We start from the raw sequence: 227174 nt of genomic DNA, 5'->3' as shown, positions 1-227174 counted from the left end.
GTCGCCGCGCCCTTGCCGATCACGGTCTTGCAGCAGATCAGCGTCGGCTTGTCCGACAGCTTCGCCTTCGCGATCGCCGCGTCGACGGCGTCGACGTCATGGCCGTCCACGCCCGGAATCACGTTCCAGCCGTAGGCTTCGAAACGCTTCGGGGTGTCGTCGTGGAACCAGTTGACCACGTCGCCGTCGATCGAGATGCCGTTGTCGTCGTAGAGCGCGATCAGCTTGTTCAGCTTCAGCGTGCCGGCGAACGAGCACGCCTCGTGCGAGATGCCTTCCATCAGGCAGCCGTCGCCGAGGAACACGTAGGTGTGGTGATCGACGATCGTCGCGCCGTCCTTGTTGAACTCGGCGGCGAGCAGCGCCTCGGCGAGCGCCATGCCGACCGCATTCGCGAGACCCTGGCCGAGCGGGCCGGTGGTGGTCTCGACGCCGGCCGTGATGCCGTATTCCGGGTGGCCCGGCGTCTTCGAGTGCAACTGGCGGAAGTTCTTCAGCTCCTCGATCGGCAGGTCATAGCCGGTCAGGTGCAGCAGCGAGTACAGCAGCATCGAGCCATGGCCGTTCGACAGCACGAAGCGGTCGCGATCGGCCCAGTGCGGGTTCGCCGGGTTGTGCTTCAGATGGCGCGACCACAGGGCCACGCCGATCTCGGCCATGCCCATCGGCATGCCAGGGTGGCCGGAGTTGGCTTGCTGGACGGCATCCATCGCGAGGGCGCGAATCGCATTGGCCATCAGGGAGGTGCTGGCGGTAGACGAGGTCGTCATGTCGAGTCCGGAGAACGAGTCGAGAAAACGGGGCACGGCTGGTCCGGAAGCTCGCGGGCCGACCGCTCCCGGCGCGCGATGCGGCGCCATGGGGACGCGAAGCGGACGAGCAATCAGACGGCAGGCAGCAAAGCCGGACATTTTAACAGATGCCCCGGCTAGCGCCCCGGCGAAAAAGGCTTGGGAAGCGGCTCGCGGCAGCCCGCGCGCACCGGCCGGCGGTGCGTCGCGCATCGATGCCGCGCCGCCGCATCTTCTCATGCTGCGCCGCGTCGCGGCGCAAACGTTATGAAGCGCCATGCCGCCTGCGCCCGCCGCATCGGCCGGGCCCGGCCGCCGGCATCGCCCAGCGCCTTCTATAATTCGGGGCAGCCCCGCCCTCGCCCGCCAACCCGCCGCCCGCCTGCCCGCCGCCGTGAACACCACGCTCTGCTTCCAGCCCTGCCCCGACGCGATCTACGGCTTTCCGAACGCCAGCCGCCTCGCCGCGTTCGCCTCGCCTTACCAGCGCATCGAGGTCTGGGACACGCCGCTGCTCGGCCGCCTGTTTACGCTCGACGGCCGGCCGATGACCTCGGTCGGCGACGAGGCCGTCTACCACGAGTGCATGACGCATCCGGCTGCGCTCGCGCATCCGCGGCCGCGCCGCGCGCTGGTGCTAGGCGGCGGCGACGGCGGCGCCGCGCGCCAGCTGCTGAAGCATCCGTCGATCGAACGCATCGTGATCGCCGAACTCGATGCCGCGGTGGTCGAGATGGCGCGGCGCCACCTCGAGGCCGTGCATCGCGGCGCCTTCGATGATCCGCGTGTCGAGCTCGTGATCGGCGACGCGGCGGATTACGTCGACCACACGCCGCTGCGCTTCGATCTGGTCGTGTTCGACCTCACGCCGCCCGATTCGCCGGCCGCCGGCCTCTACACGCGCGCGTTCCTCGCCCGGCTCAAGCGGCGCCTCACGCCCTGCGCGGCGCTCTCGATGCATCTGGGCGCGCCGGCCTTCCACGCGCCGCGCATCGCCGGGCTCGTCGCCGAACTGCGCGCCTCGTTCGCCGTGGTCGCGCCGCTCGCCGCGCCGGTGCCGCTCTACGGCGGCGAATGGCTGATGGCGGTGGCGAGCGACACGCTCGATGCGGGCGCGCTGTTCGCGCACGATATCGAGCAACGGCTCGCCGCGCGCGGCATCGCCGATCTGCGGTTCTACGACGCCGGACTCCATCCGGCGCTGTTCACCCTGCGCCGCGCGCTGCGCGATACACTCGGCATGCGCCACTGACGCTGACGCGGCGCCCCGTCCCACCATCCCGCAGGAGATCGTTCAATGACCGGTCCGCGTCCGGCCGACGTGCCTTGGTTGACGCCTTATCTGACCGTCCGCAGCGCGGCTGCCTCGATAGCGTTTTACGGCAGCGCGTTCGGGTTCGAGAAGCGCGAGCTGATCGACGAAGACGGCGCGCTGATGCACGTCGAAATGTCCTATCACGGCCAGTTGATCCTGATGTTCGCGCCCGAGGGCGCGTTCGGCTCCACCGCGCGCACGCCGCGCAGCGCCGGCCTGACGGCGCCGCAGTCGTTCTATCTGTACGTCGACGACGTCGACGCGGTCTACCGGCGCGCGCTCGAGGCAGGCGCGAAATCGCTGAGCGAGCCGCGCGATCAGTTCTGGGGGGACCGTTTCGCACAGGTCGAGGATCTCGACGGCTACCGCTGGGCGCTGGCGCGGCGCATCGAGCAATGAGCGGCAGCACTTCCGCGATCCCGCGCTTCTTCGTCGATCGCCCGCTGCAGGCCGACAGCGAGGTGATGCTGCCCGCCGAGGTCGCCCGCCACGTGCAGGTGCTGCGCCTCGAACCGGGCGATCCGCTGACGCTGTTCGACGGCACGGGCGGCCAGTACCGCGCCGAGCTCGTCGAGCTCGGCAAGCGCAACGCCGTGGCCCGCACCGTCGGCTTCGACGCGCGCGAACTCGAGACGCCGTACCGCGTCACGCTTGCCCAGGGCATCGCCGGCGGCGACAAGATGGACTGGCTGATCGAGAAGGCCGTCGAGCTCGGCGTCACGGCGCTCGCGCCGCTTTCGACCGCGCGCGGCGTGGTGCGCTTGTCCGGCGAGCGCGCGGACAAGCGCGTCGCCCATTGGCAAGGCGTGGTGCGCGCCGCCTGCGAGCAGTGCGGCCGCAACCGCGTGCCGGCGGTCGCGCCGATCGCGGAGCTTTCGGCCTGGCTCGACGCCCTGCCGCCCGCGGCCGACGCCGAGCTGCGGCTGATGCTCTCGCCGCGCGCGAGCATCGCGTTCGCGGCGCTGCCGGCCACGGCGCCCGCCGGCACGGTCACGCTGCTGATCGGCCCGGAAGGCGGGCTGTCGCCGGCCGAGGAGGACGCGGCGCGCAAGCACGGCTTCCAGGCAATCGTGCTCGGCGCGCGCGTGCTGCGCACCGAGACGGCCGGCATGGCCATGCTGGCGGCACTGGCCGCGCGCTGGGGCGGATGGGAATGAGGCGGTGACGCGCGACGCCGAAGGCGCAGGCCAAAAGGAAAAGGCCCGCTCGCGAGCGGGCCTTGCCGGTGCCGGCCGATGACGGGAAACAGCGGCAAAACGAAACCGTCGGTGAAACCGCGAGCGCCCGGGCCGCGGGCCGCCGCGCCTCAGGCGAACGAGTAGAACACGCGGAACGCGATCTTGCGCTCGGCCCAGAACTCGGCGGCCTCGCGAAACACGTCGAGCAGCGTCTCGCGCCCTTCCTTGTCGAACTTCTGCGCGATCGGCAGCGCCTCCAGCACGATCACGAAGCCGGGCTGCTCGCCCGCCTTGTGGATCAGGTCGGTGAGACTGTCATACAGCGCGTCGTAATTCTTTCCGAAATGCTTCGGGAACAGGAACGACGTCGCGATCGTTTCGAGCACTTCCTGCTTCGACTGCGCGGCGCCGCAATACGCGAACAGAAAATGCTGGCCGAGCCGGGCCGCTTCCTCCGCCAGATCATGGACGCGAAACGCGCGAATCGACTGCACGATATTGGGTCGCACGGTCGCGAACAGACTCATAGGCTCCTCGGTCGATGAATCCCCGGGGCAGATCGCCGGCGGCTGCGCAGCGTCGCCGGCCTGGGCGAGCGCGCGCAGGCGCATCACCCGCTGGAACAGGTTGCCGTCTCCGGCCGCGAACAGATCCGCCGCAGCCGACATTTCGTGCGCGTAGGTAGTGTCGCCCATGCCGATCATCCCGAAGTCATTCAACAATACGTTTAAAACTGGCGTAGTGGTCGTCGGTGTAATAACAGTTGTCGACGCGTCGCAGCGGACCGCCGCAGACGATGCGCTTCGCGCCGCGATTGCGCGCGCGCGGCGTCGGCACCGTGTACTCGTGGTAATAGCCGCGCCGCATCTTCGGCAGAATGCGCTCGAAATTGCCGAACACGGCCCCGTCTTTCGGATACGGATAAGGGCCGCCGGCGGCAATCAGGCCAAGCGTCGTCACGGCTTCGCTCGGCAACCGGGAAGTGGGAATGGTGCCGACGGGCGCCATGCTGGAGACGGCTTCCCGAGCGTACGCCAGGGAAATCGCACTGCCTGCCGGCAAGCCAGCGCTACCCAGTGCGACGAGCGCGAAAACAGACGCGAGCGCGCCGTTGCGGAGCCACTTGCGTGCCATGAACCGGGGTTCCCGCTGTTAAATCAACAAGTTGACGACCAGGAAAGGCGTAAGCGTAGCGCTAATGGCGGACGGAATCAATGTTCGCCAGGCAAATGCAAGCCCCGCTTGAGGCTATTTGACACAAATCGCCTGATTTCCTGCCTGCACAAGCACTTTTTATCCCACGCAGGATAAAATTGCCTCGGCAGCATCGGATGGCCGGTTATTTGCCTCCTCGCCATCAGCCGGCGGCCCCGGTGGATGCTGTCGTTCGACCCTTGGGAAGGCTTTGCCATACCCGACGGCGTGCCCTCGACAGGGCACGCCGCTTTTTCCGTCTTTGTTGGCTGTCCCTTTGTTGGCCGTCCTTCCTGCCTTTGCGTGCCCTGCCTTCGTATGTCCTGCCTTTGCGTGCCGGCCGAAGACTTGCCGCCGAAAAAAACGGGGGCATCGTCGGTACGGGTCCGGCAGGCCAGCACCACGCCGGACGCAGCATGAGCCGTCACGACATGGGCCGGCGGCAAGAGCAGGCGGCGCCGCGCTCGCCGCCCACGCTCAGCGCGTCGCGTTCACGTCGGCGACGAGCAGCGCGGCCATGTTGACGATCCGGCGCACCGTGGCCGATTCGGTCAGCACATGCACCGGCCGCGCGGCACCGAGCAGGATCGGGCCGATCGCGATGTTGTTGCCGGCCGCGGTCTTGAGCAGGTTGTAAGCAATGTTGGCGGCATCGATGTTCGGCAGCACCAGCAGGTTCGCCTCGCCCTCGAGCGTCGAATCCGGCAGGATTTCCTTGCGCAGCAGCGGATCGAGCGCGACGTCGCCGTGCATCTCGCCGTCCACCTCGAGACCCGGCGCGCGCTCCTTGAGCAGCGCGAGCGTATCGCGCATCTTCTGCGCGGTCGGCGCGTTGCTGGTGCCGAAGTTCGAATGCGAGAGCAGCGCGACCTTCGGCTCGATGCCGAAGCGGCGCACTTCCTCGGCCGCCATCATGGTGATCTCGGCCAGTTGCTCGGGCGTTGGATCGACGTTGACGTGCGTGTCGACGATGAAGATCTGGCGGCCCGGCAGCACCAGGCCGTTCATCGCGGCGTAGACGCTGCAGCCCTCGCGCTTGCCGATCACCTGGTCGATGAAGTGCAGGTGGCGGTGGGTCGTGCTGATCGTGCCGCAGATCATGCCGTCGGCCTCGCCCTTCTTCACCAGCATCGCGCCGATCAGCGTCGTGCGGCGCCGCATTTCGAGCTTGGCGAGCTGCGGGCCCATGCCCTTGCGCACCATCAGCTGATAATAGGTTTGCCAGAAATCGCGATAGCGCTCGTCGTGCTCGGTATTGACGATCGTGAAATCGACGCCCGGCGCGATGCGCAGGCCGAAGCGCTTGATGCGGTTCTCGATCACGTGCGGGCGGCCGATCAGGATCGGCTTGGCGACGTGCTCGTCGACGAGGATCTGCACCGCGCGCAGCACGCGCTCCTCCTCGCCCTCGGCGAACACCACGCGCTTCTTCTCCAGCGGGGCGCTGCGCGCGGCCTGGAACACCGGCTTCATGGTGTTGCCGCTGTGATAGACGAACTGCTGCAGGTGCTGGACGTAGGCGTCCATGTCCTCGATCGGGCGCGTCGCCACGCCGCCCTCCATCGCGGCCTTCGCGACGGCCGGCGCGATTTTGACGATCAGGCGCGGATCGAACGGCTTCGGGATCAGGTATTCCGGCCCGAACGAGAGATCCTCGATCGCGTAGGCCGTGGCGACGATGTCGCTCTGCTCCTGCTGCGCAAGCTCGGCGATCGCGTTGACGGCGGCGATCTCCATCTCGCGCGTGATCGTGGTCGCGCCCACGTCGAGCGCGCCGCGGAAGATGAACGGGAAGCAGAGGACGTTGTTGACCTGATTCGGATAGTCGGTGCGGCCGGTCGCGAGAATCGCGTCGGGGCGCACCTCGTGCGCGACTTCCGGCAGGATTTCCGGCGTCGGGTTGGCCAGCGCGAGGATCAGCGGGCGCTCGGCCATGCCCTTGACCATCTCCTGCTTCAGCACGCCGGCGGCCGACAGGCCGAGGAAGATGTCGGCGCCCTCGATCACCTCGGCCAGCGTGCGCGCGTCGGTCTCGCGCGCGAACCGCTCCTTGTCCGGGTCCATCAGCTCGGCGCGGCCCCGGTAGACGACGCCGGCCAGGTCCGTGACGAAGATGTTCTCGAGCGGCAGGCCGATGTCGACCAGCAGGTCCAGGCAGGCGAGCGCCGCGGCGCCCGCGCCCGAGGCGACCAGCTTGACCTGCTTGATGTCCTTGCCCACCACCTTGAGGCCGTTGGTGACCGCGGCGGCAACCACGATCGCGGTGCCGTGCTGGTCGTCGTGGAATACCGGGATCTTCATGCGCTTGCGGCATTCGCGCTCGACGATGAAGCAGTCCGGTGCCTTGATGTCCTCGAGGTTGATGCCGCCGAAGGTCGGCTCGAGCGCGGCGATCACCTCCACCAGCTTGTGCGGGTCCGATTCGTTCAGTTCGATGTCGAACACGTCGATGCCGGCGAACTTCTTGAACAGCGCGGCCTTGCCCTCCATCACCGGCTTCGACGCGAGCGGGCCGATGTTGCCGAGGCCCAGCACCGCGGTGCCGTTGGTGACGACGCCGACCAGGTTGCTGCGGGACGTGAAGCGCGCGGCATTGAGCGGATTCTCGACGATCTCCTCGCAGGCGAACGCGACGCCGGGCGAATACGCCAGCGCGAGATCGCGCTGGTTGATCATCTGCTTGGTCGGCTGGACGGCGATTTTGCCCGGGGTCGGGAATTCGTGGTAATCGAGGGCGGCTGCGCGCAAATCGGCTTTCGGGGAGGACTTGGTGGACATGAGTCGAGGGGGCGGGATTAGAATACCTGTTCGGCTCATATTGTAGCGCCAATCCTTATCCAGATTTCTCGTTCCGGCCGCGACGGCCGCGGCCGGAATGCACGTGACGGCGGCCCGCCCGCCTTACAATGGCCGCCCTTCATCCTGTCGCCTGAAAGGCTCGCCGTGGTCACCTCTGCCCTGTCCGAATTCTCGTTGATCGACCGCTATTTCGCACGCCGGGCGCGGCGCCCGAATGCGCGCGCCGCGCTCGGCATCGGCGACGATTGCGCGCTGTTGGCGCCCCATCCGGATACGATGCTGGCGATTTCGACGGATATGCTGGTGGAAGGCCGTCACTTCTTCCCCGACGTGGCGCCGCGCGCACTCGGCCACAAGACGCTGGCCGTCAACCTCTCCGACCTCGCCGCGATGGGCGCCCAGCCGCGCGCGTTCACGCTCGCGTTCGCGCTGCCGCGCGCCGACGCCGACTGGCTCGACGCGTTTGCCGACGGTTTGTTTACGATTGCCGATCGCTACGGCTGCGAGCTGGTGGGCGGCGACACCACGAGCGGGCCGCTCAACCTGTGCGTGACCGTGTTCGGCGACGTCGGCCCGGATCGCGCGCTGCGCCGCGACGCCGCGCGCCCCGGCGACGAGGTGTGGGTGTCGGGCACGCTCGGCGACGCGCGCGCCGGCCTCGGCGTGGCACGCGGCGAGTGGACGGCCGGCACGGCCGAACATGCGACATTTCGCCGCGCACTTGAATGGCCGGAACCGCGCGTCGCGCTCGGCCTCGCGCTGGCCGGCATCGCGCACGCCGCGCTCGACGTCTCCGACGGCCTCGCGGGCGACCTGCGGCACATCCTCGAGCGCTCGCGCGTGAGCGCCGACATCGAGGTGGACGCGGTGCCGCGCTCGGCCGCGCTCGCCACGCTCGCGCCCGAGCTGCAGCGCCTCTGCACGCTGGCGGGCGGCGACGACTACGAACTCTGCTTCACGGCGCCGGCCGCCGCGCACGCGGCGGTGCTGGCCGCCGGCACGACGGCCGGCGTGGCGGTCACGCGGATCGGCACGATCCGCGCGCTTGCCGCGCCCGAGGAGGCGCCCGGCATCCGCTGGCTCGACGGCGCCGGCACGCCGCTCGCACTGACGCTGCGCGGCTTCGATCACTTCCATGGCGACCAGTGACGATCCGGCGCCGCGCGCCGACGCCCCCCGCCCCGGCACGGCCCTCGCGACGGTGCACGGCCAAGGCCGTGCCTCGCCCCGCGCCGGCCGTCCCGAGGCGGCCGCCGGCGACGTGCAGCCGCCGCCGCGCCGCGCAAGTGCGCCGTTCATGCGCTCGCACCCGCTGCACCTGCTCTCGCTCGGCTTCGGCACCGGCCTCGCGCCGCTCGCGCCGGGCCTGGTCGGCTCGCTGTTCGGCTGGCTGAGCTTCGCCGCGTTCGCGCCGCGCCTGTCGCCGGCCGCCACGCTCGCGCTGATCGCGCTCGGCCTCGTGCTCGGCGTGATCGCCACCGGCCGCACGGCGCGCGCGCTCGGCGGCGGCCGGCCGCGCGCGATCGTCTGGGACCACGTGGTGGCGATCTGGCTCGTGATGCTGCTGGTCACGCCGGCCACGTTCTCGCAGCAACTGGCGGCGTTCGTGCTGTTTCGCCTCTTCGACGGCGGCAAACTGCCTCCCGTGCGCCATATCGATCGCCGTTTGAAAGCTGGCTTTGGCATCATGCTCGACGATCTCGTCGCCGCATTCCTGACGCTGCTCGTTATCGCGACGTGGCGTGCCCTGTTTTCCCCTCTTCGATGAGTCCGCCCGCATGCCGACCGATTCCGTCGTCCACCAGCTCGCGATCCGCGCCGGCAACAAGCTGCGCGACGAACACCTGGCGCTCGCGACCGCCGAATCCTGCACGGGCGGCATGATCGCGGCCGCGATCACCGACATCTCCGGCAGCAGCGCCTGGTTCGAGCGCGGCTTCGTCACCTACTCGAACCAGGCCAAGACCGAGATGATCGGCGTGCCGCACGAGTTGATCGAGAAGCACGGCGCCGTCAGCGAGCCGGTCGCGCGCGCGATGGTCGAAGGCGCGCTGCGCAACAGCCGCGCGCAGGTCGCGCTGTCGGTGACGGGCATCGCCGGCCCCGGCGGCGGCTCCGAGCACAAACCGGTCGGCACCGTCTCGTTCGGCTGGAGCAACCGGCTGCATACCGAGGTGGAGACGCTCGTGTTCAAGGGAGACCGCGAGCAGATCCGCACCCAGGCCGCCGCGCACGCGCTGCGCGGGCTGCTGAAGCTGCTCGACGAACGCGAGCGCTGAGCCGGCGCGGCGGGCAAGGCCGCGCCGGGCCGGGCCGCCAGCAGAAAGGGCGCCCCGCGGGGCGCCCTGTTTGGTTTGCACGGGCCGCCGCGGCGCGATGCACGGGCGCGCGGCGGCTCGGGCTCAGCGATGCGCGTTGATCGTGTCGCGCGTGGCCTGCGCGACGCGTGCGGCGGCCTCGGCGAAATCGTCGCCGCTGCTTGCATAGAGGATCGCGCGCGACGAGTTGATCATCATGCCGCCGCCATCGGCGCTACGGCCGGCCGCCACCGTCGCCTGCACGTCGCCCCCCTGCGCGCCGATGCCCGGAATCAGCAGCGGCATCGCGCCGACGATGCCGCGCACGATCTCGATCTCCTTCGGGAACGTCGCGCCGACCACCAGCGCGAGCTGCCCGGTTTTCTCGTTCCAGCGCGTCGCGGCCAGCTCGGCCACCACCTGGTAGAGCGGGCGGCCGCCCGTTTCGAGGAACTGCAGGTCGGAGCCGCCCGGGTTCGAGGTCCGGCACAGCACCACCACGCCCTTGTCCTCGTAGCCGAGATACGGCTCGATCGAGTCATAGCCCATGTACGGATTGACGGTGACGGCATCGGCGCGATAGCGCTCGAACGCCTCGCGCGCGTACTGCTCGGCGGTGCTGCCGATGTCGCCGCGCTTCGCGTCGAGCACGACCGGCAGGCCCGGATGCTGCAGGTGGATATGCGCGATCAGCCGTTCGAGCTGGTCCTCGGCACGGTGCGCGGCGAAGTAGGCGATCTGCGGCTTGAATGCGCTCGCGTAGGGCGCGGTTGCATCGACGATCTCACGGCAGAAGTCGAAAATCGCCTCGGGGCGGTTCGTGAACTGCGCGGGAAACCGCGTCGGTTCGGGATCGAGTCCGACGCAGAGCAGGGAGTTCGTGCGCTGCCAGGCGGCGCGCAGCGTGTCGATGAAGGTCAGCGGAGCGGACATGTTTCGCGGCGGATCGTTGAGGAAATGCCGCGTATTTTACCCGCTGCCGCCGCGCGAGCCGGCCAGCCGGCGCACCTGGGCACGCTCCACGGTGAAGCGAAAGCGCCGCGCGAGCCGGGCGCCGGGACCGAGCAGCGTCATGCCGTGCTGCTCGGCGCCGCCGGGCAGGTTCACGGCGTTGATCGGATGGTCGACCGGCTCGAAGCAGAAGAACGACTCGCCGGGCGGCGTGTAGAGCACGTAGCAGCCGGCGTCCGATTCGATGCCCAAGGTCAGCCCGCGCGACGGCCAGGCGACGCTCGCGCGGCCGCCCCAGCCCGTGAACGCGTGATTGACGAGCGTGGCGGGCAGCGGATAGGCGATGCCGAACTGCCAGGCGGGCGGCACCATGACGTGGCGGCGCGGCAGCCAGTCGGCGCCCGACAGCCAGAGGCCGTTGGCGGCGGCGGCGAGCTCGGTGCCGGCCTCGCGCACGATGAACGGGTGCAGGCCGAGCCCGAACGGCAGCCGCTCGGCGCCGCAGTTCTCGATCGCGAGCGCGATCGTCAGCGTCGCGCCGTCGAGCGCGTACGACTGCGTGGCGCGATAGGCATAGGGCGCGCCGCCGCGACGGTCGAGCGAGAGCTGCAGCGCGGTGGGCGAGACCTCGTCGAGGTGCCAGCGCGCGAGCCAGCCGTCGCCGTGGATCGGCAGCGGTTCGGCCTGGCGGTTCCTGGGCACCTCGACGCGGCGCCCCTCGCACTCGAAGCGCCCGCCGCCGATCCGGTTCGAATACGGCAGCAGCGGATAGCAGCCGAGCGCGTTCGGATCGGTGCCGGCGTCCACGTGGTCGCAGCCGCGGAAGATCGGCGTGGCCGCGCCGTCGCCGCGCCAGTCGAAGCGTGCGATGCCGCCGCCCAGATGCGGCACCACGTCGAGCCGCAGTTCGGCGCTGGCCAGCGTGACGGCCGCATCGGCCGCCGCATGCACGCCCTGCGCGACGCTCGAGGTCTGCGGCCCGGCGCTCACGGGCTGCGCGGCCGCGGCAAGGCGCGCGCGCCGGGAACGCGCGGCGGACGCAGAGGCCGCATTGCCGGGGGTCGAGGTGGTCATGGTCGTCGCTCCTGTCTGCGGCACCGCCGCAGGGGCGGCCGTCACCGCTGCCGGTGACGCCGGATCAAGCCCATCCGCCGTCGACGACGACGTCCTGCGCCGTCATCATACGGCTGTCGTCGGAGGCGAGGAACAGCGCGGCGCGCGCCAGGTCGTCGGGCAGCAGCTCGGCCTCGAGGCACTGGCCGGCCTTGATCGCCGCGCGCCCCGCATCGTCGAGCCACAGCCGGCGCTGCTTGTCGGTCATCACCCAGCCCGGCACCAGCGTGTTGACGCGTATCCCGAACGGCCCGAGATCGCGCGCGAGCGCGCGCGTGAGCCCCTGGACCGCGGCCTTCGAGGTCGCGTAGACGGGGTAGCCGCCGTTCTTCAGCATCCAGCCGATCGAGCCGAGGTTGATGATCGCGCCGCTGCCCGCCGCCTTCATGTCGTCGGCCACGGCCTGCGCGGCGAAGAACTGGTGACGCAGGTTGACCGCGATCGCCGCGTCGAACGATTCTGGCGTGACGTCCTCGATGCGGTGGCGCCTGTCGTTCGCCGCGTTGTTGACGAGCACCGTGATCGGGCCGGTATTCGCGCGCAACGCCTCGATCGCGCGGCGCAGCGCGTCGATGTCGGTGATGTCGGCCGCGGCGAAGACCGGCGCGTGGCGCGCGTCGGCCAGCGTCTCGACCAGCGCGGCGCCGGCCTCGGCGTCGAGATCGACGAAGCCGACCCGCGCGCCCTGTGCCGCGAAATGCGCCACGAACGCCGCGCCGATGCCGGTGGCGCCGCCCGTGATCAGCACGGCGCGATCGGTCAGGCTCGGGTAGCGCGCGCCGCGCGCCGCGTCGGCCGCCATTGCTTGGTTCATCTGGGGTTCCTCCCGGCGCGTCAGTCGCGCGCGCCGCGGTTCTTCAACTGATCGAGCAGCACCGCGGCGAGCAGGATCGCGCCGCGCACCAGGTACTGGTAGAACGCGTCGATGTTGAGCAGGTTCATCACGTTCTCGACCGTGCCCATGATCAGCACGCCGATCACCACGCCCGAGATGGTTGCGCGCCCGCCCAGCAGCGACACGCCGCCGAGCACGCAGGCCGAGATCACGTTGAGCTCGAAGCCCTCGGCCGCGTTCGGCTGGCCCGAGGTGATCCGCGAGGCGAGGATCACGCCCGCCAGCGCCGTCACGGCGCCCTGGATCAGGAAGATCCAGACGCGCGTGCGCTCGACGTTGATGCCGGCCAGGCGCGAGGCTTCCGGATTGCCGCCGATCGCCAGCGTGTTGCGGCCGTAGACGGTCTGGTTCAGCAGCACGCCGAACACGATGAAGCAGAGCAGCGTGACCCAGATCGGCAGCGATACGCCGAACAGCGTGAGGCCGCCCAGCGCGATGAAGGTCTCCGACGAGACGCCCACCGCCTGGCCGTGCGAGACGATGAAGCCGAGCCCGCGCACGATCTCCATGGTGGCGAGCGTGGTGATCAGCGCGTTGATGCGCAGGTAGGCGATCACCGCGCCGTTGACGAAACCGATCGCGGCACCCGCCGCGATTGCCGCGACGATCGCCACGAAGGTGTTGTCGGTGGCGTTGAGCACCATCGCGCAGAGCACGCCCGAGAACGCCACCGTCGAGCCGATCGACAGGTCGAAGTCGCGCGAGGCGAGACAGAACATCATGGTGCAGGCGACCATGCCGATCTGCGAGATCGACAGCGCGAGCCCGAGCATGTTGTCGATCGAGAAGAAGTGATCGACCGTCACCGACATGGTGATGAACATCACCGCGAAGATCACGATCAGGCTGTAGTCGGTGATCTGCTGCCACCACTTCTGCCGGTCGCTGGTCTGCGGAATCAAGGCTTCGGCCGTGCGTTTGGCGGCTGCCTGCGTGATACTTTCCTTGGCTTGCATCGTGTCGCTCCCTGCGTCGCGCGGCCAGGCCGCGCCATCTCCATGTTGATTCGTTCGCCCGCGCCCGCCGCTCAGGCGGCCTGCTCGGCCGGCCCCTGCGGCAGCGCGAGACTCAGCACCACCTGTTCGTTCGCCTCGGCGCGCGCAATCTCGCCGGCGATCCGGCCTTCGCGCATCACCACGATGCGATCGGACACGCCGAGCACCTCCGGCAGCTCCGAGGACACCATCACGATCGCGCAGCCGCGTTCGGCCAGTTCGTAGATCACCTGGTAGATCTCGTTCTTGGCGCCCACGTCGATGCCGCGCGTCGGCTCGTCGAGGATCACGACCTTCAGATCGGGCTCGGCCAGCCAGCGCGAGAGGATCGCCTTCTGCTGGTTGCCGCCCGACAGGAAGCGGATCTTCTGGCGGCGGCTCGGGGTCTTGATCTTCAGCAGCTTGATGAAGCGCTCGGCGGTCTCGGCCTCCTGCCGCCCGTTCAGGAACAAGCCGGCGCGCAGCGAATGGCGGCGACAGCTGATATTGATGTTCTCGGCGACCGTGGCCATCGCGACGATGCCCTCTTCCTTGCGGTCCTCGGGACACAGCACGATGCCGTGGCGGATCGCGTCGCCGGTGCGGCGCACCTCGATGCGCCGGCCGTCGAGCGTGACGGTGCCGCCGCGCCGGCGGTCCGCGCCGTAGATCACGCGCATCAGCTCGCTGCGCCCGGCGCCCACCAGCCCGAAGAAACCGACGATCTCGCCGGCGCGCACCTTGAAGCTGACCGGCGCGCGCAGCTTGTCGGCGGCCAGGCCGTCCACCTCGAGCCGCACCTCGCCGAGCGCGCGCGGCCGGTAGTGGTAAATGTCATTGATCTCGCGACCGACCATCTGGCTCACCAGCTGCTCGCGCGGCACCTCGGCCAGTTTCGGGTGCGAGGCGATCCGGCGGCCGTCGCGGAAGATCGTGCAGGCGTCGCAGAGCCGGTAGATCTCGTCCATCCGGTGCGAGATGTAGATAAGCGCGCGGCCCTGGGCGCGCAGCTCCTCGACGAGCTTGAACAGCACTTCGGTCTCGCGATGCGACAGCGAGCTGGTCGGCTCGTCGAGCGCGATCACGCGCGCGTTGCGCATCAGCGCCTTGCAGATCTCGACCATCTGGCGCTGCGCGATCGACAGGCGCCGCAGCTTGGCCTGCGGATCGAGATCGACGCCCATCGCCTGCAGGCGCTCGCGCACGTGACGCCGCGCATCGCCCTTGCGCACCCAGCCGAACGCGTTCGGCAGCCGGCCGAGCATCAGGTTCTCGGCCACCGTGAGGTCGGGCACATACTGCAATTCCTGGTGGATCACCGCGATGCCGGCGCCGATCGAGGCGGCCGCGCTGGTGAAGCGCACCGGCTCGCCGTCCACCAGCACGCTGCCCGAATCGGGCTGGTATTCGCCGCCGAGGATCTTCAGCAGCGTCGACTTGCCCGCGCCGTTCTCGCCCATGAGGCCATGGACCTGCCCCGCGTGAACGTCGAACGAAATGCCGTCGAGCGCCCGCACGCCGGGGAAGACCTTGCCGATATTGTCGAAACGCAGAACCGCCGTCACATCGCCTCCACTGTCTTGTTGCCGGGCCGCCGCACGCGCGGCGGCCCGCTTTCACGCCGGATGCGCGCCGGCCCGGAGCCGGCCGCGCCTCAGTTCGACGCGAGACCCATCTCCGTGCGCACCATGTTCACGTTGGTACGCGTCGCCAGCATGCCGGTCGTCAGCGTCAGCATCGGCGGCATCTTGTTCTGCGTGATCCACGCGTACATCAGGTCCGCGGTCTCCTCGCCGTGACGCTTCGGGCTGATGATGACGGTGCCGTAGAAGCCCGTCGGCTGCGGCTTCTTGAACTCGTTGAGCGCCGAATCCGAGCCGCCGATGCCGATGCCGATCATGTTGTCGGCCTTGAAGCCGCGGCCTTCGGCGGCGCGCACCGCGCCCAGCACCGCCTCGTCGTTCAGGCCGTAGGCCACCCAGTGCTTGAACTGCGGGTTCTTGGTCAGCGCGATGTTGGCCGCGTTGAAAGCGTTCTCGGTGTCGGTCTTCGCCTGCGGCGCCGCGATCACGTTGGCCTTCGGGAAGCCGGCCGCCACCAGCGCGTCGGTCGCGCCCGTGGTGCGGTCGTGCGCGGTCGGCAGCTGCTCGTAGGTGATGTCGATCGCGCCGACCTCGGCCATGTTCCAGCCGCGCTTCTTGATCTCGGCGGCGAGGCCGTCGCCGACCTGCTTGCCGATGTTGTAGGCCGAGATGCCCATATGCGGCACCGACGCGATCGGCTTGCCGCTGCCGTCCACCAGGCGGTCGTCCACCGTCATCATCTTCAGGTTGTGCGACTTCGCCTTGGCGACGATGCCCGGCCCGAGCTTCACGTCGGGCGTGCAAATGATGAAGCCCTGCGCCTGCTGCGCCGAAAGGTTGTCGATCGCGCTCATCACCTTCTCGCCCGAGGGCGCGCCGATCTTGACGAGCGTGAAGCCCTTGGCCTTGGCGGCCATCTCGGCGAACTTCCATTCGTCCTGGAACCACGGCTCTTCCGGCTGCTTCACGAGGAAGCCGATCTTCACCGGGTCGGCCGCATGGACCACCGGCGCGCCGGCGAGGATGGCCGCCGCCGCGGCGAGCGTGACAAAGGTTCTGCGTTTCATCTGGGTCGTCTCCTGTTGTGCCACTGCTTCGTTTCCGGCCGCCTGATTCTGTGAGGCAACACGCGCGCGGCCGTCGCGTGCTGCGTTCTTTGCGATCCTGGCCGCGGCCCGCGCGCGGGATGCGGCCGTCAGTCGTGGTAGAGCGCCGTGCGCCCGCCGTCGATCGTGATGCAGGTGGCGTTGATGAACGGCGCCTCGTCCGAGGCGAGGAACACCGCGGTCATCGCCACCTCCTCCGGCTGCCCGATGCGCTTCATCGGCGACAGCGCGAGCGTGGCCTCGCGCGCGGCCCGCGGATCGGGCTGCGCGTCCCACCAGTCATGGGTCAGCTGGGTCTCCACGTAGCCCGGCGCGATCGCGTTCACGCGCACGTTGCGCGACGCGTATTCGATGCCGAGCGCCCGCGTCAGGCCCAGCACGCCGTGCTTGGCGACGGGATACGGGAAGCAGCCCGGGATGATCTGGCTGGCGTGCGTCGAGGCGATGTTGACGATGCTGCCGCGGCGCCGCTCGACCATGCCCGGCAGCGCCGCGCGGCAGCCGTTCCAGACGCCGTCGAGATCCACCGCGAAGCAGCGCCGCCAGTCCTCGTCGCGCATCGTCAGCGGATCGCAGAACACGTTCACGCCGGCGTTGTTGACGAGCACGTCGAGCGCGCCGAACTCGCGCTCGGCCGCGGCCACCGCGGCGGCCACCGAGGCGCTCTCGGTCACGTCGGTGCGCTGCACGAGCACGCGCGCGCCGGGTACCGCCCGCACGATCGACGCGGCCGCCTCGCCCCCCGCGGCCTCGTCGAGTTCGGCGATCGCCACCGCCGCGCCCTCGCGCGCGAACGCCAGCGCGATCGCGGCGCCGATCCCGCGGCCGGCGCCCGTCACCAGGGCGGTCTTGCCAGCCAGCCGGTTCATGTGGCCGATGCGCCGCGCGCGATCGCGAGGCCCTTCACGTAGGCCTGCGCGTGCCGCGCGGTGGCGGCCGCGCTCTGGCCCGGCTTGTAGAGTGCCGAGCCGAGGCCGAAGCCATTGGCGCCGGCGCTCAGGTACGGCCCCATGTTGTCGGGGGTCACGCCGCCCACCGGCACCAGCGGCACGCGCGCGTCGATCACGGCGCGCCACGCCTTCAAAGCGATCGGGCCGAGCTGCTCGGCCGGGAACATCTTCAGCACGTCCGCACCGGCCCGCAGCGCGGCGAACGCCTCGCTCGGCGTGGCCACGCCGGGCGCGCAGGCGAGGCCGAGCGCCTTGGCACGGCGGATCACGTCGGCATCCGCGTGCGGCATCACGATCAGCTCGCCGCCGGCGCGGGCGACCTCGTCGACGTACTCGGGGCGCAGCACCGTGCCGGCGCCCACCAGCACCTCGGCGGGCAGTGCCGCGCGCAGCGCGGCGATGCTCGCGAACGGGTCGGGCGAGTTGAGGGGCACCTCGATCAGGCGGAAGCCGGCCTCGACCAGGGCCTGGCCGTGCTCGACCGCCTCGGCCGGCGTGAGGCCGCGCATGATCGCGACCAGCGGGCACGCGGCAAACGCGCGGGCGAGCCCGTCGTGCGGCGTGTACGGGGCGGGCAGCGTGAGTTCGGATGACATCGGTTCGATCTCCTGGATTCAGTGGCGCGGCGCGCTCAGCTCACCGCGCGGGCGGCGGCGCCCACGAGGCCCGCCTGGCTGGCGATGCGCCAGAGCCCGCGCTCGGTCGCGCGCTCGACCACCTGCGCGCCCTCGCAGCCGAACTCGCGCAGCGCCGTCAGATAACGTTCGCACAACCGCCCGTCGCCGATCAGCCTGGGCGGCTGCGCGGCCAGCGTGGTGCCGACCCCGGCCAGCATCGCGACCAGCGCGTTCAACTCGTGGCCGATCAGCAGCCCGGACAGGTAGTCGCCCTGCGCCTGCGGCGCGAGCTGGCCGGTCAGGCCCAGCGTGCGGGTGCTGAAGATGGTGGCGAGCAGGCCCGCGTCGCGGCTCTCGCGCGCCACGCCCACGCCGCGCCGGAACGCGTCGGGGTCGGCCTCGCCCGCCTGCATGGTGCGGCCGAGGATGGTGTGGTCGCGCAGCGTCGCGAACAGCTCGCCCGTCATGTAGGTGCGGAAGCGCTCGATGCGGCCGTCGCGCACCCAGGCCCACTTCGCATGCGTGCCGGGCAGGCCGATCAGCGCCCCTGCGGCGCCGCTCGCCAGGCCCGCGTCACCGGCCAGCGCGCCGACGATCTGGGTTTCCTCGCCGCGCATCACGTCGGGCAGCGTGCCCGGCTCCAGCACGCCGGGCACGATCGCCACCGCCACGCCGCGCGAGGACTCGACGCGAATCAGGCCATCCACCAGCGCGTCGGCATCGACCGGCGTGTTCACGTAGGGCGCCTCGCGCCAGCCCTGGGCGCTGCCGACCATGCCGGCCGCCAGCACCGGCAGCGCCGGCGCGCGGTCGAGCCAGGCGCCGCAGGCCGACTCGAAAGCCGCGTCGAAGGCGGCCGTGCCGCCCGCGCGCGGCAGGTTCATCACGCCGGCCGGATGGGCGTTCGATTCGAGCACGCTGCCGTCGGCAGCGAACAGGAACGCGCGCATCGAGGTGGTGCCCCAGTCGATCGCGATCAACGCGGGGGCGGCGGGGCTCGGAGCCGTTCGGGACATCGTCATCGCTTGATCCTGCGGGTCGTTTGCGGCGCGCTCCAGCCGAGCTCCGCCGAGATCGCGCGCGCCTCGCGCTGCACGATCGGAATCAGTTCGTCCATCCGGTCGAGCGGCATGTACGGAATCGTGCTGGCCACCGACACCGCGGCGACGATCGCGCCCGACGCATCGCGCACCGGCGCGGCCACGCAGCGGATCGACGCCTCGTTCTCCTCGAGGTCGAACGTGTAGCCGCCCGCCGCGTAGTGCGCCATGCGCTGCAGAAAGGTCGATGCATCGGGGCGGCGGTCCGGCTTGAAGCTCACGCCGGCCAGCGAGCGGCGCGAGGCCTCGAACAGCGCGGCCCAGGTGTCGGGCTCGAGGTCGAGCATCATCGCCTTGCCGATGCCGGTCGAGGCGAGCGGCATCCGGTGGCCGATCCGCGAGCGCATTTCGAGGCCGCGCGTGCCGGGGATCTTGTCGATGTAGAGCACGTCGTCGCCGTCGCGCATGCCGAGGTGGATGGTGTCGAGCGTCGCCTCGGCGAGCGCTTCCAGGTGCGGGCGCGCCACGGCCGTGAGCGGCATCTGTTCGAGCGCGATGGTGCCGAGCTCGATCAGCTTCGGGCCGAGCAGGTAGCCGCCCTGTATCTGACGCAGGTAGCGCGCCTGCACCAGGCTGCTGACGAGCCGGTGCGTGGTGCTGCGCGTCGTGCCGAGCGCGGCGCCGATCGCGCGCATGTCGCGCGCGCCGAGCGCGACCGCTTCGAGGATCGCGAGGCCGCGCAGCAGTGTCTGGGTGCCGGCCTGCTGCGCCGCGATGTCGAGCGGCGAACCGGTCACGCTGATGCTGTCGGCAAGCCGTTCGGCCGACGCGCCGGCCGCCGGTGCGCCGTTGGACGGCGCGGCGGAAATCGAGGTCTTGGTCATGAGGGAGCGTGAGTCGCGGACGAACGGTCGCGAAGCGGTGGCTTACGCGGCACCCGAGAATCGGCACGCACGGCGAACGGCAGACTGCTGGATCGGCGTCATCGCTTTGTCTCCTGGTTGCGGCCGGCTGCGGCTACCCGCTTGCGGGAGCGCGCCGGCGCCTATCGAATGGAGCAGATTGTAGAGGCGGCTCGCGCGACATCCAATATTTGAGTGCATCGACCAAATAATGAGATTTTACGGCGCCGGCAGGCACGCGGAAACCGGCCGCGCACACCAGCGGCGCGGCGCGACGAGGAAGCGATGAAGGCGATCGGCAACGGCGGCCACCGCCCCCGCGTCGGGTGGCAAGGCCGGGAAAGCGCGGCGAAGATCCGGCGCGCACCGCGCCGGCGCGAACCCGTGCGCGGCCGCCCGCTATTGCGAGGCGGGCAGCTCGGCGGCCCCCATGCGTCGCGCGATCACGCGCGTGCGTTGGGCCAGATAGGGGGAATTGCGATGCAGATCGAAGTATTTCGGATTGGGCAGCATCACGGCCAGACGCGCGGCCTGCCATGCCGTCAGCCGGCTGGCCGGCACCTTGAAGTAGTAGCGCGCGGCGGCTTCGGCACCGTACACGCCGCGGCCGAACTCGACCGAATTCAGGTAGATCTCGAAGATCCGCTCCTTGTCGAGCAGCGTCTCGAGCATCCAGGTGATGATCAGCTCCTGCCCCTTGCGCAGGTAGCTCTTCTCGCGCGACAGGAACAGATTGCGTGCGAGCTGCTGCGAGATCGTGGAGCCGCCGGCGACGATGCGCCCGCGCGCCCGGTTCTTCTCCCAGGCCTGCAGGATCGCGTCCACCTCATAGCCGTGGTTGTTCGCGAAATCGGCGTCCTCCGAAGCGATCACGGCGCGCTTCAGGTTGCGCGAGATCTGCTCGTAGGGCACCCACTGGTGCTGGATCGCCACCGGCGGCGTGTCGGCCTTGAGCCGCCAGGCATCGGCGCGCATGAACGCGGTCGAGCCGGGGTCGATCACGTTCCATAGCGCGATCTGCGCGAAGTAGTAGAGCTGGGTGGCGAGCCACGCCCCGGCCAGCACGGCGGCCGCGTAGGCGGCCCAGCGCGCCAGCCCGTGCCGGCGCGCCCGAGGCCTGCCGGCGCGGGTCCGGCCGGTGCCGAACGGGATCACCATGCGCGCGGCCCGGCCATGCCGGCGCCGGATTCAGGCCGCGGCGAGCGCATCGCGCAGCGCCGCCAGCACGGGCGCGCCGTCGGGACGCACGCCGCGCCACAGCCAGAACGACTCGGCGGCCTGCTCGACCAGCATGCCGAGCCCGTCGGCCGTGCGCGCGCCGAGCGCGGCGGCGTGCTGCATGAACACGGTCGGCTGCGTGCCGTACATCATGTCGTAGGCGAGCGTACCGGTGCCGAACGCGGCCGGGTCGCACTCGGGCAGCGCCGCATCCAGGCTGCCGGCCGTGGCGTTGACGATCACGTCGTAGGCACGCCGTTCGACGACCGCCGCGCCGCCGCCCGCCAGCGCACAGCCCGCGTCGTGCGCGGCCTGCATGAACTGGCCGGCCAGCTGCTCGGCGCGGCTCGCGGTGCGGTTCGAGATCGTGATCGACAGCGGGCCGCGATCGAGCATCGGCAGCACCACGCCGCGCGCGGCGCCGCCCGCGCCGAGCAGCAGGATCCGCGCGCCGGCCAGCGACACGCCGAGATTGTGCTCGATGTCGCGCACGAGGCCGGCACCGTCGGTGTTGTCGCCGTGGATCGCGCCGTCGGCGTCGAAGCGCAGGGTGTTGACGGCGCCCGCCGCCGCCGCGCGCGGCGACAGCGTGTCGGCGAGCGCATGCGCCTCGAGCTTGAACGGCACGGTCACGTTCGCGCCGCGCCCTCCCTCGGCGATGAACTCGCGCACCGACGCCGCGAAGCCGTCGAGCGGCGCGAGGCGGTGCGCGTAGTCGACCGCCTCGCCGGTCTGCGCGGCGAAGCGGGCGTGGATCGCGGGCGACTTGCTGTGCGCGATCGGATTGCCGATCACGACGTAGCGGTCGCGCGGGGCCGGATGCTGGACGGATTCGCTCATCGTGCCGTCGCCCGCGAGGAGCGGTTCGGGTTCATTTCGTGTCGCCCTCGCCGCTGCCAGCCGCACCGGCATCGGTGCCGGCGGCCGGCGCTCCGGCCTCGCCCTCGGCCGCGCCCGACTCGGCGAGCGCTCCGGCCTCGCCCTCGGCCGCGCCCGACTCGGCGAGCGCTTCGGCCTCGCTCTCGGCCGAATCGTCGGGCGCGTCCAGCAATGTCTCGTCGCCCTCGCCTTCCTCGTCGGCCGCCTCGGTGTCCGACGCGCTCGGCGCGTCGAGCACGTTGAGCAGCCGCACCGAGGCCTCGATCGTCAGCTCGTCGATCGACATCACGTCGAGCAGCACGCGCGTGCCGCGCGCATGCACGCCGAGCCCCGGCACGTGCAGCAGCAACGGCACCTCCTCGAGCCGCACCAGGTCGCCCTTGACGACCGCGGCGACCACCTGCCGGCGGTTCTCCTGACGCAGCCAGCGCAGGCACCAGAAATACTCCATGCGGCGCTGGTGGTCGGCATAGGCCGTGTAGGTATCGTCAAAGCCCTGCACCACCGCGTAGAGGTCGGCGTCCTTCGGCTTGAACGGCGCGGCCAGCTTGGCGGTCACGCCGTGCTGCACGCAGGCGAGCAGTTGCCACTGGTTGACGAGATCGACGTAGCGGCGCAGCGGCGAGGTGCTCCAGGCGTACTGCGCGACGCCCAGGCCCTCGTGCGGCGCGGCGCTGGTCTGCATGCGCGTGCGCTTCGGCCCGGTCGGCGCGCCCAGCGCGCGCTGCGAGCGGTAGATGCCGGGCACCGTGTGGTCGTGCAGGAACGCGCCCCAGGTCGAGTTGGCGAGGATCGCGAGCTCCGAGACGATCAGGTCGAGCGGCGAACCGCGCCGGCGCGGCGTGATCGAGATGTGCTCGCCCTCGACATAGAAGTTGTAGTCGGTATTGCGCTGCACCTCGCGCTTCAAGCCGTAGCCGGCGCGCGCCACCTGGCGCTTCTCGAACAGCGCCTGCGCGAGCGGCCACAGCACCGCGATGTCGTCCTTGTGCGGGTAGTCGCCGGTGCCGGCCGCGAGCGTTTCCTCGGTGACCACTTCCTCGAGCGTGTTGTGGCGCAGGTTGCTCTTGACGAACACGTACTCGGCGCGCGTCTCGTTGGCGACGATGTCCTGCGTCGCGCGATCGACGATGATGTAGAGCGACAGCGCCGGGCGATAACCGCCCTCCTTCAGCGTGAACACCTCGACCACGTCGTCGGGCAGCATGGTGATCTTGTCGCCGGGCATGTAGACCGTGGACAGCCGCGCGCGCGCGATCGCGTCGATCTCGTCGCCGCGCGTGATGCCGAGCGCCGGCGCCGCGATGTGGATGCCGATCCGCACCCGGTTCTCGGGCAGGTGCTCGACCGAGAACGCATCGTCGATCTCGGTGGTGGTCACGTCGTCGATCGAGAACGCGTCGACGCCGGCACGCGGCAGGTCCTCGGGCAGCGGGCCGACCGTCACGGGCGGGAAGCCCGTGCCGTGCGGGAAATGCTCGGCGAGAAAGCGCGCCTCGTGCAGCGCGCGCGCCGAGGCCACCCCGCCGCAGTCGAGCATCAGCCGTGCCGGCGACACGCCGAGCGCGAGCGCGGCCGCGTCGAGCGCCTTGTATTCGATGGAGTTCTTGTCCGGCCGGGTCAGCAGCGCGAGCGCCTTGCCCTCGAACGCGGCCGGCAGCCGGCGCGCCTTCAGCTCCTCCTCGTAGCCCGCCTGCACCAGCGCCTGCTGGCGCTTGCGCTCGAGCGAGGCGAGCGCCATCTTGAGCTGCTCCTCGGGCGCGCGCTGGTACTGGCCACGCCCCTTGCGGCGGAAATAGACGGGCGAGCCGTGCATGCGCAGCACCAGCGCGGCGCGCTCGACGGGCCCATAGCCGCTGCCGAAATACTCGTCGGCGAGCGTGCCGTAGGCGAATTCCTCCTGCGGCGCGCATTCCCACAGAAAATCGAGATCGATCTGCTGCGCGGCCGCATCGGCCTGCTGCATCAGCTCGCCGGCGGCCGGCTTGTCGAATTCGATCAGCACATCCTTGGCGCGCACCTTGGCGCGCCGCCCGCCCGGCAACTCGACCTGAAACGCGTCGCCCTGGCGCGACAGCACGCTACCCGCCTTGAAACTGCCCGATTCCTCGAAAAAAACGTTCACTCGGTTACTCTCGTTGAGACTGTCCGGCGCCGCCTCGCGGCGCCCTCGTCCGGATTGGATTGAATTGCGTCGTCAGCGGCCGGCCGCGCCCGTCGGGCCGGCCGGCGGGCGGCCCGTCAGCGCGCCGGCACGGCGTCGCAGAACGCGAGCACGTCGTCGACGTAGTCGGCGAATTCGCTGATGCCGTGGTCGCTGCCTTCGATCACGCGGGTCCGCGCGCCCGGATAATGCGCCAGCATCTCGCGATAATCGAGCACCTCGTCGCCCGTCGCGGCGATCAGATAGTAGCGCTCCGGGCGCGTCACCGCCGGCACGCGCAGCGCGTCGAGCTCGGCGAGATGGCGCGGCTCGACGACGACGCTGCCGCCGCCGTGCCAGAGCGGCTGCTCGCCCAGATACTGGGCGAGGTCGCGCTGCGGCACGGTGGCCGGATTCAGCAGCACCGCGCGCCAGCCGTGCTTCTCGGCCAGCCAGGTGGCGTAATAGCCGCCGAGCGAGCTGCCGATCACCGTCACCTCGTGCGGCGCGGCGCCCGCCACCTCCGACTCGGCCAGCGCCACTGCCTCGAGCGGCGAGACCGCCAGCATCGGGCAGCGCCATTCGGCCTCGCGGCCGAGCGCGGCAAGCCGCTCGGCAAGCAGGCGCGACTTGTAGGAACGCGGCGACGAGCGAAAGCCGTGCAGATAGAGAATCACGCGCGGTCCTCCGCGCCGTGGGCGGCACCGCGCGCCGACAGCGCGTCGAGCAGCTTCTGGTGGACCCCGCCGAAGCCGCCGTTGCTCATCACGAGGATCTGGTCGCCGGGCCGTGCGGCGGCCGCCACCGCCTTCACCAGCGCATGCAGGTCGTCGAACGCCTGCGCGCGCGCGCCGAGCGGCGCCAGCGCCTCGGCCAGGCTCCAGCCGAGCGCGTCGCGTCCAGAGGCCGCGCCATAGCCGAACACCAGATCGGCATCGGCGAGGCTGGCCGGCAATTGCGCCTTCATGGTGCCGAGCTTCATGGTGTTCGAGCGCGGCTCGAGCACGGCGAGAATCCGCGTGTGTTCGCGGCCGATGCGCGTGCGAAGCCCGGCGATGGTGGTTTCGATCGCGGTCGGATGATGGGCGAAGTCGTCGTAGACGGTCACGCCGTCCACGCTGCCGCGAATCTCCATGCGGCGCTTGACGTTGCGAAACGTCGCGAACGCGCGTGCGGCCTGCGCCGGCGGCACGCCGACCGAGCGCGCCGCCGCGATCGCGGCCAGCGCGTTCTGGCGGTTGTGCTCGCCCTGCACGCTCCAGGCGACCTCGCCCATGCGCGCGCCCTGCCAGTAGACGGCAAAGCGCTCGTCCACCGGCACGCCGTCCTCGGCAGGCAGCGCCTGCCAGCCGCCCTCCACGCCGAAGCGCTCGACCTCGCTCCAGCAGCCGCGCGCGAGCACGCGGTCGAGCGCGGCCTCGCGGCCGTTCGCGACGATCCGGCCGACGCCCGGCACCGTGCGCACCAGATGGTGGAATTGCGTTTCGATCGCAGCGAGATCGGGGAAGATGTCCGCGTGATCGAATTCGAGATTGTTCAGTACGGCGGTGCGCGGCCGGTAATGGACGAACTTCGAGCGCTTGTCGAAGAACGCCGTGTCGTATTCGTCGGCCTCGATCACGAAGAAGCTCGACTCGGTCAGCCGCGCCGAGACGCCGAAGTTCAGCGGCACGCCGCCGATCAGGAAACCGGGGTTCAGCCCCGACTCCTCGAGCAGCCAGGCCAGCATCGAACTGGTGGTGGTCTTGCCGTGGGTGCCGGCCACGGCCAGCACCCATTTGCCGGCGAGCACGTGTTCGCCGAGCCATTGCGGGCCGGATACGTAGGGCAGCCCGCGATCGAGGATGGCCTCCATCAGCGGATTGCCGCGCGAGACCACGTTGCCGATCACGAACAGGTCCGGCGCCAGGTCGATCTGCTCCGCGCCGTAGCCTTCGATCAGTTGTATCCCCTGCGCTTCGAGCTGCGTGCTCATCGGCGGATAGACGCCTGCGTCGCAGCCGGTCACGGTATGGCCGGCCTCGCGCGCGAGCACGGCCAGACCGCCCATGAAGGTGCCGCAGATGCCGAGAATGTGGATATGCATAGAGAGCCGTCGTGTCGCGCCGCGCGGGCGCCATTCGAAATCGCGGGCCGGATCCGCGGCACGCGGCGGTGCCGCGCTTGCCGCAGCCACGCAGCACCGCGTCCGCTCCGGCCGGCCGCCGGGTGCCGCGGCTTCGCTGCGGATCGGCGCTGCACCGGGCCGGCGGCGGCCGGAGAAAGACTGCTATTGTAACTGAGCCGCCCGGCCGCGCCCGGCCCGCTTCGCACGCTCCGGGCCGGCCCGGAGCGGCGGCGCCGATCGAGTATGATTGCCGCATCATGCCTCGAAAACCCCTGCTCGACCCGCGCCGCGTCCGCGAGGAAATCGCACTCAGCGCCGCCCGCCTCATCGCCGAGGACGGGCTCGACTACGCTTCCGCGAAACGCAAGGCCGCACGCCAGTTGCTCGGCGACAGCCGGATCTCCGGCGAATGGCTGCCCGACAACGACATGCTCGAGGCCGAGCTGCACGAATATCTGGCGCTGTTCCAGAGCGAGACGCAGCCGGCCGAGCTGCGCTACCTGCGACAAATCGCCCTTGACTGGATGGAGCGGCTCGCGCCGTTCTCGCCTTATCTGGCGGGCGCCGTGCTGAACGGCACCGCCAACGCGCATTCCGACATCCATCTGCAGACCTTCTCGGACAGCCAGAAGGAAATCGCCATCTACCTGCTCAACCACAACATCCAGTACGACGTGTCCGAGACGCGCCATTTCGCGGGCCGCGGCGACGTCGAGACGCTCAGCTTCCTGTGGCGTACGCGCCAGGACACCGAGGCGGTCGGCATCCACGTCGCGCTCTACGACAGCGAAGATCTGCGCGGCGCGGTACGGGCCGATGCGCGCGGACGCCTCGCCCGCGCCAACGCCGCGGCCCTGCGCGCGTTGCTCGACGCGCCGGCCACTTCCTCCACCTCGATTCGATCCGAAGATGAACAGTAAACGATTAGTCAGCGCCGCCGTGGCGGCGGTCGCGATCGCCGGCGGCCTCGCCGCCGGCCACTGGGTGCGTGGCGACGCGTTCGAGAACACCGCCGAGGCGGCACCGGTGGGCGACCCCGTCAGCGCGCTGTGGGCCGCCCCGGTCACCGACCCGGACGGCAAGCCGCAGTCGCTCGCGAGCTTCAAGGGCCAGAAGGTTGTCGTGAACTTCTGGGCCTCGTGGTGCGGCCCCTGCGTCAAGGAAATGCCGGAACTCGTCGCGCTTTCGCACGAGTACCGGCAAAAGGGCATACGCTTCGTCGGCGTCGGCGTCGATTCGGGCCAGAACGTGAAGGCTTTCCTGCAGAAGGTGAAGGTCGACTATCCGGTGGTGGTCAGCGGCTATGCCGGCGCGGACCTGGCCCGCAACTTCGGCAATACCGCCGGCGCGCTGCCGTTTACGGTCGTGATTGACGCGAACGGCAAGGTACGCATGACAAAATTGGGGGAAATCCAGCCCGACGCGCTCAAAAAGACCCTCGACACGCTGTAGCGCGCAAGTCTTCGCATGGGGCGTTGCGGGCGGTTGAGCCCGGGTTGGCGGCAGATTGGCTGAAATTACCGCGATCTGCCGGTTACCCCTCGTAATTTCTGCCGGCTCGCGTGCCCCTGCCATCCAGCAAAACTGGACAAATTTCTCGGAACGGCGATAAAGTGCGCGCAACTCCGCAGAAATTGAAGCGACCATGATACGTTTGCTGGTATTGCACGGCCCGAACCTGAACCTTCTCGGCACCCGGGAACCGGAGGTGTACGGCCGCGTGACGCTGGCCGAGATCGACCGGGCGCTGGCTGCGCGAGCGGGCGAGGCCGGCGCCGAGCTGGCCACGTTCCAGAGCAACCACGAAGGCGCACTCGTCGATCGCATCCACGCGGCCCGGGACCAGGGAACCGATTTCATCGTGCTCAATCCGGCCGCCTACACGCATACGAGCGTCGCGATTCGCGACGCGCTCGCAGGCGTCGGCATCCCGTTCGTCGAGGTGCATCTGTCGAACGTGCATCGACGCGAACCGTTCCGGCATCACTCCTATTTCTCCGACCAGGCCGAAGGGGTGATCTGCGGTTTCGGTTGGAAGGGCTATCTACACGCGCTCGACTATGCGCTCGACAAGCTGCGCGACGCGCCGCGCGGCTGAGCTTTTTCAGAACCAACGAATCGCAGCCGGCCCGGCCGGCGCTTCACATACAGACAAGGGGAACTCCCGATGGATCTTCGCAAGCTGAAAACCCTGATCGATCTCGTTTCCGAATCCGGCATCTCCGAACTGGAAGTGACCGAGGGCGAAGGCAAGGTGCGCATCGTCAAGAACGCGCCGCCCGTCTACATGCAGCCGGCCGCCGGCTACGCGCCGCAGGTCAGCGCCGCCGCTCCCGCCGCAAACCCCGCCGGTGAAGGTGCAGCACCGGCCGCCGCCGCACCGGCTGCAGCCGCGCCGCAGGGCCATGTGGTCACCTCGCCGATGGTGGGCACGTTCTACCGCGCACCGTCGCCGGGCGCCGATCCGTTCATCCAGGTCGGCGACACGGTCAAGGAAGGCCAGACCCTCTGCATCATCGAGGCGATGAAACTGCTCAACGAGATCGAGTCCGACAAGTCGGGCGTCGTGAAGGAAATCCTCGTCGAGAACGGCCAGGCGGTCGAATACGGCCAGCCGCTGTTCGTGGTCGGCTAAAGCCGAACGCGACGCCTCGCGCCAGAGCGCGTCACCGAAAAGACGAATATCCGCTATGTTTGAAAAAATCCTCATTGCCAATCGCGGCGAGATCGCATTGCGCATTCAGCGCGCATGCCGCGAGTTGGGCGTCAAGACGGTCGTCGTATACTCGGAAGCCGACAAGGAAGCCAAGTACGTGAAGCTGGCGGACGAGGCGGTCTGCATCGGCCCCGCTCCGTCGAACCTCAGCTATCTGAACATGCCGGCGCTGATCAGCGCGGCCGAAGTCACCGATGCCCAGGCGATCCACCCGGGCTACGGCTTCCTGTCCGAGAACGCCGATTTCGCCGAGCGCGTCGAGCAGTCAGGCTTCACGTTCATCGGCCCGCGCCCGGACACGATCCGCCTGATGGGTGACAAGGTCACCGCCAAGCAGACCATGATCCGCACCGGCGTGCCGTGCGTGCCGGGCTCGGAAGGCGCGCTGCCCGACGATCCGAAGGAAATCGTGAAGATCGCGCGCGCGATCGGCTATCCGGTCATCATCAAGGCCTCGGGCGGCGGCGGTGGCCGCGGCATGCGCGTCGTGCATACCGAGGCGGCGCTCGTCAACGCCGTCAACATGACGCGCGAGGAGGCCGGCCGGGCGTTCGGCAACCCGCAGGTGTACATGGAGAAGTATCTCGAGAATCCGCGTCACATCGAGATCCAGGTGCTGGCCGACGCGCACAAGAACGCGCTCTGGCTCGGCGAACGCGACTGCTCGATGCAGCGCCGCCACCAGAAGGTGATCGAGGAAGCGCCGGCGCCCGGCATCGCGCGCCGCCTGATCGACCGGATCGGCGACCGCTGCGCCGACGCCTGCAAGAAGATGGGCTATCTGGGCGCGGGCACCTTCGAGTTCCTCTACGAGAACAACGAGTTCTACTTCATCGAGATGAACACGCGCGTGCAGGTCGAGCACCCGGTCACCGAGCTGATCACGGGCATCGACATCGTGCAGGAACAGATCAAGATCGCCGCCGGCGAGAAGCTCGCGATCCGCCAGCGCGACATCCAGTTCCGCGGCCACGCGATCGAATGCCGGATCAACGCCGAGGATCCGTTCAAGTTCACGCCGTCGCCGGGCCGGATCACGTCGTGGCACACGCCGGGCGGCCCTGGCGTGCGTGTCGATTCGCATGCCTACAACGGCTATTTCGTGCCGCCGAACTACGATTCGATGATCGGCAAGCTGATCGCCTATGGCGCGACGCGCGAGCAGGCCATCCAGCGCATGCGCATCGCGCTGTCGGAAATGGTGGTCGAGGGCATCCAGACCAACATCCCGCTGCATCGGGAACTGATGCTCGATTCGAAGTTCGTCGAGGGCGGCACCAGCATCCATTACCTCGAAGGCCGGCTCGCCGCGAAGCAGCAGGTCGCGCCGGAAGAGGCCTGAGCATGAGCTATCGGGAACTCGTCGCCGAGCTGGCGCGCGAACATGCGGAAGCGCTGTCCGACGCGCTGATCGAACTCGGCGCGCTGTCCGTGTCGGTGGAGGACGCCGACGCGGACACGCCCGACGAGCAACCGCTGTTCGGCGAACCGGGCCTCACGCCCGAGCGCACCGCTTGGCAGCACTCGCGCGTGATCGCGCTGCTGGCCGACACGCACGACCCGGCCGTGCTGCTGGCGGCCGCCGCCAACGAGGCAGGGCTCGGCGCCGTGCCCTCCTTCACGCTGCGCGAGGTCGAGGAGCAGGACTGGGTGCGCGTCACCCAATCGCAGTTCGATCCGATCCCGATCGGCCAGCGGATCTGGGTGGTGCCGTCATGGCACGACGCACCCGAGCCCGACGCGCTCGTGCTCGAGCTCGACCCGGGCCTGGCGTTCGGCACCGGCAGCCACCCCACCACGCGGCTCTGCATGGAATGGCTCGAGCAGACCGTCGAGGCAGGCCAGTCGGTGCTCGACTACGGCTGCGGCTCGGGCATCCTGGCGATCCTCGCGAAGAAGTGCGGCGCGGGCCGCGTGATCGGCATCGACATCGATCCGCAGGCGGTCGAATCGGCCCGCCACAACAGCGAGCGCAATCGCGCCGAGGTCGACTACGGCCTGCCCGACGATTGCCCACCGGGCGAATTCGACATCGTGGTGGCCAACATCCTCTCGAACCCGCTCAAGCTGATGGCCTCGATGCTCGCGTCGAAGGTGCGCCCGGGCGGGCGGATCGCGCTGTCGGGCGTGCTCGCGCGGCAGGCGGACGAGGTCGCGGGCGTCTATGCACGCTACATCGACATGTCGGTCTGGCGCGAACACGAAGGCTGGGTCTGTCTGGCCGGAACACGACGCGAAAGCCATTAGAATAGGGGCTGTCCACCACTCCGGCCCCCGTGCTGACCGGCCATCATGCCCCTCGCGACGCGCTGCCCTCACTGTGAAACCGTCTTCCGGATCAGCCCCGAGCATCTGAAGCTGCACGGCGGCCTGGCACGTTGCGGCCACTGTCAGCAGGTGTTCGACGCAGTGAATGCACTCGTCGACCCCGATTCCGAACTCGCCCCGCCGGCCGCCGAGCCGGCCTCCACGGCGGGCGCCGCACCGCCCCCGCCGCGCGTGTTCCCGGCCACCGCGCCGCACGCCGCGACCACGCCCCCGATGGGCGCCAGCTTCGAGCCCGGCGCCTGGGACATGCGGGCGCCGTGGCTCGACGGCGGCATCGATCCGACGCTGCGCCACCACGGCGGCAACACCGGCCCGGCCCCGCTCCTGCCGGTCGCCGCCGCCGCCGCGCGCGAAGTGCCCGCCAATGAGGCCGGCTTGGCCCGCGGCGAACCTGTCGTGCCGCCCGCCTCCGGATCGGCCCCCGTCGCCACGCCCGCGGCCGATCCTGCATCCGAGCGCGTACCGGGGCCCTTGCCCGCGCCCGCATCCGAACCCGTAGCCGAATCCGCGGCCGCCCCCGCACGCGAGCCTGCCCCGGCACCGGCGGACGCAACGCCCGCGGCGCCGGCCGACCACGGCCCCGGGTCCGGCCTCGCCGCGCCGGCGCATGGCGCGAGCGACGCCGATCTCGCGGGGCTCGTTGCCGCGCTGCCGCGCGCCATGGCCGAGCCTTCGTTCGGCGCCGCGCCGCCCGCCGGTGGGCACGACGACGGGGCCCGCGCCCCCCGCGGCGGCGCCGAGTCCGGCGCGCCTGGCATGCCGCCCCGTGAAACCGAGCCGTTCGCGGTCGAACCGGAGCAGGACGATCGCATCCATTTCGCGATGACGCGCGAGTCGCCGGCCGGCCGGCGCGGCAGCAACGGCCGGCAGATGCTCGGCGGCTTCCTGGCGGGACTGCTGATCGTGGTGCTGGCCGGCCAGCTCGCCTGGTGGCTGCGCGAGCCGCTGCTGACGAACTGGCCGGCGGCTCAGCCGCTGTTCGCGCGGGCCTGCGCTGCGCTGGGCTGCACGGTCGAGCCACCGCGCGCGATCGACGGCCTGCGGCTCGGCGCGTCCGACCTGCGCCAGCTAGACGGCCCGCGCGTGCTCGAACTGAAGGTGCCGCTGTCGAACCACGCTGCGCTCGCGCTCGCCTATCCCTCGATCGAGCTGACGCTGCTCGACGCATCGAACCACGTGGCCGCGCGCCGCGTGCTCGCGCCCGCCGACTACGTCCCTCCCGGCACGCGCATCGAGGCGGGCCTCGCCGCCGGCACGACCGAAACGATGTTCGTGCGAATCGACACGGCGCCCGGCGCCGCCGATGGCGCACCCGGCATCGCCGCCTCGAACTTCCGCGTCCAGATTTTCTACCCGTGACGGGTCCGTCGCGGCCCCGTCCTGCACGGCGCGCCCGCATGGCGCGCCGGCCTCAACCTCGGCGTCGCACGACGCCCCTCTCCGGAGTAAGAATATGAGCAAAGTCACGCTGGGCGGCAACCCGATCGATCTGGCCGGCGAGTTCCCGGCCGTCGGCTCGCAAGCCCCCGATTTCAAGCTGGTCGGCCAGGATCTCGGCGAGCTGACGCTGGCCAGCTTCGCCGGCAAGCGCAAGGTGCTGAACATCGTCCCGAGCCTCGACACGCCGACCTGCGCGACCTCGACGCGCAAGTTCAACGAAGCCGCCGGCAAGCTCGCCGATACGGTCGTGGTGGTGGTCTCGGCCGACCTGCCGTTCGCCGCCAAGCGCTTCTGCACGACCGAGGGCCTCGAGAACGTGTCCACCGCTTCGACGTTCCGCGGCGGCCGGGACTTCGCGCAGGCCTACGGCGTGGACGTGACGAGCGGCCCGCTGAACGGCCTGACCGCGCGCGCCGTGGTGGTGATCGACGCGAACGACAAGGTGATCTACACGGAACTGGTCGACGAAATCAAGAACGAGCCGAACTACGACGCGGCGCTGGCCGCGCTGAAGTAAGCGTCGCGCACCCGGCGGCACCTCGCGCGCGGCGCGGCCATCGCGACGCGCGCGTCCCCCATCCTTGCACCGCTTCACACTCTGAACAGGAACGATCTTGGCTACGCTGATTTGCGGTTCGATCGCCTACGACAACATCATGACCTTCGAGGGGCGCTTTCGGGAGCACATCCTGCCCGATCAGGTCCACCTCATCAATCTGAGCTTCCTCGTGCCGACCATGCGGCGCGAGTTCGGCGGCTGCGCCGGCAACATCGCCTATGCGCTGCACGCGCTCGGTGGCGACGCCCGCGTGATGGGAACGCTCGGCGCGATCGACGGGCAGCTCTACCTCGACCGCTTCGACTCGCTTGGCCTCGCGCGCGACTACGTGCGAGTGGTGCCGGACACGCACTCGGCGCAGGCGATGATCACCACCGATCTCGACAACAACCAGATCACCGCCTTCCACCCGGGCGCGATGATGCAGTCGCACCTGAACCATGCGGGCGAGGCGCGCGACATCCGGCTCGCGATCATCGGCCCGGACGGCTTCCAGGGCATGGTCCAGCACGTCGAGGAGCTCGCGAAGGCCGGCGTGCCGTTCGTGTTCGATCCTGGCCAGGGCCTGCCGCTGTTCGACCGCGAGACGCTGCGGCGCAGCATTGAACTTGCCACCTATCTGGCGGTCAACGACTACGAAGCCAAGCTGGTAAGCGACAAGACGGGCTGGTCGGAGGACGAGCTCGCGAGCCGGGTTCAGGCCCTGATCATTACGCGCGGCGAGCATGGCGCCACCATCCGCCACCGCGACGGCATCGAGCAGATCCCGGTCGTCAAGGCCGAACAGATCGTCGATCCGACCGGTTGCGGCGACGCCTTCCGCGGCGGCCTGCTCTACGGCATCGAGAAGGGGCTGGACTGGGCAACCACCGGCCGCCTCGCGAGCCTGATGGGGTCGATCAAGATCGCGCATTCAGGACCGCAATCCTACCTGCTCGGCCGGACCGAAATCTTGTCTCGCTTTCAGAGCGCGTTCGGCTACAGTATCGAATGAGACTCGTTGGAGAGAACTACCCATGCTGACCAGAAAAACCCTCACGCTCACCGCGATGCTCGCGGCCTCGGTGTCGCTCACCGGCTGTTTCACGCCGCCTGGCTCGGCCGATGTCTACAGCGCCAGCCAGACGCAGCGCGAGCAGACCGTGCGCTTCGGCACGGTCGAGAGCGTGCGCGCGGTGCGCATCGAAAGCGACACCGGCGCCGGCTCGACGCTCGGCACGCTCGGCGGTGGCGCACTCGGTGCCGTGGCCGGTAGCGCGATCGGAGGCGGCAGGGGCTCGATCCTGACCGCGATCGCGGGCGGCATTGCCGGCGCCGTGGCGGGCAATGCGATCGGCCAGGGCGTGAGTACGGCGAACGGTGTCGAAATCACCGTGCGCCTCGACAACGGTGACTTGCGCTCGATCACGCAAGCCGCCACACCGGAAGTATTCCGCGCAGGTGACCGCGTCCGCCTGTTGTCGAGCGGCGGCGTGACCCGCGTCACGCACTGAGCGAGGAGGCCTCAGCACGCGGCAAGAGCCGCGATATCCAGCGCATACGCGATTCGTTTCGCGTATGCGTTTTTTTTGCGTGTGCGCTCCGGCCATGAAACCTGCCAACCTGTAATGCGCGCCGCATAAAAAAAATCCCGCCGCCGGACATCCGGTGACGGGATTCTATCGTGCCGATGCAGTCACTGCCCCGGCACGACTTCACGCGCCGGAGCGCGCAAACGCTTATCGGGCGGTCGGCCGATTACGGACGGCTGCTGGTCGGGAACGGCCATGCCGCTGCCGGGTTCAGCGCCGACTTCGCGCCCGATGCCGGTGCGACCGATGCCGTCGATGCCGTCGTCGTCGCAGGCGCTGCCTTCTTCGCGGCAGCCGCCTTCTTCGCCGGTGCAGCCTTCTTCGCAGCCGGTGCCTTCTTCGCCGGTGCCGGCGTCTTTGCAGCGGCCTTCTTCGCCGGTGCGGCGGCCTTCACGGCGGCCTTCTTCGCCGGCGCGGCCTTCTTCGCCGCCACCTTCTTCACGGCGACCTTCTTCGCGGCAACCTTCTTCGCAGCCGGCGCCTTCTTGGCGACAACCTTCTTCGCCGCGACCTTCTTCACCGCTGCCTTCTTGGCCGGTGCCGCCTTCTTCGCCGCGACCTTCTTCACCGCGACCTTCTTGGCGACAACCTTCTTTGCCGCGACCTTCTTCACCGCTGCCTTCTTGGCCGGTGCCGCCTTCTTCGCCGCGACCTTCTTCACCGCCGCCTTCTTGGCGACAACCTTCTTGGCCGCGACCTTCTTCACGGCAGCCTTCTTCGCCGGTGCCGCTGCCTTCTTGGCAACCGGAGCCGCCTTCTTCGCTGCTGCCTTCTTGGCAGCCGGTTTCTTCTTGGCAAGTGCCATCATGTACTCCTTCAGGTTCAGATGAGAGTCAGTTCAAACCACACCCTTCGTCAAAACCCGTTTCTCGCGGACGCTGGTTCAGGACGCGCGCTACGAAGCGGGCTATTCATCGGCGTACGCTTCGCAATGGCGCTTACGCTAATGAATACGGTAAGGCGCGCCGTGCCTTTCGACACTGCGCGCCAGATCAGGTTGGCAGCCGGCGCGCTTTGCGCCGTTGCCCCGAATCGCTTGATAAAGGCGGCAGCCACATGGCCGGCCGTCTTTTCCGGAGGGAAGTTTGCCCATCCCACTGAAGGGTTCGCAAAGTGCCTGTCATGTCGGTGCGCCGTGTCGGCGCAGGCCATCCTTTGCATCAGGCGTTCTTGCTCCTAAACCTTGGGCCGGGCTCTCGCCCGGCGCTCTCATCCTTACCTCGGTGTCGCGCCCGGTTACTCCCAGGACAGCGCGCCGCCCGTCTGATACTCGATCACCCGCGTCTCGAAGAAGTTCCGCTCCTTCTTCAGGTCGATCATCTCGCTCATCCACGGGAACGGGTTTTCCTCGTTCGGGTACAGCGGGTCGAGACCGATCTGCTGGCAGCGGCGGTTCGCGATGAAACGCAGATAGCTCTTGAACATCGCGGCGTTCAGGCCCAGCACGCCGCGCGGCATCGTGTCTTCAGCATAGCGATACTCGAGCTCGACGGCACGCTTGAACAGTTCGCGGATCTCGGCGCGGAACTCCGGCGTCCAGAGATGCGGATTCTCGAGCTTGATCTGATTGATCAGGTCGATGCCGAAATTGCAGTGCATCGACTCGTCGCGCAGGATGTACTGGTATTGCTCCGCGGCGCCCGTCATCTTGTTCTGGCGGCCGAGCGCGAGAATCTGCGTGAAGCCGACATAGAAGAACAGGCCTTCCATGATGCAGGCGAATACGATCAGCGACTTCAGCAGCTTCTGGTCCGCGTCCTGGGTACCCGTCACGAACGCCGGATCGGTCAGCGTATGGATGAAGGGGATCAGGAATTCGTCCTTGTCGCGAATCGAGCTGACCTCGTGATAGGCGTTGAAGATCTCGCCCTCATCGAGGCCCAGCGATTCGACGATGTACTGGTAGGCGTGGGTGTGGATCGCTTCCTCGAACGCCTGGCGCAGCAGGAACTGCCGGCACTCGGGCGCCGTGATGTGGCGGTAGGTGCCCAGTACGATGTTGTTCGCGGCGAGCGAGTCGGCGGTGACGAAGAAACCCAGATTGCGCCTGACGATGCGGCGCTCGTCCTCGGTCAGCCCGTTCGGGTCCTTCCACAGCGCGATGTCGCGGGACATGTTGATTTCCTGCGGCATCCAGTGGTTCGCGCAACCGGCCAGATACTTTTCCCACGCCCACTTGTACTTGAACGGCACCAACTGATTGACATCGGTCTTGCCGTTGATGATGCGCTTGTCGGCGATATTGACCCGTTCCTGCGCGCCGGCGACGGCGGCCGCCGCCGAAGCATGCGGCGCGACCGCGAGGTCACCTTCGAAAATGTCGCGCGCCGACGGAGCCTGATGAGCGGCAGGCGTCGCGGCCTGCACTCCGACAGCCATTCCTGCGGGAGCGCGCATCGCGTTGTGCTGCGCTCCGCTCGCGGGAGTTACGGCCGTCTTCTCGTCATCCCAATTGAGCATAAATTCTCACCATCAATTTAGAACGGTTTGTACCATCTTTTCATGAGCGATAAAAGGGTTCGCTCACGAAAATTCCTTTTTTCGATTCGCGTTGCGACCTCGATACAACACTTTGCGCAGCGCGGATTCGATCGCGACCTGCCGCTCGCGTGTGGTGCGATGTGATCGGCGTGTCGAACGATGATCTTCGCGGATGCGGCGATCTCGCTCGAAGCACCCGCGTTGCCGGCATTCGCGAAGCGCGTCGCGAGGCGGCCAAAGTACGGATTCCTTATCCGTTTTGTAGTCGACCGCGACACGCAGTGCAACCGTCGATGCCGGTTGCGCGCGCCGCGTTCGTCACGTGCCGGCCGTGGTTACTGGCAAGCCTCGCATTCCTCGAAGCCCGGATCGCCCGGACGCATCATGCAGACCGGACCGTCGACCGCGATCTCCGCCTCGGCTGCCGGTGCCGCGTTGAGCACGCCCGAGCCCGCGCCGCCCGCCGCGCCGAAGCCGCCGGCCGCGCCATGCGCGCCGCCCGCCGCCCCGCCACCCGCGCCGCCACCCGCGCCGCCGTCGCCCGACGGCACCGCGTTCAGCGCGCCGTGCGCGACCGTCGACTTCTCGACGTGCGTGGCCGCCATCGTGCGCAGGTAGTAGGTGGTCTTCAGGCCGCGCACCCAGGCGAGCTTGTAGATTTCATCGAGCTTCTTGCCCGACGCGCCCGCCATGAAGATGTTGAGCGACTGGGCCTGGTCGATCCATTTCTGACGGCGCGAGGCGGCCTCGACCAGCCACTTCGGATCGACTTCGAACGCGGTGGCGTAGATCGCGCGCAGGTCCGACGGAATCCGGTCGATGCGCGAGAGCATGCCGTCGAAGTACTTCAGGTCGGCGACCATCACCTCGTCCCATAGGCCACGTTCCTTCAGGTCGCGCACCAGGTACTCGTTGACCACCGTGAACTCGCCCGACAGGTTCGACTTCACGAACAGGTTCTGGAAGGTCGGCTCGATGCACGGCGAGACGCCGATGATGTTCGAGATGGTGGCGGTCGGCGCGATCGCGATGCAGTTCGAGTTGCGCATGCCGTGCAGCGAGATCCGCTCGCGCAGCGACGTCCAGTCGAGCGAGCTGCTCATGTCGACCTCGACATAGCCGCCGCGTGCCTCCTCGAGCAGCTTCAGGGTGTCCTGCGGGAGGATGCCGCGATCCCACAGCGAGCCGCGGTAGCTCGAGTAGCGGCCGCGCTCCTCTGACAGCTCGGTCGAGGCCCAGTAGGCGTAGTAGCAGACCGCTTCCATCGAACGGTCGGCGAACTCGACCGCCGCGTCCGACGAGAACGGCGTGCGCAGCAGGTGCAGGCAGTCCTGGAAGCCCATGATGCCGAGGCCGACCGGACGGTGCTTGAGGTTCGAGTTACGCGCCTTCGCGACCGCGTAATAATTGATGTCGATGACGTTGTCGAGCATGCGCATTGCCACACTGACCGTGCGCTTGAGCTTGTCGTGGTCGAGCGCGTAGCTGCCGTCGGCCTGCTTGACGAGATGCGCGACGAGGTTGACCGAACCGAGGTTGCAGACCGCGATCTCGGAGTCGCTCGTGTTCAGCGTGATTTCGGTGCAGAGGTTCGACGAGTGGACCACGCCGACGTGCTGCTGCGGCGAACGCACGTTGCAGGGGTCCTTGAACGTGATCCAGGGGTGGCCGGTCTCGAACAGCATGCCGAGCATCTTGCGCCAGAGCTGCTGCGCCGGGATCTTCTTGAACAGCTTCAGCTCGCCGCGCGCGACCTTCTCCTCGTAGCCGAGGTAGGCGGCCTCGAACTCGGCGCCGAACTTGTCGTGCAGGTCCGGGCAGGTGGACGGCGAGAACAGCGTCCAGTCGGCGCCCTCCATCACGCGCTTCATGAACAGGTCGGGAATCCAGTTCGCCGTGTTCATGTCGTGAGTGCGGCGGCGGTCGTCGCCGGTGTTCTTGCGCAGCTCCAGGAATTCCTCGATGTCGAGGTGCCAGGTTTCGAGGTACGCGCAGACGGCGCCCTTGCGCTTGCCGCCCTGATTCACGGCCACCGCCGTGTCGTTGACGACCTTCAGGAACGGCACGACGCCCTGCGATTTACCGTTCGTGCCCTTGATATGCGAACCGAGCGCACGCACGCGCGTCCAGTCGTTGCCGAGGCCGCCCGCGAACTTCGAGAGCAGCGCGTTTTCCTTCAGCGCTTCATAAATGCCGTCGAGATCGTCGGCGACCGTCGTCAGGTAGCACGACGACAGCTGCGAACGGCGCGTGCCCGAATTGAACAGCGTCGGCGTCGAGCTCATGAAGTCGAAGCTCGACAGTACGTGGTAGAACTCGATCGCGCGCGCTTCGCGGTCGATCTCGTTCAGCGCCAGGCCCATCGCGACGCGCATGAAGAACGCCTGCGGCATTTCGATACGCGTGCCGTCGACATGCAGGAAGTAGCGGTCGTACAGCGTCTGCAGGCCGAGGTAGCCGAACTGCAGGTCGCGGCCCGCGTCGAGCGCCTCGCCCAGGCGCACCAGATCGAATTGCAGCAGCTTGTCGTCGAGCAGCTCGGCTTCGACGCCGCGCTTCAGGAACTGCGGGAAGTATTCGGCGTAGCGCGCCTGCATCTCGCCCTGCGAGACTTCCTCGCCGAGGATCTCGCGGCGGATCGTGTGCAGCAGGATGCGTGCCGTCACCTGGCTGTAGGCCGGGTCCTTCTCGATCATGGTGCGCGCGGCCAGGATCGCCGAGTCGTAGACCTGGCTCATCGGTACGCCGTCGTAGAGGTTCTTCACCGTCTCGGCGACGATCGGATCCGGGTTCACGGCACTGCCGAGCCCTTCGCAGGCCGAGGCGATCAGGCCGCGCAGCGCCCCCATGTCGAGCGGACGCGTGACGCCGGCGTCGGTCACGTTGATGCCGGCCGCGCCCGCCGGCGCATCGGCCGGGGCATCGGAGTGGGCGCGCTCGAGATGGCGCTTCTCGCGGTACAGCACGTAGGCGCGCGCGACGTTGTGCTCGCCGCCGCGCATCAGCGCGAGTTCGACCTGATCCTGAATGTCCTCGATATGGAACGTGCCGCCGTTCGGGCGGCTGCGCACGAGCGCGCGCACCACGCTCTGCGTGAGCTGCTCGACGAGCTCGCGCACGCGTGCCGACGCGGCGCCCTGGCCGCCGTTGACCGCGAGGAACGCCTTCGTCACGGCGATCGCGATCTTCGAGGGCTCGAAAGCCACCACGCTGCCGTTGCGGCGGATCACCTTGTAGTCGGCGAACGTCGCCTGCGGCGCGAGCGCGGGCGCGCCCTGCGAAGCCGTGCCAAGAGGGCGGCTCTGGGCGCTCTCGAATTGGGACGTCCCGGTGTCGGTCGTTTGCATGTGCAAAGCTCCTGGTGCTGGATGGTGCGGAGAGATCCGCGGATATGAACGATTAACGCGCGCGCTGGGGCGCCTACCGCAGAACGCAAAAGCGGCACGGGCCACGCGATAGCGATGATTCGACGTCTGCTTTCGTCATGCGTATCGCGTCCCTTGCCGCTCGTGTCTGCTTGCGCTGCAGCGTGCCGGGCCTGGCCGGACACCGCGCCGCGAGTTTCCCGGCATCACCTGCCGGCCGGAGCGGATCGCCTGAAAGCGCCCGCCCTCCGAACACTATATCTAGTGAGTAACCCGTCAACTGGCACCAAGTATAGTGGACGATCGAGCTATCTCAAAATGGAAAATTTGGCCCCGCCCGGCGCGATTTGGCTTGACATCAGGCGAGTGCAGACGGGGCAAAGGATCGCGCCGTCCCGTGCCGCCCAGCGTCGGCGCGACGCGCTCGAACGCCGCGCCTGTTACCGACGATAAGGAAAGTATCGGGGCGGCAGGCCGGCATCGGCTGCCAGCCGTTGCCAATCGAAGTGCGGACCGGGGTCGGTCTTGCGGCCCGGCGCGATGTCCGCATGACCGGCGACCGCCTCGATCGGATAGCGGGCCGCGAGCGCGCGCACGAGTGCCGCGAGTGTCACATATTGGGCGGGCTCGAACGGCAGGTCGTCGGTGCCCTCGAGCTCGATGCCGATCGAGAAGTCGTTGCAGCGCTCGCGGCCGAGAAAGGTCGAGATGCCGGCGTGCCAGGCACGCGCCTCGCAGGACACGAACTGGATCAGTTCACCGTCGCGCGCGATCAGGAAATGCGCCGATACGCGCAGCCCGCGCAGGTTCAGGTCGTAATAGGGGTGCGCGTCGCAGTCGAGCCGGTTCTGGAACAGTGCGACGATCGCCTCGCCGCCGAACTCGCCGGGCGGCAGGCTGATGTTGTGGACTACCACCAGGGTCGGCACCACGCCCGCCGGCCGCGCCTCGTGATTCGGCGACGGCGCGTGGCGGGCGCCAGGCAGCCAGCCATCGGCGCCGACCTCGAGCACCTCGCTCATTGCGCGTCGCGCGCGGCCGCCGCGTGACGGGCCGCGTGCTCGCGACTGCAGAAGTAGTCGCCGCCGGCCTCGACCGCATCGCCCTTCGGCGTGTGCACGCCGCACAACGCGCAGCGTACCATCGGCTCGGGCAGCGAGGGCGTGCGGGCCGCCGACGGACGCGGGCCGCCCTGGCCAGGCGCGCCACCGCCGCCGCGATTCGCGCGCTCCTGCGCCTGACGCAGCTTGCGCGAGACCCAGGAGCCGGCAATGAACAGGAGAATCAACAGCAGAAGGTTACGCATCGCTTTGAGACCATCAGACCACGGGACGGTGCAGCAGCACCTCGAGCACGAAACGGCTGCCGACGTAGGCGAGCAGCAGCGCGCCGAACGAGGCGAGCACCCAGCGCGCGGCGCCGCGCCCGCGCCAGCCGGACAGCCGACGCGCGACAAGAATACCGCCGAACATGCACCACGAGAGGATCGCGAACACCGTCTTATGGTCGAAGCGCAAAGCGCGCGCATCGACCTGCTCGCTGAACAGGATGCCCGAGGCGAGCGTCAGCGTGAGCAGCACGAAGCCGGCGCCGATCAGGCGGAACAGCAGCTTCTCGAGCGTGAGCAGCGGCGGCAGCGTTTCGAGCCAGCTCGTCAACACGCCCGCCGAGCCGATCCTGCCGCCCTGCCGCAGCGCCTGCAGACGCCGCTCGGTCATCAGCATCAGCACCGCGTGCAGGGCCGCGATCACGAACAAGCCATAGGCGATGTTCGCGATCAGGAAGTGCATCTTGAACAGCGGCGCGGCGGCATAGGGCAGCACCCGCACGCCGCCGAACACGAGCGGCAGCAGCGAGGCGAGGCAGGCCAGCGGCAGCACCAGCAGGCGCAGGCCGTCGAGCGGAAAGAAGAAGCTCTCGATCCAATAGATACCCGCGCCGAGCCAGAACATCGCCGAGAGCGCGAACGCGAAGCCGAACACCATTGCATCGTGCGGAAAGATCGTGGCATGCAGCAGCACGCCATGCGCGAGCAGCGCGGCGAACAACAACGCGCGGTCCGCACCACCCACGGCGGTGGCCGGCGCGCCGGGCTCGCCCGGCACCGGCGGCACGCTCGCGGCGAGCGGCTGCACGAGGCCGGAACGGTGCGCCCGCCATCCCGCGACGGCCAGGCCGCCGTACAGGAGCGCGGTGAGGGCATACAGTACAATATCCATGTTCGAAGTTTACACTAGGCCCCTTGCACGCGACGGCTGTCAATATATAGCACGCGCGCCTTCGGGCCCCACTGTCCATCGCTCCCCATGCTCGACAATCTCACCCAACGGATGGCGCGCGTCGTCAAGACGCTGCGCGGCGAAGCCCGTCTCACCGAAGCCAACACGCAGGAGATGCTGCGCGAGGTCCGGCTCGCGCTGCTCGAGGCCGACGTCGCGCTGCCCGTGGTCCGCGAGTTCATCGCGAAGGTCAAGGAAAAGGCCCTCGGCGAGGAAGTGATCAGCTCGCTCTCGCCGGGTCAGGCACTCGTCGGCGTGGTGCAGAAGGAGCTGACCGCCGTGATCGGCGGCGACTACGAGGGCAAGGCCGTCGAGCTGAACCTGGCCGTCACGCCGCCGGCGATCATCCTGATGGCCGGCCTGCAGGGCGCCGGCAAGACCACCACGGTCGGCAAGCTCGCCAAGCTGCTGCGCGAGAAGCAGAAGAAGAAAGTCCTGACGGTCTCGTGCGACGTCTATCGCCCCGCCGCGATCGCGCAGCTGAAAACGGTCAGCGAGCAGGTCGGTGCCGATTTCTTCCCCTCCACGCCGGAACAGAAGCCCGTCGAGATCGCGCGCGCCGCGCTCGACTGGGCGAGGCGCCATTATCACGACGTGCTGATCGTCGACACGGCCGGCCGGCTCGGCATCGACGAGGCGATGATGAAGGAGATCGCCGAGCTGCACGCCGCGATCAATCCCGCCGAGACGCTGTTCGTGGTCGACGCGATGCTGGGCCAGGATGCCGTCAACACCGCGAAGGCGTTCAACGACGCGCTGCCGCTCACCGGCGTGGTGCTGACCAAGCTCGACGGCGATTCGCGCGGCGGCGCGGCGCTGTCGGTGCGCAGCATCACCGGCAAGCCGATCAAGTTCGTCGGCGTGGCCGAGAAGCTCGACGGGCTGGAAGTGTTCCATCCGGATCGGATGGCGAACCGGATCCTCGGCATGGGCGACATTCTCGCGCTGGTTGAGGAGGCGCAGCGCGGCGTTGACGTGCAGGCCGCGCAGAAGCTCGCCGACAAGGTCAAGAAAGGCGGCGACTTCGACCTCAACGATTTCCGCGCGCAGATCTCGCAGATGAAGAACATGGGCGGCCTGTCGTCGCTGATGGACAAGCTGCCCGCGCAATTCCAGCAGGCCGCCGCGGGCGCCGACATGGGCCACGCCGAGAAGCAGATCCGCCGCATGGAGGGCATCATCAACTCGATGACGCCGGCCGAACGCGCCAAGCCCGACCTGATCAAGGCCACCCGCAAGCGCCGCATCGCGGCCGGCGCGGGCGTGCCGGTGCAGGAAGTCAACCGGATGCTGAACCAGTACGATCAGATGCGCACGATGATGAAGAAGCTCAAGGGCGGCAACATGCAGAAGATGATGCGCGGTCTCAAGGGCATGATGCCCGGCCTGCGTTAATTTTTCGACGCCCCACGCGGCGCGGTGCACGGTATATCCTAATGGCGCATCGCCCGCTGCCCCGCATTGTCGGGGCGCCCCGCCGCGAGTCCATTCACCGCGGCTTTCGACTGACCCGGATCGCACGCCACAGCTCATGAATCGCGAAGAAGCCCTCCATATATTCCAGCATTCCGAACAGATCGTCTCCGCCGACGAGGTCAGCGCCTCGATCGGCCGGATGGCTGCGGCGATCCGCGACGAAATCGGCGAGGCGTTTCCGCTCGTGCTGTCGGTGATGGGCGGCGCCGCCGTGTTCACCGGCATGCTGCTGCCGCACCTCGATTTCCCGCTCGAGTTCGACTACATCCATCTGACGCGCTACCGCAACACCACCCAGGGCAGCCCCGAGATGCACTGGCGCGTGGCCCCGCGCGAGTCGGTCAAGGACCGCATCGTGATCGTGCTCGACGATATCCTCGACGAAGGCGAGACGATGGCCGCGATCCGTGACCGGATCCTCGAGATGGGCGCCAAGCGCTTCCTGTCGGCCGTGCTCTGCGAGAAGACGCTCACCAAGCCCAAGCCGCTGCGCCCCGATTTCTGCGGATTCTCGGTGCCGGATCGCTACGTGTTCGGCTGCGGGATGGACGCGAAGGGCTACTGGCGCAACCTGCCCACCATCCGCGCGCTGACGGCCGAGGCCTGAGCTTCCGCCAGCCTGGCACCCTCGGGCGTGCCCGGCGGCGCCCAATAGCAAAACGGCTCGCGTAGCACTACGCGAGCCGTTTTTTTCTTGCGCCGGCAGGCCGAGGCGGAACCTTACAGCTGGTGCGAGAACGCACGAATCCCCGCCAGGATCATCTCCACCGAGATCGCGACGAGCACGAGGCCCATCAGCCGCTCGAACGCCATCACCGTGCGCTCGCCGAGCCAGCTCTGGATCCGCCCCGCGAGCACCAGCACCGTCGCGCAGACCAGCATCGTGACCGTCAGCGCGCCGATCCATTCGACCGTCTTGCCCGGCGCCTGCGAGGTCAGCAGCATTACGGTGGCGAGCGCCGAGGGGCCGGCCAGCGCCGGAATCGCGAGCGGCACGATGAAAGGCTCGCCGCCGGCGCGCGGATCGCTGCCGAAGGCGCCGTCCGGATGCGGGAAGATCATCCTCAGCGCGATCAGGAACAGCACGATCCCGCCGCCGATGCGCAGCGACAGATCGGTCAGGCTCATCATGCGCAGGAAGCGGTCGCCCACCACCATGAACACGAGCAGGATCACGAACGCGATCGCCACCTCGCGCAGGATCACGCGCACGCGCCGCTCGCCCGGCACGTCGCGCAGCGCGGCGATGAACAGCGGAATGTTGCCGAGCGGATCGGTGATCAGCAGCAGCAGCACGGTGGCCGACATGAAGTTATATTCCATCCGCTATCGGCCCCCCTGCCCCGGTTGCGATTCCGCTCGGCATCGCGCCGTCCCGCCCGCCGCCTTCACGGCATCAGCGCGCGAGCGCCGCGCGGACCGTCTCGATCACGGTCGCAGCCGCGCCGTCGGCCGGCAGCAGCGTGGCCTCCGTGTCGCGCCGGCCCTGGTACTCGATCTTGCCGTCCTTCAGGCCGCGCTCGCCGATCACGAGACGATGCGGCACGCCGATCAACTCCCAGTCGGCGAACATCACGCCGGGACGCTCGCCGCGATCGTCGAGGATCACATCGATGCCGGCCGCCGACAGCGCCGCGTAAAGCTGGTCGGCCGTCTCGCGCACCAGCTCGCTGCGGTCATAGCCCATCGGGCAAAGCACGACCTCGAACGGCGCGATCGCCTCGGGCCAGATGATCCCCCTGTCGTCGAAGTTCTGTTCGATCGCCGCGCCGAGGATCCGCGTCACGCCGATGCCGTAGCAGCCCATTTCCATCGGCTGGGGCTTGCCGCCCTCGTCCAGGAAGGTCGCGCCCAGCGCCTTCGAATACTTGGTGCCGAGCTGGAACACATGGCCGACCTCGATGCCGCGGCAGATGTCGATCACGCCCTTGCCATCCGGCGACGGATCGCCCTTTTTCACGTTGCGCAGATCGGCAACCACCGGCTCCGGGAGATCCCGGCCCCAGTTCACGCCAGCGATGTGGTAGTCGACCTCGTTCGCGCCGACCACGAAATCGCTCATGTTCGCCACCGTGCGGTCGGCGATCACCTTGACCGGCTTCTTCGTGCCGACCGGGCCCAGGTAGCCCGGCGGCGTGCCGAACCATTCGACGATCTCGGCCTCGCTGGCCATCCGGTAGCCGGCCAGGCCGGGCTGCTTGGCGGCCTTGATCTCGTTGAGGTCGTGGTCGCCGCGCAGCATCAGCAGCCAGATGGTCGGCTCGGCGCCCTCGTTCTCGGTGGCGAGGACGATCGACTTGATGGTGCGCTCGAGCGGGATGTTCAGCAGCTCGGCCACCGCCTCGCACTTCGCCTTGCCCGGCGTCGCCACCTTCGCCATCGCCTCGGCCGGCGCCGCGCGGCTCGCCAACAGCGGCAGCGCCTCGGCGGCCTCGACGTTGGCGGCGAAGTCGGAAGTCGGACAGTAGGCGATCGCGTCCTCGCCGGTGTCGGCAATCACGTGGAATTCGTGCGAGCCGCTGCCGCCGATCGAGCCGTTGTCGGCCGCGACCGCGCGGAACTCCAGGCCGATGCGCGTGAACACGCGCACATAGGCGTCGTACATCTTGCGATACGACTCCTTGAGGCCGGCCTGATCCTTGTCGAACGAGTACGCGTCCTTCATGATGAATTCACGGCCGCGCATCACGCCGAAGCGCGGCCGGATCTCGTCGCGGAACTTGGTCTGGATCTGGTAGAAATTCACCGGCATCTGCCGGTAGCTCTTGATCTGGTTGCGCGCGATGTCGGTGACGACTTCCTCGTGCGTCGGCCCGATCACGAAGTCGTTGTCCTTGCGGTCCTTGAAGCGCAGCAGTTCCGGGCCGTACTGCTCCCAGCGCCCCGACTCCTGCCAGAGCTCGGCCGGCTGCACCGCGGGCATCAGCAGTTCGATCGCGCCAGCCCGGTTCATCTCCTCGCGCACGATCGCCTCGACCTTGCGGATCGAACGCAGGCCGATCGGCAGATAGTTGTAGATGCCGCCGGCGATGCGGCGAATCATGCCGGCGCGCACCATCAGTTTGTGACTGACGATCTCGGCGTCGGCGGGTGCTTCCTTCAAGGTGCCGATAAAGAAACGGGAGGCTTTCATGCGGACAGTTCCAGAAACGGCGGCCCAATCCGGGCCGCCAGAAAAAAGCGAAAAGTAATGGAAAGCTGCGTGCAAGGCGAAGCTGCACCGCAGATGACGTAGCAGACGAATCGGGGACAGTGTAGCCGCCGCGCCTGCCGAGATTCTGCCCATTGCGGTGCGCGGCGCCCGTTATCTGTTTATAATCAAAGCAATTTTAAAGGATTCGAAGGTGGTTGTATGCTGGATCGTGAAGGCTTTCGCCCGAACGTCGGCATCATCCTGCTGAACGCGCGCAATGAGGTGTTTTGGGGCAAGCGGCTTCGTGAACATTCCTGGCAATTCCCGCAAGGGGGCATCAAGTATGGTGAGACCCCGATGCAGGCGATGTTCCGGGAATTGCACGAGGAAACCGGTCTGCTGCCGGAGCACGTCAAGATCATCGGTCGCACGCGCGACTGGTTGCGTTACGAGGTGCCTGACAAGTTCATCAAGCGCGAGGTCCGCGGGCATTATCGCGGACAGAAGCAGATCTGGTTTCTGCTGCGGATGGTCGGACGCGACTGCGACATTTGCTTGCGCGCAACCGACCACCCGGAGTTCGACGCCTGGCGCTGGAACGAGTACTGGGTGCCGCTCGACGCGGTGATCGAGTTCAAGCGGGATGTGTATCAGTTGGCGTTGACGGAGTTGTCGCGGTTCCTGCGCCGACCGGCGCAGCGGCCCGACAACAAGGCGCGGGTGGCGCGGCCGACGCGCTACCCCCGCGTGATCGGCGTCCAGCCGGTCGATCCGTCGCAGATCTGCTCGGAGGTCGAGCCGGGTGCGAGCCCGTACGACGAAGCACCGGGCAGCTTTCTGCTGCGCGACTGAGATCCGGCCGACCGGGTAGGAAAATCAAGCATGTCCGGGCGCGGCAGCATTTGCCGCGCCCTTTTTTCGAGGTGTGCAATTTGAAATCACTCGCTTTTGCCGCGGCGTCGTTTGCCGCGGTTGCCGCCCTGGCCGGCTGCGCCCATTCGAAATCGCCCAGCCAGCCGTCCAACAAGGACGACAGCGCCTTCGTCTATCTACTCGACCGCCAGCCGACCTGGCGCGAGAACCCCGTGGATACGCTGCCGCCGCTGCCGCAGCCGTCGAACCTGCTGCCGTTCGAGGTCTCACAGAACTCGCCGCTCAAGTTTTTCGTCGATGACAAGTCGATTTCCGTCGGCAGCGACGGCATCGTGCGCTACACCTCGGTGATCACGAGCCCGGCCGGCGCGCGCAACGTGATCTACGAAGGCATCCGCTGCGACACTTACGAATGGCGCCAGTACGCGGCGCTCAACGCCGACCACGACGGCTGGGACCGCACGGTCGCGACCGACTGGCGGCGCATCGAGAACGGCAACCTGAATGCGTACCGCGCGGCGCTCTATCAGGATTACTTCTGCTCGAACAAGATGCCCGCCGCGAAGGCCGGCACGATCATCGACAACCTGCGCGCCCATCGCACGATCCTGAACCAGCAGGTGCGCTGACGCGGCCGCGCCGCGGCGCACGGTCAGCAAAACGAAAAGCCCGCGATCTTGCGACGCGGGCTTTTTGCCGTCAGGGTCCGGACGCACCCTGCGTCAGATCAACACGAGATTGTCGCGGTGGATCAGTTCCGGCTCGAGCATGTAGCCGAGCACGGTTTCGATCTCGCCGCTCGGCCTGCGCTGGATCAGCTTGGTCTCGGCGCTGCTGTAATTCGTGAGGCCGCGCGCGATCTCGCGCCCCGCGCCGTCCACGCAGGCGATCACCTCGCCGCGCGCGAACACGCCGTGCACCGCGACGATGCCGATCGGCAGCAGGCTCTTGCCGCCGGCAGTCAGCTTCTCGACCGCGCCGGCATCGATGACGACGTGGCCGCGCACCTGCAGATGATCGGCCATCCACTGCTTGCGCGCGGCCATCCGCGCGGTGCGGGCAATCAGCTGCGTGCCGATCGCCTCGCCTTGCGCAAGCCGCACCAGCACCTCGGCCTCGCGCCCGCTCGCGATCACCGTGTTCGCGCCGCTGTGCGCGGCGCGCTTGGCGGCGAGAATCTTGGTCAGCATGCCGCCGCGGCCGAGGCTCGAGCCGGCGCCGCCCGCCATCGCCTCGAGTTCGGCGGCGCCGGCATCGGCCTCGCGTACCAGCGTGGCAGCCGGGTCCTTGCGCGGATCGGCGGTAAAAAGGCCGGTCTGGTCGGTCAGGATCACGAGCGCATCGCCTTCGATGAGATTAGCGACGAGCGCGCCGAGCGTGTCGTTGTCGCCGAACTTGATTTCGTCGGTGACGACCGTGTCGTTCTCGTTGATGATCGGCACGACACCGAGGCGCAGCAGCGTGAGCAGCGTCGAACGTGCGTTCAGGTAGCGTTCGCGGTCTGCCAGATCGGCATGCGTGAGCAGGATCTGCGCGGTACGGATGCCATGCTCGGCGAAGCGGCTCTCGTAGACCTGCGCGAGCCCCATCTGCCCCACCGCGGCCGCGGCCTGCAGTTCGTCGATCTCGCGCGGCCGCTTGCTCCAGCCGAGCCGCTGCATACCCTCGGCAATCGCGCCGGAACTGACCAGCACGACCTCCTTGCCGGCGTTGCGCAATGCCGCGATCTGCGCGGCCCAACGGCCGATCGCCGCATGATCGAGCCCGCGCCCGTCGTTGGTGACGAGGCTGGAACCCACCTTCACAACCAATCGCTTCGCATCGGCGATGATCGAACGCATCGTGCGCGAACTCCTGTCAGTGCAGCGCAAGGAAATCGGGGTGCGGCGAACGCAAGCGCGCCGCATGTCGGACCGGCGCCGGCGCGGGCTCGCCGTCCATCGGCCGAGGCACGCGCCGGTTCGGATGCCGCGTCGGCCAAGCCCGGTTAATGGCCCGGCGGCCGGTTCAGTCGCCGGCTTCGGGCTCCGGCGGCGCCTCGCCGCCACCCGGCGCGGGGGCGTCGCGAAAGCGCACGTCGGCGGCCAGGTCCTCGGCCTCGGAGGCGCGATGCGCGTCCGAATGCTCGACGAGGTAGTCATAGACGGCATAGACGAGGTTCTCGCAGCCCTGCCCCGTCAGTGCGGAAATCTCGAACACCGGGCCGTCCCAGCCGAAGCGGCTGACGAAATCGGCAACACGCGCGGCGCGTTCGTCCTCCGGCACCATGTCGAGCTTGTTCAGCACGAGCCAGCGCGGCTTCTGGTAGAGCGCTTCATCGTACTTGCGCAGTTCGCCGACGATCGCCGTCGCTTCCGCCACGGGATCGACACCTTCGTCGAACGGCGCCAGATCGACCAGATGCAGCAGCACGCCGGTGCGCTGGAGGTGGCGCAGGAACTGGTGGCCGAGGCCCGCGCCCTCGGCGGCGCCTTCGATCAGGCCCGGAATGTCGGCGATCACGAAGCTCTTGCTCGGCCCCACGCGCACCACGCCGAGATTCGGCGCGAGCGTCGTGAACGGGTAGTCGGCGATCTTCGGCTTCGCGTTCGACACCGACGAGATGAAGGTGGACTTGCCCGCATTCGGCATGCCGAGCAGGCCGACATCGGCCAGCACCTTGAGCTCGAGCCGCAGCATGCGGCGCTCGCCGGGCTTGCCTTCGGTCTTCTGGCGCGGCGCGCGGTTCGTGCTCGACTTGAAGTGCAGGTTGCCGAGGCCGCCCGCGCCGCCCTGCGCGACGAGCACCTTCTGCTCGTGCTCGGTCAGGTCGGCGATCAGTTCGCCCGTGTCCAGGTCGGTGATGACGGTGCCGACCGGCATGCGCAGCGTGATGTCGTCGCCGCCCTTGCCATAGCAGTCGGAGCCGCGGCCGTTCTCGCCGTTGCGCGCCAGGTGCTTCTTCGCGTATCGATAATCGATCAGCGTGTTGATGTTGCGATCCGCGACCGCGTAGACGCTGCCGCCCCGGCCGCCGTCGCCGCCGTCCGGCCCGCCGAACGGAACGAACTTCTCGCGGCGCATCGACGCGCTGCCATCGCCTCCGTCGCCGGCGATGACCTCGATTCGCGCTTCGTCAATGAACTTCATCCGTCAAGCTCCGCCTGAATTGATCCAATATTGTGCCGCGTGGCGCCGCGCTTGACCAATCGGCCGTGCGGCCAGGTTGCCGCGCCGGCCCGGATCGGAACGGCGCGCGGCGACGCGCAAAAGAAAAGGCCCCGCGTCGCCGCGGGGCCTTTCCGGCTATGCAGCCCGTGCCTGCGCGAAGCTTACGCGGCGGCCGGAACGACGATAACCGTGTGCTTCTTGTCCGCGCCCTTCGTGGCGAACTTGACGTAGCCGTCGACCAGCGCGAACAGCGTGTGGTCCTTGCCGATGCCGACGTTATCGCCCGGGTGCATGCGCGTGCCGCGTTGACGCACGATGATGCCGCCGGCGTTGATTGCCTGGCCGCCGTACACCTTCACGCCGAGGCGCTTCGACTCGGAGTCGCGGCCGTTGCGGGAAGACCCGCCTGCCTTTTTGTGTGCCATTTGATAGCTCCTTGCCCGTTGCGCTTACGCGTTGATCGCGTCGATGCGCAGTTCGGTGTAGTTCTGGCGGTGGCCGCCGTGCTTTTGGTAGTGCTTCCGGCGACGCATCTTGAAGATGGTGACCTTGGCATGACGACCGTGCGACACAACGGTAGCCTTGACGGAAGCCCCACTGACCAGCGGCGTACCGAACTGAATCGATTCGCCTTCGCCCACTGCGAGAACCTGGTCGAGCGTGATTTCTGCGTCAATGTCTGCCGGTATCTGTTCTACTTTCAGTTTTTCGCCGACGGCAACCTTGTACTGCTTGCCACCGGTTTTTATGACCGCGTACATTGCAAACCTCACTCTAGATCTGTTTCCCCGTGCACCGCGCACGGAAAACGCGTGATTATACAGAGAGTTAGCAGGTTGGTCAAAGCCTATTGACGAAGCCGATCCGCGACGGCCCCGCGCGATACGACCCCGCCGACAGGCAGGCGGCGCGGGCGATCCGCCGCGATCCAGTGCGGGGCAACGGCGCCACACGAGCAGGCGAAGCGGGCGCATCGCCCGGGCGCCGCGCCGCGCCCGGTCAAAACCGCCCATCCGCCAAGCTTCGGCCCGGCGCGGCGTCGAATCACCTTATAATCCCGCGCACTACCCAATTCCATGATCATGTCGTCCACTGCCTCCCCTTCCCTTAGCGCCGCGCAACTGTTGGCTCCGATCGCCGACGATATGGAGCAGATCAACCGCGTCATCCGGCAGAGCCTGTCGTCCGACGTGCTGCTGATCAACCAGATTGCCGAATACATCATCGGCGCGGGCGGCAAGCGACTGCGGCCGGCGTTGCTGCTGCTCGTCGCGGGCGCGCTCGGTGACGGCTCGAGCCACCGGCACACGCTGGCCGCCGTCGTCGAGTTCATTCACACGGCCACGCTGCTGCACGACGACGTGGTCGACGAATCGGAGTTGCGGCGCGGCCGCAAGACCGCCAACGCGCTGTTCGGCAACGCGGCCAGCGTGCTGGTCGGCGATTACCTCTACTCGCGCTCGTTCGAGATGATGGTGGGCGTCGGCAAGATGCGCGTGATGGAGATCCTCTCGGAAGCCACCACGATCATCTCCGAGGGCGAGGTGCTGCAACTGCTGAACATGCATGACGCCGACGTCGACGAGTCGCGCTACATGCAGGTGATCCGCTACAAGACGGCCAAGCTGTTCGAGGCGTCGGCGCGCCTGGGCGCGGTGCTGGCCGGGGCCGACGCGAGCACCGAGGCCGCCGCCGCCGAATACGGCCGCCGCATCGGCACCGCGTTCCAGATCATGGACGACTGGCTGGACTACGCTGGTACCGCCGAATCGATGGGCAAGAACGCCGGCGACGACCTGCGCGAAGGCAAGCCGACGCTGCCGCTGATCCATCTGCTCGAACACGGCACGCCGGAGCAGCAGACGCTCGCACGCGAGGCCATCGAGCAGGGCGGCACCGATCGCTTCGATACGATCTTCGACGCGATCACGCGCTCGGGCGCGCTCGATCACACGCTGGAATGCGCGCGTCAGGAAGCGCAGGCGGCGGCCGATGCAATTTTTTCTTTCCCCTCTTCCATTTTCAAAAACTCGCTGCTAGAATTATGTTCTTACTCGACGACACGAAAGTCTTGAAAGAGACTAAAGTAGCGTGAGAGTCCAAATCGGGGTGTAGCTTAGCCTGGTAGAGCGCTACGTTCGGGACGTAGAGGCCGGAGGTTCGAATCCTCTCACCCCGACCAGATTTATAAAAACCGCGCATACGTTGCGCGGTTTTTTTTTGCCCCCTGCAGGGGCGCGCCGGCCATCGGAGGTCCGACACACGGGCGGCACCGGGCACCGCGCCACCCTCTGCTATAGTCATTCCCATTGCCGACCCTCACCGATCCCGATCCGCGTGGACCACATTCCCTTATGGGCGCAAATCTGCGCCGTCTTCGTCCTGCTTCTCTGCTCCAGCTTCTTCTCCATCTCTGAAACGGCCATGATGGCGCTCAACCGCCATCGGCTCAAGCTGCTGGCGAGCAAGAACGCGCTAGGCGCGAAAACCACGCAGCGCCTGCTGGCCCGCACCGACCAGTTGCTCAGCGTGATCCTGATCGGCAACAACCTGTTCAACACGATCATCCCGGTGCTGACCACCTCGATCGCGCTGCGCACGTTCGGCCACGACAACCTGGTGCTGTCGATCGCCACCGGGATCGTCGCGTTCCTGATCATCGTGTTCGCCGAGATCACGCCGAAGATCGTCGGCGCGACCTATCCCGAGCGCATCGCGCTGCCGGCCAGCCTCCTGATCGCGCCGCTGATGCGCGCGATGAAGCCGGTGGTATGGCTCGTCAACCAGCTCGCGAACGGCACCCTGGGCCTGCTGCGCATCAACACGAAGAGCGGGCGCGACCAGCGGCTCTCGCCCGAGGAACTGCGCTCGATCGTGCTCGAATCGGGCAGCTTCATGCCGACCAAGCACCGCAGCATCCTGCTGAACCTGTTCGATCTCGAGAACATCACCGTCGACGACGTGATGATCCCGCGCCGCCAGATCGAGTCGCTGAACTTCGACGCGCCGCTCGACGAGATCCTGCACCAGCTCGAGACCTGCTATCACAACCGGCTGATCGTCTACCAGGGCGACATCGACCGCGTGCTCGGCGTGCTGCACGTGCGCAAGACGCTGACGGCGCTGCGCAACCAGGAGTTCGACCGCGACACGCTGCGCGGGCTGCTCGCCGAGCCGTACTACGTGCCGTCCGGCACCGCCGTGTTCCAGCAGCTGCAGTATTTCCAGGAGAGCCGCCAGCGCACCGCGCTGATCGTCAACGAATACGGTGAACTCGAAGGGCTCGTCACGCCCGAAGACATCATCGAGGAACTGATCGGCGAATTCACGACCTCGACGCCGCGCAGCGGCGGCTCGCGCGGCGGCTGGAACGCGAACGGCGAGTGCATCGTCGCCGGCAGCATGCCGCTGCGCGAGCTGAACCGCTGGCTGAGCCTGAACCTGCCGACCACGGGGCCGAAGACGCTCAACGGGCTCATCCTCGAAGTGCTCGAGGAAATCCCCGACGGCGACGTCTGCATGAAGATCGGCGACGTGATGCTCGAGGTCATGCGCAGCGACGACCAGGCCGTGCGCACCGTCAAGCTGTTCAAGCCGCGTGCGCCGCGCGGCGTGCTCGGCCTGCTGCGCTGACGCCACGGCCGGCGGCTCGCCTCGCATGCCTCGCGCGAGGCCGGCTGCGGCCACCGCCGGTGCGCGCACCGGCCGTTCGGCCGACTGCCGGCCGCCGCGTGCCGGCGCGATGATCACCGCATCGTGATCAACAGGCGGTCGCAAGGCCGGTCGAAGTGTCCACACCTTCCGCACCCTTTTCCCCGGAGGCGGGCCGGCTCGCGCCGGCCGGCGACGCACCGGTGGTCGCGCTCGTCAACGAGATCCTGAACGAGGCGGCACGCCGCGACGCCTCCGACATCCATATCGAGGCGGCCGAACGCGCCTGGCGCGTGCGCCTGCGCATCGACGGCGCGCTGCATCCGTTCGCGGCCCCGCCCGTGCATCTGCGCGACGGCGTGGTCACGCGCCTGAAGGTGTTGGCGCGGATGGACATCGCGGAACGCCGCGTCCCCCAGGACGGCCGGCTGCGAATCGCGCTCGGCCATGGCGTGACGGGCGACTACCGGGTCAGCTCGCTGCCCACGCTGCACGGCGAGAAGCTCGTGCTGCGGCGCCTCGACACGCTGCCGGCCGATCTGTCGCTGCCGGCGCTCGGTTTCGCCGCGCGCCAGGCCGAGGCCCTGGAGGCCGCGATCGCCGCGCCGCACGGGCTCGTGCTCGTCACCGGCCCGACCGGCAGCGGCAAGACGGTGACGCTCTACTGCTGCCTGCAGCGGCTCAATCTGGCCTCGCGCAACCTCTGCACGATCGAGGATCCGGCCGAGCTGCAGCTCGACGGGCTCAACCAGGTCAACGTGCACGACAAGGCCGGGCTCACGTTCGCCGTCGCGTTGCGCGCGTTCCTGCGGCAGGACCCGGACGTGCTCATGATCGGCGAGATCCGCGACGCCGAAACGGCCGACGTCGCGCTCAAGGCCGCACAAACCGGCCATCTCGTGCTCTCGACGCTGCATACCAACGATGCGCCGGGGGCGATCGCGCGCCTGCTCGATATCGGCGTGGCGCCTTACCACGTCGCGTCGGCATTGCGCGTCGTCACCGCACAACGGCTCGTCAGACGGCTCTGCGCCGCGTGCCGACAGCCGTCGTCCGCGCCGGCGGCGCGCCTTGCCGCCGGCGGGCTCGATCCCGTCGCGCTCGGCGCCGGCTGGCGTCCGTTTGCCGCCGTCGGCTGCGAAGCCTGCCACGGCATCGGCTACCGCGGCCGGATCGGCGTACATCAGGTGATGGCCGTGTCGGACACGCTGCGCGAGCGGATCGTCGCCCGCGCCGGCAGTCTGGCGCTCGCGCGGCAGGCGCGCGATGACGGCATGCGCACGTTACGCGACGCCGCACTCGAGCGCGTGTACGACGGCACGACGAGCCTCGACGAGGCGCTCGCGACCACGGACGCCGCATGAGCACGCCGCCCGCTGCCGACCGGCGGTTCCGCTGGGCCGGGCTCGCGCAGGACGGCACACGCCGGCGTGGCACGCTGATTGCCTGCGACGCGTCCGCCGCACGCCGTGCGTTGCGCCGGCGCGGCATCACGGTGCTGGCGCTCGACGGCGGCGGCGCGGCCCGCGCCCCGGCCGCCCGCGCCCGCGACGTCACGCGCTTCACACATCAGCTGGGCGGCCTGCTGCGGGCAGGCCTGCCGCTCGCGCCGGCGCTCGAGTTGCTGGCCGACGCCGGCGGCCACCGCGACCTGCCGCGCATCGCCGCCGGGCTGGCCCGCGCGATCGGCGCGGGGCGGCAACTGTCGGAGGCCATGCGCCAGTATCCGCGGCAATTCGATCCGATGTTCCGGCAGTTGGTGGCGGTCGGCGAGGCGTCGGGCACGCTCGCGCCGCTGCTCGCGCGCGTCGCCGCGGATCGCGAGCGCGGCGCGGCGCAGCGCGCCCGGGTGCGTACCGCGCTGGCCTACCCGCTCGCGGTGCTGGCGTTCTCGCTCGCGATCAGCGCGGCGCTTCTGGTGTGGGTCGTGCCGACCTTCGCGCAGATCTTCGACGGCTTCGGCGCAAGGCTGCCGGCGCCGACCCGTTTCGTGCTCACGCTGTCCGCCACGGTCGCGCGGGCCGGGCCGCCCGCGGCGATCGCGGCAGCCGCCGCCGGCTTCACGCTGGCGGCGCTGCTGCACCGCTCGGCCGCGCTGCGTCTGACCGCTGCGCGCGCGACGCTCAGGCTGCCGCTGGTCGGCCCGCTGCTGCGCACGCTGGCCGCCGCGCGCTGGAGCCGCACGCTCGGCACGCTGCTGCGCGCCGGCACGCCGCTCGCCGATGCGTTCGATTCGCTCGCGCAGGCCACCGGCAACCCGGTCTTCGATCGCGCGACCGACGCGATCGCCGCCCGGCTGCTGCGCGGCGAGCGTCTCGCGCAGGCGATGCGCGCGGCCGGCTGCTTCCCCGACGAGGTCGTGCAGCCGGTGGCGGTGGCCGAGGAATCGGGCACGCTCGACGCGATGCTGGCCGATATCGCAACGCTCTGTGAGCGTCAGGTCGATGAGCAGATCGCCCTGCTGACGAGCCTCTGCGAACCGCTCGTGGTGATCGTGCTCGGCGCGCTGGTGGGCGGGCTCGTGGTCGCGATGTACCTGCCGATCGTTCAACTCGGCAACGTGGTGTAGCATCGCTCCCGGTTGCCGCGCTTCGCTTTCTCCCTCTTTCCCGAACGGTTTCGATGATCTCGCCCCTCGCCCTGTCCGATCCGTCGCTCGCGTTCGCCGCGTTGCCGCCCGCCGTCCGCTACGTGTTCGCCGCGGCGATCGGGCTCGTGGTCGGCAGCTTCCTGAACGTGGTGGGGCATCGGCTGCCGGTCATGATGCAGCGCGCCTGGCAGGCGGAACTCGCCGAGGCGACGGGCGGCGACCCGCCCCCCGACGACGGGCTGCCGGCGCGCTACGACCTGTCGGTGCCGCGCAGCGCCTGCCCGCATTGCGGCCACGTGCTGCGCGCCTGGGAAAACGTGCCGGTGCTCAGCTACCTGGCGCTGCGCGGCCGCTGCAGCCGGTGCCGCGCGCCGATCGGCATCCGCTATCCGCTCGTCGAGCTCGTCTCGGGCGCGCTCGCGGTCGCCTCGCTCGCGGTGTTCGGCCCGGTGCCGGCCGCGCTCGCCGCGTTTGGCCTCTGCGCGATGCTGGTCGCGATGAGCTTGATCGACATCAAGACAGGCTACCTGCCCGATTCGATGACGCTGCCGCTGCTGTGGGCCGGCCTCGTCGTCAATTTGTGGGGCAGCTTCGTGGACCTGCGCGAGGCAGTGATCGGCGCGATCGCCGGCTATCTGTTCCTCTGGTGCGTGTTCTGGCTGTTCAAGTGGCTGCGCGGCATCGAGGGCATCGGCTACGGCGACCTGAAGCTGCTCGCCGCGCTAGGCGCCTGGCTCGGCTGGATCGCGCTGCCGCAGATCCTGCTGGTCGCGGCGCTCAGCGGCGCGGTGGTGGGTCTGGCCGCGACCTGGCGCGGCCGGATGCGCTTCGAGGAGCCGCTGCCGTTCGGGCCGTTTCTCGCGCTCGGCGGCATTGCGACGCTGCTCTGCGGCACGCCGTTCTATCCGGCGATCGGGGGCTGATCCTATGCTTTCGATCGGCTTGACGGGCGGCATCGGCAGCGGCAAGACCACCATCGCGAACCGCTTCGGCGAGCGCGGCGCGAGCCTCGTCGACACCGACCTGATCGCGCATCGCGTGACGGCGCCGGGCGGCGCGGCGATGCCGGCGATCGCGGCACAGTTCGGCGCCGCGTTCGTGGCCGCCGACGGCTCGCTCGACCGCGCCCGCATGCGCGAGCTCGTGTTCGCCGACGACGACGCACGGCGCCGGCTCGAGGCGATCACGCATCCGCTGATTCGCGCCGAGACCGAACGCGAGGCATCGCTCGCGCGTGGTGCCTACGTGATCTTCGTAGTCCCGTTGCTGGTCGAATCGGGCAACTGGCGCGCGCGCGTCGACCGCGTGCTGGTGGTGGACTGCGAAGTCGAGACGCAGATCGCCCGCGTCATGCGGCGCAACGGCTACACCCGCGAGCAGGTGGAGGCAATCGTCGCGCGGCAGGCCACGCGCGCGGCGCGGCTGGCCGCCGCCGACGACGTCATCGTCAACGAGCAGATGCCCGACGCGGCGCTCGAGGCCCGCATCGACACCCTGCACGCGCGCTATCTCGCGCTTGCCGCATCGAAGTCCTGAATATCGGCCGCCCGAGTCTCGGCCGCGCCAAGCAAGCCGTGCGCCCGGGCCACCGCCGGAAAAAAGGCGCGATTGCGACGCCTGGGCGTGGGCATTAGAATGTTCGGCAATTCCGGTCCTTTGTCCCAACGCCCGAGGCGAGCGCGCTTGATCCTTTACGAGTATCCGTTCAACGAACGCATCCGCACGTTGCTGCGCCTCGAAGATCTGTTCGAGCGCCTGACGTTCTTTCTAGCGCAGGAAGACCCGAGGGAGCATCACGTCGCGCTGACCACGCTGTTCGAAATCGCGGAAGTCGCGGGCCGGGCGGACCTGAAATCGGATCTGATGAAAGAGCTGGAGCGCCAGCGGCAGACGCTCGCGCCGTTTCGCGGCAATCCCGGCATCGAGCAAAACGCGCTCGAGGCCGTGCTCGGCGAGATCGAGCAGACGCTCGGCCATCTCGGCCAGATGCAGGGCAAGACCGGCCAGCACCTGACCGACAACGAATGGCTCGGCAGCATCCGCAGCCGCGCGGTGATACCGGGCGGCACCTGCAAGTTCGATCTTCCGTCCTACTATGCATGGCAGCAATGGCCCGCCGAGCAGCGGCGCCAGGACATCACGAAATGGGCGATGCCGCTGCTGCCGCTGCGCGACGCGACCACCATCGTGCTGCGTCTGGCGCGCGAATCGGGCCAGGCCTCGAAGGTGATGGCGATGCAGGGCAGCTACCAGCAGATGCTGTCCGGGCGCTCCTACCAGTTGATGCAGGTGCGCGTGCCGCCCGAACTCCACGTGATTCCCGAAGCGAGCGCCAACAAGTACATGCTGTGGGTGCGCTTCACCGCCCAGGACGGCGACGTGCGGCCCCGCGCGGTCGACATCGATGTGCCGTTCCAGCTGACGCTCTGTAACCTCTGATATCGCCGTGACTCTCGTCGTCAAATGCCCGGCTTGCGCGAAGGACGTGCCCTGGACGCCGGAAAGCCCGTTCCGACCGTTCTGCTCGGCCCGCTGCAAGCAGATGGACCTCGGCGCCTGGGCCGCCGAGCGCTACCGGATCGGCGGCACCGACGACGAGCCGTCCGACGATGCCGCGAATGGCCAGCCGGACGGCCGCTCGGGCCGCGACGACTAACGCCCGCTCCGAGCCGGCGGACGGCCCGCGGGCCGGGCCGGCTCCCGGACAAACCCGCTCAGCGCGCCTGCGCCTCGCGCGCAAGCAGTTCGAGCACGGGCAGCGCCGCAGGCAAGAGCGGCGCGACGTCGACCGGCAGCGCCTGCCAGGCGAGCGCCTGCCCTTCACGGCTATGCGGCTCGCCGTCCCAGTCCGTGACCTTGCAGAAGAACAGCCGCACGTAGGCGTGCGGGTAGTCGTGCTCGAGCGTATGCCAGCGCCGGCAGGCCGTGACCGAGATCCCGAGCTCCTCGTGCAGTTCGCGCGCGAGCGCCGCCTCGACGCTCTCGCCCGCCTCGAGCTTGCCGCCCGGGAATTCCCAATACCCCTCGTAGGGCTTGCCGGCCGGCCGCTGCGCGAGCAGGTAACGGCCGTCGGGCCGCACCAGCACGCCGACCGCGACCTCGGTGACCTTGCGCGGCGCGGCGCCGCCCGCGGCGGTGTCGGCGGCCGCGCTCATGCCGGCTCCCCGCGGCCGGCGCGATCGCGCGCGAATTGCCACGCCACGCGTCCCGAGCGCGAGCCGCGTTCGAGCGCCCAGACCAGCGCGTCGCCGCGCGCCGCCTCGATCTGCGCCTCGTCGCAGCCGAAATGGCGCAGCCAGTGTGCAACGATCGTCAGGTAGTCGTCCTGCTTGAACGGATAGAAGCTGACCCACAGCCCGAAGCGCTCGGACAGCGAGATCTTTTCCTCGACCACCTCGCCCGGATGGATTTCGCCGTCCGGCAGGTGCTTGTACGACTCGTTGTCGCTCATGTATTCGGGCAACAGGTGCCGGCGGTTCGAGGTCGCGTAGATCAGCACATTGTCCGACTGCGCCGAGATCGAGCCGTCGAGCGCAACCTTCAGCGCCTTGTAGCCCGATTCGCCCTCCTCGAACGAGAGGTCGTCGCAGAACACGATGAAGCGCTCGGGGCGCGCCGAGATCAGCTCGACGATGTCGCCGAGGTCGTGCAGGTCGTCCTTGTCCACCTCGATCAGCCGCAGCCCTTCAGCCGCGTAGGCATTCAGGCAGGCCTTGATCAGCGACGACTTGCCGGTTCCGCGCGCGCCTGTCAGCAGCACGTTGTTGGCGGGCCGCTTCTGCACGAACTGGCGCGTGTTCTGTTCGATCAGCGCCTTCTGGCGATCGATGTTCTGGAGATCGGCGAGCGCGATCGGCGACACCGTCGGCACCGCCTGCAGATAACCGCGGCCCTGGCGCTTGCGCCAGCGAAACGCGTTCGCCGCGTGCCAGTCGATGTCGGCCGGTGCCGGCGGCAGCAGCGCTTCGAAGCGGCCGATCAGCGCTTCGGCGCGGTCGAGAAACTGTTCGAGCTTGTCCATCTGGGAATCCGCTAATCGATGATCGTGGCGGCGCCGGCGCGCCGCCGTTTGGCGTGCCGCCGGCTTACGAGCGGTAGTCGGCGTTGATGCTCACGTAGTCGTGCGACAGATCGCAGGTCCAGATCGTCGCGTTCGCCTCGCCGCGGCCGAGCAGCACGCGGATCGTGATCTCGCTTTGCTTCATCACGCGCTGGCCGTCCGCTTCCTGGTAGTCGGGGTTGCGCCCGCCCGCCTTCGCGACCAGCACGTCGTCGAGATAGAGATCGATTTTGCCGACCTCGAGATCGGCGACGCCGGCGTAGCCGATCGCCGCGAGAATCCGCCCCAGGTTCGGGTCCGATGCATAGAACGCAGTCTTCACGAGCGGCGAGTGGCCGATCGCATAGGCGATCTGCCGGCATTCGGCGACGTCACGGCCGCCCTCGACCTGCACCGTCATGAACTTCGTCGCCCCCTCGCCGTCACGCACGATCAGTTGCGAGAGCGTCTGCGCGACCTCGGTCACGGCCTCGCGCAGCGCCGCGTAGGCGGGCGAGTCGGTGGACGTGACGGCCGGCAGGCTCGACTTGCCCGAGGCGATCAGGATGAACGAGTCGTTGGTCGAGGTGTCGCCGTCGATCGTGATGCAGTTGAACGAGCGGTTCGCCACCTCCTTCACGAGCTGGTCGAGTACCGGCTGGGCCACGGCTGCGTCGAACGCGAGAAAGCCGAGCATGGTCGCCATGTTCGGCTTGATCATGCCGGCGCCCTTGCTGATGCCGGTCAGCGTGACCGTGTGGCCGTCGATCGTCACCTGCCGCGAAGCCGCCTTCGGCAGCGTGTCGGTGGTCATGATCGCCTGCGCGGCGTCGTACCAGTTGGCGGCCGCGCGGTTCGCGAGCGCGGCCGGCAGGCCGGCCTTCAGGCGCTCGACGGGCAGCGGCTCGAGGATCACGCCGGTCGAGAACGGCAATATCTGCGACGGCGCGAGGCCGGTCAGGCGCGCGAGCTCGGCGCAGGTCTCGCGGGTCGCGGCTAGCCCCGGCTCGCCGGTGCCGGCGTTCGCGTTGCCGGTGTTCACGACCAGCGCGCGGATCGCCGGCGCGCCGGCGCGCACGCCCGCCAGATGCTCGCGGCAGACGATCACGGGCGCCGCGCAGAAGCGGTTCTCGGTGAACACGCCGGCCACTGCCGCCCCCTCCTCCACGGAGATGACGAGCACGTCCTTGCGGTTCGGCTTGCGGATGTTGGCTTCCGCCCAGCCGAGCGTGACGCCGGCGACGGGGTGCAGTTGCGCGGGATCGATCGAGGGGAAATTGACAGCCATGGGAGCACCTGCCGAAAGGAGAAGGCCGGCCGCGGCCGGCATCGATGGATGAGAACGAAACGGCGGCCCGCATCGATGCGGGCCGCCGCGGATTCATGTCACGTCATGCTGCGCTCGAATGTGCGACAGGGGCATGGCGCCGGGCCACGAAGACGGCGCCGGGCAGGTGGATCGCACGCCGCCCCGCGCGCCGCCGCCGGGGTCAGCTCAGCTTGCCGTGGCAGTGCTTGTACTTCTTGCCGCTGCCGCACGGGCACGGGTCGTTGCGCCCGACGCGCGGCACCTCGCCCGCCGGCTCGCCGCCCGCACGCGCCGCCATCGCGCCGTCGACCATCTCGGCGGCAGCCACCGTCGCCACTGCGGCGCCGGTCTCGGAGAAATCGGCATGGCGGAACTCGACGTGCTCGACCAGTTGGCCGCCCGATTCCTCGATCTGCTCGGCCGCCTCCTCGAGCTGCTCCGGCGACTGGATCTGCACGTTCATGACGATCCGCGTGACTTCCTGCTTGATCGCCTCGAGCATCGCCGCGAACAGCTCGAACGCCTCGCGCTTGTACTCCTGCTTCGGGTTCTTCTGCGCGTAGCCGCGCAGATGGATGCCCTGGCGCAGGTGGTCCAGCGCGGCCAGATGCTCGCGCCAGAGGCGGTCCAGCGTCTGCAGCATGATCGAGCGCTCGAACGAGCTGAACGCCTCGCGACCGACCAGCGCGACCTTCGCCTCGTAGTGCTCGTCGGCGGCCGTCGTCACCGCTTCGAGGATTTCGTCGACGCTGATCGACTGCGATTCGTTGACCATTTCCTGAATCGCGAGATCGAGGCCCCAGTCGCTGCGCAGCGCTTCCTCGAGCTCGGGTAGGTCCCATTGCTCCTCGATGCTGCCCGGCGGCACGTACTGGTGGACGATCTCCGTGATCACGCCGTGGCGCATCGCGCCGATGGTCTCGGCGATGTCGTGCGCCTCGAGCAGTTCGTTGCGCTGCTGGTAAATCACCTTGCGCTGGTCGTTCGACACGTCGTCGTATTCGAGCAGCTGCTTGCGGATGTCGAAGTTGCGGGCCTCGACCTTGCGCTGTGCCGACTCGATCGAACGCGTCACGATGCCCGCCTCGATCGCCTCGCCCTCCGGCATCTTCAGGCGGTCCATGATCGCGCGCACGCGGTCGCCGGCGAAGATGCGCAGCAGCGGATCGTCGAGCGAGAGGTAGAAGCGCGACGAACCCGGATCGCCCTGGCGGCCCGCACGGCCGCGCAGCTGGTTGTCGATACGGCGCGATTCGTGGCGCTCGGTGCCGATGATGTGCAGGCCGCCCGCGGCCTTCACCTGCTGGTGCAGCGTTTCCCACTCGTCGTGCAGCTGCTGGATGCGCGCGACCTTTTCCTCGGCCGGGATCGCGTCGTCGGCCTCGATGAACGAAGCCTGCTTCTCGACGTTGCCGCCGAGCACGATGTCGGTGCCGCGGCCCGCCATGTTGGTCGCGATCGTGATCCGCTTCGGACGCCCCGCCTCGGCCACGATCGCGGCTTCGCGCGCGTGCTGCTTGGCGTTCAGCACCTCGTGCGGCAGCCCGGCCTGCTTGAGCAGGTGCGAGAGCAACTCCGAGTTCTCGATCGAGGTGGTGCCGACCAGCACCGGCTGGCCGCGCTCGTAGCAGTCGCGGATGTCGCGGATCACCGCATCGTAGCGCTCCTTCGCGCTCTTGTAGATCTGGTCCTGCTTGTCGATGCGCTTGGGCGGACGGTTGGTCGGGATCACGACCGTCTCGAGGCCGTAGATCTCGTTGAATTCGTAGGCCTCGGTGTCGGCCGTCCCCGTCATGCCCGACAGCTTCGCATACATCCGGAAGTAGTTCTGGAACGTGATCGAGGCAAGCGTCTGGTTCTCGCTCTGGATCTTCACGTGCTCCTTCGCCTCGACCGCCTGGTGCAGGCCGTCGGACCAGCGCCGGCCCGCCATCAGGCGGCCCGTGAACTCGTCGACGATCACCACCTCGCCGTTCTGCACCACGTAGTGCTGGTCGCGATGGAACAGCGTGTGGGCGCGCAGCGCCGCATACACGTGGTGCATCAGCGTGATGTTCTGCGGCGCGTAGAGGCTCTCGCCCTCACCGATCAGGCCCCACTCGGCGAGCAGCCGCTCGGCCTTCTCGTGGCCCGATTCGGTCAGAAACACCTGGCGCGCCTTCTCGTCGAGCGTGTAGTCGCCCGGCTTCTCGACGCCGGTGCCATCGGCCTTTTCCTCGCCGATCTGGCGCTCGAGCAGCGGCGGCAACGCGTTCATGCGCACGTACAGCTCGGTGTGGTCCTCGGCCTGACCCGAGATGATGAGCGGCGTGCGCGCCTCGTCGATCAGGATCGAATCCACTTCGTCGACGATCGAGAAGTTCAGCGCGCGCTGGACGCGTGCCTCCGTCTCGTAGACCATATTGTCGCGCAGGTAGTCGAAGCCGAATTCGTTGTTGGTGCCGTAGGTGATGTCGGCGGCATAGGCCTCGTGCTTCTGCTCGTGCTCCATGCCGGACAGGTTGATGCCGACCGACAGCCCGAGGAAGTTGTAGAGGCGCCCCATCCACTCGGCGTCGCGCTGCGCGAGGTAGTCATTGACGGTCACGACGTGAACGCCGCGGCCCGACAGCGCGTTCAGGTAGGCGGCCAGCGTCGCGACCAGCGTCTTGCCCTCGCCGGTGCGCATTTCGGCGATCTTGCCGTAATGCAGCACCATGCCCCCGATCAGCTGCGTATCGAAATGACGCATCTTCAGCACGCGCCGGCTGGCCTCGCGACAGACCGCGAACGCCTCGGGCAGCAGCGTGTCGAGCGACTCGCCGGCCGCGACGCGCTGGCGGAATTCACCGGTCTTGCCGCGCAGCTGGTCGTCCGTCAACTGCTCGATCTGCGGCTCGAGCGCATTGATCGCCGCGACGGTCTTTTGGTATTGCTTGACGAGCCGCTGATTGCGGCTGCCAAAAATTTTCTGGAGAAAACCGGTTGTCATCGATCGGGTCTGCGTCGCAGCAACGGCCCCGGAGCGGATGACGCCTACCCCGGCGCGCCGAGCCTTGGCGGCTTAGCGTATGAGTGAATTCAAACGAGGAATTTTAGCACGCGCATTTGCACGCGCCGTCCCCCGTATCGCACCCGGGAAAGGCGCGCCGCCCGCCGCCGCCGCAGTCGACGACCGGCAACCGGTAAGCGGCCGAAACGGTGCCCGCGCCAAGCCCGCCCGGGCAACCCCGCGCGCCCGGACCGCGCGCGCGGTCGATCCGGCCCCGGCCATCCGGCCGTCGACCTGCCTCGCGCAGGTTACAATCGGCCCAGTCCCGCCGCAGGCGGCGTCTTTCCTACCGCCGTCGTTCCACCCAAATCCACGTCGCTTCATGAATCGCCCGCCAAGGTCCGCCAAGCCGTCCGCCCACGCATCCGCTCATGCGTCCGGTTATTCGCGCCCGCAGGTGGCGGCCGAGGTGCTCAAGCGCACCGACGCGTTCGCCGCGTTGCGCGCCGGCGTCGAGCAGGTCGCCTCGCTGCAGCGTGACCTGCGCGCGCTGCTGCCCGACTATCTGGCCAGCCACGTCGAACCGGGCTCGATCAAGGATGGGGGCCTGACGCTGTTCGCGGCGCACAACGCGCTGGCCGCACGGCTGCGGCAGGTGGCACCGCGCCTCGTGGCCGACCTGCAGGCGCGCGGCTGGCACGTGGCGACGCTGAAGGTGCGGGTGCGCCCGCAGGATGCGCCCGAGCCGCTGCGAATCAAGCAGGCGCGCATGACGCCGGCCGGCGCCGAGGCGCTGCGCGAGCTGGCCCAGGCGCTGGCGCCGTCGCCGCTGCAGAACGCGCTGGCGCGCATGGCCGACCGGCACACGAAAAAGACCAAACCAGCGCCCTGAAGCGCGTGCGCAACGCAAAAAAGGCAGCCGTCTGGCTGCCTTTTTTGGCATGTCTCGCGGCCGCGTCGGCCGCACCAGCAGAGGCTGCGCTTTACGCGAACGCCGTCTGCGCGTCGAACCCGAAGCCGCGCGGCGCGGCCTTCAAATCGTCGAACGTGACCATCTCGTAGGCGTCCTCGTGCGAAAGCAGTTCGCGCAGCAGGGCGTTGTTCAGGCCGTGGCCCGACTTGTAGGCGGTGTACGACGCTAGCAGCGGATGGCCGACCACGTAAAGATCGCCGATCGCATCGAGCATCTTGTGCTTCACGAACTCGTCGTCGTAGCGCAGGCCGTCGTTGTTGAGAATGCGGTACTCGTCGAGCACGATTGCATTGTCCATGCTGCCGCCGCGCGCGAGACCCAGTTCGCGCATCATCTCCACCTCGTGGGCGAAGCCGAAGGTGCGCGCGCGCGCGATCTCGCGCACATAGGACGTATTGGCGAAATCGACCTCGAGTTCCTGGCCGGTCTTGTCGACGGCCGGATGGCGGAAATCGATCGTGAACTTGAGCTTGAAACCGAAATACGGATCGAGTCGCGCGAACTTGTCGCCGTCGCGGACCTCGACCGGGCGCGTCACCTTGATGAAGCGCTTCGGCGCATTCTGCTCCTCGATGCCGGCCGACTGGATCAGGAACACGAACGACGAGGCGCTGCCATCCATGATCGGGATTTCCTCGGCGGTCACGTCGACGTAGAGATTGTCGATGCCCAGGCCGGCGCAGGCCGACATCAGGTGCTCGACCGTCGAGACGCGCGCGCCGTCCTTCTGCAGCACCGACGCGAGCCGCGTGTCGCCGATCGCCATCGCGTCGGCCGGAATTTCGACGGGAGCCGGCAAATCGACGCGCGTGAAGACGATCCCGGTGCCCGGCGCGGCCGGGCGGAGCGTCAATTCGACCTTGCGGCCCGAATGCAGGCCGATGCCGACCGTCTTCACGATCGATTTGATGGTTCGCTGCTTCAACATGATGTCTTGATTCTTGATTGAAGTTATCAATCAGGACTTTTATTCGATAGGCGAGAGTATAGCGCAAAACCGTCGTCGACGTTGAACCGATTGTCGTATCAACTGTTTCTACCCGTTACCCGCCAGCACCGTGCCGGCCAAGAAAGACGGGCCGACGTCCGGAACGGAGGCGTTTCCGGATGCCGGCCCATATAGCGGCACCTTGTCTCACCATGACGCGTTGCGTCAACGCAACGGCCACGGCGGCCCACTCAGCGCGTGAGCGCTGCCAGGATGCTTGCCGCGTCGCTGACTTCGAACTTGCCCGGTGCCTCGACTGCCAGCGTCTTGACCACGCCGTCGTCGACCACCATCGCGTAGCGCTGGGAACGGATCCCCATGCCGCGCGCGGACAAATCCTGCGTAAGCCCCAATGCCTGAGTCAATGCAGCGCTGCCGTCCGCGATCATGCGCACCTTGCCCGCGGTGTGCAGATCCCGTCCCCAGGCGCCCATCACGAACGCGTCGTTGACGGACACGCACCAGACCTCGTCGACGCCGGCCGCGCGCAGCGGCTCGGCCAGTTCGACGTAGCCGGGCACGTGCCTGGCCGAACAGGTGGGCGTGAACGCGCCGGGCAATCCGAAGATCACCACGCGTTTGCCCGCCGTCTGTTCGCGCACGCCGAGCGCATTCGGCCCGAGCGTACAACCCTCGCGCGCTTCGTCGACGAACTCGAAGACTTGTGCGTCGGGCAGCGTATCGCCTGCTTGAATCATGCCTGGTCCTTCATTGCGATGCGGTTGCGGGTTTCGCAACGGAAAACACGACCCGTCCCGCTGCGCCGAAGCGAAGAGGGCAGCTTGCCCGGCCCGGCGCCGTCATCGACGCGGCCTGTCAGGGTCCGTTCCACCGTCACGCCGGCCGGCCGCGCAAGCGGCCCGCCTCCCGTGTCAGTCGGCCTGCTTGCGCAGGAACGCCGGGATGTCGTACGTGTCGACGCCCTTCTCCTGCAGCGCCTGCACGTGCGAGGCCGCCGTTTCACGCGAATTGCGCCAGACGGCCGGCGTGTCGAGCGCGCCGTAGTCCGCGGTGCTCACGTGCGCCGGGGCGTAGCTGTGCGCCACGACGCCGACCGGCTGATTGTCGGTACCGGTGCGCAGCAGCGTCATCGGCGTGGTCTGCTGCTTCTTGGCCGCGCGGCCGAGGCCGGTCGCCACCACCGTCACGCGCAGCGCGTCGCCCATCGCGTCGTCGTAGACGGCGCCGAAGATCACCGTGGCGTCTTCCGCCGCGTAGCTCTTGATGGTGTTCATCACTTCGCGCGTTTCCGACAGGCGCAGCGAACGGCTCGACGTGATGTTGACCAGCACGCCGCGCGCGCCCGACAGATCGACGCCTTCGAGCAGCGGGCTCGCCACGGCCTGTTCGGCCGCGAGGCGGGCGCGATCGACGCCGGCCACCGTCGCGGTGCCCATCATCGCCTTGCCCTGCTCGCCCATCACCGTCTTCACGTCTTCGAAGTCGACGTTAACGAGACCGTCGACATTGATGATTTCGGCAATGCCCGCCACCGCGTTGTTCAGCACGTCGTCGGCGCACTGGAAGCACTTGTCCATCTCGGCATCGTCGCCCATCACGTCGAACAGCTTGTCGTTCAACACGACGATCAGCGAATCGACGTGATCCTCGAGTTGCTGCGCGCCCGCTTCGGCCACGCGCATGCGCTTGCCGCCCTCGAACTCGAACGGCTTGCTGACCACGCCCACCGTCAGAATGCCCATCTCCTTGGCGATCTGCGCGACCACCGGAGCGGCGCCCGTGCCGGTGCCGCCGCCCATGCCCGCGGTGATGAACACCATGTGCGCGCCGCGCAGCGAATCGGCGATCCGCTCGCGCGCTTCCTCGGCCGCCGCGCGGCCCATGTCCGGCTTGGCGCCGGCGCCGAGGCCGGTGCTGCCGAGCTGGATCACGTTAGGCGCGCGCGAGCGCGAGAGCGCCTGCGCGTCGGTGTTCATGACGACGAAATCGACGCCTTGCACGCCGCGGTTGATCATGTGCGCGACCGCGTTGCCGCCCGCGCCACCGACCCCGATCACCTTGATGATGGTGCCGTTGGTCTCGGTTTCCAGCATTTCGAATTCCATTGTTGCCTCCGTCAAGAAAGATATAACCACTCGGCCGTTATCCGGCGGAAGATCGGGCAACCTCCCGTCGCGCGCCGGCCGCCGGCACCGGCGCAAAACCCGTTCAGAAATTGCTCAGGAACCAGTCCTTCATCCGCGTGAAGATCTGGCCCGCCGAACCCGATTGCACTGCGACCTTGCGGCCGCGCATTCGTTGCGCGCTGCCTTCCACGAGCAGGCCCATCGCCGTCGAGTAGCGCGGATTGCGCACCACGTCGGCCAGACCGCCCGCGTATTCCGGCGCGCCGATGCGCACCGGTTTCAGGAAAATGTCCTCGCCCAGCTCGACCATGCCGGGCATCATCGCAGCCCCGCCAGTGAGCACGACACCGGAACTAAGTAACTCTTCGTAACCCGACTCGCGCACCACCTGTTGCACGAGTGAAAACAGCTCTTCCACGCGCGGCTCGATCACGGCCGCGAGCGCCTGGCGCGACAGCGTGCGCGGACCGCGCTCGCCGAGCCCCGGCACTTCCACCATCTCGTCGGGATCGGCGAGTGCCTGCTTGGCGATGCCGTGGCTGACCTTGATGTCCTCGGCGTCGGGGGTCGGCGTGCGCAGCGCCATCGCGATGTCGCTCGTGATCTGGTCGCCCGCGATCGGGATCACCGCGGTATGGCGGATCGCGCCCTCCGCGAAGATCGCGATGTCGGTGGTGCCGCCGCCGATGTCGACCAGCACCACGCCGAGATCCTTCTCGTCCTCGGTCAGCACCGCCAGCGACGAGGCGAGCGGCTGCAGGATCAGGTCGTTGACCTCGAGCCCGCAGCGGCGCACGCACTTGACGATGTTCTGCGCGGCGCTCACTGCGCCAGTCACGATGTGGACCTTCACCTCGAGGCGGATCCCGCTCATGCCGATCGGCTCGCGCACGTCCTCCTGGCCGTCGATGATGAATTCCTGGGTCAGGATGTGCAGCACCTGCTGGTCGGTCGGGATGTTGATCGCCTTGGCGGTCTCGATCACGCGCGCCACGTCGGTCTGCGTGACCTCCTTCTCCTTGATCGCGACCATCCCGCTCGAATTGAAGCTGCGGATGTGGCTGCCGGCGATCCCCGTGAACACGTTGGTGATCTTGCAGTCGGCCATCAGCTCGGCCTCTTCGAGCGCGCGCTGAATCGACTGCACCGTGGCCTCGATGTTCACCACGACGCCTTTCTTGAGACCTTTCGACTCGCTCTGGCCGAGGCCGATCACCTCGTAGCGGCCTTCGCCCTTCAGCTCGGCCACGACGGCCACGACCTTCGAGGTTCCGATGTCGAGGGCAACCAGCAGATCTTTGTAGTCTTTGCTCATAAGTGCTCTTGCGTGTGATGTCCTGTTACTTCTTGCCGTGGTCGGTGTCGCTCAGAAAGCGCATGCCTGCCGCGCGAATCGCGAACCCGTTCGGATAGCGCAGGTCCGCGTACTCGATGTCGGCCCCCCAGCGCTGGGTGACGGCCGGCCACGCCGCCACCAGCCGTTGCGCGCGATCGGGCAGCGTGTCCGCGTTGCGCTCGCGCCCGAACTCGATCTCCAGGCCGTTTGCCAGCTTGACCGTCCAGGCGTAGCGCGACGACAGCGTGACCTCCTCCAGCGGCGAATTCAGCGGCGCGAGCCACTTGCCGAAATCGCGGTAGCGCTGCACGACTTCCTTCGCGCTGCCGTCCGGGCCGTCGAAGGCCGGCAGTTCCTCGTCGAGCTCGCCCTGGTTCGCCGTGAACAGCTCGCCGTCGGTGCTGACGAGCTGATCGCTGCCCCAGGTGCCGAGCGGCTTGTATTCCTCCAGCGAGACGGCCAGCGCGTTCGGCCAGACGCGCCGCACGCTCGCATGGCGCACCCACGGCATCTGCTCGAACGCGACGCGCGCGGTATCGAGATCGACCGTGAAGAAGTTGCCCTTCAGCCGCCCGACCACGCTCGCGCGCACGGTCGGCGCATTGATATGGTCGGTGTCGCCGTCTATCAGGATCGTGCGCAGCGCGAACGCCGGGCGCTGGATCAGCCAGTAACAGCCCGCCGCCGTGCAACCGAGCAGCAGCAGCGCGTAAAGCGCGCTGGCCGCGAGGTTGAGCTGGCGAACGTTGTTCCACATGAGTCGGTTCCGTATCCGGGTCAGTCGTCCAGCGTCAGCGACAACACCTTCACCACCAGCTCCGAGTAGCTGATGCCCACCGCGCGCGCGGCCTTCGGCGGCAGCGAGTGGTCGGTCATCCCCGGCGCCGTGTTCACTTCCAGGAAATACGGGTTGCCCGCCGCGTCGAGCATGAAATCGGCGCGGCCCCAGCCGCTGCAGCCGAGCACCTCGAACGCACGGCGCGCGAGCCGCTTGAATTCCGTTTCCTTAGCCGCCTCGATCCCGCATGGGATCAGGTACTGCGTGTCGTCGGCGAGGTACTTCGCGTGATAGTCGTAGAACTCGCCCGCCGGCACGATGCGGATCACCGGCAGATCGAGGTCGCCCGCGATGCAGGCCGTGTACTCGCCGCCGCCTTCGATGCTCTTCTCGACGATCACGATCCGGTCGTGCCGGCCCGCCTCGTCGAGCGCGGCCGGCAGCGCGGCGGCGTCCTTCACCTTGATCACGGCGACGCTCGAGCCCTCGCTCGCCGGCTTCACGAACAGCGGCAGGCCCAGCTTCGCGACGATCTCCGCCGCGCGCGCGGCGTGGTCGTCACCGCGCATCACGGTCTCGAACGGCGGCGTCGGGATGCCGGTCTGCTGCCAGACCAGCTTGGTGCGGAACTTGTCGAGGCCGAGTGCCGAGCCGAGCACGCCGGGGCCGGTATAGCGGATCCCGTAGAAATCGAGCGCGCCCTGGAGCTGGCCGTTCTCGCCGTAACCGCCGTGCAGCGCGTTGAACGCGCGCACGAAGCCCTCGTCCTTCAGCGCCGACAGCGGCCGCTCGGACGGATCGAACAGATGCGCGTCGATGCCCGCCTCGCGCAGACCCTGCAGCACCAGCCGGCCCGAATTCAGCGACACCTCGCGCTCGGCGGACACGCCGCCGAACAGTACCGCCACCTTGCCGAAACGTTTCGGATCGATCCCGCTCATGTCATTCCTTCCGTTGCTGTTGCTGCGCGATCCGGCCCGGCACGCCGCCGATCGACCCCGCGCCCATCGTGATCACCACGTCGCCCGCGCGCACGCGCTGCGCGAGCGCCGCCGGCACCTCGTCGACCGTCGCCACGAACGCGGGATCGACGCGACCGCTCGCACGCAGCGCGCGAGCGAGCGCCTCGCCGCTCGCGGTCGGGATCGGCGCCTCGCCGGCGGCGTAGACCTCGGTCAGCACCAGCTCGTCGACGGTCGAGAGCACGTTGACGAATTCCTCGAAGCAGTCGCGCGTGCGCGTGTAACGGTGAGGCTGGAACGCCAGCACCAGCCGGCGGCCCGGAAACGCGCCGCGCGCGGCGGCGATCGTGGCGGCCATCTCGACCGGATGGTGGCCGTAGTCGTCCACCAGCGTGTAGCTGCCCGCGCCGTCGGCCGTCGCGATCTCGCCGTAGCGCTGAAAGCGCCGGCCGACCCCGTTGAAATCGGCAAGCGCCTGCTGGATCGCCGCGTCGGCCACGCCGAGGTCGGTCGCGATGGCGATCGCCGCGAGCGCGTTCTGCACGTTGTGCAGGCCCGGCAGGTTCAGCACCACCGCCAGCGGCGCGCGGCCCTCGCGGATCGCAGTGAAATGCATGCGGCCGTCACGCGCCGCCACCTGCTCGGCGCGGACCTCGGCATCGGGCGCGAGACCGTAGCGCACCACCGGCTTCGAGATGAACGGCAGGATCTGACGCACGTTCGGATCGTCGACGCAGACCACCACGCTGCCGTAGAACGGCAGCTTCTGGGTGAATTCGATGAACGCCTGCTTGAGCCGCGCGAAGTCGTGCCCGTAGGTGTCCATGTGATCCTCGTCGATGTTGGTGATCACCTCGATGACGGGATACAGGTTCAAAAACGAGGCGTCCGACTCGTCGGCCTCGGCGACGATGAAGTCGCCCGAGCCGAGCCGCGCGTTCGCGCCGGCGCTGATCAGGCGCCCGCCGATCACGAAGGTCGGGTCCAGGCCGCCCGCCGCGAGCACGCTCGCCACCAGGCTGGTGGTGGTGGTCTTGCCGTGGGTGCCGGCGATTGCGATGCCCTGCTTCAGGCGCATCAGCTCGGCCAGCATCACCGCGCGCGGCACGATCGGCACGCCCAGGCGCCGCGCCGCGAGCACTTCCGGATTGTCCGAGCGCACCGCCGTGGACGTGACGACCGCGTTCGCGCCCTCGATATTGGCCGCGTCGTGGCCGATCGCGACACGCGCGCCGAGTGCGGTGAGCCGTTCCGTCACGGCATTGCGCGACAGGTCCGAGCCGCTGACCTCGTAGCCGAGGTTCACCAGCACCTCGGCGATGCCGCTCATGCCGGCGCCGCCGATGCCGACGAAATGGACGTGTTTGACGATGTGTTTCATGACTTCGATTCCAGGTTCGCGCCGGCCACCTGCGCGCACACGCGCGCGACCACGTCGGTGGCGTCGGGCTTCGCGAGCGAGCGCGAACGTTCGGCCATCTGCGCGAGCGAATCGCGCGTCTGGCCGCGCAGCCAGTCGGCGAGCCATTGCGCCGACAGCTCGCGCTGCTGCACCAGCACGGCCGCGCCCTGCTCGGCGAGGAACGCCGCGTTGGTGGTCTGGTGGTCGTCCACCGCGTGCGGGAACGGCACGAACAGCGCGGCCACGCCGACCGCCGCGATCTCCGAGACGGTCATCGCGCCCGAACGGCAGATCACCAGATCGGCGTTTGCATAGGCCGCGGCCATGTCGTCGATGAACGGCAGCAGCGTGACGTCGCGGCCGGCCGCGAGCCCCGCCGCCTCGTAATTGGCGCGCAGTGCCTCGACATGCTTCGCGCCGGCCTGATGCACCACCTGCGGCCGCTCGTGCGGCGCGAGCAGCGCGAGCGCGCGCGGCACCACGTCGTTGAGCGCCGCCGCACCGAGGCTGCCGCCCACCACCAGCAGCCGCAGCGCACCGCTGCGTGCAGCGTAGCGCACCGCGGGCGGTTCGCTGCGCGCAAGTTCGTCGCGGATCGGATTGCCGGTCCACTCGGCGTTCGGCAGCGCGCCGGGGAACGCCACCAGCACGCGCTTGGCGAGCTTCGCGAGCACCTTGTTGGCGAGGCCGCCGATCGAATTCTGCTCGTGCAGCACCAGCGGGCGGCCGGTGAGCACCGTCATCACGCCCGCCGGAAACGTGATGTAGCCGCCCATGCCGAGCACCACGTCGGGCCGCACGCGGCGCAGCGCGCCGAGGCTCTGCAAACAGGCGCGCAGCAGGTTGAACGGCAGGCCGAGCTTGGTCATCAGGCCCTTGCCGCGCAGCCCGCCGAAGCGCACCGACTCCATCGTGATGCCGTGCTTCGGCACCAGCGTCGCTTCCATGCCGGCCGGATTGCCGAGCCACACCACGCGCCAGCCGTGCGCCTGCATCCGGTGCGCGACCGCGAGCCCTGGGAACACGTGGCCCCCGGTGCCGCCTGCCATCACCATCAGGGTGCGCTGTCGTGCCGTCATACCTTGCCCCCGCGCATCAGCACCCGGTTCTCGTAGTCGACGCGCAGCAGCACGGCGAGCGAGATGCAGTTGAGCAGGATGCCCGAGCCGCCATAGCTGACGAGCGGCAGCGTCAGGCCCTTGGTCGGCAGCAGGCCCAGGTTCACGCCCATGTTGATGAAGGCCTGCGCGCCGAACCAGATGCCGACGCCCTTGGCCATCAGCCCGGCGAAGGTGCGGTCGAGCGCGAGCGCCTGGCGGCCGATCTCGAACGCGCGGCGCACGATCCAGTAGAACAGCAGGATCACCACCAGCACCCCGACGAAGCCGAGTTCCTCGCCGATCACGGCGAGGATGAAGTCGGTATGTGCCTCGGGCAGGTAGTTGAGCTTCTCGACGCTGCCGCCGAGGCCCACGCCGAACCACTCGCCGCGGCCGAACGCGATCAGCGAGTGGGTCAACTGGTAGGCCTTGCCCTGCGCATAGCGCTCGTCCCACGGATCGAGGTAGGCGAAGATCCGCTCGCGGCGCCAGGGCGAGAGCCAGACCAGCATCGAGAAGGTGCCGACCGCGGTGGCCACCAGGCCGCCGAACAGCTTGCCGTTCACGCCCCCCAGGAACAGCACGCCCATCGCGATCGCGGCGACCACCATGAATGCCCCCATGTCGGGCTCGAGCAGCAGCAGCATGCCGACCAGGCCGACCGCGGCCGCCATCGGCAGGAAGCCCTTGGCGAAGCTGTGCATGTACTCCTGCTTGCGCACCGTGTAGTTCGCGGCGTAGATCGTCACCGCGAGCTTCATGATCTCGGACGGCTGCATGTTCGTGACGCCGAGCGGAATCCAGCGCCGCGCGCCGTTCACGCCCTTGCCGACATGCGGAATCAGCACGATCACGAGCCCGACCAGCGCGATCAGGAACAGGTGCGGCGCGTATTTGTCCCAGGTCGCGATCGGCACGCGGAACGCGACGATGGCGGCGACGAATGCCACCGTCAGCGATACCACGTGGCGCAGCAGGAACGCGTAGTCGTGATACGCCGCGTACTTCGGCGAATCGGGCATCGCAATCGAGGCCGAATAGACCATCACCACGCCGAGCCCGAGCAGCGCGATCGCCACCCACATCAGCGAGTAGTCGAAATCGAGCATCCGCGAGCGCGTCGGGCGCACGCCACCCAGGCCGTGGGCGAACCCGTTCGCGGCCGGCGTGGTGCGGGCGGGCGGGCGCGCGACGGCGCCGCCGCCTTCGCGCTGGCCGATGAAGCGCGAGACGAAGCGATCGGACCAGCTCATAGCGACGTCCCCCTGTCGAGTGCGATGTCCTCGAGCGCACTGCGGAACACCGCGGCGCGATGCGCATAATCGCTAAACATGTCGAAGCTCGCGCAGGCCGGCGACAGCAGCACCGCGTCGCCGGGTTCGGCCAGCTCGCTCGCGGCGCGCACGGCGGCCTCGAGCGTGGCGTGCTCGACGAGCGGCACGCCGCTGTCGGCCAGCGCCGCGCGAATCCGCGGCGCGTCGCGGCCGATCAGCATCACCGCGCGGCACCAGCGCGCCACGGGCGCCGCGAGCGGCGAGAAATCCTGGCCCTTGCCATCGCCGCCGGCGATCAGCACCGCGCGCTGCGCGAGGCCGTCGAGCGCGGCGACCGTCGCGCCGACGTTGGTGCCCTTGCTGTCGTCGACGTAATCGACACCGTCGAGCGAGGCGATCAGCTCGACGCGATGCGCCTCGCCGCGGTATTCGCGCAGCCCGTGCAGCAGCGCGGCGCTCGGCAGCTCGATCGCGCGCGCCAGCGCGAAGGCGGCCAGCGCGTTGGCCGCGTTGTGCAGCCCACGGATGCGCAGCGCGTCGGCCGGCATCAGACGCTTGGCGGTGAGCGTGGGCGCGGCCGGCGCGCCGGCCTTGCGGCGCCGCGACGAAACCGGCTCCTCGGCGGCGTCGCGATCGACCGCCTCCACCAGCCAGTTGATGCCGCTGTCGCGCACGAGGCCGTAGTCGCCCTCGCGGCTCGGCTCGTTCAGGCCGAACGTGATCGCGCGCGGTGCGTCGGCCGCCGCCGCGGGCGGCATGAACTTCATCGTCTCGGCGTCGTCGCGATTCAGCACGCGCACCGTGCGCGGCCCGAAGATGCGGCCCTTCGCGGCCGCGTAGGCAGCGAAGCCGCCGTGCCAATCGAGATGATCCTGGGTGATATTGAGCACCGCCGCCGCGTCGGGCGCGAAGCTCTGGGCCGTCTCGAGCTGGAAGCTCGACAGCTCGAGCACCCAGACCTGCGGCAGCGCGGCGGCGTCGATCGCGGCCGACAGCCGGTCGAGCATCGCCGGGCTGATGTTGCCGGCCACCGCCACCGAGCGTCCCGCCCGTTCGCAAAGCAGGCCGGTCAGGCTGGTGGTGGTGGTCTTGCCGTTGGTGCCGGTGATCGCAAGCACTTTTGGCGCGTAGCCGTTCGCGGCGAGCCCGGCCAGCGCGCGCGCGAAGAATTCGAGCTCGCCCCAGACCGCGATGCCGCGTTCGCGCGCGGCCGCGAGCAGCGTCGCCAGCGCCGGTTCGAGCGGCGACAGGCCCGGGCTCAGCGCAACGATCTCGATGCCGCCGTCGAGCAGCGCCGGCGTAAAGGCGCCGCCGACGAATTCAGCGTCGGCCACGGCCTCGCGCAGCAGGGCGAGATTGGGCGGCGCCTCGCGCGTGTCCGCGACGCGCAGCGCGCACGCGTGCCTCGCGCACCAACGCGCGATCGCGAGGCCCGATTCACCGAGCCCCAGCACGAGCACCATCGGCCGCGGCCGATCTCCAAACATCTCGCCAGACATCCTTGCTATCCCTTTACCGCAGTTTCAGCGTGGTCAACCCGAACAGGCAGAGCATCAGCGTGATGATCCAGAAACGCACCACGACCTGCGTCTCCTTCCAGCCGGACAATTCGAAATGGTGATGCAGCGGCGCCATCTTGAAGATGCGGCGCCCTTCGCCATAGCGGCGCTTGGTGTACTTGAACCAGCTCACCTGAAGCATCACCGACAGCGTCTCCGCGACAAAGATCCCGCCCATGATGAACAGCACGATTTCCTGCCGCACGATCACCGCCACCGTGCCGAGCGCGCCGCCCAGCGCCAGCGCGCCGACGTCGCCCATGAACACCTGCGCGGGGTGCGTGTTGTACCAGAGGAAGGCGAGGCCCGCGCCGCCCATCGCCGAGCAGAAGATCAGCAGTTCGCCCGCGCCGGGAATGTGCGGAAACAGCAGGTATTTCGAATAGACCGAGCTGCCCATCACGTAGGCGAACACGCCGAGCGAGGCGCCGACCAGCACCACCGGCATGATCACGAGGCCGTCGAGGCCGTCGGTCAGGTTGACGGCGTTGCTGGCGCCCACGATCACGAAATAGGTCAGCGCGATGAAGCCCCAGACGCCGAGCGGATAGCTGATCGACTTCAGGAACGGCAGCATCAGGTCGGCGCGCGCCGGCAGGCCCATCGACAGGCCGCTGCGCACCCATGCCATGAACAGGTCGAACACGCGCACGTTGCTCGCCTCTGACACGCTGAATGCCAGATAGACGGCCGCGAACAGCCCGATCACCGACTGCCAGAAATACTTCTCTCGCGACGACATCCCGCGCGGATCCTTGTAGACCACCTTGCGGTAATCGTCGACCCAGCCGACCACGCCGAAGCCGAACGTGACGAGCATCACGATCCAGATGAAGCGGTTCGTCAGGTCACCCCACAGCAGCGTCGCGACCGCGATGCCGATCAGGATCAGCACGCCGCCCATGGTGGGCGTGCCCGACTTGACGAGGTGCGTCTGCGGGCCGTCCTTGCGCACCGCCTGGCCGACCTTCATCTCGGTCAGCTTGCGGATCACCCACGGGCCGCAGACGAGTCCGATGCCGAGCGCGGTGATGGTGGCCATCACCGCGCGGAACGTCAGGTACGTGAACAAGCGCAGAAAGCTTGCGTCTCCTTGCAGCCATTGCGCCAGCGCCAGCAACATTGCGGACTTCCTTCTCAGTGAGCGCCGGGCGCGATGCCCGGCGCGGGTTGATTCGTCAGCGCGTCGACCACGCGCTCCATGCGGGTGTAGCGCGAGCCCTTCACGAGTACCGTCGCCGCCGCACCGTAGCCGGCCGCGTCGAGCGCCGCCACCAGCGCACCGACCTCGTCGAAATGGCGCGCCGCCGCGCCGTAGGCCGCGCAGGCCTCGCGCGTGGCCTCGCCGGTCGCGTAGAGCGCGTCGATGCCGCGCTCGCGCGCGTAGGCGCCGATCTCGCGATGGAACGCCGGACCTGCGTCGCCCACCTCGCCCATCTCGCCGATCACGAGCACGCGCGGCGCGGCGCACTGCGCCAGCACGTCGATTGCGGCGCGCATCGAATCGGGATTGGCGTTGTAGGTGTCGTCGATCAGCATCGCGCCGGCCAGCGACGCGAGCGAGGCGCGCTTGACCTGCAGGCGTCCCTTGACCGGCTCGAACGCCTCCAGCCCGGCGCGAATCGCGTCGGGCTCGACGCCTGCCGCGAGCGCTGCGGCCGTGGCCGCCAGCGCGTTGCGCGCGTTGTGCGCGCCGAGCGCGCGCAGCCGCACCTCGATGCGGCCGGCCGGCGTATCGATCGCGAGCACGCCGCCCTGCGTGGTGCCCGTTACCGCGGCCGCCGTGGCGCGGCCGTCGTCGTTCAGCGCGAAATCGACGATCCGGTTGCCGGTGGCCGCCACGCGCCAGATGCCGGCGTACCGGTCGTCGGCCGGAAACACGGCGACGCCGTCCGGCCCGAGCGCGTGGATCACCGATGCGTGCTCGAGCGCGACCGCCTCGACCGTCGCCATGAACTCCTGATGCTCGCGCTGCGCGTTATTGACGAGCGCAATCGTCGGCGCGGCGATCCTGGCGAGCGTGCCGGTCTCGCCCGGGTGATTCATGCCGAGCTCGATCACGGCAAGCCGGTGTGCCGGCGCGAGCCGCAGCAGCGTCAATGGCAGACCGATGTCGTTGTTGAAATTGCCGGCCGTGGAAAGCCGCGCGTCCTGGCCGACCGCGGCCGCGAACACCGACGCGATCATCTCCTTCACGGTGGTCTTGCCGTTGCTGCCCGTGACGGCGACGAGCGGCAGGTCGAAGCGCTGCCGCCAGCCGTGCGCGAGCGCCCCGAGCGCCACCCGCGTATCGGCCGCCTTCAGTTGCGGCAGGCCCGGCAGCACGCCCGCGCGCGACACCAGGGCCGCGCTCGCGCCGCGCGCGGCGACCTCGGCCAGGAAGTCGTGCGCGTCGAAGCGCTCGCCCTTCAGCGCGACGAACAGGTCGCCCTCGCCCACCGTGCGACTGTCGGTGGACACGCGCGCGAACGCGACGCTGCCGTCGCCGATCACGGTGGCGCCCGGAATCAGCGCGGCGGCATCATGCAGCGTCAGCATCGTCATTCGCCGCCTCCCTGCGCACTGGCCGCGCGCGCGGCCAGTGCGAGCCGCGCGTGATCCTGATCCGAGAACTGCCGCTTCTTGCCCATGATTTCCTGTGTGGCCTCGTGTCCCTTCCCCGCCAGCAGCACCACGTCCTCGCGCGCCGCGCCGCGCACGGCCTGCAGAATCGCGCTGGCGCGATCCTCGATGCGCAGCGCGCCGTCCGGCGCATGCATGCCGGACGCGATCTGTTCGATGATCGCGAGCGGCGCTTCGCTGCGCGGGTTGTCGCTCGTCACCACCACGCGGTCGGCGAGCCGCTCGGCAATAGCGCCCATCAGCGGACGCTTGGTCGTGTCGCGATCGCCGCCGCAACCGAACATGCAGACCAGCGCGCCGCCACGCGCTTCGGCGATCGGCCGCAGCGCCTCGAGCGTCTTTTCGAGCGCGTCGGGCGTGTGCGCGTAATCGACCACCACCAGCGGCTCGTCGTGATCGATCCGGCCGCCGAGCCGCTGCATCCGCCCGTTCACCGACTCGAGCCGGCGCATCTCGGCAAGTGCCGCGTCGAACGGCAGGTCGGCCACCAGCAGCGTGGCGAGCACGGCCAGCAGGTTGCTGACGTTGAACAGGCCGAGCGTGCCGACCTCGAGGTCGGCATCGCCCCACGACGACGTCAGCCGAAACGCGGTGCCGGTCGCCGTTGCGCGCACCTCGCTCGCGATCAGCGTGCGGTCGGCCTCGGGCGCATCGGCGCGCGCGCCGATGCCGTAGGCCACGGTGCGCACACGGCCCGCGAGCGTGGCGAGCAGCCGCCCTCCCGCCGCGTCGTCGCGGTTGATGATCGCGTGGCGCAGCCCGCGCCAGGCGAACAGCTTTGCCTTCGCCGCCTCGTAGGCCTCGAAGGTGCGGTGATAGTCGAGATGATCCTGGGTCAGGTTCGTGAACACCGCGACGTCGAAGGCGGTGCCGTTGACACGGCCCTGGTGCAGCGCGTGCGAAGACACCTCCATCGCCACCGCCTGGGCACCGTCGTCGCGCAGTTGCGCGAGGCTGCGCTGCAGTTGCGGCGCGTCGGGCGTGGTGAAACCGGTAGCCACGAGCCGGCCCGGCATGCCGCTGCCGAGCGTGCCGATCACCGCGCACGGCCGGCGCAGCGCGGTAAGCGCCGTCGCGATCCATTGCGTGCAGGAGGTCTTGCCGTTGGTGCCGGTCACGCCGATCACGAACATCGCGTCGCTCGGATCGCCGTACCAGCCGCTCGCGATCTCGCCCGCCAGCGCGTCGAGCCCTGGCACCGCCAGCGCGACGGCCGGGTCGAGCGCATCGATCCCGGCATAGCCTTCGGGCTGCACGAGCACGGCCGCGGCGCCGCGCGACAGCGCGTTTGCGAGGTGCGGGCGATTGTCGGCGCCATCCACGGCATAGGCCAGAAACACGTCGCCGGCCCGCAGCGAGCGCGTGTCGGCATGCAGTTGCGCGCCCGGTTTCGCGTGCTCGCGCAGCCAGGCGAGCGCGGCGGCGATGCGCGCCTGCGCCGGGTGGGAGCTGCGCAAGGCGCTCATCGAACCACCCCCGGGCGGCTGTGTGTCGTGCTCGACACGGTCATGCGGCCGGCCGGCATGGCCGCCAGCTTCTGCGCGCCAGCCTGCTGGGCCTGGCCGGCGTCGTCGGACACCACGAGTTGCTTGACCGGCATGTTCGGCGGCACGTTCAGCGCGCGCAGCGTATCGCCGACGATCGTCGAGAACACCGGGCCCGACACCTGGCCGCCGAAGTGGCTGCCAGCCGTCGGCTCGTCGACCGTCACGGCCACCACGATGCGCGGATTCGGCATCGGCGCCATGCCGACGAACGACGCGCGATACTTCTTGTGGTCGTAGCCGCGGCCGACCTGCTTGTACGCGGTGCCGCTCTTGCCGCCGACGCGATAACCCGGGACCGCTGCGTCGGGCGAGGTGCCGTTCTTCGTCACCACGCTCTCGAGCATCTCGCGCACTTCGCGCGCGGTGGTGGGCGAGAACACCTGCGGGCCCTGCGGCGGCTGGGCCTCATTGGCCTTGAAGATCGACAGCGGCATCAGCTCGCCGTCATGGGCGATCGCGGTGTAGGCGTGGGCAAGCTGGAACAGCGAGACCGACAGGCCGTAGCCGTAGGACATCGTCGCCTGCTCGATCCGGCGCCAGCTCTTCCACGGCCGCAGGCGCCCCGCCGCCGCGCCGGGGAAGCCGACCTTCGGCGCCTGGCCGAGACCGAGGCTGGTATACATATTCCACATTTCCTCGGGCCGCATCGTCATCGCGATCTTGGTCGCGCCGATGTTGCTCGACTTCTGGATCACGCCGCCCACCGTCAGCACGCCGAAGCCCGCATCGTCGGTGATCGGCGCGCCATCGAGCGTGAAATGGCCGTTGCCGGTATCGACCAGCGTGGTCGGCGAGACGCGATGCAAATCGAGCGCGAGCGACACCGTGAACGGCTTCATGATCGAACCCGGCTCGAACACGTCGGTCAGCGCGCGGTTGCGCAGCTGCTCGCCGGTCAGATGCGAACGGTCATTCGGGTTGTAGGTCGGGTAATTGACGAGCGAGAGCACCTCGCCGGTGCGCACGTCCACCACCATCGCCGCGCCCGCCTTGGCGTGGAACTTCTCGATCGCCGCCTTCAGGTTGGCGTAGGTGATGTACTGGATCTTGCTGTCGATCGACAGGTCCACGTCGGTGCCGTCGTGCGGCGGCAACTGCTCGGCCACATCCTCGACGATGTGGCCCACCCGGTCCTTGATCACGCGCCGGCTGCCCGGCACACCTGCCAGCAGCTTCTGGTCGGCGAGCTCGACGCCTTCCTGGCCTTCGTCCTCGACGTTGGTGAAGCCGATCAGGTGAGCGGTGATCTCCCCTTCCGGGTAGAAGCGCTTGTATTCGTTGCGCGCGTAGATGCCGGGAATGTCGAGCGCGGCCACCTTGTCGGCCACGTCGATCGGCACCTGCCGCTTCACGTAGACGAAGCTCTTGTCCTCGGACAGCTTGCGGCGCAGCTCGGTCGTGCTCATGCCGAGCAGCTTGCCGAGTTCATCGAGCTTGTCGGCGCCGAGATCGTCCGGCACCGATTCGGGAATCGCCCAGATCGCGCGCACCGGCAGGCTCGTGGCCAGCACGAGGCCGTTGCGGTCGAGAATCTTGCCGCGCGTGGCCGGCAGCTCGAGCGTGCGCTGGTAGCGGCTTTCGCCCTGCTTCTGGTAGAACGCGTTGCCCGGCCCTTGAATCCAGAACGCGCGCGCGGCCAGCGCGAAGAACGCCATGAAAAGCATGAACACGACGAGCTTCGAGCGCCACATCGGCAAATGCACGGACAGCACGGGACTCGACCCGAACTTGACGTTCGGCTGACGCGGCTTCATCGCGCGCTCCCCTTCGAGCCCGACGCGGCCGAGGTGGGCAGCGGCGCATCGACGGCCTTGGCGGCGCCCGGCGCCAGCACCAGGTATTGGGTGCGGCCGGTGGCGATCGGCTGCATCTTCAGCGAATCGTTGGCCAACTGCTCGATGCGCGAGGTCTTCGACAACGCGCTCTGTTGATACTGCAGCTGCGCGTAGTCCTGCTGGAGCTGATGCTCCTGCGACTGGGCACGCTGCAACTGGAAGAAGATCTGCCGCTGCTGATTGGTCGAATTGACGACCGACAAGGCACAACCCATGACGACGATCAGCAGGAAGATGTTGAGGCGGTTCATGGCGCGACGCGCTCCGCGATGCGCATCACGGCGGACCGGGCACGCGGATTGGCGTCGACTTCGGCATCGCTCGGGAATTTGCGTCCGAGCAGCTTGAGCGGCGGCGACGGCAGATCGACGGCACGGATCGGCAGGCGGCGATCGACCGCCGGCGCACTGGCGTGCGTCTGCAGGAACCGCTTGACGATTCGATCCTCGAGCGAATGAAAGCTGATCACGACCAGCCGCCCCCCTTGCTCCAACGACGACAATGCAGCCCCTAGAACGACCTGCAGGTCCGCAAGCTCTTGATTGACGTGAATCCGTATAGCCTGAAAGGTGCGGGTTGCCGGATCCTTGCCCTTCTCACGTGTCTTGACGGCGTGACCCACGATTTGGGCAAGCTCGCCCGTGCTGTCGAGGGGCCCGAGACGATCGGATTCTTCCCGGCGAGCAACAAGCGCCTTTGCAATCTGAAAAGCAAACCGTTCTTCCCCATAATCGCGTATCACCTCCGTCAGTTCCTGCAGCGACGCACGGGCGAGCCAGTCGGCCGCCGATTCGCCGCGTGTCGTGTCCATCCGCATGTCGAGCGGGCCGTTCGCGCGAAAACTGAAACCACGCTCGGGATCGTCGATCTGCGGCGAGGACACGCCCAGATCCAGCAGCACCCCCGTCACCCGCGCCACGCCGCGTTCGGCCAGGGCGCCACCCAGCGACGCAAAACTGTCATGCACGATCGAGAAGCGCGGATCGGCGATCTGCTGCGCCGTCGCGATCGCGAGCGGATCCTTGTCGAACGCGATCAGCCGGCCGCCTTCGGCCAGCCGTGCGAGCACCGCGCGGCTGTGGCCGCCGCGACCGAATGTGCCGTCGACATAGACGCCGTCGGGCCGCGTCACGAGCGCGTCGACCGCTTCGTCGAGCAGCACCGTGCGGTGCTGAAATTCGGTTCCCATCGCGGGCGTCTCCGTCACCGCAATCAGAACGTGAAGTTCTTCAGCGCATCGGGCATGCCCTGCGCCATCGCTGCCTGTTCCTTCGCGGTGTAGGTCTGCGCGTCCCACAGCTCGAAGTGACTTCCCATTCCCAACAACATGACTTCCTTTTCAAGCCCGGCTGCCATCCGCAGTTCCGGCGATACGAGAATCCGGCCCGCGCTGTCGAGATCGACGTCCATCGCGTTGCCGAGAAAAATGCGGCGCCACCAGTGCGCGTCCATGGGCAGCGCGGCGATCTTGGCGCGAAAGACTTCCCATTCGGGGCGTGGAAACAGCAACAGGCAGCCGTCCGGGTGCTTGGTCACTGTCACCCGGCCTTCTGCCTGTCCTTGCAGCGCTTCGCGATAGCGAGACGGCACCGACATCCGCCCTTTCGCATCGAGCGTCAGCGCCGACGCCCCTTGGAACACTTTCCGCTCTCCCTTAGGGGCGCCGCGGCACCCTCACATTCGCTGAGAATTTACCCGGAACTGCCCGCCAGATCACACAAAAATACACTTTCTCACACTGTCTCCCACTTTAGAGGAAGGGTCGGGGACGGTCAAGGGAGACAACCGATTTTTTGACGAATTTTGTTAGTTAGAACAAGGACTTACGCGCGCTTCCTCAAGCCGGCCCTCGGGCCGAAATTCGTTATAAATTAATGACCTAGTGCGAGTTGTGAAGGTGATACGTGAACAGTCGCGCGCAAGCCGGCGAGACGGCGGGGGTTCGGGAGGCGGAAAAGGCGGGAAGGGCGGGCGGATCGGCACGGGCGCGGCGCGGGCCGCGTCCCGTTGGCGCATCAGAGATAGTAGGCAGTCCTCGTCATGACTTTCGAGGCCGCCTGCATCAGCCAGCGCGCGGGCGCCGGCAGTTCGGTGCCGCCCGCGTCGGTGGCGGTGCGGCCATGCTTGGCCTCGTCGTCACGCATCTGCTCGACGATCGCGCGAGAGGCCGCGTCGGCGGCCGGCAGCTCGGCGAGGTGGCCGTCCAGATGGCGCTCGACCTGCCGTTCGGTCTCGGCCATGAAGCCGAGGCTGGCCCTGTCGCCAAGGCGGCCCGCCACGAGCCCGATCGCGAGCGCGCCCGAATACCAGAGCGGGTTGAGCAGGCTCGGCCGCGAGTCGAGCGATTTCAGCCGGTGCATGGTCCAGGCGAGATGGTCCTCCTCCTCGCGCGCCGACGCCTCGAACAGCGCCTTCAGCGACGGCGACGAGGTGGACAGCTTCTGCGCCTGATACAGTGCCTGCGCGCAGACCTCGCCGACATGGTTCACGCGCATCAGCCCGGCCGCGTGGCGGCGCTCCTCGACGCTCAATTCCGCAGCGGGCGCGTCAGCGCTCGGTTCCGGCAGCGGGCGCGTCATCCGGCTCACCCCCACCACCGCGCGCAGTCCGCGGTCGAATTCGTTGATCAGTTCATCCAGCAGCATGCGGGCTCTCCCTTTACTTGCTTCGACTCGCCGCGGCGCATGCGTCAGTCGCTGATGGCGATAACGGGTCCGATTACGGCGCGAACACTACGATAAATCGGTGATTTTAACCAATGTTGTTCGCGTGAAACATGAACGACGCCGTACCGGCCTTTTTCACTCTGGCGTCGGAATAGCGGTTTTGGATAGGTGGAACGGCGGGGCAATGCAGCATCGAGCCGTCCGCCACCGGGATCGATGTGGACGGACCACACAAATATGGAAAGGCGCCCATTGGGCGCCTTTCGGGTCCGGTCGATAATGCTGTTCGCAGCCGTCAGGCCTTGCCGTCGCGCAGTTCGCGGCGCAGGATCTTGCCAACGTTGGTCTTCGGCAGCTCGATGCGGAATTCGATGATGCGCGGGCGCTTGTAGCCGGTCAGACGTTCCTTGCAGTAGGCGAGGATGTCCTCCTCGGTCAGCGCGGGGTCCTTCTTCACGATGAACAGCTTCACGGCCTCGCCCGAATGTTCGTCGGGCACGCCCACCGCCGCGACCTCGAACACGCCCGGGTGCGAGGCGACCACGTCCTCGACCTCGTTCGGATACACGTTGAAGCCGGAGACGAGAATCATGTCCTTCTTGCGATCGACGATTTTCACGTAACCGCGCTCGTCCATCACGCCGATGTCGCCCGACTTGAAGAAACCGTCGGCCATCATCACCTTCGCCGTCTCTTCGGGGCGCTGCCAGTAGCCGGCCATCACCTGCGGGCCGCGAATGCAGATTTCCCCCGGCTGGCCGAGCGGCACTTCGTTGCCGTCGTCATCGCGAATCGAGATTTCGGTCGACGGCAACGGCAGGCCGATCGTGCCGGTATATTCGGTCGCCGTCACCGGGTTGCAGGCCACCACGGGCGAGGTTTCCGACAGGCCGTAACCCTCAACGATCGGCGTATGCGTCTTGTCGTACCAGCGCTTGGCAACGCTTTCCTGGATCGCCATCCCGCCGCCGTTGGCCACCGCCAGCTTCGAGAAGTCGAGCTGATCGAAATCGGGATGGTTCAGCATCGCGTTGTAGAGCGTGTTGACCGCGGGAAACGTCGACACCTGGAACGGCTTGAGCTCCTTGATCATGCCGGCAATGTCGCGCGGATTGGGGATCAGCACGCCGGTACCGCCGGTTCGCATCGTCAGGAAGCCGCAGACCGTCAGCGCGAACACATGGTAAAGCGGCAGCGCCGCCACGGTGATGAACTGCGTCTGTCCGGGTCGCTTCGTGTAGGCGGGCTGATGCCATGCTTCGGCCTGAAGCACGTTGGCGACGATGTTGCGATGCAACAAGGTCGCGCCCTTCGCCACGCCGGTGGTGCCGCCCGTGTACTGCAGGAACGCGGCGGCGTCCGGCCCGAGCGACGGCGCCGTGAGCGTCTGGCGGCTGCCCTCGGCGAGAGCGGCGTTGAAGCGCGTGAAGGACGGCAGTTGCCAGGCCGGCACGAGCTTCTTCACGCGCCGCACGACATAATTGACGATTACGCCCTTGAAGCCGAGCAGATCGCCCATCGCCGCCACGACCACGTGCCGGATCGAGGTCCGGTCGATCACCGACTGCAGCGTCGCGGCGAAATTCTCGAGAATCACAATCGCTTCGGCACCGCTGTCCGTGAGCTGGTGCTCGAGCTCGCGGGGCGTATAGAGCGGATTCACGTTGACGACGGTGTAGCCCGCGCGCAGAACGGCGGCGATCGTCACCGGATATTGCAGCACGTTCGGCATCATGATCGCGATCCGTGCACCGCGCGCTAGGCCGCGCGACTGGAACCAGGCGCCCAGCTTGCGCGAAAGCGTGTCGATGTCGCCGTAAGTCAGCGACTTGCCCATGCAAACGAACGCGGTTCGCTCCCGGTAGGTCCGGAAGCTTTCGTCAAGCAGATCGGGGACGGTCGGATAACGAGATGGATCGATTTCGGCCGGAACGCCGGGGGGGTACGATTTCAGCCAAATCTTGTCCATGCCACACGTCTCCTTACTGATTTTCGAATGGTCGTGCTAAAAATGCATCCTAGCCGCTAGGCCGCGGCGAAACAACCGGGTTAGACACTCCTTTCGAACTCTCGGATCGGCCGCCTCGACGCCGCAGGCGCAATTGCAATCCGGGCGCCGGACCGCTGGCGCGGTGTTGACGAGATGATGCGCGCTGCGCGCCGACTTCGCATCGTACAGCGTCCGCCCTTTTGGACAGTTGCTTTGCCGCGTGAAGCGGATTTTTGCGCGATAAAAGACAAAACCCCCACTGCGTTGGCAGCGGGGGTTTCGAAGGAGGAAGCCTGACGATTACCTACTTTCACACGGGCAATCCGCACTATCATCGGCGTAGAGTCGTTTCACGGTCCTGTTCGGGATGGGAAGGGGTGGGACCGACTCGCTATGGTCATCAGGCTAAAGGGGTTGTCACGTCGCGACAGCGCGCCATGACCAATCTCGAAGAAGTAGTAGGGGTTGTGCTTGTACACCGGCACATTGCTCACTCAACCGCTGTTCGTCGACCTGTTGGTTCGACATGAAACAGACCGGTTATAGGATCAAGCCTTACGGGCAATTAGTATCAGTTAGCTGAACGCATTACTGCGCTTACACACCTGACCTATCAACGTCCTGGTCTCGAACGACCCTTCAAGGGGATCAAGTCCCCGGGGATATCTCATCTTAAGGCGAGTTTCCCGCTTAGATGCTTTCAGCGGTTATCTCTTCCGAACATAGCTACCCGGCGATGCCACTGGCGTGACAACCGGTACACCAGAGGTTCGTCCACTCCGGTCCTCTCGTACTAGGAGCAGCCCCCTTCAAATATCCAACGCCCACGGCAGATAGGGACCAAACTGTCTCACGACGTTTTAAACCCAGCTCACGTACCTCTTTAAATGGCGAACAGCCATACCCTTGGGACCGGCTACAGCCCCAGGATGAGATGAGCCGACATCGAGGTGCCAAACACCGCCGTCGATATGAACTCTTGGGCGGTATCAGCCTGTTATCCCCAGAGTACCTTTTATCCGTTGAGCGATGGCCCTTCCATACAGAACCACCGGATCACTATGACCTGCTTTCGCACCTGCTCGACTTGTCGGTCTCGCAGTTAAGCACGCTTATGCCATTGCACTATCAGCACGATTTCCGACCGTACCTAGCGTACCTTCGTACTCCTCCGTTACACTTTGGGAGGAGACCGCCCCAGTCAAACTGCCTACCATGCACTGTCCCCGACCCGGATCACGGGCCAAGGTTAGAACCTCAAACAAACCAGGGTGGTATTTCAAGGACGGCTCCACCGAAACTAGCGTTCCGGTTTCATAGCCTCCCACCTATCCTACACAGATCGGTTCAAAGTCCAATGCAAAGCTACAGTAAAGGTTCATGGGGTCTTTCCGTCTAGCCGCGGGGAGATTGCATCATCACAAACACTTCAACTTCGCTGAGTCTCGGGAGGAGACAGTGTGGCCATCGTTACGCCATTCGTGCAGGTCGGAACTTACCCGACAAGGAATTTCGCTACCTTAGGACCGTTATAGTTACGGCCGCCGTTTACCGGGACTTCAATCAAGAGCTTGCACCCCATCATTTAATCTTCCGGCACCGGGCAGGCGTCACACCCTATACGTCCACTTTCGTGTTTGCAGAGTGCTGTGTTTTTATTAAACAGTCGCAGCCACCAGTTTATTGCAACCCTTCACCCTTCTGGCGCAGGCCAGTCAAGCTACAGGGGCGTACCTTATCCCGAAGTTACGGTACCAATTTGCCGAGTTCCTTCTCCCGAGTTCTCTCAAGCGCCTTAGAATACTCATCTCGCCCACCTGTGTCGGTTTGCGGTACGGTCACTGTTAAACTGAAGCTTAGAGGCTTTTCTTGGAACCACTTCCGATTGCTTCGCTTCCGAAGAAGCTCGCGCCACACCCTTGAATTCCGCGCCCGGATTTGCCTAAGCGCCTTCTCCAATGCAGCGACCGGGACTTCCAACACCCGGACAACCTTCCGCGATCCGTCCCCCCATCGCATTTAACAATGGTGCAGGAATATTGACCTGCTTCCCATCAGCTACGCATTTCTGCCTCGCCTTAGGGGCCGACTCACCCTACGCCGATGAACGTTGCGTAGGAAACCTTGGGCTTACGGCGAGGGGGCCTTTCACCCCCTTTATCGCTACTCATGTCAGCATTCGCACTTCCGATACCTCCAGCACACTTTACAATGCACCTTCGCAGGCTTACGGAACGCTCTCCTACCATGCGAGACTAGCTCGCATCCGCAGCTTCGGTATATGGCTTAGCCCCGTTACATCTTCCGCGCAGGACGACTCGATCAGTGAGCTATTACGCTTTCTTTAAAGGGTGGCTGCTTCTAAGCCAACCTCCTGACTGTTTTAGCCTTCCCACTTCGTTTCCCACTTAGCCATATTTGGGGACCTTAGCTGGCGGTCTGGGTTGTTTCCCTCTTGACACCGGACGTTAGCACCCGATGTCTGTCTCCCGTGATTGCACTCTTCGGTATTCGGAGTTTGCTATGGCGGGGTAATCTGCAATAGACCCCCCAACCATGACAGTGCTCTACCCCCGAAGGTGAGACACGAGGCACTACCTAAATAGTTTTCGGAGAGAACCAGCTATTTCCAAGTTTGTTTAGCCTTTCACCCCTATCCACAGCTCATCCCCTAACTTTTCAACGTTAGTGGGTTCGGACCTCCAGTACGTGTTACCGCACCTTCATCCTGGCCATGGATAGATCACTTGGTTTCGGGTCTACGCCCAGCAACTGAACGCCCTATTCGGACTCGCTTTCGCTACGCCTGCCCTATTCGGTTAAGCTTGCTACTGAACGTAAGTCGCTGACCCATTATACAAAAGGTACGCCGTCACCCCTTACGAGGCTCCGACTGTTTGTATGCATGCGGTTTCAGGATCTATTTCACTCCCCTCCCGGGGTTCTTTTCACCTTTCCCTCACGGTACTGGTTCACTATCGGTCGATCACGAGTATTTAGCCTTGGAGGATGGTCCCCCCATCTTCAGACAGGATTTCACGTGTCCCGCCCTACTTGTCGTACACCTAGTTCTTTCATACTGTTTTCGCCTACAGGGCTATCACCTGCTATGGCCGCACTTTCCAGAGCGTTCGGCTAACAATACAAATAAAGAGTACAGGCTCTTCCCATTTCGCTCGCCACTACTTTGGGAATCTCGGTTGATTTCTTTTCCTGCGGTTACTTAGATGTTTCAGTTCACCGCGTTCGCTTCACATGACCTATGTATTCAGTCATGGATACTCCAAAAGGAGTGGGTTTCCCCATTCGGACATCTACGGATCAAAGCTCGTTTGCCAGCTCCCCGTAGCTTTTCGCAGGCTACCGCGTCCTTCATCGCCTGTGATCGCCAAGGCATCCACCACATGCACTTGTTCGCTTGACCCTATAACGAGTCTGTCTCGCTCTCCCGAAGGAGATGACAGCCGCTACAGGTTGAGTTCTCGCATTTGTGCCGTATTCCAATTGAGCCGAACTTGCGTTCGAATCATCTTGAGATACATCGATACAATCACAACCCGGATAACTTCCACGCCCATCTCAAATAAGCGCTTCCGCTATCCACTTTACTACTTCTTCCAGATTGTTAAAGAACGACAGCCGATAAGCGCTACTTCTCGCTCATCCTCTGACTGGCTCAATCGCCAATGACAACTGCTCAGCATCCCTGAACGTTTGTCATTGAAGATTGGTGGAGGCAGACGGGATCGAACCGACGACCCCCTGCTTGCAAAGCAGGTGCTCTCCCAGCTGAGCTATGCCCCCTTCCCTACAGAGACTACCCAGGTGTTCCGTGTCAGACAATTGGTGGGTCTGGTTGGATTCGAACCAACGACCCCCGCCTTATCAAGACGGTGCTCTAACCGACTGAGCTACAGACCCCTGAGTCTGTCTTGATCAACAGCCGATAAGCGTGAACGCTCAATGTATGCGGAATAAGCTCGAGAAAGGAGGTGATCCAGCCGCACCTTCCGATACGGCTACCTTGTTACGACTTCACCCCAGTCATGAATCCTACCGTGGTGACCGTCCTCCTTGCGGTTAGACTAGCCACTTCTGGTAAAACCCACTCCCATGGTGTGACGGGCGGTGTGTACAAGACCCGGGAACGTATTCACCGCGGCATGCTGATCCGCGATTACTAGCGATTCCAGCTTCATGCACTCGAGTTGCAGAGTGCAATCCGGACTACGATCGGTTTTCTGGGATTAGCTCCCCCTCGCGGGTTGGCAACCCTCTGTTCCGACCATTGTATGACGTGTGAAGCCCTACCCATAAGGGCCATGAGGACTTGACGTCATCCCCACCTTCCTCCGGTTTGTCACCGGCAGTCTCCTTAGAGTGCTCTTGCGTAGCAACTAAGGACAAGGGTTGCGCTCGTTGCGGGACTTAACCCAACATCTCACGACACGAGCTGACGACAGCCATGCAGCACCTGTGTATCGGTTCTCTTTCGAGCACTCCCGAGTCTCCTCAGGATTCCGACCATGTCAAGGGTAGGTAAGGTTTTTCGCGTTGCATCGAATTAATCCACATCATCCACCGCTTGTGCGGGTCCCCGTCAATTCCTTTGAGTTTTAATCTTGCGACCGTACTCCCCAGGCGGTCAACTTCACGCGTTAGCTACGTTACTAAGGAAATGAATCCCCAACAACTAGTTGACATCGTTTAGGGCGTGGACTACCAGGGTATCTAATCCTGTTTGCTCCCCACGCTTTCGTGCATGAGCGTCAGTATTGGCCCAGGGGGCTGCCTTCGCCATCGGTATTCCTCCACATCTCTACGCATTTCACTGCTACACGTGGAATTCTACCCCCCTCTGCCATACTCTAGCCTGCCAGTCACCAATGCAGTTCCCAGGTTGAGCCCGGGGATTTCACATCGGTCTTAGCAAACCGCCTGCGCACGCTTTACGCCCAGTAATTCCGATTAACGCTCGCACCCTACGTATTACCGCGGCTGCTGGCACGTAGTTAGCCGGTGCTTATTCTTCCGGTACCGTCATCCCCGAAGGATATTAGCCCTCAGGATTTCTTTCCGGACAAAAGTGCTTTACAACCCGAAGGCCTTCTTCACACACGCGGCATTGCTGGATCAGGCTTTCGCCCATTGTCCAAAATTCCCCACTGCTGCCTCCCGTAGGAGTCTGGGCCGTGTCTCAGTCCCAGTGTGGCTGGTCGTCCTCTCAGACCAGCTACTGATCGTCGCCTTGGTAGGCCTTTACCCCACCAACTAGCTAATCAGCCATCGGCCAACCCTATAGCGCGAGGCCCGAAGGTCCCCCGCTTTCTTCCGTAGATCGTATGCGGTATTAATCCGGCTTTCGCCGGGCTATCCCCCACTACAGGACATGTTCCGATGTATTACTCACCCGTTCGCCACTCGCCACCAGGTGCAAGCACCCGTGCTGCCGTTCGACTTGCATGTGTAAGGCATGCCGCCAGCGTTCAATCTGAGCCAGGATCAAACTCTTCAGTTCAATACCTGTTACTGTTTTCGGTTCCGTTAAGAACCGGTCGCTCACTCAAAGCTGACAGGTTATGAATTGCTTCATCAACCTGACTTACTTTTGTGTGAGACTCTTGATACTTTTGCTTCCCGATCCGAAGATCAGGTCCGCGTCGATCAAGCGTCCACACTTATCGGCTGTTAATTTTTAAAGAGCATTTCCACCGATCCGACCGAACTGTTCGGCTTTCCCGGCAGCGCTGCGTTGTCAGCAGCAGAGAAGCGAGATTATGATCAACGTTTCGCAGCGCGTCAACTACTTTTTTGCTCGCCGCGATCCACTTCTTCGCTGATCACTTCCCTTCGGCCGGGTCCACTGGCTGCCCAACTTCGGCGCCTTGCTTCTCCCACCTCGCTTCCCTCTCCGCGCCGCGTTTCCGGCAGCGCGAAAGAGGCGTGATTCTAAGCACGCCCCACGCTTCCTGCAAGCGCTTTCGTGAAGAAAAACCCCAAAAAACGGCACCAAGGGCGCCGCTCGCGCGGCGCCCTTGGTCGTAAGCCCTTGATCGGAAACGGGGAGGCGCGCAATCAGGTTGCGGACGCAACCATCATGGCACACGCCATCGTGCTCAACGATGTTTGAACACGGGCTTGCGTTTCTCGACGAAGGCCGCCATGCCTTCCTTCTGATCCTCGGTGGCGAAGATCGAATGGAACACGCGCCGTTCGAAATGCACGCCCTCCGAAAGCGTCGTCTCATAGGCACGATTGACCGACTCCTTCACCATCATCACTGCCGGCAGCGAGAATTCGGCAATCGTCGTGGCAGCCGCGAGCGCCTCATCGAGCAACGAGGCGGCCGGCACCACGCGTGACACGAGCCCGGCGCGCTCCGCCTCTTCGGCCTCCATGAAGCGCGCGGTCAGGCACATATCCATGGCCTTGGCCTTCGACACCGCGCGCGGCAGCCGCTGCGTACCACCCGCGCCTGGCATCACGCCGAGCCGGATCTCGGGCTGGCCGAACTTCGCCGTGTCGGCCGCGATGATGATGTCGCACATCATCGCGAGCTCGCAGCCGCCGCCCAGTGCGAACCCCGCCACGGCCGCGAGGATCGGCTTGCGGATCTGCCGGATCGTCTCCCAGTTGCGGGTGATGTAGTCGCCCTTGTAGACGTCCATATACGAGTAGTTGGCCATCATCCCGATGTCGGCGCCGGCCGCGAATGCCTTCTCGCTACCGGTCAGCACGATCGCGCCGATCGCTTCGTCGGCGTCGAACGCTTTGAGCGCCGCACCGAGTTCGTCCATCAGGGCGTCGTTCAATGCGTTCAGCGCCTTCGGACGATGCAGCGTGATCAGCCCGACACGTCCGCGGGTCTCCACCAGGAGGTTTTCATAAGCCATCGCTGTCTCCTCATCAAAGAAACGTCATTCATTGCGCACACGCGCCGGGAAGGATGCTAACATTTGCCGACCAACCGGTCGGTTAATTAATTACGTCCGCACGAACGCCCTCGTCCCCTCAACCAGGCTGCCGTCATGACCCATCCCCTCTTCACGAAGCACGAAGCCACTTTGCAGCGGGCCTTGTCCGCCATTGAAACCCGTGGTTACTGGAGTCCGTTCGCGGAAATGCCTAGCCCCAAAGTGTACGGGGAAAGCGCGGCGGCGGATGGCGAGGCCGCCTTCAAGGCCCAGCTCGGCCAACGCTTCGCGCTCGACCAGCCGGGCACGGGCGGCGAGGTAGGCGCCGAGCTGTCGCCGTATGGTTTTGCGCTCGGCATTCGTTATCCGGCGGCGACGCCGGACCAGCTCGCGGCAGCGGCGGCGGCGGCCCAGCCGGCCTGGCGCGCGGCCGGCCCGAGCGCCTGGATCGGCGTGAGCCTGGAAATCCTGGCTCGCCTCAACCGCGCCAGCTTCGAACTGGCCAACGCCGTGATGCATACCACCGGCCAAGCCTTCATGATGGCGTTCCAGGCCGGCGGCCCGCACGCGCAGGACCGCGCGCTGGAAGCGGTGGCCTACGCCTGGGACGCGCTGCGCAAGATCCCGGCCGACGCCCACTGGGAAAAGCCGCAAGGCAAGAACCCGCCGCTCGCGATGCAGAAGCGCTACACGATCGTGCCGCGCGGCACCGGCCTCGTGCTCGGCTGCTGCACGTTCCCGACCTGGAACGGCTACCCGGGCCTGTTCGCCGATCTCGCGACCGGCAATACGGTGATCGTCAAGCCGCATCCGGGCGCGATCCTGCCGCTCGCGATCACGGTGCGCATCGCGCGCGAGGTGCTGCGCGAGGCCGGCTTCGATCCGAACGTCGTCACGCTGCTGGCGACCGACCCCGACGACGGCGCACTCGTGCAGGCGCTCGCGGTGCGCCCCGACATCAAGCTGATCGACTTCACGGGCAGCAGCGAGCACGGCAACTGGCTCGAGCGTCACGCGCGCCAGGCGCAGGTGTATACGGAGAAGGCCGGCGTCAACCAGATCGTCATCGACTCGGCCGACGACCTGAAGGGCGCGGTGCGCAACATCGCGTTCTCGCTGGCGCTGTATGCCGGCCAGATGTGTACCGCGCCGCAGAACATCTATGTGCCGCGCGACGGCATCGAGACGCCGGACGGCAAGCTGAGCTTTGACGAGATCGCGCAGGCGATCGCCGGCGCCGTAAGCAAGCTCGGTGCCGATCCCGCGCGCGCCGTCGAGCTGCTCGGCGCGATCCAGAACGACGGCGTGATCGCGCGCATCGACGAGGCGCGCGGGCTCGGCAAGGTGCTGGCCGATAGCGTCGCGCTCGAACACCCGGCCCATCCGCGGGCCCGCATCCGTACGCCGCTCGTCGTGCAGCTCGACGCGGGCGACCGAGGCATCTTCACGCGCGAGTGGTTCGGCCCGATCTCGTTCGTGATCGCGACCGACTCGACCGCGCAGTCGCTCGACCTGGCAGGCGGCATTGCGGCCGAATGCGGCGCGCTGACCCTGTCGGTCTACAGCACCGACGCGGCGGTGATCGAGCAGGCGCACGACGCGGCGATCCGCGGCGGCGTCGCGCTGTCGATCAACCTGACGGGCGGCGTATTCGTAAACCAGTCGGCCGCCTTCTCCGACTTCCACGCCACCGGCGCGAACCCGGCCGCGAACGCCGCGCTCGCCGACGCGGCGTTCGTCGCAAACCGCTTCCGCGTCGTGCAAAGCCGCATCCACGTCGCGCCGCAGGCCGACACCGCCGGCGCCTGAGCCATCCCCGCCGCACCGGCCGGCACGGCGCCGGCCGCGCGTCTCCATGAGGAGATCCCGATGTCGCACGATACGATCCGCTTCGAGCTCGACCCGCAGACGCGGGTCGCAACGATCACGCTGAACCGTCCCGACAAGCTCAACAGCTTCACCCGCGCGATGCACGCGGCGCTGGCCGCCGCGCTCGACGAGGCGGAGGCGGGCCAAGCGCGCGCGCTGGTGCTGACCGGCGCGGGCCGAGGCTTCTGCGCGGGCCAGGACCTCGCCGATCTCGACTTCACGCCCGGCGCGGCGACCGATCTCGGCGCCTTGATCGACACGCACTTCAATCCCCTGGTGCGCCGCCTGCAGGGGCTGCCGCTGCCCGTGATCGCCGCCGTCAACGGCATCGCGGCCGGCGCCGGCGCCAACCTCGCGCTCGCCTGCGACCTCGTGCTGGCCGCGAAATCGGCCAACTTCATCCAGTCGTTCGTGAAGATCGGCCTGGTGCCCGACTCGGGCGGTACCTGGTTCCTGCCGCAGCGCGTCGGCTTCGCGCGCGCGCTCGGACTCGCGCTGACGGGCGAGAAACTAGGTGCCGAACGCGCGGCCGAGTGGGGGCTGATCTGGCGCGCCGTCGACGACGACGCGCTGGCCGCCAGCGCCGCCGCGCTCGCGGCCGACCTCGCGAAGCAGCCGACCCGCGCGATCGCCGCGATCAAGCAGACCATGCGCGCAGGGCTGACTCAAACGCTCGACCAGCAGCTCGACCTCGAACGCGACCGCCAGCGCGAACTGGGCCAATCGCACGACTACGCGGAAGGGGTGGCCGCCTTCATCGAGAAGCGGGCGCCGCGCTTCGAAGGACGCTGAGATGAACGCCCCCCGCGCCCCTGGCTCGGCCGCCGATACCGATAACCAGGCCGACCCCGACGCGCTCGCGCGGGCGGCCGCCGACGCGATGTACGCGGCCGACGCCTGCACCCGCGCGCTCGGCATCGAGCTGCTCGAGGTCGGGCCGGGCCGCGCGCGAATGCGCATGGCGGTGCGCGCCGAGTTCCTGAACGGCCACCACACCTGCCACGGCGGGATGATCTTCGCGCTGGCCGATTCCGCCTTCGCGTTCGCCTGCAATTCGCACAACCTGAATACGGTGGCAGCCGGCTGCTCGATCGAGTTCCTGCGCCCCGTCGCCTTGAACGAGGTGCTGACGGCCGAGGCGCACGAGCAGACGCTGAGCGGCCGCCACGGCATCTACGATATCCGCGTGACCAACCGCGCGGGCGAGACGGTGGCGATGTTCCGCGGCAAGTCGGCCCGGATCGGGGGCACCGTGACCGCGACCGGCGCCTGAGCGCGCCGCCGCCAGCGAACAGGACGATGGCAGGAGACACCGATGAACGCTCAACTTGCGCTCGAACCGATCGAGACCGCCAGCCGCGACGAACTGCAGGCGCTGCAGCTCGAGCGCCTGCGGTGGTCGCTCACGCACGCCTATGAGAACTCGCCTGTCTATCGACGCAAGTTCGACGCGGCGGGGGTGCATCCGCACGAGTTGCGCGGCCTCGCCGATCTCGCGCGGTTCCCGTTCACGACCAAGGACGACCTGCGCGACAACTATCCGTTCGGCATGTTCGCGGTACCGCCGGAGCGGGTCTCGCGCCTGCACGCCTCGTCCGGCACCACCGGCAAGCCTACCGTGGTCGGCTACACGGCACGCGACATCGACACCTGGGCCGGCCTCGTCGCGCGCTCGATCCGTGCGGCCGGGGCGCGACGCGGCGACAAGGTCCACGTCAGCTACGGCTATGGCCTGTTCACGGGCGGCCTGGGCGCGCATTACGGCGCCGAGCGCGCCGGCCTGACGGTGATCCCGTTCGGCGGCGGCCAGACCGAGAAGCAGGTGCAGCTGATTCGCGATTTCCGGCCCGACATCATCATGGTGACGCCGAGCTACATGCTGTCGATTGCCGACGAGATGGAGCGGCAGGGGCTCGACCCGCGCGAATCGTCGCTGCGGATCGGCATCTTCGGCGCCGAACCATGGACCAACGAGATGCGCGCGGCGCTCGAGGCCCGCCTGGGTATCGACGCGGTCGACATTTATGGATTGTCGGAGGTGATCGGGCCGGGAGTCGCGTCCGAATGCGCGGCCACCAAGGACGGCCCGACGGTGTGGGAGGACCACTTCTATCCGGAGGTGGTGGATCCGCTGACGGGCGAGGTGCTGCCGGACGGCGAACTCGGCGAGCTGGTGTTCACCTCGCTGACCAAGGAGGCGCTGCCGATCGTGCGCTACCGCACGCGCGATCTCACACGCCTGCTGCCCGGCACGGCGCGCCCGATGCGGCGGATGGAGAAGATCACCGGCCGTGCCGACGACATGATGATCGTTCGCGGCGTGAACGTGTTTCCGACTCAGATCGAGGAGCAGTTGCTCAAGCAACGCGCGCTGGCGCCGCATTTCCAGATCGTGCTGACGAAGGATGGCCCGCTCGACGTGATGACGCTGAACGTGGAGCCCTGCCCGCAAGCGGCGGCCGATGCCGCGCAGCTGGACGCCGCGCGTCGCGCGCTGGCCCACGACATCAAGGCGCTGATCGGCGTGAGCGCGGTGGTCGAGGTGCTGGCGCCGAACGGCATCGAGCGCTCGGTCGGCAAGGCACGCCGCGTGATCGACCGGCGCCGCTGAAGGCCGCCGCCGGCTCACCCCGCAGGCGCCCCGCCGCGGCGGCCGCGCCTCAGGAGTTCGGCAGCAGCAGCCACATCCGGCCGACCTGCTTCATGCGGCCGGCCAGATCGCCCGCGTCGTCGCCGAGCCCCCAGAAATAATCGGCGCGCACGCCGCCCTTGATCGCGGAGCCGGTGTCCTGCGCGAACACGAGCCGGCTCATCGGCGTATTGGTGAGCGGCCGCGTGGTCTGCAGGAACACCGGCGTGCCGAGCGGAATCGCCGACGGATCGACGGCGATCGAGCGCTCGGCGGTCAGCGGCACCCCGAGCGCGCCGATCGGGCCGTCCGCACCGCCTTGCGGCACGCCTTCCTGCGAGGGCATCTCGCGGAAGAACACGAAGCGCGGATTGGTGTCGAGTAGCGCGTCGAGCCGCGTCGGGTTGGCGCGCGCCCAGGCCTTGATGCCCTGCATGGTCGCCTGTCCGGGCGTGAGTTCGCCGTGGTCGAGCAGCCATTTGCCGATCGACCGGTACGGCTGGTTGTTGGTGCCGCCGTAGCCGACCCGCATCACGGTGCCGTCGTCGAGCACCACGCGCCCGGAGCCCTGCACTTGCAGGAAAAACGCGTCGACCGGATCATCGACCCACACCAGTTCGTTGCCGTTCAGCACGCCCGAGCGTTCGAGCTGCGCGCGCGTCGGCAGCACGGCGCCGGCGCGATAGCCGGCCGGCCAGCGGTAGAGCGCGGTCTGGTAAGGCCCGCGGCGCACGCGCGAGCCGCGCAGCAGCGGCTCGTAGTAGCCGGTCACGAGGCCGTCGAGCGTGCCGTCGGTGTTGGCGAACTGGTACGGGGTGAAGTAGGTTTCGAAGAAGCTGCGCGCGCCGGTGATGTCGAGATCGTCGAGCCGGCCGGCCGCCTCGCAGGCCCGGCGCCAGTTGGGGACGCGCGCGAGGCGCGTGCAGTTCTCGCGCAGCGCGATGGTCGCGCCGATCAGCGTGTCGTCCTGCCAGCCCGGCACCTGCTGCCAGGCCACCGGCGTGAGCCGCTCGGCGGCCACCTGGCCGGGCACGAACGGCGCGCCGCCGGGCGCCCTTGCCACCGGCGGGCGCACCGGCGCCCCGCCGCAGGCGGCCAGCAGCGCCGCCGTCGCGATCGCGGCTGCCCATCCGGCTAGCCGCGGCCCGAACCACCTACAATGAACGTTCTTGATGGAAACCGCCATGTCTGATCTGTTCGACGAATACCCGATGCTGATCTTCGCGCTGGAATCACTGCTGGCGCTCGGCCTGCTGATTTTCATCGTCGCCTGGACCGCGTCCGGCAAGAAACAGCAGCGCCGGCAGCAAGCCGACGATCCGCGCAACCGAAGCTAAGGCCCCGCGCCCTCAGTGCAGCGTGCGCGGCATGTGCAGCGCGAATTCGGCGACCGGCGCGTCGAAGCGCTCGCCGTCCTCGGCCACGCAGAAGTAAGCGCCGCGCATGCTGCCCACCGGCGTCGCGATCACCGCCCAGCTCGTGTATTCAAATTGCTCGCCCGGCTTCAGGAGCGGCTGATGGCCGACCACGCCGAGTCCCTTCACTTCCTGCACCTGCTGTTCGCTGTCGGTGATCACCCAGTGCCGCGCGATCAGCTGCGCCGCCACCTGGCCGGTATTGCGAATCGTCAGCGTGTAGGCGAATGCATATTGACGCCGCTCCGGGTCGGATTGTTCCGGCAGATAAGCTGTTTTCACCGACACGCTGAATTCGTACTGGCTCATGGGGTTCCTGCTTCGAAGGTCGACCGGCGCCCCGGCGGGACGCCGCACGGCCCGCCCGGCGGCCCGCTCTGGTCGGCATTCTGCTTGATGCCGCCAGCGCCCGCAACCGCGCGGCAGCCGGCGCCGCCCGCGGCGGTAGAATGGCGGCTTCGCATCAACGCACGCCCCCCGCTACCGACATGACGCAATTCCGCATCGCTCCCAGCATTCTGTCAGCCGATTTCGCGCGGCTCGGCGAAGAAGTCCGCAATGTCGTCGCCGCCGGCGCCGACTGGATCCACTTCGACGTGATGGACAACCACTACGTCCCGAACCTGACGATCGGGCCGCTCGTCTGCGAAGCGATCCGGCCGCACGTGCAGGTGCCGATCGACGTCCATCTGATGGTGCGCCCGGTGGACCGGATCGTGCCGGACTTCGCGAAGGCGGGCGCCAACGTGATCAGCTTCCACCCGGAAGGCTCCGATCACATCGACCGCACGCTGAGCCTGATTAAGGACCATGGCTGCAAGGCCGGCCTCGTGTTCAACCCGGCCACGCCGCTCAACTACCTCGACCACGTGATGGACCGCCTCGATCTGGTGCTGATCATGTCGGTGAACCCGGGCTTCGGCGGCCAGTCGTTCATCCCCGAGGCGCTGCGCAAGGTGCGCGAGGCGCGGGCGAAGATCGACGCCTACCGCGAGCGCACCGGCCGCGAGATCCATCTCGAGGTGGACGGCGGCGTGAAGGTCGACAACATCGCCGAAATCGCCGCGGCGGGCGCGGACACCTTCGTGGCCGGCTCCGCGATCTTCGGCAAGCCCGACTACCGGGCCGTGATCGACGAGATGCGCGCGTCGCTCGCCGGCGTTGCGAAGGGCTGAGCCGATGACGACGATCCGCTTCGCCGCGCCGAGGCTCGCGGCCGCGCTAATCGATCTGGACGGCACCATGATCGACACCGCCGACGATTTCACGGCGGGCCTGAACGCCATGCTCGCCCGGCTGGGCGCCCCGGCCACGACGCGCGACGAGGTCATGCATTACGTCGGCAAGGGCTCCGAGAACCTGATCGCGCAGGTGCTGAAGCCGCGCTTTGCCGAGGCCGAGGCGCAGGCTCGCTTCGACGACGCGCTGGCGATCTACCAGACCGAATACGCCAAGATCAACGGCCGTCACACGCGGCTCTACCCCGACGTCGAGGGCGGCCTGCGCGCGATGCGCGAGGCGGGCCTCGCGCTCGCCTGCGTGACCAACAAGCCGCTGCGCTTCGCCGCCGAGCTGCTCGCGCAATACGCGCTGGACGGCTATTTCGGCGTGGTGCTCGGCGGCGACAGCCTGCCGCGCAAGAAGCCCGACCCGCTGCCGATGCTCGCCGCCTGCGAGCGGCTCGGTGTCGAACCGGCGCTGGCGGTGGCCATCGGCGACTCGGAAAACGACGCGATCGCGGGCCGCGCGGCGGGCCTCGCGACGCTGACGGTGCCCTACGGCTACAACCATGGCAAGGCTATACAAACGATAAATTCGGATGGTATAGTCGGCTCGCTGCTCGTGGCGGCGCAGGTCATCACCGCGCACAATCGCATCGGGCATACCCTCTGATTTGATCTTCCACCGCATGTTTCTGAACAAAAAACGGAGTCTGAGCAGCATCGACCGGGGAGCCTGGCCCTGGCGTCGCTGGTCGCGCTAACCTCGTCGAGGTTCGCCGGAGTTCGGCTCCGGTATCCGTTTTTTGTTTGCTGCGCGTGTCCGCGCCCCGTCCACCGATTCGCCGTCCCGCACCGCCATGCCGTACGCCGCCGCGTCCGGGCAGCGGCTAGGCATGCCGGCGCAGCGCGTGAGCGGAGCGCAAGCCGGTCAGGCTTACGACCGTCCCGCCCCCCCGGCCCGCCGCGCAGCGCCCGCGATTCTCCCGGCACCTTTTGCCGCTCGTCCAGACAGGACCGGAACATGACTGAACTCGAATTCCAATCGCTCGCGAACGCCGGCTACAACCGCATCCCGCTGATCGCGGAGGCGCTGGCCGACCTCGAAACCCCGCTGTCGCTGTACCTGAAGCTCGCGCAGCCCGAGCGCGGCGGCGCCAATTCGTTCCTGCTCGAATCGGTGGTGGGCGGCGAGCGCTTCGGGCGCTACTCGTTCATCGGGCTGCCGGCCCGCACGCTGGTGCGCACCCGCAACGGCGTCTGCGAGATCGTCACCGACGGCCAGGTGGTGGAAACCCACGAAGGCGATCCGTTCGCCTTCATCGAGGCCTTCCAGGCGCGCTTCAAGGTGGCCCAGCGTCCCGGCCTGCCACGCTTCTGCGGCGGCCTGGCCGGCTACTTCGGCTACGACGCGGTGCGCTACATCGAGAAGAAGCTCGCCGACTCGACGCCGCCCGACGATCTGAACCTGCCGGACATCCAGCTGCTGCTGACCGAGGAAGTCGCCGTGATCGACAACCTCGCCGGCAAGCTCTATCTGATCGTCTACGCCGATCCGGGCCGGCCGGAAGCCTACGCGAAGGCGAAGCAGCGGCTGCGCGAACTGAAGCAGCGGCTGCATGCGACGGTGCAGCCGCCCGTCACGTCGGCGAGCGTGCGCACCGAGACGTTCCGCGAGTTCAAGAAGGACGACTATCTGGCGGCGGTGCGCCAGGCCAAGGAATACATCGCGGCCGGCGAGCTGATGCAGGTGCAGGTCGGCCAGCGCCTGACCAAGCCGTTTCGCGACAATCCGCTGTCGCTGTACCGGGCGCTGCGATCCCTGAACCCGTCGCCGTACATGTACTACTACAACTTCGGCGAATTCCACGTGGTGGGCGCCTCGCCCGAGATCCTGGTGCGCCAGGAAAAGCGCGGCGAGGACCAGGTCGTCACGATCCGCCCGCTGGCCGGCACGCGCCCGCGCGGCAACACGCCGGAACGCGACGCGGCGCTCGCCACCGAACTGCTCAACGATCCGAAGGAGATCGCCGAGCACGTGATGCTGATCGACCTCGCGCGCAACGACGTGGGCCGCATCGCGACCACCGGCTCGGTAGCCGTCACCGACCGGATGGTGATCGAGAAGTACTCGCACGTGCAGCACATCGTCAGCTCGGTCGAGGGCACGCTCAAGCCCGGCATGACGAACTACGACGTGCTGCGCGCGACGTTCCCGGCCGGCACGCTGTCCGGCGCGCCGAAGGTGCGCGCGATGGAATTGATCGACGAGCTCGAGCCGGTCAAGCGCGGCCTCTACGGCGGCGCGGTCGGCTATCTGTCGTTCTCGGGCGAGATGGACCTCGCGATCGCGATCCGCACCGGCCTGATCCACAACGGCAACCTCTACGTGCAGGCGGCCGCCGGCGTGGTGGCCGACTCGGTGCCCGAATCGGAATGGCAGGAAACGGAGAACAAGGCGCGCGCGGTGCTGCGCGCGGCCGAACAGGTTCAGGACGGCCTCGACGGCGACTTCTGAACGACGGCTCGCGGCGCCGGACGCGGCTGCCTGCCGTCGGCGCCGCCAGTTGCGGCAGGCCGCGCGCGACTTCGGGCGCCGCCGCGTGCCGCCACCAGGCGGCCGGCCCGGCCCGCGAGTCCCGCTCGGGGACCGGGCCGCCGCGTATCGCGCTGCACTCGCGCGCGGCTTGAGAGACAATGCGCGAAGCCGATTCCTGCTCACCGCCCGCCGTCGTGGCGAGCGGACGCGGTCGCGTCCTCGATCCCGTCCGCCGCGGCCGCCTGAGCGCCCAACCGCACCGTCCATGACCACTTCCCCTCCGGCTCCCGGCGCGTCGAACGCCGCGTGGCAGCGCAATCTCGCCGTCTGTTTCTGCGGCTCGTTCGTCAACATCGTCGCCATGACGCTGCTGCTGCCGTTCCTGCCGCTCTACATCGAGCAGCTCGGCGTGCACGGGCACGCGGCCATCGTGCAGTGGTCCGGCATCGCCTACGGCGCGACGTTCCTTTCCGCGGCGCTGGTGGCGCCGCTCTGGGGGCGGCTGGCCGATCGCTACGGCTGCAAGCTGAACCTGGTGCGAGCCAGCTTCGGCATGGTGGTGGCGATGTCGCTGATCGGGCTGTCGCAGAACGTCTGGCAACTCGTCGCGCTGCGCCTGCTGGTCGGGCTCGCCGGCGGCTACACGTCCGGCTCGTACGTGATCGTCGCCGCCCAGACGCCGAAGGAACGCTCGGCCTGGGCGCTCGGCATGCTGTCCTCCGGGATCATGGCGGGCAACCTGCTGGGGCCGCTCCTGGGCGGAATCCTGCCGCAGTACGTCGGGATCCGCATGACCTTCTTCCTCGCGAGCGGCTTCATCCTGCTCAACTTCGTCGCCACCGCCACCCTGATCCGCGAGGATCGCGACGCGATCGCGGCCCGCCGCCAGCAGGGCGCCGGCAGCGGCGCCGCGCTCGCCGCCGGCACCCGCGGGCTGGTGCTGACCATGCTCGCCACCGCGATGCTGCTGATGTTCGCCAACATGTCGATCGAGCCGATCATCACGGTCTACATGCAGCAGTTGCTCGGCGATGCCGGCAACGTGACGTTCTACGCCGGCCTCGCGATGTCGGCGGCCGCACTGGGCAGCATCACCTCGGCCTCGCGGCTGGGGAAGATCGCCGACCGGATCGGCGCGCTGAAGGTGGTGATCGCCTGCCTCGCCGTGTCGGGGCTGCTGCTGATTCCGCAGGCCTTCGTCACGCACGCCTGGCAGCTCATCGCGCTGCGCTTCCTGATGGGCCTGTCGCTCGGCGGCCTGCTGCCGTGCCTGACCTCGATCATCCGCCACAACGTGCAGGACGGCTCGGTGGGCCGCGTGCTCGGCTATTCCACCTCGGCGCAGTATTCCGGGCAGGTGCTGGGGCCGGTGGCGGGCGGCTTTGTCGGCGGCCACCTGGGGATGCGCTACGTGTTCCTGACGACCTGCGTGCTGCTGCTCGCCAGCGCGCTCAGCAACGCGGTGCTGGGCCGCGCGCCGGCGCGGCGCGCGCGCGGCCGGTCCACCACCGCCTGAAACCGCCCGGCCGGCGGGACGGCTGCCGCCCGGCGCCCGGCTGGCGTGCCGCGTCCAAGCGGCGCGCCTCGCCAGCTGCGGCGCGAGGGTCGCGATCCGGCCAGCCGGCGCGCCGGCGCAAGTTTCCGGCGAGGAATCCCGCGCGATTCCTGCTAGAATGTTCGCCACCATGCGACACAGCAGCCGCTTCCCCTCCGTTCTGCTTCTGTTCGGTTGGCGTTAAGCCAACCGAGACCGCCATTTCTGCCCGCCTCGGGCGCCCGCCATCGCATCCCGTCGCTGCGCGCCGGATGACATGGCTGCGGCAATCCGCTTCTCGCCGCGATCGCGGCAAGAGATACTCATTCGAGCAAGTCATCAAGTTGAGCCCAATCATGCTGCTGATGATCGACAATTACGATTCGTTTACCTACAACCTGGTCCAGTATTTCGGCGAACTCGGCGAAGACGTGCGGACCCACCGCAACGACGAGATCATGCTCGACGAGATCGCCCGGCTCGATCCGGCCGCGATCTGCCTGTCGCCTGGCCCGAGCAACCCGCAGCACGCCGGCATCACGCTCGCGGTGCTGCGCGAGTTCGCGGGCAAGAAGCCGATCCTCGGCGTGTGCCTCGGCCATCAGGCGATCGGTGAGGCATTCGGCGGCCGCGTGATCCGCGCCAAGACGATCATGCACGGCAAGGTGAGCCGCATCGAGACCGACGGCCGCGGCGTGTTCGCCGATCTGCCGAGGCAGTTCGACGTGACGCGCTACCACTCGCTCGCGATCGAGCGCGAATCGCTGCCGGACTGCCTCGAAATCTCAGCCTGGACCGAGGACGGCGAGATCATGGGCGTGCGCCACCGGACGCTGCCGATCGAGGGCGTGCAGTTCCATCCCGAATCGATCCTCTCCGAGCACGGCCACGCCTTGCTCGAGAACTTCCTGAAGCAGGCGCGCGCCGGCAGCGCGCAGCCGGCATGAGCGAGGGCGCGATGATCACTGCGCAGGAAGCGCTGCAACGCACGATCGAGCACCGCGAAATCTTCCACGACGAGATGCTGCACCTGATGCGCATGATCATGCGCGGGGACATGTCGCCCGTGATGGCCGCCGCGATCATCACCGGCCTGCGCGTGAAAAAGGAGACGATCGGCGAGATCGCCGCGGCGGCCACCGTGATGCGCGAGTTCGCGCGCCATGTCGAGGTCTCCGACAATTCGAACTTCGTCGATATCGTCGGCACCGGCGGCGACGGCTCGCACACCTTCAATATCTCGACGGCCACCATGTTCGTGACGGCCGCGGCCGGCGCGAAGGTCGCCAAGCACGGCAACCGCGGCGTGTCGAGCAAGTCGGGCAGCGCGGACGTGCTCGATGCGCTCGGCGTCAACATCGATCTCGCGCCCGAGCAGGTGGCGGCCTCGATCGAGGCGACCGGCATGGGCTTCATGTACGCGCCGAACCACCATCCGGCGATGAAGAACATCGCGCCGGTGCGCCGCGAGCTCGGCGTGCGCACCATCTTCAACATCCTCGGCCCGCTGACCAATCCGGCCGGCGCGCCGAACCAGCTGATGGGCGTGTTCCACCCCGATCTGGTCGGCATCCAGGTCCGCGTGATGCAACGGCTCGGCGCCGAGCACGTGCTGGTGGTCTACGGCAAGGACGGCATGGACGAGGTCTCGCTCGGCGCGGCCACGCTGGTGGGCGAGCTGCGCGACGGCAAGGTCACCGAGTACGAGATCCATCCCGAGGATTTCGGCCTGCAGATGGTGTCGAACCGCTCGCTGAAGGTGGAGAACGCCGAGGAATCGCGCGCGATGCTGCTCGAGGCGCTCGACAACAAGCCCGGCGTGGCGCGCGAGATCGTCACGCTGAACGCCGGCACCGCGCTCTATGCGGCCAACATCGCGCCGTCGATCGCTGCCGGCATCGACACGGCACGCGAGGCGATCGCGAGCGGCCGCGCGCGCGCCAAGGTCGACGAACTGGTACGCTTCACCTGTCAATTCGGGCGCTGAGCGCCCGCCCGCCGGCCGGCACCGCCGGCTCCCCCAACCCATCATGCGGACCGCGCTCCGCCGGAATGCCATGAGCGACATCCTCAATCGAATCATTGCCGTCAAACGCGAAGAAATCGCCGCCGGGCTGCGCAGCACGCCGCTCGAGGCGCTGCGGCTCGAAGCCGAGGCGCGCGGCGCCGACACGCGCGACTTCGTCGGCGCGCTGCGCGCGCAGCACGCGGCCGGCCGCAGCGCCGTGATCGCCGAAGTGAAGAAGGCGAGCCCCTCGAAAGGCGTGCTGCGCGAGCACTTCGTGCCGGCCGAAATCGCCGCCTCCTACGCACGGCACGGCGCGGCCTGCCTGTCGGTGCTGACCGACGAACAGTTCTTCCAGGGCGGCGCGCGCTACCTGCGCGAGGCGCGCGAGGCCTGCGCGCTGCCGGTGCTGCGCAAGGACTTCATCATCGACCCGTACCAGGTGCTCGAGGCGCGCGCGATGGGCGCCGACGCGATCCTGCTGATCGCCGCGGCGCTCGACACGCCGCAGATGCAGGACCTCGAAGCCTATGCGCACTCGCTCGGCCTCGCGGTGCTGGTCGAAGTCCACGATCGCGACGAGATGGCCAATGCGCTGACGCTGAAGACGCCGCTGATCGGCATCAACAACCGCAATCTGCGCAGCTTCGAGACCACGCTCGACACCACGCTCGGCATGCTCGAGATGGTGCCGGCCGAGCGCATCGTCGTGACCGAATCGGGCATCCGCACGCGCGACGACGTCGAGCGCATGAGGCGCGCGGGCGTCCATACGTTCCTCGTCGGCGAGGCGTTCATGCGCGCCGAGCAGCCGGGCGAAGAACTCGCGCGGATGTTCTTCTGAGCCTGCCGAGGCCGCCCATGGCGATCGAAACCGAAATCAAGCTCGCGCTGCCGGCCGGCGCGCACACCGCGGCGCGCCTCGCGCTCGACGCCTGCGCCGGCACCCCGGGCCGCGAGATCACGCTCGTCAACGTCTATTACGACACGCCCGGGCTCGCGCTGGCGCGCGCCCGCAGCGCGCTGCGCGTGCGGCGGGCGCCGCAGGGCTGGCTGCAGACCTTCAAGACGGTCGGCACGGCCGAGGCGGGCCTGCATACGCGCCACGAGTGGGAACTGCCGGTGGCCGGCGACGCGCTCGAGATCGACGCGCTGCTCGCCGCCTGCGACGTGCCGGAGGCCGCCGACGCGCTGCGCGCCGCGGCGCCCGCGCTCGTCCCGCTGTTCCGCACCGATTTCGCACGCACGCTGTGGCGCATCGAGCGCGACGGCACCGCCGTGGAGGCCGCGCTCGATCTCGGCGAGATCGTTGCCGAGGCCGGCGGCGCTACGCGCCGCGAGCCGATCCGCGAAATCGAGCTGGAATTGATCGAGGGCGACGCGGCGGCGCTGCACGCGCTCGCGGCGGAACTCGGCCGCGCGCTGCCGGGCCTCGCGCCCGAGGATCGCAGCAAGGCGCAGCGCGGCTACCAGCTGCGCGCCGCCTGAGGCCCGCGCCGCGCATGGCTAACCGCCCCTCTTCCCGCAAGGCGCCGACGGCCCAGGCCTCGCTGTTCGACGCGCCTGCCGCAGCGGTGGCGCCGCCCGCCGCTGACAAGATCGCGCTGCACGCCGGCGCCGGCCCGGTGCCGCCGCTGCCGCTCGCCGCGCAGTTCGACGCGCTGCCCGCCGCATGGCGCGCGTTGCTGGCGCCGTTCACCGCGAGCGATACCTACGCGCCGCTGTGCCGCTTCGTCGATGCCGAGCGCGCCGCCGGCAAGACGATCTATCCAGCCGACGTGTTCCGCGCGCTGCGCCTGACCGCGCCTGACGACGTGAAGGTCGTGATCCTCGGCCAGGATCCCTACCACGGCGACGATCACGGCACACCGCAGGCGCACGGCCTTGCGTTCTCGGTGCCGCCCGCGGTACGACCGCCGCCGTCGCTGCGCAATATCTTCAAGGAAATCACGGCCAATTTCGGCTACGCCACGCCGCGGCACGGCTGCCTCGATTCGTGGGCGCGCCAGGGCGTGCTGCTGCTCAATACCGTGCTGACCGTGGAGCGAGGCGCGGCGGCGAGCCACGCGAAACACGGCTGGGAGCCCTGCACCGATACGCTGATCCGCGAGCTCGCGCGGCGCCATCGCGGACTCGTGTTCATGCTGTGGGGCGCGCATGCGCAGGCCAAGCGCGCGCTGTTCGACGCCAGCGTGCATTGCGTGCTCGAATCGCCGCATCCGTCGCCGCTGTCGGCGCACCGCGGCTTTCTCGGCAACCGCCACTTCGCGCTCGCCAACGCATACCTGAGCGAGCACGGTCAAGCACCGATCGACTGGCGCCTGCCCGACGAGGCGCAGGTGCTGGCCTGAGCGCCGTGCTCGAGCCGCGCCTGGCGCGTCCGGCGGCTGCGCCGCCCCTCCCCCGCCCCTGATGCAAACAGCCCGATCGGCTAGGGCCGATCGGGCTGTTTGCGTCGGGCCATCGTGCCGCCGCGCGCCGCCGTCAGTTGCCGGGCGCCGCGCCCGGCCCTCAGACCGCGGCGATCGCCTCGCGCGCCGCCGCCAGTCCGGCCGCTTCCGAGTCCGGCCCGAGGTTCAGGCCTTCCGCGTAGATGAACGACACGTCGGTCAGGCCGATGAAGCCGAGGAACGACTTCAGGTACGGCGTCTGCGTATCGTTCGGCGTGCCGAAATACTTGCCGCCGCGCGCCGAGACGACATAGACCTTCTTGCCGGTGATCAGGCCTTCCGGGCCGGTCGCGGTGTAGCGGAACGTGACGCCGGCGCGGGCGATCCAGTCGAAGTAGGCCTTCAGGTGCGAGGAGATGCCGAAGTTGTAGAGCGGCGCGGCGATCACGATCACGTCCGCGGCCTTCAGTTCCTCGACCAGCTCGTCGCTCCGGGCGACGATCGCGTTCTGCTCCGCGCTGCGCTGCTCGGCCGGCGTGAAGAACGCGCCGAGCACGGCGTCGTCCAGATGCGGCTGCGCGTTGGAGAGCAGGTCGCGCACCACCACCTTGGAGCCGGGATTGTCCCGTTCGAGCTTCGCGGTCAGCTCGTCGGCGAGCTGGGTCGAGCGGGCGCCCTGCGAGCGGGCGGCGGAATTGATCTGCAGAATGGTCGTCATGTCGGGGCTCCGTTGGGTGTGCGCTTCCGGTGAAGCGCGAGTTGGGCCATTGTGCGGATGCGTCCAGACCGGAAAAAGCCGGCGCCCGGCGACGGATTGTTGCACCACCGGAACAATCCGCGCCGCTGGAACGATTTCGTTCGTGCTAGCCGCCGAGCCAGCCTTGCTGCCAGCCGCGCCGCGCGGCGGTGCGCGTGTCGGCCGTGAGCCGGTAGCGCACGACGTCCGGCGCGTCGAGCCTGAGCGTCGTCTCACGCAGTTCGTCGCGGCGAAACGCATGAACCTGCACGCGCTCGCCAGGCTGGTAGCGCGCGAGCAGCGCGTCGAGGTTCGCGCCGGTCACGCGCAGGCCGTCGATCGCGATCAGCACGTCGCCGGCCGACAGGCCCGCGCGGTGCGCGGCGCCGCCCTCGTAGACCACGGCCAGCGTGGTATCCGCGCCGCCGCGCACGCGCGCGCCCAGCGACGGCTTCGGGTTCGGCCCCGCCTCGGGCGAGAGCATCACGCCGAACGGCTCGAGCAGCTCGGCCAGCGGCAGGTCGCGCGTGCCGGACACGGCGTCGTCGAACAGCCTGCCCAGCGCCACGCCGGTGGCCTCGGTGATCAGCGCGGCCACCTCGTCCTCGCCCACGCCGCGCGGCTGGCCGTGGTAGAAATCACGGCCGTAGCGCGTCCACAGCAGACGCATCACGTCGTCGAGCGACTTGCGGTTGCGAGTAGCGCCGCGAATCGCCAAATCGAACGCGAGCGCGACGAGCGAGCCCTTGGTGTAGTAGCTGACGATCGCGTTCGAGGCATTCTCGTCCTGGCGGTAATACTTGATCCAGCTGTCGAACGAGCTTTCCGCGACGCTCTGCTTCAGGCGCCCCGTACCGCGCAGCACGCCGCCCACGGTGCGCCCGAGCGCGGCGAAATACTCGTCGCGGCTCATCAGGCCGCTGCGCACCAGCATCAGGTCGTCGTAGTAGGACGTGAAGCCCTCGAACAGCCACAGCAGCGAAGTGTAGCTTTCCTGGCGCAAATCGTAGGGCACGAACGCGGCCGGCTTGATGCGCTTGACGTTCCAGGTGTGGAAGTATTCGTGGCTGCAGAGGGCGAGATAGGTGCGGTAGCCGTCGGTCGTCTCCGGCCGGCCCTTCACCGGCAGGTCGCCGCGGTTGCAGACCAGCGCCGTGGAGGCACGGTGCTCGAGACCGCCGTAGCCGTCGGTGACGGCCTGCGTCATGAACACGTAGCGAGCCATCGGCGCCTTCTTCGTGCGCGGCTCGAACAGCGCGATCTGCGCCTCGCAGATGCGCTTGAGGTCTGCCGCGAGCCGCTCGATGTCGAGCCGCGTCACCCGCCCCGCGATCACCACGTCGTGCGGCACGCCGTGCGCCGCGAAGCTCGCCAGCGCGAACTCGCCGAGCGTGACGGGATGATCGATGAGCTCGTCGTAGTCGTCGGCCAGGTAGTCGCCGAAGCCGTACCGCTTCGTGCCGCGCGCCTCGCGCAGCGCGGTGGCCACGCGCCAGCGGCGCGCGCTATCGCCGGCCGGCCGCTCGATCGCGACCACGCACGGCGCCGCCTCCTGCCCCTCGACGGCGAGGAACACGCTGGTGCCGTTGAAGAAGCCGCCCGTGTCGTCCAGATGCGCGGCGCGCACCGACAGGTCCCAGGCGTAGACCTCGTAGCGCAGCGTCAGCGGGCCGGCCACCGGCGCGGCCTGCCAGCTGTGCTTGTCGGTCTTCGCGATGCGCACCTTGCGGCCCGCCTCGTTGAACGCGCGCAGCGTGACGATGCTGCGCGCGAACTCGCGCACCATGTAGCTGCCGGGAATCCACACCGGCAGCATGAAGCGCTGGCCGTCCGCAGCGGGCTCGGCCACCGTCAGCGTGACCTCGAACAGGTGGGCGGCAGGGTCCTTCGGGACGATCGAATAGCGTATCGGGGTCATCGATGACATCGGCAAGAAGCGGTTCGGATAGCGGGGTCGAAAAGAAAGAGGCGCCTGCGGGACGGCGGCGCCTCTTTGCGCAACGGGGGTGGGGGCGCGGCGCGGACCGCGCGCGTCACTTCACCGAAGCGAGCGCATTGTTCAGTTCGTCGGCGGACACGGCGCCGGGCAGGCGCGTGCCGTCCGCGAGGAAGATGGTGGGCGTGCCCCTCACGTTCAGGCTGCGGCCGAGCGCGAGGTTCTTCTCGAGCGCCGTGGTGTCGCAATTGCCGGCCCCGGCCGGCGGCTGATGGTTGATCATCCAGCCCTCCCAGCTCTTGGCGCGGTCAGACGCGCACCAGATCGCCTTGGACTTGACCGTCGAGTCCGGCGTCAGCACCGGATACAGGAAGGTGTAGACGGTTACGTTGTCCATCGACTGCAGCGTCGATTCGAAGCGCTTGCAGTAAGGGCAATTCGGGTCGGAGAACACCGCGATCTTGCGCGCGCCATTGCCCTTCACGACCTTGATCGCGTTGCCCAGCGGCAGGCTCGCGAAATCGACCTTGTTGATCTCGGCCATGCGCGCCTCGGTCAGGTTCTTGCGCGACTTGGTGTCGACGAGTTCGCCGAGCAGGACGTAATCGCCGGCCGCGTCGCTGTAGACGATCTGCGAGCCCAGGTTGACCTCGTAGAGGCCCGGGATCGGCGACTTCGTGATGCCCTTCACCGTCGCGTCGCCAAGGCGCGCCTGCAGCGTCGCCTTCAGCTTGTCGGTGGTCTGGTCGGCCTGCGCGGTACAGCCCAGCGTGGCGGCGGCGGTCGCCAGCACCAGCGCGGCGATTCGGACTATCGTTTTCATTCAGCAGTTCCTTGGGAGGGCGGTCGTACGCCCGTTAGTGTACGACGGTGGCCGGAGCCTGTCCGATCTGGATGGGCCCGGCCGGCTCATATCGAAATGAGGGCCGTGCGCGACATTTCGCACGGCGCATGGGACCGGCCGGCCACCGTGGTCGACGCCGATCATGGGCGCCGCCGGGCGGACGGCGAACAGGCGCGCGCGGGCGCAGCGACGCATCGGCCGCCCTCAGCCGAGCGCCGTCGCGACCAGCCAGCGCTTGACGAGCGGCTGGGCGCCGACGAGCGCCATGCCGGTGTTGCGCACCGCGCGCGCGAGCGTACCGGGCAGCGCGAACAGCCGCTGCAGGCCGTCGGTGGCCAGCATCAGCGCACGAATGTCCTCGCGCCGGGCGCGCTCGTAGCGGCGCAGCAGCACGAGGTCGCCAAGATCGCGAAACGCCTCGCGCGAAGCGATCGCATCGGCCAGCGCGGCCACGTCGCGCAGGCCCAGGTTCATGCCCTGGCCCGCGAGCGGGTGGATCAGGTGCGCGGCGTCGCCGACCAGCGCCACGCGCGGTGCGACCAGCCGGTCCACCGTCTGCAGCGCGAGCGGAAAACCCTGCGCGGGCGTCACGCAGTCGAGCGTGCCGAGCTGGCGGTGGCTGACGCGCTCGACCTCGGCCGCGAGCTGGGCCGGATCGAGCGCGAGCAGCTGATCGGCATGGGCCGTGTGGGCCGACCAGACCAGCGACACGTGGCCGTCGGGCAGCGGCAGCAGCGCGATGATCTCGCCGTCGCGGAACCACTGCCAGGCCGTTTCGCGGTGCGGCTCGGAGGCCTTGAAGTTGGCCACCACGCCGGTCTGCCGGTAGTCGCGCCGCGCGACGCGCGAGCCGATCTGCGCGCGCACCCACGAATGCGCGCCATCGGCGCCGACCACCAGGTCGGCCGAGAGCACGCCGCCGTCGGCGAGCGTGAGCAGCGCCACGTCCGGCTTCACGTCGAGCCCCTGTGCGCGCGTGTCGAGCCAGGTCAGGTTCGGCTGGAAGCGCAGCGCCGCGTCGAGCCCGCGCTCGACCAGCGACGATTCGCCGATCCACGCGAGTTGCGCGACGGCCGCCTGGAATGCCGAGAAATGCAGTTCGGCCTGCGCGTCGCCGAATACGCGCATGTCGTAGACGGGCGCGAGCCGTTCGTGCTCGAGTGCCTGCCAGACGCGCAGCCGCTCGAGCAGGGCCTGCGAACTCGCGGACAGCGCGTAGACGCGCGCGTCGAAGGACAGGTCGGCCGGACGCGGAGCGGCCGGCTGCGCGAGCAGCGCCGTCCTGAGGCCCGCCTGCGTCATCGCGAGCGCAGCGGTCTTGCCGACAAGGCCGCCGCCGACCACGGCGACGTCGAAGGTCTGGGTATGGGCTGTCATGGCGCGCATTATAGCCGCGCGGCCGCACACGGCCGGCCGTACCGATTTGCGGAAGATCAGCGCCAACGCGGGCAATCCGGGCGCCGCTCGGGCGGCAGCGCGACCCTCGCACCGGCTGCCGCGCCCACCGCCCGCTGCCGGCCGGCCCCACGCGCGCTGTCGCGCCCACCCGGCGCGGCCCCGCCCGCAGCAGGCCGTGCCCGGCCGGCCCGCTGCGCTCGGGTAGCTGGCCCCGATGGTCCCGTCGATCGGCCCCGGCGGCAGGCCGGTTCGATCCGGAACCATTTCATCCGTAACTGCGCTCCCGGCTCGCGGCGGGCAGGCCGGCGCGCACCATTACGCCCCACACGTTTTCTTACAAAGGTACACGGCTTGTCATCCGGCGCGCCGCTACAGTCGGCTCCATCGACGAACCTACCGGAGACTCACCATGAAGCTGAAACGGATCGCACTGCTCGCCACCCTCGCCGTCGCGCTCGGCGGCATGCTCGGCGGTTGCATCGTCGTGCCGGACGGCGGCTATCACCATCATCACGACTACTACCGCTACTGATGCGGGTTCACGCGAGTTCGGGCGAGTCCCGGCTTGCATGCAAGCGTTCATGGCGTGCTATTGTTGATTCGTCGGCTCCGAGTTTCACCGGTGACGGAAAGCGACTCTCAACCCCATCTCGAGCATGGCCATGAGCGACGTACACCACAACCTCACCCACCACGACCGCGTCGACCTGCTGTGCTGGCTCACGGTCGGAAATCTCGGCGCGTTCTATCTGAACGAATCCTGGCCGTCGGCGCCGTTCCAGGTTCAGGCGGCGCACAAGTGGCTCGATCGCCATCTGCGCGAGGCCGACTGGCTGTGCATCGCGAAGCTCGCCGCCGTCGCGCTCGACATCGCGAAGAAGCACGCGAGCTTCGTGGAGGCGGCCTGGGCCCGCGACGCCGTCGAGGAAATCATCGACAGCGAGGATCTCGACCGCCAGTCGCGGCTCGTCGAGCTGGTGCTCGACGACTGCCGCGCGGCGCTGGCCGACCGGCGCATCGCCGATTGAGCACGCGGCCCGGCGCCCCCGCCCCATTCGCGCTGCCGCCCCGAAATCTCGCCACCCGAACGCGATACAATTGCCGTTTTCGCGGGCGGCCTTGCCGCGCGAGCGCCGGCCACCGCCGTGCCGCCTCGCGCCGCCGGCCGCCCCGCCCGGCTCCCTCGGCGCCCGCAGCGTGGCGGCGCGAGCGAGCCCGGCGCCACGCGAACCGGCACAACATCTGATCCAGAAAGGTTTTCCATGAGCCTCAAATGCGGCATCGTCGGCCTGCCCAACGTCGGCAAGTCCACCCTGTTCAATGCGCTGACCAAGGCCGGCATCGCCGCCGAGAACTATCCGTTTTGCACCATCGAGCCGAACGTCGGCATCGTCGAGGTGCCGGACGCGCGCCTGAAGGCGATCTCGGCGATCGTGAAGCCGGAGCGGATCGTGCCGGCCGTGGTCGAGTTCGTCGACATCGCCGGCCTGGTGGCGGGTGCGAGCAAGGGCGAAGGGCTCGGCAACCAGTTCCTCGCCAACATCCGCGAGACCGACGCGATCACGCACGTGGTGCGCTGCTTCGAGGACGAGAACGTGATCCACGTGGCCGGCCGCGTGAGCCCGCTCGACGACATCGAGGTGATCAACACCGAACTCGCGCTGGCCGATCTGGCCACCGTGGAAAAGGCGCTCGCGCGCTACTCGAAGGCGGCCAAGTCGGGCAACGACAAGGAAGCGGTCAAGCTCGCCGCCGCGCTCGAGAAGGTACGCGCGCATCTCGATCAGGGCAAGGCGGTGCGCGGCCTCGAGCTGTCCGACGACGAGCGCGCGATTCTCAAGCCGTTCTGCCTGATCACCGCGAAGCCCGCCATGTACGTGGCCAACGTCAAGGACGACGGCTTCGAGAACAACCCGCACCTCGACGCGGTACGCCGCTACGCCGAGGCCGAGAAGTCGCCGGTGGTGGCCGTGTGCGCCGCGATCGAGGCGGAAATCGCCGACCTCGACGACGCCGACAAGGAGGCCTTCCTCGCCGACATGGGCATGGACGAGCCGGGCCTGGACCGCGTGATCCGCGCCGGCTTCAAGCTGCTCGGCCTGCAAACCTACTTCACGGCCGGCGTCAAGGAAGTGCGCGCCTGGACGATCCACATCGGCGACACGGCCCCGCAGGCCGCGGGCGTGATCCACACCGATTTCGAGCGCGGCTTCATCCGCGCGCAGACCATCGGCTATGACGACTACATCACCTACAAGGGTGAGCAGGGCGCGAAGGAAGCGGGCAAGATGCGCGCCGAAGGCAAGGAATACGTGGTCCACGACGGCGACGTGATGAACTTCCTGTTCAACGTCTGACACCGCTCGCGCCCGGGCGGCCCCACCAGCGGCCGCCCGGGCGCCCCGCCGGCGCCGCGCCCGCGGCCGCCTGCCGGCACCGGTGCGGCCAGCGTCGCGATCGGGAGCGCCTCGAAGCTCGCCGTCTACTTCGGCGCGCCCATCTCGAAGCTCACGCGCGCCAGCCTCAGCCAGATCAGGCATCGGCTGCCGATGCCCGCCGCACGGCGGCATCGGCGCGGGCGCCGCAGGCCCGCCGGGGCGGTGCCGCGAGGCCACCACCGGATAGCCGATAGGCACACGCGCCGACCACCGCCGGGGCGCGAGATCCCATCAGGGCCGCGTCCGGGCCGGTAGCCCCGTCCGGGACGGCGGAGCCACCGGCCCGGCGCGCGCAGTACAATACGCGGTCCCGCCGCGCCTGGCTCGCGGTCGCGCCGCCGTCCAGTCACGGCAGCGCTCCGGTCCGCACCGGCCCCTCCGTCGCCCCTCGCCGCCGCACGCGGCCGGCGACGGCCCAACCTTGACGAGTTCCACTGACGCAGATGGCCCAATACGTATTCACGATGAACCGGGTCGGCAAGATCGTGCCGCCCAAGCGCCAGATCCTGAAAGACATCTCGCTGTCGTTCTTCCCCGGCGCGAAGATCGGTCTGCTCGGCCTGAACGGCTCGGGCAAGTCGACGCTGATCCGCATCATGGCGGGCGTGGACAAGGACATCGAGGGCGAAGCCACGCCGATGCCGAACCTGAACATCGGCTACCTGCCGCAGGAGCCGCAGCTCGACCCGTCCAAGACCGTCCGCGAGACGGTGGAAGAAGGGCTCGGCGACGTCTTCAGCGCGCAGAAGAAGCTCGATGAGATCTACGCCGCCTATGCCGAGCCCGACGCCGATTTCGACGCGCTCGCGGCCGAGCAGGCCAAGTACGAGGCGATCCTCGCCGCCTCCGACGGCGGCAGCCCCGAGCAGCAGATCGAGATCGCCGCCGACGCGCTGCGCCTGCCGCCCTGGGATGCGAAGATCGAGCATCTGTCGGGCGGCGAAAAGCGCCGCGTCGCGCTCTGCAAGCTGCTGCTCGAGAAGCCCGACATGCTGCTGCTCGACGAGCCGACCAACCACCTCGACGCGGAATCGGTGGAGTGGCTCGAGCAGTTCCTGACGCGCTTCCCGGGTACGGTGGTGGCGGTCACCCACGATCGCTACTTCCTCGACAACGCGGCCGAGTGGATTCTCGAGCTCGACCGCGGCCACGGCATTCCCTGGAAGGGCAACTACAGCAGCTGGCTCGACCAGAAGGAAGCGCGGCTGAAGCAGGAAGAGGCGTCCGAATCGGCTCGCCAGAAGGCGATCAAGAAGGAACTGGAGTGGGTGCGCCAGAACCCGAAGGGCCGCCAGGCGAAATCGAAGGCGCGGATCGCGCGCTTCGAGGAGCTGAGCAGCCAGGAATACCAGAAGCGCAACGAAACGCAGGAAATCTTCATCCCGGCCGGCGAGCGCCTCGGCAACGAAGTGATCGAGTTCAAGAACGTCAGCAAGGCCTATGGCGACCGCCTGCTGATCGACAACCTCAGCTTCAAGATTCCGGCCGGCGCGATCGTGGGCATCATCGGGCCGAACGGCGCGGGCAAGTCGACGCTGTTCCGCATGCTGACGGGCAAGGAGCAGCCGGATTCGGGCGAGATCATCCACGGCCCGACCGTCAAGCTCGCCTATGTCGACCAGAGCCGCGACGCGCTCGCGAGCGAGAAGACCGTGTTCGAGGAAATCTCGGGCGGCGCCGACGTGCTGACGGTCGGCAAGTACGAAACGCCGTCGCGCGCCTACATCGGCCGCTTCAACTTCAAGGGCGGCGACCAGCAGAAGATCGTCGGCAACCTGTCGGGCGGGGAGCGCGGGCGCCTGCACCTGGCCAAGACGCTGATCGCCGGCGGCAACGTGCTGCTGCTCGACGAGCCGTCGAACGATCTCGACGTGGAAACGCTGCGCGCGCTGGAAGACGCGCTGCTCGAATTCGCGGGCTCGGTCATGGTGATCTCGCACGATCGCTGGTTCCTCGACCGGATCGCGACCCACATTCTCGCGTTCGAGGGCGATTCGCAGGTGGTGTTCTTCGACGGCAACTACCAGGAATACGAAGCGGACAAGCGCGCGCGCCTCGGCGAGGAGGCCGCCAAGCCGAAGCGGATCCGCTTCAAGCCGATCAGCCGCTGAGCGGCACGCGGCAACCCGGGCAACGGGCGGCTTCGCCCGTTGCCCGGTGAGCGGCGAGGCCGCACGACGCGGGCGCGCCGCGCCTCAGGCGGGCACGCCCAGCTCGCGCAGTCGCGCCTCGGTGGCGGCCGCGTCCGTATGGCGGATGCCGTGCCAGCCGAGCGCGGCGGCCGCCTGCACGTTGCGCGGGTTGTCGTCGATGAACACGAGTTCGCCCGGCGCGATGCCGGGCAGTTGCGCGGCGATGCGCGCGAACATCTCGCGATAGATCGCCGGATCGGGCTTGGCGAGCTTCACGCGCCCCGACACCACGATGTCGCGAAAGCGGCGCAGCACCGCATAGCGCTGCCACGCATACGGGAACGTCTCGGCCGACCAGTTGGTGAGCCCGAACAGCGGCACGCCGGCCGCGTCGAGCCGCTCGACCAGCGCGACCCCGTCGTCGAACTGGCCCGCCACCATCTCGGGCCAGCGCGCGTAGAACGCGCGGATCAGCGCCTCATGCTGAGGAAACGCGGCGACCTTCTCGGCGGTGCCGTCCGCGAGCGTCTGCCCGGCGTCCTGCCGCACCACCCAGTCCATCCCGCAGACCTCGGTGAGAAAGCGCCGCCGCGCTTGCGCGTCGGGAATCAGCTGCCGGTACAGATACTCGGGGTTCCAGTCGATCAGCACCCCGCCGAAATCGAACACGACCGCCCGGATGGCTGGCATACCTCCCCCTTCCGAATCCGCCCGGCGCGTCAGAGCGGCCGCGTGCGCGCCTCGAGCCAGGCCCGCGCCGCCCCGGTGACGAGCGGGCCGACGCGCTCGCGCACCGTCGCATGATAGTCGTCGAGCCAGGCGCGCTCGCCCGCGTCGAGCAGTTCGGCCAGCACGCAGCGCGTGTCGATCGGGCACAGCGTGAGCGTCTCGAACTCGAGGAAGTCGCCGAACGGCGTCTGTCCCGCCGCGCGGTTCAGCACCAGGTTCTCGATGCGCACGCCCCATTGCCCGGGCCGGTACACGCCCGGCTCGTTCGAGGTGATCATGCCCTCCTCCATCGCCGTCTGCGGATCGGCCGCCGCGTAGTGCGCGATCACCTGCGGGCCTTCGTGGACGTTCAGGAAATAGCCGACGCCGTGACCCGTGCCGTGGCCGTAGTCGAGCCCGGCGGCCCACATCGGCGCGCGCGCGATCGCGTCGAGCATCGGCGAGCGGATGCCGCGCGGGAAGCGCGCGCGCGACAGCGCGATCATCGCCTTCAGCACGATCGTGAAGTCGCGCCGCTGCGCCTCGCTCGGCGTGCCGATCGGCACCACGCGCGTGATGTCGGTGGTGCCGCCCACGAACTGGCCGCCCGAGTCGATCAGCAGCAGCCCGTCGCCCTCGATCGTCGCGTGCGCCTCGGGCGTCGCCCGGTAATGCGGCATCGCGCCGTTCGCGTTGAAGCCGGCGATGGTCGCGAAGCTCGGCGACACGAAGCCGGGCTGTCGCGCGCGCGCGGCGTTCAGCTGCTCGTCGATGGTCAGCTCGGTCACGGTCTCGCGGCCGAGCGCGGCCTCGAACCAGGCGAAGAATTCGGCCAGCGCCGCGCCGTCGCGCGCCATCGTCTCGCGCACGTGGGCGATCTCGGCCGGCGTCTTGCGCGACTTCGCGAAGGTCGACGGGTTGACGGCCTCGGCCAGCCTCACCGTGTCCGGCACCGCCTGCAGCGAGCCGAACGTCACGCGGCGCGGATCGATCAGCAGCGTGCTGCCGGCCGGCAGCGCGGCCAGCGCGGCGGCGGCCGTCTCGTAGGCGCGCACCGTCACGCCGTCGGCCGCGAGCGACGCCTGCAGCGCCGCGTCGAGCTTGCCGTCGACGACGAACAACGTCGCCTGGTCGGCCGTGATCAGCGCATGCGCGACGAACACCGGGTTGTAGCTGACGTCGGCGCCGCGCAGGTTGAACAGCCACGCGATGTCGTCGAGCGTCGAGATGAAATGGACCCCGGCGCCCTGCGCGCGCATCGCCTCACGCACCTGCGCGAGCTTGGCGGCGCGCGCGATCTGCGCGTGCGGCGCGACGTGCTCGAACACGGGCGCCGCCGGCAGCGCGGGACGCTCCGGCCAGATCCGCTCGAGCAGATCCAGATCGGTGCGCAGCACCACGCCGCGCGCGGCCAGCGCCGCGGCCAGCGCGCGCGCGGCGGCCACGCCGAGCACCGCGCCGTCCACGCTGACCGCGGCGCCGGCCGGCACGTGCTCGGCGAGCCATTCGACGTGCGGCTGGGTCTGCTGGCCGCCCATCATCTTCATCAGCTGCACGCCGGTGCCGTCGAGTTGCGCGGCGGCCTGCACCCAGTAGCGGCTGTCGACCCAAAGGCCGGCGAAATCGGCCGTCACGACCAGCGTGCCGACCGAGCCGGTGAAGCCGGACAGCCAGCGGCGCGACTGCCAGTGCTCCGGCAGGTATTCCGACAGGTGCGGATCGGCAGACGGCACGAGGCAGGCGGCGACGCCCTCGCGCGCCATCGCGCTGCGCAACAGGGCAAGCCGGGCGGGGACGGGCGAGACGTCGGGATGACGGGCGTTCATGTTGGATTCCATCCGTGAGGGTTCAGCGGCGGGCGAGCGCGCCCATGGTCAACGTGGTGGCGACGAGCGCCGTGACGGCACAGACCGGCCATTCGAGCGTGCCGCCGTCGTGGAACAGCCCGGTGAGATTGCCGGCCAGCCTGGCGACGACCGCGCCGGCCAGCGCCGCGACCAGCGCCGCGCGCCAGCCGCGCCGGCCGGTGCGGGCCGGATGCAGCCACCAGCCGAGCCCACCCACGGCAAGCCCCAGGACGACGATTCCCGGCCAGTTCATCGCGCGCCTTGTTTCGAATTTTCGATCGCCATTGCCCCGGGCCTGACCGAAACGCGCGGAGTCGCGGGCTTGCGCCCGGAGACGACGAGGATTCGGATTGTATTGAGATAGCGCTGACGGAATGACCGCGCGCAGTGGTCGAGTTTAGGGGCCGTCCTGCTGTAAGGCAAGTCTACATAAATGTAAACGCGCCGGTGCCGAAGGGAGCGCCAAATGGAGCACCAAATGCAGCGCCGAATGGAGCCCCGCAGCGGCTCGCGCCGGGTGATCCAGCACTTTTTTCAGCGCGTGCTCGTCGGGCCGGGCCGATCCCGCACGGCAGGGTAAAACCGCGCGAATTCCGGGCAAGCCCGGTTGTCAAGCCGGCAATTCGGGCGCATCGTACCGCGAAGTTGCTGCGACCTGCCGTCGCGCCCATCCACGCCGAGCAGGCTTTTTTCGGCCGTCGGGGCCGGGGCCATGCCTGCCGGAATGCCGCGGCAGCGCCGTCCGACGGGCGCGACCGGCTGCCGCGCGGGATGCGCCGGCGGCCCGGCGGGTCGGCAGCATGGCCGGCAGTGGGAGCAGCGGTAAGACGCTATAATGCGAACCTAAACGATAGTCCCCGGATATGCAGCTTCTCACGATCGGAATCAATCACCACACTGCGCCCGTCGCCTTGCGCGAACGCGTAGCGTTTCCGCTCGAACAGATCAAGCCTGCACTGTCCACGCTGAAGGACGTCTTCCTGGGGCGCCAGGCACGGAACGCGCCCGAGGCGGCGATTCTCTCCACCTGCAACCGCACCGAGCTCTACTGCGCCACCGACGATCGCGCCGCGCGCGACGCGGCGCTGCGCTGGCTGGCCGACTTCCACCGCATCCCGGCCGACGAACTGGCCCCGCACGTCTACGCGCTGCCGCAGTCCGAAGCCGTGCGCCACGCGTTCCGGGTCGCCTCCGGGCTCGACTCGATGGTGCTCGGCGAAACCCAGATCGTCGGCCAGATGAAGGATGCGGTGCGCACCGCCTCGGAGGCCGGCGCGCTCGGCACCTATCTGAACCAGCTGTTCCAGCGCACCTTCGCGGTGGCCAAGGAAGTGCGCAGCACCACCGAGATCGGTGCGCAGTCGGTGTCGATGGCCGCGGCCGCGGTGCGGCTCGCACAGCGCATCTTCGAGAACGTGGCCGACCAGAAGGTGCTGTTCATCGGCGCGGGCGAGATGATCGAGCTCTGCGCGACGCACTTCGCCGCGCAAACGCCGCGCGAGCTGGTGGTCGCCAACCGCACCGCCGAGCGCGGCGCGAAGCTCGCCGAGCGGTTCGGCGGCCACGCGATGCCGCTCGCGGACCTGCCCGCCCGCATGCACGAGTTCGACATCATCGTCTCGTGTACCGCCTCGACGCTGCCGATCATCGGCCTGGGCGCGGTGGAGCGCGCGGTGAAGGCGCGCCGCCGCCGGCCGATCTTCATGGTCGATCTGGCCGTGCCGCGCGACATCGAGCAGGAGGTCGGCAAGCTGAAGGACGTGTTCCTCTATACCGTCGACGATCTCGGCGCGATCGTGCGCGAAGGCAGCGCGTCGCGGCAGGCCGCCGTGGCGCAGGCCGAGACCATCATCGAGACGCGCGTGCAGCACTTCATGCAGTGGCTCGACACGCGCAGCGTGGTGCCGATCATCCGCCACATGCATACGCAGGCCGACGCGCTGCGCCGCACCGAGGTCGAGCGCGCGCAGAAGATGCTCGCGCGCGGCGACGATCCGCTCGCCGTGCTCGACGCGCTGTCGCAGGCGCTCACCAACAAGCTGATCCACGGCCCGACCTCGGCGCTGAACCGCACCAGCGGCACCGAACGCGACCAGTTGATCGACCTGATGCGCGGCTTCTACGCGCATGGCCCGCGCGCCGACAACTAGCGCCGCTGCGCCTTCGGCCGCAGTGCCGGCCCTCCCCCTTTTTCCTTTCGATTCCTCGCCCGGGAGCATCGCTCCAGATCATGAAAACGAGCATGCAAAGCAAGCTCGACCAGCTTTCCAGCCGGCTGGCCGAACTGAACGAACTGCTGAGCCGCGAAAACGTCACCGCCGATCTCGACCAATACCGCAAGCTCACGCGCGAACACGCCGAAATCGGCCCGGTGGTCGAGCAATACGCGCAATGGCGCCTCGCGCGCGGCGACGAGGCCGCCGCGCAGGAGCTGCTGGCCGACGCCTCGATGCGCGAGTTCGCCGAGGAGGAGATCCGCGAGGCCCGCGAGCGCATGGCGCGGCTCGAGGCCGAGCTGCAGACCATGCTGCTGCCGAAGGATCCGAACGACGACCGCAACATCTTCGTCGAGATCCGCGCGGGCACGGGCGGCGACGAGTCGGCGCTGTTCGCGGGCGACCTGCTGCGCATGTATCTGCGCTACGCGGAGCGCCAGCGCTGGCAGGTGGAGATGATGTCGGAGAGCGGCTCGGACCTCGGCGGCTACAAGGAAGTGATCGTGCGCATCGCCGGCCACGGCGCCTATTCGCGGCTCAAGTTCGAATCGGGCGGCCATCGCGTGCAGCGCGTGCCGGCCACCGAGACGCAGGGCCGGATCCACACCTCGGCCTGCACGGTGGCGGTGATGCCCGAGGCCGACGAGATCGCGGAAGTCGAGATCAACCCGGCCGACCTGCGCATCGACACGTTCCGCGCCTCGGGCGCGGGCGGCCAGCACATCAACAAGACCGACTCGGCGGTGCGCATCACCCACCTGCCGACCGGCATCGTGGTGGAGTGCCAGGACGACCGCTCGCAGCACAAGAACAAGGATCGCGCGCTGAAGGTGCTGGCCGCGCGCATCAAGGACAAGCAGTACCACGAGCAGCACGCCCGGGAAGCGGCCACGCGCAAGAGCCTGATCGGCTCGGGCGACCGCTCGGAGCGGATCCGCACCTACAACTTCCCGCAGGGCCGGATGACCGACCACCGTATCAACCTGACGCTGTACCGGCTCGAGGCGATCATGGACGGCGACCTCGACGAGCTGATCGCCTCGCTCGCGAGCGAGCACCAGGCCGAGCTGCTCGCCTCGCTCGGCGAAGCGGACTGACGCGGGCGGCGCCGATCGTCATGAACGCCTCGCCCGTCACCGCGGCCGGCCTGCTGCGCGCCAGCCCGCTCGACGCCGTCGACGCGCGCATCCTGCTCGCGCATGTGCTCGGCTGGAGCCGCACCCAATTAATCACGCGCGCCGACGCGCCGCTCGAGGCCGCGGCCGCCGAGCGCTTTCGCGCGCTGGAGGCGCGGCGCTCGGCCGGCGAACCGGTCGCGCAGCTGGTCGGCTCGCGCGAATTCTTCGGGCTCGCGTTCGAGGTCACGCCCGACGTGCTGATCCCGCGCCCCGAGACGGAGCTGCTGGTCGAGGCCGCGCTCGACGCGCTCGACGGCATCGCGGCGCCCGCCGTGCTCGATCTCGGCACCGGCAGCGGCGCGGTGGCGCTGGCGATCGCCGCCGCGCGGCCCGACGCGCGCGTGACCGCGCTGGACCGCTCGGCCGCCGCGCTCGCCGTGGCGCGCCGCAACGCGGCGCGGCTGCTCGACGACGCGCGCCCCGGCGGCGCCGTGAGCTTGCTCGCAAGCGACTGGTACGCCGCGCTCGGCCCGGCGGCGCGCTTTCACGCCATCGTCAGCAATCCGCCCTACATCGCGCGGCACGATCCGCATCTCGACCAGGGCGACCTGCGCTTCGAGCCGCGCGGCGCGCTGACCGACGAGGCCGACGGCCTGGCCGCGATCCGCCGCATCGTGGCGGGTGCCGGCGCGTTCCTGCTGCCGCGCGGCGAACTCTGGATCGAGCACGGCTACGATCAGGCCGAGGCGGTGCGCGCGCTGCTCTTGCAGGCCGGCTTCCGCGAGGTGGCCTCGCTTGCCGACCTGGCCTCGATCGAGCGCACCACGGGCGGCCGCCGGCCCGGCTGACCGGCAGGCGAGCCGGCCGGCCAGGCCACGCCCGAGCCGCGCAGAAGCGGCCGGTCGGGCAGGCCGAAATCCAGTATCATTTCCTCTCTCACGCCCCGCATCAGCAAGGTTCATCATGGATACCCAACAACGCATCAAGCAAATCGTCGACGAAAACCCGGTCGTGCTCTTCATGAAGGGCACCGCCCAGTTTCCGATGTGCGGCTTCTCGGGCCGCGCGATCCAGGTCCTGAAGGCCTGCGGCGTCGACCAGATCAAGACCGTCAACGTGCTCGAGGACGAGGAGATCCGCCAGGGCATCAAGTCCTTCTCGAACTGGCCGACCATCCCGCAGCTCTACGTGAAGGGCGAATTCGTCGGCGGCTCGGACATCATGATGGAGATGTACCAGTCGGGCGAACTGCAGCAGCTGTTCGCCGCGGCCTGAGCGTTCGATGCAGGCACGCCCCGCGCCGCCGCGGCGCCTGATCGTCGCGATTACCGGCGCGACCGGCGCGATCTACGGGGTTCGCCTGCTGGAGTTGCTGCGCGCGGCGGGCGGTGTCGAAACCCACCTGCTCGTGTCGGCCGCCGGCTGGTTGAATATCCAGCACGAGCTGAAGCTGTCCAAGGACGAAGTCCAGGCGCGCGCCGACGTCGTCCACGCGGTGCGCGACGTCGGCGCCAGCATCGCCTCGGGTTCGTTCGCGACCGACGGCATGGTGATCGCGCCGTGCTCGATGAAAACGCTCGCGAGCGTCGCGCACGGGCTGTCGGACAATCTCATCGCGCGCGCGGCCGACGTCACGCTCAAGGAGCGGCGCCGGCTCGTGCTGATGGTGCGCGAGACGCCGTTCAACCTCGCCCACCTGCGCAACATGACCGCCGTCACCGAGATGGGCGGCGTGATCTTCCCGCCGCTGCCGGCGTTCTATGCCCTGCCCGCCTCGATCGACGAACTCGTCGACCATACCGTCACGCGCGTGATCGACATGTTCGGCATCGGTGCGGCGCGCACCGCGCCCTGGGCGGGCCTGGCCGAGGCCGGCTGAGCCGCGCGCCCCACGCTGCGGGCGCCCGGCCCGCGCACGCCTCGGTGCGGCGTACCGGATGGGCCGTCACGCACCCGATTGACAACCGTTGGGAATCAATCAAATCCTTCCAGGCCGATTTATCGAAGGACCGCGAACGCCTATAGTCGCAGTCGTCACGATTCCCGGTCCCCCGCCATGAGCCGCCTTCCCTCGCTCTACCTGTCCCACGGCGCGCCGACGCTGCCGATCGACCCGTCCCTGCCTGCGCCGGCCTTCACGCAGTTGGGCGCCGAACTGCCGCGCCCGCGCGCGGTGCTGATGCTGTCCGCGCACTGGTGCACGCTCGCGCCGGCCGCCAGCATCGCGACGCGGCCCGACACGATCCACGATTTCCACGGCTTCCCGCGCGAGCTCTACGCGCTGCGCTACCCGGCGCCCGGAGCGCCCGAGCTGGCGCGCCAGGCGGCGGCGCGGCTCGGCGGGGCCGGCATCGCCGCCACCACCACCGAATACGGGCTCGATCACGGCGCCTGGGTGCCGATGCTGCTGATGTTTCCCGAGGCCGACATCCCCGTGGCGCAGCTGTCGATCCAGCCGCGCTCGGACGCCGCGCACCACTTCCGGGTCGGCCGCGCGCTGCGTTCGCTGCGCGACGAGGGCGTGATGGTGATCGGCTCCGGCCAGATCACGCACAACCTGCGCGAGGCCGATTTCGGCGCGACGCCGGCCGACGCCGATCCGCGCGTCGACGAATTCACCAGCTGGTTCGAGGAACGGCTCGCGCGGCGCGAGATCGACTCGCTGCTCGACTATCGCCGGCTGGCGCCGCACGCGCAGCGCATGCATCCGACCGACGAGCACCTGCTGCCGGTGTTCGCGGCGCTCGGCGCGGCCGACGACGACTACCGCCTCGGCATCCAGGCGCTCGGCACCTACCAGCGCGTGCTGGCGATGACGAACTACGTGTTCGCCCCCGGCGCGACCTGAGCGCCGTCGGCTCACCATGCAAAAAGCCCGCCCGGGCGTGCCGGGCGGGCTTTTTTTTACCGCCGCACCGCGCCTGACGGCGGGTGCGGCGAGCGCAGCGCTTACGCGCCGACGTTGTCGAGGATCTCGTCGTGCGACTCGCGCTCTTCCAGATACTGCGTGCGATAGCCGGTGTTGACGCCCCAGAAGTAGAAGCCGAGCGAAACCAGCGCGACGATCAGCATGTCCCAGCCGTAGGGCAGCAGGCCCGAACCGCCGAACTGCTTGCTGCCGACCAGCGACAGGATCGCCATCACCGGCAGATAGGCCACCAGCCACCAGGCGGCCTTCAGGTCGCGGCCCCAGCCGCTCCAACCCGACTTCGCCTGGAAATAGAAGTACACCGGCAGCGCGACGACCATCAGCAGGATGATCTCGCCCGTGAGCGGCCACTTCGCCCAGTACAGGATCAGCGAGGCGCAGACGAACGCGAACGGCGCGATCAGCTTCATGCCAGGGATCGACAGCGGACGCTCGAGGTCCTGGGCCGCCCGGCGCAGCGCCATCAGGCTGATCGGGCCGGTCAGGTACGAGATCACGGTGGCCACCGAGATCACGGCCGCGAGCGAGCTCCAGCCGCGGAAGAAGAACAGGAACACGAACGACACCAGCAGGTTGAACCACATCGCGTTGCGCGGCACGCCGTAGAGCGGGTGCACCGTGCCGAACATCTTCGGCATCGTGTTGTTGCGCTCCATCGCGTAGATCATTCGCGTGGTGGTGGCCATGTAGGTTGTGCCGGTGCCGCTCGGGCTGACGAACGCGTCCACGTAAAGCAGGACGGCGAGCCAGTTCAGGTTCAGCGCGATCGCCAGCTCCGCGAACGGCGAGGCGAAATCGAAATGCTTCCAGCCCTTCGCGACTTCGGTCGGATCGACCGCGCCGATGTAGGCGACCTGCAGCAGCACGTAGATCACGAGCGCGATCAGGATCGAGGTGATCACCGCGAACGGCACGCTGCGCGCCGGGTTGCGTGCCTCACCGGCGAGGTTCACCGGGCTCTGGAAGCCGTTGAACGCGAACACGATGCCGCTGGTGGCCACCGCGGTCAGCACCGCCGACCAGCCATACGGCGCGAACGCGTCGCTGGTGGTCATGCCGAGGTTGTCCGAGTGGAAGCTCGTGAGCAGCAGGCCGAGGATCGTCAGGCCCGGGATCAGGAACTTGAACACCGTGATCGCCGAGTTGGCGCGCGCGAACAGCTTCACGCCCCAGTAGTTCAGCATGAAATAGACGATCACGAGCAGCGCCGAGAGCAGCAGGCCGGGTGTCGTCAGCGAACCGTCCACGAACAGGTTGTGTGCCCACTGGTAGGGCCAGGTGCTCATGTACTGGATCGACGCCTCGGCCTCGATCGGAATCACCGAGACGATCGCGATCCAGTTCGCCCAGGCACTGATGAAGCCGACCAGCGAGCCGTGCGAGTAACGGGCATAGCGCACCATGCCGCCCGACTCGGGGAACATCGCGCCCAGTTCCGCGTAGGTGAGCGCGATCGCCAGGATCACGACGGCACCGATGATCCAGGCGCAGATGGCGGCGGGGCCGGCGATTTTCGCGGCTTTCCAGGCCCCGAAAAGCCAGCCGGATCCGATGATCGATCCGAGACCCGTCAGCATCAGTGCGATCGGGCCAATGTTCCGTTGAATAGAACTGTTCACAACCTCTCCTATGTCTCTCAAAAAGCCTTGTCCTGACGGGCCGAAGATCGTTCGGCTCCGTCGCGCCGGCCTATTTGGGTGCCAGAGTTGCCGGGTCGAGGACAACCCTGCCGTGCGGCGCGTAGTGTACTCGGTTGCACCTCGCGCTTGTCGGCAAAATCATTCGCCATCTACAAAAAAGTGGAGATATCAGCAAGCTTTGTAAGCGTGATGCCGCGAATTTTTTGGGGTTTCCCCTAGGAAATCCGATTTCAAGGTTGACCGTCGCAGTATTTTCACGTATAACGGCCGGGCAGGATTTCAAGCGGCGAGTGAATAGGTACTTTCGTAGTTCGCCCATCAACGGTACTCCGGTCGGCCCCATTACCCCCTTCCTTGATTTTCATGCACCTCCCGGGCGTTTCGCCCTGTCTCACCATTTTTAGGAACAAGTTATGGCAACCGGCACCGTCAAGTGGTTCAACGACGCTAAGGGTTTTGGCTTCATCACGCCGGAAGGCGGCGGCGACGATCTGTTCGCGCACTTCTCGGAAATCCGTGTCGACGGTTTCAAGACGCTGCAAGAGAACCAGAAGGTCGAATTCGAAGTGAAGACCGGCCCGAAGGGTCTGCAAGCAGCGAACATCAAGCCGCTGTAAGTTCGCGCGATATCTTCGCCTGAATAAAAAACCCCGCTTCGGCGGGGTTTTCGTTTTCTCCGCCCCGCTTTCGCATCGGGCGTGATGGGTTCCGAAATCGATTCGCGGATTCGCGTCGCTCGGGCGGACGGACATGCGCCGCGCGGACGGCGCCGGCAGGGCGCGTCACGACGACGCCCGCAGGGCCGCGGCATCGCCACCGCCTCGCCACCAGACGGGCCACCACGCGGGCCACCGGCCTTCAGCCGAACAGCCGCCGCGCGTGGATGCCGAGCCCGGTCGCCACGCTCGCGAGACGGTCGCCGAACACCGGCTCGGCGTCGGGAAACGCGGCCGCGAGCGCGCCCGACAGGAACGACAGGCCGGTCGAGCCGCCGGTGAAGTAGAGCGCCCCCACCTCGCGCGGCGCGATGCCCGCCAGCCGCACGGTCTCGCGCGCGGCCTCGACGATGCGCGCCGTGTCGTCCGCGCTGGCCTCGATCAGGCGCGCCGCGTCGAACGCGATCTGCAGGTCCTCTTCCACGTCGTTCAGGTCGATCAGGGTCTGGCCGCCCGCCGCCACGCCGATCTTCGCCTCCTCGGCGCGCGCGGTCAGCGCGTGGCCGAGGCGCTGCTCGACCACGCGCACCAGCCGGTCGAACTGGCGGGTGTCCACGTACAGGTGCTTCATCAGCTTCAGCTCGGCCAGGCGCTTGGGCGTGTAGACCGTGTTGATCAGGTGCCAGGTAGCCAGATCGAAGTAGATCCGGTTCGGCAGTTCGCGGCCCTCCGGGTCGAGCGAGCGGTAGCCGAACGCGGGCAGGATCGCGGCCAGCTCGACGCGGCGGTCGTAGTCGGTGCCGGCCACGTGGACGCCGTGATGGCCCAGCACGTCGCCCTTGCGCTCGAGCCGCGCCATGCGCTCGGGGCCCACGCGCACCAGCGAGAAGTCCGAAGTGCCGCCGCCGATGTCGGCCACCAGCACCAGCGACTCGGCCGACAGCCGCGACTCGTAGTCGAACGCGGCCGCGATCGGCTCGTACTGGAAGCTCACCTCCTTGAGCCCCACCGAACGCGCGGCCGCGGCGAGCTGCTGCTCGGCCAGCCGGTCGGCACGCGGATCGTCGTCGACGAAGAACACCGGCCGGCCCAGCACCGCGCGCTCGATCACGCCCCCCGCGCAGGCCTGGGCCTTGCGCGTCAGGTGCTGCATGAAGATCGCGATCACCTCGGTGTAGGCGATGCCGCTGCCGTCACCGAGGTCGGTGGTGGTTTCCGCGAGCGGCGAGCCGAGGATGCTCTTCATCGAGCGCATCAGCCGGCCGTCGAAGCCGTCGATGTACGACGCGAGCGCGGTGCGGCCGAACTCGCGCGAGCCTTCGTCGTTGTTGAAGAAGATCGCGGTGGGCAGGGTCAGGTGATCGCCCTCGACGGGCGCGAGCCGCATCGCGCCCGGGTGGTCCGGATCCGGCAACGCGACGGCCGAATTGGAGGTGCCGAAATCGATCGCGCAATAAGTCATGGGAAAGGTCGCCGACTGGGCGGGCGCGAAGCGGAAAGGGGGGCTTTTTTATCACAGAAGCGCGGGCCGCCACAACGGGGCCCGCGCACGAGAAATTCGGGGCCGGGTCGGCCGGGCAGCCGGCGCCCGCCCGCCGCCGCCGGCAGGCGCGAGGAGAAACGGCGCCGGGCGGGCGATGGCGGCACGGCACGCCGGACCCCGCGGCGCCGGGCGCCCGCCGCCACGCGGCGCGGCCGGCGCGCTCAGCGCTTTGCGAACGGCACCTTCCAACCGCTCTGATAGATCACCTCGCCGATCGCGTGGCGCGTGCGCGGCGCCCGTTCGCGGTCGCGCAGCACGGGATCGAGCTTCTCGGCGTCGCCGTAGTGGCCGAGCGAGATCATCGCGATGATCTCCACGTCGGCCGGCACCGCGAACGCCTCGCGGAACGCCTTCGGGTCGAAGCCGCTCATCTGGTGTGCGGCCAGGCCGAGCGCATGCGCCTGCAGCACCAGCGACATGGCCGCCGCGCCGGCGTCGTAGAGCGCCGTGCTGCTCGGCTCGCCCTTCGAGGTCAGCGTGTGCGCGGTCACGGCGATCAGCACCGGCACCGGCGCGTTCCAGCCCTGGTTGAACGGTACCAGCGTGGCGAACGCCTTCTTGAAGGCGGCCTCGTCGCGCGAGCGGTCGAACACGACGAAGCGCCAGGGCTGCGCGTTGTAGGCGGAAGGCGCCCAGCGCGCGGCCTCGAGCACCGCGTGCAGGTGCTCGGCGCTGACCGGCTGGTCGGAATAGGCGCGCGGACTCCAGCGGCCGGCAAGCAGTTCATGAATCGGCGCGGCGGTGGGAGCGGAATTAACGGACATGCATGGCCTCGTAGGTCAAAAAGGGCTCTAGCCCCGGAGAATCGCCAGCATACTCGTTCACCGTCCAGCGCGTATCACGCGGCGGCCGCCCCCGCCCGGCGCGCCCAGGGCGGCGCGGGAAGCCGCCGTCCCCGGGCGCGGGCGGCGCGGGCTCAGGCCGCCTGCGGCACCGGCCGCACGCGGCCGCGCTTGATGCGCAGTACGATCACCGCGCCGACGATGCAAAGGCCGCCGGAGATCATCGAGGCGAGCGTATAGGTGCCGAGGCTCGCGCGCAGCAGCCCCGCGCCGAGCGCGGCGAACGCGGCACCGAGCTGGTGGCCGGCGACGATCCAGCCGAACACGACCGGGGCGCGCTCCCTGCCCCAGATGTCGGTGGCCAGCCGCACGGTGGGCGGCACGGTGGCGATCCAGTCGAGCCCGTAGAACACCGCGAACAGCGGCAACCCGAAGAAGTCGATGCCGAACGCCTGCGGCAGGTAGATCAGCGACAGCCCGCGCAGCCCGTAGTACCAGAACAGCAGCACGCGGCTGTCGTAGCGGTCCGAGAGCCAGCCCGAGAGCGTCGTGCCGATCAGGTCGAACACGCCCATCGCCGCCAGCAGCGAGGCGCCCTGCACCTCGCTCATGCCGTAGTCGCTGCACATCGCGATCAGGTGCGAGCCGATATAGCCGTTGGTGCTCGCGCCACAGATGAAGAAGCTGAAGAACAACAGCCAGAAGTCGCGCCGGCGCGCCGCGTCGAACAGCGCGTCGAAGGCGGCGGCGAGCGGGTTCTGCTTCGCGGCCTCCGGCAAGCGCGGCGCGTTGTCCGGCTCGCCGTAGGGGCGCAGCTGCAGGTCGGCCGGCCGCTCCGGCAGCAGGAAGATCACGAGCGGCACCGCCACCGCGAGCGCCAGCGCCACCACCAGCACCACCGGCCGCCAGCCGTGGTGCTGCGCGATCGCCGCCAGCATCGGCAGGAACACCAGCTGTCCGGTGGCGGAGCTGGCCGTCAGCATGCCCATCACGAGCCCGCGCCGCGCCACGAACCAGCGGTTCACGAACGTGGCCGACAGCGTCAGCGCGGCCACGCCGGTGGCACTGCCCACCATCACCCCCCAGATCAGCACCATCTGCCAGGTGGCCGTCATCATCGACGACAGCGCCACGCCCGTGCCCATCACCGCCAGCGCGGCGAGCACCGTCGGCCGTAGCCCGAAGCGCTGCATCGCGGCGGCCGCGAACGGCCCGGTCAGGCCGTACAGCGCGATGTTGATCGAGATCGCCAGCGAGATCGTCGCGCGGCTCCAGCCGAGCTCGTGCTCGAGCGGCACCATCAGCACGCTCGGCGTGGCGCGCGTGCCGGCCGCCGCGAGCAGGACCAGGAACACGACCGCCGCCGCGATCCAGCCGTAGTGGAAGCGCCCCCGCGCGCCCGCCGCCATCATCCAGTTCATCCCGCACTCCCGTTGCGGCCGCAGTGCGCCCGGCATGCCGCCGGCCCCGACCCGTTGACGAGGACCGCGCGTTACCACTCGGTCACAAGAGCTTGCGATCGTAGTGACCGATCAGTAACATGTCAAGCATCGTCGAAATTGACCCGATGCCGTCGAGGTGATTGATGCCTGCTTCCCCCTCCCAACCCGCGCGGTCGCGCCGTTCGCCGACCGCCGCCGCGACCGCCTACACGCAGCTGCTCGACGCGGCCGAGGCGCTGTTCTATCAGGAAGGGGTGCGCGCGGTGGGTGTGGAGGCGGTGGTCGAGCGCGCCGGCGTGAACAAGATGAGCCTGTACCGTCAGTTCGCGTCGAAGGACGAGCTCGTGCTCGCCTATCTCGAGCGCAAGAAGGCCAACTACTTCCGCCGCTTCGACGCCGCCGCCGCGCGCCTGCCCGGCGATGCCAGGGCGCAGTTGCTGCAGCTCGTCGACGATCTGGCGCAGCGCGCGCGGCAGCCGACCTACCGCGGCTGCCCGTTCATCAACGTCGCCGTGGAGTTTCCCGATGCCGCGCACCCGGCGCGCGTGTCGGTGGCCGAGAACAAGCAGGAGCTGATGCAGCGGCTGGTCGCGCTCTCCACCGAGGCCGGGGCGCGCGATCCGCAGTTGCTGGCCGACGGGCTGGCGCTGGTGTTGGAGGGCATCTACGCGGCCAGCCAGACCTACCGCGCCGAACACAGCCCGATCGGCGGCGCGCCGCAGGTGGTGCGGATGATGATCGACGCGGCCTGCGCCTGAGCCCGGGCCGCGCCGGCCCGGCTGTTTGCGTCACCTGTGATGCGCGGCGGCGCGCCCGCTACAATGCCGGTCGCCGCCTTAGCCGCTTCGACCATGAACGATCCTCATCAAGACATCCTCGCCGCCACGCGCCACTGGCTCACGCGCGCCGTCATCGGCCTGAACCTGTGCCCGTTCGCGAAAGGCGTCCACGTGAAGGAACAGGTGCGTTACGCCGTCAGCGAGGCCGCCTCGCTCGAGGACGCGCTCGACGATCTCGAACGCGAGCTGCGCGCGCTGGACGCGGCCGATCCGGACGCGATCGACACCACGCTGCTGATCTATCCGCGCGCGTTCGCCGAGTTCGCCGAGTTCAACGACGCGCTGCAGTTCGCCGACCGCCTGCTGCGCCAGCTGCGGCTCGAAGGCACGCTGCAGATCGCGAGCTTCCATCCCCAGTACCAGTTCGACGGCACCGAGGCCGACGACATCGAGAACTACACGAACCGCGCGCCCTATCCGATCCTGCATCTGCTGCGCGAGGCGAGCATCGACCGCGCGGTGCAGGCGTTTCCCGACGCGGCCGACATCTACGAGCGCAATCAGGCGACGCTGCGCCGCCTCGGCCACGACGGCTGGCGCGACTGGATGGCGGGCGGCGAACCCGGCCCCGGGACGGCAAGTACCGGCGCGTGACCGAAAGCCGGGCGCACCGGCCCGGGCGGGCGCCGCGCGCGGCTCAGCCGTGCGCGGCAGCCGCTTGCCCGCTCGCCTCGGGCGCGAAGAAGCGCTCGTTCAGCTCGGCCAGCCCGAACATCGCGAGGATCTCGCCGAGGCGCTCGGCGGGCTTGCGGCGCGGCAGGTTCTTGTACTGCGCGATGATCAGCTCGTTCTTCATCGAGTGCTCCCAGCCGACCAGCTCCGTCACGCTGACCTGATACCCGTGCGCCTCGAGCTGCAGGCAGCGCAGCACGTTGGTGATCTGGCTGCCGAACTCGCGCGTGTGCAGCGGATGGCGCCAGACCTCGGTCAGCGCGCTGGCCAGCGACTTGCCCTTGTTACGGCGCAGCACGCCGGCCACCTCGGCCTGGCAGCACGGCACCAGCACGATGTGCCGCGCGCGCTTGGCCAGCGCGAAGCGGATCGCATCGTCGGTGGCGGTATCGCAGGCATGCAGCGCGGTCACCACGTCGACGGTTTCGGGCAGCTTCGGCGACCGGATCGAATCGGCCACCGACAGGTTCTCGAACGACATCGCGCCGAAACCGAGCCGCGCGGCCAGCGCGGTCGAGCGCTCGACCAGCTCCTCGCGCGTCTCGATGCCGTAGATGTGCGAGTTCGCCGCCGGGCGCGACTTGAAGAACAGGTCGTAGAGGATGAAGCCGAGATAGGACTTGCCGGCACCGTGGTCGACCAGGGTCACGCCGCCGCGATCGGCGGCGACGTTCTCGAGCAGCGGCTCGATGAACTGGTACAGGTGATAGACCTGCTTCAGCTTGCGGCGGCTGTCCTGATTCATCTTGCCGTCGCGCGTCAGGATATGCAGCTCCTTGAGCAGCTCGACCGATTGCTCGGGACGGACTTCGTAGGTCTTGTTCGACATCGTGCGGACGGCCGGCGCCGCACCGGGAAACCGGCGCGGCGTCGGCGGGAAACGGGTGGAATGACGAGAGTTTACCGAAATTCGCGCGGGCGCCCCGGGCGCGGCGCGAATCCGGCCGCCACGGCGCGGCGACGGACGCCCGCCGCCGCGCCGCCGGCGCACGGCCGGCTGGGGCGCCGCGCGCTGTCCTGGCCGGGCCTCGGGCGGACCTCAGGCGCGCGCGCCGAGCCGCCAGAGCGAGGTCAGTTCGGCGGAACGGGCGCGGTGCAGCGGATCGGCGGCGTCGCTGGACTTCGGGTGGACCGGCCGGATGTCATCGCGGCCCAGCACCACGAGGCCGGCCGCCTCGATCCAGCCGAGCAGCGCCGCGCGCGTGCGCAGCCCCAGATGCTCGGCGAAATCGGACAGCACGAGCCAGCCCTCGCCGCCCGGCGTCAGATGCGCGGCGAGCCCGGCCAGGAAGCCCTTCAGCATCCGGCTGTCCGGATCGTAGACCGCGGATTCGATCGGCGAGCCCGGCCGCGCCGGCACCCAGGGCGGATTGCAGACCACCAGCGGCGCGCGGCCCGCCGGAAACAGGTCGGCGCGCTGCAGCTCGACGCGCGCGCCGTAGCCGAGCCGCTCGAGATTCTCGGCCGCGCAGGCGAGCGCGCGCGGATCCTGGTCGGTGGCCACCACGCGCTCCACGCCGCGCTCGGCCAGCACCGCCGCGAGCACGCCGGTCCCGGTCCCGATGTCGAACGCGAGCGTCGCGGCGGGCAGCGGCGCGCGCGCCACCAGCTCGACGTACTCGCCGCGCACCGGCGAGAACACGCCGTAGTGCGGATGGATGCGCGCGCCGAGCGCGGGGATCGCCACGCCCTTCTTGCGCCATTCGTGCGCGCCGATCAGGCCGAGCAACTCGCGCAGCGAGGCGACCGAGGGCATGCCGCCCGGGCCGTAGGCTTCGATGCAGGCCTCGCGCAGGTCGGGCGCGCGGCGCAGCGCGATCGAGTAATCGGCCTCGAGCGGGATCAGCAGCATGCCGAGCGTGCGCGCGCGCTGCGACTGGGCGAGCCGGTGCAGGTTGAAGGCGTCCACCGGATTGGCCGGCGCGCCCTTCCTCCCCGCGCGCCGGTCGACGCGCCGCGCGAGCGCCTGCAGCAGCTGGCGCGCGTTCTGGAAATCGCCCTGCCAGACCAGCGCCGTCCCTTCGCAGGCGAGCCGGTAGGCGGCGTCGGCCGTGGTCGTGTCGTCGGCGATCACCACGCGCTTCGGCGGCGGCAAGCCGGCCTCGGAGCGCCAGCGCAGCGCGCATTCGACGCCGTTCGCGTCATGAAATTGAAGGGTCGGATAATCGGTCACGGCAACTCGGAAAAGACGGCAGACATCGGAAACGGAGCGCCGCGCTGACGGCGGCAGGCCGCGATTATCTCCCGCCACGCGGGTAGGCCCAAGCGGCAATCGTGCGCGACCGCCCGCGCGGCCTCGCTCGAACGGTTTGAGCAAGAGCGGCGCGTGCCGGGCCACCTGTCTCAGTCAGCGCCTCCCGACGCGGCCGGCAAGCTCAGCGAGCCGGCGTCGGTGAAACGCACGCCGCCGAACACGCCGGCCTGCAGCCTGCCGCTCAGGCGGTACGGGATGCGCCCGGCCGCCGCCGCGTCGGCGAACCCGAAGGCCTGCCGCGCGGCCGCGAAGGCCGTCACCGTGATCGGCACGCCGATCACCACCTCGCCGAAACGCGGCACGACTCCACGCGCATCGCTGACGCCGCTCGCGAAGGGGCGGCCGTTCAGTTCGAGATCGAGCGCGAGGCCGTCGTAGTCGATCGGCGTGTCGTTGGGATTCTGCACGCGCAGCTTCAGCTCGAAGCGCATCTCCAGCCCCTGCCCCGCGAGCGGCGTCAGCCCCACCACGCCGACCCGCACGGGATCACGGCCAAGCACGGCACACCCGCCCGTCAGCAGCGGCAGGCTTGCGAACACGAGCAGACGGACGGCGCTGCGGCGCTGCATCGGCATTTCTCCAGTAACGGGGATCAGGCGGCGGCCGCGTGGGGCCGCCGCAAACGGGGATCGCGAGCACGACTCGCGACGCACATGCGAACTGGACCGCGCGGCCGCCGCGTAGTTCCTCGGCTCCCTGACGGCATCCCAGCGGCAGCCCAGCGTGGCTTCACATCGGCTTCACATCGGCGGAACCGCGCGGCCCGGCCGCGCTCACCGCGCCGCCCGCTCCCACGGCGGCTGCGCGAACCACTCGCGCAGGAACTCGACGAGCGCGAGCGTGCGCGCCGCGCCGCCCGCCTGCTGGCGCAGCAGATGGATGGTCGCGTCCTCCAGCGCGGGGGCCTCGCCCGCGATGGCGAGGGCGACCAGCGAGCCGTTCGCGAGCGCCGCGCCGGCCAGCCAGGTCGGCAGATGGGCGATGCCGAGCCCCTCGACGGCGGCGGCCAGCAACGCCTCCGAATGGTTGCTGCGAAAGCGCGGCGCGTCGGGCGCGTGACGCTGCTTGCCGAAGCGCCACGCGCCGGGCGGCGGCGAGCCGTGCCAGGCGAGGCAGTCGTGGCGCGCGAGCGCGTCGAGCGACGCCGGCGTGCCGCGCGCGGCCAGATAGGCCGGACTCGCGCACAGCACGCGCCGCTGCGGCGCGAGCAGCGTCGCGACGAAGCGCGTGGCCGCCACCGGGCCGATCCGCAACGCCAGGTCGACGTCGGCGCCGAGCCGCTCGCCGGGCAGGTCCACCATGCTGTCGGTCAGCACCAGCTCGACCACGATCGCCGCGTGGCGCCGCATGAACGCGGCCACGGCCGGCATCAGGTGCAGCCGCCCGAACGGCGCCGGGCAATCGATCCGCACCAGCCCGCCCGGCTCGTCACGCTGCCGGTGCAGCTCGGCGTGCAGGCCGCGAATCCCGGCCAGCAGCGCCTTGGCGCGGTCGTACAGCAGTTGTCCGGCCTCGGTCGGCCGCACCGCGTGGGTGGTCCGGTGCAGCACGCGCACGCCGAGCTGCGCCTCGAGCTGATCGATGCGCCGCGCGATCGAGGAGGCGGCCAGGTCGTGGCGCCGCGCGGCGGCCGAGAAGCTCTGCAGCTCGACGACGTCGACGAACACGGCCAGATGCGGGGAGAAAAGGGCTTCCATGGAGCGGGCGGGCAGCGCGAGCGGAAGGGAACGGCGCACGGTGGCGATGGGCTGCTCGGCACGCTTGTGCGTATTACGCAAAGCGATGATGCGCCTTTGCGCATTTCCGCGTCAACCGCAGCTGCCTAGACTGCCTCCATTGCCCATCGACTCCGGAGTCCCGCCATGCAACGCATCGTCCTCACCGCCGCCGCCCGCGACCTCGACTCGCTCGTCGCGCCGCTCCAGGATGGCCCGTCGCCCGTCACGCACGACGGCCAGCTGCTGATCGACGTCCACGCCGCGGGCGTCAATCCGAGCGACGTGAAGGCCGCGCTCGGCAACATGCCGCACGCCGTCTGGCCGCGCACGCCGGGCCGCGACTGGGCCGGCGTGGTGCGGCTCGGGCCGCCCGACTGGATCGGCGCGCAAGTGTGGGGCTCGGGCGGCGAGCTGGGCATCCGCCGCGACGGCTCGCACGCGCAACAGCTGCTGCTCGCGATCGAGCAGGTGCGCCGCAAGCCGGCCGCGCTGACGCTCGACGAAGCGGCCGGCGTGGGCGTGCCGTTCATCACGGCCCACGAGGGGCTGCGGCGCGCCGGCATGCCGCAAGCGGGCGAGGTGGTGCTGGTGTTCGGCGCGAACGGCAAGGTCGGGCAGGCGGCGATCCAGCTCGCCAGCGCGCGCGCAGCGCAGGTGATCGGCGTCGAGCGCACCGCGGGCAGCTATCGCGGCCATGCGAGCGGCGCGGTGTCGATGATCGACGCGTCGGCCGGCGACGTCGCCGAGGCGGTGCGCGCGCTGACCGGCGGGCGCGGCGCCGACCTGGTCTACAACACCGTGGGCAGCCCCTACTTCGCGGCGGCGAACGCGGCGATGGCCACCGGCGCGCGCCAGATCTTCATCTCGACGATCGAGCGCAGCGTGCCGTTCGACATCTTCGCGTTCTATCGCGGCCAGCACACCTACGTGGGCGTCGATTCGCTCGCGCTCGACGGGGCCGCCTGCGCGCGCATCCTCGACGAACTCGCGCCCGCCTTCGAGGCCGGCACGCTGCGGCCGTTCCCGATCGCGGCCGACCACGTCTACCCGCTCGCACGCGCGCGCGACGCCTATCGGGCGGTGCTCGGCGGCACCCGCGAACGCGTGCTGGTCCGGCCGTGAGCGGCGCGGCCCGAGACAAGCGCAGCGCCAGGAGAACGGCAATGACGGACTATGCGGTATCGCTCGGCGTCGGTGCCGGCGTGGGCCTGTTGTACGGCGTCCTGAACGTGCGCTCGCCGGCGCCGCCGCTCGTCGCGCTGGTGGGACTGCTCGGCATGGTGATCGGCGAGGCGGCGGTCCGCTGGCTGCGCTGATCGCGCGGCACGCGGGCCTGACGCGCGGGGCCGCGCTGCCGGCGGCCCGCACCCGTGCCGCCGCGCCTGGCGCTAGCGGTCCCCTCGCCGCCGGAACGCCCACCAGGCGGCGAGCGCCGTGAACAGCGCGACGAACAGCACCATCAGCCAGAAGCCATGCTTGTTCTCGGCGAGCGGCACGCCGCCCACGTTCATGCCGAAGAAGCCGGCGATGATGTTGATCGGCAGCGCGATCACGGTCACCAGCGTCAGCGTGAACAGCGTGCGGTTGTTCTGTTCGTCGAGGCGCGAGGTGATCTCTTCCTGCAGCAGCTTGATCCGCTCGACGAGGCCGGCCAGGTCGGCCAGCACCAGCGAGAACTCCTCGGTCGATTCGCGCAGCTCCTGCACGTCGGCGCCGAGCAGCCACGCGGGCGGCTTGGCCAGCAGCCGGAAGATCGAGCCGGGCTCGGGCGCGAGCATGCGCTGCAGGCGCGTCATGGTCCGGCGCATCGAGCCGAGCTGGTCGCGGTTCGCGGTGGGCCGCTGCGACAGGAAGCGGTCCTCGATGCGATCGACGTCCACGCTCGCGCGCCGCACGATGTGCTGCATCACGTCGGCCTGATCGCGCAGCAGGTGGATCAGCAGCTCGGTGGGCGAGCGGAACCGCTCGCCCTGCCGCACGCTCTCGCGCAGCGTATCGACCGAGCGCAGCGGCTTCAGGCGCGCGGTCACCATCATGCGCCGGTCGACGTAGACCCACAGCGTCGAGACCTCGGCCGCCTCCATGTCGAGGCTGAACATCACGTCGTTGACGACGGCGCGCAGCACCCCGTCCTGCTGCTCGATGCGCGTCGAGTGCGAGCCCTCGCGCAGGAATTCGTAGAACGTCTCGGGCAGGCCGAGATTGGCGCGCATCCAGCGCTCGCTCGCGCCGTGCGCGAGATTGAAGTGCAACCAGTGGAATTCGCGCGGCGCATTGCTGTCGCCGGCCGCCTCGGGCCGCAGCAGCGCGCCGGTCCCGGCCGCGTCGACCGGCACGCCGGCCGCGTCCGGCGCGAAGCGGAACGCGCAGATCATGCCGGAAGTGTCGGCGCCGTAGGTGGGAATGATCATCTCTGGTTTCATCGGCTGTCCTGCGAATCCTGGCCCTGCCCCTGCCGCCTTGCCATGCCGCGCGCGGCGCCCCCCGATATGTCGCCGATCCGCGTGTCACCGTGATGGCGCGTCACGCGTTCGTCATCGGCGCGTCGCGCGTGCACGACACCGCGGCCGTCATCGCGGCCGGCGGCCAAGCATAGCGAGGGAGGCGGGCGAGCGCCAAGCCATCCGGCGCGAGGCGCGCGAACGGCCGGGCGCGAGGCGGGGGCGGCGGGGCGGCGCGAAGGCGGCAGCCGCCGGCCGGGCGGAAAACGGGTCACTCGAGGGCGCACCCGCGCGACGCAACGGGGCGCCGCGTCAGGCACGCGCGGCACCGCGGCCGGCCGGTTGCCGGCCGTCGGGGCCGGGACGGTCAGGGCTGGCGGTTCTGGTTCGCCGAGTTCGGGCAGGCCGGGTCCTTGCCCCAGTGGCCGTCGCACACGCGCCAGCGGCACAGCTGGTCCTCGAAAAAGCCGCGCGTGCCGCATTCCTTCACGCGCGCGGCAAGCGTGGCCTCGTTCGCGGCGACCTTCGCGACGGCCTTCTTCGGCTTGGCCGAGGGCGGCGGGCCGGGATCGGCAGGCTTGGTGCGGGCCACCAGCGCGGCGAGCAGATCGGCGTCGGGGTCGTCGCGATGCTGGCTCGCGGTGGCGGGGTGGCGCTTCGCGGCGGCCTCCAGCTGGCGGTCGTGACGCTTCTTGGCGGCCAGTTCCTGCCGCTCCTGCTGCTTTTCCTGCTTCTCGCGCTTCGCGTCGGCCAGCTTCTCGGCCTTCGTCTTCGGTTTCTCGCCGGCGGCCTCGTGCTTCGACGCGGCGGCCGCGAGGGCCGCGCCGCCGGCGGCATTCGAATCGGTCGCGCCGTTGGCCAGCGCCTGAGACAGCCGGCTGCCGGATGCGCCACGCGCGCCCGAGGCGTCCGCATCGGCATCGGCCCTGGCCGGTTCCTCGTTGACGATGGTCGCCGTCTGCGGCGTGGATGCGGCCTGCGCGAGCTGCGTACCGCTTGCCGCCGCAGCGGCGCCGGACGCGGCTGCGACGGCGGCCGGCGCGGACGCGGCCGAGGCGGGGACCGCCGCGGTGACGGCGGGCGCCGCGCCCTGCTGGGCCTGGATGCGCCATGCGCCCCAACCGGCCAGGGCCACGACCGCAAGCGCGATCACCGCGAGCGGCCCCTTGCGGGAACGCGACGGCTTGGCGCTCTCGGCGCTCTGTTGCGGCGACACGCGCCCTTCGAGATTGGCGAGAATACGCGATGCGTTCTGCCCGCCCTTCTGGCCCGGGTTAGAAAGCAGACTGGGTGGAGCTTTCCGATTTGAATCTTCCGGCGCACTCATTCAATGTCTCGTTGAATCCTGGTTTAATTCGCAGCAATAATATCGCCCGGCCGACTCGAAGCAGGCCTGATTCTAAGAGCAAGACTTCTAAAAGACAATCGATTGTAAATTTCGGGGATTTCAGTGATTGCCGTCGTCCTGATCGCGTATTTCGCCATCGCCGTGCTGGCCGCCGCCTTGTTCCTGTTGCCGGGCGTTCGGGCCAGCCTGTTCGGCTCGGTGGCGCAGTTTCACGGAAGATTAAGCCGGCGCGTTTCGGACCGAGCGCAGCGCACTCGCGGCCATATTCTCAAATCGGCAAAAATTTCGCGAAACTCTTTAAGCGATCTGCAAAATTTACTGATTCGGCGACGCTTGCTGATTATGGGCGCGGCAGGTATTCTTGCGACGCCTCCGTTGATCGCGATTGCGTTACGCGGTCGGCAATTATTCCAATACGACGACACCATACGCGTTCCCGACGAAAAGATCGCCGCGCTGCTGCAAGGCGAACAGCTCGTCCCGCCGTTGCCGCTGCCGCCCGAAGTCTTCGCCACCCGCGAAGTCGAGCAGATCCGGCCCGCGCTGAAGGATGCGAGTCGCGACTGGAACTTGCTCGATCCGGATTTCCGCACGCGCTTGCTGCTCGTCTACAAGATCATGCACGAGCAGTACGGATACGAAATGGCGCTGCTCGAAGGCTATCGCAGTCCCGAACGGCAGAACCGGCTTGCCCAGATGGGCACGAACGTGACGAACGCGGCCGCGTACCAGAGCTATCACCAGTTCGGTCTCGCGGCCGACAACGCGTTCCTGCGCGACGGCAAGCTGGTGATCTCCGAGAAGGACCCGTGGGCCATGCGCGGTTATCAGCTGTACGGTCAGGTCGCCGAGCAGGTGGGCCTGACCTGGGGTGGCCGATGGAAGATGATGGACCTCGGACACGTCGAATTCCATAAACCCGGCTTCAAGCTGGGACATCCGCCGCCACAGTGACGGCGTCGCAAAACCTGAGGGCGGTATGGGGAAGATGAACGACAGCGCCGGCGGCCAAGCCGGCCAGCCACGCGCCCGGGGGCGCCGCGCCGGATGCGCGGCGGCCGCCCGCGCGTGCTCGCCGCGACCGGCCCGCGCCGAGCATGCGCCGCCCCCGCACGATTCCACCGGATACGCAGCGTGACGTCATCAGCCGCCGTCATGCTGTCGGCGCGCCCGCGCCATCGCTTCGCCTCCTTGATTCGCACCGGAACCTGACCGTCCTATGCAACGCATCCTCAACGTGTTGACTCACCCGCGCACGCTCTCGATCCTCGGGTTCATCGCGCTCGCCGCGATCCTGTTCATCGTGGCGGACGCCCTGCAGATCAGCTTCGTCTGGCCGATCGCGATCCTCGCCGCGCTCGTCGTGCTGTGGCTGCTCGTGAAGCTGGTGCGGCGGCTGCGGGTGAAGCGCGCGAACCGCAAGCTCGGCGACATGCTCGAGGAACAGGCCTCGGTCGAGAGCCCGGCCGCCGCCGCCGCGCCGGTCGAGCCGGCCAAGCAGGCCGAGCTGGACACGCTGCGCACGCGCCTCGTCGATACGGTCAAGACCATCAAGAGCTCGAAGATCGGCCAGGTCTCGGGCGGCTCGGCGCTCTACGAGCTGCCGTGGTACATCGTGATCGGCAACCCGGCGGCGGGCAAGAGCAGCGCGGTGATCAACTCGGGCCTGCAGTTCCCGTTCGCCGACAAGAACAGCGCCGTGATCCACGGCATCGGCGGCACCCGCAACTGCGACTGGTTCTTCACCACCGAGGGCATCCTGCTCGACACCGCGGGCCGCTATTCGGTGCACGAGGAGGACCGCAGCGAATGGCTCGGCTTCCTCGGCCTGCTCAAGAAGCACCGCCCGAAGGCGCCGATCAACGGCATCATCGTCACGGCCAGCATCGCCGAGCTGACCGGCAACCGCCCCGAATTCGCCATCAACCTCGCCAAGAACCTGCGCCAGCGCGTGCAGGAGCTGACCGAGAAGCTCGAGGTGTTCGCGCCGGTCTACGTGATGTTCACCAAGGCCGACCTGATCACCGGCTTCACCGAGTTCTTCAGCAACAGCGACCGCGCCGAGTACGACCGCGTGTGGGGCGCCACGCTGCCCTACGAGCCCGACGAGAAGCGCGACGTGGTGGCGCTCTTCGACGAGCGCTTCGAGGAGCTCTACGACGGCCTCAAGGAGATCAGCGTCGCGCAGCTCGCGATCAGCCGCGGCAACATCCTCTCGCCGGGCCAGCTGAGCTTCCCGCTCGAATTCGCCTCGATCAAGCCCACCCTGCGCGCGTTCCTCGCCACGCTGTTCGAGAACAACCCGTTCCAGTACAAGCCGATCTTCCGCGGCTTCTACTTCACCAGCGCGCTGCAGGAAGGCGAGACCAACAGCGCCGCCGCGCAGCGCATCGCGGCGCGCTTCGCGCTCGACGGCACCGCGCTGCCCAAGCCGCCCAGCGCGTTCTCGAAGAACGGCTTCTTCCTGCGCGACCTGTTCTCGAAGGTGATCTTCGAGGACCGCAAGACGGTGCGCCAGTTCGCGAGCCCCGCCAAGACGCGGATGCGCTACGCGACCTTCTTCGCGTTCGTCGCCGCGCTCGCGCTCGCGCTGGGCGGCTGGACCTGGTCGACGATCGGCAACCAGCAGCTGGTGGCCAACGTGCAGGCCGACCTCGACAACATCGCCAAGCTCGAGCAGAACCGCAACGACCTGCAGTCGCGCCTGCAGGCGATGGACATCCTCGAGGACCGCATCGAGCAGCTCGAGCAGTTCCGCCACGACAAGCCGATCGCGGTCTCGCTCGGGCTCTACCAGGGCGACCGGCTCGAGGAGCACCTGCTGACCGAGTACTACAACGGCGTGCGCCAGATCATGCTCGCGCCGGTGGCCGACAACCTCGCCGCGTTCCTGAAGGACGTGAACGCGCATCCGGACCAGCTCGCGCCGATGACGCGCGCGCCCGAATCGGGCGCGGTGCCGGTCTCGGACAAGACCGCGCTGGCCAGCCGCGCGCAGGGCGGGCTCTACAACGACGCCTCGCCCACCAATGTCGAGGACGCCTACAACGCACTGAAGACCTACCTGATGCTGTCCGACAAGCGGCACGTCGAGCAGGCCCACCTGACCGACCAGATCGCGCGCTTCTGGCGCGGCTGGCTGGAAACCAACCGCGGCAACATGCCTCGTGACGAGATGATCCGCAGCGCCGAGCGGATGATCACGTTCTATCTCTCGCGCGTGCAGGACAACGACTGGCCGATGATCGACGCGAACCTCGCGCTCATCGACCAGACCCGCGAGAACCTGCGCCGCGTGGTGCGCGGCATGCCGGCCCGCCAGCGCGTCTACGAGGAAATCAAGGCGCGCGCCTCGACGCGCTACGCGCCGATGACCGTCGCGCGCATCGTCGGCGACGAGAACGCCTCGCTGGTGGCGGGCAGCTACGCGATCCCCGGCACCTTCACGCGCGACGCCTGGTTCGACTACGTGCAGCCGGCGATCCGCGACGCGGCCACCAAGGAGCTGCAGGCCAAGGACTGGGTGCTCAACACCGCCTCGCAGGACGACCTGACGCTGGAAGGCAGCCCCGAGCAGATCCAGAAGGTGCTGGTGGGCATGTACAAGACCGAGTACGCGCAGCACTGGCAGAAGTTCATGCAGGGCATCGCGGTGCAGAACTTCGGCAGCTTCGGGCAGGCCGTCGATGCGATGAACCGGCTCGGCGACCCGCAGGATTCGCCGATCCGCAAGATCCTCGAGACCGCCTACGAGCAGACCTCGTGGGACAACCCCTCGCTGGCCAGCGTGACGCTGAAGAAGGCGCAGACGGGCGTGGTGGGCTGGGTCAAGCAGTGGTTCTCGCGCCAGCGCGGCGGCCAGCTCGCGGCCAACATCGACATCAACGGCAATCCGGTGGAGGTGCCGATGGGGCCGATCGGCCAGGAGTTCATCGGGCTCGCCCGGATCGTGCAGACCCACGACGGCGGCCAGTCGATGCTGAAGGGCTACATGGAGTCGCTCTCGAAGGTGCGCACGCGCTTCAACGTGATCAAGAACCAGGGCGACCCCGGCCCCGGCGCGCGCCAGCTGATGCAGCAGACGCTCGACGGCAACGGCTCCGAGCTGGCCGATTCGCTGAAGTACGTGGACGAGCAGATGCTGACCGGCCTGACCGACTCGCAGCGCCGCTCGCTGCGGCCGCTGCTGGTGCGTCCGCTGATGCAGGCGTTCGCGGTGGTGATCCAGCCGGCCTCGGTGGAAGTCAACAAGGTCTGGAACGCGCAGGTCTACCAGCCGTTCCAGTCGTCGCTGGCCAACAAGTATCCGTTCTCGCCGGGCGCCAAGGTCGAGGCCGCCGCCTCCGAGATCGCCCAGGTGTTCGGCCCGGACGGCTCGATCGCGAAGTTCGTCGGCACCACGCTCGGCCCGCTCGCGGTGCGCCGCGGCGACACGCTGACCGCGCGCACCTGGGGCGACATGGGCCTGGCGCTGACGCCGGAGTTCACCAACGGCTTCGCGAGCTGGGTCGCGCCGCTGGCGGGCGGCGCCGCCACCAGCTCGGCCTCGTCCGAGCCGCAGACGGTGTTCCAGATCCTGCCGCAGCCGAGCAGCGGCACGACCGAGTACACCATCGCGATCGACGGCCAGCAGCTGCGCTACCGCAACACGCCGCCGCAGTGGACCAACTTCGTCTGGCCGAATCCGTCGGGCTCGCCGGGCGCCACGCTGTCGGCGACCACCTTCGACGGCCGCACGCTGCAGCTCGTCAACGAGCCGGGCCGCTACGGGCTGGAGAAGCTGATCAACTCGGCGCAGCGCACGCGCCGCCCGGACGGCACCTTCGACCTGACGTGGACGCAGGGCGGCGTGAGCGTGTCGGTGACGATGCGCATCATCAGCACCTCGCAGCCGTCGGGCGGCGGCAGCGGCGGCGACGCCCCGCAGCAGCAGAGCCTGCGCGGCATGCACCTGCCCTCGTCGGTGGCCAACACCAGCGCGAGCGGCGCCATCAACGCGACGGCACAGGCGCCGGCCGCCACGTCCGGCGTGAGCCCGGCCGCGGCCGCCACGGGCGCGGCTGCCAACGCATCGAACGCACAGGGGGCGCAATGACGCAAACGGTCCAGGCTCAGATCGCCTATTTCGGCAAGATCCCGTCGCGCGGCGACTTCGTGAAGAGCGCGCACAACCCGCAGTTGCTGCAGACGCTCGACCGCTGGATCGCGCAGGCCATGGAGCTGCTGGCCGACGACCCGCGCTGGAAGATCGTCTACGAGAACGCGCGGCCCATGCATTTCGCGTTCATCGGCACGCGCAGCAAGCTCGCCATCGCCGGCCACATGGTGGCCAGCCACGACGCCTCGAACCGGCGCTTTCCGTTCCTCGCCGCCACCGCGCTCGAGGTGGACCGGCCGCTCACCTTCGTCGCGCGCAGCCCGCTCGCGTTCGCGCGGCTCTGGCAGCGCGCCGCCACGCTGATGCGTCCGCTGCTGGGCAGCGACGAGCCGCCCGGCGCGCTGCAGGCGCTCGGCGAGGCGCAGGTGCCGATCGACACCGGCGGCCCCGGCAGCGCGCACGACGGCACGTTCAACGATTTCGTCGAGCACCAGTCGCTGTTCGGGCTCGAGCAAATGCTGCTCGCGAGCGGCCACCCGGTGAAGCTGCGCGGCGCGATGCTCGCGCTCGGCTCGCTGCTGCGCCCGGTGATGCAAAGCGGCTCGTCGCACATCGAGCGCGGGCTCACGCTGCCGCTGCCGGTCGATCCGTTCTATCGCAGCCTGGTGGCGGCGTTCTGGATGGAGCTGATCGCGCCGTTCGTCTCGCAGGCCGATTTCGAGCTGGCGATCTTCATCGGCTCCATCGCCGAGCGCGAGCGCCTGATCATCGGCTTCAACGGCGCCTCGGCCCGGACGCTGCACAGCGTGGTCGATCCGCAGACCTATTCGCAACACAACATCGACATCGACGACCCGGAATGGGTCGATGCCCATGCGCAACACGATCCCGCGACCAGCAAACTCGTCAGCTACCTCGAACAACCGCAACTGTCGCTGCGCGTGGCGATCGACACGTTCCGCGAAGCCTTCGTCGCAGGAGCCTGACGCCATGACGACCTCCGTGCTCCCGCCGCGCCGCCGCCAGCTGGCCGCCGCGCTCGCCGCCGGCGCCGCGCTCTGCGCGGGCGGCCTGGCCCTGCTCGCCGCGCCCGCCGGCGCATTCGCCGACAATGCCGGCCCCGCCACCGTGACGCGCGTCGACCCGAGCGGGGCGGCGGTGCGCAGCACCGCGCTCCCGCCGTCGGGCGCACCGGCGCAGGGGCCGTCGGGCGGACTCAGCGCGCCGCCGCAGGCCGAGGGCGGCACCAGCCAGAACGGCACCGTGCTGACCGGCACCAACGTCGCCGGCGGCACGGGCGCCGGCCCGGTGACGGGCGCCGGCACCGGCGCGACCGTGTCGGTGCCGCCGCAGGCCAGCGCCACGCCGGGCCAGGTGGTGGTGGGCGGCAAGGTGCCCGACGAGGCCACCAAGGCGGCCGTGCTGCAGAAGCTGCGCGACACCTACGGCGCCGGCAACGTGGTCGACCAGATCGAGGTGGGCGACGTGGCCACGCCGCCAAACTGGAGCAGCAACGTGCAGAAGCTGATCGGCCCGCAGCTCAAGCAGATCAGCAAGGGGCAGCTGCGCATCGACGGCACCTCGATCGACGTGAAGGGCGAGGTGCGCAACGAGGCGCTGCGCCAGCAGGTGGCCAGCGACATGGCGAACCAGCTGAACCCGACCTATACGATCCGCAACGCGCTGCGCGTGAGCGCCTCCGAGCAGGGCCTGCTCGACCAGACGCTCGCCAACCGCACGATCGAGTTCGAGACCGGCAGCGCCACGCTCACCCCGCAGGGCCGCGCGATCCTCGACCAGATGGCCGCCGCGATGAGCCGGATGGCGAACCGCTCGGTCGCGATCATCGGCCATACCGACAACTCGGGCAATCGTGCCTCGAACATCGCGCTGAGCCAGGCGCGCGCCGATGCCGTGAAGGGCTACCTGGTGGCCAAGGGAATCCCGTCGCAGCAGCTGTCGACCACGGGCGTCGGCCCCGACCAGCCGATCGCCTCGAACGACACCGCCGAGGGGCGCGCGCGCAACCGGCGCATCGAGTTCCGCGCGGGACAGTAGGCGCGGCCGGCAGCCACGCGGGCAGCCGAGGACGGCGCCGCCGGGCGGCAGGCCCGCGGCGCCGTCTTCATTAGCGGCGCCGCCCGGCGCGCCTCAAGCGTTGTCGTCGCGCTTCACGCCGAGCAGCTCGCGCAGATGCGCGAGCGAGCCATCGTCCTTCACCACCGATTCGAGCCACAGGTGCAGCGGCATGTCGGCCCATTCGGCCGCCTTGTCGGCCAGATAGGCGACCGGGCTGTGCGGCTCGGTGGCGCGGAAGTACTTGGCCACGGCACGCAGCTGCTCGACCGCCTGCGCGCGGTTATGGATGCCGGCGATCACGGTCGGCGCGGGGACGTGGACGGCGACGGGCTGGGCGGTGGGCATCGGCGGGTGCGGTTCGGGCGTAAACGGGGTCTTGAAACTCGGTTCGCTGCGCTCGGCGGGGCCGCCCTGCACGACGGGCGGCGGCGGCGCGACGGGCTGCGCGTCGGGCGCATAGCCCTGCTCCTTGGCGAAGCGCTCGGCCAGCATGCGCACCGAGTCATAGGCCTCGCGTGCCTGCCGGAAGCTCGGCGCGGCGTTGCCGGCGCGCCGTTCGAGTTCGTCGTCGAGCGCGTCGAGCGCCGCGCGGAACGCGCTCAGGTTGGCCAGCAGGCCGGCGTAGAACGCCACCGAGGTCATCCGCTTCGAGGCCTCGATCTGTTCGACGGTGGGCTTGTTGCGCGCGATCTCGCCGGCGTTGTCGGGGTCGCGCCGCACCGCCTGCGCAACATGCTGCGCCACCTCCCAGTCGAGCGCGCTGTAGGCGCTGCCCGAGCCGTCGGTGAGCGGCACCATGCGCAGCAGCTCGGCGGTGCGGCCCGACAGCCAGCCGACGTTGCCGAGCCGGTAATCGAGGTCGTCGCCCTCCGGCAGCGGATGCACGGCGTCCCACCAGGTGCGGCACAGCCCGGCCAGCAGTTCGTAGCCCTGGGTGAGCCCGGCCACGCCCTCCTGGATGCCCAGCCCCTCGGTGAGCCAGACAGCGAGCCGCAGGTCCTTGGTGCGGGTGCCGAGCAGCGCGACCGACTGGTCCACCACGAAGCCCCAGTCGGCCTCCTTGATCTCGGTGACCCATTCGCCCTGATCGAGCGAGGGATCGTCGAACTTGCGCGCGTGCTGGATGGCGTCGAACTCGGACGAGAACAGCAGGTCGTCGCCGCAGGGCGAGGCTTCGCTCAGGGGCGCGAGCAGCGCATTGACGTGAATCGGCATGGTCGTCGTGACAGCGGGATGGTCGGTGAAGCGGCGTGCGCGGGGCGGGCTCGCTTGTGCCCGCCCGCCGCGCGCCGCGGGGATACGGCGTTACTTGACGGTGTACTCGAACTCGCCCGCCTCGCTCGCGCGCACGGCGATGCGCTCGATCGCGCTGCCCTCGGCGAGCCGTTCGAGCACATGGCCGGCGATCTCGGGCAGCAGCGTGCCGTTCAGGATGTGATCGACGTTGCGCGCGCCCGAATCCACCTCGGTGCAGCGCGCCAGCACGGCGTCCACCAGCGACTCGTCCCACTCGAAGCGGGCCTTGTGGTTCGCCTCGATGCGCCGCGCGATCCGCTCGAGCTTCAGCTCGATGATCTCGGCCAGCACGTCGTCCGAGATCGGATAATACGGCACCACCTTCATGCGGCCGAGGAAGGCCGGCTTGAACGCCTTGTAGAGCGCCGGGCGCAGCGTCTCGGCCAGCGCGTCGGGATCGGGCAGCGCCTCGGCGGGCTGGTTCAGGCAGGCCTGCATCACCGCCGACGAGCCGACGTTCGAGGTCAGGATGATCAGCGTGTTGCGGAAGTCGATCTCGCGGCCCTCGGCATCGTCCATCACGCCCTTGTCGAACACCTGGAAGAACATCTCGAGCACGTCCGGGTGCGCCTTCTCGATCTCGTCGAGCAGCACCACCGAATACGGGTTGCGCCGCACCGCCTCGGTCAGCACGCCGCCCTCGCCGTAGCCGACGTAGCCCGGCGGCGAGCCCTTCAGGCCCGACACGCTGTGCGCCTCCTGGTACTCGCTCATGTTGATGGTGACCATCTTGCGCTCGCCGCCGTACAGCACGTCGGCCAGCGCGAGCGCGGTCTCGGTCTTGCCGACGCCCGACGGCCCGACGAACAGGAACACGCCGCGCGGCTTGTTCGGATCCTCGAGGCCGGCGGTCGCGGTGCGCACGCGCTGCGCCACCGCGTCGAGCGCGTGGTCCTGACCGATCACGCGCGCGCCGAGCAGCGCCTTCAGGTTCATCACGGTCTCGATCTCGTCCTTGACCATGCGGCCGAGCGGGATGCCGGTCCACGCGGCGACGATCTCGGCCACCACGTGCGCGTCCACCTGCAGCGGCACCATCGGCTCGCCGCCCTGCACCGCCTTCAGCGCGGCCACGCGCTCGGCCAGCTGGGCGCGCACCGCGTCGGCGTCGATCCGCTCGCCGTCGGCCGATGCCTCGCGCGAGGCATCGATCTGCGCGCGCAGCGCGACGATCTCGGCGACGATCGCCTGCTCCTCGGCATAGCGCGCCTCGGCCGCCGCCAGCGCGGCCAGATCGGCGTCGCGCGCCGCGCCGAGCGCGGCGAGGCGCTCGTCGTGCGCGGCCCCGCCCGCCACCTCGCGCTCGAGCGCGGCGATCTCGGCGGCGGTGCGCTCCAGGCGCTTCTTCAGGTCGTCGATGGCCGCCGGCGTCGCGCTCTGCGCCAGCGCGACCTTCGCGCAGGCCGTATCGAGCACGCTGATCGCCTTGTCCGGCAGCTGCCGGCCGCTGATGTAGCGATGCGACAGGCGCACCGCCTCGGTGATCGCGTCGTCGAGAATCCGCACGTTGAAGTGGCGCTCCATCAGCGCGGCCATGCCGCGCAGCATCGCGGCGGCCAGCGGCTCGCTCGGCTCCTCGATCTTGACCACCTGGAAGCGCCGCGCGAGCGCCGCATCCTTCTCGAAGTATTTCTTGTACTCGCTCCAGGTGGTGGCCGCGATGGTGCGCAGCTCGCCGCGCGCGAGCGCCGGCTTGAGCAGGTTGGCCGCGTCGTTCTGGCCGGCCTGGCCGCCGGCGCCGATGATGGTGTGCGCCTCGTCGATGAACAGGATGATCGGATGCGGGCTCTGCTTGACCTCGTCGATCACGCTCTTCAGGCGGTTCTCGAACTCGCCCTTCACGCTCGCGCCGGCCTGCAGCAGCCCCATGTCGAGCACGTGCAGCGCCACGCCCGCGAGCGGCGGCGGCACGTCGGCCGCGGCGATCCGCAGCGCCAGCCCTTCCACCACGGCGGTCTTCCCGACGCCGGCCTCGCCGGTCATGATCGGGTTGTTCTGGCGGCGCCGCATCAGGATGTCGATCGCCTGGCGGATCTCGGCGTCGCGGCCGATCACCGGATCGATCTTGCCGTCGCGCGCGCGCTGCGTGAGGTTGGTGGTGTAGGTGTCGAGCGCGGGCGTCTTCGACGGGCCGCCCGCGGCACCGGCCAGCGCGGCGGCCTCGGGCGCGCCGTCGTGCCCGGCCTCGGCGCCGCGCGGCTCGGCCTCGTGGGAGCCGGCCGTGATCTCGTCGAACTTGTGCTTCAGATCGGTCACGCGCACCTGCGCGAACTGCGGCGACATGCGCTGCGCGAACTGCGCGAGGTCCGGCGCGCTCAGCAGCGCGAGCAGCAGGTGCCCGGAACGGATCCGGCCGATCTGCGCATCGAGCGAGGCAATCAGCCAGGCCTGCTGGAACAGCTCGCTCAGATGCACCGAGAACACCGGCGTGCGCGTGTTGCCGCTCTTGAGCGTGTCGAGCTCGCGCTCGAGGTCGCGGCGCAGCGCGTGCGGATCGACGCCGCTCGCGCGCAGCACCACCGGCATGTCGCCCGAGGTCTCGTCGAGCAGCGCCACGAACAGGTGCTCGAGATCGACCTCGTAGTGGCCGCGCGCGAGGCACTGGCTGGCCGCGCGTTCGGCCGCCTTGCGGCAGGTGGGATTCAGTTTGGCAATCAGGGTTTTGAGGGGCGTGCTCATGACGTCGATGGCTCTCGGTTCGCTCGGTCGTTGGATTCGGGGCTTGGCCTGTTCGGGCGCGGCGCTCAGTGGATCACGTGCAGTTCGTAGCGCGCGTCGGCGCGGTCGTGCCGCGCCTCCTGCGTGCAGAGGAACGCGTCCCAGCCGAGCCGCCCGCCGTTGTTGAGGATGGTCGGGCCGACCTCGGCGCGCTTGAGCACCAGCCGGACCTCGTATTCGAGCGTGACGCCGGCCACCAGCGTCAGCATCCGCTCCAGCGCGACCGCGCAGTCGCCGCCGGGCAGGAACGCCTCGTAGTCGCGCTTGGAGAGCGGGCCAACCACCAGCCTCGCGCGCATGTCGCGCTGCCAGACGCGCTCGCCCACCAGCGCGGTGGCGCCGAGCGTGGCGTTGATCTCGCCGAGCACGCTCAGCTGGTCGGGCGGCACGTCGTACCACTTGCCGACGAACTGCTCGACGCCGATCGTCACCTGGAAGTAGTCCGACAGCGTGCGCTGCAGATAGGCGGCCGACACGGGCCGGTGCCGCGCGGCCAGCGCGTAGCCGGCGATCGCCTCGTCGATCACCGCGCCGGTGCCTTCCTGCATCGCTCGCCGCGCGCCGCGGTGCGACACGCCGGCCAGCGCGAGCAGCAGCGGCAGGTAGCGCTCGTCGCGGTCGAGTTCGTAATGCAGCGGCAGCCGGTACTTCTTCCACGCCGAATAGAACAGCGCGGTGGCGCGGTTCGAGAACACGTCGAAGAACGCGCGCGCCGCGTGGTCGCGCTTCAGGTGCTCGCGCGCCACCACCTGCTCGGTGTAGTGATGCGGCAGCGCGCCCTGGCCGCCCAGCAGGCCGAAGAACGCCGGCATGATCGACACGCGGTCGATCGCCTCGCTGCCGATCGCGGCCGCGCGCGCCTCCTCGGCCACGTGCTCGCCGGCCGCGTCGAACGACTGCGCCTCCTCGATCTCGCTCGGCGGGAAGCCGAGCGACAGCGAATTGCGGAACGCCAGGCGCCGCTCGACGATCTCGCCGGGCCGCAGCGCGTCGGGCTTCTCCGGATCACGCCGCGCGAACCAGGTTTCGAGCAAGCGCACCGCCTGGAAGAACTCGAAGCGATACGGCTCGTCGAGGAATTGCCCGACTACGCCAGGATCGATTCGCCGCTTCGCGGTTGGCATCGCATGATCTCCTCGCCGGTGCGCTTGGACACGACGATCAGTTGCACAAAGCTGTTGAGGTGGACGTACAGCCCGAAGAACACGTCGAGCATGCGCGCGAATGCGGCGAGGCTGGTGCCGACGAAGTGTTCCTCGTCGATCGTCAGGCGAATCTCGATGCCGCGCACGAAGGTCGCGAACGGCTTGCCGGGCAGCCACTGCACGGAGCCGCGCTGCTCGATCGCGACCAGCCCGTCGATGTGGCGCATCGAGACCGCCGAGCGGCGCAGATCGTAGAGCGTGAGCAGTTCCTTGAGCGGCGCGAGGCCGTCGGCCACCAGCGAGACGTGGTTCAGCGCGAGATGCGAGATCAGCCGCCAGTGCGCGGCGCGCCCGCGCGCGAAGCGCACGCTCGCCGTGGGCCGGCGCAGCATCGTGATGTCGCCGAAATCGGCGCCGCCGTCGGCGAACAGGTCGCCGCCGGCCAGGCCGGTGGCGAGCCCCGCCGGCAGATCGCGGTTGGTGCAGGTCAGGCGCAGGCTCAGCGTGTCGGTCTGCGGCGCGGCCGGCTCGAAATCGATGTCGACGATCGACAGCTCGGTCTCGTAGCCGGGGCTGTGCTGCGCGACCCACTCGTTGCGGCGCGCGAACCAGTAGTGGCCGACATGGCCGGCCTCGCCGTGATGCAGCGAGTAGAACGGCCGGAACTCCACCACCGCCTCCTCGTGCGCGGTCTGGCGCACCAGATGCACCGAGTCGATCGAATAGACCTCGTAGGCGAACGCGCGGCGCGCCTCGGCGATCACCGGGTACGACACGCTCTGGTGATCGACGCGGATCGGCTCGCCGTTCTGCTTGAACAGGTTCACCACCGGCGTGCAGAACAGGCGCAGGTGGGTGGCGCTCAGCATGTCGAGCAGGCGCGCCACGTGCGAATCGCTGCGCACGTCGCTGAGCACGACGTGCAGCGTCAGGCGGTGGCACGGCCCCGCGCGGCGCGCCATCGCGGCCAGGTCGAAATCGACGAAATCGAACTTGTCGGGAAACGCGAAGTATTCGGTCAGCAGCCGGTAGGCCGGATGCGAGCGCGCCGGGTAGTCGATCAGCGCGTCCTCTTCGCCGAAGCCGGCCTGCGTCACGGGCGAACGGCGCAATGCCGTCCAGCGGCCGTTGCGCTCGGGCTCGACGTAGGTGGCCAGCGTGTTGATGAACAGGCAGTCGGCCAGCGCGGCCACGAACGACTGCTCGCCGTGCAGGTGCGCGCGCAGCGTGTCGAGCCCCAGCGCGCCGAGGTCGAACTGCGGCGCGAGCGACTCGAAGGTGATCGAGATCACGCCGGTGGCGTTGCCGGGCAGCACGGTGGCGGCCGGCGCGACGGCGATCGACGAATAGCGCGCCTCGCTGATGCGGATCGGCGCGATCGTCACGTCATAGGCGGTGCGGAACTGGCACTGCACGCCGCGGATCGCGCGGCTCTTCAGCTCGGTGCCGCGCGCCACGCGATGCGGCGCGGTCAACTGCGAGATCGCCGGGGTGGGCGTGAACTGCGCGATGGTGCAGGACGGGAACGGCCGCAGGTAGTGCGGATAGAGCACATCGACGAGCGCCTCGGTGAATTCCGGATAGTCGTCGTCGAGCTTCTTGTTGATGCGCGCGCCCAGCAGCGCGAACGATTCGATCATGCGCTCGACGTGCGGGTCGTCGCAATGCTCGCCCGTCATCGCGAGCCGTGCCGCGATCTTCGGATAGCGCCGCGCGAATTCGTGCGAGTAGCGCCGCAGAAACGACAGTTCGCGCTCGTAGTACGGCAGCAGCTCTTCCATCCTGGTCCCCGAGAAGCCTGGTGCCCGTCCACCACCGGTGGCCGGGCTGGTCGCCGTCGCGCCGCGCGAGGCGCGCGGCGAAACGATTCAATTTATGTCTTGGCGGCGCGGCCGCGCGTCACCGAATACTGCAGGGTGGACGGCTGCAGCATCGCGTCGAAACTGACGGGCTCCTGCGCCGGATGCACGACCAGCAGCCCCCGGATCACGAAGTTCAACGAGTTGGTCGATTGCTCGTTGAGTTCGAACGATACCGCCACCTGGCGCAAGCGCGGCTCGTGCCGGTCGATCGCCTGCTGGATCGACTTGCAGATGAACGCGCGGTCGTAGTGACTCGCCAGGCTCAGGCCCGCGAAGTCGTTGAGTCCATAGGTCAGCACCGACTGCTGGCACTGCGGCAGCGCCGCGAGGTCTTCGTCCGTCAGCGCGATGCGCGTGTTCAGGATCGATTCGACGTCACGGGCCACGGTGTTCTTCAGTTCGTCCAACGACAACTGCCGCATCGCTGGCGAGGCCGGCAGATGCGGTTCGTCGTCGAACAGCTTGTCGAGGAAACTCGGCTCGAAACGTTTCATGGAGCGGCTGGCAGCGGTGAAGCAAAACGCCGGGCGGGGGCCGCAAGTGCCCCCGCCCGGTGGGTGTCACGACGCGCTCAGACCGCGTAGGTCTTGTCGTTCTTCGTGAGGCTCCAGGCGCCCTGGGTGTTGCCGCCCTGGTTGCCGCCGATGTTCTGCTTGGTCTGCTTCCACTGCACCGCAGCGTACTTCAGCGAGAACTGCTCGACCGGCAGGCCTTCCTTCTGCACGCTCGGCGTGACGCTCGAGATGATCACGTACTTGAGCTTGATCTCGAGGTACTTGACGCGCTTGCCGTCGCCGTCCGAACGCATGAAGTCGATCGACACTTCGTCGAAGGTCGTGCCGCCCGATGCGTGCTGGTACAGCAGCGGGCTCGCCATGTCGAGCTCTTTCGTGAACACCATGTCGCTGTGTTCGCAGCGCTCGGCGGTGTGGCCGCCCGAGGTGGACGAGGTGGCCGAGCGCGGCTGCGTGACCGACCAGTCCCATGACTTGAGTTCAATCCAGCCCGAGTGGTCCTTGTCCTGCGACTCGCCCTTGATGGCCGGGTTACCGAAATTGAGATAGATATCTAACATGACGCATCGACTCCCCAAAGAGGTGGTTTTCCCATTTTTGCCCGGGCGGCCCGCCCGGGCGACTTCGACTCAAACGCTCATGAATTTGCCGACTTGGGCAGATCCGCGACCAGGCGCAGCGAGATCGAGAGTTCGTCGAGCTGGAAGTGCGGCCGCAGGAACGCGACCGAACGATACGAGCCCGGCTTGCCCGGAATCTCGGCCACCTGGACCGAAGCTTCGCGCAGCGGAAACTGCGCTTTCTGTTCCTGCGTCGCGTTGTCGTCCAGCAGCACGTACTGGGAGATCCAGCGATTCAGGAAAGATTCCACGTTCTGCGCGGAGGCGAAGCTGCCGATCTTGTCCCGCATCATCGCCTTCAGGTAGTGCGCGATGCGCGATACCGAGAAGATGTACTGGAGCTGAGCGGACAGCACCGCGTTCGCGTTCGCGCTGTCGGTGTTGTATTTCTTGGGCTTCTGCACCGACTGGGCGGCGAAGAAGGCAGCGTAGTCGGAGTTCTTGCAATGGACGAGCGGGATGAAGCCGAGGTCGCTCAGCTCCTTCTCGCGGCGGTCGGTGATCGCGATCTCGGTGGGGCACTTCAGCGCGATCTCGCCGTCGTCGGTCTTGAAGGTATGGGTGGGCAGATCCTCGACCAGGCCGCCGCCCTCCACGCCGCGGATCGCCGCGCACCAGCCGAAGTCGTCGAACGCGGCGGTCAGGCGCGCCGCGAACGCCCAGGCGGCGTTGCACCACAGATATTTCGAATGATCGGTGCCGTCGACGTCCTCGACGAAATTGAAGCTCTCGGCGATCTGGCCGTCCTTGGGATGGAACGGCAGGCGGCCGAGGAAACGCGGCAGCGTGAGGCCGACGTAGCGCGAATCCTCCGAGTCGCGGAACGATTTCCACTTCGCGTATTCGACGGTGTCGAACACCTTGCCGAGATCGCGCGGCTTGCCGAGGTCGGCGAACGACTCGAGGCCGATCAGCTCGGGCGCGGCCGAGGCGATGAACGGCGCGTGCGCGGCGGCCGCCACGTGCGACATCTGCTCGATGAAGTACATGTCCTCGGGCTGGCGCGAGATCTCGTAGTCGCCGATCAGCGCGCCGAACGGCGCGCCGCCGAAGGTGCCGAACTCTTCCTCGTAGACCTTCTTGAACAGCGCGCTCTGGTCGAACTCGGTGGCGGCCTTGAAGTCGCGCACCAGCTCGCGCTTGGGCGCGTGCATCGCCTTGATCTTGATGGTCGAGCCGGTGTTGCTCTCCGAGACCAGATAGTCGAGGCCGCGCCAGGTGCTTTCGAGGCGCTGGAATTCGGGCGCGTGCATCACCGCGCTCATCTGCGCCGAGATCAGCCGGTCGAGCTCGGCCACGCGCGCGTCGATGGTGGCCGACAGATTGTCCGAGACGATCACGGTGCCGTCGAGCACCTGATGCACGAGTTCGCCGATCAGGTCCTTCGCACGTGCGTGCTCGGACTGCGATTTGGCGACCTTGCTCTTCTCGACGATCTCGTCGAGAAGCGATGTTTCGGCGCCTTCGAGGGCACCGGACTGCTGGGCCGCAGCCGTTTGCTGGTTCATCTCACCCCCGTGGCTCATTCGCCGCTGTTCTTGCCGTCGTCCGGCTTGCCGTCCGCCTCGCCCGATTGCTTGGCGAGCGCCTCGAGCTGCTGCGTGTTGCTGAGCACCTCGCTCAGGAGATCCTCGAGCTTGTCGTTGCCGGCCATCTTGTTGCGCAGGTCGGCCAGCTTCGAGCGCGCCTCGATCAGGCGGCGCAGCGGCTCGATCTGGTTGACCACCTGGTCCGGATCGAAATCGTCGAGCGAGCGGAACTTCAGGTCCACCGCGAACTTGCCGCCGTCCTCGCTGAGCTTGTTCTCGACCTGGTAGGCCGCGCGCGGCTCGATCGCCTTCATCACGTCGTCGAAGTTGTCGCGATCGATGTTGACGAACTTGCGGTCACGCAGCTTCGGCATCTCGACCTCGGACTGCCCGGCCAGGTCGCCGACCACGCCGACCACGAACGGCAGTTCCTTCACCTCGATCGCATCGCCGCGCTCGACCTCGTAGGTGAGCTGCACGCGGGGCGGCCGCACCTTTTGCAGGCGTTTCTGGATACTTTCTTTTTTTGCCATGACGGCTCTCCCGATAACGTGTGGTAGTGGGCGTGCGGGGTGCTCAGCGCAGCGCGCTGAACGGGTCGGCGCCGCCCTTGGCCGGGGCCGCCGGTGCCGCCGGCGCGGCCGGCTTCGGTGCCTCGGCCGCCGGTGCCGCGGCAGCCGGCGCCGCCTCGCGCGCGACGTGCCTGCGGTAGACCTTGCGGCGCTTCGGCTGGGGCTTGTCGGCCTGCTCGGGCGGGAACAGCGCGTCCTCGCCGAGGGTGTCGCGCAACTGCTTGGCCAGCACCTGCGCGTCGGACTTCGCGTCGCCGGCCAGCGACGAATCCTGGCGCAGCTCGCTCAGCGATTCGGTGGCGATGCGCAGCCCCGCCACGGCCAGCACGCTCTTCGACTGGCGGTCGGTGTTGTCACGCTGCAGCGCTTCCTGCGCCGCGACGATGGCCTGGCCGTAATGGCCTTGCTGGAACTGGATCTGCGCGATGCGCGCCCACGGCTCCTCGCGCGTCGGGTCGGACTTCGCGAGCTGCTGGTAGAGGCCGATCGCCTTGTCCTGGTCTCCCGCCTTCGCGACCGCGTCCGCGTCCTCGAGCGATTTGTTGAACGCCTCGGGTGTCGGCGGAGCCGAGGGCTGCGTTGCGCAACCTGCGATCACACCACATGCCATCACCACTACGGAGAGTTTTGCGAACAGTCGGTCTTTCATCGTTTTATCACCGGGCGCGGAGTTTTAAATCGTTGAGTTTCAGTAGTTTTGCTTTGGTGCTAGTGCGCGGGTATAGTACCGATCAATTTTTCATAATTCAATGACTGCGCAGGGAGTGTCGATTTAAATCCGCGCTGAGGCCCGCTGGGCATGGCTGCACGCAATCCATTCCGCGAGGTGGATAGCAATTTGTTGGGCAACATTTACTTGTATTTTCGTAAATGCAACCGAATTGAAGAAAAAATTTCCGATTGATTGACGGGGGTTGCGGGCAGCTGTTACCGGGGTGTTGGACGCGCCCGCAACATGACCACACACGCTATCCAGGCATTTCTGACAGGAACCGACTCGCGTCGCCCTCGACCCACGATGACTCCGTTTCTCTCCCGCTTCGCGCTGCCGCTCGCGGCCTGCGCGCTTCTGGCAGGCTGCGCGGCGGCGGTGCCGCTGCTCGGTTCGGCAGGCAGCGCCGCGCTGCAGATGGTCGGCATCGGCAAGCCCGATGTGCCCGACGCGCAGAAGCCGCCGCGCAATCTGGCCGTGACCCTCTACGCCGCGCCGAACCTGAACGCCGCCAACGACAACCGGCCGCTCGCATTAGTAGTAAGGCTCTACACGCTGAAGGATCCGACCTCGTTCATGCAGGCACCGTTCGACGCGTTCACCGATCCCGCCAAGGAGAAGGCCACGCTCGGCGCCGACCTGCTCAGCGTGCGCGAGGTGACGCTGATTCCGGGGCAGCACTACAACGCCACCGAGAAGGTCTCGCGCGAGGCGCAGGCGTTCGGCGTCGTCGCGCTGTTTCGCTCGCCCGCGCTGCAACGCTGGAAGCTGGCATTCGATCCGGCGAAATCGGAGAAATCCGGCATAATCATCGGCCTGCACAACTGCGCGATGACGGTGACGGGCGGTAACGTGATCGCGCCGCAGCAGGGCATGCCGGCGCAGCAGCTCAATATGCTGTCGTCGGTCAGCTGCGGCGGCTGACGGACTCGATGACGATTCAAAGTCAATTTGACCAGTTTGACATTTACGTGACCCGGCGCGCGATAAGCCGGGCTACCACATAATCACGTTCGGGATGTGAGATGAGTTATTCGGCCAAGGTGCTATGGGGTGAAGGCCTGTTTCTGCGGCCTCAGCACTTTCAACGTCAGGACGCCTACCACGAGGCACGCCTGTTCGAGTCGGTGCAGGCGATCCAGCCGTACAACTGGGGCGTGCGCTCGGTGAAGCTGGACCGCGACGCGATCAGCAGCAACGTGCTGCGGCTCTCGGAGCTGTCGCTGATCTTCCCCGACGGCGCGCTGTATTCCGCGCCGCAGGCCGACGACCTGCCGCCGCCCGTCGCGCTCGATACGCTGCCCGAGGGCATCAACGAGTTCACGTTCTATCTCGCACTGCATCCGCTGCGCGAAACCGGGTCGAACTACGTGGAGGACGCCGACGGCGGCTTCACGAGCCGCTTCACGAGCGAGAACAACCCGATCTCCGACCAGTTCACCGACGCGGCCGAGGCCGACATCACGTTCCTCAAGACCAACGTGAAGCTGATCGCGCACAGCGAGCCGCGCGACCAGCTGCTGGCGATTCCGCTCGTGCGCGTGCGCCGTACCGCCACCTCCGGCTTCGAGTTCGACGACACCTTCGTGCCGCCGTGCCTGGCCATCGAGGCCTCCGGGATCCTGATGCAGCGGCTGCGCCAGCTGATCGACGCGCTGCAGGCCAAGGTCAACGCGCTGTACGGCTTCCACCGCGAGCCGACCAAGAACATCATCGAGTTCCGCTCCGGCGACATCGCCTCGTTCTGGCTGCTGCACACCGCCAACGCCGCGTTCGCCTCGCTCGCGCACCTGTACCAGCATTGCGCGCTGCATCCCGAGCGGCTGTTCCAGGAGCTGCTGCGCCTGGCCGGCCAGCTGATGACGTTCTCGAAGTCCTACGCACTCGCCGACCTGCCCGCCTATCGCCACGACGATCCCGGCCCGCCGTTCGCGCGCCTCGACACCATGCTGCGCGAGCTGCTCGAGACCGTGATCTCGACGCGCTACTTCGCGATCACGCTCGAGGAAGTGCGGCCGTCGTTCCACATCGGCCGGCTCGACTCCGGCAAGATCGACGACAAGACCGAGTTCTACCTCGCCGTGTCGGCCGACATGGCGTCGGTGGAACTGGTGGACGCCGTGCCCGCGCGCTTCAAGGTCGGCGCGCCCGACGACGTCGACAAGCTGGTGCTGTCCGCGATGCCGGGCGTGCGGCTGTCGTACACGCCGCAGGTGCCGCCCGCGATTCCGGTGCGCCCCGGCGCCTGCTACTTCGCGCTCGACGCGCGCAGCCCGCTCTATGAGCGCATGCTGCAGTCGCAGTCGGCGATGATCTACGCGCCGTCGGGCATCAACGACCTCAAATTCGAACTGATCGCCGTCACATCATGAGCTACGCGCCCTCCCTGTTCGGCGGCAACACGCCGCCGCCTTCCTCCGCCCCGCACTCGGCCTCGTCGACCGACGCCAGCTTCCAGGCGCGTTCGCTGCTCGACCTGCTGTACGACGGCTTCTTCATGATGTTCCTGCTGAAGAACGGCCGCGAGCCCGGCGAGGCCAACGAATTCCGCGGGCGAATCCAGGAGTTCCTCGCCGATTTCGAGCGCGGCGCGAAAAAGCTCAACGTCGGCGCCGACGATGTGTACGCCGCCAAGTTCGCGTTCTGCGCCGCGATCGACGAGGCCGTGCTGTCGTCGCAGTTCAAGGTGCGCGCCGAATGGGAGCAGCGGCCGCTGCAGCTCGTGCTGTTCGGCGAGCAGCTGGCCGGCGAGAAGTTCTTCCAGTATCTCGAGGAATGCCGCGCGCGCGGCGCCGCGCGCCTGCAGTCGCTCGAGGTGTTCCACATGTGCCTGCTGCTCGGCTTCCAGGGCAAGTACCTGCTCGAAGGGCCCGAGAAGCTCGCCTACCTGACCGCGCGGATCGGCGACGAGATCGCGCAGATGAAGGGCAAGCGCGCGCCGTTCGCGCCACACTGGGCGCTGCCCGACCAGATCGCGCACCGCCTGAAGCGCGAGGTGCCGCTGTGGGCCATCGGCGCCGTGTTCGCGCTGGTGGGGCTGCTCGCGTTCATCGGGCTCAATACCTACCTGCGCGACCATACGCTGAAGGCGCTCGCGCCGTACTCGCAGATCATCAAGGTCGGACCGGAATCGGCGAACCTGACGATTTCGCTGCCTTGAGGAGGGCGCGGCGGCCGTGACGGCTAGAGTCCGGGGCGGTGCCCCGGGCGGCTCGATCACGGCCGCGGCCCGGCTTGCCCGAGCAGCGGCCTGGCGGCGCCACGACGCCTGCCTTCCCCCTCTTCGCCGGCCCGCCGGCAGCGCCTCGTGCGTGCTGCCCGGTAGCGCCGCCGGCGTTTCAGACCGAGTCGAACTGCGCGATCGCCGATTGCGACATGCCCGCGTGCGCGCAGACGCGGTTGCGGCCCGAGACCTTTGCGTCGTAGAGCGCGCGGTCGGCGCGCGCCGACATCTGCTCGAAGGTTTCGCCGGGCATGCGGCTCGCGAGCCCGCCGCTGGTGCTGTACGAGCAGAGCCCCGCCGCCGTTTCCACCGTGTGCCGGCTGACCTCGTCGCGCAGGCGGTCGGCGATGCGCAGCGCGTCCGAGAGCGTCGTGCGCGGCAGCAGGACCGCGAACTCCTCACCGCCGAGGCGGCCCAGCGCATCGCCGCCGCGCAGCTTCTGCAGCATCAGCTCGGCGAACTCGCGCAGCACCGCGTCGCCGCCCGCGTGGCCGTAGGTGTCGTTGATCGACTTGAAGTGGTCGAGGTCGATCAGCAGCAGCGACAGCGGCGTGCCATCGCGTTCCGCATCGCGCACGCGGGCGCGCGCCACCACCTCGAAACGCTGCCGCGACAGCGCACGCGTGAGGAAGTCGTGGTCGATCACGCGGCGCGCGGCCAGCTGCATCGAATCGTGAACCATCATGATCGCGCACATCGACATCACCGGCATGATCGCCGCGCCCACGCAGAGCAGGCTGATGTTGAACGTGCCCAGATACGCCTGCGCGCCCACCGGCCCCGGCAGCATCATGAAGTAGGCGCCGCGCAGGATCTGGCTGATCGCGAACAGCGCGGCCAGGCCTGCGGTGGCGACATAGGGATAGCGCGACTGGCCCGTGCGATAACGCCGGATCACGATGACCGCGATCGCGATGCAGACGATGGCCGTGTAGGACGTGGTGATGCCCACCCGCGTCGGGATGCTGTCGGCCATGTAGTGCCAGTAAACCAGGGCCGGCAGCGTCAGGCCCGTGAACAGCGCGAGCCAGGGCCAGCGCGGCGGCAAGCCGAGAAAGCGCGCGTAGCCGGCATAGAGCGTGACGCCCGAGAGCACCAGCATGCCGTTGCCGAGCACCACCGTGAAGATGTCGGGCATCCTGCCGCGCGCGAGCAGCAGCGCGAGCGACACCGACAGCATCAGGTTTGCCGCGAACCACTCGCGCACGCCGGCCGCGCCGGTGCGCACCAGCGAGCCGAGCAGCACGAGCATCACGAGTCCGAACAGCGCGGTAGTAGCCAGAGCAACGGTGATGGCGGACATGGCAGGGGCGGATACTCAGCAACGCGCGGGGGCAAGCGGCGCTCGGACGGATCGACGGAGACCGGAATTTAACAGCTTCGGGAAAAATCGAATGTGAAATACGATGGCCAACCGTGCCGGCGCACAGAGAGGGAGGCGGCGCGAAAAGGTTTGCGGGGCCAGGTCGGAAGCCGGCGAGCAAAACTGGAAGCGGCCCCGGCGCTCGCGGCCTGATGCTGCGCAACGGCTAGATTGCACGGCTGGCAAGGGAAAGCGGGCGATTCGGGGCGCTGATGAATGGTATTTGCACGTGGCAGGAAAAATACGGGTTTATCCCTAAGACGAAATTTACCATTTTTGTCACATTGGTGTGGTGTGCGAGGTGAGAAAGATGGGATCGGCGGCGGCTGTGCGTGGCCGAGTTCGCGGCGGCCGCCGCAGATGGCGGTTGCTGCGCCGGCTTGAACGCTTCGGCGCGGTGGCCGTGATTCGCGCAGCGATCGGCCGAATCGGCCAGGAATATAGACAGACTGGTCTGGCTTTTCTGGTTCGATCTGACACGGCTTCACGCCCCGCCGATATGCCCAGGCCCACATCGCTCATCCGCAGAATGCCTTGCCCTTGCCTCGCGCAAGAAACCGATGATCCGCTCTTTGCTGAATCGTTGTTTCATGCCCAATCTCCCGACGACCGGATCGGGCTCGAAAGCGTCGGACTACTCAATAGTATTTGATCTATTCAATTCAAGTTAAAAGCAAATCCAACGGCGAATACCGGGAAATATGAATCGCTTCGAAATCGCGGCGGGGCGAGTTCGATCACTCCGTCCGTAAATCGGAGCGCCTGATCCAGCGTATCAGGTCGGTGCCGCGGAAAAAATAATCGACTCGCACCCAATCCCCTTTTCGTGCGAGCACCGCAGCCACATCGTCCTTGACCAAATAAGCCCTGGTGGCCGCCGGAGCCTCGGGCTTGGCGTACAAGCGCGCCCGTTGACTAGCAACCGTGGCGAAACCGATCCAAGCGCGCTCAGCACTGAACGTCAGCTGTAGAAGTCGCGACCCGATCTGACAGTTACCCGTTCCGACGGTGCGTGACTGTCAGATCAGATTCAGGTGGCTCACTTTCTCCTTCCACACCTCCTTGCCCGCGATGAGCGTTTGCAAAGGCGTGCGACCACAACACATCTTACCTTGATGCGTTCGCTCGCCGTTGTAGTACATCAGCCAAGTATCGAGATCGACCTGCAGTTCCACCAGCGTCAGATAGAGCTTGTGGCGGAACGCGACCTGATAAAACTCCTGCAGGATGGTTTTATGGAACCGCTCGCAGATGCCATTGGTCTGCGGATGTCGCGCCTTGGTTTTGGTGTGCTCGATGTCGTTCAGCGCCAGGTACAGCTGATAATCGTGCGATTCCGGCTTGCCGCAATACTCCGTGCCTTGATCGGTCAGCATGCGGATCACACCCATGCCGTGCTCCTCGAAGAACGGCAGCACCCGGTCATTGAGCAGATCGGCCGCCGTGATCGGTGTCTTGGTCGTGTACAGCTTGGCCATCGCCACTTTGCTGTAGGTGTCGACGAAGGTCTGCTGGTAAATCCGGCCTACGCCCTTGATCGTGCCCACGTAGAACGTGTCCTGCGAGCCCAGATAGCCGGGGTGAGCGGTTTCGATTTCGCCATGAGCCACATCGTCGTCCTGCTTTCTTTCCAGCGCGGCCACCTGATCGTCGCTCAGCACGATGCCTTTTTCAGCGACCTGATTCTCCAGCGCCACGAGCCTCAGCTTGAAGGACGACAATTCGTGACGCAGCCAGATCGAACGAACGCCGGATGCAGACACGAAAATGCCGCGCCGGCGTAATTCGTTGCTGACCCGAACCTGTCCGTGGGCCGGCTGCTCCATGGCATAGGCCAGAACGGCGATTTCCGTTGACTCTTCGACGCGATTCTTGGGATTCGGCTTGCGCCGATTGCTGTCGAACAGGGCATCGACGCCGCCCTCGGTCACGGCATTCTGATAGCGGTAGAACGTATCGCGCGACAGCCCCATCACCTTGCAGGCTTTCGACACGTTACCGAGCTCGGCGGCCAGATTCAGCAGACCGATCTTGTGGCGGATAACGTTTTGGTTGAGACTACTCACGGGGTTACTCCTTGGCGCTTGCGCGCTGTTTTGATGAAGATTCGCACCTCTATCAAAACGGGTAACCCCGCCTCTTGGCAAGGCCTTACTGTCAGATCAAGTCTGAACTTCTACACGTCAGCGCATCTCCGGTAGAGATCGTAGGAACATCGCAGTTCGGCAGATCGCCATGCACGCGTACCGACCACACGCCTTTCGCATTCGACGACACCGAAATCGGTTGGCCCTGAGCTCCACCAAATTGCGTGGCGAAATCCACTTCGTTCCTCGCCACCGACGTGCTCTTCAACAGAAAGCGGCAAGTCGGATCCCGATCCGGATGATTGGCGGCTGGCGCGGTGGACGGATTGTCGAAGAAACCTGTGATGTGACCGTTGTCGACAGCAAGGTAAAGCTTTCGATAGTCCAGTTGCGCGCCGGGAACGCTACGCAAGGCATAGACACCCGATCGAAGCTGATCGGCTTGCGCTGCCGTACTGATCGACAACGCGAGCGCAGCGATCACTGCCAAGCCGATCCGTTTCATTTCGCCTCTTTCGTTGCTGCATCAGCTTTTTCGAATTTTTTGAAATTGATCTTCATCTTGCCGTCGTTGTTGTTGTCATAGTACGCCGGGCCGTTGCAGCTCTTGGCGAACGCGGCGAAATTCTCATCCTTGACTGTGCTCGCGAAAGCCGAACCCGCCTTCACGACCGCCATGAAAGCCTTCAGATGGGCCGCTCCGATTTTGACATATCGCGCACCGTCTTCTCGCCACTGCCATAGCCCGCCATCGAGTAATTGGTGCCCAGGATTTGAAATGCGCACCATGTGCATGACTTCAGAGCTGCCGACGAGTCAAGCCGATAGCTTTGCGCAAGCGCCGGTATAGGTCGGTGCATCTTCAGTTATGCTGAGAATTTCCATATTGCTTGCTGGCCAAGTGCATCAGACAGCAGTTCATTTCGCGGGGGGCGCACCGGACACCAGATGCTCGATGAACGTGTGAACGGGGCCGTAAACCGAGGTCGTAATCGATATGGCGTCTTTAGGCGCGATGGCATGGCCGCTCGCATCCGTCGAGACAGTTTCGATTTCGACAACGGGGATACACCAGGCCGCAGCATCGCGTCCGGCCGGGTTACCGTTGGACGAAAGGTAAGCTGCGTTCGCGTTTCGACACCATGCGAGCTAGTCGGCATCGATCAACTCCGCGGCCTGCGGGCGGCCCGACGCACCGAACGCTCGACAAGGGGTTAGAGGCGGAGCAACGAGTGGCGGGGCAAAGAGCGCCACGGCCGCAAGAAACATACACGGCACCGTGGCCCGTTGGCAGTATCGCTGACCTGCATGAGAAACGTGAGGGGTATTGGAAACGCGAAGGGGCTACGCAAATATTGCGTAACTCCTTGCTGGATATGGTCGGCTGCAGGATCAACAATAATCCGCCAAGTCATTGATTTTATTTAACAAAAAATCACACGACCAACTAGCGAACCCCCAAACGCACCCCCACACTCCACAGGCGTTCCGAATTACCTCTGCACCCCGGCACTGGCGGCAAGCGGCGCAAGAATGAAAACCGCTGGAGATCTGGAGATAAACGCCCAAAATCGCGGAAAGTCCTTACCGGGTAAGCCTTCGACTATCTCCAAGTGTATCTCCAAATGACCACATTTCTTGGAGACAGACTTGGAGATAGCCTCCCTAGTGATCTGAGCAGAGAACGTTGCTCTCATCTGGAGCCCAGCGCGCAAAGCTGTCCCGCCGCGCCACCGCCCCCGCGCTGCCGACATCTCCTTGATGCGGTCCACTCGCTGAATTTCGGATCCCGCCCCACAAAATTGGGCATTTCGTGCACATGCCTCACGATAATTTCCGAAATTACACTGTATATATATACATATGTGCTTGCGAAATTTAGAAATTTCGCTAGAATGGGCCCACCATGATCGACTACAAGACGCCCGGACAACTCATTGAAGCCCTGCTCGCCGAACGCGGATGGACGCAACGGCTACTCGCAGCCGTACTAGACATTAGCGAGTCGACGACGAACAAGCTTATCTCCGGCAAACAGGCCGTCTCTGCTGAGATCGCGATCGTACTGGAGGAGGTGTTTGAGGTTCCAGCGGAAGAGTTCCTTTCCCTTCAGAAAGACTACGACCTCGCCCGCGCCCGCTTGGTCTCACGCCCGGACCCGGGAAGAGCAACACGCGCCGAGGTGTTTCGTGGTTTGCCGGTCGCCGAAATGATTAAACGCCGCTGGCTGGACGCAACAGACGTCAAGGACATCCCGGCGGTCGAAAGTTCCTTGGCAAAGTTCTTTGGCGTTCCTACGGTCAACGACATTGAATTTTTGCCGCACGCAGCAAAGAAAACAGCAGTCGGCGGGGATACGACTCCGGCCCAACTTGCTTGGCTGTACCGCGTTCGTCAAATCGCAAGCGAGCTTCTCGTCGGCCAGTTCTCGGTCTTTGGCGTACGCCGTGCGATTGATCGACTCAAACAGCTTGTGCTTTCGGTCGAAGAAACCCGAAAGGTTCCACGCATTCTCGCCGAGGCAGGAATTCGGTTTGTCATAGTGGAATCGCTGCCGAGCGCGAAGATCGACGGGGTTTGCTTTTGGCTGGACGATCAGTCGCCGGTTATCGGCATGTCGTTTCGGCACGACCGAATTGACAATTTTTGGTTTGTCCTGCGACATGAGCTTGAGCATGTTCTGAGGGGGCATGGCAAAGATCGAATCGAGATCGACGCCGAGTTGGAGGGAAGCAAGGCAGGCGCTGGGCCAGACATTCCCGAACAGGAAAGGCAGGCCAATCTTGCGGCCTCCGAGTTCTGTGTACCAGCGAAGTCCATGGATGCGTTTATTGCTCGCAAAGCACCTTTTTTCGCTGAACGAGATATTCGCAGCTTGGCCGCTGCCTTAAAGATTCACCCCGGCCTTGTCGCCGGGCAGTTGCAACACCGAACTGGTCGTTACGATAGATTTCGCGACCACTTGGTGAAGGTTCGTTCCGTGGTCACGCCGGGGGCTGCTGTGGACGGTTGGGGAGACGTAGCACCGGTGGGCATTTGAAAGGAATTCACATGCAGACGCGTGCACAGCAATATCAAGCCATCATTCGTTGGTATCGGGAAGAGACCGGCGAACAATCAGTCGATATGCATGAGGTAGCTCGTTTCGCTATTAGCAAGGGAGTCACACCGCCAACGCCTAAGACGCCTGAGGCATTGTTGGCGGAAAAACTCTCCGCTGCTGCGCGCGAAGAAACTGCCGTCGACGATGAAACGGGTAGGCCGTACCGCGTCAATTTCGCGGTTACACAACGTAGCGGGAAGGACCAATTGACGTTGTGGCACACGCTGGACGATGCGCCGCGTCACGTGGCACACAAGGGGCTAATGCAACGGCGTGAACAGATGGTCGGCGACGCGGTCTCTCTGGTCGACGATGCAGATCACTGGAATCGTGTGCATGCAACGGACGAACCCATTCAGATCCCGCTCGACTTTGAATTTGACGTCATGTTGCGCCGGAACGCACCGCCCGACGAAGATCAGAAAGCCGCTTAGTCCATACTTTCGGAATCGGCTGCTCCCAGCTCTGACCGCCTTAAGGCGGTCAGCTTGTTTCTACGCGCTGCACCCGCGTCCTGGCATCAAGTCGCCTGCTCGGCGGCACCGCGAATACGCATAATCGTCTGGCGGCTCGTTCCAAGCTGCCGAGCGATTGCCGCGATACTCTCGCCCATCCCAAGACGGCGCAACGCATCTGATTTCTGCGCCTCAGACAGAGCCGATGGCCGCCCCATCCGCTTACCGTCCGCCTTCGCCCTCGCAAGCCCTGAATTGGTCCGTTCAATGAGCAAATCACGCTCGAACTCGGCGACTGCATTTAGAACTTGCATCGTCATACGGCCGGCCGCGCTCGCAAGGTCAACACCACCAAGTGCAAGGCAGTGGATACGAACGCCTCGATTCGAAAGTTCTTCGACCGTCGTGCGCACGTCCATCGCGTTCCGCCCAAGCCGGTCAAGCTTGGTGACGATCAACACGTCCCCCTCTTCCATCTTGTCGAGCAACTTCAAAAAACCGGGCCGCTGGTTCGCGCTGACGCTACCGGAGATACTTTCCGTCACGACCCTGCGCTTGTCGACGGAAAAGCCGGCTGCCTCGATCTCGCGAATTTGATTAGCAGCCGTCTGGTCCGCCGTGCTGACGCGCGCGTATGCGAAGGTCCGTGACATGCCATGCCCCAATGTGTTCAAAAAGGATGTCCGAATCATATCGCATGTACGAAAATACGAAAGGCTTATTTTTGGACATGGCTACGCCATATGTCCGAAAAGGATCGGTTTCGGACATATTCAATGCCTCGATCACGATGACGGACAACTGCTTCGCGAGGGCAAAGCAAGGAGGTGGATAGAGTATCTGTCCCGTATTCGACAGACACTTGGTCGTGCCTAGCTCAAAATATTGACGACGGCATCAATGTCTAATAGTGTAAATATCGGCGAACAAAAACGCCCGTAAACGCCATGGGCTTACACCAACGCACTTTAGAGTGACGGGGACCAAGATGAAATACGAACTGCCGGATGAACACGGGTTATCGGATCAAACAGTAGAAAAACTCGTATTCAAAGAAGGGGACGATTATTCGCTTACAGATGCTCAGTTTTCAGCGCTGAAGGCGGGAGTGGGTCGAGGGGAGAGTGTACTTGTCGTTTCGCCAACATCTACAGGAAAAACCCAAATTGCCATATGGGCGATCGCGAATGGCCTTGAGAAAAATTGTCGGACCGTTTATTTATTGACGCATCGGGCGCTGGCCAAACAAAAATTTGACGATTTTCGTTCGACATTAATTGATAGCCATCTCAACGGCGATTTGACATCGCTAGTCATTGCAACGGGAGATTCTATCGAAGCGGCCGATGGGAGCATTCCCCGTAACCCTCTCCAAGCACCTCTCGTTGTTGCCACTTACGAAAAATATCTGGCGTTGCTATCTGCAAGTGGCGTCCCAACCGACATGCGATCAACGGTGGTTGTATGTGACGAGATTCAACTTATTGGGGACGAAAATCGCGGCCAAAACGTTGAAGTCCTTCTGACTCTTATGCGCAATGCCGGGTGGCGGCAGTTCGTTGGCCTCTCTGCTGTCCTGGAAACCCGAGATGCGCAGGAGCTTGCGCAATGGCTCGGTGTCTCGCTTGTTATGGAGATGCGGCGCGAAAAACAATTACGTTACGAATGCTGGGCCAATGATGGCATTCATTCTGTTGCAACAGGGGCACCTGACAATATTGTTCGTACGGCGCACGCTGCCGGGGTGCGGCTCGATATAGCAAGCGTTCTAAAAACCTTACTGGGCCAAACGCCCGCACCAAGCCCAATTATAGTTTTCTGCTCTAGCCGAAAGCAAACGTACGAACTAGCAGACAACCATTACACTGCGCTCTCAGGAGGGGCGACCGGTCAGCTGTCGCTTGCATTTGACGCTTTGCCGGCAACGTCAGCGACTTCTCTCTTGGCAAAATATTTACCGCATCGATTCGCTGTTCACAGCGCTGACCTCACGGAAGAAGAGCGTGAGGTTATCGAGAGTCACTTATCCGAAGGAAAGCTCGATGTCGTATTCGCAACGACGACTTTAGCGGCAGGCGTCAACTTTCCGTTGGGGGCCGCCATTATTTCGTGGGAGCGCTGGAACAGTGATAAGAGAATGTATGAGCCGATTCCGGCGTCAGAGTTTCACAACATGGCCGGTCGAGTCGGGCGAATGGGATTTGAGCACGATTATGGTCGAGTAGTTTACATAGCGGATCGCGAGCAAAAGGCCAGGGCATCCAGTCATTATCTAGACCTTGGCAGCTTACCGCCACTAACATCAAGAATTAATCCAACCCGCTTTGATCAACTTGCATTGCAACTCGTTGCCTCAGGACTATGCACCTCGCGATCCGAGGTAGACACTCTTGTCAAATCAACATTAAGTGGTCTTCGAGAACAAGATCGGAACACGAGTGCATTTGAGAAATGGTCGCCGATACTAAATGAATCGGTAAACTTTCTCGTAAACGAGCGCTTGCTAATTGAATCAACACTGGGACGCCTCGTTGCCACGCAACTGGGCAAAGCGATCGCGCATTCCGGCCTACTACCAGAGACCGGCATTGTCGTCGCACAACATCTGGCGAGGCATGCCGCAGCGCTGTCAAATTATTTGCCGACCCATCTTAATACCGGCGACCCTAACAGGCTCGCCTTTTTATCTATCGCGATGTGCTTTAGTTCACCGGAGTTCAGAGGTGGCAGACGCGAAAAGAGGACGAGATTTTTGCCATATCAACTAGGAAGCGGAATGCTGATAGACGCCGACTCTTATAGCTCGGAGCTAATTGAGCCGACTTGGCAAGCCGATCCAGATCCAATTAATGCGACAAAAATCACGCTTGACTGGATAAACGGCGCGACCCTCAGGGATTTGGAAAATCTCTTCCTAACATTGAGTGCCGGGCAGCTACGGGAAATGTTCGGAAATGTCTCCTGGATCTTACAAGGAGTAGCCGCAATAATAGAGGCAGCGACTGATATTAGAACGAGCGGCGCCACTCGCCCCTCTTATTTATCCATCCCGGATGGCGATCTCGCAAACTTGAGAAAGCTTCCCCGATATTTGCGACGACTAGCGATTCGAATTTCGGAAGGCTTGCCCGACGATGTAATATGGATGACTTGGCTTAATATGCGAGGGGCAGATTTTTCGCTAACCCGCACCGAGATACTTTCGCTTCGATTGCGTGGCTTTACTTCACTAGACCAGCTAATGCTGGGCGAACCGCAAGCAGATAAGATTCGCATTCAAGCATTTGAAAAGGCGCGGCCATCGCCGCAGGCAAAGGCGAATTGGCTACGAGACACGGCTCGCGAATGGAAAAAGCAGCAGCGGCAACGAACAGCTGAACGTCATGCGGTTCGTGCAAAAAAATGCCCTCATTCACAACATGTCAACGCGTACTATTCGGCCCGCGGCACTGCGTTTGAGACTGCATTTGAATCTGTACTCAGCTTGCTAAAAATCGACTTCCAACGTCTTGACGACAAAGGCATCACAGGGGCGCCTGACTATCTGCTGCGTTTATCCGGATCTCCTGACATTATTGTGGAACTCAAGTCCAAGACAAATGACAAGCTTGTTGACTACAACTCGGCGGTTGAGGTTCTGGCAGCTTCGGAAGTTCATGGATATAAAGGAACATTCTGCGTGACGCTATGTCACCCGGGAGTCGATCCAAGCGTGCCGAGCGTTATCAATTCTTGCGGTCGATTAAGTGTCGTTGAGAGTCACGATCTTGGCGAAGCACTATTGCGAATCTGCGAAGGTAACCTTACACAAGATCAATTGTGGCAGTGGTTGGCAACCCCAGGGCAGGCAAAAGCGGAAGATTTGCCATTTAAATCGTACTCGTAAATACAGCAAAGTAACTTTGGGCAAGGGTCACTCGCCAGGGTGACTCCCTGCCTTCCCTCTCGATGTACTCCGAATACTCGAATCCCGCGATACCCCCTTTTATGGGGGCAGACCTTTCGATATAATTGCGATACTTGTCGGCACTTACGCGAACGCAGGTCCAGAAAATCTTGCGATCGGTTAGTAAAGGAAAGCAGTGACAAAAGCACGCTCATATTGAGCCGGCTTCGCTGCAGTGGCAAGGCGGGGTGCCGGAGGTGCGCTACCAACGCAACCTACCGGCGTTTTTTGGCTTGGCTGCCTGTTCCATAATTGGAGGAACTACAAGAGCCACCGCGCCTAGGAAACGCATAGCTCTTGTTAGGACGGATGATACCGCGCGCGGCGCGCCGTGCAAAGTAACTTTGCAAAGTTACTTTGTGCGTCTTCCGCGAACTTCATTGCGCCCGTACTTTGATAGTACGGCGCGGTTTATTGCTGCCGCTTTCCTCTTTTTTTGCTGAACAGGCCATTTCTGAACAGAAAATGGCTCTTAAGATTCTTCGACTTATTGGTGTGCTGGATTGTGTCGGCGTCAAGAAAACAACGCTGTATCGCTGGATTCGTGAAGGCAAGTTTCCAGCGCCGGTCCAGTTAGGGGCTCGTAGCGTCGGCTGGCGCGCGACCGACGTCCAGCAATGGGTCGAATCCCGTCAGTCCACACGGGGGCAAGCATGAGCGCGCATGCCCCGCTGATCAGTCGCGGCGGCCCGTATGGTCGCTCGATGGGCGCGGCCGTCACGGCGCGCGACGCCGCGTTCGTGCGTTGCCGCGACGCCCGACTCCGCAAGCTCGCCGGAATCCTCGATGACATCGAGGGTTGCTTCTGGAACCGTGGGGACGACACCGGCAAGCTGGTTGCGATCGCCGTCACGCTCGCCTCGACGCTCGCGCTCGAAGCCCCGCGCCTGACGACAAAGCAACTTGGCACCGCCTGCGAGAAGTTCGTCCAGGCGATCGCCGCTGCTGAACAGGATTCGGCGAACTATCGTCGTTGGCAGTATCGACAGTTGCGGAAAGCCTATCGTGCGCTTTACAACGACATCGATGCGCAGTGCACGGACGGGACGCGCCGCTTGCAAGTTAGCGCCCTGCTGCGGGGCGTCGCGCTCGGCCAATCACTGGCGCAGGCCAGCTCGCGACTGGATATCGAGCAGCTCAAGCTGGCGATCGCTGTGCTCAAGGGGGAGGCCGCCTGATGCTCGCCCAAAGTCGCTTTGCACTAGGTAATACACGGCGAGGGCGTCGCGATTTGCGTCGTCCAGCATCGCGCGGTATTCTGTGCGCGTCGCTGAGACAACAGCGACCCGGATTGGCGTCCGGAACATGCAAAAGGCGGACAACCGCCGCAGCGCGGTTTTTTTACGTCCGCACGCTAAGCGCCTTCAATGGTCGGGCCTTGGTGGGGGTGCCTTCGGGCACGCCGGTTTCCTTTTGCGCCGGTACGCCAACTCCGTCATGTGCTCGGCCACCCCAATTGGCGTTGGGGGCCGGGTTCCGAACCCAGCAAAAGGAGGTCGCACCCAATGCGCCAGTCCACGCACGCCCGTACCGGGCAGCAATCCCACCTCATTCAATCCATCGTCCGCGCAGCATTGCGCGACGCGGCAACCGCCAGCACGTATCAAGACGCCCTCGATGCAACCGGCGCGGCACTGGCAGCGATCGCGGCGCTCGTTCGTGCGGAGGTACGCCATGGCTGAGCTGCGCTGCAAGATTGGCGATCTGGCGATCGTCACACAATGCGATGCGCGCTCACGCATTGGCATGCTGGTTGAGGTGGCATCGGCTTCCCCGACGCCCGATCACGATTGGCGCGTGCGGATCTTGGGCGGCCCCGTCGCGGGGCGCAGCGCCTACGATCGGCGGTTTGGCGAATTCACGCATGCTGCCGTGCATGACTGGAACCTCACACCGATTCGCGGCGAAGCGGAGCAGGATTGCACGATCGACGTCCGGCAACTCCTCGCGTCGATCCTGGAGGTGCGCCATGTCTGAATTCCGCCTGCCGAACGAAGTCAAGATGATCGCCATGTGTGCGGCCCATCAGTTCGCCCATCTCGAAGCGCTGTTCGATGCCGTCCGTGCGCATCTTCCGGAGGACACCTACGAGCGCTCGCTCGTCGACATGGGGCAAGGCGTTGCGAGTCGGTACTCGGCCGAAATGCGCCGTACCGCGCAGCCGGAGGTGTGCCATGACTGATCAGCGCATCCGAACCGCGGTTATCAATGGATTCGATAATGCGCCGCCGCTCGATACCGGCGCTCCGATCGAGCTGCAATTCGCCGTCGACCTGGGTGCGATCTGCGCTGACGCGTGGCTCGACCTGAAAGGTGACGTGCGGCTGCACGACTATGCGGCGCATCAGGCCGCCGCGTTCGCGCGCGGCATGGAAGCCGCCATGCAGGACGCAGGCGACGTCGACGCGCATCGCCTGACGATCAGCCGCCAAGCGTTCGCGGCCGGCCTGATGGGGCGCGTGCAACAGCACCTGTTCGCGGCGCTCGGCCTCGTCACGCGCGAACCGCGCACGACGCACTGAGGGGCGGCCATGGCAAAGACGAACAAGAATGCCGTGCAACCGCTCGCGTCGCACTTCGTGGCCGAGGTGAATCGTCCCGACCGCAACCGCATCGGCACGCGGATCAGCGATGCAATGGAGCTGCTGGACAGCCTGCATTGGGCGGCCGACAAGGCCATGTCCGATGACGACTACTGGCTTGTGCTGAGCCTGTTCCGCGCGTCCCTGCCGTCGATCGGCGCGGCGCTGGAGGCGGCGAACGACGCCCTTGGCGAGTCGCGGCTCGGCCGCTACGTCTACAGCAACGACGTCACGGCCGGCGGTGCGGTTCTGTCGGTGCCTCGCGCGGCCGGCTGACACTCCGCCGCTAGACATCGTCGCATCATTCAACTCTTCGCGCGTCGAGTAGCTGCATGCCCGATATGGACTACTAATCGGGAGCCTGCCGACGCGCGTCCAGTGGGAACCTATGAGTAACGCACCCATGTCCGAATTCGAGCGGGCGAGAGTCGCGCTCGGCTATGTTCCGCCTGACGACCGCGACACGTGGCGTCAGGTGGGGATGGCGCTCAAGGCCGAGTTTGGCGAGGAGGGCTTCGCCCTCTGGAACGAATGGAGCCAAGGCGCGCAGAACTACAACGGCAAGGACGCGCGCGATGTGTGGAAGTCGTTCAAGGGCGGCAAGATCACCATCAACACGCTGTTTCATCTCGCTAAGGTCGGCGGCTTCGATCCGCGTGCGCATCGGGCGAAGCCGGTCGATCCAGCGGAGCGCGAGCGGCAGAAAGCCGAGCGCGCGGCCCGCGAAGCGGCCGAGCTGGCTGAACTGACCGAGAAGCAGCAAGCCGCGTCGGCGCTCGCCGAATCGATCTGGTCGGCGGCCGAGCCTGCGCCGGCCGATCACCCGTATCTCGTTCGCAAGCGCATCCCGGTCGACGCGCTGCGCGTCTATCGCGGCGGCTTGTGCATCGGCACGGCCGCTTGCGACGGCGCACTCGTCATCCCGGCCCGTGACGCGGACGGGAAGCTGTGGACGCTTGAATTCGTCCTGACGGACGGCCAGAAGCGCTATCTGCCGAACGGCCGCAAGGCGGGCTGCTTCTCGTTGATCGGCGGCCTGCTATCTTCCGCGCCGTCGACGTTGCTGATTGGCGAGGGTTACGCCACGTGCGCGACGCTTGCGGCCGCGACCGGCTATCCGGCCGCTGTCGCGTTCGACGCCGGCAACCTGCACGCGGTCGCGACGGCGCTACGCGGGCAGTATCCGGACGCCCGCATCGTCGTGTGCGCCGACGACGATCACACTACGAAGGGCAATCCGGGCGTGACGAAGGCCCGCGCGGCGGCCGAAGCCGTCGCCGGCATCGTCGCGGTGCCGGACTTCGGTCCGAACCGTACAGCGGCCGGGACGGACTTCAACGACCTGGCTGCGCACGTCGGCCCGGAGGCGGTGGCCGCCGCCGTGCGGGCTACGCTCGCGCCGGCCGGCTCGGCTGACGCTAGCAAGGGCAAGGCCGCTCCAGCCGCCGCGAAGCCCGCCAAGCGCCCGAAAACAGCCCGTGCGCAGGACGGCAAGTCGCGGTTCGTCGTCGACGACAAGGGCGTGTGGTTTCACGGCTTCAACAATCAGGGCGATCCGCTCCCGCCGCATTGGGTCAGTACGCGAATCGACGTGATCGCGGAGACGCGCAACGAGATGAACAGCGAGTGGGGCTACCTGCTCGAATTCACGGATCGCGACGGCATCCTGAAACGGTGGGCGGTGCCGGCGGGGCTCTTTGCCGGCGACGGCACGGAGCTGCGCCGGATGCTGCTCGATATGGGCGTGAAGCTCGGCGTCACGCAGATCGCCCGCACGCAGATCGCGAACTATGTGCAGATGGCGCAGCCGGACGAGCGAGTGCGCTGCGTGCCGCGCGTCGGCTGGCATCACGGCGCGTTCGTGCTGCCCGATCGCGTGATTGGCACCGGCAAAGAGGCGCTGATCTATCAGGCCGATACGCCGATCCAGAGCCAGTTCAAGGAGCGTGGCACGCTGGACGACTGGCAGCGCGAGGTCGCGGCCTACTGCGTCGGCAATAGCCGGCTGCTGTTCTGCGTCGCTACCGCCTTCGCTGGTCCGTTGCTGCACTTCTCCGGGCTTCAGTCGGGCGGCTTTCACCTGCTCGGCACGACGTCCAAGGGCAAGTCGACGGGCGGCGTCATCGCCGCATCCGTGTTCGGCTCGCCGGACTACGTGCGGAGCTGGAAAGCAACCGACAACGCGCTCGAAGCTGTCGCCACGCAGCATAGCGATGCGCTGCTGATCCTCGATGAAATCGGACAGGTCGAGCCGCGCTTGGTCGGCGATGTGATCTACATGCTTGCGAACGAGTCGGGCAAGGCTCGCGCGTCGCGTAGCGGCTCGGCCAAGCCCGTGCTCACGTGGCGGCTGCTGTTCCTGTCGAACGGCGAAAAGAGCGTGGCCGCGTTGATGGCCGAGGGAAACAAGCCGATGAAGGGCGGTATCGAGGTTCGCTTGCCCGCGATCCCGGCCGAGGTCGGCGAAATGGGCGTCGTGGAGAAGCTGCACGGCTTCCCGACGCCGGCCGCACTGATCGAGCATCTAGAGCGGCACGCCGGCATGCACTACGGCACGGCCGGCCCCGCGTTCATCGAGTGGGCGTCGTCGCAGGCCGGCGAGCTGGCCGAGCATCTGCGTGTGCGCGTCGACGAGCTGGTCGGGCAATGGGTGCCGGACGGCTCGCATTCGCAGGTCGCACGCGTCGCCAAGCGGTTCTGCCTCGTTGCGGTGGCCGGCGAGCTGGCGACGGCGCACGGGCTAACCGGCTGGCCGGAGGGCGAAGCGGTCGAGGCCGCGCGTCGCTGCTTCGAAGGCTGGCTCGAACTACGCGGCGGCACGGGAAACTCGGACGAGGCCGAAGCCGTGCGGCAGGTACAGCATTTCCTCGCCGCGCACGGCGACAACCGTTTCGTGTGGATGAACCGGGCACAGGACGACCATCGGCCGAACGTGCCGCATCGAGCGGGCTTCAAGCAGCACGTGAAGCGCGACGAGCGCCGCACGCCCATCGCCTCCGATCGGGAGTATTACGCCGAGTTCGGCGGCAAGATGAGCGCCGACGATGCCGAAAGCGTCGAGACGGAATACCTGATCGAAGCGGCCGTGTTTCGCAAGGACGTGTGCGCCGGCTCCGATCACAAGATCGTCGCCAAGGCATTGATGAAGCGCGGCGTGCTGATGCCACGTAGCGACGGCTATCCATACCGGCAGGAGTACATCCCCGGTCACGGGAAATTCATGGTCTACCGCGTGTTGCCGTCCATCTTCACGCTTGAGCTGTGAAATGCACCGCCGCCGTCCGGGAGGGCGGTGGCGGGCATTCCTTTGCGCGGCATTTTTGGCCCGTGCGTCAAAGTTACTTTGAGCGATCCGCTCCAGACGGAACCGGGCGGGCGGCTGCCGCGAATCTTGCCGCAGACGTAACAATCCAGCCCGGTTTATCTCCAGTATCTCCAGCGTTCTCCAAATCGTTTGGAGACACGCAAAGCCTTACCCCATAAGGCTTTGCGGCTGATTCGGCCGTTTATCTCCAAATCTCCAAGTCGTTTTGCATTGAGCGGACAGGCCTCGATCATCTGCATCGACCGTGAAGCCAGACGGGACAAGGCTCTCCGGGATTCGAAGGGCGTCAGCAACGTGTTTTGAAGGGGGGGCATCCACGATGCGCCCCGATCCGGCATTGTTACGCCTGCCGCAAGTGTCGGGGCGGCCGGAAAGCGGGGGACCCTGCGTCTAGGGCAGAGACGCGGGGGCTCACACCCGCGTATTTTCTCTACCCCCGACACCCCAAGGGGGGTCATATTCATACCGAAATGCAGGGAGTCGGTAGCGTCTGACCAAGTACTGGAAAATGGTGGGAGGGGCGTGACAAGGGGGTCATACGTGTGGCGGCACGGGTCTATCTTGCCGCCGCGATTGGTATGATCTTCGCCCCACCCTGTTTGTCGAGATAGTCCGCCCACCACTGCATCATGCGATGGCGCTCGGACAGATACTCGGCGTGGTTGTATGCCGCCCGCACACCGTCCTGCTCGGAGTGCGCGAGCTGACGCTCGATCCAGTCAGAATTGAAGCCCTTCTCGTTCAAGATCGTTGAGGCAAGGCCACGGAACCCGTGCCCGGTCATGCGACTGCGATAGCCCATCCGGTATAGAGCGTACAGAATCGTGTTCTCGCTCATCTGCTGCAACGGTCTACGGCTGTTCGGGAACAGCCAGCGACGGTGGCCCGTCAGCGCGCGCAGCTCGGAAAGCAGTGCGATCGTCTGCTCGGCGAGCGGCACGATATGCACGCGGCGCATCTTCATCTTCTCGGCCGGAATGCGCCACTCTCGGCGCTCCAAGTCGATCTCCGTCCACTCGGCCTGCCGCAGCTCGATGGTGCGAACGAACGTCAATGCCAGGAATCGCAGAGCGAGCCGGGTCTCGGGCTCGCCTTCATAGGAAGCGATCGAGCGAAGCAACTCCGGCAACTCGTTTTCGCCGACTCGCGCCATATGCTTGACGGGCACCGCCTTCAATGCACCTCGCAGGTCCGGCGACGGATCTCGCTCGGCACGGCTCGTTGCAACGGCATAGCGAAAGACTTGGCCGCATGTCTGCAACGTCTTGCGCGCAGTCTCGAACGCCTCTCGACCTTCGATTCGTCGAATGACCGCGAGCAAATCCGGTGCGCCGATCGAAGAAATCGGACGCTGGCCGATCAGGGGAAACACCTCGCGATCGAGCTGTTTCTTGACTCGGTTCCCGTGCGAAGCACTCCATGTCGCTTGCTGCGCCTCGTACCACTCCAGCGCGACGGCCTCGAAGGTGTTCTGTGCGGCAATGGCGCGAGTCTGCTTCTCGACGTCACGCTCGAACGCAGGGTTCTTCCCGTCCGCTAACAGCCGCTTCGCTTCGTCACGCCTCGACCGAGCATCAGCGAGCGACGTCGCGGGATAGTCGCCGAACGTCAGCAGGTTTTCTTTGCCATTGAACCGGTATTTGAGCCGCCATTTCTTCGAACCACTGGAGCGCAGATCGAGATACAGGCCGCCGCCGTCGAAGAGTTTGTTTCCCCCCGCCTCATCGAATCTAGCGTTGCGGCACTTGGCGTCGGTAAGAGGTTTGGTTTTCATTATTCGTCGGGGGTACGGCATACCCCCAAATCCGGGAAGTCATACCCCGAATCTTACCCCCAAATTTTCGGGATGCCCCGGTTCCACTCGGCACTTCCAGAAACAAAAAACCCGCGTCAGCGCTAGGCTGGACGCGGGTTTTGGGACTTCCCGGTACTACTTGATACTAGTGTTTGGTGCCGGCTGCAGGACTCGAACCCGCCACCTGATGATTACAAATCAACTGCTCTACCAGATGAGCTAAGCCGGCATGGCCGCGAATTCTACCTCATTTCACGATCTTCAGGCGGGGGCGATTGCTCTTGCCCGACGAGCCGTCGTCGTCGGGTGACGGCGAGGGCGGAGCCGAGCCGGAGGGCACGTCCGCGCCTTCCGAGGGCTCGGCCGCGCCCGCAGCCGAACGCGAGCCGCCCGCGCCGCCGCTCTCGGCCTCATCGGCTTCGACCAGCGTCGTCTCGCCCGGCTCATCGGCCGCCAGGTCGACCTGGAACGCCATGCCCTGCCCGTTCTCGCGCGCATAGATCGCGAGCACGTTCGCCACCGGCACCTCCAGCTTGTGCGCCTTGCCCGCGAAACGCGCGGTGAATTCGATCCAGTCGTTGCCCATCTGCAGCGCGGTGGTCGCCTCGAAGCTGATGTTCAATACGATCTCGCCGTCGCGCACGTACTGCCGCGGCACGCGCGTCGAGTTGTCGACGCGCACCGCGATGTGCGGCGTATAGCCGTTGTCCGTGCACCACTCGTAGAGCGCGCGCAGCAGATACGGCTTCGTGGAAGTCTCTTGCATCACTGTCCTCGTACAGGCGCGCGCGGCGGCAGCGCCGCGCGCGCACCGATGGCCGCAGGCCGGTTAACGGCGCATCACCTTTTCCGACGGCGTCAGCGCCTCGATGTAGGCCGGACGGCTGAAAATGCGCTCGGCATACTTCATCAGCGGTGCCGCGTTCTTCGACAGCTCGATGCCGTAGTGATCGAGGCGCCACAACAGCGGCGCGATCGCCACGTCGAGCATCGAGAACTCCTCGCCAAGCATGTACTTGTTCTTCACGAAGATCGGCGCGAGCTGCGTGAGCCGGTCGCGAATCGCGAGGCGCGCCTTCTCGTGGTTCTTCTCGGCAGCCTTGCCCTTCTCGTTCTCGAGCGTGCTGACGTGAACGAACAGCTCCTTCTCGAAATTCAGCAGGAACAGGCGCGCGCGCGCGCGTTGCACCGGGTCGGCCGGCATCAGCTGCGGGTGCGGGAAGCGCTCGTCGATGTACTCGTTGATGATGTTCGATTCGTACAGAATCAGATCACGCTCGACGAGAATCGGCACCTGACCGTAGGGATTCATCACGGCGATGTCCTCGGGCTTGTTGAACAAGTCCACATCGCGAATCTCGAAGTCCATGCCCTTTTCGAACAGCACCAGCCGGCAGCGCTGGGAGAAGGGGCACGTCGTGCCGGAATACAGAACCATCATAATTAGCGTTTCCTAAAAAAAGCCGAGGGCCGGCGCGCGGATCGACCTGCCAGGCAGGTCTTTCCTTGCGCCGGCCCCACGCCGGTCTTGGCGTGTCTACTTGATATCTTTCCAATAAGCGGCGTTGAGCCGCCAGGCGAAAAAGGTCAGGATGCCGAGGAACAGCAGCACCCAGACGCCCACGCGCTTGCGGGTCTGCTGCTCGGGCTCGGACATCCAGCCCAGATACGCGACGAGGTCGGCCACGGCAGCATCATAATCCACCGGCGACAGCGTCCCCGGCGTGACGGTCTGGAAGCCGACGAGCTTGCGCTCCTTCTCGCCCGTCTCCTCGTTCGTCGCTTCCTCGTATTTCGGCACGCGCTGCCCCTGCAACTGCCACAGCACATGAGGCATGCTGACGTTCTCGAACACCGCGTTGTTCCAGCCCGTCGGGCGCGTCTCGTCGCGGTAGAAACTTCGCAGATACGTATAGAGCCAGTCGCGGCCGCGCGCGCGCGCCTCCACCGAGAGGTCGGGCGGCGCCACGCCGAACCAGCGCTTGGCGTCGTCGGGCCGCATCGCCACCGACATCGTATTGCCGACCTTGTCCGTCGTGAACAGGAGGTTCGCCTCAATCTCCTTCTGGGAGATCCCCAGATCCGTCAGACGGTTGTAGCGCATCAGATTCGCGCTATGACAATTCAGGCAATAGTTTACAAACAATTGCGCGCCATGTTGCAGAGCAACGAGATTTTCCGCGTTATCGGGCGCCCGGTCGAGCGGAAAATTACCCTCACCGGCCCGCGCCGTGCCGCCCAGCAGTGCCAGCGACGTCGCACCGATCAGCAGGAACGTCTTCAATAGCGTCCTCATCATCGTGTTCTCCTCGCTCGCATTAATGGGGCCGGAACTTGACGCGCTCGGGCGGCTGCTTGAACGTGCCAAGCGGGGTCCAGAGCGGCATGCCGAGGAAAAACGCGAAGTAGACCAGCGCGCACACCTGCGCGATCAGCGTCTTGGCAGGCGACGGCGACTGGGTGCCGAGGAAGCCGAGCGTCAGGAACGCGACGACGAACATCCCGAGGAACACCTTGTGGAACGTGGGACGGTAGCGGATCGATTTCACCGGGCTGCGGTCGAGCCAGGGCAGGAAGAACAGCGAGATCACGGCGCCGCCCATCACCACCACGCCCCAGAACTTCGATTCGGTCAGCGCCATGAACGCGATCAGCGCGGCGGCCAGCACCGGCAGGCCGATCCGCCACTTGCCGCGGGCGCGCCAGAGCGCGGTCAGCCCGAGCACGGCGATCACCACCATCAGCACGATCTTGAACGGATCGGTGGTGGCGCGCAGCATCGCGTAGAACGCGGTGAAGTACCACACCGGCGCGATCTCGGGCGGCGTCTGCAGCGGGTTGGCGGGCACGAAGTTGTTGGCCTCGAGGAAGTAGCCGCCCATCTCCGGCGCGAAGAACACCACCAGCGCGAAGATCATCAGGAACACGCAGACCCCGAAGTAGTCATGCACGGAGTAATAGGGGTGGAACGGGATGCCGTCGAGCGGAATGCCGCGCTCGTCCTTCTTGTCCTTGATCTCGATGCCGTCCGGGTTGTTCGAGCCCGTCTCGTGCAGCGCGATCAGATGCGCAACCACCAGCCCCACCAGCACCAGCGGAATCGCGATCACGTGGAACGCGAAGAAGCGGTTGAGCGTGACGTCGGACACCACGTAGTCGCCACGGATCCAGAGCGAGAGGTCCGGCCCGATGAACGGAATCGCCGAGAACAGGTTCACGATCACCTGCGCGCCCCAGAACGACATCTGGCCCCACGGCAGCAGGTAGCCGAAGAACGCCTCGGCCATCAGGCACAGGAAGATCGCGCAGCCGAAGATCCACACCAGTTCGCGCGGCTTGCGGTACGAGCCGTACAGCAGCCCGCGGAACATGTGCAGGTAGACCACGATGAAGAACATCGAGGCGCCCGTCGAGTGCATGTAGCGGATCAGCCAGCCCCACGGCACCTCGCGCATGATGTACTCGACCGACGCGAACGCGAGCGTCGCATCGGGCTTGTAGTTCATCGTCAGGAAGATGCCGGTGACGATCTGGTTCACCAGCACCAGCAGCGCGAGCGAGCCGAAGAAGTACCAGAAGTTGAAGTTCTTCGGCGCGTAGTACTCGGTCACGTGCTTCTTGAGCGTGACCGTGAACGGGAAACGCGCATCGATCCAGCCCATCAAACCCGTCGTGGCGACAGTCTTGTCGTCGGTGGCCATCACGCTTCTCCTTTCTCGTCCTTGCCGATCACGACCGTGGTGGCCGAGGTGAACATGTAAGGCGGGATGTCGAGGTTCTGCGGCGCGGGCTTGTTCTTGAACACGCGGCCGGCCAGATCGTAGGTGGAGCCGTGACACGGGCACAGGAAGCCGCCCGGCCAGTCGTCGGGCAGGTTCGGCTGCGGGCCGGGCGTGAAGCGCGAGGTGGGCGTGCAGCCGAGGTGCGTACACACGGCCATCACGACGAGGATGTGCTTGTGCTCGGCCCGCGAGCGATATTCGTTCGCGCAGTACGCGGGCAGCGGCATCGAATAGGTGGATTTGGACTGCGGGTCGGCCAGCTCGGGGTCGGCCTTCTTCACGTCGGCGAGCATCGCGTCGGTGCGGTTCAGGATCCAGACCGGCTTGCCGCGCCAGGCCACGGTGACGATCTCGCCCGGCTTCAGGCCGCCGATGTCCACCTCGACCGGCGCGCCGGCCGCCTTCGCCTTGGCCGATGGCGCGAGCGAGGCCGCGAACGGTATGACCGTGGCGACTCCGCCCACCCCGCTCGCCACGGATGTCGCAATCAGCCAGGTACGGCGGCCGCTGTCGACGCGTTTCTCTTCTTTGTCTCGCATCTCACGCCCCACTTCTGAGTTGGATTCACCGTCACGACTTCGCATACCGCCGCTAGTGTGCGCGAACGGGGCCCGCATTTTCAAGGCCCGATTCATAAAAACGATGCGAAGTCATTGATCGGCAAGGGTTTTCACCCATCGCCGCCGGACTCGTTCCGCTCAGCTTTTAAGTGGACGTTTCACTTCGTTTGGTGGGTGCGCCGCCGCAATTCCCGGCGTTCAGACGGGGTTCGGGATATCGATGAACGTATGCTCGAGGCCGAAATGTTCCGACAAATGGCGGCCGAGCGCCTGGATGCCGTAGCGCTCGGTGGCATGGTGCCCCGCCGCAACGAAGGCCACGCCGCTCTCGGCCGCCGCGTGCGTGACGAATTCGGACGCCTCGCCGGTCAGGAACACGTCGGCCCCGGCCTCGATGGCGGCATCGAAGTAGCTTTGCGCGCCGCCCGTGCACCAGGCCACGCGGCGCAGTTGCTGGTCGCTGTCGCCGAGCACGAGCGGGGTGCGGCCGAGCGTGTGCTCGATCTTGGCGGTGAAGTGTTCGAGCGAGACCGGCATCGGCAGCCTGGCCATCCAGCCCAGGTCTTGCTCGCCGAAATGCGCATCGGCGATCAGGCCGAGGCGTTCGCCGAGCTGCGCGTTGTTGCCGAAATCGGGATGGGCATCGAGCGGCAGGTGGAACGCGAACAGGTTCAGCTCGGCGCCGATCAGCAGCTTCAGGCGCTGGTACTTGCGCCCGGTGACCTGCGCCGGCTCGTTGCGCCAGAAATAGCCATGGTGGACCAGCACCGCGTCCGCGCCCCATTCGATCGCGCGTTCGAGGAACGCGGCCGAGGCGGTCACGCCGGTGGCGATCCGCTCGATCCGGCGGCGCCCTTCGACCTGCAGCCCATTGGGGCAGTAGTCCTTGAAGCGCGCGGTTTCAAGGGTATTGTTCAAGTACAATTCGAGTTCGATCCGGTCCATATAATCCCCTAATCTCTTCAAATGCTTAGACGCTTCTGGCTGTTCTTCGCACAGGCGGTGACGGTGCTGCTCGCGCTGATGTTCATCGTCGCGACCCTCAAGCCGCAGTGGCTGCAGCGCCAGGGGCAGCTCGGCAAGCAGCTCGCGGCACCGATCGTGGCCTTGCGCGAGGTCACGCCCGGCGTCGCCGGCGCACCGGCGCAGACGTCCTATGCGGATGCCGCGCAAAAGGCGATGCCGGCCGTGGTCAACGTGTTCTCGAGCAAGGACGGGTCGCTGCCGCCCGACCCGCGCGCGAAGGACCCGCTGTTCCGCTACTTCTTCGGCGATCGCAATCCGCGCCGGCAGCAGGAAGAACCGGCGTCGAATCTCGGCTCGGGCGTCATTGTGAGCCCGGAAGGCTACATTCTAACGAACCAGCACGTGGTGGACGGCGCCGACCAGATCGAGGTGGCGCTGGCCGACGGCCGTACCGCCACGGCCAAGGTGATCGGCAGCGACCCCGAAACCGATCTCGCCGTGCTGAAGATCAACCTCACCAACCTGCCGACCATCACGCTCGGCCGCTCGGACCGCGCGCGCGTGGGCGACGTGGTGCTCGCGATCGGCAACCCGTTCGGGGTCGGGCAGACGGTGACGATGGGCATCATCAGCGCGCTCGGACGCAACCATCTCGGCATCAATACCTTCGAGAACTTCATCCAGACCGACGCACCGATCAACCCGGGCAACTCGGGCGGCGCGCTGGTGGACGTGAACGGCAACCTGCTCGGCATCAACACGGCGATCTATTCGCGCTCGGGCGGCTCGCTCGGGATCGGCTTCGCGATTCCCGTCTCGACGGCGCGCACGGTGCTGGAGAGCATCATCACGACGGGCACTGTCACGCGCGGCTGGATCGGCGTCGAACCGCAAGACGTCACGCCCGAGATCGCCGATTCGTTCGGCCTCGCGCAGAAGACGGGCGCGATCGTCGCCGGCGTGCTGCAGGGCGGCCCGGCCGACAAGGCCGGCATCAAGCCCGGCGACATCCTGACCACCGTCAACGACGAGCCGATCACCGATACGACGAAGCTGCTCAACGTGGTCGCGCAGATCAAGCCGGGCACGCCGACCAAGGTGCAGGTGGTGCGCAAGACGCGCACCTTCGACGTGACGGTGGTGATCGGCAAGCGCCCGCCGCCGCCGAAGCAGGCCAACGACGACCAGAACGACGACGCCGAATGAGCGCGCGCGGCGCGCCGCCGGCAAGGCGGCCGCCACGCGCGCCAGGCAGCGGGCGCGGCGGGAAAGCGCGGGGCGGGCCGCGCCGCGCGGTGGGCGGGAAAGTACCGGCGGGGCGCCGGCCGGCCGCCACGCACCGGCCCGCCGCGGCGCTCACCCAATCCCTGCCGCCCCGGTCTTGCGCCCGCCGCATGGCCGCGCGCCGCCTCGGCCATGCGGCGTCCCCACCGCGCACCTCCGGCAACGAAAAAGGGCGGCCCAGGCCGCCCTTTCCGATCCACCCGCCGCGCCTCGCGGGGCGCGGCCGGCCCAGCCGTCAGCCGGTCGCGCCGGACTCCTCGTCTTTCACGGCCGCGCCCGTCCCGACGAAGATCCGTGCGGCCAGCAGCCCGACCTCGTAGAGCACCACGAGCGGCAATGCCAGCATCAGCTGCGAGAACACGTCGGGCGGCGTCACCACTGCCGAGACGACGAACGCGCCGACGATCACGTAGGGCCGGATCTCCTTGAGCTTCTTGAGCGGCAGCACGCCCATGCGCACCAGCAGCACCACGATCACCGGCACCTCGAACGTGACCCCGAACGCGAGGAACATGCCGAGCACGAAGCTCACGTAGTTGTCGATGTCGGTCGACATCTCGGCGCCGAGCGGCGCGTTGTAGTGCGCCATCACCCGGAAGATGGTCGGGAACACCACGAAATAGGCGAACGCCATCCCGCACAGGAACAGGAAGTAGCTGCTGCTGACGAGCGGCAGCACGAGCCGCTTCTCGTGCTGGTAGAGCCCCGGCGCGACGAACGCCCAGATCTGGTAGAGCACGATCGGCAGCGCGATCACCAGCGCGACGAGCATCGTGACCTTCATCGGCACGAAGAACGAGCCCGTCACGTCGGTGACGATCATCTTGCCGTCCTTCGGCAGGTTCTGCATCAGCGGCCGCGCCAGCAGCCGGAAGATGTCGGGCGCCCAGTAGACGAGCCCGACGAACACCACGAGCACGGCACCGCCTGCCCGGATCAGGCGATCGCGCAACTCGACGAGATGGGAGATGAAGGTTTCTTCCCGGCCTTCGTCCGGATTGTGCTGGGGGTCGCTCACGCAGGCCCTCGGTTCAGGTGTTGGGCACGCATCGCCGGCATCGTCGCGCACGCTCAGAAGAAGCGCACGGGCCGGCGCAAGCTGGCGGGCCGATGGCGCGCGACGCGCGCGGCGCCGGACTGCAGGTGGGTGCGGCGCAACGAGGCGCGCTTGTACCAGACCGGCGTGGCCGCCTGCCTGACGCGCCAGTTGCGGCGTTTCGGCGTGAAGCCGGCGCTGGCCGCGGTCCCGCTGCCCTGCCACGACATCGAGCCGGCGCCCGCGGCGCCATCGGCCGACACCGCGACCGGCGACGCGGCCTCGCCCGAGACGGCCGAACTCCAGGCGTCGTTGAGGTCCGCTTCGTGCTGCCGAAGGTTGTCGTGAATGGTGTTCTCGACGTTGCGCGCGGCGCTCTCGAAGTCGGTGCGCATGGTACGCAGCGCGTCGAGCTCGATCTCGCGCGAGACTTCCGCCTTGACGTCGTTGATGTAGCGCTGCGCGCGCCCGAACAGCGCGCCGGCCGTGCGCGCGACGCGCGGCAGGCGCTCGGGGCCGAGCACCACCAGCGCGACCACGCCGATCAGCGCCATCTTGGAAAGACCCAGATCCAGCATCGCGGCGTCCCGTCAGCGCGCGTTCATCACGCCTTGTTCGAATCGGACGAACGCGCCGCTTCCTTCGCGTCGACGTTCACCGAACCGGAGCGCGGCAGCTGCTGCGCGTCGGCCGGGGTCTCGCTTTCCTTCATGCCGTCCTTGAAGCCCTTCACGGCGCCGCCCAGATCGCTGCCGATATTGCGTAGCTTCTTCGTGCCGAACACCAGTGCCACGATCAGCAAAACGATCAGCCAGTGCCAAATGCTCAATCCGCCCATGATGCCAGTCTCCTCAACCTCGCCGCCGCGGCGGCGTCAACTGCCGGCGACGCCGGCCTCTTTCCCGAGCGGGCCGGCGCCGGTACGGCGCGGCCCGCGATGATCTTCCCGCGAGGTCCCACTCACCCCATCCGCTTCCACGGGCGCGGCCCCGCCAGCAGGTGCGCATGCAGGTGGAACACCTCCTGCCCGCCGCCCGGCCCGGTATTGATGACGGTCCGGAACCCCGTCTCGCCGCCCGTGTAGGCGCAGCCGAGCTGCTCGGCCAGCCGCGCGACGAGGACCAGCATTCTACCAAGCAGCGGCGCGTCCTCAAGCGTGGCGGCCGACAGCGTGGGCAGATGCCGGCGCGGAATCACGAGTACGTGCGTGGCGGCCGCCGGACGAATGTCGCGAAACGCGACGAACTCGTCGTCCTGGTGGACCATCTCGCTCGGAATCTCGCCCGCCGCGATCTTGCAGAACAGGCAATCCGGATCGTGACTCATCGTGCTCTCCGCGTCGCGCCGCCCCCGCCCGTCAGAACCAGGCCCGCGGATCGAGTGCCTTGTCGTCGTTCAGGAACAGCCAGCCTTTGATGATACGGTACAGCGTCCAGACCCAGGCCGCGCCGAGCACAAAAAAGCCGATCACGACGAAGCTCAGCATGATGCCGATCAGGTAGAGGATCAGCGCGCGCCAGAACGTGCGGATCTGCCACTCGAAATGCTGCTGGTAACGCGTGCCCACCACGTCCGGCCGCTTCACGTAGTTGATGATGATCGCAATCAGGCCGGTGATGCCGCCCGTGAGCCAGTGAACCGCGTAGAGCGCATACAGCACGTGGGTCAGCGTGCGCAGCGAACCGTCGCGGCTGCCTGCAGCAGCGGCACCGGGATAGGCCGGATAGCGATCCGGGACGGAAGCGCCGCCGGGGCGCCACGATGGATCTTCCACGATGCTACCTCCCTTTGATGACATCACCGAAGCAGGAGCGCGCCGCTCAGCCGTCGCCGTTCTCGCGCTCGCGGCGCTTGCGCAGCGCCTTTTCCTCGAGGCCCGACAGGCCCTCGCGGCGCTCCAGCTCGGCCAGCACGTCGGCCGGGCTCAGCTCGAAATGCGACAGCATCACGAGGCAATGAAACCAGAGATCCGCGACCTCGCCGACCAGCGCCGCCGGCGCGCCGCCCTGGCGCACGTCCTTGGCGGCCAGCACGACCTCGGTCGCTTCCTCGCCGATCTTCTTGAGCACCGCGTCGTCGCCCTTGTGGAATAGGCGCGACACGTAGGATTGCTCGGGGTCGCCGCCCTTGCGGCTGTCGATCACGGCCGCGAGGCGCAGCAGCGTGTCGTTGGTGGTCTGCGTCATTTGTAGATGTGCTCGGGATCTTTCAGCACCGGCTCGACGGCGACCCAGTCGCCGCCCTCGGCGGTGCCCTCGAATTTCTGGAAAAAGCAGGAATGGCGGCCGGTGTGGCAGGCGATGCCCGACACCTGGTCGATCTTCAGCAGCACCACGTCCTCGTCGCAATCGAGCCGCACCTCATGCACGTGCTGCACGTGCCCCGACTCCTCGCCCTTGAACCAGAGCCGCTGCCGCGAGCGCGAGTAATAGACCGCGCGGCCCGTCTCGACGGTCTTCGCGAGCGCCTCGCGGTTCATCCACGCGAACATCAGCACGTCGTTCGTGCCGACCTCCTGCGCGATCACCGGCACGAGGCCGTTGGCGTCCCAGCGGACCTTGTCGAGCCACGCGGGGCGGGCCGCCGCCTGTGTCGTCGTCATGATCAGAGCCTCACCGGAATGCCGCGCCCGGCCATGAAGCGCTTCGCCTCGCCGACCGTATGCTCGCCGTAATGGAAGATGCTGGCCGCGAGCACCGCGTCGGCATGGCCCTCGACGATGCCGTCGGCCAGGTGCTCGAGCGAGCCCACGCCGCCGGAGGCGATCACCGGCACCGGTACGGCGTCCGACACGCCGCGCGTGAGCGCCAGGTCGAAGCCGGACTTGGTGCCGTCGCGGTCCATGCTGGTCAGCAGGATCTCGCCCGCGCCGAGCTCGGCCATGCGGCGCGCCCACGCGATCGCGTCGAGCCCGGTGGCCTTGCGCCCGCCGTGCGTGAACACTTCCCAGCGCGGCGTCTCGCCCTCGGCCGAAACCCGCTTGGCGTCGATCGCCACCACGATGCATTGCGAGCCGTACTTGCCGGCCGCGTCGGCGACCAGCTGCGGGTTGGCGACCGCCGAGGAATTCATGCTGATCTTGTCCGCGCCGGCGTTGAGCAGGCGCCGCACGTCCTCGACCGCCCGCACGCCGCCGCCCACCGTCAGCGGGATGAAGACCTGCGAGGCCACCGCCTCGATGATCGGCAGGATCAGGTCGCGCTGGTCCGAGGTGGCGGTGATGTCGAGGAACGTCAGTTCGTCGGCGCCCTGGTCGTCGTAGCGCCGCGCGATTTCGACGGGGTCGCCCGCGTCGCGCAGCTCGACGAAATTGACGCCTTTCACGACGCGCCCGGCGGTCACGTCCAGACAGGGGATGATGCGTTTAGCTAGAGCCATGATGGTACACAGGTGCCGCAGGTGAGGCCGCCCGCGGCGCGGGCGGCTTGGGCGATGACGCACGCGGCGCTGGGCCGCCGCGGCTCAGGCGTCGTCGAGCTCGCCGTTCAGTTCGTCGGCACGCTTTTGCGCGGCCGAGAAATCGAGATCGCCGGAGTAGATCGCGCGGCCGCAAATCACGCCTTCGATCCCTTCGTCCTCCACGCCGCAGAGCTGCTCGATGTCGCTCAGGTTCGACAGGCCGCCGCTCGCGATCACGGGAATCCCGACTGCCTGCGCGAGCTTCACCGTCGCCTCGATGTTGATGCCCTGAAGCATGCCGTCGCGGCCGATGTCGGTATAGACGATCGATTCGACGCCGTAGTCCTCGAACTTCTGCGCGAGATCGATCACCTCGTGGCCCGTCAGCTTGCTCCAGCCGTCGGTGGCGACCTTGCCGTCCTTGGCGTCGAGCCCGACGATGATGCTGCCCGCGAACGCCGTGCAGGCGTCCTGCAGGAAACCCGGGTCCTTGACGGCCGCGGTGCCGATGATCACGTAGGACAGGCCCGCGTCGAGATACTTCTCGATCGTCTCGAGACTGCGGATGCCGCCGCCGAGCTGGACGGGGATCTCGTCGCCGACCTCGGCCAGGATCGCCTCGATCGCCTCGAGGTTCTTCGGCTTGCCGGCGAACGCGCCGTTCAGGTCCACCAGGTGCAGGCGTCGTGCACCGAGATCGACCCATTTGCGGGCCATGGCCGCGGGATCCTCGGAGAAAATCGTCGCCTGGTCCATATCGCCCTGTTTGAGGCGCACACACTGACCGTCTTTAAGATCGATGGCCGGAATCAGCAGCATAGCAATCGGAAGTCGTCTGGAGAGAGGAAGGGGGTGACGCGCCGCGGCCGGCCCAACCGGCACCGCGCTGTCTGCTAGTTTAGTACAAGTCTTTCCGGGTTTTGACGCGCGCGCGCGCCGCCACGGGCAGGTCCGGCCGGTTCGGCGTGGCGGCCGCGCGACGCTCAGGGCTGCCAGTGCACGAAATTGCGGTAGAGCCGCAGGCCGACCTCGGCGCTCTTTTCCGGGTGAAATTGGGTCGCGAAGATATTGTCGCGCGCGACCGCCGAGACGAACGGCTCGCCATACGAGGTCTCGCCGGCGGCGTGCGCCGCGTCGTCCGGCACCACGTAGTAGCTGTGGACGAAGTAGAAGAACGCCTGGTCCGGCACGCCCGCCCAGAGCGGGTGCGCGAGCGTCTGGCGCACCCGGTTCCAGCCCATCTGGGGCACCTTGAAGCGCGAGCCGTCATCCTGCACGCGGCCGGCCAGATCGAAGCGCAGCGCCTTGCCCGGCAGCAGCCCGAGGCCCGGCGTGGCGCCCTCCTCGCTCCAGTCGAACAGCATCTGCTCGCCGACGCACACGCCCAGCAGCGGCTTGCTGCGCGAGGCCTCGAGCAGCGCCTCCTGCAGCCCCGATTCGCCCAGGCAGCGCATGCAGTCGGGCATCGCGCCCTGCCCCGGCAGCACCACGCGGTCGGCCGCGCGGATCGCCTCGGGACGATCGACGATCGCCACCTGCGCCTCCGGCTCGGCCTTCATCAGCGCCTGGGCCACCGAGCGCAGGTTGCCCATCCCATAATCCACAATCGCAATCGAAGTTTTCATTTCAGTGCAGGCAGCAAAGCCTTCAGTCCGTCGACGATGAATTCCACCGCCAGCGCCGAGAGCATCAATCCCATCAGTCGCGTCGCAATATTAATGCCGGTGCGGCCGATCCAGTTCGCGATCGGCTCGGCGAGCCGCATCGCGAGAAAACAGAGCAGCGCGAGCACCGCGCCGATCGCGATCAGGCCGATCCGGTCGTACCAGTGCACCGCGCCCGCCGAATAGACGATCACCGTGCTGATCGAGCCGGGCCCGGTCAGCAGCGGGATAGCGAGCGGCACCACCGCGATGCTGTGCTTGGACTCGGCCTCGTCGCGCTCCTCGGGGGTCGAGCGCGTGTTGCCCATCTGCGCGTTCAGCATGTTGATCGCCATCAGCAGCATGATGATGCCGCCGCCGACTTCGAGCGAGCCCACCGAGATTCCGAAGAAGCGGATGATCTGCTGGCCGAGCAGCGTGGTGACCGCGATCACGCAGAACACCGACACCGCCGCGATGCGCACCGTCCTGCGCCGCTCGGCGTCGGTCAGCGCCGCCGTCAGGCTCAGGAAGAACGGCACCGCGCCGAGCGGATTGATCAGCGCGAGCAGCGATATGAACGATTTGAGCAGGTCCATCGTGCGGTGTCGTGTACGGCGCGGCGCACGCGGCAGGGCGGGCGGCGGCGCGGTCGAATCCGCGCTGCCGCCGCCGCCGGCGCCGATCCGGGTTGGCTCAGAGGCTGCCCTTGGTCGACGGAATCTGCCCGGCTGCCCGCTCGTCGATCTCGGCGGCCATCCGCAGCGCGCGCCCGAACGCCTTGAAGACGGTCTCGAGCTGGTGATGGGCGTTGATGCCGCGCAGATTGTCGATGTGCAGCGTGACGCCCGCGTGGTTCACGAAGCCGCGGAAGAACTCGATCGACAGGTCCACGTCGAAGGTGCCGATCCGTGCGCGCGTGAACGGCACGTGGAATTCGAGGCCGGGCCGGCCCGAGAAGTCGATCACCACGCGCGAGAGCGCCTCGTCGAGCGGCACGTAGGCATGGCCGTAGCGGCGGATGCCCTTGCGCTCGCCGATCGCCTTCGCCACCGCCTGGCCGAGCGTGATGCCGACGTCCTCCACCGTGTGGTGGTCGTCGATATGCGTATCCCCATGCGCTTCGATGTCGAGATCGATGAGACCATGGCGCGCGATCTGGTCGAGCATATGGTCGAGGAACGGCACGCCGGTGGCCAGCTTCTGCTGGCCAGTGCCGTCGAGATTGATCTTCACACGGATCTGCGTTTCGCTCGTATCGCGAACGACTTCCGCCACGCGCATGGTGATTCCTTGAAATGACTGGGTAATGGGGGACGCGCGAGGCCGCGGCGGCCGCCCGGCGGCGCGCGGCCCGCGCTAGCGCAGCACCAGTCGCAACGCGGCGAGCAGCGCGGCGTTCTCCTCAGGAGAACCGACCGTCAGCCGCACGCAGTTCGCGAGCAACGGATGCATTTTACTCACGTTTTTGATCAACACCCGCTCGATGAGCAGCGCGTCGAACAGGGCGCAGGCGTCGGGCACGCGCACCAGCAGGAAATTGCCGGCGCTCGGGAATACCGTCGCGCCGGGCAGCGCGGCCACCGCCGCGGCGAGCCGGCCGCGCTCGGCGCGCAGTTGCGCGGCCTGGGCGTCGAGCACGTCGAGGTGATCGAGCAGGTAGTCGATGCAGCCCTGGGTCAGCAGGTTGACGTTGTAGGGCGGGCGCACCTTGTCGATTTCGGCCAGCCAGGCCGGCGCGCCGACCAGATAGCCGAAGCGCACCCCGGCCAGGCCGAGCTTCGAGACGGTGCGCATCACCACCACGTTGTCGAATTCGGGGACGCGCGCGAGCCAGCTGCGCTCGGCGAACGGCTGGTAGGCCTCGTCGATCACCACCAGGCTGGTACGCGCGGCGGCGATCACGCGCTCGATGTCGGCCTCGGCATAGAGCGTGCCGGTGGGATTGTTCGGATAGGCCAGGTGGATCAGCGCCGGCCGGTGTTCGGCGATCGCCGCGAGCAGCGCGTCGACGTCGAGGGACATATCCGCGCGCAACGGCACGCCGACGAACGCCATCTGCGCGAGGCGCGCGTACTGCTCGACCATCACGAAGCCGGGCACCGGCATCAGCACCTTCGCACCGGGCCGCGCGCAGGCCACCGCCAGCATTCCGATGATCTCGTCCGAGCCGTTGCCGAGCAGCACCTCGCAGCCGTCGGGAATCCCCATCGCGGCGCGCAGCTTGGCGATCAGCGCGGCGGGACGCGGCGGCGGATAGCGGTTCAGCGCGAGCTGCGCGAGCCGCTCACCGAGCCCGGCCGCGAGCGGCGCGGGCAGCCCATACGGGCTTTCCATCGCGTCGAGCTTCACGAGCCCGGCCGCGTCCGGCACCGGGTAGCTCGTCATCGCGAGCACGTCGGGGCGGATGATGTCTTGTGGCGTCGTCATGATGGGTCCGCGGCGTGCCTCGCGCCGCCCGTGTCGGCGGCCCGGATCGTCCGGGCCGCGGGTCTCGATGCCGCCGGCCCGGCCGCGGCCGGCTCCGTCGCGCTGGCCATGTGGTGCTTGGCTGCCGCTTGCCCGCGCCGCCGCGCCGGCTCAGTTGCCGTGGTTGCGCATCCGGTATTCGGCGCTTTTCGCGTGCGCCTGCAGCCCCTCGCCGTAAGCCAGCTCCGAGGCGATCTCGCCGAGCGTGTGCGCGCCGTCGGCGCTGACCTCGATCAGGCTCGAGCGCTTGATGAAGTCGTAGACGCCCAGCGGCGACGAGAAGCGCGCCGTGCGCGAGGTCGGCAGCACGTGGTTCGGCCCGGCGCAGTAGTCGCCGAGGCTCTCGCTCGTGTAGCGGCCGAGGAAGATCGCGCCGGCATGGCGAATCAGCTTGCCCCATTGCTGCGGCTCGAGCGCCGAGATCTCGAGGTGCTCGGGCGCGATCTCGTTGGCGATCTTGCAGGCCTCGGCCATGTCGCGCACCGTGATCAGCGCGCCGCGCCCTTCCAGCGAGGCGCGGATCACGGCCTCGCGCGGCATGGCCGGCAGCAGCTCGTCGATCGCCTTCTCGACGCGCTCGATGAAGCCCGCGTCCGGGCACAGCAGGATCGACTGCGCCAGTTCGTCGTGCTCGGCCTGCGAGAACAGGTCCATCGCGACCCAGTGCGGATCGGTGGTGCCGTCGCAGAGCACGAGGATCTCGGACGGCCCGGCGATCATGTCGATGCCCACGGTGCCGAACACGCGGCGCTTGGCCGAGGCCACGTAGGCGTTGCCGGGGCCGCAGATCTTGTCGACGGCCGGCACCGTCTCGGTGCCGTAGGCGAGCGCGGCCACCGCCTGCGCCCCGCCGATGGTGAACACGCGATCGACGCCGCCGAGATAGGCGGCCGCGAGCACGAGGTCGTTCTTCACGCCGTCGGGCGTGGGCACCACCATCACGATCTCGCCGACCCCGGCCACCCGGGCCGGAATCGCGTTCATCAGCACCGACGACGGATAGGCGGCCTTGCCGCCCGGCACGTACAGGCCGACGCGATCGAGCGGCAGCACCTTCTGGCCCAGCACCGTGCCGTCGGACTCGGTGTACTGCCAGCTATGGCTGCCGCATTCGAGCTTCTGTTTCTCGTGATAGCCGCGCACCCGCGCGGCGGCCGCCTCGAGCGCCGCGCGGCGCTTCGGCTCGAGCGTCTCGAGCGCGGCCTCGAGCGCGTCCTGGCGCAGCTCCAGCGCGGCCACGCTGGGCGCGCCGAGCCGGTCGAAGCGGTTCGTGTAGTCGAGCACGGCCGCGTCGCCGCGCACCTTCACGTCGGCGAGAATCCCCGCGACCGAGCGCTCGATCGCCTCGTCCTCGCTCGCCTCGAAGGCGAGCACCGCGCGCAGCGCGGCGCCGAAGCCCTCGCTGCGCGAATCGAGTTTGCGAATCTTGATGGGCATGATGCTGTTCGTTCCGGTAATGCGCCGGTGCCGGGAGCGCTCAGCTCCCGCTCTGCTTCGACGCGCGTTCGAACGCGTCGAGGATCGGCTTCAGCGCGGCGCGCTTCAGTTTCAGCGCGGCCTGGTTCACGACGAGGCGCGAGGAGATCGGCATGATCTCCTCGACCTCGACCAGATTGTTCGCCCGCAGCGTGCCGCCCGAGCTGACCAGATCGACGATCGCGTCGGCCAGCCCGACCAGCGGAGCGAGCTCCATCGAGCCGTACAGCTTGATCAGGTCGACGTGGACGCCCTTGGCCGCGAAGTGCTCCCGTGCAGTGGACACGTACTTCGTCGCCACCCGCAGCCGCGCGCCCTGGCGCACCGCATTAGCGTAGTCGAAGCCCGCCTGCACCGCCACCGACATCCGGCAGCGCGCGATGCTCAGGTCGATCGGCTGGTAGAGCCCGCCGCCGCCGTGCTCGATCAGCACGTCCTTGCCGGCCACGCCGAAATCGGCCGCGCCGTACTCGACGTAGGTCGGCACGTCGGTGGCGCGCACGATGATCACGCGCACGTTCGGGTCGTTGGTCGGCAGGATCAGCTTGCGCGACGATTCGGGGTCCCCCGCCACCTCGATGCCGGCGGCCGCGAGCAGCGGCACGGTTTCCTCGAAGATACGCCCTTTCGACAGCGCGAGGGTCAGCGGTGCGGTCATGCGGCACTCCCGGTGATGCGGCGCACGTCGGCGCCAACTGCGTTCAGCTTGGTCTCCATCCGATCATAGCCGCGATCGAGATGGTAGATGCGGTCGATGACGGTCTCGCCGTCAGCGCACAGCCCCGCGATCACGAGGCTCGCCGAGGCGCGCAGGTCGGTGGCCATCACGCGTGCGCCCGAGAGCTGCGTCACGCCGGTGACGAGCGCCGTGTTGCCGTCCACCACGATGTCGGCACCGAGCCGGTTCAGCTCCTGCACGTGCATGAAGCGGTTCTCGAAGATGGTCTCGACGACGTGCGCGGTGCCGGCGGCCACCGCGTTCAGGGTCATGAACTGCGCCTGCATGTCGGTCGGGAAGGCCGGATATTCGGAGGTGCGGATCGCCACCGCGGCCGGGCGCCGGTCCATCGTCACGCGCAGCGCGTCGTCGCGCTCGTCGAGCTTGGCGCCGGTCTCGCGCAGCTTGCCGAGCACCGCGTCGAGCAGGTTCGCGCGCATGCCGCGCAGCGTGAGCTCACCGCCCGCGGCCGCCGCCGCGCAAAGGAAGGTGCCGGCCTCGATGCGGTCGGGCACGACCGCGTGGCTCGCGCCGTGCAGCCGCTCGACGCCCTGGATCACGAGCCGGTCGGTGCCGATCCCGTCGATCCTCGCCCCCATCGCCACCAGCAGGTTGGCGAGGTCGGTCACCTCGGGCTCGCGCGCGGCGTTCTCGATCACGGTCTCGCCGTCGGCGAGCGTGGCGGCCATCAGCAGGTTCTCGGTGCCGGTCACCGTGATCATGTCGGTGACGAGGCGCGCGCCCTTCAGGCGCGTGGCGCGCGCCTCGATGTAGCCGTGCTCGATGGTGATCTCGGCGCCCATCGCCTGCAGCCCCTTGATGTGCTGATCCACCGGCCGCGCGCCGATCGCGCAGCCGCCCGGCAGCGATACCTTCGCGTAGCCGAAGCGCGCCAGCAGCGGGCCAAGCACGAGAATCGACGCGCGCATGGTCTTGACCAGCTCGTAAGGCGCCACCGGATCGGTCACGCTGGCCGCGTCGAGCGTGACGCGCGCGCCGTCCACCGCGCTCTTCACGCCCATCCCGCCCAGCAGCGCGAGCATGGTGCGCACGTCCTGCAGGTCGGGCACGTTGTCGAGCCGCAGCGGCTCGGCGCTGAGCAGGCCCGCGCAGAGAATCGGCAGCGCCGCGTTCTTCGCGCCCGACACCCGGATCTCGCCGGAAAGCCGCCTGCCGCCGGTGATCACGAGCCGCTCCGGCTGTCCTTGCGAAACCCGGCCGGCGGACGGGTTCGCCGTCGCGACGTGGCTTACCGCGTCGCGTTCGTTGACTGAAACTTGCACGAAGGATGTCCGTTCTTTATGCGTTCTGCCATTCGGCGGGCGTCAGCGTTTTCATGCTGAGCGCGTGGATTTCCTGCTTCATGCGGTCGCCGAGCGCCGCATAGACGAGCTGATGGCGCTGGATCGGACGCTTGCCTTCAAATTGCTCCGAGACGATGGTCGCGAAGAAATGCTGGCCGTCGCCCTCGACTTCCAGATGGGTGCAGGCGAGCCCGCCCGCGATGTATTGCTTGACCTGTTCGGGAGTCGGCAACATGAGAAATGCTCCAGTCGGTGCGTTCAGTGACGCAGCTTGTAGCCGGTGGCCAGCAGCCGCATCGCGACCAGCGCGAGCAGCACGAAGAAACCGGCGACGATCGCCAGGCTTGCGTAGGGGTTGATGTCGGCGACGCCGAAGAACCCGTAGCGGAAGCCGTCGATCATGTAGAAAAACGGGTTGAGACGCGACACCTCGCGCCACATGGGGGGCAGCGAATGGGTCGAGTAGAACACGCCGGACAGGAACGTCAGCGGCATGATCAGGAAGTTCTGGAACGCGGCGAGCTGGTCGAACTTCTCGGCCCAGATCCCGGCGATGAGGCCGAGCGTGCCAAGAATCGCCGAGCCGAGCAGCGCGAACAGCAGCGCGAACAGCGGCGCGGCGAAGCCGACCGGAATGAACCAGGCCGTCACCACGAACACGCCGAGCCCGACCGCGAGCCCGCGCACCACCGCGGCGAGCACGTAGGCCGAGAAGATCTCGGCATACGACAGCGGCGGCAGCAGCACGAACACGAGGTTGCCGGTGATCTTCGACTGGATCAGCGACGACGAGCTGTTGGCGAACGCGTTCTGCAGCACGCTCATCATCACCAGGCCCGGCACCAGGAAGCTCACGTACTCCACGCCGGGATAGACCTCGACGCGGCCCGACAGCGCGTGGCCGAAGATGGTCAGGTACAGCAGCGCCGTGACCACCGGCGCGAGCACGGTCTGGAACGACACCTTCCAGAAGCGCAGGATTTCCTTGTAGAACAGCGTGCGAAACCCGCTCATGCCAGGCCCTCGATCACGTCGGCTCCGTTCATCACCTGGACGAACACGTCTTCGAGGTCGGCCTTGCGCACTTCGATCTCGTCGAACGCGCAGCCCGCCGCGCGGCAGGCCGAGAGGATCCGCTCGACCTCGTCGTAGCTCGTGAGCCGCAACAGGTATTCGCGCGAGCCGGGCGCGGCCGGCTCGGTCTGCAGCGCACGCAGCTCGGCGGGTAGCTCGCCCTGCGCCAGACGCAGGTACAGCTGCAGGCCCGCGAAGCGCTGCAGCAGCGCGCTGGTGCGCTCGAGCGCGACCACCTCGCCGCGCCGCAGCATCGCGATGCGGTCGCAAAGCGCCTCGGCTTCTTCCAGGTAGTGAGTGGTCAGCACGATCGTGTGGCCTTCGCGGTTCAGGCGCGAGATGAACTTCCAGAGCGTCTGGCGCAGCTCCACGTCCACGCCGGCGGTCGGCTCGTCGAGCACGATCACGGGCGGCCGGTGCACCAGCGCCTGCGCCACCAGCACGCGGCGCTTCATGCCGCCCGACAGCGCGCGCATGTTGGCGTCGGCCTTGTCGCTCAGGTCGAGATTGGCCATCACCTCGTCGATCCAGTCGTCGTTGCGGCGCAGCCCGAAATAGCCGGACTGCAGCCGCAGCGTCTCGCGCACCGAGAAGAACGGATCGAACACGAGCTCCTGCGGCACCACGCCCAGCGCGCGCCGGGCGTCACGGAAATCGGCCACGACGTCGTGCCCGCGCACCGAGATGCGGCCTTCGTCGGCGCGGGCCAGCCCGGCGAGAATGCTGATGAGGGTGGTCTTGCCGGCGCCGTTGGGTCCGAGCAGGCCGAAGAACTCCCCTTCCTCGACGGACAGGCTGACGCCCTTCAGCGCCTGGAGCGACGCGTAGCGCTTCTTGACGTTTCGGATTTCTATGGCTGACATGACTGAGCGCGGCATGGGCGCCGCGACGCCTGATTCTGGTCGTGAAGTCGAATGAGGAAATGGGGACCGATTAGCTGCCCTGCAAAACGGTTGATTATAGGGCAAACCGGCTAGCCGGATCGGCGCGGCAGAGCCGCGGCGGTCCGCAGCGCCCGGCGTAGCGGGCGTCAGGCGGCGAGCGTCAATGTCGTTCGTCGAGGAGGGAGTCGATGCCGTAGGCGCGCGCCAGGCTGGCGAGCGTGGGCGGCAGGTTCAGGATCGCGAGCGCCGCGCCGCGCGAGCGCGCGGCGCGCTGCCATGCGAGCAGCACGGCGAGCGCGGCCGAGTCGAACTGCGCGAGCGCCGCGCAGTCCACCGCGGTCGCGCCGCCGGCGATGCGGCCGAGCCCGTCGTCGAGCGCGGCCTTCGCGCTCGCGTAGGTCAGCGAGGCGCCGGTGGCGAACTGGCTCACGATGCCTTGCCGGCAGCGAGCTGCTCGTTGCGCTGCGTGAGGAACTGGATCAGGCCGTCCACGCCGCTCTGCTGGATCTTCTCGTTGAACTGCTGCTGGTAGGTCTGGATCAGCCAGGCGCCGAGCACGTTCAGGTCATAGACGCGCCAGCCCTGCGGCGTCTTGTAGAGACGGTAGTCGATCTGCACCGGCTGGCCGTTGTTCGAGGCGAGCGTGCGCACCACCACGTCGGTTGCGCCCGGATCGGCGCGGAACGGCAGGTACTGAATCTGCTGGTCGGCCTTCAGCTGCGCGATCGCGCCGGAGTAGGTGCGGATCAGCAGCATCTTGAACTGTTCGACCACCTTGTCGCGTTGGTCGGGCGTCGCGGCGCGCCAGTTGCGGCCCATCACGAGCTGCGTGGTGCGGCGGAAATCGGTGTACGGGAGGATATCGCGATTCACGATATCGGTAATCCTGCCGATGTCGCCCGGCTTGATCGACTGCGTCCGGACCTCGTTCATCACCTGCTCGGTCGCGGTCTTGATGAGCGCCTGCGGGTTCGACTGGTCGACCTGCGCGTAGGCGGCGCTACCAAACGAGAAAAACGCGGCTACCACGGGAATCAGAAACAGTTTTTTCATGAGATGTCCTGCGAAGTGAGTCGGTACTGCATTTTGAACCAGCGGCGGACTTCATGCTGCATCCGCCGCCGTCACAAACGTTTCCGGCTGTAACGGCCGCGGCGCGATCAGCGCAGCCGCAGGCTCGGCCAATGAAAACCGTTCGGCGAGGGCGGCACGATGTTCTGCGCCGGCACGTGGGTGGCACTGGCCGGATTCGGCATGGCCGCAGCCGACGCCGCGGCCGGCGCCGAAGCCGCCGAAGCGGCATCCTGGGCCGGCGCCGCCGCGCCCGCTGCCGCACCGCCCGCTGCCGTGCTGCTCGCCGCGGCCGCCGGCGCCGCGCCGTCTTCGGGCAGATCGTACTTCGGCAGCGCCTCGGCGCCGTAGTCGGGCACGTTCGCGGCGGCCGCCTTGCCGCCGGGGCCGCCCGAGGCGGCGATCAGCGACTGGCGGCGCTGCAGGTAGGCGTTGCGCACGAACGAGTACTTGTCGATCGCGGCCGCGTCGAGGATGTCGCCGGCGCCGAGCAGGTTCGCGCGCGTATTGATCAGGTTCACGCCGAACAGGCTCCAGCTCACCGCGTCCGAATTCACCCAGGTGAGCGGGTTGCCGACGTAGTCGACCCCGAGGCCGGCCGTGTCGCGCACCGTGCTCGGCCCGAGGAACGGCAGCACCACGTACGGGCCGGATGGCACGCCGTAGTGGCCGAGCGTGATGCCGAAGTCGTTGCTGTGCTTGGGCAGCTTCGCCACCGTCGCCACGTCGAACAGGCCGCCCACGCCGAACACCGTGTTGATCACCACGCGCATGATGTCGCCCACGCCGTCGGCGATGCGCAGCTGCACGAGGTTGTTGGCGGCGATGTAGACGTCGCCGATGTTCGAGAAGAAGTTCGTCACGCTGCTGCGCACCGGCTGCGGCACCGCCCATTGGTAGCCCTGGGCGACGGGCTTCAACGCATAGGTGTCGACGGTGTCGTTGAACTTGTAGATCGTTCGATTGAAGCTTTCGAACGGATCGCCCTTGGTGGGCGTCTGAACGGTGGCGCAACCGCTCAGCGCGGCAACTGCCGCTACGGTCAAGCCCGCGTTCCTGAGGCGCATGGTCTGCATGATCGTGTTCCCTATTTTCTCTTTTCTTCGTCTGGTGCCTCGCCGGCGGGGACGGCGCGAGCGCTCAATGGGCGGCCGCCCCCGGCGCCGCGGCCGGCTTGCCGCCGCCCGCGTCCGCGGCCTTGCTGTACAGGAACTGTCCGATCAGGTTCTCGAGCACGATCGCCGACTGCGTCATCGTGATCGTGTCGCCCGGCTTCAGCATCTCGGTGTCACCACCCGGCTCAAGGCCGATGTACTGCTCGCCGAGCAGGCCCGAAGTCAGGATCTTGGCAGAACTGTCCTTCGGGAATGCGTATTGCTTGTCGAGCTCGATCGTCACCAGCGCCTGGTAGGTGTTGGTGTCGAAGCCGATCGTACCGACCCGGCCCACCACCACGCCCGCGCTCTTCACGGCCGCGCGCGGCTTCAGGCCGCCGATATTGTCGAACCTCATCTTGACGGGATAGGTCGGCTGGAACGACAGCGAGCTCATGTTGCCCACCTTCAGGGCGAGAAACAGCAGCGCCAGGAAACCCACCAGCACGAACAGGCCGACCCAGAAGTCGAGAGCAGTCTTTTTCATCGTCATCTCTGAAAAGGCCGACTCAGCTGAACATCAGCGCGGTCAGCAGGAAATCGAGGCCGAGTACCGCGAGCGAGGCGTACACGACGGTGCGGGTGGTGGCGCGCGAGACGCCCTCGGGCGTCGGCTTCGCCTCGTAGCCCTGGTAGAGCGCCACGAAGGTGACCGCGAAGCCGAATACGACGCTCTTGAGCACGCCGTTGCCGACGTCGCTCCAGGCGTCCACGCCGCCCTGCATCTGCGACCAGAACGCGCCCGGATCGACGCCGATCAGGATCACGCCCACCACGTAACCGCCGATCACGCCCACCGCGCAGAAGATCGCCGAGAGCAGCGGCATCGCGATGATGCCGGCCCACATGCGCGGCGCGATCACGGTCTTGATCGGGTCCACCGCCATCATCTCGAGCGCGGTCAGCTGCTCGCCCGCCTTCATCAGGCCGATCTCGGCGGTGAGCGAGGTGCCGGCGCGGCCCGCGTACAGCAGCGCGGTGACCACCGGCCCGAGTTCGCGCACCAGCGACAGCGCCACCAGCAGCCCGAGCGACTGCTCGGCGCCGTAGCGGTTCAGCGTGTAGTAGCCCTGCAGCCCCAGCACGAAGCCGACGAACAGGCCCGACACGGCAATGATCACAAACGAATAATTGCCGAGGAAGTGGATCTGTTTCGTGACGAGCCGCGGGCGCCGCAGCAGCGGAAAGAATTCGAGCACGAGCCGCACGAACAAGCGCGTGGCATAACCCGTGCGTTCGAGCCCGCCCAGCACGAAACGACCGATAGCGCTGATCATCGGCGCCCTCCGCCAAGGCCGAAGTCCGCATCGAGCGGCGGACTCGTGTAGTGGAACCGGAACGGGCCGTCGGGCACGCCGTCGATGAACTGCCGCACGCTCGGCTCGGTCGAGGCGCGCAGCTCGTCGGGCGTGCCTTCGGCGAGCACCCCGCCGTTGCCGAGGAAGTAGACGTAGTCGGCGATCGCGAACGACTCCGGCACGTCGTGCGTGACCAGGATCGAGGTTGCGCCGAGCGCCTCGTTCAGGGTGCGGATCAGGTTCGCGGTGATGCCGAGCGAGATCGGGTCGAGGCCGGCGAACGGCTCGTCGTACATGATCAGCTGCGGGTCGAGCGCGATCGCGCGCGCCAGCGCGACGCGGCGCGCCATGCCGCCCGACACCTCGGACGGCATCAGGTCGCGCGCGCCGCGCAGGCCGACCGCATTCAGCTTCATCAGCACCAGGTCGCGGATCAGCGGCTCGGGCAGGTCGGTGTGCTCGCGCAGCGCGAACGCGACGTTGTCGAATACCGACATGTCGGTGAAGAGGGCGCCGAACTGGAACAGCATGCCCATCTTGCGGCGCAGCGCGTAGAGGCCGTCGCGCGACTGCGCGCCGACATCGGCGCCGTCGAACAGCACCTGGCCCCGGCGCGCGCGCACGAGGCCGCCGATCAGGCGCAGCACGGTCGTCTTGCCACAGCCGGAACCGCCCATCACGGCCACCACCTGACCGCGCCCGAAGCGCAGGTTCAGATTGGACAGCACGAGGCGGTCGCCGTAGCCGAAATCGACGTCGCGAAGTTCCAGCAGGGACTCGGGGGGAGAGCTCACGGCGCAGACAATCCTGTTACGGAGAACGCCGAATTATAGGGCCTGCTCTGGTTTGGTGTCGGAAGAGTGTGCGGCGCGGCAATCCCGGGCGCGGGCAAATCGTTACACGATGTAACCGGGCCCGCGCCGCGAGGCCCGGATGGCCGCCTGGCGCGGCCAGAGTGCGGCCGCTGGCCCTGGCGCTCGTCGGTCACGGCGGCCAGCGCTCGCCGGGACGGACGACCGCCCCGTTAGCGGCCCCTGCCGCCCCTGGCCAGCCCGGCCCGAGGCCCGCGCCTCGGGCGCGCGGGCGCAACGCTTCGTTTCAGCGTTCGAAGCAAGCGGCGAGCGCGCCCACCGCGGCACGCGGGTCCGCGGCCTGCGTGATCGCGCTGACCACGGCCACGCTGCCGACGCCGGCGGCGATCACCTCGGGCAGGCTGGCGGCCGTCACGCCGCCGATCGCGACGAGCGGCGCGCGCCGGCCGGCAAAGCGCGCGTAGCGGGCGAGCCGCGCGAGGCCCTGCGGCGGCGCAGCGACCGCCTTCGTGGCGGTGGCGAACACCGGGCCGAGCGCCAAATAGCTGGGGCGCAGGCGCAGCGCGACCAGCATCTCGTAGTAGCCATGGCTCGACAGGCCGAGCCGCAGGCCGGCCGCCGCGATCGCGCCAAGCCCGGCCTCCTGCAGATCCTCCTGGCCGAGATGCACGCCGTAGGCGCCGGCCTCGATCGCGAGCCGCCAGTGGTCGTTGATGAACACGCGCGCCTCCGGGTAGCGGCGCCCCGCCGCCACCGCGCGCGCGATCTCGGCGGCCAGCGCGTTTGGCGCGGCATCCTTCACGCGCAGCTGCACGGTGCGCGCGCCGTAGTCGAGCACGCGTTCGACCCATTCGGCCGACGGCACCACCGGATACAGGCCGAGCCGCGCCGGGCACGGCGCGAAGGCCGGCTCGGGCGCACCCGGCGCAGCGGCGATCGACGGAAAGCGGGCCGGGTCGGTCGGCCAGGGATCCCCGTCGGCGGCCTCGTCGCCGTCACGCCAGGCAAGCGCCAGCACCAGCGCGTCGTGCGCTTCGAATCCACAGTCGGCGAACGCGGCCAGCGCCGCGATCCAGTCGTCGGCGAGCGGCGCGGCCGCGGTCAGCGCGTACCGCGCACCGGCGTGCGTCAGCGTGGCGTGCCGCTCGTCGATCTCGAGCGCGGCGCCGCCGGCCGCGATCACCTCGGCCGCGCGCCCGGCCTCGGCGTCGCCCGACGTCACCACCAGCAGGTCGCCCGGCTGCGCACGTTCGGGAGCCGCGACGCAGATTCGCATCGGCGCGCGGCGCACGGGCCACTCGCCGAGCCGCGCGCGAATCCGCTCGGCGGCCGCCGCCAGGTCATCCACCGGGGGCCAGAACATATCACCGAAGCCCGTGCTCATTGCCCACCTCCGTCGTGGTGCCAGAACGGCATGCCGACTACCGGCGTGCTGGCGTGAGCGGTCTCGCGCGGGTCCATCGGCCCGGCCAGCCAGGCGTCGCGGCCCGCCTCGACGGCCTGCGCGAAGGCGCGCGCCATCCTCTCGGGATGGGTGGCCTGCGAGACGGCCGTGTTCAGCAGCACGCCGTCGAAGCCCCATTCCATCACCTGGCACGCGTGCGACGGCACGCCGAGCCCGGCGTCGACGATCAGCGGCACGTCCGGCAGCCGCTCGCGCAGCACGCGCAGCGCGTAGGGGTTCATCACGCCCTTGCCGGTGCCGATCGGCGCGCCCCACGGCATCAGCGCCTCGCAGCCGGCATCGAGCAGCCGCCGGCCGATCACGAGATCCTCGGTGCAGTACGGCAGCACCTTGAAGCCGTCCTTGACGAGCAGCGCGGCCGCCTCGATCAGGCCGACCGGATCGGGTTGCAGCGTGTAGTCGTCGCCGATCAGTTCGAGCTTGATCCAGTCGGTTTCGAACACCTCGCGCGCCATCTGGGCGGTGCTGACCGCCTCGGCGACGGTCTGGCAGCCGGCCGTGTTCGGCAGCAGCGGCACCTCGTGGCGCCGCAGCAGGTCGAAGAAGCCGGCCTCGGCGGTGCCGGCGTTCATCTGCCGGCGCAGCGCGACGGTGACCATGCCGGGCCGCGACGCGGCGATCGAATCGGACAGCGACTGCAGCGACGGATAACGGGAGGTGCCGAGCAGCACGCGGCTTTGCAGCACGGTGCCGTACAGCGTCAGCGAATCGGTGGGGGAACGCAGCGTCATGGGAAGTCCTGTGAAAGGTCTGCCGGGCAGGCAAGCGGGCCGCGCCGGTCAGCCGCCCGCGACGGGATGCACGACGTCGAGCCGGTCGCCGGCCGCGAGCGTGCGTTCCGCGTGCTGCGCGCGCGCGACGAAGGCGCCGTTGACGGCGACCGCGAACGGCGGCCGGGCCTGGTAGGCGGCGAGCGCATCGGCGACGGTCGCGCCGTCGGGAAGCGTCAGCGTCTGCTGGTTGATCTGGATGTCCATGGTGTCGTAAAGGATCGGTGCGGCACGCTCATGCGCACACGGGGTCGGATTGATACTGGAACAGCGTCGGCCAGCGCACGGCACGGCGCCATGCGGCGAGCGCGTCGCGCCCCTCGCCCGCCCCGCCGGTCTCGCCGCCGCCGGTGCCGAATTCGCCGCCGAACCATGCGTGAACGAATTCGACGGCCGCCTGCGCCACTTCCGGCGCGATCATGAAGCCGTGCCGGTACAGCCCGTTGACGGCCAGCGTCGCGCCGCCGCTCCAGACGATCGCCGGCCGGTGGTCGGGCAGCGTCGGCCGGCACTGCGAGCCGAGCTCGAGAATGCGCGCCTCGCCGAAACCGGGATGCACGGAAAACGCCGCGCTCAGCAGTTCGAGCGCCGAGCGCACGCTGACGGGCGAGAGATCCTCGCCCTCCACCTCGGTCGCGCCGATCACATAGAGATCGTCCTGCTTCGGCGCGAGGTAGAGCGGGTAGCGCGGATGCAGCAGCCGCACCGGACGCGCGAGCCCGATGCCGGGCGCGTGGATGCGCGCGACCTCGCCGCGAATTCCGCGCAGCGCCGGCAGCGCCGCTTTCGCGCCGAGCCCGCGGCAGTCGATGGTGAGCCCGGCGCGCGGCTCGGGCGCCGCCTCGACGGCCGTGTTCCAGTGCATGCCGACGCGGCGCGCGGCGAGCCCCGCAGCCAGCGCGGCGAGCGTCTGGCGGTTGTCGAGCTGGCCTTCTCGCGGCAGCAGCAGGGCGCGCGCGAAGCGCCCCGCCAAAGCGGGCTCGGCCGCGCCGACCTGCTCGCCCGCCAGCGCGACGAGCCCGCCGTCGACGAGCGTTGCCGGCGCGTTGGCGCGCACGCGGCGCTCGAACAGCGGCGCCTCGGCACGATCGGCGTGATGCCAGACCACCAGCGTGCCGTTGCGCTGGAAAAACACCGGCTCGGGCAGTTCCGCGAGCCAGGCGGGCCAGCGTTCGAGCGAGGCGGCGCCGAGTTCGGTGATCAGCAGTTCGGCGCTTGCCGCCTCGGCGAGCGGCGCGAGCATCGCCGCCGCGACCCAGGCGGCCGCGCCGGAGCCGGCCGCGTCGCCGCGTTCGTAAAGCGTCACGCGCAGGCCCGCGCCCGCGAGCCGCCACGCGATCAGCCGGCCGACCAGGCCGCCGCCCAGCACGGCGACGTCGGCACGGGTAGCAGCCGCGCTCATCGCGCGGCCGTCCTGCCGGGGCGGGTGGCGGGGCGGGCGCGGCCAGGCGGATCGGCGAGACGAGGAACGAGACTAGGCGGTGGGACGTGAAGAACGGGCATGGGCTCCTTCCGTAACGCGCAACGGCGCAATCGAACGGACGAAACCGGCGGCGGGAGCCGACCCGGAAGCCGACGCCGCGCGAACCGTGGCAATGCCAACGACGACGGCGGCGGCCAGCGCGACCCGGTGGAATCGAAAACTTCCCGCGCCGGTATTATCCGGATCGGGTGCGAAGGGTCTTCTCTCAGCCTTGCCGCCGCGCATCCCGATGCATCGTTCACCGGACGCCGACAGGCAGCAAAGCACCCCTGTTTCGTCTGGCGGCCATTAGACCACAGAAGCGGAAACGGTCGCAAACCGCGGCGCAGCATGACCGGTGCGGGATCGCGCCCGCTCCGGCAGGGGCCGGGAAGCGCCCGCGGCAGCGGCGCGCCCGACTCCCCGATTCCTGCGCGCGCCGGCACCACGCTGGCACAATGCCGGATCGCGCCGGCCGGTGGCCGCCCTCGCGCGCCACGCCGGCCGGCCGTTAAGTGCCGTTTAAGCGATGCGCGACACAATCCGCCGGACGTCGCCATATGGCACGATTTCAGGCGCGCCGCTGCGTCCACCGGTTCGCAACACGCGGCGCTTCGAATTTCGCGGCCCTGCGCCGCCTCATCCAGCAGGAAGTTCATGACCGCACCGTCCCCTGTCGCCCGCGCCGCGAACGTCCCCTCGCCCGACGATATCCGCGTCTCCGCCTGGAGCCTCATCAAGCCGTACTGGGTGTCCTCGGAATGGAAGATCGCCTGGAGCCTGCTGCTCTCGATCATCGCGATGAACCTCGCGAACGTCTGGATCAGCGTGAGGATCAACGCCTGGTACGCGGACTTCAACAACGCGCTGCAGCAGAAGCACGCCGCGCAGTTCCCGCACCTGCTGCTGGTCTTCGCCGGCCTCGCGTTCGCCTCGATCATCCTGTTCGTCTACAGCCGCTACCTGCGCCAGCTGCTCGGCTTCCGCTGGCGCCAGTGGGTCACCAACAGCGCGCTCGACGAATGGTTCGGCGACCGCGCGTTCTACCGGATCGAACGCGACCGTCTCGCCGACAACCCCGACCAGCGGATCACCAACGACCTCAACGCGCTGGCCACCACCACGCTCGCGCTGTCGCTGGACCTGCTGTCCACGGTGGTCACGCTGTTCTCGTTCATCACGATCCTGTGGGGCCTGGCGGGCGCGCTGTCGATCCCGCTCGGCGGCAGCACGATCCAGATTCCCGGCTACATGGTGTGGGCCGCCGCGCTCTACGCGCTGGTCGGCTCGTTCGTGATGCACAAGGCCGGGCACCCGCTGGTGTCGATCAACTACCAGCAGGAGCGCGTCGAGGCCGATTTCCGTTTCGGCCTGATCCGGATCCGCGAGAACGCCGAGCAGATCGCGTTCTATGACGGCATGGCGCTCGAGAAGCAGGGCGCGCAGGACCTGTTCCAGCGGATTCGCGACAACTGGTGGCGGCTGATGGCCTACACGCGGCGCCTGAACTTCGTGCTGAACTTCTACGGCCAGCTGGCGATGATCTTCCCGCTCATGGTGGCCGCGCCGCGCTACTTCGCCGGTGCCTTCTCGTTCGGCGTGCTGATGCAGATCACCAACGCCTTCGGCACCGTCAGCGACTCGTTCTCGTGGTTCATCAACAGTTACGGCACGCTGGTGGAATGGCGCGCCACCATCAACCGTCTGCGCGAATTCATGCGCGTCACGCGCAGCTCGCACCTGAAGGAAACCCTCTCGCCCGCCACCGAGCACGGCGGCATCAACCTGCACTACGTCGATGCGCCCTCGCTGACCACGCGCGGCCTGCGCCTGGCGCTGCCCGACGGCACTCCGCTCTCGAGCATCGCCGACGTGACCATCGAGCCCGGTTCGCGCTGGCTGGTGCGCGGGCCGTCCGGCGCCGGCAAGAGCACGCTGATGCGGGCGCTGGCGGGCCTCTGGCCGTTCGGCAACGGCGCGATCGACGCGCCGGTGGGCGCGCGCATGATGTTCGTGCCGCAGCAGAGCTATCTGCCGATCGGCTCGCTGAAGGCCGCCCTCACCTATCCTTCGCCGGCCGCGCGCTTCGACGACGAGACCTGCCGCGCGGCGCTGCGCGACTGCGGCCTCGCCGAGTACGCGACGCGCCTCGACGAGGCGGCGCACTGGACGCGCGTGCTCTCGCCGGGCGAGCAGCAGCGCCTGGCCGGCGCGCGCGTGCTGCTGCACAAGCCCGACTACCTGTTCCTCGACGAGGCGACGAGCGCGCTCGACGCCGACAACGAGGCGAACCTCTACAGCCTGATGGCCGCGCGCCTGCCGGGCGCGGCCATCGTCAGCATCGCCCACCGCGAAGCGCTCGCGGCGTTCCACGACCGCAGGCTGGACGTGCGGCGCACGGCCTGAGACACCGGGGCTGACCGGCCCCGCCAGCAAAAAGAGCACGCCGGGGCGTGCTCTTTTTTCGTTCGTCCGGCGGCGCGCGCCGCCGCCCGCTCAGCGCGGCAGTTCCGAATGCCCCATCAGGAACGCGTCGACGGCGCGCGCGCACTGGCGGCCTTCGCGGATCGCCCAGACCACCAGCGACTGGCCGCGGCGCATGTCGCCGGCCGCGAACACCTTGTCGACCGAGGTCGTGTAGGCACGCTCGCCTTCGGTGGCGGCGCGTGCGTTGCCGCGCGCGTCCTTGGCCACGCCGAACGCGTCGAGCACCGGCGCGGCCGGCTGCGTGAAGCCCATCGCCAGCAGCACCAGGTCCGCCTTCATCTCGAACTCGGAGCCGGCCACCTCGACCATCTTGCCGTCCTTCCATTCGACGCGCACGGCGATCAGCTTCTCGACCTTGCCGTTCTTGCCCTCGAGGCGCTTGGTCGCCACCGCCCAGTCGCGCTCGCAGCCTTCCTCGTGCGACGACGAGGTGCGCAGCTTGATCGGCCAGTACGGCCAGACGAGCGGCTTGTTCTCGGTTTCCGGCGGCTGCGGCAACAGCTCGAACTGCGTGACCGACTTCGCGCCGTGGCGGTTCGAGGTGCCCACGCAGTCCGAACCCGTGTCGCCGCCGCCGATCACGACGACGTGCTTGCCCTTGGCAAGCAGTTGGTCGGCCAGCTTGTCACCGGCGTTCACGCGGTTCTGCTGCGGCAGGAAATCCATCGCGAAATGGACGCCTTCGAGCTCGCGGCCCGGCACCGGCAGGTCGCGCGGCGTCTCGGAGCCGCCTGCGATCACCACCGCGTCGAACGTTTCCTTCAGCTGCTCGGGCGAGATGGTTTCCTTCGCCATGTTGCCGATCATGTCCGGCAGCGCTTCCTTGCCGATGAACACGCTGGTGCGGAACGTGACGCCCTCGGCTTCCATCTGGCGCATGCGGCGGTCGATCAGCCACTTCTCGAGCTTGAAGTCGGGGATGCCGTAGCGCAGCAGGCCGCCGATCCGGTCGTTCTTCTCGAACACCGTCACCTCGTGGCCGGCGCGCGCGAGCTGCTGCGCGGCCGCCAGGCCCGCCGGGCCGGAGCCGACCACGGCGACCTTCTTGCCGGTCTTGTGTTCGGCCGGCAGCGGCTTGACCCAGCCTTCGGCCCAGGCCTTGTCGATGATCGCGTGCTCGATCGACTTGATGCCGACCGGATCGTTGTTGATGCCGAGCGTGCAGGCCGCCTCGCACGGCGCCGGGCAGATGCGGCCCGTGAACTCGGGGAAGTTGTTGGTCGAGTGGAGGACCTCGATGGCCTGCTGCCAGTCCTGGCGGTACACCAGGTCGTTGAAGTCCGGGATGATGTTGTTGACCGGGCAGCCGTTGTTGCAGAACGGGATGCCGCAATCCATGCAGCGCGCGCCCTGGATCTTCGCGTCGTCGTCGGACAGCGCCGCGACGAATTCCTTGTAGTGCTTCACGCGCGTGAGCGGAGCCTCGTACGCCTCGTGGCGGCGTTCGAACTCGAGAAAACCGGTTGCCTTGCCCATAAGGTTCTCGTCTGAATCGGGGGTGTGTCGGGTGGGGAACGCGCCCGCCGGTGGCGGCGGGCGCGTCCGCTATGTCGTTTCGCGGCTGCCGTGCGCCGGGTGCGTCAGGCGGCGACGGCTTCCTTGGCGGCCTTCGCCGCCGCGATCTCGCCGAGCGCGCGCTTGTATTCGTGCGGAAACACCTTCACGAACTGGCGCCGCGCCGCGTCCCAGTTCTCCAGCAGCGACTTCGCGCGCGGCGAGCCGGTGAACTGGAAGTGACGCTCGACCAGCCCCTTGAGCAGCGCCTCGTCGGTCTGCCCGGCATGCCAGATCGCGCGGTCGACGGTGCGCTCCTGCTCGGCCTGCTGCAGCACCGGATCGAGCGCGACCATCGCCTTGTTGCACTTCGCAGCGAAGGTGCCGTCCGGATCGTAGACATAGGCGAGGCCGCCCGACATGCCGGCCGCGAAGTTGCGCCCGGTCTCGCCGAGCACCACCACCGTGCCGCCCGTCATGTACTCGCAGCCGTGGTCGCCGGTACCCTCGACCACCGCCGTGGCGCCCGAGTTGCGCACGCAGAAGCGCTCGCCCGCCACGCCGCGGAAGAAGGCCTCGCCCTCCAGCGCGCCGTACATCACCGTGTTGCCGCAGATGATGTTTTCCTCGGACTTGCCGCGGAAGTCGTTGGTCGGGCGGATGATGATGCGCCCGCCCGACAGGCCCTTGCCGACGTAGTCGTTACCGTCGCCGACCAGATCGAGCGTCACGCCCTTGGCGAGGAACGCGCCGAAGCTCTGGCCCGCGGTGCCCTTCAGCTGGATGTGGATCGCGTCGTCGGCCAGGCCCTCGCGGCCGTGCTTCTTCGCGATCACGCCGGAGAGCATCGCGCCGACCGTGCGGTTCACGTTGCGCACCGGCTGGATGAACGAGACATGCTCGCCGTTGTCGATCGCGGCACGCGCCTTCTCGATCAGCGTGTGGTCGAGCGCGCGCTCGAGGCCGTGGTCCTGCACGTCGACGTGGCGCGTCGAGGCGTTCTCGACCCGCGGCTGGTAGAACACGCGCGTGAAGTCGAGGCCCTTGGCCTTCCAGTGCTCGACGCCCTTGCGCGTGTCGAGCAGGTCGGCACGGCCGATCAGGTCGTCGAACTTCGCGATGCCGAGCTGCGCCATGATCTCGCGCACTTCCTCGGCGACGAAGAAGAAATAGTTGACGACGTGTTCCGGCTGGCCCGAGAACTTCGCGCGCAGCACCGGGTCCTGCGTCGCGACGCCGACCGGGCAGGTGTTCAGATGGCACTTGCGCATCATGATGCAGCCCTGCACCACCAGCGGCGCGGTCGCGAAGCCGAACTCGTCGGCGCCGAGCAGCGCGCCGATCGCGACGTCGCGGCCGGTCTTCATCTGGCCGTCCGCCTGCACGCGAATCCGGCCGCGCAGCCCGTTGAGCACCAGGGTCTGCTGGGTTTCGGCAAGGCCCAGCTCCCACGGCGTGCCGGCGTGCTTGAGCGACGACAGCGGCGAGGCGCCGGTGCCGCCGTCGTGGCCTGCGATCACGACGTGGTCGGCCTTGGCCTTGGCCACGCCCGCCGCCACCGTGCCGACGCCCACCTCCGAGACGAGCTTCACAGAGATGCTCGACGCCGGGTTGACGTTCTTCAGGTCGTGGATCAGCTGCGCCAGATCCTCGATCGAGTAGATGTCGTGGTGCGGCGGCGGCGAGATCAGGCCGACGCCCGGCACCGCGTAGCGCAGCTTGCCGATGTACTCGGTCACCTTGTGGCCCGGCAGTTGGCCGCCCTCGCCCGGCTTCGCGCCCTGCGCCATCTTGATCTGGATCTGGTCGGCCGACGACAGGTATTCCGCCGACACGCCGAAGCGGCCCGAGGCAACCTGCTTGATCTTGGAGCGCAGCGAATCGCCGTCCTTGAGCGGGATGTCGCGCACGACTTCCTCGCCGATCACCGAGCGCAGCGTCTCGCCGCTCTTGATCGGGATGCCGCGCAGCTCGTTGTGGTAGCGGTTCACGTCCTCGCCGCCCTCGCCGGTGTTCGACTTGCCGCCGATGCGGTTCATCGCCACCGCCAGCGTGGCATGCGCTTCCGTGCTGATCGAGCCGAGCGACATCGCGCCGGTGGCGAAGCGCTTGACGATCTCCTTGGCCGGCTCGACCTCGTCGATCGAGATCGCCTTGGACGGATCGACCTTGAACTCGAACAGGCCGCGGAACGTCATGTGACGGCGCGTCTGGTCGTTGATCAGGTGCGCGTATTCCTTGTAGGTCTGGTACGAGTTGCTGCGCGTGGCGTGCTGCAGCTTGGCGATCGAATCGGGCGTCCACATGTGGTCCTCGCCGCGCACGCGGAACGCGTACTCGCCGCCCGCGTCGAGCATGTCGCGCAGCAGCGGGTTGTCGCCGAACGCGTCGCGATGCAGGCGCAGCGCTTCCTCGGCCACCTCGAACAGGCCGATGCCGCCGACCTTCGAGGCCGTGCCCTTGAAGTACTTGTTGACGAGCTCGCTGGCGAGGCCGACCGCCTCGAAGATCTGCGCGCCGGTATAGGACATGTAGGTCGAGATGCCCATCTTCGACATCACCTTGTAGAGGCCCTTGCCGACCGCCTTGGTGAAGTTGTAGATCGCCTTCTCGGCCGACAGCTCGCCCGGCAGCCCTTCGGCCATCTTGGCGAGCGTTTCCATCGCGAGGTACGGGTGGACCGCTTCCGCGCCGTAGCCGGCCAGCAGCGCGAAGTGATGCGTCTCGCGCGCCGAGCCGGTTTCGACGACCAGGCCGGTGCTGGTGCGCAGGCCCTGGTCGACCAGGTGCGAGTGGATCGCCGAGGTGGCGAGCAGCGCCGGGATCGCGACCGTTTCCGCGTCGGTCTTGCGGTCCGACACGATCAGGATGTTGTAGCCCGACTTCACGGCATCGGCCGCCTCGGCGCACAGCGAGGCCAGACGCGCCTCGATGCCTTCCTTGCCCCAACTGGCCGGATAGCAGATGCTCAGTTCGTAGGCGCTGAACTTGCCGCCCGTGTACCGGTCGATCGAGCGGATCTTCGCGATGTCCTTGAAGTCCAGCACCGGCTGGGACACTTCCAGGCGCATCGGCGGGTTCACGTTCTGCGTGTCGAGCAAGTTCGGCTTCGGGCCGATGAACGACACGAGCGACATCACCATGTTCTCGCGGATCGGGTCGATCGGCGGGTTCGTGACCTGCGCGAACAACTGCTTGAAGTAATGGTAGAGCGTCTTGTTCTTGTTCGACATCACCGCGAGCGGCGAGTCGTTGCCCATCGAGCCGACCGCCTCCTCGCCCTGCTGCGCCATCGGCGCCATCAGGAACTTGAGGTCCTCCTGGGTATAGCCGAACGCCTGCTGGCGGTCGAGCAGCGAGGCGGCCGCCCGGCGCTCCGCGGCCACGTCCTCGTCCTTCGGGTCGATCTCGTCGAGCTTGATGCGCACCGCGTCGATCCAGCTCTTGTAGGGCTTGGCGTTGGCCAGGTTGTCCTTCAGCTCCTTGTCGTCGATGATGCGGCCGTGCTCCATGTCGATCAGGAACATCTTGCCCGGCTGCAGGCGCCACTTCTTGACGATCTTCGATTCGGGGATCGGCAGCGTGCCCGCTTCCGAGGCCATGATCACGAGATCGTCGTCGGTCACGATGTAGCGCGCCGGACGCAGGCCGTTACGGTCGAGCGTCGCGCCGATCTGGCGGCCGTCGGTGAACGCGATCGCGGCGGGGCCGTCCCACGGCTCCATCATCGCGGCATGGTATTCGTAGAACGCGCGGCGGTTGTCGTCCATCAGCGTGTGCTGCTCCCAGGCTTCCGGGATCATCATCATCATCGCGTGAACGAGCGGGTAGCCCGCCATCACCAGCAGTTCGAGGCAGTTGTCGAACGAGGCGGTGTCCGACTGGCCCGGGTAGATCAGCGGCCAGAGCTTGGGCAGGTCGTCGCCGAGCACGTGGCTCGCGATCGCGCCGGTGCGCGCGTTGAGCCAGTTGACGTTGCCCTTCACCGTGTTGATCTCGCCGTTGTGGGCGATCATCCGATACGGGTGCGCGAGCTCCCAGGCCGGGAACGTGTTGGTCGAGAAACGCTGGTGGACCAGCGCGAGCGCCGACACCACGCGTGCGTCCTGCAAGTCGAGATAGTAGACGCCGACCTGGCCCGCGAGCAGCAGGCCCTTGTAGACGATGGTGCGCGCCGACATCGACGGCACGAAGTATTCCTTGCCGTGCTTGAGCTTGAGCGCCTGGATGCGGTGGCTGGCGGTCTTGCGGATCACGTAGAGCTTGCGCTCGAGCGCGTCGGTGACGATCACGTCCTTGCCGCGGCCGATGAAGATCTGGCGGATCAGCGGCTCGGAGGCCTTGACCGTCGGCGAGACCGGCATGCTGGAATCGACCGGCACGTCGCGCCAGCCCAGCACCACCTGGCCTTCCGCCTTGACGGTGCGCTCGAGCTCCTGCTCGCAGGCGATCCGCGACGCGTTTTCCTTCGGCAGGAAGATCATCCCTACCCCGTATTCGCCGGCAGGCGGCAGCGTCACGCCCTGCTTGGCCATTTCCTCGCGGTAGAACGCGTCCGGGATCTGGATCAGGATGCCCGCGCCGTCGCCCATCAGCGGATCGGCGCCCACCGCGCCACGGTGATCGAGATTCTCGAGGATCTTCAGACCCTGCTCGATGATCTCGTGGCTCCTCTTGCCCTTGATGTGAGCGACGAAACCGACGCCGCAGGCGTCATGCTCGTTCTGCGGGTCGTACAGACCTTGCGCGGCGGGGGCCGCGCCGTGCGGCTCTTGGTGGTCGTTCATGGGGACACCGTCTGGTAAGGGCCTCGCGGCCGTTGAAACGTCTGCTGGGAGCCCGCCGCTCGGCGGCGACGTGGCGGGCAAATCCGGACACGATCGCGCCCGGCATGCCGGAATCCGGAATATACGCGACGAATCAAGCGCGTGGCAAATAAAACCGTTTGTTCTGACACCTATTTAACGAATGTTTCCATTTGGTGCCTTTTTATTGGGGACGTATCGAAAAGGTGCAAAAAAAGCGGCATCCGAGGATGCCGCCGGGCGCGCCGCCGTTATTGCTGATGCGCGGGCGGGTTGTGCGGGCCGTTGTTTTCACGTACCTTACGCGGCCGTCCGCGCGGTAGCGGCGAAACGCGGCGATTGGCGGTGCGCGCCGCCCACTCGCGGTAGGTTTCGCCGCCGAGCACCCAGCCCTTGAGCGTGGCCTGCTGCAACTGCTCGGTCTGGCGCTCGTCGAGCGGCTGCTCGCAGAGTTCCTTGTAGGCGCGCTGCCGTTCGAACGGCGTGTTGCCGAGCGCCCAGTAGAGCGGGTGATCGGTAATCAGGCTGTCGACGGTCAGGCCGATGTGGTGGCGATAGCTCGACCAGCGATAGCCCTCGGCCGTCTGGGCCAGCTGGGCACGCACCGGGCTCAGCTCCACCACCCGGCTCGCCAGCAGGAAGTAGCGTTCGCCCTCGATCACGGTGGCGCGGTAGCGCCCTTCCCAGAGCGTGCCGCGCCGCGAGTAGCGCCGGTTGAAGTGAGCGACGTAGCGCCGGCCGACCGCCTGCATCGCCTTCGGCAGGCTCGCCTCGTCGCTTGGCGTGACGAGCAGTTGAACCTGTCGGGGCAGCAGCACGTAGGCATGCACTGCCAGTTGATGATCGCGCGCCGCCGCCTTCAGGCAATCGATGAAAAGCTCGTAATCCTGGTCATCGACGAACGCCGGTTGCTGATCCAGACCGCGCAGAATGACGTGCTGCGGCTGATCGGGAACATAGAGTCGTGCTAGCCGTGCCATGCTGAATGTCCGTTTGATCGCGTTAGGAAATACCCGAAGGCCCGAATGACTGCATCCGCGCAGAGCCCCGCGCGGCAGGGAGGATTCGCACGAATGTGCGGACCCTAGGGAAATTGCTCTAGCTTACTAGCCTATTCCGTTTGAAACGCCGTAGTCATAATGAGCACGCTCAAATCAAGGAGGAGACAATCTATGAAACAACAATTGGCCATTACGGGGGCTGTTGCGCTGGCATTGCTGACCGCCGGCACCACCGCACAAGCACAATCGGCTGGAAGCTTCTACGTCACCACGGGCTGGTTTCACCTTGCCCCTCAGGATTCGAGCGACCCGCTGAAGGTGATGTCCGTCGGCGGCACGCCCGTGAACCGCTCGGTCGCCAACACCGGCGCCGGTATCAGCGACGCCGACACGCTCGGCATCACCACCGGCTATTTCGTGACCGACCACATCGCTGCCGAGTTCGTCTACGGGATCCCGCCAAAGTTCAATCTGAACGGTAAGGGTTCGCTCTCGCCGTTCGGCACGCTCGGCCATGCCTACCAGTGGAGCCCGGCGGTCCTGCTCAAGTACTACTTCAACAGCGCCGAGGCGAAATTCCGCCCCTATGTCGGCGTCGGCGCGTCGTACATCTACTTCACCGGCGCCAAGCTGACCAACCGCACCTTCGAAAACAACGTGCTCGGCGGCCCGACCAACGTCACCACCAGCAACCAGTGGGCCCCCGTGTTCAACGCCGGCTTCAACTACAACTTCACGAAGCACTGGTTCGCCGGCGTGTCGATCTCGTACATCCCGGTAAGCCTGACCGCCACGCTGACCACCCAACGTCCCACGCAGGTCGGCACCCTCACCCAAACCTCGCAGGCGCACATCAAGCTCAATCCGATCGTCAGCTACGTGAACATCGGCTACCGCTTCTAAGCGTAGTCGAATATTTGGGGAATGGTTATTTTCGCTGCAATTTGTAGCGATTTTTTCCTGAAGTTACGAAAACGGAAAGCAATCATGCTCCGGCCCCTGAGGGCCGGAGCAGATTCACTTCCATCATCGCGGCAAATCCGCGACTTTATTCTCCGGACTTGGCAAACTGCGGCCCGATCGAGTCGATCCGGTCGGTGCAGATCAGGTCCACGCCCCAGTCGAGCAGCTCGCTCGCGCGCGCGGGCTCGTTGACGGTGTAGGCCAGCACATGCAATCCGGCTGCCCGGATTGCGGCGACGCTCGCCGCGTCTAGCGCGAGATGGCTCGCGTGCAGCGAAACGCAGCCCAGTTCGGCCGTGAGCGCGCGCCAGTCGGCAGGCAGCGTCTCGACCAGCAGCCCGCGCGGCAGAGCGGGCGCGGCGGCGCGCGCCGCCGCCAGCGCCGCCACCGAAAACGACGACAGCAGCGGCGGCACCGCCGCGTCGTGCCAGAGGCGGGCCGCGTCGCACGCGACGCGCTCGCCCGTCTCGGCCTCGCGGCCGGGGCAGGGCTTGATCTCGACATTGGCGGCAAGCCCGAGCGCGAGGCAGCGCGCGGCGGCCTGCTCGAGCGTCGGCATCCGCTCGCCGGCGAAGCGCGCGTCGAACCAGGCGCCGGCGTCGAGCGCCGCCAGTTCGCGATAAGCCATGGCCGCGGCCGCGCCGCGCCCGTTCGAGGTGCGCTCGACGGTGTCGTCGTGCAGCAGGAAGCTCACGCCGTCGGCCGACAGCTTGGCGTCGAACTCCACCATCCGGTGCCCGCGCCGCGCGCCCTCCTCGAGCGCCGCCAGCGTGTTCTCGGGCGCGAGCCGGCCGCCGCCGCGATGCGCGACGATCCGGGCGAGGCCGGCATAGGGCCAGCCGATGGGGGCGTGGGTGTCGCTCATCGCGGCGTTCTCCTGATGGCCCCGCCGCATCGCCGGCGCGGCGGGAAAATGATTCGGCCGATGCGGCTCAGTTCGCGCGCCGGCCCGTGACGGGATCGAAGAAGTGCAGGCGGTGCGCGGGCAGCGAGACGGCCAGCGCGGTGCCGCGCGCGGGCCGCTCCGCATAGGGCAGCCGCACGGCCAGGTCGTAGGGCCCCCAGCGGCCGTGCACGAGATTGTCGGCGCCGAGCAGCTCGCAGGAGTCGACGACGAGCGGCGCGACCGGCATGCCCGGCTGCGGCGTCATGTGCTCGGGCCGCACGCCGAGCACCCACTCGCGGCCCGGCGCCACCTCGCGGCCGATGCCGGCGGCACCGGCCACCGGCAGGCGCGGGCCGCCGTCGTTCACCTCGAACAGCGCGCCGTCGGCCGACAGCCGGCCACGCAGCAGATTCATCGCCGGCGAGCCGATGAAGCCGGCCACGAACACCGTTGCCGGCTTCTCGTAGACGTCGACCGGCGCGCCGATCTGCTCCGCGCGCCCGAGGTTCATCACGATCACGCGCTGCGCGAGCGTCATGGCCTCGATCTGATCGTGCGTCACGTACACGCTGGTGGTGCGCAGCCGGCCGTGCAGGCGCTGGATCTCGAGCCGCATCTGCACGCGCAGCTTCGCGTCGAGGTTCGACAACGGCTCGTCGAACAGGAACACGGCCGGCTCGCGCACGATCGCGCGGCCCATCGCGACGCGCTGGCGCTGGCCGCCCGACAGTTCGCGCGGGCGCCGCGCGAGCAGCGGCTCGAGTTCGAGGATGCGCGCGGCCGAGGCCACGCGCTGCTCGATCACGGCCCGCTCGATGCCGCGGATCTTCAGGCCATAGCCCATGTTCTGCGCGACCGTCATGTGCGGATACAGCGCGTAGTTCTGGAACACCATCGCGATGTCGCGGTCCTTCGGCTCCAGGGTGTTGACCACCTGCCCGCCGATCGCGATCTCGCCCTCGGAGATGCTCTCCAGGCCCGCGATCATCCGCAGCAGCGTGGATTTCCCGCAGCCGGACGGTCCGACCAGCACCACGAACTCGCCGTCGGCGATCTCGACGTCGATGCCGTGCAGCACGGCATACTTGCCGTCATAGGTCTTCCTGACGCCGTTCAAGCTCAGTGCAGCCATGCTTCGCAACTCTCCGGATAAAGCGGGTTATTTTTCGGTGTCCACCAGGCCGCGCACGAACCAGCGCTGCATCGCCAGCACCACCACCAGCGGCGGCAGCATCGTCAGCAGCGTGGCGGCCATCACGAGATGCCATTCGGTGGCCGCGTCGCCGCTCGCGATCATGGTCTTGATGCCGACCACGGCGGTGGACATCGCGCCGTCGGTGGTGATCAGGATCGGCCACAAATACTGGTTCCAGCCGTAGATGAAGGTGATCACGAACAGCGCCGCGATGCTGGTGTGCGACAGCGGCAGCACCACGTCCCAGAAGAAGCGCAGCGGCCCGGCCCCGTCGATTCGGGCGGCGTCCATCAGCTCGTCGGGCAGCGTCATGAAGAACTGCCGGAACAGGAAGGTGGCCGTGGCCGAGGCCATCAGCGGCAGCGTCAGGCCCGCGTAGCCGTTGGTCATGCCGAGCGTGGACACCACCTGCACGGTCGGGAAGATGCGCACCTCCA

The 227174-nt window shown here is 67.6% G+C and carries 208 protein-coding genes, 4 tRNA genes, 3 rRNA genes, 2 pseudogenes and 1 riboswitch (2 of these 218 only partly in view); of the genes and pseudogenes, 80 read left to right on the top strand and 137 right to left on the bottom strand.

Features of this window, described 5'->3' with window-relative positions:
* Window positions 1-770 carry the start of a transketolase gene (gene tkt, locus KS03_RS19815; RefSeq protein ID WP_012734621.1) on the bottom strand. It extends 1252 nt beyond the left edge of the window, so 770 of the gene's 2022 nt are visible here — the first part of the coding sequence; its start codon is at window positions 768-770; the stop codon falls past the left edge of the window.
* Between the two features lie 415 nt (window positions 771-1185).
* Between tkt and speE the strand changes: the two genes are divergently transcribed.
* The 3 genes from speE to KS03_RS19800 are packed head-to-tail and all read left to right on the top strand — an operon-like array spanning window position 1186 to window position 3263.
* Window positions 1186-2043, top strand: a complete 858-nt coding sequence (gene speE, locus KS03_RS19810) for a polyamine aminopropyltransferase (protein ID WP_012734620.1) — start codon at window positions 1186-1188, stop codon at window positions 2041-2043.
* 45 nt (window positions 2044-2088) lie between these two features.
* On the top strand, window positions 2089-2505 hold the full coding sequence (locus KS03_RS19805) for a VOC family protein (RefSeq protein WP_012734619.1): 417 nt from the start codon (window positions 2089-2091) through the stop codon (window positions 2503-2505).
* Window positions 2502-3263 carry a 16S rRNA (uracil(1498)-N(3))-methyltransferase gene (locus KS03_RS19800; protein WP_012734618.1) on the top strand — a complete coding sequence of 254 codons (762 nt, stop codon included), beginning with the start codon at window positions 2502-2504 and terminating at the stop codon, window positions 3261-3263. The genes KS03_RS19805 and KS03_RS19800 overlap by 4 nt, the downstream gene beginning before the upstream one ends.
* Window positions 3264-3412: 149 nt before the next feature.
* Here the strand turns inward: KS03_RS19800 and KS03_RS19795 are convergent, their stop codons facing one another.
* From KS03_RS19795 to KS03_RS19785, 3 genes are all read right to left on the bottom strand, one after another.
* Window positions 3413-3979, bottom strand: a complete 567-nt coding sequence (locus tag KS03_RS19795) for a barstar family protein (RefSeq protein ID WP_026051526.1) — start codon at window positions 3977-3979, stop codon at window positions 3413-3415.
* Window positions 3980-3995: 16 nt separating this feature from the next.
* Entirely contained in the window at window positions 3996-4418 is a 423-nt protein-coding gene (locus KS03_RS19790; RefSeq protein ID WP_012734616.1) for a ribonuclease, read from the bottom strand.
* A 537-nt stretch (window positions 4419-4955) separates the two neighbouring features.
* On the bottom strand, window positions 4956-7256 hold the full coding sequence (locus KS03_RS19785) for an NADP-dependent malic enzyme (RefSeq protein WP_012734615.1): 2301 nt from the start codon (window positions 7254-7256) through the stop codon (window positions 4956-4958).
* A 165-nt stretch (window positions 7257-7421) separates the two neighbouring features.
* Between KS03_RS19785 and thiL the strand changes: the two genes are divergently transcribed.
* The 3 genes from thiL to KS03_RS19770 are packed head-to-tail and all read left to right on the top strand — an operon-like array spanning window position 7422 to window position 9556.
* Window positions 7422-8426 (top strand): thiamine-phosphate kinase, encoded by a 1005-nt coding sequence (gene thiL / locus KS03_RS19780; protein ID WP_035980820.1) that lies wholly within the window; start codon window positions 7422-7424, stop codon window positions 8424-8426.
* Window positions 8413-9045, top strand: a complete 633-nt coding sequence (locus KS03_RS19775; protein ID WP_012734613.1) for a phosphatidylglycerophosphatase A family protein — start codon at window positions 8413-8415, stop codon at window positions 9043-9045. Before thiL ends, KS03_RS19775 begins: the two co-directional genes overlap by 14 nt.
* A gap of 10 nt (window positions 9046-9055) precedes the next feature.
* Window positions 9056-9556: a CinA family protein gene (locus tag KS03_RS19770; protein WP_012734612.1), complete on the top strand. Its 501-nt coding sequence runs from the start codon at window positions 9056-9058 to the stop codon at window positions 9554-9556.
* A gap of 123 nt (window positions 9557-9679) precedes the next feature.
* Here KS03_RS19770 and pyrF read toward each other — a convergent pair whose 3' ends face one another.
* The 15 genes from pyrF to mpl all read right to left on the bottom strand — a co-directional run bounded on the left by pyrF (window position 9680) and on the right by mpl (window position 26031).
* A complete protein-coding gene (pyrF, locus tag KS03_RS19765) occupies window positions 9680-10507 on the bottom strand; it encodes an orotidine-5'-phosphate decarboxylase (protein WP_012734611.1) in 828 nt (275 codons plus the stop codon).
* 36 nt (window positions 10508-10543) lie between these two features.
* The gene (locus tag KS03_RS19760; RefSeq protein WP_012734610.1) at window positions 10544-11599 is read right to left on the bottom strand and encodes an aldose 1-epimerase; all 1056 of its coding nucleotides are present in this window, start codon (window positions 11597-11599) and stop codon (window positions 10544-10546) included.
* Between the two features lie 64 nt (window positions 11600-11663).
* Window positions 11664-12452 (bottom strand): SDR family NAD(P)-dependent oxidoreductase, encoded by a 789-nt coding sequence (locus KS03_RS19755; RefSeq protein ID WP_012734609.1) that lies wholly within the window; start codon window positions 12450-12452, stop codon window positions 11664-11666.
* Between the two features lie 20 nt (window positions 12453-12472).
* Window positions 12473-13489: an L-arabinose ABC transporter permease AraH gene (gene araH / locus KS03_RS19750; protein ID WP_012734608.1), complete on the bottom strand. Its 1017-nt coding sequence runs from the start codon at window positions 13487-13489 to the stop codon at window positions 12473-12475.
* A 71-nt stretch (window positions 13490-13560) separates the two neighbouring features.
* Window positions 13561-15072, bottom strand: coding sequence for an L-arabinose ABC transporter ATP-binding protein AraG (gene araG / locus KS03_RS19745; protein WP_012734607.1), 1512 nt, complete (start codon window positions 15070-15072; stop codon window positions 13561-13563).
* Between the two features lie 89 nt (window positions 15073-15161).
* Window positions 15162-16157 (bottom strand): arabinose ABC transporter substrate-binding protein, encoded by a 996-nt coding sequence (locus KS03_RS19740; protein WP_012734606.1) that lies wholly within the window; start codon window positions 16155-16157, stop codon window positions 15162-15164.
* Between the two features lie 128 nt (window positions 16158-16285).
* Window positions 16286-17065, bottom strand: coding sequence for an SDR family oxidoreductase (locus tag KS03_RS19735; RefSeq protein ID WP_012734605.1), 780 nt, complete (start codon window positions 17063-17065; stop codon window positions 16286-16288).
* On the bottom strand, window positions 17062-17742 hold the full coding sequence (locus KS03_RS19730; protein WP_012734604.1) for a 2-dehydro-3-deoxy-6-phosphogalactonate aldolase: 681 nt from the start codon (window positions 17740-17742) through the stop codon (window positions 17062-17064). Before KS03_RS19730 ends, KS03_RS19735 begins: the two co-directional genes overlap by 4 nt.
* Before the next feature lie 35 nt (window positions 17743-17777).
* Window positions 17778-18785: a 2-dehydro-3-deoxygalactonokinase gene (locus KS03_RS19725; protein WP_012734603.1), complete on the bottom strand. Its 1008-nt coding sequence runs from the start codon at window positions 18783-18785 to the stop codon at window positions 17778-17780.
* Window positions 18782-19687 carry an IclR family transcriptional regulator gene (locus KS03_RS19720; RefSeq protein ID WP_012734602.1) on the bottom strand — a complete coding sequence of 302 codons (906 nt, stop codon included), beginning with the start codon at window positions 19685-19687 and terminating at the stop codon, window positions 18782-18784. Before KS03_RS19720 ends, KS03_RS19725 begins: the two co-directional genes overlap by 4 nt.
* A 417-nt stretch (window positions 19688-20104) precedes the next feature.
* The gene (gene mtgA, locus KS03_RS19715; RefSeq protein ID WP_012734601.1) at window positions 20105-20863 is read right to left on the bottom strand and encodes a monofunctional biosynthetic peptidoglycan transglycosylase; all 759 of its coding nucleotides are present in this window, start codon (window positions 20861-20863) and stop codon (window positions 20105-20107) included.
* A gap of 30 nt (window positions 20864-20893) precedes the next feature.
* Window positions 20894-21763 carry a shikimate dehydrogenase gene (gene aroE, locus KS03_RS19710; protein ID WP_012734600.1) on the bottom strand — a complete coding sequence of 290 codons (870 nt, stop codon included), beginning with the start codon at window positions 21761-21763 and terminating at the stop codon, window positions 20894-20896.
* A 31-nt stretch (window positions 21764-21794) separates the two neighbouring features.
* Window positions 21795-23927: a ribonuclease catalytic domain-containing protein gene (locus KS03_RS19705; protein WP_012734599.1), complete on the bottom strand. Its 2133-nt coding sequence runs from the start codon at window positions 23925-23927 to the stop codon at window positions 21795-21797.
* Window positions 23928-24043: 116 nt separating this feature from the next.
* Window positions 24044-24622 carry a YqiA/YcfP family alpha/beta fold hydrolase gene (locus KS03_RS19700; RefSeq protein WP_012734598.1) on the bottom strand — a complete coding sequence of 193 codons (579 nt, stop codon included), beginning with the start codon at window positions 24620-24622 and terminating at the stop codon, window positions 24044-24046.
* Window positions 24619-26031, bottom strand: a complete 1413-nt coding sequence (gene mpl, locus KS03_RS19695; protein ID WP_012734597.1) for a UDP-N-acetylmuramate:L-alanyl-gamma-D-glutamyl-meso-diaminopimelate ligase — start codon at window positions 26029-26031, stop codon at window positions 24619-24621. The genes KS03_RS19700 and mpl overlap by 4 nt, the downstream gene beginning before the upstream one ends.
* A 278-nt stretch (window positions 26032-26309) precedes the next feature.
* Here mpl and KS03_RS19690 point away from each other — a divergent pair, with 278 nt between their 5' ends.
* The 10 genes from KS03_RS19690 to KS03_RS19645 all read left to right on the top strand — a co-directional run bounded on the left by KS03_RS19690 (window position 26310) and on the right by KS03_RS19645 (window position 34588).
* A complete protein-coding gene (locus KS03_RS19690) occupies window positions 26310-26972 on the top strand; it encodes a hypothetical protein (protein ID WP_012734596.1) in 663 nt (220 codons plus the stop codon).
* Window positions 26962-27504, top strand: coding sequence for a TlpA family protein disulfide reductase (locus KS03_RS19685; RefSeq protein ID WP_012734595.1), 543 nt, complete (start codon window positions 26962-26964; stop codon window positions 27502-27504). Before KS03_RS19690 ends, KS03_RS19685 begins: the two co-directional genes overlap by 11 nt.
* A gap of 193 nt (window positions 27505-27697) precedes the next feature.
* Window positions 27698-28150 carry a type II 3-dehydroquinate dehydratase gene (gene aroQ / locus KS03_RS19680; RefSeq protein ID WP_012734594.1) on the top strand — a complete coding sequence of 151 codons (453 nt, stop codon included), beginning with the start codon at window positions 27698-27700 and terminating at the stop codon, window positions 28148-28150.
* Window positions 28151-28219: 69 nt separating this feature from the next.
* Window positions 28220-28687: an acetyl-CoA carboxylase biotin carboxyl carrier protein gene (accB, locus tag KS03_RS19675; RefSeq protein WP_012734593.1), complete on the top strand. Its 468-nt coding sequence runs from the start codon at window positions 28220-28222 to the stop codon at window positions 28685-28687.
* A 55-nt stretch (window positions 28688-28742) separates the two neighbouring features.
* Window positions 28743-30110 carry an acetyl-CoA carboxylase biotin carboxylase subunit gene (gene accC / locus KS03_RS19670; RefSeq protein ID WP_012734592.1) on the top strand — a complete coding sequence of 456 codons (1368 nt, stop codon included), beginning with the start codon at window positions 28743-28745 and terminating at the stop codon, window positions 30108-30110.
* Between the two features lie 2 nt (window positions 30111-30112).
* On the top strand, window positions 30113-31015 hold the full coding sequence (gene prmA, locus KS03_RS19665; protein ID WP_012734591.1) for a 50S ribosomal protein L11 methyltransferase: 903 nt from the start codon (window positions 30113-30115) through the stop codon (window positions 31013-31015).
* Window positions 31016-31060: 45 nt separating this feature from the next.
* The gene (locus tag KS03_RS19660) at window positions 31061-32455 is read left to right on the top strand and encodes a DUF3426 domain-containing protein (protein WP_012734590.1); all 1395 of its coding nucleotides are present in this window, start codon (window positions 31061-31063) and stop codon (window positions 32453-32455) included.
* Window positions 32456-32549: 94 nt separating this feature from the next.
* On the top strand, window positions 32550-33053 hold the full coding sequence (gene tpx / locus KS03_RS19655; RefSeq protein WP_012734589.1) for a thiol peroxidase: 504 nt from the start codon (window positions 32550-32552) through the stop codon (window positions 33051-33053).
* 97 nt (window positions 33054-33150) lie between these two features.
* A complete protein-coding gene (locus KS03_RS19650) occupies window positions 33151-34089 on the top strand; it encodes a carbohydrate kinase family protein (RefSeq protein WP_012734588.1) in 939 nt (312 codons plus the stop codon).
* Between the two features lie 22 nt (window positions 34090-34111).
* Window positions 34112-34588: an outer membrane lipoprotein gene (locus KS03_RS19645; RefSeq protein WP_012734587.1), complete on the top strand. Its 477-nt coding sequence runs from the start codon at window positions 34112-34114 to the stop codon at window positions 34586-34588.
* A gap of 244 nt (window positions 34589-34832) precedes the next feature.
* Here the strand turns inward: KS03_RS19645 and KS03_RS30260 are convergent, their stop codons facing one another.
* The 7 genes and pseudogenes from KS03_RS30260 to KS03_RS19615 form a co-directional block, all read right to left on the bottom strand.
* Window positions 34833-35471 carry a histone H1-like DNA-binding protein gene (locus KS03_RS30260; RefSeq protein ID WP_012734586.1) on the bottom strand — a complete coding sequence of 213 codons (639 nt, stop codon included), beginning with the start codon at window positions 35469-35471 and terminating at the stop codon, window positions 34833-34835.
* A 28-nt stretch (window positions 35472-35499) separates the two neighbouring features.
* Window positions 35500-35827 (bottom strand): annotated as a pseudogene (locus KS03_RS32895) (hypothetical protein).
* 75 nt (window positions 35828-35902) lie between these two features.
* Window positions 35903-37126 (bottom strand): ribonucleotide-diphosphate reductase subunit beta, encoded by a 1224-nt coding sequence (locus KS03_RS19635; protein WP_012734584.1) that lies wholly within the window; start codon window positions 37124-37126, stop codon window positions 35903-35905.
* Between the two features lie 356 nt (window positions 37127-37482).
* A complete protein-coding gene (locus KS03_RS19630) occupies window positions 37483-40494 on the bottom strand; it encodes a ribonucleoside-diphosphate reductase subunit alpha (protein WP_035982262.1) in 3012 nt (1003 codons plus the stop codon).
* A gap of 458 nt (window positions 40495-40952) precedes the next feature.
* Window positions 40953-41534 carry a 1,6-anhydro-N-acetylmuramyl-L-alanine amidase AmpD gene (gene ampD / locus KS03_RS19625; RefSeq protein WP_012734582.1) on the bottom strand — a complete coding sequence of 194 codons (582 nt, stop codon included), beginning with the start codon at window positions 41532-41534 and terminating at the stop codon, window positions 40953-40955.
* Window positions 41531-41818, bottom strand: a complete 288-nt coding sequence (locus KS03_RS19620) for a PP0621 family protein (RefSeq protein WP_012734581.1) — start codon at window positions 41816-41818, stop codon at window positions 41531-41533. Before KS03_RS19620 ends, ampD begins: the two co-directional genes overlap by 4 nt.
* Before the next feature lie 13 nt (window positions 41819-41831).
* On the bottom strand, window positions 41832-42731 hold the full coding sequence (locus tag KS03_RS19615; protein WP_012734580.1) for a cytochrome C assembly family protein: 900 nt from the start codon (window positions 42729-42731) through the stop codon (window positions 41832-41834).
* Window positions 42732-42818: 87 nt separating this feature from the next.
* Here KS03_RS19615 and ffh point away from each other — a divergent pair, with 87 nt between their 5' ends.
* Both ffh and KS03_RS19605 read left to right on the top strand, forming a co-directional pair.
* Window positions 42819-44186, top strand: coding sequence for a signal recognition particle protein (ffh, locus tag KS03_RS19610; protein ID WP_012734579.1), 1368 nt, complete (start codon window positions 42819-42821; stop codon window positions 44184-44186).
* Window positions 44187-44322: 136 nt separating this feature from the next.
* Window positions 44323-44874 carry a hypoxanthine-guanine phosphoribosyltransferase gene (locus tag KS03_RS19605; RefSeq protein WP_012734578.1) on the top strand — a complete coding sequence of 184 codons (552 nt, stop codon included), beginning with the start codon at window positions 44323-44325 and terminating at the stop codon, window positions 44872-44874.
* Between the two features lie 113 nt (window positions 44875-44987).
* On the opposite strand, the gene KS03_RS19600 is transcribed toward KS03_RS19605, so the two are convergent.
* Together KS03_RS19600 and KS03_RS19595 are read right to left on the bottom strand one after the other, a co-directional pair.
* Window positions 44988-45590, bottom strand: a complete 603-nt coding sequence (locus KS03_RS19600) for a MarC family protein (RefSeq protein ID WP_012734577.1) — start codon at window positions 45588-45590, stop codon at window positions 44988-44990.
* A 73-nt stretch (window positions 45591-45663) separates the two neighbouring features.
* Entirely contained in the window at window positions 45664-47400 is a 1737-nt protein-coding gene (locus KS03_RS19595; protein ID WP_012734576.1) for a proline--tRNA ligase, read from the bottom strand.
* Window positions 47401-47619: 219 nt separating this feature from the next.
* Here KS03_RS19595 and KS03_RS19590 point away from each other — a divergent pair, with 219 nt between their 5' ends.
* Window positions 47620-48252, top strand: a complete 633-nt coding sequence (locus KS03_RS19590) for an RNA pyrophosphohydrolase (RefSeq protein ID WP_012734575.1) — start codon at window positions 47620-47622, stop codon at window positions 48250-48252.
* A gap of 80 nt (window positions 48253-48332) precedes the next feature.
* Window positions 48333-48902, top strand: a complete 570-nt coding sequence (locus KS03_RS19585) for a CNP1-like family protein (protein ID WP_026051432.1) — start codon at window positions 48333-48335, stop codon at window positions 48900-48902.
* A gap of 93 nt (window positions 48903-48995) precedes the next feature.
* On the opposite strand, the gene proB is transcribed toward KS03_RS19585, so the two are convergent.
* The 4 genes from proB to rplU form a co-directional block, all read right to left on the bottom strand.
* A complete protein-coding gene (gene proB, locus KS03_RS19580) occupies window positions 48996-50114 on the bottom strand; it encodes a glutamate 5-kinase (protein WP_012734573.1) in 1119 nt (372 codons plus the stop codon).
* Window positions 50115-50280: 166 nt separating this feature from the next.
* On the bottom strand, window positions 50281-51402 hold the full coding sequence (cgtA, locus tag KS03_RS19575) for an Obg family GTPase CgtA (protein WP_012734572.1): 1122 nt from the start codon (window positions 51400-51402) through the stop codon (window positions 50281-50283).
* 182 nt (window positions 51403-51584) lie between these two features.
* A complete protein-coding gene (rpmA, locus tag KS03_RS19570; RefSeq protein ID WP_012734571.1) occupies window positions 51585-51848 on the bottom strand; it encodes a 50S ribosomal protein L27 in 264 nt (87 codons plus the stop codon).
* A gap of 24 nt (window positions 51849-51872) precedes the next feature.
* Window positions 51873-52184, bottom strand: a complete 312-nt coding sequence (rplU, locus tag KS03_RS19565; RefSeq protein WP_004194344.1) for a 50S ribosomal protein L21 — start codon at window positions 52182-52184, stop codon at window positions 51873-51875.
* Between the two features lie 321 nt (window positions 52185-52505).
* Here rplU and KS03_RS19560 point away from each other — a divergent pair, with 321 nt between their 5' ends.
* From KS03_RS19560 to KS03_RS19520, 9 genes are all read left to right on the top strand, one after another.
* Entirely contained in the window at window positions 52506-53498 is a 993-nt protein-coding gene (locus tag KS03_RS19560; protein ID WP_035982384.1) for a polyprenyl synthetase family protein, read from the top strand.
* Window positions 53499-53528: 30 nt separating this feature from the next.
* Window positions 53529-53605, top strand: a tRNA-Pro gene (locus KS03_RS19555).
* Window positions 53606-53760: 155 nt separating this feature from the next.
* Entirely contained in the window at window positions 53761-55056 is a 1296-nt protein-coding gene (locus KS03_RS19550) for an HlyC/CorC family transporter (RefSeq protein WP_012734569.1), read from the top strand.
* A 155-nt stretch (window positions 55057-55211) separates the two neighbouring features.
* Window positions 55212-56438, top strand: coding sequence for a GspE/PulE family protein (locus tag KS03_RS19545; RefSeq protein ID WP_045678880.1), 1227 nt, complete (start codon window positions 55212-55214; stop codon window positions 56436-56438).
* Window positions 56435-57643: a type II secretion system F family protein gene (locus KS03_RS19540; protein WP_012734567.1), complete on the top strand. Its 1209-nt coding sequence runs from the start codon at window positions 56435-56437 to the stop codon at window positions 57641-57643. Before KS03_RS19545 ends, KS03_RS19540 begins: the two co-directional genes overlap by 4 nt.
* Before the next feature lie 53 nt (window positions 57644-57696).
* Window positions 57697-58587: a prepilin peptidase gene (locus KS03_RS19535; RefSeq protein WP_012734566.1), complete on the top strand. Its 891-nt coding sequence runs from the start codon at window positions 57697-57699 to the stop codon at window positions 58585-58587.
* A gap of 4 nt (window positions 58588-58591) precedes the next feature.
* Window positions 58592-59200 carry a dephospho-CoA kinase gene (coaE, locus tag KS03_RS19530; RefSeq protein WP_012734565.1) on the top strand — a complete coding sequence of 203 codons (609 nt, stop codon included), beginning with the start codon at window positions 58592-58594 and terminating at the stop codon, window positions 59198-59200.
* 147 nt (window positions 59201-59347) lie between these two features.
* Entirely contained in the window at window positions 59348-60103 is a 756-nt protein-coding gene (zapD, locus tag KS03_RS19525; RefSeq protein ID WP_012734564.1) for a cell division protein ZapD, read from the top strand.
* Between the two features lie 7 nt (window positions 60104-60110).
* Window positions 60111-60320 (top strand): DNA gyrase inhibitor YacG, encoded by a 210-nt coding sequence (locus KS03_RS19520; RefSeq protein WP_012734563.1) that lies wholly within the window; start codon window positions 60111-60113, stop codon window positions 60318-60320.
* Between the two features lie 58 nt (window positions 60321-60378).
* Here KS03_RS19520 and KS03_RS19515 read toward each other — a convergent pair whose 3' ends face one another.
* The 4 genes from KS03_RS19515 to secA form a co-directional block, all read right to left on the bottom strand.
* Entirely contained in the window at window positions 60379-60819 is a 441-nt protein-coding gene (locus KS03_RS19515; RefSeq protein ID WP_012734562.1) for an NUDIX domain-containing protein, read from the bottom strand.
* Entirely contained in the window at window positions 60816-61685 is an 870-nt protein-coding gene (locus KS03_RS19510; RefSeq protein WP_012734561.1) for an ATP-binding protein, read from the bottom strand. Before KS03_RS19510 ends, KS03_RS19515 begins: the two co-directional genes overlap by 4 nt.
* Window positions 61686-61749: 64 nt before the next feature.
* On the bottom strand, window positions 61750-62991 hold the full coding sequence (gene argJ / locus KS03_RS19505; RefSeq protein WP_012734560.1) for a bifunctional glutamate N-acetyltransferase/amino-acid acetyltransferase ArgJ: 1242 nt from the start codon (window positions 62989-62991) through the stop codon (window positions 61750-61752).
* Between the two features lie 202 nt (window positions 62992-63193).
* Window positions 63194-65983: a preprotein translocase subunit SecA gene (gene secA / locus KS03_RS19500; RefSeq protein WP_012734559.1), complete on the bottom strand. Its 2790-nt coding sequence runs from the start codon at window positions 65981-65983 to the stop codon at window positions 63194-63196.
* A gap of 382 nt (window positions 65984-66365) precedes the next feature.
* Here secA and KS03_RS19495 point away from each other — a divergent pair, with 382 nt between their 5' ends.
* Window positions 66366-66875, top strand: coding sequence for a DciA family protein (locus tag KS03_RS19495; protein WP_012734558.1), 510 nt, complete (start codon window positions 66366-66368; stop codon window positions 66873-66875).
* Window positions 66876-66966: 91 nt separating this feature from the next.
* Here KS03_RS19495 and lpxC read toward each other — a convergent pair whose 3' ends face one another.
* The 24 genes from lpxC to KS03_RS19375 form a co-directional block, all read right to left on the bottom strand.
* Window positions 66967-67884: a UDP-3-O-acyl-N-acetylglucosamine deacetylase gene (gene lpxC / locus KS03_RS19490; RefSeq protein WP_035977233.1), complete on the bottom strand. Its 918-nt coding sequence runs from the start codon at window positions 67882-67884 to the stop codon at window positions 66967-66969.
* 251 nt (window positions 67885-68135) lie between these two features.
* On the bottom strand, window positions 68136-68642 hold the full coding sequence (locus KS03_RS19485) for a peroxiredoxin (RefSeq protein ID WP_012734556.1): 507 nt from the start codon (window positions 68640-68642) through the stop codon (window positions 68136-68138).
* Between the two features lie 174 nt (window positions 68643-68816).
* Window positions 68817-70010, bottom strand: coding sequence for a cell division protein FtsZ (ftsZ, locus tag KS03_RS19480; RefSeq protein WP_012734555.1), 1194 nt, complete (start codon window positions 70008-70010; stop codon window positions 68817-68819).
* Between the two features lie 103 nt (window positions 70011-70113).
* Entirely contained in the window at window positions 70114-71346 is a 1233-nt protein-coding gene (gene ftsA / locus KS03_RS19475; RefSeq protein ID WP_012734554.1) for a cell division protein FtsA, read from the bottom strand.
* Window positions 71347-71371: 25 nt separating this feature from the next.
* Window positions 71372-72124 (bottom strand): cell division protein FtsQ/DivIB, encoded by a 753-nt coding sequence (locus KS03_RS19470; protein WP_012734553.1) that lies wholly within the window; start codon window positions 72122-72124, stop codon window positions 71372-71374.
* 20 nt (window positions 72125-72144) lie between these two features.
* Window positions 72145-73086 carry a D-alanine--D-alanine ligase gene (locus tag KS03_RS19465; RefSeq protein WP_012734552.1) on the bottom strand — a complete coding sequence of 314 codons (942 nt, stop codon included), beginning with the start codon at window positions 73084-73086 and terminating at the stop codon, window positions 72145-72147.
* Window position 73087: 1 nt separating this feature from the next.
* On the bottom strand, window positions 73088-74488 hold the full coding sequence (murC, locus tag KS03_RS19460) for a UDP-N-acetylmuramate--L-alanine ligase (protein WP_012734551.1): 1401 nt from the start codon (window positions 74486-74488) through the stop codon (window positions 73088-73090).
* Window positions 74485-75588, bottom strand: coding sequence for an undecaprenyldiphospho-muramoylpentapeptide beta-N-acetylglucosaminyltransferase (gene murG, locus KS03_RS19455; protein ID WP_045678879.1), 1104 nt, complete (start codon window positions 75586-75588; stop codon window positions 74485-74487). The genes murC and murG overlap by 4 nt, the downstream gene beginning before the upstream one ends.
* The gene (gene ftsW, locus KS03_RS19450; protein ID WP_012734549.1) at window positions 75585-76862 is read right to left on the bottom strand and encodes a putative lipid II flippase FtsW; all 1278 of its coding nucleotides are present in this window, start codon (window positions 76860-76862) and stop codon (window positions 75585-75587) included. Before ftsW ends, murG begins: the two co-directional genes overlap by 4 nt.
* Entirely contained in the window at window positions 76859-78370 is a 1512-nt protein-coding gene (gene murD / locus KS03_RS19445) for a UDP-N-acetylmuramoyl-L-alanine--D-glutamate ligase (RefSeq protein ID WP_012734548.1), read from the bottom strand. Before murD ends, ftsW begins: the two co-directional genes overlap by 4 nt.
* Window positions 78371-78395: 25 nt before the next feature.
* Window positions 78396-79565, bottom strand: a complete 1170-nt coding sequence (gene mraY / locus KS03_RS19440; protein WP_012734547.1) for a phospho-N-acetylmuramoyl-pentapeptide-transferase — start codon at window positions 79563-79565, stop codon at window positions 78396-78398.
* A 14-nt stretch (window positions 79566-79579) separates the two neighbouring features.
* Window positions 79580-80986, bottom strand: a complete 1407-nt coding sequence (locus KS03_RS19435) for a UDP-N-acetylmuramoyl-tripeptide--D-alanyl-D-alanine ligase (RefSeq protein ID WP_012734546.1) — start codon at window positions 80984-80986, stop codon at window positions 79580-79582.
* Window positions 80983-82530, bottom strand: coding sequence for a UDP-N-acetylmuramoyl-L-alanyl-D-glutamate--2,6-diaminopimelate ligase (locus tag KS03_RS19430; RefSeq protein WP_012734545.1), 1548 nt, complete (start codon window positions 82528-82530; stop codon window positions 80983-80985). The genes KS03_RS19435 and KS03_RS19430 overlap by 4 nt, the downstream gene beginning before the upstream one ends.
* Entirely contained in the window at window positions 82527-84365 is a 1839-nt protein-coding gene (locus tag KS03_RS19425) for a peptidoglycan D,D-transpeptidase FtsI family protein (RefSeq protein WP_012734544.1), read from the bottom strand. The genes KS03_RS19430 and KS03_RS19425 overlap by 4 nt, the downstream gene beginning before the upstream one ends.
* On the bottom strand, window positions 84362-84697 hold the full coding sequence (gene ftsL / locus KS03_RS19420) for a cell division protein FtsL (RefSeq protein WP_012734543.1): 336 nt from the start codon (window positions 84695-84697) through the stop codon (window positions 84362-84364). Before ftsL ends, KS03_RS19425 begins: the two co-directional genes overlap by 4 nt.
* Window positions 84694-85635, bottom strand: a complete 942-nt coding sequence (gene rsmH / locus KS03_RS19415; protein WP_012734542.1) for a 16S rRNA (cytosine(1402)-N(4))-methyltransferase RsmH — start codon at window positions 85633-85635, stop codon at window positions 84694-84696. The genes ftsL and rsmH overlap by 4 nt, the downstream gene beginning before the upstream one ends.
* 23 nt (window positions 85636-85658) lie before the next feature.
* Window positions 85659-86087 carry a division/cell wall cluster transcriptional repressor MraZ gene (gene mraZ / locus KS03_RS19410; protein WP_012734541.1) on the bottom strand — a complete coding sequence of 143 codons (429 nt, stop codon included), beginning with the start codon at window positions 86085-86087 and terminating at the stop codon, window positions 85659-85661.
* A gap of 374 nt (window positions 86088-86461) precedes the next feature.
* Window positions 86462-87091: a 2-polyprenyl-3-methyl-6-methoxy-1,4-benzoquinone monooxygenase gene (gene coq7 / locus KS03_RS19405; RefSeq protein ID WP_012734540.1), complete on the bottom strand. Its 630-nt coding sequence runs from the start codon at window positions 87089-87091 to the stop codon at window positions 86462-86464.
* A 316-nt stretch (window positions 87092-87407) separates the two neighbouring features.
* Window positions 87408-89081: a long-chain fatty acid--CoA ligase gene (locus KS03_RS19400; protein ID WP_012734539.1), complete on the bottom strand. Its 1674-nt coding sequence runs from the start codon at window positions 89079-89081 to the stop codon at window positions 87408-87410.
* 312 nt (window positions 89082-89393) lie between these two features.
* Window positions 89394-89507: ribosomal RNA gene (gene rrf, locus KS03_RS19395) — 5S ribosomal RNA — on the bottom strand.
* Between the two features lie 139 nt (window positions 89508-89646).
* A 23S ribosomal RNA gene (locus KS03_RS19390) occupies window positions 89647-92526 on the bottom strand.
* 304 nt (window positions 92527-92830) lie between these two features.
* Window positions 92831-92906 (bottom strand) — tRNA-Ala (locus tag KS03_RS19385).
* Window positions 92907-92946: 40 nt separating this feature from the next.
* Window positions 92947-93023, bottom strand: a tRNA-Ile gene (locus KS03_RS19380).
* Window positions 93024-93087: 64 nt separating this feature from the next.
* Window positions 93088-94620: ribosomal RNA gene (locus tag KS03_RS19375) — 16S ribosomal RNA — on the bottom strand.
* The 16S, 23S and 5S rRNA genes sit together here with 2 tRNA genes alongside, the layout of an rRNA operon.
* 465 nt (window positions 94621-95085) lie before the next feature.
* Here KS03_RS19375 and KS03_RS32890 point away from each other — a divergent pair.
* Window positions 95086-95232, top strand: a complete 147-nt coding sequence (locus tag KS03_RS32890) for a hypothetical protein (RefSeq protein WP_155297059.1) — start codon at window positions 95086-95088, stop codon at window positions 95230-95232.
* On the opposite strand, the gene KS03_RS19370 is transcribed toward KS03_RS32890, so the two are convergent.
* Window positions 95219-95995: an enoyl-CoA hydratase gene (locus KS03_RS19370; protein ID WP_012734538.1), complete on the bottom strand. Its 777-nt coding sequence runs from the start codon at window positions 95993-95995 to the stop codon at window positions 95219-95221. The two genes, KS03_RS32890 and KS03_RS19370, sit on opposite strands and share 14 nt — an antisense overlap.
* Window positions 95996-96130: 135 nt before the next feature.
* On the opposite strand from KS03_RS19370, the gene paaN reads away from it, so the two are divergent.
* From paaN to paaK, 4 genes are read left to right on the top strand one after another with little or no spacing between them, the layout of a single operon-like run.
* Complete coding sequence (paaN, locus tag KS03_RS19365; RefSeq protein ID WP_012734537.1) at window positions 96131-97825, top strand: phenylacetic acid degradation protein PaaN; 1695 nt, start codon at window positions 96131-96133, stop codon at window positions 97823-97825.
* A gap of 60 nt (window positions 97826-97885) precedes the next feature.
* Window positions 97886-98677 carry a 2-(1,2-epoxy-1,2-dihydrophenyl)acetyl-CoA isomerase PaaG gene (gene paaG, locus KS03_RS19360; RefSeq protein ID WP_012734536.1) on the top strand — a complete coding sequence of 264 codons (792 nt, stop codon included), beginning with the start codon at window positions 97886-97888 and terminating at the stop codon, window positions 98675-98677.
* Between the two features lies 1 nt (window position 98678).
* Window positions 98679-99158 (top strand): hydroxyphenylacetyl-CoA thioesterase PaaI, encoded by a 480-nt coding sequence (paaI, locus tag KS03_RS19355; RefSeq protein WP_012734535.1) that lies wholly within the window; start codon window positions 98679-98681, stop codon window positions 99156-99158.
* A 42-nt stretch (window positions 99159-99200) separates the two neighbouring features.
* Window positions 99201-100496, top strand: a complete 1296-nt coding sequence (gene paaK, locus KS03_RS19350) for a phenylacetate--CoA ligase PaaK (RefSeq protein ID WP_012734534.1) — start codon at window positions 99201-99203, stop codon at window positions 100494-100496.
* 49 nt (window positions 100497-100545) lie between these two features.
* Here the strand turns inward: paaK and mltA are convergent, their stop codons facing one another.
* Both mltA and apaG read right to left on the bottom strand, forming a co-directional pair.
* On the bottom strand, window positions 100546-101778 hold the full coding sequence (gene mltA / locus KS03_RS19345; protein ID WP_012734533.1) for a murein transglycosylase A: 1233 nt from the start codon (window positions 101776-101778) through the stop codon (window positions 100546-100548).
* 85 nt (window positions 101779-101863) lie between these two features.
* The gene (gene apaG / locus KS03_RS19335; RefSeq protein ID WP_012734532.1) at window positions 101864-102238 is read right to left on the bottom strand and encodes a Co2+/Mg2+ efflux protein ApaG; all 375 of its coding nucleotides are present in this window, start codon (window positions 102236-102238) and stop codon (window positions 101864-101866) included.
* 179 nt (window positions 102239-102417) lie between these two features.
* Between apaG and rpe the strand changes: the two genes are divergently transcribed.
* From rpe to KS03_RS19290, 9 genes are all read left to right on the top strand, one after another.
* Window positions 102418-103104 (top strand): ribulose-phosphate 3-epimerase, encoded by a 687-nt coding sequence (gene rpe / locus KS03_RS19330; RefSeq protein WP_012734531.1) that lies wholly within the window; start codon window positions 102418-102420, stop codon window positions 103102-103104.
* Between the two features lie 4 nt (window positions 103105-103108).
* Entirely contained in the window at window positions 103109-103822 is a 714-nt protein-coding gene (locus KS03_RS19325; RefSeq protein ID WP_012734530.1) for a phosphoglycolate phosphatase, read from the top strand.
* Window positions 103823-104173: 351 nt separating this feature from the next.
* The gene (trpE, locus tag KS03_RS19320) at window positions 104174-105667 is read left to right on the top strand and encodes an anthranilate synthase component I (RefSeq protein WP_012734529.1); all 1494 of its coding nucleotides are present in this window, start codon (window positions 104174-104176) and stop codon (window positions 105665-105667) included.
* 286 nt (window positions 105668-105953) lie between these two features.
* A complete protein-coding gene (locus tag KS03_RS19315) occupies window positions 105954-107204 on the top strand; it encodes an MFS transporter (protein WP_012734528.1) in 1251 nt (416 codons plus the stop codon).
* Window positions 107205-107578: 374 nt separating this feature from the next.
* Complete coding sequence (locus tag KS03_RS19310) at window positions 107579-108169, top strand: anthranilate synthase component II (RefSeq protein WP_012734527.1); 591 nt, start codon at window positions 107579-107581, stop codon at window positions 108167-108169.
* 11 nt (window positions 108170-108180) lie between these two features.
* The gene (trpD, locus tag KS03_RS19305) at window positions 108181-109209 is read left to right on the top strand and encodes an anthranilate phosphoribosyltransferase (RefSeq protein WP_012734526.1); all 1029 of its coding nucleotides are present in this window, start codon (window positions 108181-108183) and stop codon (window positions 109207-109209) included.
* Window positions 109210-109279: 70 nt separating this feature from the next.
* Window positions 109280-110071: an indole-3-glycerol phosphate synthase TrpC gene (gene trpC / locus KS03_RS19300; protein WP_012734525.1), complete on the top strand. Its 792-nt coding sequence runs from the start codon at window positions 109280-109282 to the stop codon at window positions 110069-110071.
* Between the two features lie 17 nt (window positions 110072-110088).
* On the top strand, window positions 110089-110715 hold the full coding sequence (locus KS03_RS19295; protein ID WP_012734524.1) for a CYTH domain-containing protein: 627 nt from the start codon (window positions 110089-110091) through the stop codon (window positions 110713-110715).
* Window positions 110716-110729: 14 nt separating this feature from the next.
* On the top strand, window positions 110730-111578 hold the full coding sequence (locus KS03_RS19290) for a uracil-DNA glycosylase (RefSeq protein ID WP_012734523.1): 849 nt from the start codon (window positions 110730-110732) through the stop codon (window positions 111576-111578).
* A gap of 160 nt (window positions 111579-111738) precedes the next feature.
* On the opposite strand, the gene KS03_RS19285 is transcribed toward KS03_RS19290, so the two are convergent.
* The 4 genes from KS03_RS19285 to KS03_RS19270 all read right to left on the bottom strand — a co-directional run bounded on the left by KS03_RS19285 (window position 111739) and on the right by KS03_RS19270 (window position 116519).
* On the bottom strand, window positions 111739-112335 hold the full coding sequence (locus KS03_RS19285) for an FMN-dependent NADH-azoreductase (protein WP_012734522.1): 597 nt from the start codon (window positions 112333-112335) through the stop codon (window positions 111739-111741).
* A 145-nt stretch (window positions 112336-112480) separates the two neighbouring features.
* Window positions 112481-114271 carry a M61 family metallopeptidase gene (locus KS03_RS19280; RefSeq protein ID WP_012734521.1) on the bottom strand — a complete coding sequence of 597 codons (1791 nt, stop codon included), beginning with the start codon at window positions 114269-114271 and terminating at the stop codon, window positions 112481-112483.
* Between the two features lie 115 nt (window positions 114272-114386).
* Window positions 114387-115112, bottom strand: a complete 726-nt coding sequence (locus tag KS03_RS19275; RefSeq protein ID WP_012734520.1) for a DsbC family protein — start codon at window positions 115110-115112, stop codon at window positions 114387-114389.
* A gap of 225 nt (window positions 115113-115337) precedes the next feature.
* On the bottom strand, window positions 115338-116519 hold the full coding sequence (locus tag KS03_RS19270; RefSeq protein ID WP_012734519.1) for a UbiH/UbiF family hydroxylase: 1182 nt from the start codon (window positions 116517-116519) through the stop codon (window positions 115338-115340).
* Window positions 116520-116940: 421 nt separating this feature from the next.
* Here KS03_RS19270 and KS03_RS33090 point away from each other — a divergent pair, with 421 nt between their 5' ends.
* The 4 genes from KS03_RS33090 (at window position 116941) to ettA (ending at window position 121080) form a co-directional block, all read left to right on the top strand.
* A complete protein-coding gene (locus KS03_RS33090) occupies window positions 116941-117063 on the top strand; it encodes a hypothetical protein (protein WP_012734518.1) in 123 nt (40 codons plus the stop codon).
* Between the two features lie 130 nt (window positions 117064-117193).
* Window positions 117194-117559, top strand: coding sequence for a hypothetical protein (locus tag KS03_RS19260; protein ID WP_012734517.1), 366 nt, complete (start codon window positions 117194-117196; stop codon window positions 117557-117559).
* 234 nt (window positions 117560-117793) lie between these two features.
* Window positions 117794-118888: a redox-regulated ATPase YchF gene (ychF, locus tag KS03_RS19255; RefSeq protein WP_012734516.1), complete on the top strand. Its 1095-nt coding sequence runs from the start codon at window positions 117794-117796 to the stop codon at window positions 118886-118888.
* Between the two features lie 524 nt (window positions 118889-119412).
* Window positions 119413-121080, top strand: coding sequence for an energy-dependent translational throttle protein EttA (ettA, locus tag KS03_RS19250; RefSeq protein WP_012734515.1), 1668 nt, complete (start codon window positions 119413-119415; stop codon window positions 121078-121080).
* A gap of 84 nt (window positions 121081-121164) precedes the next feature.
* Here ettA and KS03_RS19245 read toward each other — a convergent pair whose 3' ends face one another.
* Genes KS03_RS19245 through KS03_RS19235 form a run of 3 tightly spaced genes read right to left on the bottom strand, consistent with a single transcriptional unit; the run spans window position 121165 to window position 123909 of the window.
* Window positions 121165-121791 carry an HAD family hydrolase gene (locus KS03_RS19245; protein WP_012734514.1) on the bottom strand — a complete coding sequence of 209 codons (627 nt, stop codon included), beginning with the start codon at window positions 121789-121791 and terminating at the stop codon, window positions 121165-121167.
* Between the two features lie 29 nt (window positions 121792-121820).
* Window positions 121821-123635 (bottom strand): aminopeptidase P family protein, encoded by a 1815-nt coding sequence (locus KS03_RS19240; protein WP_035983132.1) that lies wholly within the window; start codon window positions 123633-123635, stop codon window positions 121821-121823.
* A gap of 22 nt (window positions 123636-123657) precedes the next feature.
* Window positions 123658-123909: a hypothetical protein gene (locus KS03_RS19235; protein ID WP_012734512.1), complete on the bottom strand. Its 252-nt coding sequence runs from the start codon at window positions 123907-123909 to the stop codon at window positions 123658-123660.
* Window positions 123910-124519: 610 nt separating this feature from the next.
* On the opposite strand from KS03_RS19235, the gene hemA reads away from it, so the two are divergent.
* The 6 genes from hemA to KS03_RS19205 all read left to right on the top strand — a co-directional run bounded on the left by hemA (window position 124520) and on the right by KS03_RS19205 (window position 129838).
* Entirely contained in the window at window positions 124520-125806 is a 1287-nt protein-coding gene (gene hemA, locus KS03_RS19230; protein WP_012734511.1) for a glutamyl-tRNA reductase, read from the top strand.
* A gap of 80 nt (window positions 125807-125886) precedes the next feature.
* Window positions 125887-126969, top strand: a complete 1083-nt coding sequence (gene prfA / locus KS03_RS19225; protein WP_012734510.1) for a peptide chain release factor 1 — start codon at window positions 125887-125889, stop codon at window positions 126967-126969.
* A gap of 20 nt (window positions 126970-126989) precedes the next feature.
* Window positions 126990-127838: a peptide chain release factor N(5)-glutamine methyltransferase gene (prmC, locus tag KS03_RS19220; protein ID WP_012734509.1), complete on the top strand. Its 849-nt coding sequence runs from the start codon at window positions 126990-126992 to the stop codon at window positions 127836-127838.
* Window positions 127839-127953: 115 nt separating this feature from the next.
* Entirely contained in the window at window positions 127954-128265 is a 312-nt protein-coding gene (gene grxD, locus KS03_RS19215; RefSeq protein WP_012734508.1) for a Grx4 family monothiol glutaredoxin, read from the top strand.
* Between the two features lie 7 nt (window positions 128266-128272).
* The gene (locus KS03_RS19210; RefSeq protein WP_012734507.1) at window positions 128273-128869 is read left to right on the top strand and encodes a UbiX family flavin prenyltransferase; all 597 of its coding nucleotides are present in this window, start codon (window positions 128273-128275) and stop codon (window positions 128867-128869) included.
* Between the two features lie 177 nt (window positions 128870-129046).
* Complete coding sequence (locus KS03_RS19205; protein WP_012734506.1) at window positions 129047-129838, top strand: DODA-type extradiol aromatic ring-opening family dioxygenase; 792 nt, start codon at window positions 129047-129049, stop codon at window positions 129836-129838.
* 101 nt (window positions 129839-129939) lie between these two features.
* Here the strand turns inward: KS03_RS19205 and KS03_RS19200 are convergent, their stop codons facing one another.
* The gene (locus tag KS03_RS19200; protein ID WP_012734505.1) at window positions 129940-131538 is read right to left on the bottom strand and encodes an APC family permease; all 1599 of its coding nucleotides are present in this window, start codon (window positions 131536-131538) and stop codon (window positions 129940-129942) included.
* Between the two features lie 434 nt (window positions 131539-131972).
* On the opposite strand from KS03_RS19200, the gene KS03_RS19195 reads away from it, so the two are divergent.
* Window positions 131973-132176: a cold-shock protein gene (locus KS03_RS19195; protein ID WP_012734504.1), complete on the top strand. Its 204-nt coding sequence runs from the start codon at window positions 131973-131975 to the stop codon at window positions 132174-132176.
* 241 nt (window positions 132177-132417) lie between these two features.
* Here KS03_RS19195 and KS03_RS19190 read toward each other — a convergent pair whose 3' ends face one another.
* The 3 genes from KS03_RS19190 to KS03_RS19180 form a co-directional block, all read right to left on the bottom strand.
* Window positions 132418-133677, bottom strand: a complete 1260-nt coding sequence (locus KS03_RS19190) for an Hsp70 family protein (RefSeq protein WP_012734503.1) — start codon at window positions 133675-133677, stop codon at window positions 132418-132420.
* Between the two features lie 242 nt (window positions 133678-133919).
* Entirely contained in the window at window positions 133920-134522 is a 603-nt protein-coding gene (locus KS03_RS19185) for a nitroreductase family protein (protein WP_012734502.1), read from the bottom strand.
* Window positions 134523-134674: 152 nt separating this feature from the next.
* Complete coding sequence (locus KS03_RS19180; RefSeq protein ID WP_012734501.1) at window positions 134675-135961, bottom strand: MFS transporter; 1287 nt, start codon at window positions 135959-135961, stop codon at window positions 134675-134677.
* A gap of 164 nt (window positions 135962-136125) precedes the next feature.
* Between KS03_RS19180 and KS03_RS19175 the strand changes: the two genes are divergently transcribed.
* A complete protein-coding gene (locus KS03_RS19175) occupies window positions 136126-136740 on the top strand; it encodes a TetR/AcrR family transcriptional regulator (RefSeq protein ID WP_012734500.1) in 615 nt (204 codons plus the stop codon).
* Between the two features lie 93 nt (window positions 136741-136833).
* Window positions 136834-137415: a DUF1415 domain-containing protein gene (locus KS03_RS19170; RefSeq protein WP_012734499.1), complete on the top strand. Its 582-nt coding sequence runs from the start codon at window positions 136834-136836 to the stop codon at window positions 137413-137415.
* Window positions 137416-137458: 43 nt separating this feature from the next.
* On the opposite strand, the gene KS03_RS19165 is transcribed toward KS03_RS19170, so the two are convergent.
* From KS03_RS19165 to KS03_RS19150, 4 genes are all read right to left on the bottom strand, one after another.
* Window positions 137459-138322: a class I SAM-dependent methyltransferase gene (locus KS03_RS19165; protein WP_012734498.1), complete on the bottom strand. Its 864-nt coding sequence runs from the start codon at window positions 138320-138322 to the stop codon at window positions 137459-137461.
* Between the two features lie 210 nt (window positions 138323-138532).
* Window positions 138533-139666, bottom strand: coding sequence for a methyltransferase (locus tag KS03_RS19160; protein ID WP_012734497.1), 1134 nt, complete (start codon window positions 139664-139666; stop codon window positions 138533-138535).
* Window positions 139667-139836: 170 nt separating this feature from the next.
* Window positions 139837-140316 carry an LEA/WHy family protein gene (locus KS03_RS19155; protein WP_035981347.1) on the bottom strand — a complete coding sequence of 160 codons (480 nt, stop codon included), beginning with the start codon at window positions 140314-140316 and terminating at the stop codon, window positions 139837-139839.
* A 204-nt stretch (window positions 140317-140520) separates the two neighbouring features.
* Window positions 140521-141444 (bottom strand): LysR family transcriptional regulator, encoded by a 924-nt coding sequence (locus tag KS03_RS19150; protein WP_012734495.1) that lies wholly within the window; start codon window positions 141442-141444, stop codon window positions 140521-140523.
* A gap of 165 nt (window positions 141445-141609) precedes the next feature.
* Between KS03_RS19150 and KS03_RS19145 the strand changes: the two genes are divergently transcribed.
* The gene (locus KS03_RS19145; protein WP_012734494.1) at window positions 141610-142587 is read left to right on the top strand and encodes a quinone oxidoreductase family protein; all 978 of its coding nucleotides are present in this window, start codon (window positions 141610-141612) and stop codon (window positions 142585-142587) included.
* 41 nt (window positions 142588-142628) lie between these two features.
* Entirely contained in the window at window positions 142629-142781 is a 153-nt protein-coding gene (locus KS03_RS30240; RefSeq protein WP_012734493.1) for a DUF1427 family protein, read from the top strand.
* Window positions 142782-142853: 72 nt separating this feature from the next.
* On the opposite strand, the gene KS03_RS19140 is transcribed toward KS03_RS30240, so the two are convergent.
* Both KS03_RS19140 and KS03_RS19135 read right to left on the bottom strand, forming a co-directional pair.
* A complete protein-coding gene (locus KS03_RS19140; protein ID WP_026051673.1) occupies window positions 142854-143888 on the bottom strand; it encodes a transporter in 1035 nt (344 codons plus the stop codon).
* A gap of 385 nt (window positions 143889-144273) precedes the next feature.
* Window positions 144274-145233 carry a hypothetical protein gene (locus tag KS03_RS19135; protein ID WP_012734491.1) on the bottom strand — a complete coding sequence of 320 codons (960 nt, stop codon included), beginning with the start codon at window positions 145231-145233 and terminating at the stop codon, window positions 144274-144276.
* A gap of 123 nt (window positions 145234-145356) precedes the next feature.
* Between KS03_RS19135 and KS03_RS19130 the strand changes: the two genes are divergently transcribed.
* The 4 genes from KS03_RS19130 (at window position 145357) to KS03_RS19115 (ending at window position 152410) form a co-directional block, all read left to right on the top strand.
* Complete coding sequence (locus tag KS03_RS19130; protein WP_012734490.1) at window positions 145357-146208, top strand: M15 family metallopeptidase; 852 nt, start codon at window positions 145357-145359, stop codon at window positions 146206-146208.
* 265 nt (window positions 146209-146473) lie between these two features.
* Window positions 146474-150349, top strand: coding sequence for a type VI secretion system membrane subunit TssM (gene tssM / locus KS03_RS19125; protein ID WP_017433311.1), 3876 nt, complete (start codon window positions 146474-146476; stop codon window positions 150347-150349).
* Window positions 150346-151338, top strand: a complete 993-nt coding sequence (tagF, locus tag KS03_RS19120) for a type VI secretion system-associated protein TagF (protein WP_012734488.1) — start codon at window positions 150346-150348, stop codon at window positions 151336-151338. Before tssM ends, tagF begins: the two co-directional genes overlap by 4 nt.
* A 4-nt stretch (window positions 151339-151342) precedes the next feature.
* A complete protein-coding gene (locus KS03_RS19115) occupies window positions 151343-152410 on the top strand; it encodes an OmpA family protein (RefSeq protein ID WP_012734487.1) in 1068 nt (355 codons plus the stop codon).
* A gap of 93 nt (window positions 152411-152503) precedes the next feature.
* Here KS03_RS19115 and tssA read toward each other — a convergent pair whose 3' ends face one another.
* The 9 genes from tssA to KS03_RS19070 form a co-directional block, all read right to left on the bottom strand.
* The gene (tssA, locus tag KS03_RS19110) at window positions 152504-153646 is read right to left on the bottom strand and encodes a type VI secretion system protein TssA (RefSeq protein ID WP_012734486.1); all 1143 of its coding nucleotides are present in this window, start codon (window positions 153644-153646) and stop codon (window positions 152504-152506) included.
* A gap of 90 nt (window positions 153647-153736) precedes the next feature.
* Window positions 153737-156406 (bottom strand): type VI secretion system ATPase TssH, encoded by a 2670-nt coding sequence (tssH, locus tag KS03_RS19105; RefSeq protein WP_012734485.1) that lies wholly within the window; start codon window positions 156404-156406, stop codon window positions 153737-153739.
* Between the two features lie 65 nt (window positions 156407-156471).
* Entirely contained in the window at window positions 156472-157569 is a 1098-nt protein-coding gene (gene tssG / locus KS03_RS19100; protein ID WP_012734484.1) for a type VI secretion system baseplate subunit TssG, read from the bottom strand.
* A complete protein-coding gene (gene tssF, locus KS03_RS19095; RefSeq protein WP_012734483.1) occupies window positions 157533-159371 on the bottom strand; it encodes a type VI secretion system baseplate subunit TssF in 1839 nt (612 codons plus the stop codon). The genes tssG and tssF overlap by 37 nt, the downstream gene beginning before the upstream one ends.
* Window positions 159372-159463: 92 nt before the next feature.
* Window positions 159464-159946 (bottom strand): type VI secretion system baseplate subunit TssE, encoded by a 483-nt coding sequence (gene tssE / locus KS03_RS19090; protein ID WP_012734482.1) that lies wholly within the window; start codon window positions 159944-159946, stop codon window positions 159464-159466.
* A gap of 77 nt (window positions 159947-160023) precedes the next feature.
* On the bottom strand, window positions 160024-160527 hold the full coding sequence (locus KS03_RS19085) for an Hcp family type VI secretion system effector (protein WP_012734481.1): 504 nt from the start codon (window positions 160525-160527) through the stop codon (window positions 160024-160026).
* Between the two features lie 77 nt (window positions 160528-160604).
* Window positions 160605-162095 carry a type VI secretion system contractile sheath large subunit gene (gene tssC, locus KS03_RS19080; RefSeq protein ID WP_012734480.1) on the bottom strand — a complete coding sequence of 497 codons (1491 nt, stop codon included), beginning with the start codon at window positions 162093-162095 and terminating at the stop codon, window positions 160605-160607.
* Window positions 162096-162109: 14 nt separating this feature from the next.
* Window positions 162110-162649 carry a type VI secretion system contractile sheath small subunit gene (tssB, locus tag KS03_RS19075; RefSeq protein ID WP_012734479.1) on the bottom strand — a complete coding sequence of 180 codons (540 nt, stop codon included), beginning with the start codon at window positions 162647-162649 and terminating at the stop codon, window positions 162110-162112.
* 43 nt (window positions 162650-162692) lie between these two features.
* A complete protein-coding gene (locus tag KS03_RS19070) occupies window positions 162693-163337 on the bottom strand; it encodes a tetratricopeptide repeat protein (protein WP_012734478.1) in 645 nt (214 codons plus the stop codon).
* Window positions 163338-163706: 369 nt separating this feature from the next.
* On the opposite strand from KS03_RS19070, the gene tssJ reads away from it, so the two are divergent.
* From tssJ to icmH, 3 genes are all read left to right on the top strand, one after another.
* Window positions 163707-164324, top strand: a complete 618-nt coding sequence (gene tssJ, locus KS03_RS19065; RefSeq protein ID WP_012734477.1) for a type VI secretion system lipoprotein TssJ — start codon at window positions 163707-163709, stop codon at window positions 164322-164324.
* Between the two features lie 101 nt (window positions 164325-164425).
* Window positions 164426-165772 carry a type VI secretion system baseplate subunit TssK gene (tssK, locus tag KS03_RS19060; protein ID WP_012734476.1) on the top strand — a complete coding sequence of 449 codons (1347 nt, stop codon included), beginning with the start codon at window positions 164426-164428 and terminating at the stop codon, window positions 165770-165772.
* Window positions 165769-166560, top strand: a complete 792-nt coding sequence (icmH, locus tag KS03_RS19055; RefSeq protein ID WP_012734475.1) for a type IVB secretion system protein IcmH/DotU — start codon at window positions 165769-165771, stop codon at window positions 166558-166560. The genes tssK and icmH overlap by 4 nt, the downstream gene beginning before the upstream one ends.
* A 178-nt stretch (window positions 166561-166738) precedes the next feature.
* On the opposite strand, the gene KS03_RS19050 is transcribed toward icmH, so the two are convergent.
* The 4 genes and pseudogenes from KS03_RS19050 to KS03_RS32885 all read right to left on the bottom strand — a co-directional run bounded on the left by KS03_RS19050 (window position 166739) and on the right by KS03_RS32885 (window position 170933).
* Window positions 166739-167926, bottom strand: coding sequence for a GGDEF domain-containing protein (locus tag KS03_RS19050; protein ID WP_012734474.1), 1188 nt, complete (start codon window positions 167924-167926; stop codon window positions 166739-166741).
* Between the two features lie 1079 nt (window positions 167927-169005).
* The gene (locus KS03_RS19045; protein ID WP_012733678.1) at window positions 169006-170052 is read right to left on the bottom strand and encodes an IS481 family transposase; all 1047 of its coding nucleotides are present in this window, start codon (window positions 170050-170052) and stop codon (window positions 169006-169008) included.
* Between the two features lie 91 nt (window positions 170053-170143).
* Window positions 170144-170578 carry a hypothetical protein gene (locus tag KS03_RS31555; RefSeq protein ID WP_127913971.1) on the bottom strand — a complete coding sequence of 145 codons (435 nt, stop codon included), beginning with the start codon at window positions 170576-170578 and terminating at the stop codon, window positions 170144-170146.
* Window positions 170575-170933 (bottom strand): annotated as a pseudogene (locus tag KS03_RS32885) (N-acetylmuramidase domain-containing protein). Before KS03_RS32885 ends, KS03_RS31555 begins: the two are co-directional and overlap by 4 nt.
* A gap of 1046 nt (window positions 170934-171979) precedes the next feature.
* On the opposite strand from KS03_RS32885, the gene KS03_RS19040 reads away from it, so the two are divergent.
* Together KS03_RS19040 and KS03_RS19035 are read left to right on the top strand one after the other, a co-directional pair.
* Window positions 171980-173113, top strand: coding sequence for a HigA family addiction module antitoxin (locus KS03_RS19040; protein WP_017432169.1), 1134 nt, complete (start codon window positions 171980-171982; stop codon window positions 173111-173113).
* Window positions 173114-173124: 11 nt separating this feature from the next.
* A complete protein-coding gene (locus tag KS03_RS19035) occupies window positions 173125-173610 on the top strand; it encodes a hypothetical protein (protein WP_011883089.1) in 486 nt (161 codons plus the stop codon).
* Between the two features lie 86 nt (window positions 173611-173696).
* Here KS03_RS19035 and KS03_RS19030 read toward each other — a convergent pair whose 3' ends face one another.
* Complete coding sequence (locus KS03_RS19030) at window positions 173697-174284, bottom strand: recombinase family protein (protein ID WP_017432170.1); 588 nt, start codon at window positions 174282-174284, stop codon at window positions 173697-173699.
* Window positions 174285-174619: 335 nt separating this feature from the next.
* Here KS03_RS19030 and KS03_RS31550 point away from each other — a divergent pair, with 335 nt between their 5' ends.
* From KS03_RS31550 to KS03_RS18995, 9 genes are all read left to right on the top strand, one after another.
* A complete protein-coding gene (locus tag KS03_RS31550; protein WP_144415948.1) occupies window positions 174620-177517 on the top strand; it encodes a DEAD/DEAH box helicase in 2898 nt (965 codons plus the stop codon).
* Window positions 177518-177991: 474 nt separating this feature from the next.
* Complete coding sequence (locus tag KS03_RS30220; protein ID WP_230299928.1) at window positions 177992-178234, top strand: helix-turn-helix transcriptional regulator; 243 nt, start codon at window positions 177992-177994, stop codon at window positions 178232-178234.
* A complete protein-coding gene (locus tag KS03_RS19020; protein WP_017432172.1) occupies window positions 178231-178755 on the top strand; it encodes a hypothetical protein in 525 nt (174 codons plus the stop codon). The genes KS03_RS30220 and KS03_RS19020 overlap by 4 nt, the downstream gene beginning before the upstream one ends.
* A gap of 327 nt (window positions 178756-179082) precedes the next feature.
* Entirely contained in the window at window positions 179083-179259 is a 177-nt protein-coding gene (locus KS03_RS32325) for a hypothetical protein (protein WP_017432173.1), read from the top strand.
* The gene (locus tag KS03_RS19015; RefSeq protein ID WP_015876770.1) at window positions 179252-179554 is read left to right on the top strand and encodes a hypothetical protein; all 303 of its coding nucleotides are present in this window, start codon (window positions 179252-179254) and stop codon (window positions 179552-179554) included. Before KS03_RS32325 ends, KS03_RS19015 begins: the two co-directional genes overlap by 8 nt.
* Complete coding sequence (locus tag KS03_RS19010) at window positions 179547-179759, top strand: hypothetical protein (protein WP_009962292.1); 213 nt, start codon at window positions 179547-179549, stop codon at window positions 179757-179759. Before KS03_RS19015 ends, KS03_RS19010 begins: the two co-directional genes overlap by 8 nt.
* Window positions 179752-180099, top strand: coding sequence for a hypothetical protein (locus tag KS03_RS19005; RefSeq protein WP_009962289.1), 348 nt, complete (start codon window positions 179752-179754; stop codon window positions 180097-180099). Before KS03_RS19010 ends, KS03_RS19005 begins: the two co-directional genes overlap by 8 nt.
* A gap of 9 nt (window positions 180100-180108) precedes the next feature.
* Window positions 180109-180435, top strand: a complete 327-nt coding sequence (locus tag KS03_RS19000) for a hypothetical protein (protein ID WP_004556769.1) — start codon at window positions 180109-180111, stop codon at window positions 180433-180435.
* Window positions 180436-180562: 127 nt separating this feature from the next.
* Window positions 180563-183424: a DUF927 domain-containing protein gene (locus tag KS03_RS18995; RefSeq protein ID WP_045678878.1), complete on the top strand. Its 2862-nt coding sequence runs from the start codon at window positions 180563-180565 to the stop codon at window positions 183422-183424.
* A 616-nt stretch (window positions 183425-184040) separates the two neighbouring features.
* On the opposite strand, the gene KS03_RS18990 is transcribed toward KS03_RS18995, so the two are convergent.
* The 8 genes from KS03_RS18990 to KS03_RS18955 all read right to left on the bottom strand — a co-directional run bounded on the left by KS03_RS18990 (window position 184041) and on the right by KS03_RS18955 (window position 190566).
* Complete coding sequence (locus KS03_RS18990; protein WP_017432925.1) at window positions 184041-185258, bottom strand: tyrosine-type recombinase/integrase; 1218 nt, start codon at window positions 185256-185258, stop codon at window positions 184041-184043.
* Window positions 185259-185432: 174 nt separating this feature from the next.
* A tRNA-Thr gene (locus tag KS03_RS18985) sits at window positions 185433-185508 on the bottom strand.
* Window positions 185509-185526: 18 nt separating this feature from the next.
* Window positions 185527-186045 carry a ClpXP protease specificity-enhancing factor gene (locus KS03_RS18980; RefSeq protein WP_012734445.1) on the bottom strand — a complete coding sequence of 173 codons (519 nt, stop codon included), beginning with the start codon at window positions 186043-186045 and terminating at the stop codon, window positions 185527-185529.
* Window positions 186046-186108: 63 nt separating this feature from the next.
* Entirely contained in the window at window positions 186109-186720 is a 612-nt protein-coding gene (locus KS03_RS18975; RefSeq protein WP_012734444.1) for a glutathione S-transferase N-terminal domain-containing protein, read from the bottom strand.
* 96 nt (window positions 186721-186816) lie between these two features.
* A complete protein-coding gene (locus KS03_RS18970) occupies window positions 186817-187575 on the bottom strand; it encodes a cytochrome c1 (protein ID WP_012734443.1) in 759 nt (252 codons plus the stop codon).
* Between the two features lie 22 nt (window positions 187576-187597).
* Entirely contained in the window at window positions 187598-188980 is a 1383-nt protein-coding gene (locus tag KS03_RS18965) for a cytochrome b (protein ID WP_012734442.1), read from the bottom strand.
* Window positions 188980-189600: a ubiquinol-cytochrome c reductase iron-sulfur subunit gene (petA, locus tag KS03_RS18960; RefSeq protein WP_012734441.1), complete on the bottom strand. Its 621-nt coding sequence runs from the start codon at window positions 189598-189600 to the stop codon at window positions 188980-188982. The genes KS03_RS18965 and petA overlap by 1 nt, the downstream gene beginning before the upstream one ends.
* Window positions 189601-189819: 219 nt before the next feature.
* The gene (locus KS03_RS18955; protein ID WP_012734440.1) at window positions 189820-190566 is read right to left on the bottom strand and encodes a Nif3-like dinuclear metal center hexameric protein; all 747 of its coding nucleotides are present in this window, start codon (window positions 190564-190566) and stop codon (window positions 189820-189822) included.
* 21 nt (window positions 190567-190587) lie between these two features.
* On the opposite strand from KS03_RS18955, the gene KS03_RS18950 reads away from it, so the two are divergent.
* Window positions 190588-191793 (top strand): Do family serine endopeptidase, encoded by a 1206-nt coding sequence (locus tag KS03_RS18950; RefSeq protein ID WP_012734439.1) that lies wholly within the window; start codon window positions 190588-190590, stop codon window positions 191791-191793.
* Window positions 191794-192106: 313 nt separating this feature from the next.
* Here KS03_RS18950 and tatC read toward each other — a convergent pair whose 3' ends face one another.
* The 29 genes from tatC to KS03_RS18805 all read right to left on the bottom strand — a co-directional run bounded on the left by tatC (window position 192107) and on the right by KS03_RS18805 (window position 213846).
* Window positions 192107-192889 carry a twin-arginine translocase subunit TatC gene (gene tatC, locus KS03_RS18945; protein ID WP_012734438.1) on the bottom strand — a complete coding sequence of 261 codons (783 nt, stop codon included), beginning with the start codon at window positions 192887-192889 and terminating at the stop codon, window positions 192107-192109.
* A 53-nt stretch (window positions 192890-192942) separates the two neighbouring features.
* On the bottom strand, window positions 192943-193485 hold the full coding sequence (gene tatB / locus KS03_RS18940; RefSeq protein WP_012734437.1) for a Sec-independent protein translocase protein TatB: 543 nt from the start codon (window positions 193483-193485) through the stop codon (window positions 192943-192945).
* 26 nt (window positions 193486-193511) lie between these two features.
* Window positions 193512-193745 carry a Sec-independent protein translocase subunit TatA gene (gene tatA / locus KS03_RS18935; protein WP_012734436.1) on the bottom strand — a complete coding sequence of 78 codons (234 nt, stop codon included), beginning with the start codon at window positions 193743-193745 and terminating at the stop codon, window positions 193512-193514.
* Window positions 193746-193867: 122 nt separating this feature from the next.
* The gene (locus tag KS03_RS18930) at window positions 193868-194233 is read right to left on the bottom strand and encodes a histidine triad nucleotide-binding protein (protein ID WP_012734435.1); all 366 of its coding nucleotides are present in this window, start codon (window positions 194231-194233) and stop codon (window positions 193868-193870) included.
* 31 nt (window positions 194234-194264) lie between these two features.
* Entirely contained in the window at window positions 194265-194681 is a 417-nt protein-coding gene (locus KS03_RS18925) for a DUF4870 family protein (RefSeq protein WP_012734434.1), read from the bottom strand.
* Between the two features lie 46 nt (window positions 194682-194727).
* Window positions 194728-195093 carry a phosphoribosyl-ATP diphosphatase gene (locus KS03_RS18920; RefSeq protein WP_012734433.1) on the bottom strand — a complete coding sequence of 122 codons (366 nt, stop codon included), beginning with the start codon at window positions 195091-195093 and terminating at the stop codon, window positions 194728-194730.
* The gene (gene hisI / locus KS03_RS18915) at window positions 195090-195509 is read right to left on the bottom strand and encodes a phosphoribosyl-AMP cyclohydrolase (RefSeq protein WP_012734432.1); all 420 of its coding nucleotides are present in this window, start codon (window positions 195507-195509) and stop codon (window positions 195090-195092) included. Before hisI ends, KS03_RS18920 begins: the two co-directional genes overlap by 4 nt.
* Window positions 195510-195511: 2 nt before the next feature.
* Window positions 195512-196285 (bottom strand): imidazole glycerol phosphate synthase subunit HisF, encoded by a 774-nt coding sequence (gene hisF, locus KS03_RS18910; RefSeq protein ID WP_012734431.1) that lies wholly within the window; start codon window positions 196283-196285, stop codon window positions 195512-195514.
* 84 nt (window positions 196286-196369) lie between these two features.
* Entirely contained in the window at window positions 196370-197125 is a 756-nt protein-coding gene (gene hisA / locus KS03_RS18905) for a 1-(5-phosphoribosyl)-5-[(5-phosphoribosylamino)methylideneamino]imidazole-4-carboxamide isomerase (protein ID WP_012734430.1), read from the bottom strand.
* A gap of 164 nt (window positions 197126-197289) precedes the next feature.
* Window positions 197290-197931: an imidazole glycerol phosphate synthase subunit HisH gene (hisH, locus tag KS03_RS18900; RefSeq protein ID WP_012734429.1), complete on the bottom strand. Its 642-nt coding sequence runs from the start codon at window positions 197929-197931 to the stop codon at window positions 197290-197292.
* Window positions 197928-198548 (bottom strand): MarC family protein, encoded by a 621-nt coding sequence (locus KS03_RS18895; RefSeq protein ID WP_012734428.1) that lies wholly within the window; start codon window positions 198546-198548, stop codon window positions 197928-197930. The genes hisH and KS03_RS18895 overlap by 4 nt, the downstream gene beginning before the upstream one ends.
* Before the next feature lie 97 nt (window positions 198549-198645).
* The gene (hisB, locus tag KS03_RS18890; RefSeq protein ID WP_012734427.1) at window positions 198646-199233 is read right to left on the bottom strand and encodes an imidazoleglycerol-phosphate dehydratase HisB; all 588 of its coding nucleotides are present in this window, start codon (window positions 199231-199233) and stop codon (window positions 198646-198648) included.
* Window positions 199234-199308: 75 nt separating this feature from the next.
* Entirely contained in the window at window positions 199309-200379 is a 1071-nt protein-coding gene (gene hisC / locus KS03_RS18885; RefSeq protein WP_012734426.1) for a histidinol-phosphate transaminase, read from the bottom strand.
* A 150-nt stretch (window positions 200380-200529) separates the two neighbouring features.
* Window positions 200530-201855: a histidinol dehydrogenase gene (hisD, locus tag KS03_RS18880; RefSeq protein ID WP_012734425.1), complete on the bottom strand. Its 1326-nt coding sequence runs from the start codon at window positions 201853-201855 to the stop codon at window positions 200530-200532.
* A gap of 40 nt (window positions 201856-201895) precedes the next feature.
* Window positions 201896-202552: an ATP phosphoribosyltransferase gene (hisG, locus tag KS03_RS18875; protein WP_012734424.1), complete on the bottom strand. Its 657-nt coding sequence runs from the start codon at window positions 202550-202552 to the stop codon at window positions 201896-201898.
* Window positions 202549-203895 carry a UDP-N-acetylglucosamine 1-carboxyvinyltransferase gene (gene murA / locus KS03_RS18870; protein WP_012734423.1) on the bottom strand — a complete coding sequence of 449 codons (1347 nt, stop codon included), beginning with the start codon at window positions 203893-203895 and terminating at the stop codon, window positions 202549-202551. The genes hisG and murA overlap by 4 nt, the downstream gene beginning before the upstream one ends.
* Before the next feature lie 16 nt (window positions 203896-203911).
* On the bottom strand, window positions 203912-204151 hold the full coding sequence (locus KS03_RS18865; protein ID WP_012734422.1) for a BolA family protein: 240 nt from the start codon (window positions 204149-204151) through the stop codon (window positions 203912-203914).
* Window positions 204152-204174: 23 nt separating this feature from the next.
* Entirely contained in the window at window positions 204175-204930 is a 756-nt protein-coding gene (locus tag KS03_RS18860; protein ID WP_012734421.1) for an ABC transporter permease, read from the bottom strand.
* Window positions 204927-205853 carry an ABC transporter ATP-binding protein gene (locus tag KS03_RS18855; protein ID WP_020381404.1) on the bottom strand — a complete coding sequence of 309 codons (927 nt, stop codon included), beginning with the start codon at window positions 205851-205853 and terminating at the stop codon, window positions 204927-204929. Before KS03_RS18855 ends, KS03_RS18860 begins: the two co-directional genes overlap by 4 nt.
* Before the next feature lie 181 nt (window positions 205854-206034).
* Complete coding sequence (locus KS03_RS18850) at window positions 206035-206304, bottom strand: STAS domain-containing protein (protein ID WP_012734419.1); 270 nt, start codon at window positions 206302-206304, stop codon at window positions 206035-206037.
* On the bottom strand, window positions 206301-206927 hold the full coding sequence (locus KS03_RS18845) for an MlaC/ttg2D family ABC transporter substrate-binding protein (protein WP_012734418.1): 627 nt from the start codon (window positions 206925-206927) through the stop codon (window positions 206301-206303). The genes KS03_RS18850 and KS03_RS18845 overlap by 4 nt, the downstream gene beginning before the upstream one ends.
* A 107-nt stretch (window positions 206928-207034) precedes the next feature.
* A complete protein-coding gene (locus KS03_RS18840) occupies window positions 207035-208021 on the bottom strand; it encodes an MlaA family lipoprotein (protein WP_012734417.1) in 987 nt (328 codons plus the stop codon).
* Between the two features lie 64 nt (window positions 208022-208085).
* Entirely contained in the window at window positions 208086-208592 is a 507-nt protein-coding gene (gene mlaD, locus KS03_RS18835) for an outer membrane lipid asymmetry maintenance protein MlaD (protein WP_012734416.1), read from the bottom strand.
* A 16-nt stretch (window positions 208593-208608) separates the two neighbouring features.
* A complete protein-coding gene (gene mlaE / locus KS03_RS18830) occupies window positions 208609-209376 on the bottom strand; it encodes a lipid asymmetry maintenance ABC transporter permease subunit MlaE (protein ID WP_012734415.1) in 768 nt (255 codons plus the stop codon).
* The gene (locus KS03_RS18825) at window positions 209373-210191 is read right to left on the bottom strand and encodes an ABC transporter ATP-binding protein (RefSeq protein ID WP_012734414.1); all 819 of its coding nucleotides are present in this window, start codon (window positions 210189-210191) and stop codon (window positions 209373-209375) included. The genes mlaE and KS03_RS18825 overlap by 4 nt, the downstream gene beginning before the upstream one ends.
* A 304-nt stretch (window positions 210192-210495) precedes the next feature.
* Window positions 210496-211593: a thiamine phosphate synthase gene (thiE, locus tag KS03_RS30205; protein ID WP_012734413.1), complete on the bottom strand. Its 1098-nt coding sequence runs from the start codon at window positions 211591-211593 to the stop codon at window positions 210496-210498.
* Complete coding sequence (locus tag KS03_RS18815) at window positions 211590-212405, bottom strand: thiazole synthase (RefSeq protein ID WP_012734412.1); 816 nt, start codon at window positions 212403-212405, stop codon at window positions 211590-211592. The genes thiE and KS03_RS18815 overlap by 4 nt, the downstream gene beginning before the upstream one ends.
* A 48-nt stretch (window positions 212406-212453) precedes the next feature.
* Window positions 212454-212651 carry a sulfur carrier protein ThiS gene (gene thiS, locus KS03_RS18810; RefSeq protein ID WP_012734411.1) on the bottom strand — a complete coding sequence of 66 codons (198 nt, stop codon included), beginning with the start codon at window positions 212649-212651 and terminating at the stop codon, window positions 212454-212456.
* 28 nt (window positions 212652-212679) lie between these two features.
* Window positions 212680-213846 (bottom strand): FAD-dependent oxidoreductase, encoded by a 1167-nt coding sequence (locus KS03_RS18805; RefSeq protein ID WP_012734410.1) that lies wholly within the window; start codon window positions 213844-213846, stop codon window positions 212680-212682.
* A 225-nt stretch (window positions 213847-214071) separates the two neighbouring features.
* A riboswitch (TPP riboswitch) is annotated at window positions 214072-214208 on the bottom strand.
* A gap of 355 nt (window positions 214209-214563) precedes the next feature.
* Here KS03_RS18805 and KS03_RS18800 point away from each other — a divergent pair.
* Window positions 214564-216312 (top strand): ABC transporter ATP-binding protein/permease, encoded by a 1749-nt coding sequence (locus KS03_RS18800; protein WP_012734409.1) that lies wholly within the window; start codon window positions 214564-214566, stop codon window positions 216310-216312.
* 90 nt (window positions 216313-216402) lie between these two features.
* Here KS03_RS18800 and KS03_RS18795 read toward each other — a convergent pair whose 3' ends face one another.
* From KS03_RS18795 to KS03_RS18785, 3 genes are all read right to left on the bottom strand, one after another.
* The gene (locus KS03_RS18795; RefSeq protein ID WP_012734408.1) at window positions 216403-217869 is read right to left on the bottom strand and encodes a glutamate synthase subunit beta; all 1467 of its coding nucleotides are present in this window, start codon (window positions 217867-217869) and stop codon (window positions 216403-216405) included.
* Window positions 217870-217973: 104 nt separating this feature from the next.
* A complete protein-coding gene (locus KS03_RS18790) occupies window positions 217974-222674 on the bottom strand; it encodes a glutamate synthase-related protein (protein ID WP_012734407.1) in 4701 nt (1566 codons plus the stop codon).
* Window positions 222675-222943: 269 nt separating this feature from the next.
* Window positions 222944-223672: a transposase gene (locus KS03_RS18785; protein ID WP_012734406.1), complete on the bottom strand. Its 729-nt coding sequence runs from the start codon at window positions 223670-223672 to the stop codon at window positions 222944-222946.
* Window positions 223673-223864: 192 nt separating this feature from the next.
* Between KS03_RS18785 and KS03_RS18780 the strand changes: the two genes are divergently transcribed.
* Window positions 223865-224596, top strand: a complete 732-nt coding sequence (locus KS03_RS18780) for an OmpW/AlkL family protein (RefSeq protein WP_012734405.1) — start codon at window positions 223865-223867, stop codon at window positions 224594-224596.
* Window positions 224597-224741: 145 nt separating this feature from the next.
* Here the strand turns inward: KS03_RS18780 and ugpQ are convergent, their stop codons facing one another.
* The 3 genes from ugpQ to ugpE all read right to left on the bottom strand — a co-directional run.
* The gene (gene ugpQ / locus KS03_RS18775) at window positions 224742-225521 is read right to left on the bottom strand and encodes a glycerophosphodiester phosphodiesterase (RefSeq protein WP_012734404.1); all 780 of its coding nucleotides are present in this window, start codon (window positions 225519-225521) and stop codon (window positions 224742-224744) included.
* 67 nt (window positions 225522-225588) lie between these two features.
* Window positions 225589-226674 (bottom strand): sn-glycerol-3-phosphate import ATP-binding protein UgpC, encoded by a 1086-nt coding sequence (locus KS03_RS18770; protein WP_045678877.1) that lies wholly within the window; start codon window positions 226672-226674, stop codon window positions 225589-225591.
* A gap of 27 nt (window positions 226675-226701) precedes the next feature.
* Window positions 226702-227174, bottom strand: partial view of a sn-glycerol-3-phosphate ABC transporter permease UgpE gene (gene ugpE / locus KS03_RS18765; protein WP_012734402.1) — the 3' portion only. It continues 373 nt past the right edge of the window; 473 of the gene's 846 nt are visible here — the last part of the coding sequence; its start codon lies off the right edge, out of view; its stop codon occupies window positions 226702-226704.

The organism is Burkholderia glumae LMG 2196 = ATCC 33617 (assembly GCF_000960995.1).
Classification (GTDB): domain Bacteria; phylum Pseudomonadota; class Gammaproteobacteria; order Burkholderiales; family Burkholderiaceae; genus Burkholderia; species Burkholderia glumae.
Note: the sequence above shows the minus strand (reverse complement) of the source record. Positions and strands in the feature narration are given on the sequence as shown.

Excerpts from the sequence above, each read along its gene's own strand:
- KS03_RS19310 (WP_012734527.1), top strand. The coding sequence starts at position 107,579 with ATGCTGCTGATGATCGACAATTACGATTCGTTTACCTACAACCTGGTC.
- KS03_RS31550 (WP_144415948.1), top strand. The coding sequence starts at position 174,620 with ATGAAATACGAACTGCCGGATGAACACGGGTTATCGGATCAAACAGTA.
- KS03_RS19785 (WP_012734615.1), bottom strand. The coding sequence starts at position 7,256 with ATGTCCACCAAGTCCTCCCCGAAAGCCGATTTGCGCGCAGCCGCCCTC.
- KS03_RS18895 (WP_012734428.1), bottom strand. The coding sequence starts at position 198,548 with ATGGACCTGCTCAAATCGTTCATATCGCTGCTCGCGCTGATCAATCCG.
- murC (WP_012734551.1), bottom strand. The coding sequence starts at position 74,488 with ATGAAACACATCGTCAAACACGTCCATTTCGTCGGCATCGGCGGCGCC.
- tpx (WP_012734589.1), top strand. The coding sequence starts at position 32,550 with ATGAGCAAAGTCACGCTGGGCGGCAACCCGATCGATCTGGCCGGCGAG.
- KS03_RS19605 (WP_012734578.1), top strand. The coding sequence starts at position 44,323 with ATGAATCGCGAAGAAGCCCTCCATATATTCCAGCATTCCGAACAGATC.
- rpmA (WP_012734571.1), bottom strand. The coding sequence starts at position 51,848 with ATGGCACACAAAAAGGCAGGCGGGTCTTCCCGCAACGGCCGCGACTCC.
- KS03_RS19325 (WP_012734530.1), top strand. The coding sequence starts at position 103,109 with ATGACGACGATCCGCTTCGCCGCGCCGAGGCTCGCGGCCGCGCTAATC.
- KS03_RS19275 (WP_012734520.1), bottom strand. The coding sequence starts at position 115,112 with ATGAAAACGATAGTCCGAATCGCCGCGCTGGTGCTGGCGACCGCCGCC.
- KS03_RS18990 (WP_017432925.1), bottom strand. The coding sequence starts at position 185,258 with ATGAAAACCAAACCTCTTACCGACGCCAAGTGCCGCAACGCTAGATTC.
- KS03_RS19030 (WP_017432170.1), bottom strand. The coding sequence starts at position 174,284 with ATGTCACGGACCTTCGCATACGCGCGCGTCAGCACGGCGGACCAGACG.
- KS03_RS19020 (WP_017432172.1), top strand. The coding sequence starts at position 178,231 with ATGAGCGCGCATGCCCCGCTGATCAGTCGCGGCGGCCCGTATGGTCGC.
- secA (WP_012734559.1), bottom strand. The coding sequence starts at position 65,983 with ATGACAACCGGTTTTCTCCAGAAAATTTTTGGCAGCCGCAATCAGCGG.
- KS03_RS19015 (WP_015876770.1), top strand. The coding sequence starts at position 179,252 with ATGGCTGAGCTGCGCTGCAAGATTGGCGATCTGGCGATCGTCACACAA.
- ychF (WP_012734516.1), top strand. The coding sequence starts at position 117,794 with ATGAGCCTCAAATGCGGCATCGTCGGCCTGCCCAACGTCGGCAAGTCC.
- KS03_RS19800 (WP_012734618.1), top strand. The coding sequence starts at position 2,502 with ATGAGCGGCAGCACTTCCGCGATCCCGCGCTTCTTCGTCGATCGCCCG.
- KS03_RS19150 (WP_012734495.1), bottom strand. The coding sequence starts at position 141,444 with ATGGAAGCCCTTTTCTCCCCGCATCTGGCCGTGTTCGTCGACGTCGTC.
- KS03_RS18780 (WP_012734405.1), top strand. The coding sequence starts at position 223,865 with ATGAAACAACAATTGGCCATTACGGGGGCTGTTGCGCTGGCATTGCTG.
- hisD (WP_012734425.1), bottom strand. The coding sequence starts at position 201,855 with ATGCCCATCAAGATTCGCAAACTCGATTCGCGCAGCGAGGGCTTCGGC.
- accB (WP_012734593.1), top strand. The coding sequence starts at position 28,220 with ATGGATCTTCGCAAGCTGAAAACCCTGATCGATCTCGTTTCCGAATCC.
- KS03_RS18785 (WP_012734406.1), bottom strand. The coding sequence starts at position 223,672 with ATGGCACGGCTAGCACGACTCTATGTTCCCGATCAGCCGCAGCACGTC.
- KS03_RS19145 (WP_012734494.1), top strand. The coding sequence starts at position 141,610 with ATGCAACGCATCGTCCTCACCGCCGCCGCCCGCGACCTCGACTCGCTC.
- KS03_RS19285 (WP_012734522.1), bottom strand. The coding sequence starts at position 112,335 with ATGACGACCATTCTGCAGATCAATTCCGCCGCCCGCTCGCAGGGCGCC.
- KS03_RS19295 (WP_012734524.1), top strand. The coding sequence starts at position 110,089 with ATGGCGATCGAAACCGAAATCAAGCTCGCGCTGCCGGCCGGCGCGCAC.
- KS03_RS19190 (WP_012734503.1), bottom strand. The coding sequence starts at position 133,677 with ATGACTTATTGCGCGATCGATTTCGGCACCTCCAATTCGGCCGTCGCG.
- KS03_RS19005 (WP_009962289.1), top strand. The coding sequence starts at position 179,752 with ATGACTGATCAGCGCATCCGAACCGCGGTTATCAATGGATTCGATAAT.
- prmC (WP_012734509.1), top strand. The coding sequence starts at position 126,990 with ATGAACGCCTCGCCCGTCACCGCGGCCGGCCTGCTGCGCGCCAGCCCG.
- hisF (WP_012734431.1), bottom strand. The coding sequence starts at position 196,285 with ATGGCTCTAGCTAAACGCATCATCCCCTGTCTGGACGTGACCGCCGGG.
- KS03_RS19115 (WP_012734487.1), top strand. The coding sequence starts at position 151,343 with ATGACGACCTCCGTGCTCCCGCCGCGCCGCCGCCAGCTGGCCGCCGCG.
- tssE (WP_012734482.1), bottom strand. The coding sequence starts at position 159,946 with ATGAAACGTTTCGAGCCGAGTTTCCTCGACAAGCTGTTCGACGACGAA.
- mraY (WP_012734547.1), bottom strand. The coding sequence starts at position 79,565 with ATGTTGCTGGCGCTGGCGCAATGGCTGCAAGGAGACGCAAGCTTTCTG.
- KS03_RS18920 (WP_012734433.1), bottom strand. The coding sequence starts at position 195,093 with ATGACGCAGACCACCAACGACACGCTGCTGCGCCTCGCGGCCGTGATC.
- KS03_RS19495 (WP_012734558.1), top strand. The coding sequence starts at position 66,366 with ATGAATCGCCCGCCAAGGTCCGCCAAGCCGTCCGCCCACGCATCCGCT.
- trpE (WP_012734529.1), top strand. The coding sequence starts at position 104,174 with ATGACTGAACTCGAATTCCAATCGCTCGCGAACGCCGGCTACAACCGC.
- tssK (WP_012734476.1), top strand. The coding sequence starts at position 164,426 with ATGAGTTATTCGGCCAAGGTGCTATGGGGTGAAGGCCTGTTTCTGCGG.
- cgtA (WP_012734572.1), bottom strand. The coding sequence starts at position 51,402 with ATGAAGTTCATTGACGAAGCGCGAATCGAGGTCATCGCCGGCGACGGA.
- KS03_RS19510 (WP_012734561.1), bottom strand. The coding sequence starts at position 61,685 with ATGGACAAGCTCGAACAGTTTCTCGACCGCGCCGAAGCGCTGATCGGC.
- apaG (WP_012734532.1), bottom strand. The coding sequence starts at position 102,238 with ATGAGCCAGTACGAATTCAGCGTGTCGGTGAAAACAGCTTATCTGCCG.
- KS03_RS19000 (WP_004556769.1), top strand. The coding sequence starts at position 180,109 with ATGGCAAAGACGAACAAGAATGCCGTGCAACCGCTCGCGTCGCACTTC.
- KS03_RS31555 (WP_127913971.1), bottom strand. The coding sequence starts at position 170,578 with ATGAAACGGATCGGCTTGGCAGTGATCGCTGCGCTCGCGTTGTCGATC.
- aroQ (WP_012734594.1), top strand. The coding sequence starts at position 27,698 with ATGATACGTTTGCTGGTATTGCACGGCCCGAACCTGAACCTTCTCGGC.
- KS03_RS19140 (WP_026051673.1), bottom strand. The coding sequence starts at position 143,888 with ATGAAACCAGAGATGATCATTCCCACCTACGGCGCCGACACTTCCGGC.
- tssA (WP_012734486.1), bottom strand. The coding sequence starts at position 153,646 with ATGCCGATTCACGTCAATGCGCTGCTCGCGCCCCTGAGCGAAGCCTCG.
- tssF (WP_012734483.1), bottom strand. The coding sequence starts at position 159,371 with ATGGAAGAGCTGCTGCCGTACTACGAGCGCGAACTGTCGTTTCTGCGG.
- KS03_RS19630 (WP_035982262.1), bottom strand. The coding sequence starts at position 40,494 with ATGCAAACGACCGACACCGGGACGTCCCAATTCGAGAGCGCCCAGAGC.
- KS03_RS19240 (WP_035983132.1), bottom strand. The coding sequence starts at position 123,635 with ATGAACGCCCGTCATCCCGACGTCTCGCCCGTCCCCGCCCGGCTTGCC.
- hisB (WP_012734427.1), bottom strand. The coding sequence starts at position 199,233 with ATGCGCGTGGCGGAAGTCGTTCGCGATACGAGCGAAACGCAGATCCGT.
- hisH (WP_012734429.1), bottom strand. The coding sequence starts at position 197,931 with ATGAAAACTTCGATTGCGATTGTGGATTATGGGATGGGCAACCTGCGC.
- KS03_RS19485 (WP_012734556.1), bottom strand. The coding sequence starts at position 68,642 with ATGATTCAAGCAGGCGATACGCTGCCCGACGCACAAGTCTTCGAGTTC.
- KS03_RS19235 (WP_012734512.1), bottom strand. The coding sequence starts at position 123,909 with ATGAACTGGCCGGGAATCGTCGTCCTGGGGCTTGCCGTGGGTGGGCTC.
- tagF (WP_012734488.1), top strand. The coding sequence starts at position 150,346 with ATGACGCAAACGGTCCAGGCTCAGATCGCCTATTTCGGCAAGATCCCG.
- rplU (WP_004194344.1), bottom strand. The coding sequence starts at position 52,184 with ATGTACGCGGTCATAAAAACCGGTGGCAAGCAGTACAAGGTTGCCGTC.
- ftsW (WP_012734549.1), bottom strand. The coding sequence starts at position 76,862 with ATGAGCTGGTCCGATCGCTTCGTCTCGCGCTTCATCGGCCAGCGCGAA.
- KS03_RS19245 (WP_012734514.1), bottom strand. The coding sequence starts at position 121,791 with ATGCCAGCCATCCGGGCGGTCGTGTTCGATTTCGGCGGGGTGCTGATC.
- KS03_RS19735 (WP_012734605.1), bottom strand. The coding sequence starts at position 17,065 with ATGAACCGGCTGGCTGGCAAGACCGCCCTGGTGACGGGCGCCGGCCGC.
- KS03_RS19560 (WP_035982384.1), top strand. The coding sequence starts at position 52,506 with ATGTCGTCCACTGCCTCCCCTTCCCTTAGCGCCGCGCAACTGTTGGCT.
- KS03_RS19790 (WP_012734616.1), bottom strand. The coding sequence starts at position 4,418 with ATGGCACGCAAGTGGCTCCGCAACGGCGCGCTCGCGTCTGTTTTCGCG.
- pyrF (WP_012734611.1), bottom strand. The coding sequence starts at position 10,507 with ATGTCCGCTCCGCTGACCTTCATCGACACGCTGCGCGCCGCCTGGCAG.
- KS03_RS19185 (WP_012734502.1), bottom strand. The coding sequence starts at position 134,522 with ATGTCCGTTAATTCCGCTCCCACCGCCGCGCCGATTCATGAACTGCTT.
- tssC (WP_012734480.1), bottom strand. The coding sequence starts at position 162,095 with ATGAACCAGCAAACGGCTGCGGCCCAGCAGTCCGGTGCCCTCGAAGGC.
- KS03_RS19050 (WP_012734474.1), bottom strand. The coding sequence starts at position 167,926 with ATGTCCGCCATCACCGTTGCTCTGGCTACTACCGCGCTGTTCGGACTC.
- tssH (WP_012734485.1), bottom strand. The coding sequence starts at position 156,406 with ATGAGCACGCCCCTCAAAACCCTGATTGCCAAACTGAATCCCACCTGC.
- KS03_RS19600 (WP_012734577.1), bottom strand. The coding sequence starts at position 45,590 with ATGGAATATAACTTCATGTCGGCCACCGTGCTGCTGCTGCTGATCACC.
- KS03_RS19210 (WP_012734507.1), top strand. The coding sequence starts at position 128,273 with ATGCAGGCACGCCCCGCGCCGCCGCGGCGCCTGATCGTCGCGATTACC.
- ftsZ (WP_012734555.1), bottom strand. The coding sequence starts at position 70,010 with ATGGAATTCGAAATGCTGGAAACCGAGACCAACGGCACCATCATCAAG.
- KS03_RS19760 (WP_012734610.1), bottom strand. The coding sequence starts at position 11,599 with ATGACCACCTCGACCCCCGGCAATGCGGCCTCTGCGTCCGCCGCGCGT.
- hisC (WP_012734426.1), bottom strand. The coding sequence starts at position 200,379 with ATGACGACGCCACAAGACATCATCCGCCCCGACGTGCTCGCGATGACG.
- KS03_RS19720 (WP_012734602.1), bottom strand. The coding sequence starts at position 19,687 with ATGACCAAGACCTCGATTTCCGCCGCGCCGTCCAACGGCGCACCGGCG.
- KS03_RS18790 (WP_012734407.1), bottom strand. The coding sequence starts at position 222,674 with ATGAACGACCACCAAGAGCCGCACGGCGCGGCCCCCGCCGCGCAAGGT.
- trpD (WP_012734526.1), top strand. The coding sequence starts at position 108,181 with ATGATCACTGCGCAGGAAGCGCTGCAACGCACGATCGAGCACCGCGAA.
- lpxC (WP_035977233.1), bottom strand. The coding sequence starts at position 67,884 with ATGTTGAAGCAGCGAACCATCAAATCGATCGTGAAGACGGTCGGCATC.
- accC (WP_012734592.1), top strand. The coding sequence starts at position 28,743 with ATGTTTGAAAAAATCCTCATTGCCAATCGCGGCGAGATCGCATTGCGC.
- tatB (WP_012734437.1), bottom strand. The coding sequence starts at position 193,485 with ATGCTGGATCTGGGTCTTTCCAAGATGGCGCTGATCGGCGTGGTCGCG.
- KS03_RS19740 (WP_012734606.1), bottom strand. The coding sequence starts at position 16,157 with ATGAAACGCAGAACCTTTGTCACGCTCGCCGCGGCGGCGGCCATCCTC.
- KS03_RS30260 (WP_012734586.1), bottom strand. The coding sequence starts at position 35,471 with ATGGCACTTGCCAAGAAGAAACCGGCTGCCAAGAAGGCAGCAGCGAAG.
- tssJ (WP_012734477.1), top strand. The coding sequence starts at position 163,707 with ATGACTCCGTTTCTCTCCCGCTTCGCGCTGCCGCTCGCGGCCTGCGCG.
- KS03_RS18965 (WP_012734442.1), bottom strand. The coding sequence starts at position 188,980 with ATGGCCACCGACGACAAGACTGTCGCCACGACGGGTTTGATGGGCTGG.
- KS03_RS19755 (WP_012734609.1), bottom strand. The coding sequence starts at position 12,452 with ATGAACCAAGCAATGGCGGCCGACGCGGCGCGCGGCGCGCGCTACCCG.
- KS03_RS18865 (WP_012734422.1), bottom strand. The coding sequence starts at position 204,151 with ATGTTGCCGACTCCCGAACAGGTCAAGCAATACATCGCGGGCGGGCTC.
- KS03_RS19465 (WP_012734552.1), bottom strand. The coding sequence starts at position 73,086 with ATGAGCGGGATCGATCCGAAACGTTTCGGCAAGGTGGCGGTACTGTTC.
- KS03_RS19590 (WP_012734575.1), top strand. The coding sequence starts at position 47,620 with ATGCTGGATCGTGAAGGCTTTCGCCCGAACGTCGGCATCATCCTGCTG.
- KS03_RS19270 (WP_012734519.1), bottom strand. The coding sequence starts at position 116,519 with ATGCGCGCCATGACAGCCCATACCCAGACCTTCGACGTCGCCGTGGTC.
- KS03_RS19725 (WP_012734603.1), bottom strand. The coding sequence starts at position 18,785 with ATGACGATGTCCCGAACGGCTCCGAGCCCCGCCGCCCCCGCGTTGATC.
- KS03_RS19535 (WP_012734566.1), top strand. The coding sequence starts at position 57,697 with ATGATCTCGCCCCTCGCCCTGTCCGATCCGTCGCTCGCGTTCGCCGCG.
- mpl (WP_012734597.1), bottom strand. The coding sequence starts at position 26,031 with ATGCATATCCACATTCTCGGCATCTGCGGCACCTTCATGGGCGGTCTG.
- KS03_RS19085 (WP_012734481.1), bottom strand. The coding sequence starts at position 160,527 with ATGTTAGATATCTATCTCAATTTCGGTAACCCGGCCATCAAGGGCGAG.
- ampD (WP_012734582.1), bottom strand. The coding sequence starts at position 41,534 with ATGAGCGAGGTGCTCGAGGTCGGCGCCGATGGCTGGCTGCCTGGCGCC.
- grxD (WP_012734508.1), top strand. The coding sequence starts at position 127,954 with ATGGATACCCAACAACGCATCAAGCAAATCGTCGACGAAAACCCGGTC.
- prfA (WP_012734510.1), top strand. The coding sequence starts at position 125,887 with ATGAAAACGAGCATGCAAAGCAAGCTCGACCAGCTTTCCAGCCGGCTG.
- KS03_RS18805 (WP_012734410.1), bottom strand. The coding sequence starts at position 213,846 with ATGAGCGCGGCTGCTACCCGTGCCGACGTCGCCGTGCTGGGCGGCGGC.
- rpe (WP_012734531.1), top strand. The coding sequence starts at position 102,418 with ATGACGCAATTCCGCATCGCTCCCAGCATTCTGTCAGCCGATTTCGCG.
- icmH (WP_012734475.1), top strand. The coding sequence starts at position 165,769 with ATGAGCTACGCGCCCTCCCTGTTCGGCGGCAACACGCCGCCGCCTTCC.
- KS03_RS19135 (WP_012734491.1), bottom strand. The coding sequence starts at position 145,233 with ATGAGTGCGCCGGAAGATTCAAATCGGAAAGCTCCACCCAGTCTGCTT.
- araH (WP_012734608.1), bottom strand. The coding sequence starts at position 13,489 with ATGCAAGCCAAGGAAAGTATCACGCAGGCAGCCGCCAAACGCACGGCC.
- KS03_RS18970 (WP_012734443.1), bottom strand. The coding sequence starts at position 187,575 with ATGAGGACGCTATTGAAGACGTTCCTGCTGATCGGTGCGACGTCGCTG.
- KS03_RS19175 (WP_012734500.1), top strand. The coding sequence starts at position 136,126 with ATGCCTGCTTCCCCCTCCCAACCCGCGCGGTCGCGCCGTTCGCCGACC.
- KS03_RS18995 (WP_045678878.1), top strand. The coding sequence starts at position 180,563 with ATGTCCGAATTCGAGCGGGCGAGAGTCGCGCTCGGCTATGTTCCGCCT.
- tssM (WP_017433311.1), top strand. The coding sequence starts at position 146,474 with ATGCAACGCATCCTCAACGTGTTGACTCACCCGCGCACGCTCTCGATC.
- KS03_RS19730 (WP_012734604.1), bottom strand. The coding sequence starts at position 17,742 with ATGTCATCCGAACTCACGCTGCCCGCCCCGTACACGCCGCACGACGGG.
- trpC (WP_012734525.1), top strand. The coding sequence starts at position 109,280 with ATGAGCGACATCCTCAATCGAATCATTGCCGTCAAACGCGAAGAAATC.
- KS03_RS33090 (WP_012734518.1), top strand. The coding sequence starts at position 116,941 with ATGAAGCTGAAACGGATCGCACTGCTCGCCACCCTCGCCGTCGCGCTC.
- argJ (WP_012734560.1), bottom strand. The coding sequence starts at position 62,991 with ATGGCTGTCAATTTCCCCTCGATCGATCCCGCGCAACTGCACCCCGTC.
- KS03_RS19645 (WP_012734587.1), top strand. The coding sequence starts at position 34,112 with ATGCTGACCAGAAAAACCCTCACGCTCACCGCGATGCTCGCGGCCTCG.
- KS03_RS19040 (WP_017432169.1), top strand. The coding sequence starts at position 171,980 with ATGATCGACTACAAGACGCCCGGACAACTCATTGAAGCCCTGCTCGCC.
- KS03_RS18840 (WP_012734417.1), bottom strand. The coding sequence starts at position 208,021 with ATGCAGACCATGCGCCTCAGGAACGCGGGCTTGACCGTAGCGGCAGTT.
- paaG (WP_012734536.1), top strand. The coding sequence starts at position 97,886 with ATGTCGCACGATACGATCCGCTTCGAGCTCGACCCGCAGACGCGGGTC.
- mtgA (WP_012734601.1), bottom strand. The coding sequence starts at position 20,863 with ATGGTGATCCCGTTCGGCACCGGCCGGACCCGCGCCGGCAGGCCTCGG.
- KS03_RS19805 (WP_012734619.1), top strand. The coding sequence starts at position 2,089 with ATGACCGGTCCGCGTCCGGCCGACGTGCCTTGGTTGACGCCTTATCTG.
- KS03_RS19260 (WP_012734517.1), top strand. The coding sequence starts at position 117,194 with ATGAGCGACGTACACCACAACCTCACCCACCACGACCGCGTCGACCTG.
- KS03_RS19170 (WP_012734499.1), top strand. The coding sequence starts at position 136,834 with ATGAACGATCCTCATCAAGACATCCTCGCCGCCACGCGCCACTGGCTC.
- ugpQ (WP_012734404.1), bottom strand. The coding sequence starts at position 225,521 with ATGAGCGACACCCACGCCCCCATCGGCTGGCCCTATGCCGGCCTCGCC.
- KS03_RS18855 (WP_020381404.1), bottom strand. The coding sequence starts at position 205,853 with ATGTCAGCCATAGAAATCCGAAACGTCAAGAAGCGCTACGCGTCGCTC.
- ftsA (WP_012734554.1), bottom strand. The coding sequence starts at position 71,346 with ATGAGCAAAGACTACAAAGATCTGCTGGTTGCCCTCGACATCGGAACC.
- coaE (WP_012734565.1), top strand. The coding sequence starts at position 58,592 with ATGCTTTCGATCGGCTTGACGGGCGGCATCGGCAGCGGCAAGACCACC.
- KS03_RS19430 (WP_012734545.1), bottom strand. The coding sequence starts at position 82,530 with ATGAGCGCCTTGCGCAGCTCCCACCCGGCGCAGGCGCGCATCGCCGCC.
- rsmH (WP_012734542.1), bottom strand. The coding sequence starts at position 85,635 with ATGGGAACCGAATTTCAGCACCGCACGGTGCTGCTCGACGAAGCGGTC.
- KS03_RS19620 (WP_012734581.1), bottom strand. The coding sequence starts at position 41,818 with ATGCGTAACCTTCTGCTGTTGATTCTCCTGTTCATTGCCGGCTCCTGG.
- mltA (WP_012734533.1), bottom strand. The coding sequence starts at position 101,778 with ATGAAAATCAGCAGGCCGAGCGCCAGCAGTGATTCCAGCGCGAAGATC.
- KS03_RS19035 (WP_011883089.1), top strand. The coding sequence starts at position 173,125 with ATGCAGACGCGTGCACAGCAATATCAAGCCATCATTCGTTGGTATCGG.
- KS03_RS19775 (WP_012734613.1), top strand. The coding sequence starts at position 8,413 with ATGGCGACCAGTGACGATCCGGCGCCGCGCGCCGACGCCCCCCGCCCC.
- hisA (WP_012734430.1), bottom strand. The coding sequence starts at position 197,125 with ATGCTGCTGATTCCGGCCATCGATCTTAAAGACGGTCAGTGTGTGCGC.
- prmA (WP_012734591.1), top strand. The coding sequence starts at position 30,113 with ATGAGCTATCGGGAACTCGTCGCCGAGCTGGCGCGCGAACATGCGGAA.
- KS03_RS19155 (WP_035981347.1), bottom strand. The coding sequence starts at position 140,316 with ATGCAGCGCCGCAGCGCCGTCCGTCTGCTCGTGTTCGCAAGCCTGCCG.
- KS03_RS19690 (WP_012734596.1), top strand. The coding sequence starts at position 26,310 with ATGCCTCGAAAACCCCTGCTCGACCCGCGCCGCGTCCGCGAGGAAATC.
- KS03_RS18930 (WP_012734435.1), bottom strand. The coding sequence starts at position 194,233 with ATGAGTCACGATCCGGATTGCCTGTTCTGCAAGATCGCGGCGGGCGAG.
- thiS (WP_012734411.1), bottom strand. The coding sequence starts at position 212,651 with ATGGACATCCAGATCAACCAGCAGACGCTGACGCTTCCCGACGGCGCG.
- KS03_RS19435 (WP_012734546.1), bottom strand. The coding sequence starts at position 80,986 with ATGACGATGCTGACGCTGCATGATGCCGCCGCGCTGATTCCGGGCGCC.
- KS03_RS32325 (WP_017432173.1), top strand. The coding sequence starts at position 179,083 with ATGCGCCAGTCCACGCACGCCCGTACCGGGCAGCAATCCCACCTCATT.
- KS03_RS18980 (WP_012734445.1), bottom strand. The coding sequence starts at position 186,045 with ATGCAAGAGACTTCCACGAAGCCGTATCTGCTGCGCGCGCTCTACGAG.
- KS03_RS19290 (WP_012734523.1), top strand. The coding sequence starts at position 110,730 with ATGGCTAACCGCCCCTCTTCCCGCAAGGCGCCGACGGCCCAGGCCTCG.
- KS03_RS18975 (WP_012734444.1), bottom strand. The coding sequence starts at position 186,720 with ATGATGGTTCTGTATTCCGGCACGACGTGCCCCTTCTCCCAGCGCTGC.
- KS03_RS19280 (WP_012734521.1), bottom strand. The coding sequence starts at position 114,271 with ATGACCCCGATACGCTATTCGATCGTCCCGAAGGACCCTGCCGCCCAC.
- proB (WP_012734573.1), bottom strand. The coding sequence starts at position 50,114 with ATGCGTTCGATCATCGCCGATGCGAAGCGATTGGTTGTGAAGGTGGGT.
- KS03_RS19470 (WP_012734553.1), bottom strand. The coding sequence starts at position 72,124 with ATGTGGAACAACGTTCGCCAGCTCAACCTCGCGGCCAGCGCGCTTTAC.
- ettA (WP_012734515.1), top strand. The coding sequence starts at position 119,413 with ATGGCCCAATACGTATTCACGATGAACCGGGTCGGCAAGATCGTGCCG.
- KS03_RS19010 (WP_009962292.1), top strand. The coding sequence starts at position 179,547 with ATGTCTGAATTCCGCCTGCCGAACGAAGTCAAGATGATCGCCATGTGT.
- KS03_RS19205 (WP_012734506.1), top strand. The coding sequence starts at position 129,047 with ATGAGCCGCCTTCCCTCGCTCTACCTGTCCCACGGCGCGCCGACGCTG.
- mlaD (WP_012734416.1), bottom strand. The coding sequence starts at position 208,592 with ATGACGATGAAAAAGACTGCTCTCGACTTCTGGGTCGGCCTGTTCGTG.
- KS03_RS19795 (WP_026051526.1), bottom strand. The coding sequence starts at position 3,979 with ATGGGCGACACTACCTACGCGCACGAAATGTCGGCTGCGGCGGATCTG.
- thiE (WP_012734413.1), bottom strand. The coding sequence starts at position 211,593 with ATGAGCACGGGCTTCGGTGATATGTTCTGGCCCCCGGTGGATGACCTG.
- KS03_RS19615 (WP_012734580.1), bottom strand. The coding sequence starts at position 42,731 with ATGGATATTGTACTGTATGCCCTCACCGCGCTCCTGTACGGCGGCCTG.
- KS03_RS19400 (WP_012734539.1), bottom strand. The coding sequence starts at position 89,081 with ATGGACAAGATTTGGCTGAAATCGTACCCCCCCGGCGTTCCGGCCGAA.
- murG (WP_045678879.1), bottom strand. The coding sequence starts at position 75,588 with ATGACGGCACGACAGCGCACCCTGATGGTGATGGCAGGCGGCACCGGG.
- KS03_RS19515 (WP_012734562.1), bottom strand. The coding sequence starts at position 60,819 with ATGAGCGCGGCCGCCGACACCGCCGCGGGCGGCGCCGCGCCGCGCAAG.
- KS03_RS18860 (WP_012734421.1), bottom strand. The coding sequence starts at position 204,930 with ATGAGCGGGTTTCGCACGCTGTTCTACAAGGAAATCCTGCGCTTCTGG.
- KS03_RS18845 (WP_012734418.1), bottom strand. The coding sequence starts at position 206,927 with ATGAAAAAACTGTTTCTGATTCCCGTGGTAGCCGCGTTTTTCTCGTTT.
- KS03_RS19770 (WP_012734612.1), top strand. The coding sequence starts at position 9,056 with ATGCCGACCGATTCCGTCGTCCACCAGCTCGCGATCCGCGCCGGCAAC.
- coq7 (WP_012734540.1), bottom strand. The coding sequence starts at position 87,091 with ATGCTGCTGGATGAACTGATCAACGAATTCGACCGCGGACTGCGCGCG.
- mlaE (WP_012734415.1), bottom strand. The coding sequence starts at position 209,376 with ATGATCAGCGCTATCGGTCGTTTCGTGCTGGGCGGGCTCGAACGCACG.
- paaN (WP_012734537.1), top strand. The coding sequence starts at position 96,131 with ATGACCCATCCCCTCTTCACGAAGCACGAAGCCACTTTGCAGCGGGCC.
- murD (WP_012734548.1), bottom strand. The coding sequence starts at position 78,370 with ATGTTTGGAGATCGGCCGCGGCCGATGGTGCTCGTGCTGGGGCTCGGT.
- KS03_RS18950 (WP_012734439.1), top strand. The coding sequence starts at position 190,588 with ATGCTTAGACGCTTCTGGCTGTTCTTCGCACAGGCGGTGACGGTGCTG.
- KS03_RS19595 (WP_012734576.1), bottom strand. The coding sequence starts at position 47,400 with ATGAAAGCCTCCCGTTTCTTTATCGGCACCTTGAAGGAAGCACCCGCC.
- KS03_RS19660 (WP_012734590.1), top strand. The coding sequence starts at position 31,061 with ATGCCCCTCGCGACGCGCTGCCCTCACTGTGAAACCGTCTTCCGGATC.
- KS03_RS18955 (WP_012734440.1), bottom strand. The coding sequence starts at position 190,566 with ATGGACCGGATCGAACTCGAATTGTACTTGAACAATACCCTTGAAACC.
- KS03_RS18800 (WP_012734409.1), top strand. The coding sequence starts at position 214,564 with ATGACCGCACCGTCCCCTGTCGCCCGCGCCGCGAACGTCCCCTCGCCC.
- hemA (WP_012734511.1), top strand. The coding sequence starts at position 124,520 with ATGCAGCTTCTCACGATCGGAATCAATCACCACACTGCGCCCGTCGCC.
- KS03_RS19635 (WP_012734584.1), bottom strand. The coding sequence starts at position 37,126 with ATGCTCAATTGGGATGACGAGAAGACGGCCGTAACTCCCGCGAGCGGA.
- paaK (WP_012734534.1), top strand. The coding sequence starts at position 99,201 with ATGAACGCTCAACTTGCGCTCGAACCGATCGAGACCGCCAGCCGCGAC.
- hisG (WP_012734424.1), bottom strand. The coding sequence starts at position 202,552 with ATGACCGCACCGCTGACCCTCGCGCTGTCGAAAGGGCGTATCTTCGAG.
- KS03_RS19425 (WP_012734544.1), bottom strand. The coding sequence starts at position 84,365 with ATGAAGCCGCGTCAGCCGAACGTCAAGTTCGGGTCGAGTCCCGTGCTG.
- tssB (WP_012734479.1), bottom strand. The coding sequence starts at position 162,649 with ATGGCAAAAAAAGAAAGTATCCAGAAACGCCTGCAAAAGGTGCGGCCG.
- KS03_RS19195 (WP_012734504.1), top strand. The coding sequence starts at position 131,973 with ATGGCAACCGGCACCGTCAAGTGGTTCAACGACGCTAAGGGTTTTGGC.
- aroE (WP_012734600.1), bottom strand. The coding sequence starts at position 21,763 with ATGAGCGAATCCGTCCAGCATCCGGCCCCGCGCGACCGCTACGTCGTG.
- KS03_RS18795 (WP_012734408.1), bottom strand. The coding sequence starts at position 217,869 with ATGGGCAAGGCAACCGGTTTTCTCGAGTTCGAACGCCGCCACGAGGCG.
- KS03_RS18815 (WP_012734412.1), bottom strand. The coding sequence starts at position 212,405 with ATGACGCTGCGTTCCCCCACCGATTCGCTGACGCTGTACGGCACCGTG.
- KS03_RS30240 (WP_012734493.1), top strand. The coding sequence starts at position 142,629 with ATGACGGACTATGCGGTATCGCTCGGCGTCGGTGCCGGCGTGGGCCTG.
- ftsL (WP_012734543.1), bottom strand. The coding sequence starts at position 84,697 with ATGAACCGCCTCAACATCTTCCTGCTGATCGTCGTCATGGGTTGTGCC.
- KS03_RS19540 (WP_012734567.1), top strand. The coding sequence starts at position 56,435 with ATGAGCACGCCGCCCGCTGCCGACCGGCGGTTCCGCTGGGCCGGGCTC.
- tatA (WP_012734436.1), bottom strand. The coding sequence starts at position 193,745 with ATGGGCGGATTGAGCATTTGGCACTGGCTGATCGTTTTGCTGATCGTG.
- ffh (WP_012734579.1), top strand. The coding sequence starts at position 42,819 with ATGCTCGACAATCTCACCCAACGGATGGCGCGCGTCGTCAAGACGCTG.
- hisI (WP_012734432.1), bottom strand. The coding sequence starts at position 195,509 with ATGACGACGACACAGGCGGCGGCCCGCCCCGCGTGGCTCGACAAGGTC.
- KS03_RS19180 (WP_012734501.1), bottom strand. The coding sequence starts at position 135,961 with ATGAACTGGATGATGGCGGCGGGCGCGCGGGGGCGCTTCCACTACGGC.
- paaI (WP_012734535.1), top strand. The coding sequence starts at position 98,679 with ATGAACGCCCCCCGCGCCCCTGGCTCGGCCGCCGATACCGATAACCAG.
- tssG (WP_012734484.1), bottom strand. The coding sequence starts at position 157,569 with ATGCCAACCGCGAAGCGGCGAATCGATCCTGGCGTAGTCGGGCAATTC.
- KS03_RS19165 (WP_012734498.1), bottom strand. The coding sequence starts at position 138,322 with ATGTCGAACAAGACCTACGAAGTCCGTCCCGAGCAATCGGTCGAGCTG.
- KS03_RS19370 (WP_012734538.1), bottom strand. The coding sequence starts at position 95,995 with ATGGCTTATGAAAACCTCCTGGTGGAGACCCGCGGACGTGTCGGGCTG.
- KS03_RS19685 (WP_012734595.1), top strand. The coding sequence starts at position 26,962 with ATGAACAGTAAACGATTAGTCAGCGCCGCCGTGGCGGCGGTCGCGATC.
- KS03_RS18770 (WP_045678877.1), bottom strand. The coding sequence starts at position 226,674 with ATGGCTGCACTGAGCTTGAACGGCGTCAGGAAGACCTATGACGGCAAG.
- KS03_RS19070 (WP_012734478.1), bottom strand. The coding sequence starts at position 163,337 with ATGAAAGACCGACTGTTCGCAAAACTCTCCGTAGTGGTGATGGCATGT.
- KS03_RS19315 (WP_012734528.1), top strand. The coding sequence starts at position 105,954 with ATGACCACTTCCCCTCCGGCTCCCGGCGCGTCGAACGCCGCGTGGCAG.
- petA (WP_012734441.1), bottom strand. The coding sequence starts at position 189,600 with ATGCGAGACAAAGAAGAGAAACGCGTCGACAGCGGCCGCCGTACCTGG.